General features: G+C 50.5%; 148 protein-coding genes and 6 tRNA genes (1 of these 154 running past the window's edge). 38 read left to right on the forward strand and 116 right to left on the reverse strand.

The annotated features are described in order from the left end of the window. On the forward strand, positions 1-1,030 hold the 3' portion of the coding sequence (gene argH, locus DWZ56_RS13555; RefSeq protein WP_118557175.1) for an argininosuccinate lyase. It extends 347 nt beyond the left edge of the window; only the last 1,030 of its 1,377 coding nucleotides appear in the window; the start codon falls outside the window, past its left edge; its stop codon occupies positions 1,028-1,030. A gap of 137 nt (positions 1,031-1,167) precedes the next feature. On the opposite strand, the gene DWZ56_RS13560 is transcribed toward argH, so the two are convergent. The 4 genes from DWZ56_RS13560 to DWZ56_RS13575 form a co-directional block, all read right to left on the reverse strand. After that, positions 1,168-1,629 carry a YhcH/YjgK/YiaL family protein gene (locus tag DWZ56_RS13560; protein WP_118557176.1) on the reverse strand — a complete coding sequence of 154 codons (462 nt, stop codon included), beginning with the start codon at positions 1,627-1,629 and terminating at the stop codon, positions 1,168-1,170. 41 nt (positions 1,630-1,670) lie between these two features. Further along, positions 1,671-2,183: an HD domain-containing protein gene (locus tag DWZ56_RS13565; RefSeq protein ID WP_118557177.1), complete on the reverse strand. Its 513-nt coding sequence runs from the start codon at positions 2,181-2,183 to the stop codon at positions 1,671-1,673. 130 nt (positions 2,184-2,313) lie between these two features. Next, the gene (gene typA, locus DWZ56_RS13570) at positions 2,314-4,146 is read right to left on the reverse strand and encodes a translational GTPase TypA (protein WP_118557178.1); all 1,833 of its coding nucleotides are present in this window, start codon (positions 4,144-4,146) and stop codon (positions 2,314-2,316) included. A 113-nt stretch (positions 4,147-4,259) separates the two neighbouring features. Then, positions 4,260-4,862, reverse strand: a complete 603-nt coding sequence (locus tag DWZ56_RS13575; RefSeq protein WP_118557179.1) for a prepilin-type N-terminal cleavage/methylation domain-containing protein — start codon at positions 4,860-4,862, stop codon at positions 4,260-4,262. A 440-nt stretch (positions 4,863-5,302) separates the two neighbouring features. Between DWZ56_RS13575 and DWZ56_RS13580 the strand changes: the two genes are divergently transcribed. The 5 genes from DWZ56_RS13580 to DWZ56_RS13600 are packed head-to-tail and all read left to right on the forward strand — an operon-like array spanning position 5,303 to position 10,933. Then, positions 5,303-6,805 (forward strand): amino acid adenylation domain-containing protein, encoded by a 1,503-nt coding sequence (locus tag DWZ56_RS13580; protein WP_243095264.1) that lies wholly within the window; start codon positions 5,303-5,305, stop codon positions 6,803-6,805. Beyond that, positions 6,802-8,016: a diaminopimelate decarboxylase family protein gene (locus tag DWZ56_RS13585; RefSeq protein WP_118557181.1), complete on the forward strand. Its 1,215-nt coding sequence runs from the start codon at positions 6,802-6,804 to the stop codon at positions 8,014-8,016. The genes DWZ56_RS13580 and DWZ56_RS13585 overlap by 4 nt, the downstream gene beginning before the upstream one ends. 45 nt (positions 8,017-8,061) lie before the next feature. Continuing rightward, complete coding sequence (locus tag DWZ56_RS13590; RefSeq protein ID WP_118557182.1) at positions 8,062-8,289, forward strand: acyl carrier protein; 228 nt, start codon at positions 8,062-8,064, stop codon at positions 8,287-8,289. A gap of 12 nt (positions 8,290-8,301) precedes the next feature. Next, the gene (locus DWZ56_RS13595) at positions 8,302-9,879 is read left to right on the forward strand and encodes an MBOAT family O-acyltransferase (protein WP_118557183.1); all 1,578 of its coding nucleotides are present in this window, start codon (positions 8,302-8,304) and stop codon (positions 9,877-9,879) included. Then, on the forward strand, positions 9,866-10,933 hold the full coding sequence (locus DWZ56_RS13600) for a hypothetical protein (protein ID WP_118557184.1): 1,068 nt from the start codon (positions 9,866-9,868) through the stop codon (positions 10,931-10,933). Before DWZ56_RS13595 ends, DWZ56_RS13600 begins: the two co-directional genes overlap by 14 nt. Here the strand turns inward: DWZ56_RS13600 and DWZ56_RS13605 are convergent. The 10 genes from DWZ56_RS13605 to DWZ56_RS13655 all read right to left on the reverse strand — a co-directional run bounded on the left by DWZ56_RS13605 (position 10,897) and on the right by DWZ56_RS13655 (position 27,996). Continuing rightward, entirely contained in the window at positions 10,897-13,077 is a 2,181-nt protein-coding gene (locus tag DWZ56_RS13605; RefSeq protein WP_118557185.1) for a glycoside hydrolase family 95 protein, read from the reverse strand. The genes DWZ56_RS13600 and DWZ56_RS13605 overlap by 37 nt on opposite strands. After that, entirely contained in the window at positions 13,074-15,344 is a 2,271-nt protein-coding gene (locus DWZ56_RS13610; protein ID WP_158584583.1) for a helix-turn-helix transcriptional regulator, read from the reverse strand. Before DWZ56_RS13610 ends, DWZ56_RS13605 begins: the two co-directional genes overlap by 4 nt. A gap of 72 nt (positions 15,345-15,416) precedes the next feature. Beyond that, on the reverse strand, positions 15,417-17,054 hold the full coding sequence (locus DWZ56_RS13615) for an extracellular solute-binding protein (RefSeq protein WP_158584584.1): 1,638 nt from the start codon (positions 17,052-17,054) through the stop codon (positions 15,417-15,419). Positions 17,055-17,111: 57 nt separating this feature from the next. Next, the gene (locus DWZ56_RS13620) at positions 17,112-18,011 is read right to left on the reverse strand and encodes a carbohydrate ABC transporter permease (protein WP_118557188.1); all 900 of its coding nucleotides are present in this window, start codon (positions 18,009-18,011) and stop codon (positions 17,112-17,114) included. 19 nt (positions 18,012-18,030) lie between these two features. Then, entirely contained in the window at positions 18,031-18,972 is a 942-nt protein-coding gene (locus tag DWZ56_RS13625) for an ABC transporter permease (RefSeq protein ID WP_118557189.1), read from the reverse strand. A 326-nt stretch (positions 18,973-19,298) separates the two neighbouring features. Further along, positions 19,299-20,204, reverse strand: coding sequence for a mechanosensitive ion channel family protein (locus DWZ56_RS13635; RefSeq protein ID WP_118557191.1), 906 nt, complete (start codon positions 20,202-20,204; stop codon positions 19,299-19,301). A gap of 70 nt (positions 20,205-20,274) precedes the next feature. Then, positions 20,275-22,611, reverse strand: coding sequence for a 1,4-alpha-glucan branching protein GlgB (gene glgB, locus DWZ56_RS13640; protein WP_118557192.1), 2,337 nt, complete (start codon positions 22,609-22,611; stop codon positions 20,275-20,277). Between the two features lie 131 nt (positions 22,612-22,742). Further along, positions 22,743-23,135 (reverse strand): hypothetical protein, encoded by a 393-nt coding sequence (locus tag DWZ56_RS13645; RefSeq protein WP_118557193.1) that lies wholly within the window; start codon positions 23,133-23,135, stop codon positions 22,743-22,745. Positions 23,136-23,292: 157 nt separating this feature from the next. Further along, positions 23,293-24,381 carry a DUF3810 domain-containing protein gene (locus DWZ56_RS13650; protein WP_118557194.1) on the reverse strand — a complete coding sequence of 363 codons (1,089 nt, stop codon included), beginning with the start codon at positions 24,379-24,381 and terminating at the stop codon, positions 23,293-23,295. A gap of 18 nt (positions 24,382-24,399) precedes the next feature. Beyond that, positions 24,400-27,996 carry an ATP-binding protein gene (locus DWZ56_RS13655; protein WP_118557195.1) on the reverse strand — a complete coding sequence of 1,199 codons (3,597 nt, stop codon included), beginning with the start codon at positions 27,994-27,996 and terminating at the stop codon, positions 24,400-24,402. Between the two features lie 246 nt (positions 27,997-28,242). Here DWZ56_RS13655 and DWZ56_RS13660 point away from each other — a divergent pair, with 246 nt between their 5' ends. Beyond that, entirely contained in the window at positions 28,243-29,115 is an 873-nt protein-coding gene (locus tag DWZ56_RS13660) for a polysaccharide deacetylase family protein (protein ID WP_118557196.1), read from the forward strand. 28 nt (positions 29,116-29,143) lie between these two features. Here the strand turns inward: DWZ56_RS13660 and DWZ56_RS13665 are convergent, their stop codons facing one another. From DWZ56_RS13665 to DWZ56_RS13720, 12 genes are all read right to left on the reverse strand, one after another. Continuing rightward, positions 29,144-30,268 carry a Gfo/Idh/MocA family protein gene (locus DWZ56_RS13665; RefSeq protein WP_118557313.1) on the reverse strand — a complete coding sequence of 375 codons (1,125 nt, stop codon included), beginning with the start codon at positions 30,266-30,268 and terminating at the stop codon, positions 29,144-29,146. 26 nt (positions 30,269-30,294) lie between these two features. Further along, positions 30,295-31,140, reverse strand: a complete 846-nt coding sequence (locus DWZ56_RS13670; RefSeq protein ID WP_118557197.1) for a sugar phosphate isomerase/epimerase family protein — start codon at positions 31,138-31,140, stop codon at positions 30,295-30,297. 6 nt (positions 31,141-31,146) lie between these two features. Then, complete coding sequence (locus DWZ56_RS13675) at positions 31,147-32,034, reverse strand: carbohydrate ABC transporter permease (protein WP_118557198.1); 888 nt, start codon at positions 32,032-32,034, stop codon at positions 31,147-31,149. A 17-nt stretch (positions 32,035-32,051) separates the two neighbouring features. Beyond that, positions 32,052-32,981: an ABC transporter permease gene (locus tag DWZ56_RS13680; protein ID WP_199679605.1), complete on the reverse strand. Its 930-nt coding sequence runs from the start codon at positions 32,979-32,981 to the stop codon at positions 32,052-32,054. A gap of 56 nt (positions 32,982-33,037) precedes the next feature. Further along, positions 33,038-34,471 (reverse strand): aldehyde dehydrogenase family protein, encoded by a 1,434-nt coding sequence (locus DWZ56_RS13685; protein WP_118557199.1) that lies wholly within the window; start codon positions 34,469-34,471, stop codon positions 33,038-33,040. Beyond that, positions 34,449-35,711 carry an AGE family epimerase/isomerase gene (locus DWZ56_RS13690; protein WP_158584585.1) on the reverse strand — a complete coding sequence of 421 codons (1,263 nt, stop codon included), beginning with the start codon at positions 35,709-35,711 and terminating at the stop codon, positions 34,449-34,451. Before DWZ56_RS13690 ends, DWZ56_RS13685 begins: the two co-directional genes overlap by 23 nt. A 34-nt stretch (positions 35,712-35,745) precedes the next feature. After that, the gene (locus tag DWZ56_RS13695) at positions 35,746-36,909 is read right to left on the reverse strand and encodes an alpha/beta hydrolase-fold protein (RefSeq protein WP_118557201.1); all 1,164 of its coding nucleotides are present in this window, start codon (positions 36,907-36,909) and stop codon (positions 35,746-35,748) included. Positions 36,910-36,962: 53 nt separating this feature from the next. Beyond that, a complete protein-coding gene (locus tag DWZ56_RS13700; RefSeq protein ID WP_118557202.1) occupies positions 36,963-38,108 on the reverse strand; it encodes a Gfo/Idh/MocA family protein in 1,146 nt (381 codons plus the stop codon). A gap of 53 nt (positions 38,109-38,161) precedes the next feature. Then, positions 38,162-39,004: a sugar phosphate isomerase/epimerase family protein gene (locus tag DWZ56_RS13705; RefSeq protein WP_118557203.1), complete on the reverse strand. Its 843-nt coding sequence runs from the start codon at positions 39,002-39,004 to the stop codon at positions 38,162-38,164. A 63-nt stretch (positions 39,005-39,067) separates the two neighbouring features. After that, positions 39,068-40,324, reverse strand: a complete 1,257-nt coding sequence (locus DWZ56_RS13710) for a serine hydrolase domain-containing protein (RefSeq protein WP_118557315.1) — start codon at positions 40,322-40,324, stop codon at positions 39,068-39,070. An 82-nt stretch (positions 40,325-40,406) separates the two neighbouring features. Continuing rightward, positions 40,407-41,948, reverse strand: a complete 1,542-nt coding sequence (locus tag DWZ56_RS13715; RefSeq protein ID WP_118557204.1) for an ABC transporter substrate-binding protein — start codon at positions 41,946-41,948, stop codon at positions 40,407-40,409. 202 nt (positions 41,949-42,150) lie between these two features. Next, positions 42,151-43,332: an MFS transporter gene (locus DWZ56_RS13720; RefSeq protein WP_118557205.1), complete on the reverse strand. Its 1,182-nt coding sequence runs from the start codon at positions 43,330-43,332 to the stop codon at positions 42,151-42,153. A 237-nt stretch (positions 43,333-43,569) separates the two neighbouring features. Here DWZ56_RS13720 and DWZ56_RS13725 point away from each other — a divergent pair, with 237 nt between their 5' ends. Both DWZ56_RS13725 and DWZ56_RS13730 read left to right on the forward strand, forming a co-directional pair. Beyond that, positions 43,570-45,294, forward strand: a complete 1,725-nt coding sequence (locus DWZ56_RS13725; protein ID WP_118557206.1) for a sensor histidine kinase — start codon at positions 43,570-43,572, stop codon at positions 45,292-45,294. Continuing rightward, the gene (locus DWZ56_RS13730; RefSeq protein WP_118557207.1) at positions 45,295-46,908 is read left to right on the forward strand and encodes a response regulator transcription factor; all 1,614 of its coding nucleotides are present in this window, start codon (positions 45,295-45,297) and stop codon (positions 46,906-46,908) included. Between the two features lie 10 nt (positions 46,909-46,918). Here DWZ56_RS13730 and DWZ56_RS13735 read toward each other — a convergent pair whose 3' ends face one another. Next, positions 46,919-47,797 (reverse strand): LysR substrate-binding domain-containing protein, encoded by an 879-nt coding sequence (locus DWZ56_RS13735; RefSeq protein ID WP_118557208.1) that lies wholly within the window; start codon positions 47,795-47,797, stop codon positions 46,919-46,921. A 156-nt stretch (positions 47,798-47,953) separates the two neighbouring features. On the opposite strand from DWZ56_RS13735, the gene DWZ56_RS13740 reads away from it, so the two are divergent. The 9 genes from DWZ56_RS13740 to DWZ56_RS13780 all read left to right on the forward strand — a co-directional run bounded on the left by DWZ56_RS13740 (position 47,954) and on the right by DWZ56_RS13780 (position 54,570). Next, complete coding sequence (locus tag DWZ56_RS13740) at positions 47,954-48,508, forward strand: chromate transporter (protein WP_118557209.1); 555 nt, start codon at positions 47,954-47,956, stop codon at positions 48,506-48,508. 16 nt (positions 48,509-48,524) lie between these two features. Further along, positions 48,525-49,073, forward strand: a complete 549-nt coding sequence (locus tag DWZ56_RS13745; protein ID WP_118557210.1) for a chromate transporter — start codon at positions 48,525-48,527, stop codon at positions 49,071-49,073. 342 nt (positions 49,074-49,415) lie between these two features. Beyond that, positions 49,416-50,441, forward strand: coding sequence for a transglutaminase-like domain-containing protein (locus DWZ56_RS13750; protein ID WP_118557211.1), 1,026 nt, complete (start codon positions 49,416-49,418; stop codon positions 50,439-50,441). 14 nt (positions 50,442-50,455) lie between these two features. After that, positions 50,456-51,490, forward strand: a complete 1,035-nt coding sequence (locus DWZ56_RS13755; protein ID WP_118557212.1) for a type II secretion system F family protein — start codon at positions 50,456-50,458, stop codon at positions 51,488-51,490. A gap of 41 nt (positions 51,491-51,531) precedes the next feature. Next, positions 51,532-51,861: a hypothetical protein gene (locus DWZ56_RS13760; RefSeq protein WP_118557316.1), complete on the forward strand. Its 330-nt coding sequence runs from the start codon at positions 51,532-51,534 to the stop codon at positions 51,859-51,861. Positions 51,862-51,906: 45 nt separating this feature from the next. Next, positions 51,907-52,410 carry a DUF4860 domain-containing protein gene (locus DWZ56_RS13765; protein ID WP_118557213.1) on the forward strand — a complete coding sequence of 168 codons (504 nt, stop codon included), beginning with the start codon at positions 51,907-51,909 and terminating at the stop codon, positions 52,408-52,410. Next, positions 52,397-52,930: a hypothetical protein gene (locus tag DWZ56_RS13770; protein ID WP_118557214.1), complete on the forward strand. Its 534-nt coding sequence runs from the start codon at positions 52,397-52,399 to the stop codon at positions 52,928-52,930. The genes DWZ56_RS13765 and DWZ56_RS13770 overlap by 14 nt, the downstream gene beginning before the upstream one ends. Beyond that, on the forward strand, positions 52,927-53,448 hold the full coding sequence (locus DWZ56_RS13775; RefSeq protein WP_118557215.1) for a hypothetical protein: 522 nt from the start codon (positions 52,927-52,929) through the stop codon (positions 53,446-53,448). The genes DWZ56_RS13770 and DWZ56_RS13775 overlap by 4 nt, the downstream gene beginning before the upstream one ends. A gap of 57 nt (positions 53,449-53,505) precedes the next feature. Continuing rightward, entirely contained in the window at positions 53,506-54,570 is a 1,065-nt protein-coding gene (locus DWZ56_RS13780; protein ID WP_118557216.1) for a type IV pilus twitching motility protein PilT, read from the forward strand. A gap of 12 nt (positions 54,571-54,582) precedes the next feature. Here the strand turns inward: DWZ56_RS13780 and spoVAE are convergent, their stop codons facing one another. From spoVAE to DWZ56_RS13795, 3 genes are read right to left on the reverse strand one after another with little or no spacing between them, the layout of a single operon-like run. Further along, entirely contained in the window at positions 54,583-54,939 is a 357-nt protein-coding gene (gene spoVAE / locus DWZ56_RS13785; RefSeq protein WP_118557217.1) for a stage V sporulation protein AE, read from the reverse strand. Position 54,940: 1 nt separating this feature from the next. Beyond that, complete coding sequence (gene spoVAD / locus DWZ56_RS13790) at positions 54,941-55,948, reverse strand: stage V sporulation protein AD (protein WP_118557218.1); 1,008 nt, start codon at positions 55,946-55,948, stop codon at positions 54,941-54,943. Continuing rightward, a complete protein-coding gene (locus DWZ56_RS13795) occupies positions 55,945-56,148 on the reverse strand; it encodes a hypothetical protein (RefSeq protein WP_118557219.1) in 204 nt (67 codons plus the stop codon). Before DWZ56_RS13795 ends, spoVAD begins: the two co-directional genes overlap by 4 nt. Before the next feature lie 407 nt (positions 56,149-56,555). Between DWZ56_RS13795 and DWZ56_RS13800 the strand changes: the two genes are divergently transcribed. Next, positions 56,556-57,686, forward strand: coding sequence for a glycoside hydrolase family 27 protein (locus DWZ56_RS13800; RefSeq protein WP_118557220.1), 1,131 nt, complete (start codon positions 56,556-56,558; stop codon positions 57,684-57,686). Positions 57,687-57,694: 8 nt separating this feature from the next. Further along, on the forward strand, positions 57,695-57,874 hold the full coding sequence (locus DWZ56_RS13805) for a hypothetical protein (protein WP_118557221.1): 180 nt from the start codon (positions 57,695-57,697) through the stop codon (positions 57,872-57,874). A gap of 60 nt (positions 57,875-57,934) precedes the next feature. Here DWZ56_RS13805 and DWZ56_RS13810 read toward each other — a convergent pair whose 3' ends face one another. Then, positions 57,935-59,788 carry a six-hairpin glycosidase gene (locus DWZ56_RS13810; protein ID WP_147369426.1) on the reverse strand — a complete coding sequence of 618 codons (1,854 nt, stop codon included), beginning with the start codon at positions 59,786-59,788 and terminating at the stop codon, positions 57,935-57,937. A 482-nt stretch (positions 59,789-60,270) separates the two neighbouring features. Here DWZ56_RS13810 and DWZ56_RS13815 point away from each other — a divergent pair, with 482 nt between their 5' ends. From DWZ56_RS13815 to DWZ56_RS13825, 3 genes are read left to right on the forward strand one after another with little or no spacing between them, the layout of a single operon-like run. After that, positions 60,271-60,870 carry a hypothetical protein gene (locus tag DWZ56_RS13815; protein ID WP_118557223.1) on the forward strand — a complete coding sequence of 200 codons (600 nt, stop codon included), beginning with the start codon at positions 60,271-60,273 and terminating at the stop codon, positions 60,868-60,870. A 1-nt stretch (position 60,871) separates the two neighbouring features. Further along, positions 60,872-61,285, forward strand: coding sequence for a hypothetical protein (locus DWZ56_RS13820; RefSeq protein WP_118557224.1), 414 nt, complete (start codon positions 60,872-60,874; stop codon positions 61,283-61,285). Between the two features lie 40 nt (positions 61,286-61,325). Further along, positions 61,326-62,057 (forward strand): hypothetical protein, encoded by a 732-nt coding sequence (locus DWZ56_RS13825; RefSeq protein ID WP_118557225.1) that lies wholly within the window; start codon positions 61,326-61,328, stop codon positions 62,055-62,057. Between the two features lie 42 nt (positions 62,058-62,099). Here DWZ56_RS13825 and DWZ56_RS13830 read toward each other — a convergent pair whose 3' ends face one another. From DWZ56_RS13830 to DWZ56_RS13875, 12 genes are all read right to left on the reverse strand, one after another. Next, on the reverse strand, positions 62,100-62,552 hold the full coding sequence (locus DWZ56_RS13830) for a SpoVA/SpoVAEb family sporulation membrane protein (RefSeq protein ID WP_118557226.1): 453 nt from the start codon (positions 62,550-62,552) through the stop codon (positions 62,100-62,102). Between the two features lie 83 nt (positions 62,553-62,635). Further along, positions 62,636-63,061: a stage V sporulation protein AB gene (locus tag DWZ56_RS13835; RefSeq protein WP_243095265.1), complete on the reverse strand. Its 426-nt coding sequence runs from the start codon at positions 63,059-63,061 to the stop codon at positions 62,636-62,638. Next, positions 63,048-63,677: a stage V sporulation protein AA gene (locus DWZ56_RS13840; RefSeq protein WP_118557228.1), complete on the reverse strand. Its 630-nt coding sequence runs from the start codon at positions 63,675-63,677 to the stop codon at positions 63,048-63,050. Before DWZ56_RS13840 ends, DWZ56_RS13835 begins: the two co-directional genes overlap by 14 nt. Beyond that, entirely contained in the window at positions 63,674-63,826 is a 153-nt protein-coding gene (locus DWZ56_RS22765) for a hypothetical protein (RefSeq protein ID WP_158584586.1), read from the reverse strand. The genes DWZ56_RS13840 and DWZ56_RS22765 overlap by 4 nt, the downstream gene beginning before the upstream one ends. A gap of 197 nt (positions 63,827-64,023) precedes the next feature. After that, positions 64,024-64,737: an RNA polymerase sporulation sigma factor SigF gene (gene sigF / locus DWZ56_RS13845; RefSeq protein WP_118557317.1), complete on the reverse strand. Its 714-nt coding sequence runs from the start codon at positions 64,735-64,737 to the stop codon at positions 64,024-64,026. A 35-nt stretch (positions 64,738-64,772) separates the two neighbouring features. Further along, entirely contained in the window at positions 64,773-65,216 is a 444-nt protein-coding gene (gene spoIIAB / locus DWZ56_RS13850) for an anti-sigma F factor (RefSeq protein ID WP_118557318.1), read from the reverse strand. A gap of 76 nt (positions 65,217-65,292) precedes the next feature. After that, positions 65,293-65,628, reverse strand: coding sequence for an STAS domain-containing protein (locus DWZ56_RS13855; RefSeq protein ID WP_158584587.1), 336 nt, complete (start codon positions 65,626-65,628; stop codon positions 65,293-65,295). A gap of 178 nt (positions 65,629-65,806) precedes the next feature. Continuing rightward, positions 65,807-67,180, reverse strand: coding sequence for a tetratricopeptide repeat protein (locus tag DWZ56_RS13860; protein WP_158584588.1), 1,374 nt, complete (start codon positions 67,178-67,180; stop codon positions 65,807-65,809). 42 nt (positions 67,181-67,222) lie between these two features. Next, the gene (locus DWZ56_RS22940; RefSeq protein WP_199679606.1) at positions 67,223-67,366 is read right to left on the reverse strand and encodes a hypothetical protein; all 144 of its coding nucleotides are present in this window, start codon (positions 67,364-67,366) and stop codon (positions 67,223-67,225) included. 224 nt (positions 67,367-67,590) lie between these two features. Then, complete coding sequence (locus DWZ56_RS13865; protein WP_118557231.1) at positions 67,591-68,892, reverse strand: bifunctional folylpolyglutamate synthase/dihydrofolate synthase; 1,302 nt, start codon at positions 68,890-68,892, stop codon at positions 67,591-67,593. Between the two features lie 78 nt (positions 68,893-68,970). After that, positions 68,971-69,627 carry a YigZ family protein gene (locus DWZ56_RS13870; protein WP_118557232.1) on the reverse strand — a complete coding sequence of 219 codons (657 nt, stop codon included), beginning with the start codon at positions 69,625-69,627 and terminating at the stop codon, positions 68,971-68,973. An 18-nt stretch (positions 69,628-69,645) separates the two neighbouring features. Continuing rightward, on the reverse strand, positions 69,646-69,924 hold the full coding sequence (locus tag DWZ56_RS13875) for a DUF6514 family protein (RefSeq protein ID WP_147369427.1): 279 nt from the start codon (positions 69,922-69,924) through the stop codon (positions 69,646-69,648). A 331-nt stretch (positions 69,925-70,255) separates the two neighbouring features. Here DWZ56_RS13875 and DWZ56_RS13880 point away from each other — a divergent pair, with 331 nt between their 5' ends. Next, positions 70,256-72,895: a transglycosylase domain-containing protein gene (locus DWZ56_RS13880; protein WP_118557234.1), complete on the forward strand. Its 2,640-nt coding sequence runs from the start codon at positions 70,256-70,258 to the stop codon at positions 72,893-72,895. Positions 72,896-72,962: 67 nt separating this feature from the next. Here DWZ56_RS13880 and DWZ56_RS13885 read toward each other — a convergent pair whose 3' ends face one another. The 6 genes from DWZ56_RS13885 to DWZ56_RS13910 form a co-directional block, all read right to left on the reverse strand. Then, positions 72,963-74,567 carry a DUF5597 domain-containing protein gene (locus tag DWZ56_RS13885; protein WP_118557235.1) on the reverse strand — a complete coding sequence of 535 codons (1,605 nt, stop codon included), beginning with the start codon at positions 74,565-74,567 and terminating at the stop codon, positions 72,963-72,965. A gap of 11 nt (positions 74,568-74,578) precedes the next feature. Next, entirely contained in the window at positions 74,579-75,682 is a 1,104-nt protein-coding gene (gene aroC, locus DWZ56_RS13890) for a chorismate synthase (RefSeq protein ID WP_118557236.1), read from the reverse strand. A gap of 20 nt (positions 75,683-75,702) precedes the next feature. Beyond that, entirely contained in the window at positions 75,703-76,755 is a 1,053-nt protein-coding gene (locus DWZ56_RS13895; protein WP_118557237.1) for a lactonase family protein, read from the reverse strand. A 154-nt stretch (positions 76,756-76,909) separates the two neighbouring features. Further along, positions 76,910-77,365 (reverse strand): GNAT family N-acetyltransferase, encoded by a 456-nt coding sequence (locus DWZ56_RS13900; protein ID WP_118557238.1) that lies wholly within the window; start codon positions 77,363-77,365, stop codon positions 76,910-76,912. Positions 77,366-77,417: 52 nt separating this feature from the next. Further along, a complete protein-coding gene (locus DWZ56_RS13905) occupies positions 77,418-78,305 on the reverse strand; it encodes a fumarylacetoacetate hydrolase family protein (RefSeq protein WP_118557239.1) in 888 nt (295 codons plus the stop codon). A gap of 423 nt (positions 78,306-78,728) precedes the next feature. Next, complete coding sequence (locus DWZ56_RS13910; protein WP_158584589.1) at positions 78,729-79,775, reverse strand: DUF4397 domain-containing protein; 1,047 nt, start codon at positions 79,773-79,775, stop codon at positions 78,729-78,731. Between the two features lie 177 nt (positions 79,776-79,952). Here DWZ56_RS13910 and DWZ56_RS13915 point away from each other — a divergent pair, with 177 nt between their 5' ends. After that, positions 79,953-80,813, forward strand: a complete 861-nt coding sequence (locus tag DWZ56_RS13915; protein WP_118557241.1) for a class I SAM-dependent methyltransferase — start codon at positions 79,953-79,955, stop codon at positions 80,811-80,813. Positions 80,814-80,880: 67 nt separating this feature from the next. Here the strand turns inward: DWZ56_RS13915 and DWZ56_RS13920 are convergent, their stop codons facing one another. Together DWZ56_RS13920 and DWZ56_RS13925 are read right to left on the reverse strand one after the other, a co-directional pair. After that, on the reverse strand, positions 80,881-82,308 hold the full coding sequence (locus tag DWZ56_RS13920; protein ID WP_118557242.1) for a serpin family protein: 1,428 nt from the start codon (positions 82,306-82,308) through the stop codon (positions 80,881-80,883). After that, positions 82,301-82,864, reverse strand: a complete 564-nt coding sequence (locus DWZ56_RS13925) for an RNA polymerase sigma factor (protein WP_118557243.1) — start codon at positions 82,862-82,864, stop codon at positions 82,301-82,303. The genes DWZ56_RS13920 and DWZ56_RS13925 overlap by 8 nt, the downstream gene beginning before the upstream one ends. Positions 82,865-83,170: 306 nt before the next feature. Between DWZ56_RS13925 and DWZ56_RS13930 the strand changes: the two genes are divergently transcribed. Together DWZ56_RS13930 and DWZ56_RS13935 are read left to right on the forward strand one after the other, a co-directional pair. Beyond that, positions 83,171-84,247 (forward strand): glycosyltransferase family 4 protein, encoded by a 1,077-nt coding sequence (locus tag DWZ56_RS13930; RefSeq protein WP_118557244.1) that lies wholly within the window; start codon positions 83,171-83,173, stop codon positions 84,245-84,247. Then, positions 84,238-84,834, forward strand: a complete 597-nt coding sequence (locus tag DWZ56_RS13935) for a TVP38/TMEM64 family protein (protein ID WP_118557245.1) — start codon at positions 84,238-84,240, stop codon at positions 84,832-84,834. The genes DWZ56_RS13930 and DWZ56_RS13935 overlap by 10 nt, the downstream gene beginning before the upstream one ends. 61 nt (positions 84,835-84,895) lie before the next feature. Here DWZ56_RS13935 and DWZ56_RS13940 read toward each other — a convergent pair whose 3' ends face one another. Together DWZ56_RS13940 and thrS are read right to left on the reverse strand one after the other, a co-directional pair. Then, positions 84,896-85,702: an aminoglycoside 6-adenylyltransferase gene (locus tag DWZ56_RS13940; protein ID WP_118557246.1), complete on the reverse strand. Its 807-nt coding sequence runs from the start codon at positions 85,700-85,702 to the stop codon at positions 84,896-84,898. Positions 85,703-85,745: 43 nt separating this feature from the next. Then, a complete protein-coding gene (thrS, locus tag DWZ56_RS13945; protein WP_118557247.1) occupies positions 85,746-87,647 on the reverse strand; it encodes a threonine--tRNA ligase in 1,902 nt (633 codons plus the stop codon). Between the two features lie 747 nt (positions 87,648-88,394). Here thrS and DWZ56_RS13950 point away from each other — a divergent pair. Further along, entirely contained in the window at positions 88,395-89,393 is a 999-nt protein-coding gene (locus DWZ56_RS13950; RefSeq protein WP_118557248.1) for an Rpn family recombination-promoting nuclease/putative transposase, read from the forward strand. Between the two features lie 94 nt (positions 89,394-89,487). Here DWZ56_RS13950 and DWZ56_RS13955 read toward each other — a convergent pair whose 3' ends face one another. From DWZ56_RS13955 to DWZ56_RS14020, 14 genes are all read right to left on the reverse strand, one after another. Next, entirely contained in the window at positions 89,488-92,199 is a 2,712-nt protein-coding gene (locus DWZ56_RS13955; protein ID WP_118557249.1) for a glycosyl hydrolase, read from the reverse strand. A 17-nt stretch (positions 92,200-92,216) separates the two neighbouring features. Beyond that, on the reverse strand, positions 92,217-93,443 hold the full coding sequence (locus DWZ56_RS13960) for a hypothetical protein (RefSeq protein WP_118557250.1): 1,227 nt from the start codon (positions 93,441-93,443) through the stop codon (positions 92,217-92,219). Between the two features lie 179 nt (positions 93,444-93,622). Further along, the gene (locus tag DWZ56_RS13965) at positions 93,623-94,285 is read right to left on the reverse strand and encodes an RraA family protein (protein ID WP_118557251.1); all 663 of its coding nucleotides are present in this window, start codon (positions 94,283-94,285) and stop codon (positions 93,623-93,625) included. A 25-nt stretch (positions 94,286-94,310) separates the two neighbouring features. Next, entirely contained in the window at positions 94,311-94,964 is a 654-nt protein-coding gene (locus DWZ56_RS13970) for a carbohydrate-binding family 9-like protein (protein WP_158584590.1), read from the reverse strand. A gap of 56 nt (positions 94,965-95,020) precedes the next feature. Further along, the gene (locus tag DWZ56_RS13975) at positions 95,021-95,770 is read right to left on the reverse strand and encodes an amidohydrolase family protein (protein WP_243095271.1); all 750 of its coding nucleotides are present in this window, start codon (positions 95,768-95,770) and stop codon (positions 95,021-95,023) included. Between the two features lie 84 nt (positions 95,771-95,854). Next, positions 95,855-96,598 carry an amidohydrolase family protein gene (locus DWZ56_RS13980; RefSeq protein WP_118557254.1) on the reverse strand — a complete coding sequence of 248 codons (744 nt, stop codon included), beginning with the start codon at positions 96,596-96,598 and terminating at the stop codon, positions 95,855-95,857. After that, positions 96,585-97,619, reverse strand: a complete 1,035-nt coding sequence (locus DWZ56_RS13985; protein WP_118557255.1) for a Gfo/Idh/MocA family protein — start codon at positions 97,617-97,619, stop codon at positions 96,585-96,587. Before DWZ56_RS13985 ends, DWZ56_RS13980 begins: the two co-directional genes overlap by 14 nt. Further along, positions 97,612-98,034, reverse strand: a complete 423-nt coding sequence (locus tag DWZ56_RS13990; protein WP_158584592.1) for a RidA family protein — start codon at positions 98,032-98,034, stop codon at positions 97,612-97,614. The genes DWZ56_RS13985 and DWZ56_RS13990 overlap by 8 nt, the downstream gene beginning before the upstream one ends. 7 nt (positions 98,035-98,041) lie before the next feature. Continuing rightward, positions 98,042-98,842, reverse strand: a complete 801-nt coding sequence (locus DWZ56_RS13995; RefSeq protein WP_118557257.1) for a creatininase family protein — start codon at positions 98,840-98,842, stop codon at positions 98,042-98,044. An 18-nt stretch (positions 98,843-98,860) separates the two neighbouring features. Continuing rightward, positions 98,861-99,970 (reverse strand): mandelate racemase/muconate lactonizing enzyme family protein, encoded by a 1,110-nt coding sequence (locus DWZ56_RS14000; protein ID WP_158584593.1) that lies wholly within the window; start codon positions 99,968-99,970, stop codon positions 98,861-98,863. 88 nt (positions 99,971-100,058) lie between these two features. Next, positions 100,059-100,898, reverse strand: a complete 840-nt coding sequence (locus tag DWZ56_RS14005; protein WP_118557259.1) for an amidohydrolase family protein — start codon at positions 100,896-100,898, stop codon at positions 100,059-100,061. Between the two features lie 114 nt (positions 100,899-101,012). Further along, entirely contained in the window at positions 101,013-102,599 is a 1,587-nt protein-coding gene (locus DWZ56_RS14010; protein WP_158584594.1) for an extracellular solute-binding protein, read from the reverse strand. Between the two features lie 113 nt (positions 102,600-102,712). Further along, positions 102,713-103,618 (reverse strand): carbohydrate ABC transporter permease, encoded by a 906-nt coding sequence (locus tag DWZ56_RS14015; RefSeq protein WP_118557261.1) that lies wholly within the window; start codon positions 103,616-103,618, stop codon positions 102,713-102,715. Between the two features lie 23 nt (positions 103,619-103,641). Then, positions 103,642-104,595: an ABC transporter permease gene (locus DWZ56_RS14020; protein WP_243095266.1), complete on the reverse strand. Its 954-nt coding sequence runs from the start codon at positions 104,593-104,595 to the stop codon at positions 103,642-103,644. A 215-nt stretch (positions 104,596-104,810) separates the two neighbouring features. Between DWZ56_RS14020 and DWZ56_RS14025 the strand changes: the two genes are divergently transcribed. From DWZ56_RS14025 to DWZ56_RS14035, 3 genes are all read left to right on the forward strand, one after another. Then, on the forward strand, positions 104,811-106,613 hold the full coding sequence (locus DWZ56_RS14025) for a sensor histidine kinase (RefSeq protein WP_118557262.1): 1,803 nt from the start codon (positions 104,811-104,813) through the stop codon (positions 106,611-106,613). A gap of 10 nt (positions 106,614-106,623) precedes the next feature. Next, entirely contained in the window at positions 106,624-108,048 is a 1,425-nt protein-coding gene (locus tag DWZ56_RS14030; protein ID WP_158584595.1) for a response regulator transcription factor, read from the forward strand. Positions 108,049-108,353: 305 nt separating this feature from the next. Continuing rightward, positions 108,354-108,806: a signal peptidase II gene (locus DWZ56_RS14035; protein WP_158584596.1), complete on the forward strand. Its 453-nt coding sequence runs from the start codon at positions 108,354-108,356 to the stop codon at positions 108,804-108,806. Positions 108,807-108,847: 41 nt separating this feature from the next. Here DWZ56_RS14035 and DWZ56_RS14040 read toward each other — a convergent pair whose 3' ends face one another. From DWZ56_RS14040 to DWZ56_RS14125, 18 genes are all read right to left on the reverse strand, one after another. Then, a complete protein-coding gene (locus DWZ56_RS14040; protein ID WP_118557265.1) occupies positions 108,848-110,566 on the reverse strand; it encodes a putative ABC transporter permease subunit in 1,719 nt (572 codons plus the stop codon). Beyond that, a complete protein-coding gene (locus tag DWZ56_RS14045) occupies positions 110,559-111,284 on the reverse strand; it encodes an ABC transporter ATP-binding protein (protein ID WP_118557266.1) in 726 nt (241 codons plus the stop codon). The genes DWZ56_RS14040 and DWZ56_RS14045 overlap by 8 nt, the downstream gene beginning before the upstream one ends. A gap of 82 nt (positions 111,285-111,366) precedes the next feature. Next, on the reverse strand, positions 111,367-113,067 hold the full coding sequence (locus DWZ56_RS14050) for a S8 family peptidase (protein WP_158584597.1): 1,701 nt from the start codon (positions 113,065-113,067) through the stop codon (positions 111,367-111,369). 70 nt (positions 113,068-113,137) lie between these two features. After that, positions 113,138-114,646 (reverse strand): ATP-dependent Clp protease ATP-binding subunit ClpX, encoded by a 1,509-nt coding sequence (clpX, locus tag DWZ56_RS14055; protein ID WP_118557268.1) that lies wholly within the window; start codon positions 114,644-114,646, stop codon positions 113,138-113,140. A 418-nt stretch (positions 114,647-115,064) separates the two neighbouring features. Then, a complete protein-coding gene (locus tag DWZ56_RS14060) occupies positions 115,065-116,528 on the reverse strand; it encodes a S1C family serine protease (RefSeq protein WP_118557269.1) in 1,464 nt (487 codons plus the stop codon). A 267-nt stretch (positions 116,529-116,795) separates the two neighbouring features. After that, on the reverse strand, positions 116,796-118,238 hold the full coding sequence (locus DWZ56_RS14065) for a S1C family serine protease (RefSeq protein ID WP_118557270.1): 1,443 nt from the start codon (positions 118,236-118,238) through the stop codon (positions 116,796-116,798). A gap of 282 nt (positions 118,239-118,520) precedes the next feature. Continuing rightward, positions 118,521-119,630: an LCP family protein gene (locus tag DWZ56_RS14070; RefSeq protein ID WP_118557271.1), complete on the reverse strand. Its 1,110-nt coding sequence runs from the start codon at positions 119,628-119,630 to the stop codon at positions 118,521-118,523. A 16-nt stretch (positions 119,631-119,646) separates the two neighbouring features. Continuing rightward, a complete protein-coding gene (locus DWZ56_RS14075) occupies positions 119,647-121,053 on the reverse strand; it encodes an undecaprenyl-phosphate glucose phosphotransferase (RefSeq protein ID WP_118557272.1) in 1,407 nt (468 codons plus the stop codon). Positions 121,054-121,159: 106 nt separating this feature from the next. After that, positions 121,160-122,167 carry a glycosyltransferase family 2 protein gene (locus DWZ56_RS14080; RefSeq protein ID WP_118557273.1) on the reverse strand — a complete coding sequence of 336 codons (1,008 nt, stop codon included), beginning with the start codon at positions 122,165-122,167 and terminating at the stop codon, positions 121,160-121,162. 106 nt (positions 122,168-122,273) lie between these two features. Further along, positions 122,274-124,103 carry a glycosyltransferase family 2 protein gene (locus DWZ56_RS14085; protein ID WP_118557274.1) on the reverse strand — a complete coding sequence of 610 codons (1,830 nt, stop codon included), beginning with the start codon at positions 124,101-124,103 and terminating at the stop codon, positions 122,274-122,276. 79 nt (positions 124,104-124,182) lie between these two features. Continuing rightward, positions 124,183-126,297 carry a glycosyltransferase family 2 protein gene (locus DWZ56_RS14090; protein WP_118557275.1) on the reverse strand — a complete coding sequence of 705 codons (2,115 nt, stop codon included), beginning with the start codon at positions 126,295-126,297 and terminating at the stop codon, positions 124,183-124,185. 40 nt (positions 126,298-126,337) lie between these two features. Then, a complete protein-coding gene (locus tag DWZ56_RS14095; RefSeq protein WP_118557276.1) occupies positions 126,338-127,963 on the reverse strand; it encodes a glycosyltransferase family 2 protein in 1,626 nt (541 codons plus the stop codon). A 360-nt stretch (positions 127,964-128,323) separates the two neighbouring features. Next, positions 128,324-128,539 carry a hypothetical protein gene (locus DWZ56_RS14100; protein WP_118557277.1) on the reverse strand — a complete coding sequence of 72 codons (216 nt, stop codon included), beginning with the start codon at positions 128,537-128,539 and terminating at the stop codon, positions 128,324-128,326. A 168-nt stretch (positions 128,540-128,707) separates the two neighbouring features. Then, positions 128,708-130,435 (reverse strand): phospho-sugar mutase, encoded by a 1,728-nt coding sequence (locus DWZ56_RS14105; RefSeq protein WP_118557278.1) that lies wholly within the window; start codon positions 130,433-130,435, stop codon positions 128,708-128,710. Between the two features lie 64 nt (positions 130,436-130,499). Further along, entirely contained in the window at positions 130,500-131,399 is a 900-nt protein-coding gene (locus DWZ56_RS14110; protein ID WP_118557279.1) for a nucleotidyltransferase family protein, read from the reverse strand. Positions 131,400-131,589: 190 nt separating this feature from the next. Then, entirely contained in the window at positions 131,590-132,705 is a 1,116-nt protein-coding gene (gene mutY, locus DWZ56_RS14115) for an A/G-specific adenine glycosylase (protein WP_118557280.1), read from the reverse strand. Then, positions 132,705-134,495: an aminopeptidase P family protein gene (locus tag DWZ56_RS14120; RefSeq protein WP_118557281.1), complete on the reverse strand. Its 1,791-nt coding sequence runs from the start codon at positions 134,493-134,495 to the stop codon at positions 132,705-132,707. The genes mutY and DWZ56_RS14120 overlap by 1 nt, the downstream gene beginning before the upstream one ends. A 42-nt stretch (positions 134,496-134,537) precedes the next feature. Beyond that, positions 134,538-135,521: a D-isomer specific 2-hydroxyacid dehydrogenase family protein gene (locus DWZ56_RS14125; RefSeq protein ID WP_118557282.1), complete on the reverse strand. Its 984-nt coding sequence runs from the start codon at positions 135,519-135,521 to the stop codon at positions 134,538-134,540. Between the two features lie 163 nt (positions 135,522-135,684). On the opposite strand from DWZ56_RS14125, the gene DWZ56_RS14130 reads away from it, so the two are divergent. From DWZ56_RS14130 to DWZ56_RS14140, 3 genes are read left to right on the forward strand one after another with little or no spacing between them, the layout of a single operon-like run. Continuing rightward, complete coding sequence (locus tag DWZ56_RS14130) at positions 135,685-135,987, forward strand: spore coat associated protein CotJA (RefSeq protein WP_243095267.1); 303 nt, start codon at positions 135,685-135,687, stop codon at positions 135,985-135,987. Continuing rightward, a complete protein-coding gene (locus DWZ56_RS14135; protein WP_118557283.1) occupies positions 135,984-136,277 on the forward strand; it encodes a spore coat protein CotJB in 294 nt (97 codons plus the stop codon). Before DWZ56_RS14130 ends, DWZ56_RS14135 begins: the two co-directional genes overlap by 4 nt. After that, positions 136,277-136,900: a manganese catalase family protein gene (locus tag DWZ56_RS14140; RefSeq protein ID WP_118557284.1), complete on the forward strand. Its 624-nt coding sequence runs from the start codon at positions 136,277-136,279 to the stop codon at positions 136,898-136,900. Before DWZ56_RS14135 ends, DWZ56_RS14140 begins: the two co-directional genes overlap by 1 nt. Positions 136,901-136,955: 55 nt before the next feature. Here DWZ56_RS14140 and DWZ56_RS14145 read toward each other — a convergent pair whose 3' ends face one another. Next, entirely contained in the window at positions 136,956-138,659 is a 1,704-nt protein-coding gene (locus DWZ56_RS14145) for a glucosyltransferase domain-containing protein (RefSeq protein WP_118557285.1), read from the reverse strand. 299 nt (positions 138,660-138,958) lie between these two features. Here DWZ56_RS14145 and DWZ56_RS14150 point away from each other — a divergent pair, with 299 nt between their 5' ends. The 3 genes from DWZ56_RS14150 to DWZ56_RS14160 are packed head-to-tail and all read left to right on the forward strand — an operon-like array spanning position 138,959 to position 140,005. Then, positions 138,959-139,141: a spore coat associated protein CotJA gene (locus DWZ56_RS14150; RefSeq protein ID WP_118557286.1), complete on the forward strand. Its 183-nt coding sequence runs from the start codon at positions 138,959-138,961 to the stop codon at positions 139,139-139,141. Beyond that, positions 139,131-139,430, forward strand: coding sequence for a spore coat protein CotJB (locus DWZ56_RS14155; RefSeq protein ID WP_118557287.1), 300 nt, complete (start codon positions 139,131-139,133; stop codon positions 139,428-139,430). The genes DWZ56_RS14150 and DWZ56_RS14155 overlap by 11 nt, the downstream gene beginning before the upstream one ends. Next, positions 139,394-140,005 carry a manganese catalase family protein gene (locus DWZ56_RS14160; protein ID WP_118557288.1) on the forward strand — a complete coding sequence of 204 codons (612 nt, stop codon included), beginning with the start codon at positions 139,394-139,396 and terminating at the stop codon, positions 140,003-140,005. The genes DWZ56_RS14155 and DWZ56_RS14160 overlap by 37 nt, the downstream gene beginning before the upstream one ends. A 70-nt stretch (positions 140,006-140,075) precedes the next feature. Here DWZ56_RS14160 and DWZ56_RS14165 read toward each other — a convergent pair whose 3' ends face one another. The 9 genes from DWZ56_RS14165 to DWZ56_RS14205 all read right to left on the reverse strand — a co-directional run bounded on the left by DWZ56_RS14165 (position 140,076) and on the right by DWZ56_RS14205 (position 153,303). Beyond that, positions 140,076-141,242, reverse strand: coding sequence for a glycosyltransferase family 4 protein (locus DWZ56_RS14165; RefSeq protein ID WP_118557289.1), 1,167 nt, complete (start codon positions 141,240-141,242; stop codon positions 140,076-140,078). Positions 141,243-141,502: 260 nt separating this feature from the next. Then, positions 141,503-141,718: a small, acid-soluble spore protein, alpha/beta type gene (locus tag DWZ56_RS14170; RefSeq protein WP_118557290.1), complete on the reverse strand. Its 216-nt coding sequence runs from the start codon at positions 141,716-141,718 to the stop codon at positions 141,503-141,505. A gap of 81 nt (positions 141,719-141,799) precedes the next feature. Then, positions 141,800-141,997, reverse strand: a complete 198-nt coding sequence (locus tag DWZ56_RS14175) for a PspC domain-containing protein (protein ID WP_118557291.1) — start codon at positions 141,995-141,997, stop codon at positions 141,800-141,802. Positions 141,998-142,036: 39 nt separating this feature from the next. Continuing rightward, positions 142,037-142,891 (reverse strand): DUF4097 family beta strand repeat-containing protein, encoded by an 855-nt coding sequence (locus DWZ56_RS14180; RefSeq protein WP_118557292.1) that lies wholly within the window; start codon positions 142,889-142,891, stop codon positions 142,037-142,039. Continuing rightward, positions 142,888-143,625 carry a DUF1700 domain-containing protein gene (locus tag DWZ56_RS14185; RefSeq protein ID WP_118557293.1) on the reverse strand — a complete coding sequence of 246 codons (738 nt, stop codon included), beginning with the start codon at positions 143,623-143,625 and terminating at the stop codon, positions 142,888-142,890. Before DWZ56_RS14185 ends, DWZ56_RS14180 begins: the two co-directional genes overlap by 4 nt. Continuing rightward, entirely contained in the window at positions 143,600-143,941 is a 342-nt protein-coding gene (locus DWZ56_RS14190) for a PadR family transcriptional regulator (RefSeq protein WP_118557294.1), read from the reverse strand. Before DWZ56_RS14190 ends, DWZ56_RS14185 begins: the two co-directional genes overlap by 26 nt. Before the next feature lie 285 nt (positions 143,942-144,226). Then, entirely contained in the window at positions 144,227-146,089 is a 1,863-nt protein-coding gene (locus DWZ56_RS14195; RefSeq protein ID WP_118557295.1) for an AAA family ATPase, read from the reverse strand. A 138-nt stretch (positions 146,090-146,227) separates the two neighbouring features. After that, positions 146,228-149,923 (reverse strand): helicase-exonuclease AddAB subunit AddA, encoded by a 3,696-nt coding sequence (gene addA, locus DWZ56_RS14200; RefSeq protein WP_118557296.1) that lies wholly within the window; start codon positions 149,921-149,923, stop codon positions 146,228-146,230. Continuing rightward, positions 149,923-153,303, reverse strand: coding sequence for a PD-(D/E)XK nuclease family protein (locus DWZ56_RS14205; protein ID WP_118557297.1), 3,381 nt, complete (start codon positions 153,301-153,303; stop codon positions 149,923-149,925). Before DWZ56_RS14205 ends, addA begins: the two co-directional genes overlap by 1 nt. Before the next feature lie 83 nt (positions 153,304-153,386). Here DWZ56_RS14205 and DWZ56_RS14210 point away from each other — a divergent pair, with 83 nt between their 5' ends. Next, complete coding sequence (locus tag DWZ56_RS14210; protein WP_118557298.1) at positions 153,387-153,821, forward strand: hypothetical protein; 435 nt, start codon at positions 153,387-153,389, stop codon at positions 153,819-153,821. 133 nt (positions 153,822-153,954) lie between these two features. On the opposite strand, the gene DWZ56_RS14215 is transcribed toward DWZ56_RS14210, so the two are convergent. The 21 genes from DWZ56_RS14215 to DWZ56_RS14315 form a co-directional block, all read right to left on the reverse strand. Next, complete coding sequence (locus tag DWZ56_RS14215) at positions 153,955-155,880, reverse strand: NAD(+) synthase (RefSeq protein WP_118557299.1); 1,926 nt, start codon at positions 155,878-155,880, stop codon at positions 153,955-153,957. Positions 155,881-155,936: 56 nt separating this feature from the next. Then, a complete protein-coding gene (locus DWZ56_RS14220; protein ID WP_118557300.1) occupies positions 155,937-156,740 on the reverse strand; it encodes a Cof-type HAD-IIB family hydrolase in 804 nt (267 codons plus the stop codon). A 212-nt stretch (positions 156,741-156,952) separates the two neighbouring features. Next, positions 156,953-157,879 (reverse strand): SH3 domain-containing protein, encoded by a 927-nt coding sequence (locus DWZ56_RS14225; RefSeq protein WP_118557301.1) that lies wholly within the window; start codon positions 157,877-157,879, stop codon positions 156,953-156,955. Positions 157,880-158,035: 156 nt separating this feature from the next. Then, on the reverse strand, positions 158,036-160,570 hold the full coding sequence (locus DWZ56_RS14230; RefSeq protein ID WP_158584598.1) for an extracellular solute-binding protein: 2,535 nt from the start codon (positions 160,568-160,570) through the stop codon (positions 158,036-158,038). A 22-nt stretch (positions 160,571-160,592) separates the two neighbouring features. Continuing rightward, positions 160,593-161,702, reverse strand: coding sequence for an ABC transporter permease (locus DWZ56_RS14235; protein WP_118557303.1), 1,110 nt, complete (start codon positions 161,700-161,702; stop codon positions 160,593-160,595). A 12-nt stretch (positions 161,703-161,714) separates the two neighbouring features. Then, positions 161,715-163,553, reverse strand: a complete 1,839-nt coding sequence (locus DWZ56_RS14240; protein ID WP_118557304.1) for an HlyD family efflux transporter periplasmic adaptor subunit — start codon at positions 163,551-163,553, stop codon at positions 161,715-161,717. Between the two features lie 26 nt (positions 163,554-163,579). After that, entirely contained in the window at positions 163,580-164,524 is a 945-nt protein-coding gene (locus DWZ56_RS14245) for a carbohydrate ABC transporter permease (protein ID WP_330424886.1), read from the reverse strand. Continuing rightward, positions 164,521-165,429 (reverse strand): carbohydrate ABC transporter permease, encoded by a 909-nt coding sequence (locus DWZ56_RS14250; RefSeq protein WP_118557305.1) that lies wholly within the window; start codon positions 165,427-165,429, stop codon positions 164,521-164,523. Before DWZ56_RS14250 ends, DWZ56_RS14245 begins: the two co-directional genes overlap by 4 nt. A gap of 11 nt (positions 165,430-165,440) precedes the next feature. After that, on the reverse strand, positions 165,441-167,687 hold the full coding sequence (locus tag DWZ56_RS14255; RefSeq protein WP_118557306.1) for an extracellular solute-binding protein: 2,247 nt from the start codon (positions 167,685-167,687) through the stop codon (positions 165,441-165,443). 258 nt (positions 167,688-167,945) lie between these two features. Further along, a tRNA-Lys gene (locus DWZ56_RS14260) sits at positions 167,946-168,018 on the reverse strand. A 38-nt stretch (positions 168,019-168,056) separates the two neighbouring features. Further along, positions 168,057-168,128: transfer RNA gene (locus tag DWZ56_RS14265), tRNA-Gln, on the reverse strand. An 11-nt stretch (positions 168,129-168,139) separates the two neighbouring features. Further along, positions 168,140-168,213 (reverse strand) — tRNA-His (locus DWZ56_RS14270). A gap of 5 nt (positions 168,214-168,218) precedes the next feature. Beyond that, a tRNA-Arg gene (locus DWZ56_RS14275) sits at positions 168,219-168,292 on the reverse strand. Positions 168,293-168,403: 111 nt separating this feature from the next. Continuing rightward, a tRNA-Gly gene (locus tag DWZ56_RS14280) sits at positions 168,404-168,474 on the reverse strand. Positions 168,475-168,496: 22 nt separating this feature from the next. Continuing rightward, positions 168,497-168,571 (reverse strand) — tRNA-Pro (locus tag DWZ56_RS14285). Positions 168,572-168,659: 88 nt separating this feature from the next. Further along, positions 168,660-169,151, reverse strand: coding sequence for a metallophosphoesterase family protein (locus tag DWZ56_RS14290; RefSeq protein ID WP_118557307.1), 492 nt, complete (start codon positions 169,149-169,151; stop codon positions 168,660-168,662). A 9-nt stretch (positions 169,152-169,160) separates the two neighbouring features. Continuing rightward, the gene (locus DWZ56_RS14295; protein ID WP_118557308.1) at positions 169,161-169,760 is read right to left on the reverse strand and encodes an XTP/dITP diphosphatase; all 600 of its coding nucleotides are present in this window, start codon (positions 169,758-169,760) and stop codon (positions 169,161-169,163) included. Positions 169,761-169,815: 55 nt separating this feature from the next. Further along, positions 169,816-171,522: a lectin like domain-containing protein gene (locus tag DWZ56_RS14300; protein WP_243095268.1), complete on the reverse strand. Its 1,707-nt coding sequence runs from the start codon at positions 171,520-171,522 to the stop codon at positions 169,816-169,818. 15 nt (positions 171,523-171,537) lie between these two features. Then, a complete protein-coding gene (locus DWZ56_RS14305; RefSeq protein WP_118557322.1) occupies positions 171,538-172,683 on the reverse strand; it encodes a THUMP domain-containing class I SAM-dependent RNA methyltransferase in 1,146 nt (381 codons plus the stop codon). A gap of 177 nt (positions 172,684-172,860) precedes the next feature. Then, positions 172,861-173,064, reverse strand: coding sequence for a hypothetical protein (locus tag DWZ56_RS14310; RefSeq protein WP_118557310.1), 204 nt, complete (start codon positions 173,062-173,064; stop codon positions 172,861-172,863). Positions 173,065-173,533: 469 nt separating this feature from the next. Beyond that, positions 173,534-173,986, reverse strand: coding sequence for a DUF1700 domain-containing protein (locus tag DWZ56_RS14315; RefSeq protein ID WP_158584599.1), 453 nt, complete (start codon positions 173,984-173,986; stop codon positions 173,534-173,536). Positions 173,987-174,088 lie beyond the last annotated feature (102 nt).

Here is a 174,088-nt window from a genome sequence, read left to right on the forward strand (position 1 = left end):
GAAGCTCTATATAAGAGACGAGATTCTGGAACTCAAAGAGCTGGTAAACAGCCTGCTTAAGGAACTGCTCACCTTGATGGAACAGCATACGCAGACCTATATGCCGGGTTTCACCCACCTGCAGAAGGCGCAGCCCATCACTCTCGCCCATCATCTGGGAGCCTATTTTGAGATGTTCTACCGTGACCGCACCCGCCTGGAGGATATCTTCCGGCGGATGAATACCTGTCCGCTTGGCTCCGGTGCCCTGGCCGGCACCACCTATCCCCTGGACCGCGCCTATACCGCGAAGCTTCTGGACTTTGATCAGGCGACGCGAAACAGCATGGATTCTGTCGCGGACAGAGATTACCTGATTGAGCTTCTTGGCGCTATGTCCACGATTATGATGCATTTAAGCCGTTTTTCGGAAGAGATCATTCTCTGGAACTCCAACGAGTATCAGTTCGTGGAACTGGACGATGCCTACAGCACCGGCAGCAGCATCATGCCGCAGAAGAAGAATCCCGATATCGCGGAACTTGTGCGCGGAAAGACCGGCCGTGTCTACGGCGCGCTGATGTCGCTGCTCACCACAATGAAGGGACTTCCTCTTGCTTATAACAAAGACATGCAGGAGGATAAGGAGCTCACATTTGACGCCATAGACACCACCAAAGGCTGTCTGGCGCTGTTTACGGGCATGATCTCCACCATGCGCATAAACCGTCCCCGGATGGAAAAAAGCGCCATGGGAGGCTTCACAAACGCAACCGACGCTGCGGATTATCTGGTTAACCGCGGCGTGCCATTCCGCGATGCACACGGTATCATCGGACAGCTGGTGCTTCGCTGTATCGAAAAGGGACTCTCTCTTGAGGAACTGCCCCTTGAAGACTATAAGGATATCTCTCCTGTGTTCGAACAGGACATCTATGAGGCTATCAGCCTGAAAACCTGCGTGGAAAAGCGCGTCACCCTGGGCGCTCCAGGCAGCCGGGCCATGGAAACCGTCATTGAAGAATGCAGGAAACGGCTCTTGGAGCATTAAAAAGAATCAGGCGCTGCCAGGCGCACCCATGAGAAAGGGGCTGCCACACCTATGATTTTTCAATCACCGGTGTGACAGCCCCTTTCACGGATGACGCTTTTTCTAAACAGCCCACGTCACGTGCCTTTAGCCTATGCTCAAATAAGTTCTGTACTGATCTTAACCACTACCTTACGGACAGTCATGGATTCATTGGCCTGCACGCCGGGACGGTGGATATCGCTGGGAAAGAACACACAGAAATCTCCGGGTACCATGTTTACGAAGGTCTCCCCGCTCACATCCTGGAAATAGATCATATCCTTTCCTTCCACCTTATTTTTGGGGAATTTACCGGTATCAGGCACACAGCCGATGACCTCTTCTCCCGCTACCAGATACTGCACATCGATATAGTCCAGATGTCCTTCCGGCTTTCTCTTCTCCACCGGCTCCGTAGTGAGGTTCTGCACCAGAGCGTACATTTTGTCTCCGTCTATATCGTAACGGCCCGGCTCCATGTTCTTGAAATCATTGGCTTTCAGATATTCCAGAGCCTTCACAACCGCCGCCGGATATTCTCCCTTTAACGGACTCGCATAAACAGATGAATAAATCATACCTTTTCCTCCTTGTAAATGCCGCTAATCGTTTTTGTATCTTAACCCCGGGCGGACTGCGCTTTCACAGCCAGCCTGCGGTACCGATCCTGCATCTTCGCACGCATCACGGAAAATACCTCCGCAGCACAGCAGCGCTCATCCGCATAATTAATAACAAGGCCCTCCGCATATCTGGGCGGTATCAATGTCAGCGGAAACATATGGCGCAGAATGATATTGCGCTCTTTTTCATTCAGCTCAAAATACTTTTCCGCATTTTCCAGCGCCGCCTTAGGATGGTCGAAGCCGTGATAAAGGCCGCCGAACCGGCGGTATACATCCTTCCAGTCATACAGGAACAGATCGTGCAGCAGACCTGCCCTGGCGGCGGAAACATAATCCAGCCCTCTTTTTTTGCAGATCGTATAGGCCAGGTAGGATACCTGGATACAATGGTCTCTGCGGCTGCTGCCCGCGTGCTGCGTGAACTCATCCAGCCTGTTAAACACCGGATGCTCCAGTATATCTGATACACATTCCATATATTCTCTGTCGAATCTGTAATCTTTCATTCTGACGGTCTACCCCTTTTATGGTTATATGTCTAAATCACATCAACTCTCATGATAGCACAGCCGCACACCGGGCACAAGCGCCAGAATTATGAAATTATCTTACAAAATTATGAATCTGTATCGTACCTTATGATTTCGCGTTATGGGCCGCACGTTTTCTCATCACAGGGTCCAGAATCTTTTTGCGGATACGGAGGTTTTTGGGGGTCACCTCCAAAAGCTCATCGGTCTCGATAAACTCCAGGCTCTGCTCCAGGCTTAAATCTTTCCTGGGAACCAGTTTGAGCGCGTCATCCGATCCGGAAGCACGGGTATTGGTCAGCTGCTTTTTCTTGCAGACGTTTACCTCAATGTCATCCCCCTTGGGATTCTGGCCGATTACCATGCCGGCATATACCTTTTCGCCGGGGCCTACAAACAGATCCCCTCTTTCCTGGGCATTAAACAGGCCGTAGGTGATGGTTTCTCCCGATTCATACGCGATCAGGGAACCCTGCTTGCGGTAGGATATATCCCCCTTATAAGGGCCGAACCCTTCAAAGGACTGGTTTAAGATACCGTTGCCCTTGGTATCCGTCATGAATTCCCCGCGGTAGCCGATCAGGCCGCGGCTGGGGATGGAAAACTCCAGCCTTGTATAGCCGCCGTTTCCCGGCGCCATGCCCTGCAGCTCGCCCTTGCGGAGGCTTAACTTCTGGATCACATTGCCGGAAAATTCATCCGGCACATCGATGTATACTAACTCCATGGGCTCAAGAAGAGCCCCTCTTTCATCCTTTTTATATAAAACCTCCGCCTTGCTGACAGCAAATTCATAGCCTTCACGGCGCATATTCTCAATCAGTACGGACAGATGCAGCTCTCCGCGTCCGGATACCTTAAAGCAGTCAGGCGTGACCTCCTCCACCCGCAGGCTGACATCCGTATTTAATTCACGGAACAGACGGTCGCGCAGATGCCTGGAGGTGACGAATTTCCCCTCCTGCCCCGCTAACGGGCTGTCGTTAACCAGGAAATTCATGGCAATGGTGGGCTCGGATATCTTCTGGAACAGAATCGGCATCGGATTTTCCGGTGAGCAGAGCGTATCCCCGATATGGATATCGGAAATACCCGATACAGCCACGATGGATCCTACGGTGGCGCTCTCCACCTCCACCTTGTTCAGCCCGTCAAACTCATACAGGCGGCTGACCTTTACGCGCCGCTGCTTGCCCAGGTCATGGGCATTGACGATCACAACCTCCTGATTGACTTTCAGGCAGCCGTTATCGATCTTTCCTACGCCGATGCGGCCTACATATTCATTATAATCAATGGTGCTGATCAGCATCTGGGTATCCGCATCGGGATCTCCCTCGGGCGCCGGTATATGTGAGACGATCGTCTCAAACAGCGGGGACATGTCCACGTGGGGATCGTCCAGGCTGCGCACCGCATAGCCGTCTCTGGCTGAGGCGAACAAAAACGGGCAGTCCAGCTGCTCATCAGACGCTTCCAGATCCATTAACAGTTCCAGAATCTCATCGATAACCTCAGAGGGCCTCGCTTCCGGACGGTCGATCTTGTTGATACATACGATCACCGAAAGGTCTAACTCCAGGGCCTTTTTCAAAACGAATTTCGTCTGAGGCATGGAACCTTCAAAGGCATCCACCACAAGAATCACGCCGTTGACCATCTTAAGCACGCGCTCCACCTCCCCGCCGAAATCCGCATGGCCGGGGGTGTCCACAATGTTGATCTTGGTTCCCTTATACTGCACCGCAGTGTTTTTAGACAAAATCGTGATGCCGCGCTCTCTCTCGATATCGTTGGAGTCCATAACGCGTTCCGCGACCTCCTGGTTCTCTCGAAAAACACCGCTCTGCTTCAGCAATACATCCACCAGAGTCGTTTTGCCATGATCAACATGCGCAATTATCGCTACATTTCTTACATCTTCGCGTTTCATTTTCATAAAAACCGTTCTCTCTCTTTCCTTTGTGAAAGCCTCTTATTTTATATTCCATGCCCGATGGGCACAAAAAACCAGTATCATTATAGTATTATGAGGAAGATCTGTCAATCATTTTAGTCTCCCTCCGGATATCTTGAAAAGACTCCGTTCTTTGTTACGGTTATCGTGCCGTCGCTGTCCATGTGGACCAGCATGCCGTCACTGCCGAACTCCACGAATACCACTCTGCCCCAAGCGTCGTAACAGATGATGATGCCCGGCTGTTTGTATTGCTTCTCATAGGCGCTGACTTCTATACCAAGCGGGTTGTGGGAGTTGTTCATCTTATAGGTGGCTGTCTTTTTATCCGCGCTGTCCAGATATTTTAAAACCTGCTCCGCTATGGCTATATGGACGGCGTTATTGTCCGCTTTCTTGCTGTTCTGTACCATATAAAGCATATAGTTGGTGACACGCCCGTATTTTTCCTTGCCCGCTCCCGACTGTATCAGGGAACTCTTAAAATCGGCATTGACCGCATACTGTTCCGATATCGTGGCCTGGGCGGCTACGAACAGGCCTCTCGCCTCGGAGATCAGTTTCTTTTCCCTGGCTTTTTCAATATATCCGGTCAGTGTGGGGATCAGTATGGCGGCCAAAATGGCCAGGATCACCAGCACCACAATCAGCTCCACCAATGTAAAACCCTTTTTATTATCGGACTTGTTCAGCTTCATTCGGACTCTACCCCGTATTATATGTATTTTAATGTCATTCATTCTACTATCATAATCCAAAATATCCTTCATATCAACGTCTTTTAAATATTTATTTGCTTTATTTGCTGAACACTCATATGTTACTGTTCACGGCTGCCGATCAAGCAGCGCATGGCGGGGCAGAGTATAGTCCTCATAGGGATCCCTTGAAGCCCGCCGGTTCTTTCGCTGCGTAGTTTGCAGCGTTAGAACCGCTGCGCGCTTCACGGAGCGAGAGCGCGTCCCTATGAGGACTATACTCTGCCCCGCCATGCGCGGGACGTTAACAAATCCGTGAACAGCAACACTCATATTCTTAACAATTGCTTACATTTTGCTGTCCTGGGGCCGGCCGCCTTGAACCTGGCTGCAATCTGTGTTAGACTCTAAAAATGACAATAAACCGAATGAGGAATACCATGAACAACATACTGGACTATCTGGAAAATTCCGCAGCAAAATATCCGGACAAGACAGCCTTTGCCGATGAACACGGAAGCTGTACCTATCGCGAGCTTCTAAATAAGGCCAAAAGAAGCGGCTCCGCACTGGCGCAGCGCTTCTTAAGACGCTCTCCGGTGGCCGTGCTGGCCGATAAGAGCACGGATGTGATCATAGCTTTTATGGGCATTGTTTACGCGGGCTGTTTCTATGTCATGCTGGACCCCTCACAGCCGGATGCCAGGCTCAATCAAATACTGGACACGCTGCGCCCGGAAGCGCTGCTTATCGGCGGCGGCTGTGAAAAGAAGGCAGAGAACCTGGACTATGAAGGTCCTTTGCTGCCGCTGCAGCTGTGGGAGCAGGCCGTGAAAGATGAGGCGGCACTTGAGGAAATACGCAGGCAGGCGCTGGATACGGACCCTCTGTACGGGATCTTCACCTCCGGTTCCACCGGACGGCCCAAGGGCGTGGTGGTCAGCCACAGAAGCGTCATCGATTTTATGGAGTATTTCACGGAGCTCTTCTCCATCACCGCGCAGGATGTCATAGGAAATCAGGCGCCCTTTGATTTTGACGTGTCCGTTAAGGATATCTACGCCACCTTAAAGGCCGGGGCCACGATGGAGATCCTGCCGAAACAGCTGTTTTCCTTTCCGGCAAAGCTGCTGGATTATCTCTGTGAACGCCGGGTCACCACGGCCATCTGGGCCGTATCGGCCCTGTGCATCATCAGCACATTAAACGGCTTTTCCTACCGTGTGCCCACCCATCTGAACAAGATTCTGTTCAGCGGGGAAGTGATGCCCGTATCCCATCTGAATATATGGAGGGAACATCTGCCGGACGCCCTCTTTGTCAATCTGTACGGGCCGACGGAGATCACATGCAACTGTACCTATTATATTGTGGACAAAACGTTTGCGCCCGGTGAAACGCTTCCGATCGGAATCCCGTTTCCCAACGAGTCCGTATTTCTGCTGGACACAGAGGACCGCCCGGTCACAAAACCCGGCGTGAGCGGAGAACTCTGTGTCACGGGCACCGCCCTTTCGCTGGGTTACTACAGAGATCCGGAAAAAACCGCTGCGGCATTTGTACAGAATCCTCTGAATGACCGCTATCCGGAAACGGTCTATCGGACCGGTGACCTGGCCCATTACGGCGAAGACGGCCTCCTGTACTTTGAAAGCCGCAGGGATTTTCAGATCAAGCACATGGGGCACCGCATAGAGCTGGGCGAGATCGAAGCCGCGCTGGATGCCTGCGACGGAGTGACGCGGGCCTGCTGCATTTATCTGGAGGAAAAGAACAAAATTGCCGCCTTCTATGAGGGCAGCGCTGATAAGAAGGAAATCGCCGTCCAGTTAGGCAGGCGGATTCCCCGCTACATGTTCCCGAATCTTTACCGCAATATGCCAGCCCTGCCGATTACTAAAAACGGAAAAATTGACAGGCAGCTTTTAAGGAGGTCGCTATGAATGACGAACTGCTGATGCGGGCAGCGAGAGAATACGGCACGCCTTCCTATGTATTTGATCTGGACGCGTTTAAAGAGCGCATCGAAACCGTCTCGGGATACTTCCGGGGACGGGCCGAAATCTGCTATGCCATGAAGGCCAATCCTTTCCTGACAGGGGCCGTTTGCGGACTGTCCGCAGGTTATGAGGTATGTTCTCCCGGAGAATATGCGATCTGCAAACGGGCAGGCATTCCAGCGGACAGCATCGTCTTATCCGGAGTGAATAAAGAAGCGCAGGAGATCTGCCATGTCATGGACACGGGGGGCGCCGCAGTCTATACGGCCGAATCCGAACGGCAGCTTTCTTTGCTGGAAAGCTGTGCCGCCGCCCGAAGCATACAGATACCGGTGCTCATGAGGCTCACCAGCGGCAATCAGTTCGGCATGGATGAGGAAACCATCTTAAAGCATGCGACGCGCCCGCTTCATTACCCGCATCTGGATATCCGCGGCATCCAGTATTATTCCGGCACCCAAAAGAAGAAAACAGAACCGATCCTTAAGGAGCTTGCACGGCTGGATGAGTTCTGCTGCCGCATCGAATCGGAAACAGGCCTTACGCTTCATACACTGGAGTTTGGCCCCGGCCTGTATACCCCCTATTTTCAGGGGGAAGCCGCTTATCCGGAAGAAAATGTCCTGGCGGAGCTGTCCCGGGCCATCGAAAACCTGCGTTTTAAAGGGAACGTCGTCCTGGAGATGGGCCGCTTTCTCGCGGCGGGCTGCGGCTATTATCTGACCCGCATCGCCGACTGCAAAACAAACAGCGGCCAGAACTACTGCATCGTGGACGGGGGCATACACCAGCTCAACTATTACGGTCAGACCATGGCCATGAAGCTCCCTTTTATCCGCCATCTGCCGCAAAGCCCGGCGGGAGACGGTAAAGGGCCTTCTTCCTGCACAGTCTGCGGTTCGCTGTGCACAACAGCCGATGTGATCGTAAAGCAGCTGCCCCTGATACATCCCCAGCCGGGCGATCTGCTTGTATTTGAAAAGACAGGGGCATACTCAGTTACGGAGGGGATCTCCCTGTTCCTTAGCAGGAGCCTTCCCCCGGTGCTGCTCTATTCCAGGCAGCACGGGATGTTTCAGGCGCGGGAAGCTTATCCCACCGATCTTTTGAACGCGCCGCGGCAGACGGCGGCACAGGCGGCGCCGTTTCGCTGAATATAACCCGGACGGCACACAAACTTATTATAGGAGAGAATGAAAATGGATGAATTAATGAATATTTTGGAAGAGCTCAAGCCCGATGTGGATTTTGAGACATGCACTGCGCTGATCGACGACGGATATCTGGATTCCTTTGATATCCTGTCCATCGTAAGCGAATTGAATGAAGCTTTTGATATTGAGATCACACCCCGGGATATCGTGCCAGAGAATTTCAATTCCGCCAAGGCGCTTATGGATATGGTCAACCGCCTGCAGGAAGAATAACCGGAGGTACCCATGTCATTTATATCCATGGAGTTTCTGCTGTTTCTGGCGGCGGCCATACTTGGCTATTATCTGATTCCCAAACAATTTCAGTGGGTGTGGCTGCTCCTGTTCAGCTGTGTGTTTTACCTCTGCGCAGGGCTGCAGGCGGTATGCTTTCTGCTCACCACCGCAATGACCACATTTGCGGCGGGCCTTTGGATCAAACAGCGGGAGGATGCCGTTAAAAAGCGCCTGGCTCTGCTGCCCGCAGGAGCCCCAAAAGAAGACAAAAAGGCCCTGAAGGAGCGCTGCCGCCGTCAAAAACGCCTGATTCTTGCAGGCACGCTGCTGGTCAATTTCGGCATCCTGGGCGCGCTGAAATATATGAATTTCGCCATTGATAACCTCAACGCCTTATTGGGGCTGGATCTTTCCCGGGTTTCTTTGCTGCTGCCGCTCGGAATCTCCTTTTACACCTTCCAGTCCATGGGCTATCTGATCGATGTTTACCGCGGCAAATACGCGCCGGAGCGAAATCTTTTCCGCTTCACCCTGTTCGTGTCCTTCTTCCCGCAGCTGCTGCAGGGTCCCATCGGACGCTTTGACCGGTTATCCCCCCAGCTTTATGAAGAACACCGCTTCGACCTGACTTCCCTGCAGCGCGGTCTTCTGCTGATGGTTTGGGGATATTTTAAAAAAATCGTCATCGCCGACCGGGCCGCCGTGCTGGTGAATCAGGTGTTCGGCAACTACGAAGCCTACACGGGATTTGCCGTGATCGCGGCGGTGCTGGGTTATTCCATACAGCTCTACTGTGATTTCTCCGGAGGTATGGACGTGGTCATGGGCGCTTCCGAGTGCTTCGGCATACATCTGGATCAGAATTTCAAACGCCCGTATTTCGCCAGATCCATCTCCGATTTCTGGCACCGCTGGCACATCACTCTGGGCACCTGGATGAAGGATTACTTGTTTTATCCGCTCTCGCTGTCCAAGGGTATGAACCGCTTCGGCAAATTTACGAAAAAGCATTTCGGCCGCCATGTGGGCAGAGTGCTGCCGGTTTGCATTTCGAACCTGGTGATCTTTTTTGTGGTGGGCGTGTGGCACGGCGCCGCCTGGAAATTTATCGTATACGGCCTCTACAACGGCATAATCATCGCCCTTAGCAACCTTCTGGCGCCGCTTTATACAAAGCTCCTTCAGGCCCTTCACATACCGGTTAAATCCAGAGCCTGGACTGTTTTTCAGATACTGCGGACTTTTCTGCTGGTCAACATCAGCTGGTATTTTGATATGGGTTCCAGCCTGTCGGCAGCGTTTACCATGATGCGAAATACTTTCCGGGGTCTGTCGCCTGCAGCGCTCACGGACGGAAGCCTCTTGTCTCTGGGGCTGGGCAAGGCTGACTATCTCGTGCTGGGCGCGGGATGCGCCGTTCTCTTTACCGTGAGCCTGCTTCAGGAACGCAATGTGAAGATCCGGGAATCCCTGGCCAAAAAGCCGCTGATCGTGCGTCTGTCCCTGTATCTTCTGCTGCTGTTTTCCATCCCCCTGCTGGGACAGATCACAATTACCGGAGGAGGATTCATCTATGCACAGTTCTGATAGAAATGACGGGGGTAAAAAGCAATCCTTGAAGAGATGGTGGATTGCGGCGCTTTTTCTCGCCGTCTGCATTCTGGCCAACGCATTTTTAAACTATGCGCTGATCCCTCCAAACGCGGTGCGGATCAACCTTCATAACCTGCGAAACGGTCTGCAGTACGATACGGTTTTTCTGGGCACCTCCCACGGTCAGTACGGTATTGATCCGGCTTCGGTGGACGCCGAAGGGGGCCGCAGCAGCGTAAGCCTCTGCATGGCCGACGCCTATCCGGACGATATGTATTATCTGCTGAAGCTGACCCTCGAAACGCAGAAGCCGTCCCTAGTTGTCTATGAGCTGGATCCTTCCTACTGGATGAACGAACAGCGCAGGGGCTCCACCCAGATCTTTTTTTACAAGGAATTCCCTTTCTCCGCGGCAAAGCTGGAATATTTCGCGCATAAGATCATGAAGCTGGACTTCCGCTCCACTCTTACGCCCTGGTGCTATTACCGCAATCTCTACGGGCAGATGGCGGACAATCTCCGCTTAAAGGGAAGCGAAGCCTACCGGCAGTTCGATCCTTCCGTCCTGGATATCTCCGTCGGGCATTACGGCGGCAGAGGGTTTATCTACCGCGACCGCGTAGAGGGAGAAAATAAGGGCGGCTTTAACAATATCCCCTGGGACGAATCCGCCGTAAAGCCTCTGGCCCTGAACTATTTTGATAAGCTTGTAAAGCTGTGCCGGGAAAATTCCATAGAGCTGATCGCGATCACAACGCCCGTGCCCCAGGAGACGGCGGACAGCTTCCGGGATTCCTATCAGGCGGCGGATGGGTATTTTTCTTCGCTGATGGAAGCATATGAGGTTCCATACCTGAACTTCAACCGGCTGCTCCCCGGGTTTTTAGACCGCAGCATGACCGGCTATTGGGATTATGACGGCCATATGGACGGAGTTCTGGCCGGAGAGTTCAGCGGGCTTTTGGGAAGGATACTGCGGGAAATGGAGGAAGGGACCTTTGATCCTTCCGGTTACTTTGAATCTAAGTCCGGCTCATCCGCATCATGAAACTCCACGGAAACGGCGCTGCCGTCTTCCCACCGGATATCCACTGTTTTGTTGCCTTTAAGGCAGAGCCCCCTGACATAACCGCTGGCAAACTGCCTGGGCAGCGCCGGCAGAATGTCCACATGGCCGCCTCTGTCCGTCGCCAGCATATTGGCAATACCGGTGGTCCCTCCAAAATTGCCGTCGATCTGAAACGGTTCATGGGCGTCCCACAGATTTGGATAGGTGGAACGCGTGAGCAGAATGTACAAATATTTCCACGCGTTTTCCCCATCCTTCAGCGCCGCGAACATATTGATGATCCAGGCACAGCTCCAGCCGGTATATCCCCCTCCGTTTTCCAGCCGATCGTTCAGGGATATGCGGCACGCTTCCGTCATTTTCTGATCGCCTTCCCACAGCTCAGCGGGAAACATCCCGTACAGATGGGACAGATGGCGGTGTCCCGGCTCCACTTCCGGATATTCCTCAAGCCATTCCAGGATTTGACCGCGGCTCCCGATTCTTACCGGCCAAAGCCGTGCAAGGCGTTCCTGCACTGTATCTGTCAGATCATCATTCACACCCAATTTGGCGCAAACCGAGAGGTAATGTTCGAAGACCTCTTTCGTAAGCTCCATATCCATAGCGCTGGCCGCCGTAATACTGCATCTGTTTTTGTCCTTATCATAGTATTTGTTCTCCGGTGAGGTGGACGGGCAGGTCACATAATATCCTTCGTACTCCACCAGCCAGTCTACCAGAAACAAAGCCGTATCGCGCAGCAGAGGGTATGCCCTGTTTTCCAGAAACTTCCGATCTTTAGTGTACTCATAATAACGGTAAAATTCCTGTGACAGCCAGGCCATGCCCATGGGCCACATGGCATAAGCTGCGCAGCCTTCTTTTCCGTCCTCCGCGCCAAAGGGTATGCCCACCGGATTGGTGGAATACCAGCCGTCGGCGTTATGGTGATGGGCCGTCCCTCTGCAGTGATAATTGACAGCCGCCGTCTGTCTGCCTCTCTTAGCCAGCTCTTCCACAAATGAGAAGTAAGGCTCCATGCATTCTTTAAGTCCACAGGAGAGAGCGGGCCAGTAGTTCATCTCCAAATTGATATTGGTGGTCCAGTTGCAGCTCCATGGTGCCTGGAATTTCCAGCTCCAGATTCCCTGCAGATTCGCCGGCAGGCTGCCTTTTCTGGATGAGGCGGCCATCAGGTACCGGCCATATTGGAAATACAGCGCGAACAGTCCGTTATCCTCCTCCCCCTCCTTGAGCTGCTCAAGGCGCCTGTCTGTGGGCAGATCCTTCTGCTCTCCCAGATACAGTTCAACCGTATCAAAGATCCTTCCATAATCCAGCACGTGTTCCTCTTTTATACGGTCGTAACTGCCTTCGATACTGGAAGGGCGCACAGCTTCCAAACACAGAACCAGCTCTGAGGCACCGGCCACGCGAAGCGTGCCTTCCTGACACAGAACAGTGCCATCACACGACAGCACACGGATGCCTCCGCTAAATCTCCTGCCCCGATATCCCCAGATCACTGCCTCCTCACCCTTTCTCACATAAGAGGGATCCACATGCTCCGGACATCTGCCGCTAAATATAAGAGCGTCCTCCATTTCCCGAATGCAGCATTTTAGCTGCGACTCCAGAAAAATCTCAAGTTCCATCAAAGGGCGATCTGATTCCAGACAGATTATTACCGCCTGTCCAGGATAAGTGGCAAATATCTCCCTGCGGTAGCCCACCCCGTCCGCTTCAAAGGACACAGCCGCCATAGCTTTCTCTATATCCAGACTCCGCCTGTATCGGCCGACCTGATCCGACTCCTTCAGATTGCGGTAGGCAATATGAAGATTTCCCAATGGCATGTAAGATTCGTTAAACTCTCCCAGCATCGTATCCTGGATCAGTTTTTCAGCCTCCGCACAGCGGCCGGCAAACACCAGCTCACGTACTGCATTAAGGCTGTGGCTGGCGCCCGGATTATTTTTATCTCTTTCATATCCGCTCCACAAGCTTTCCTCATTGAGACCAAGCAGTTCCTCCCGCACGCCTCCCCAGATCATGGCGCCCAGGCTGCCATTGCCGACTGGCAGGGTTTCCTCCCATCTTAATGCAGGTTTGTCGTAATATAATTCCAATTTTCGATTCATTTTTGCGGTTCTCCTTCTGTTTCCCGGATTTTTCCGTGCAAAGTCCGGTATTTACCCGGTGTGGTTTTCTCCATCTTGCTGAAAAATCGAATAAAGTTCTGCGGGCTGTTATAGTGCAGCCTGGCCGCAATATCCGCCACCGACATATCCGTTTCTTCTAACAGCTTTTTGGCCAGATCCAGCTTGTAGGAAAGCAGATAATCCGCGAATGTCATATCCGCCCGGCTCTTCATCACTCTCCAGATATATCCGGGATGGTAGCCCAGAATATCCGCGCACTCCGCCAGAGTAATATCACCTTCGTTTTCCTGTATCAGGGCCACAATCCTGTTCCACACCTGATCCGCTGCGCCGCTGCGTGTATTGTTCAGCGCATGGATGACAGGTTTTATTACTTCACCGATGAAATATTCCCGGATTTCTTCCGGGTGATACAGCTTATAGAGACCCTGGTAAACGTTATGGCGGGCATCCTGAAATACTTCATTGACGGATATGCCGGCGTTATTAGCCGCGGTCAGTATGGTAGTCAGCATCCTGTATAGGATCATGGACTGCTCATAAAGACGCGCATTGCTCTTCATAAGCCACTCCATAAATTCTTCAAACAGACTGCAGCTTTTATCCAGATCACCGCTTCCTATCGCCTCTGCCAGCTGTTTTTCCAAATTAATGTTATAAATGACGCGAATTTCCTTCCTGTCTGCCACATCCGCATAATAGACTGCTTCACATTTCCGGGCCTCCAGACACTCATAATACGCGTGATTGGTGCGTGTCAGATGATAATAAACATTGCTCACGGCCGCACGGACAGAGTAACCGGTTCGCATCACTATATATTCCTCCAGCTTTACCAGAAATTCCTCCACCCCAGAAGAAATCTCGTTCTCTTTGTCCGCCCCTGCCAGAAACAGGATTTCGGTTCCGTTCCAATAAGGAGGCATCAGCATCATCTGCAATATTTCTCCAGGTATGCTGCCGGCGATCAGCAGCAGCATAGATTCCATATTGCTGCGCTCTCCGCCTTTCAGCGTGACAGATATCATGGCATAACAGTTTCGGGATCGGATTCCCAGCTGCTTTTGCTGGTTCAGGATCTCCGCCTCTCCGATCTCACCGCCCAGGAGCCTGCGCATCAGAAGTTCGGTCAGCTGCCCTATGTGGCTTTCCAGACGCTGCTCCATCTCGCTGTTATCCTGGTAAAGCCGTGACAGGTTTTGCTGCAGATATAAAAACTCATCTGTAATTTCAGTATTTTCACTGTTCAGCCGCTGTGTCTGGCTTATGAGCTGCGAAACAGGCCGGTAAATCCTCTCATATGCCCTGCGCACAAACAGTGCCAGAATCATGGCGGCCAGCATCAGCAGTCCGAAAATCACGGCAAATCCCGCCATGAGGCTGCCAAAATCCGCCGGCCGGCAGGCTGCCAGATAAAAACAGCCTGTGGAAGGAGAAACCATGCCATAGAATTTCATGCCGGATTTGCGAAAGTCCTGGCCGGCAGACGGGGTGATATCTTCCAAAAGCTCCCCGGCTGATGCTGTCAGATCCGGAGCTGTTGTATACACCGCATCGCCATTGGCGTCATATATGAGGAGCTCATAGCCGCTCTCCGGCCTGTAGATACTCCGAAACATTGTATCCGTATTCATGTTTACTACCAGCGCTCCCTGTATCGGGCTGCTGATTAAAGGCTCCAGAATGATGTAGGACAGACCCGCCAGAGGAACATGACACCTGCTTTTGTCCTGTTCCATATCCGTACCGTTCAGCCAGAATTTTCTCTTCCAGTTCTGCAAGATCAGCTCATCATCCAACATCCGGTCAATTTCTTCCTGATTGTTCAGCTCAGAAAAAGTATACATTCCCCGATTTGAAAGGACCCATTCATGCTCCAGATTCAGATAGGAAAAACCGCTGATATAGTTCTTCAGATAATCCGGCCCTCCCAGGCGGCCTATCACATCCCTGATATAGGAATAACTGCTCATTCCCGGCAGTTTTCCGCAGAGGATTCTGCGAATATCCTCTTCTTTAAGCAGTTCTCCATAGACCTGGGCGGTCTGCTCCAATATCTCATCGCACCGCTGCTTAAGCTGGAGCGCCGTGATTTCCAGAGAGCGGCTGATCTGTCTGTTGATCTCCCTCACATACAGCAGGCCGGACACTATACCGAAGATAAGCAGCAGACATACCGGCATTATTGTCAAGCTGATCTGTATCGTGCGCCTGTGTGTTCGTTTTTTTATTTTCTCCGACTTCATAACTCCCCCCGCTGTTTTTTTACGCAGGAAAACAGGCATGGCTCTGCCTGCTTTCCCTTTGAGTTTTCCGTATTATTTGTTCGCCTGATACTGGGCGTTTACTTCTTCGATAACCTCTTTTCCTCCGGATTTGTACCACAGATCCCATGCATCCTCAAGGCCCTGCTTATCGATCTGGCCCACGATATACTGTGTCCTGGCATCTTCCAGTATCATATCCAGGTTTCCGCCGTTGGTAGTGTAAGTCGGAGAACCGCAGGTATAGGAAAGGGCCGGGTTAAATACGGCGATCTTCTCAGCATCGTCATATGCCTTGTTCTGAACCACCACACGGTCATCCCATGCGAATTCATAACATTCTGCATAGCCCCCGTTCACATTTGGCAGCATCTGATTCAGGCCGCTGGTGCCCTTGTGAAGAGCCTTATCATCAGGGTCGATCTTCACCACCTGCCCATTCTCGTCCAGCTTCCAGTGTATATCCTGCAGGCCGTAACCGCAGAGCATCTTCATCTCATCGGAATTCATCTTGTCCAGAAAATCCAGGCAGGCCAGAACCTCCGCCTCTGTTTTCGCAGCCTTTGTAACCGCAAAGAAAGTGGTCTGCTCGGCTGCCTGTGTTCCAGGCTTTGCGGACCCATCCGGAGCGATCCCCGGCACCATGGTCATGGAAGCGAATTCCCCGCTGCCGGTGACGCTGGGGATCTCATTCGTCACATAATAATCCCATATGCGGCGGGAATTGTCCAGCGTATCCACAAACATGCCGGCCAGGCCGTTACAGTTGTCATCCTTCCAGCTGCCAGTATCCCTGATGGCCCAGTCATTGGCGATCAGACCTTCATCCTGAAGCTTCTTAAACCAATCCAGCGCTTGCATATATTCCTCTGTCATATGAACCGGCACCAGTGTGCCATCATCCGCTTCTGTCCAGCCGGATCCGCATCCAAACCATGTCTGCATGATGTTAAGAGGGCCGGTATAGCTGCAGAGATTCAATCCGTAGGTATCATCCTTTCCGTTGCCATCGGGATCATTGTATGTAAATGCGTAAAGCATGTCATAGACATCCTGCACCGTTTTCGGTGTATCAAGTCCCAGCGCTTCGGCCCAATCCGTCCGATATCCCATGCCGTTGCGGCCTATGGTTCCCTTGCTGCAAATGCCGTACAAATGCCCGTTCACAGTAAAGGTTCTGGCCAGCTCCGGCTTCATCTGGCTGATCCAAGTAAAGCGGTCCTTATCATATACATAGTCCTCAATAGGCTGAAACGCGCCGTTCTGTGCTGCGCCAACCACTACAGCATCCGTGGCGGTCACCTTAAGGATCATCGGCATGCTATCCACGCCGCTTGCCAGCACAGTGGACAGTTTGTCCTTAAAATTATCGCTGGTCACCCACCATATATCAAGTTTATATCCCGTAAATTCCTCGATCATGCTTTTGATCTGCGGGCCATATTCACCGCTGTTGGGGCTGCCTTCGTAATCGCTTAACATAATCGATACCGCAAAATCCTCCGGCAGCTGCGAACGGAAGTCCCCGGCGGTTGTCTCCGTCCCGGCGGCGCCGGTGCTCCCGGCCACGGCGGCCGTGGTTTTTTCAGCCGTGCTCTCAGACACATTCTGTCCGTTTCCCGCGCAGGCTGTCAGGCTTCCTGCCGCCATGATCAGCGCCAGCATGAGCCCTGTTAGTTTCTTTCCCTTCATTTTCATTTCCTCCTTGATTTATTATAGCATTATATGATGCGTGAACATAGTGCGGAGTCAGCCTTTTACCGCTCCCACCATAACACCCTTGGTAAAATGTTTCTGGACAAACGGATATACCAGCAAAATCGGCACCACCGTCACCATCGTAGATGCCAGCTTCACCGCCTGTTCCGGCGGATTCCCGTTGGCTCCGAAGTCCAGTCTGTTGCCGCTAAGGTCAAAGCCCTGAGCCAGCAGAACGATGGAACGTAAGATCAGCTGGGCCGTCTGCTTTGCTTCGGTATTGATGTAGAGCATGCAGCCGAAATAATCATTCCACAGGCCTACCGCATAAAACAGGCCAATGGAGGCCAGTGCCGGTTTGGACAAAGGAAGGACAATTTTTCGGAACACCCCAACGTCTGAACATCCGTCCATCACGGCAGCCTCTTCCAACTCCGGCGGGATTCCCTCAAAGAAGTTTTTCATAATCACCATATTAAAGGCGCTAAGCGCCCCAGGGATGGTCAGCGCGGCATAGGAATCCAGCATTCCCAGCGCTTTAATCAGCAGGAAAGAGGGGATCATTCCACCGGAAAACACCATTGTTACAATTACCAGGTTCAGCACCAGAGACCTCCCCTGGAACTCCCGTTTTGACAGCGGATAGGCAAATGTGGTAGTAAAAAACATAGCCAGAACCGTTCCAATTACGGTTACAATTACGGAATTTTTCATGCCGTTTAAAATACGCCCGTCTTCTATGATAAATTTATATGCATTGGTTGAAAAAACAGTGGGGATGATTAAAAAGGGCTTTTCCGTCAGTTCCCTCTCCGTTGCAAAGGAACCTCCCACAATATATAAAAACGGCAGAACAGCCACAACAGCCACCGCTGCGGCCCCTATATAAATAAGTACCTGTGTGACGCGGTCTCCCGGCGATCTTTTGATGCGATTTTTTTTACTCTTCATGTTCCGTTATCCTCCCGTTTTAATAGATACCGCTTTCTCCGCATCTCTTGGCGATCCAATTGGTACCCATCACCATAATGCATCCTACAATGCCTTTAAACAGTCCAACCGCAGTGGAAAAGGAATACTGTCCGTTTCCTACACCTACTCTGTAAACATAGGTATCAAACACATCGGACACGCTCCTGTTTAATGAGTTGGACATCAGATAAATCTGATCATACCCTGTATTGAGAATAGAACCTACTCTTAAGATCAGCATGACGATGATCGTCCCCTTGATAGCCGGCAGCGTGATATGCCACATCTGCTTCCATCTGCCCGCGCCATCCACTTTGGCTGCGTCATACAGCTCCACATCCACACCGGACAGTGCAGCCAGGAATACAATCATGCCCCAGCCGGTCTCCTTCCATATCGACTGTATCAGGATAATCGGCCGAAAATACTGCGGACCCGACAGAAACGGCAGCGTCTTTCCGGTTAATTCCTCTACTATCAGGTTAACGATTCCTGTTTTTTCATTCAAAAGCGTATAAGTAATACTGGCAACAATTACCATGGAAACAAAATGCGGTATGTACACCATTGTCTGCACGGCATTCTTAAAATGTATGTGGCGGATTTCATTTAATATCAGTGCCAGAAATATAGGAACCGGAAAATAAAATACAAGGTTCATAAAGGATATTGCCAGCGTATTTTTTAGTAAATTCATGAAATCATGTCCACCGAAGAAATTACGGAAATGCTTCAGGCCCACAAAAGGACTGCCGAAATATCCGGCAAACGGATTATAATCCTGAAACGCAATAAATAATGTGGATATCGGTACATATTTGAATACGATAAAATGCAGCGCGCCCGGCAGCAGCATCAAGTACAGCCACCAATGCCTTCTAAAATACACTCCAAACGGCACCTTTGCCGCGGCCGCCGGCAGTTTGTGTTTACGGCTCATGCCTCTCCCTCCGATTCGGTTAAATTTATCTGGACTATAGCATTTAGCACAGATGAATTCAATGTTCACCTTCTAACCATTCGTCATTTACGATATTTTTATTGTTATATTCCCATTTTTATTGTATATATCAGATGATGATACTCCGTGTAATTGCTTTATCCCCCGCCCTTCTATGAACCGCATATCCTTTAATTCCCCTAGATATTCATACAGCATTATAGTCATATGTACAAGACATTTCATAACAGCATATATTTCTATATTAAAGGGGCTGCCGCACCAGTGATTGAAAAAATCATAGGTGGGGCAGCCCCTCTGCATTTTCAATTTTCTTTAAGATGTACATCCAGCTGATTAAAAGGGATCTCCACTCCGGCCTCATCAAAGGCCAGCTTTATTTCCTCCGTTACGCGCCACTTCACCGGCCAGTACCGGTCGGTGGGCACCCAGGCCCGGCATCCCAGCACTACGCTGCTGTCGGCCAGCTCCGATACATAGGCGGTGATCTCCTCGTCCTTCATCGTCTCCTCCTGGGCATTGAGTATGTCCAGCATGATCTGTTTGGCTTTCTTAATATCCGCGCTGTACGAGATTCCTACGGTCAGATCCAGCCGCCGCTTTCCCTGAGCCGTCACATTGGTCAGGCTGCTGTTGGAGAGCGTGCCGTTAGGGATCACGATGATCTTATTGTCAATTGTGGTCAGTTCCGTATAGACCAGGCCGATGCTGCGCACCGTCCCTTCGTTTTTATGATTGTCCTCCACGATGTAGTCGCCTACCCTAAACGGTTTTAGGAACAGGATCAGCACGCCTCCCGCAAAATTGGACAGGGTACCCTGCAGCGCGAGGCCCAGGGCGATACCGGCGGAACTGATCAGCGTCATCAAAGAAGCCACGTTAAACGCATCGCGCCCGAATGCCATTCCGGCAGTCATCAGCACCAGAACCACATAACCGGCCGCATTGCCCAGATACTTTAAGAACTTGATCACCGTGATCTCTGTTCCCATCCTGGTCAGCGATTTATCCATCACTTTCAGAAGAAACTTAAGAAGTCTCTTGCCCACAAACCAGATGATCACCGCCAGCACGAGGCGGATCACTATATCGATGGCATCCGTCTTCAGCGTGTTCAGCCAGTTTGCAAACCATGTTGTTGTCTTCTCCAGATCCGCAGCCACGGATTCCAGATCGGGCGTCACCGTCGTATATCTGATAATATCACTCATTTCTCTATCCTTTTCCAAAATATATGCCGGTCCGTTTCATCTTATAACCGCGCCGGCTGCGGCCCGCGGCTTATTCCAGCCCCTCTTCCATCACCGCTTTTTTGATCTCCTCAACGCGTTTTCCGGTCTTTGTTTTAGACACTTCCTTTTTCACGTTTTTCCTGCTCTTTGCGGTCTTATTATCCACCGGTTTTTCCTGAACCGGCGTATACTGGAAGATCTGTACGGAAAGCGGAGCCAGTTTAAAGGTGATGGAGTGCTCTCTCTCATCGTATTCCTCTTCCTTGGCCACCTTGAGCCTGGGATTGACCATGCCGCTGCCTCCGAAGGCCGCGCTGTCGCTGTTAAATATCTCTTTATATTTGCCGGGATAGGGCACGCCCACCGTAAATTTCTCATAGGGCACCGTATCGAAATTGCACACCACAAGCAGCGTTTCTTCGGGTTTTTCCGTTTTTCTTAAGAATGCGCAGATGCTCTGCTCCCATCTGGTGCAGTTGATCCATTCGAAACCGTCCGCATCGTGGTCCAAACGGTAGAGCGCAGGATAGCTTCTGTATACCTGATTCAAAGCCTTCACATAGTCCTTCAGCTGTCTGTGTATATCGTATCCCAGCAGATGCCACTGAATCTGGCTTCCCTCATTCCATTCATCCATCTGGCCGAAATCCTGTCCCATAAACAAAAGCTTCTTGCCCGGATGGGTCATCATAAAGCCGTAGGCCGCCCTTAAATTGGTGAACTTATCTTCAATGGTTTCACCGGGCATCTTGCCCACCATGGAGCCCTTGCCGTGCACTACCTCGTCATGGGAAAATACCAGTATGAATTTCTCACTGTAGGCGTAGAGCAGGCTGAAGGTCAGCTCGCCGTAATGATGCTTTCTGAAATAGGGGTCGCACTGCATATAGCCCAGAAAATCATTCATCCAGCCCATATTCCACTTATAGTCAAATCCCAGCGCATCGTCCTCCACCTCACCGGTCACCTTAGGCCATGCCGTGGACTCTTCCGCGATCAGCACCGCGCCGTTCTGTTTTTTCTTAAAGATGGAATTTAAGTGCTTTAAAAATTCCACCGCTTCCAGATTCTCATTGCCGCCGTAGATATTGGGGATCCATTCCCCGTCATTTTTGCCGTAATCCAGATACAGCATGCTGGCCACAGCGTCCATACGGATGCCGTCTGCGTGATACTTCTCCACCCAGAAAAGTGCATTGGCAATCAGGAAATTGGTGACCTGAGGGCGTCCGTAATTGTAGATCAGCGTCCCCCAGTGAGGATGCGCGCCCTTTCTGGGGTCCTTATGTTCATACAGGCAGGTGCCGTCAAAATCCGCCAGCCCGAACCGGTCTCTGGGAAAATGCGCGGGCACCCAGTCCAAAATCACACCGATTCCGTTCTGGTGCATCACATCCATGAAATACATGAAATCTTCCGGCGTGCCGTAACGGCTGGTAGGCGCGTAATAGCCGGTCACCTGATACCCCCAGGACTCATCCAGCGGATGCTCCATGATCGGCATGAGTTCAATATGAGTATACCCCATTTCCTTTACATAATCAGCCAACATCGGCGCCAGCTCCCGATAATTGTAAAATTCCCGGTCTTCTTCCTCCGGGCGCCTCCAGGAGCCCAGATGCACCTCATAGATGAACATGGGCCTGTCCGTTGTATCCGCTTTCTTCCGGCTCTCAAGCCACGCGGCGTCCTGCCACTGATATCTGCCGATGTCGCAGATCACAGAAGCGTTGGCCGGCCTTAGCTCGCAGCAATTGCCGTAGGGATCGGATTTAAGCGAGGGATCTCCTCCCACAAATTTGATCTCATATTTGTAGATCTCCCCAGTCTTTAGTCCCGGGATAAAGATCTCAAAGATTCCCGAATCCTGACACCGGCTCATCTGATGCGCCCTACCGTCCCAGAGATTAAAATCCCCGACCACGCTGACGCGCCACGCATTGGGAGCCCAAACCGCGAAATATACGCCGGGCACTCCGTCCACGGTCATCGGATGGGCGCCCAGCTTCTCATATACCTCATAATGGATGCCGGCGGCAAAACGCTTTCTATCCGATTCCGTCAGCTGTGAGCCGAACCGGTACGGATCTTCCAGCACCGCCTGCGTATCGTTATCGTAAGTGATCTCCAGCGTATATGCTGTCATGGTTTTGCGCGGCAGAAGGGCTGCAAAGAAGCCGGCCTCATCCGCCAGTTCCATCTTATACGCCTTTTGGGACGTGCCCGTTCTCACTTTTATTTCTTTTGCATGGGGGTTGAACGTCTGAATCAGCAATCCGTCCTCCGTAAGATGCGGTCCCAGAATATCATGGGGATGGTCGCACTCCGAGTAGACAATGCTCTCTATCTCCGGCCAGTTCATTAAACGATACAGTTTTTCCTCCATATTATGCCCTCCAAGCCACTCGCGGCCATTCCTGCCCGCTCGATTGATTTGACTTTATTTTATCATTTTGACCGGTATAAAACAAGACCGCTCTTGCAATGTTTCATTGCAGAGCGGTGTGAGTGCCTGAATCAGGTCTTTTTCACAAATTTAGTTTTGCATTTGGGGCAGGTGATTTCGATCTTACCTTTGCCTCTGGGGACGCGGACAGTCTGTTTGCAGTTCGGACATGTGTAGTAATTGTGGTCTTTGTCTTTGACTTTGGTCTTAAATCCTGTCAGACTGCGGCGGATGCCACCGGTCAGATTCATGTATTTGGTGTTCTCTGCGGCCCGCTTATAGATCTGCCGTGAAAACATGCGGAAATACATCAGGATCAGCAGAGCAAAAACCAAAATGTTCATCAGCGGAAAACGCACGAAGATGCTGATGACCAGCAGTACCAGACATACCCCCATCAAAAATTTATTCAGTTGATCCATGCCGTAGCGCCCGTACATGAAGCGCTGTATTTTTTCTTTCATTGACTGTGTCGCCCCTTCTCACTCTGTTTATATTTATTGGAAACAGCCCGGCAGGGGCCGTTTCTGGGTGGTTCGTATTCTTTATTATCCTATAATCTCAAACGGTGAAAGTCAATGAATTTCAGATAAAGGATTGTTAAAATTACATAAATTGCTGTTACTGTCTGGCCGAGGGATTGCTCCGGTAATCCGCGAGAAGCAAATCCACCATGCGGCCGTAACTTTTTATGCCTTCTTCCTGATCATTGATCTTTAAATAGGAATCGTTGACCTGGTTGGAAATCTCCGCGATCTTACCTTTATAGCGGTCCCAGTATTCGTTGTTATAGGCATAATCGGCCCTGGCCGTAGCGTCCAGCCTGTCCCAGAGCATTCTATATTCCGCCTCTCCCTTGCTGTTATACAGCGCGTTGCTGCTGTGTATGTAGGCCAGCATATAGCCGCTGTAGCGAAACTGCGGGTCCAAAGAATCCCTGCAGGCGAGATAGGCGATGAAGTTGGCCTCATCTTCCCGCATAAAGCCCCGCAGATGGGACAGCTCATGGCAGATCGTCACAGGAATATTATAGGCCGGAACATCGCTGTTGTAATTGGCTTCTATCGTAAAGGGGGAGTATATCCCCTGTATCTCCTGGCAGGACAGGAAATCAGAAAAAAGAACGGCTTTGGGCCTGGCATAATAGCCGTCTAAGGACGGATATCTCTCCCCAAGCTTCTGCATCTCCTTAACAGCCTCCCTGCGCACGGCGGCCTCGTCTATCGTTGAGCGGCCATAGGCATCCTTGTCTATAAGCGCCGCATTTTCGTTGATCTTATCCAGCAGATAACCGCAGAGCTCATAGAGTTCTTCTTTGGAGGATTCCCGGGTGGCAATTCCCGCTTCCACAGAAAACGGCAGGCGGTAATAGTTAATGCCGCAGTTCGCTGTATAAAGAAACAAAAGCAATGAGGCAGTAAAAAACACGGTCACTGACAGGTTTAAAACTGTGCGCACCCCCTTTTTCCTCTTCACTGCCAGCCAGATCATGCTAAACAGGATCCAGAGAACAACGCCGGCAGCAGCCGCATATAGGAGCAGCTCCGCCGCGGAAAAAGGAAATAGGGAGAAAAATCTTCCGACCGTGCCTACCAGTTTGGGGTAAACCCTAACAGAGTACCATTCCGCAAACCATTCCGTTTTTCTGGCCAGAAACTGCAGTATCACACTGGCCAGTATGAGTATCGCCGTTGCCGTTGCTCTTTTCATAATTTCCCCCCTGTCACCCTATTTTCCGGCGGTCTGCAGCCACCTTGCCAAAATTTCTTTGAGTTTATCTATTACCACCGGCTTGCCCAGGTGATCGTTCATGCCGCCGCTAAGGGCCGCGGCCACATCCTCTGCAAACACGTTTGCCGTCATCGCCACAATGGGAACCTGCCGTGCATCGTTCCGGTCCAGCGCGCGGATGGCCTTTGCCGCCTCATATCCGTTCATGACCGGCATCTGTATATCCATGAAAATCAGGTCATACCAGCCGTCCGGCACTTTCCGGAACCGTTCTAAAGCCTGCTGCCCGTCCGCTGCTTCTTCCACTTCCAGGGAAAAGCTGCCCAGAATTTCCCGGGCAATCTCCCGGTTCAAATCGTTGTCCTCCACTAACAGCACCCGCTTTCCGTCATACATTTCAGAAGCAGTCTCTGTCGTTTTCTCTTCCGATCGCTCTGCCGGCGCTGTTTTCCGGATGTCCTTCTTTAACTGCAGCAGGACGGTGAACACCGTGCCCTTTCCCTTAACGCTGTCCACTGTAATGTCGCCCTGCATCATACCGGCCGCCATTCTGGTGATACACAGCCCAAGGCCCGTGCCTGCTTCCTTTCCGGTCATGCTGTTATCTTCCCTGCTAAAAGGCTCAAACAAATGCTTCTGAAATTCCTCGCTCATGCCGATGCCGTTGTCTCTGACCTGAAACTGGTAAAATCCATATCCGGCCATTTTTTCAGGCTGCTCCTGCATAACCACCTGAATACGGCCGCCCTCCGGCGTGTATTTAACCGCATTGGACACCAGATTCACAAAAATCTGCTGCAGCCGCATCCGGTCCGCCAGGACATGGGGGCTGCTCACACTCTCAAAGGAAAGTGTAAGCGACTGCCCTTTCTTCTCCGCGTTGGGCCTTAAGACTTCCACAAAGGACCTGAGAGCTTCCGCCAGATTAAGGGGTTCCTCGGTCAGATCCATATGCCCGCTCTCCAGCCTGGACATATCCAGCACTTCATTGATGAGTCCCAGAAGATACCCGGAGGAGGATTCTATTTTATCCAGGCAATCCTTCAGACGTTCTCTGTCCTCCAGATGCATCCGCGCGATCTGTGTCATGCCGATGATGGCGTTCATGGGCGTGCGGATATCATGGGACATGCTGGATAAAAAGATACTCTTCGCCTCGTTGGCTTTTCTGGCGCTCTGATACGCATCCTCCAGCGCCTGCTTCAGCTTTTCGCTGCGCATCCGGCTCTCATGTATATCCTGGATTGCCACCGTCACCAGTTCCGGTACCGCGCCCCGCTCCTGCGCCTGAATGAACTGCAGCCGCACCCATCTGCCGCCGTCCGCCTCCTCAAGCAGGCACTCCCGCTCATAAAAACCTCCGTTTTGCGTCAGCAGGCCGGCCATTCCGTCAAGCTTTCCCGCCAGACGGAAATTGGCCCACTCCCCGGATTCCATGCGGCTTTTTAAAAAGGAATAGGTAAATTCCTGATATCTGCCGTCCTTCACCTCCGTAAACAGCGGCGCTGCCGACGGATTTCTATAAACCACACGGCAGCTTCCCCGGCGCAGGTCCACCTGCAGGATCACTGCCGAAGCGCGCTCCAAAGAATGCAGTACGCTCTGATGCTCCTGGCTTGTCTCCTGCAGCACATTCAGAAGTGACAGGCTGTCCGTCTCATCCGTTCCCTCTGTCTCATCCGGTCTTTCCGCCGCATCCTCCGTCTCCGGACGGTTTCCACCGTCTTCCTTTAAGTACTCCTGATACAGCTCATATAAGGTGCGCTGCCGGCCGGTTTCCAGCAGATATTCCAGGTCATCTCTCAAGCCTTTATCCTTTACAATCATCTCCACCAGATCCGGGTTGTAGGAACTGCCGCTGCCTTCCTCCAGTTCCGTCAGGATCTCCTGAAATGATTTCGCCACCCGATAATTCCTGTCCAGCCGGTCTGTGGCCGCCTCCATCACATCTCCCAGGCGGATCAGATCGATAAAAAAGCGGACCGGAGAAACGGTATTGTCAAACTCGGCGGGATAACCGAATTTTCCGTCATAAGACTTATGATGTCCCAGGATCACATCTCCATACTTTTTCATCCAGGGCGCATTTTTTACAATTTCATATCCAGCCCCGGGATGGCTGCGGATAATCTCCCATTCCCGCAGTGTCAGCCTGCGCGTCTGCTTGCCGATAACATCATCGATATGGAGCTTGCCGATATCAAAAATCATCGCAGCATCGCCGGCGAAGCTTTCCATTTCCCCCCGCCGTCTAAGCACCTCCACAGCGGAAGCTGTGCCAAATACCCCCGTCAAAAGTCCGGGCTTTTGGTCCAGCACCGTCTCCAGAATGCGCAGCACAATCTGCCGCACCAGCATGCCGTGTAAAAGCGCAGTCGGATTTCTGGCCACCGTCACTTCAATCACATACTGAAAATCCTGTGCATCCTCCGGCAGATAAGGCATCAGCTCCTGCAGATTGTCCTTGATCGTACCGTCCACATAAGACAGATTACGGGTGCGCGGCAGCGAGCGGATAAAGGACAGAAACCTTTCAGAACAGCTTTCCCACAGGGCCTCTCTGTCCGGAAGCTTCAGATTCCGGTCTGCCAAAAGCATTACCAGACCTGATACATGATACAATCCAACCTGAAACAGACGGCTGTCATAAAACGCGCCGTCCCTGTCCATTTCATCATGCGCAAACACATAGTCACAGTACGCTTTATATTCCAGGATATACCGTTCTTTTTCAAGCTCTCCGGACAGATATCTGCACCTTAAAACATTGCAGAAAATCTCATCCTTCATTTCATAAGGATTGGGATTTTGGGCAAGGCTCTCTTCATACAGCCGGTTTAGCACCTCTCCGGCTCTGGTGAGGAAAGCAGGATCTGCCGTTTCTTTTTCCATGCTGCAGACTCGGTTCCCCAGCACATCATGGCAGAGCTCCTCCACCAGCTCATCCAGATCACACCGCTCTCCGTCCAGACTGCGCACCGTCTCATCCCGGTAAAATGCGAGCGCCTCATCCAGCGCCATGAGCAGCACACTGTCTTCGACTCTGCGCCAGTTTCCCAGAACGGCCGCATAGTTATAATAAGAATACAGAATTCTGCTTCTCGTCTCCCAGTCCTCAAATTCCGTGTAACGGGGCCCGAACGTCCGTATCTGTTTAAAATAATCCGCGCTCTTTTTCCCTGCCTCCCAGGATTCCAGCCGGTTATAAAATGCGCCCAGAAGGTTTAATGCCTGAATCAGAGAAGCATCATCGCCATTTTTACGAAAATGGCGTTCCAGCAAATGCGTCACTTCCACACAGGCCAGATCATCCTGATAACCGCCCTTTTCACAGATCCTGATTTCATCCAGAAAAGCTGCTGCAAGCGCGTCGCTGCAGCGGCTTTCTTCGCTTAAAAACGGCCGGACATACATATTCAGAAGCGCCTCGTTTTCAATATAAAGGCGGCGCATCTTTCCTGCCCGCTTCCGGAACTGATCCACCAGATCTTCCTGATCTTTGGCATGAAAAAGCGCTTCCCGCACCCGCTGTTCGATATCCAGATTTTTTCTGTACTTCGCATAAAATTCCCTGATATTGGCTTCTGCAATCATGGTTTCCTCTGTTTTCTTTCGTGATCCGGTTCGCTCCCGTGAGGAATTCACGTTTTCATTGTACTTTCCATTATAAGTTTTAACTGCGGCAGTGTCAAACTTTCTTCGTATTTTATTGCAATGTTAGTGTCAGTTTTTTGACTTTGTATATTGAATTTTCGACCTTTCACGGTTTATGTTTGACAATTGCGTTTTTATTTTACTACAATGAACTTAAACCAATAACAACGGAGGGGAACTACTGCTATGAGTTTACAGATGTATGACCGGCTGCTGTGGCCAAACGGAAGAAGGAAGGCATTTACGCTCAGTTATGATGACGGGGTTACACAGGATATCCGTCTGATCGAGATGATGAATCAATTTGGTATAAAGGGGACTTTCAATCTCAATTCCGGTCTCCTGGGACAAAACGGCACGGTTCGCGCAGGCAGAGAGGAAGTTTCTCACAATAAGTTAAAGCCGTCAGAAATTGGAACTGTGTACAGAGGGCACGAAATTGCCTCACACGGTCTATATCATTCCTCAATCTGTCAAACGGATGCAGCACGCTGCAATTACGAGATATTGACCTGCCGAAAGGACCTGGAAAGCCTGCTTTCCCATCCCGTCACAGGATATGCTTATGCCTTCGGCGCTTACGATGACACTGTCCTTCAATCGCTTCATAATTGCGGCATCACTTATGCCCGCACCATTCAGGCGACACACTCCTTCGAAGTCCCCGGGAACTTTTTGATCTGGAATCCCACCTGTCATCATGACGATGAACTGCTCTTTGTACTGACGGATCAGTTTCTCGGCGATTCACGGTCCTTCCCTCTTATAAAACTGTTTTATGTCTGGGGACACAGCTATGAATTTGACCAAAACCATAATTGGGAACATATGAGAGAGTTTCTTGACAAGATATCCGGCCACGATAACATCTGGTATGCCACAAATATAGAAATCCGGAATTATGTGGCCGCATACCGTCAGCTCTTATTTTCCGTGGACAGCAGCACAGTCTTTAATCCCACCTGCACTGCTGTATGGCTTGGCGCAATCGCATCGGATCAGTCTGTGGAAGTAAAACCGGGACGCACCACAAAGCTACCCGCGCCCATCCCGCTGTAATATGGACAAAAGCTGCTTTCGACTCAAGCTATTCAAACTCTATCACTCTGCCTTCCCGTGCCGACCGAAAACATGTCTCCATGATCCTAAGAACGCGCAGGGCGTGATCCGCGGTTACGGTCTGCTGCGCAGTACCCAGGCATGTCTCCACAAAATTCCTGTACAGGGCATTGCGGTCAAAGTCAAATCTCGGCAGGGGAAGCTCCTTTAATGTCTCTCTGCCTCTGGGAGCCATTGTTTTGCTCAAGCCGGAACCTGCCATCACAGGCACCGTATCTTTATCTTCCCAGCTTGACAGGCGCACCATCCTGCCGTCACAGTTCCAGCTGTCAATCTCCGCTGTCCCGTGATCCGCATACAGGTTCCAGAGAGGGAGGCGGATAAAATGACAGGTATCCACCTCCAGCCTGACGGTCAGGCCGCTCTCAAAAGTGAAATGGATAAATACATTGTCGTCGCATTCCCGGTTTGTTATATACTTTAAATCACAGTATATGCGCCGCAGCCGTTCCGGGATCATTTTCACGGTCCGGTCGATCACATGCACTCCCCAATCGTACATCATCCCCCCTCCGCATTCCCTCCTGCTGCGCCAGTCGCCCGGTATTCCCCGGGCTCCCATAATCCTGCACCTTATTTCAAACGTCCTTCCCAGGAGGTTTTCCTGGTAGATTTTGCGGATGATTAAATAATCCTCATCCCACTCTCTGTTCTGGCGAGGGTAAAAAACTCTGCCCGCCGCCTCTGCCTCTTTCATCACTTCGGCAAGATCGGCACTGCACATCATCACGGGCTTTTCACATAGTATGTGTTTTCCTGCCCTTAAGGCTTCCATGGCCATGGATTTATGCAGATGGTTGGGAGTCGCGATCAGAACCGCATCCACACTCTCATCCGAGAGCATCGCCGCATAATCCTCATAGACAAAAATCCCTTGTTCCCTTGCCCAATCCCGGCGTGACTGGTCGATATCCGTAACACCGGAAAGCTCCATCATGTCACCGATCCTCGTTGTCATCGCGCTGTCCGGCATTTTTGCATCTGCAACGTTCCCGTTATATACGGTATCCCCGGTTCCGCTTTTGAGCGCTATAGCATGGCCGCTTCCCATTCCTCCGCAGCCCGCGATACCGATTCTGAATTTGTTCTCCATATTTACATCCGCCCTTTCGCTTTGCTTTACCACCCCAGAATCTTCAGATATTCCCGGCTTCTCCTCGCACACTCAAGGCTGTCCGTTTCATAGTGTTCATCCTGTTCTACGACCGCCCATTGGGCGCCCGCTTTACATGCGGCTTCAAGAACCGGCTCCCAGATCATCTGTCCGAATCCAACGGCCCTGAATCCAAAATAACCGGTCCCGCCCTCTTCTGCTTCTTCCGTCTTAAGCCCGATCAGTTTGTACATATTTCTGACTTCGCCTTTTTTAATATAATCCTTTAAGTGCACCACAGGAATACGGCGGTCATACTTTCCTATGTACTCTACAGTCCTTCCTGTGGCCACATCGCACCAGCAGGTATCAAGCTCCGCCATCAGATATTCATGGGGAATCATCTCAAACATTCTGTCATAACCGTATTCTCCATCCAGCAGCCTCACAAATTCAAAGTCATGGTTATGATAGAGCAGCGTCATCCCTGCCCGGTGTACTGTCTCGCCGATCCTGCCTAAAGTTTTCATAAAGCTGTAAAAACCGTCAGGGTTGGCGGGCCGGTATTCCTCTGCCATATATGGCATTACGAGGTATTTTACCCCTATCTCCCTATAATCGCTGATCACCTCTAAAAGGCGGCCGCACATCTCTGCAAACGGGACATGGGCGCCTAAAGGCACCAGGCCCACACGATCAAGAACTTCCCTTATAAACCTTGGTTCCAGTCCGTAGAGCCCGGCAAGCTCCACCCCGTCATAGCCCATCGCTTTGATTTTCTCCATCACCGGCTCAAACTCTCCCGGAAAGTCCTCCAGTCTGTCCCGTATGCCATACAGCTGTAATCCGACCGGTAATCTGTTTTCTCCCATCCTCACTCATCCTTTCACAGACCCAATAGTAATTCCTTTTACAAACGACTTCTGAAAAAACGGATAGACGAGGATGACCGGCAAAACGCCGACCACAGCAAGCGCCATCCGAATCCCCATTGACGGCAGATCGGTAACATCCACCCCTACCCCATTGGCGATCTGATTCTGCAGTGCGCTCACGCTGTCGAGCACATTTTTCATATAATTCTGAATCCCGTACAGATCAGTCCTCTTCTGAATATAATAAACGCCGTTCGTCCAGTTATTCCAGTATCCGATAAATGACATCAGCGCCAATGTCCCGATAATCGGTTTGCTAAGCGGAATTACCACATGGATCAGAGACTTAAACTCCCCCGCCCCGTCAATCAGCGCGGCCTCAATCACCTCGTTGGCCACGTTTGAAGTGATATAGGTCCGCATCATGATCACATTAAACGGATTCATCAAAAGCCCCGGAATAATCATTGCAAACAGCGAATCCTTAAGATGAAACAGTCTCGTGTAAATCATATAGGTCGGAACAAGCCCCCCATTAAACAGCATCGTAAAGAAAAGGAAAAACGAGATGATCTGCTTCCCCGGAAGATATTGCCTGGAGAGCGGATATGCAAACAGGACCGTCAGCGTTATGCTCGTGAGCACACCGGTTCCGGCTATGATGATGCTCATCATGTACGCCCTCAATACGCCTTTGCTCGCCGCCATTAAATATCTGTACGCATCCAGATTTGCCTCCCGTGGAAAAAGCGAGTAGCCGTGCTCGATCAGTTCCCTTTCCGTCGTAAATGAGCTGGCGATCAGAAGCCAGAACGGCACAATGCATGCGATAATTAAACATATCAAAAACACATACTGCAGCGCAATAAACAATCTGCTTTTTGTAATCATGTATGATCCCCCCTTCCCTAAAACAGAGAGCTCTCTTTATCAACTTTTCTAACGACAGCGTTTGTGGTAACAACGAGAATAAATCCCAGCACGGACTGAAACAGTCCGGCTGCCGACGACCTGCCGATACTGTTTTGTTCCAGCAGAGCCCTGTATACAAATGTGTCGATGGTCTGCGTAGTCTTATAGAGCAGTCCGCTGTGCATAGGCACCTGATAAAACAGGCCGAAATCAGAATAGCAGATTCTGCCCACCGCCAGAATGAGAAGAATGATGATTGTTTTTTTCATGCAGGGCAGCGTGATCCTGGCGATCTGCTGCCACAAAGATGCACCGTCCACCACGGCAGCCTCATAAAATGTCTTGTCGATCCCGATCAGGGTGGAATAGTACAGGATCGACGTGTAACCGATGGACATCCATAAATATACGACGGTCAGTATCACCGGCCAGGGCGCGGGGACATTGTACCAGCTGACCGGATCCATATGTAATATTGGCAGAACAGTATTGTTCATAAATCCGTTCTGTTCATTCAGAAACGCATATACAATATAGGAGATGATAATCGTAGAAAGCAAATACGGAATCAAAATGATTACCTGGGCTGCATTTCTGAAAAACCTCTTCCGAACAGTCTCCAACGCAATCGCCACAATCAATCCGAACAGATTTCCCAGAAGGATAAACGCGGCATTGTAAAGGATTGTATTTCTGAACATGATATACGCGTCTTTCGACGCAAACAAATAGGTGAAATTCGAAAATCCCGCCCAGGGACTCTTTAAAATCCCCACTGAGTAGTCTACTTTTTTAAAGGCTATCAGGACTCCAAACATGGGCAGATAATTGTTGATTATCAAATACACAATCCCCGGAACCAGCATTAAATAGAGCGGCCAGCATTTTCGAATACGGCGAATCAACTTCTTTTTATCGCTCCTCATTCTTCCTCTCCTCTAATCATGGCCTGCTTTTGTGCAAAAAAGAGGCCTGTGCTTCATCAATTCAGGATCCCTTTAAAGGAAATCGTCTTTTGTCTTGTCATCTCTTCCAGAGTAATCACCGCTCCCTCTCTGCCTATGCCTGAATATTTATATCCACCGAAGGGCTGATGTGCGAGACGGTAATTGCCGCTTCCTCCGATGATACACGCCCCCGCCTCCACGCGGTTTGCCACCTTCATCGCCACCTCCATGCTGGATGTGATCACACCCGATGAGAGGCCGAACACCGTGTTATTGGCAATCTCTATGGCTTCCTCCATGGTATCAAACGGGATAAGCGGCCATACCGGCCCGAAGCATTCCATATCCTTCGCAATATCCGCGTCTTTCGGAACCGCCATAACCGTAGGTTCCACAAATGCACCTTCTCTCCTGCCGCCGAGGAGCAGCCTGCCGCCCTGGGCGACGGTCTGCCTAATCTGCCGCTCAACTTCGGCCGCATCCGCCTCGCGGACGCAGGGCCCCATTTCCACCTCAGGGTCCCTGGGATCCCCCATCTTTATCTTTGACAGCCGCTTCACAAGATCGCTTGAGAAGCGGTCAAAAATACCCCTCTGCACCAGGAAGCGTTTGCTTGCGCAGCAGGTCTGCCCGGCGTTCCCGATCCTTCCTGAAACCGTCTCATCAAGCGCCTTTTCATAATCGGCGTCATCAAAGATGATGAGCGGATCATTGCCGCCCAGTTCAAGGGACACCGGACGCAATGCTTTGGCGCAGCATTCGGCCAATAAGATGCCCACCTGCGTGCTGCCCGTAAAGCTTACCGCTGCCACTCGCGGATCCGCAGCCGCAGCCGCGCCGATAACGCTTCCCTTTCCCGTGATACAGCAGACCGCATTTTCAGGCACGCCGGCTTTATACAGCAAATCCACGATCCTGATGGCGCTTCTCGGCGTCTTGGACGAGGGCAGCAGCACAACCGCATTTCCCGTCACCAGCATTGGCGCAAGCTTATGCGCCGCCAGCTCACAGGGATAATTAAAGGGTACAATATTGGCAAATACCCCAAGCGGTTCATGGACCGTCATCACCACATCCCCCTGGGACCTCGCCTCCCCGTTGTACGGAAGGGTTTTTCCATAAAACGTATATGCCGCGGCGCAGTATATTCTGAAAATAGCCGCATTGGCAAACACTTCCGTTCTGCACTGGCCGATGGGTTTTCCCCCCTCTTCACACATCACTCCGGCGATCTGATCAGCCTCTTCTTCTATGAGGCAGGCATATTTTTCTAAAATCCTGATTTTCTCATGAAGAGGGACCTCCTTCCATTCCTTCTGCCCTTCCACCGCCAGGGCAATCCCTCTGTCAAGGTCCTCAAGCGTCGCGGCCGGAACCGCATCCACCGTTTTCCCGGTAGCAGGATTCACCACTGCCATCGTCGCTCCATCCGATGCGTCCACATATTTACCGCCAATCAACATCTGCATAAAGCCACACCTCCCCTTTTTTCCGTAACATACTTTCCACTCTGCGCATTGTCTCAAGACACATCTGGCCGTTATGAAAAGGGCACTTTCCGAGATTTAACTTATCAAAACCGTGCTGGCCGTCAGAGACATGGCCTCCCGTCCCATCGGATAAAATATTGTTATACCAATCGCCGGTTTCCCTGTTCACAAACCATTTGTCTATAAATGCGATCTGCCTCTCACAGGCGGTCAGATACTTCTCCTCTCCCGTGAGATCATAGCCGCACAGCATGGCGGAAACCGCTTCCGCCGCAGCCCACCACACATGTACCGGGCTCGTCTGCCCTGTCACAAGATCAATGCCGTTGTACATGCATCCGTTAGGATCAAACGCTTTATCCACGATATCCCCCAGCACCTCTTTCACAACCTCATATGCTTTGCCTCTAAGCGCTTCATCCTCCAGCTCATCCGCGGCGTTAATCACAAGATAGCTTAGTTCACAGTCATGTCCGTAGCTCTGCGAATGGCCGAACCGTTTCCCGTCTTTTGTCACTAACGTCATGAAGCTGTGATTTTGTTCGTCATACAGCTTATACAGCAGAAACTCTATCAGGTCTTTCAGGGAATCCGCCGTCCTCCTGTCATGGGTCGCCTGGTAGAGGCGCAGATACGCCTGGCAGAGGTGGTGGGCATACATGACGGCGTCATCGGGCAGTTTGACGGATACATTTCTTCCGTTATCGAAACCGGGTTTAGGCGTCCAGTCCCTGCATAAAGTGGCATAATATATGCCGGGGGCCATCTTTCCTTTCGTCTCCATCAGCTCAAAGGCCTCCATGCACATTTCAAGCGCTTCTTTCTCTCCTGTCGCATGATAGTACTCCGCCAGTCCCATGATAAAAAAGGCTTCGCAGTAATTCGGCTTTATATCCGAAAGAACCGTCCCGTCCGCAGCCACTGTGGTATAGGCCCCGCCATACTCACTGTCATAAAAGTGAGTTTTCAGTTCATCATAGGCATATTTTGCGCGGTCTAAATAGAGCTGTCCTCTGCATTTTCTGTATGCGGCCGAGAAGACATACAGCATCCTCCCCAGAAGCGTCAGGCCTTTGGGTTCTGCGGGCCTGCGCTCCCCCTCAAGCGTAACAACGCCATAATATCCGCCGTTTTCCCGATCCATTATGTATTCGCTGCACCACCACGGCAGTATGCAGCCCACCAGGTTCAAATGCGCCCAGGTGCTGATCCTTTGCAATCGCATCTCCTCCATATAATCTTAGCACCTTTCATCAGTCTATAAACAGACGCTGTACAAAAGCGTGGGCGCTCTTGCGCCATGTCTGCCATTCATGGACACCGTCGCACAGGAAATATTCGGCTTCTATCCCGTTATCTTTAAGCTCCTGTATCTCGCCGGGCAGCTTCTCTCCGCCCTCAAGCATCCCTTTGCTGTAGAATAAAAGCTTATGCTGGCTGTTAAACTTCTCTGCGTTTTCAGCCGCCGTAAATTTTGCGGTACTCACCTCCGGAAAAGCGTTTCCGACTGTACCGCTGAAAATTCCAATATAATCAAACCACTCCGGATTTTGAAACGCTGTCCACTGGGTCTGATAGGATCCCATCGACAGGCCTGCGATGGCTCTTCCGGCTTTGTCAGACACGGTCCGGAAGCGCCTGTCAATAAACGGTATGCAGTCATCCAGCAGCAGTCTCTCTATATGTCCCGGCAAAACGCCCTCCTGCCTGCTGTCCGGCGCATAGGCATGGCCGAAATTGGCGACCGCAATCATCTCCTTACATTTGCCTTCCGCTATCAGGTTATCCAGAATCAGATTGATCTTGCCCTGCCAGAACCATCCGGTCTCATTTTCTCCGCCGCCATGTAAAAGATACAGCACCGGATAGTGTTTCTCCGTATCTGCATCATAGCAGGGCGGCGTATATACCCAGCAGCTGCGGAGTGTACCGGTAAAGGAGGAGCGGTAATATTCGCACCGGACCGCGCCGTGGGGCACATCCTTAAAATCGTAGAAATCAAATTCCGGGTCGGGCACATCGACAAAATTACATAACCGGTTGTGCGCATAACAGATCGGCGCATGCTCATACAGATGTTCCCTGCCGTCGAAGAAGTAATAGAGGAACTGTACGCCTGCAGGGATTCCCGGAATCAGTGCCTGCCACCAGCCGTCCTTTGTCTTATGGAGAGCATGCTTTTCCTGCCCCCATCTGGTGTTGCGCGTTCCGCTCACTTCCACGCTCTGCGCATCCGGCGCGTAAACATTAAACTCCACGCCCCCATCCCTGAATTCGATCGCCCTTAGCTGGCGCACATACGCCATCCGTCTGGGTAATTTGCCGTCCGGCGAGGCCGGAATGATTCCCATCCACATTTCTGTCTCCGCAAAATTAAGGGGACTTGCATTCAGTGTGTCATACTTATTCTTTTCCATGGCATTCTCTCCCAATGATCCGCTGCCCGCTAAGGGGGCCGCACAGTATAAAGTTACTCAAAGTCAACTACCGCGTTGATCTCCCCGCTGTGAAGAGCCGCTTCCATAATCTTAAGAACCCTTAGCGCTTCTTCTCCTGTCACGAGCTGTTCTGCCTTCCCTTCTATGCAGTCCACAAGATTGCGGTACAGCGCATTGCGGTCATAAATCGGCCGTTCCAGCTCCACAATCTCATTGTCCATCGGGGGCGCTGCAAACCAGCTCGGGCCTTCCCCACGCTTAACAGCCGGTTTCCTGACCGGGAGGGAATTAAAATCCCTGACAAAACCGGGGTCCCGCGGCTTAGCCTTGATGACTTTTGCGCCTTCACCGGTGAATGTTATAACCTCGCCGATTCCTTTCGTCCCATTCAGCCGCCAGCCCGGAACGGGAGAATCAAAATGTCCGGCCCCGCTCTCGATATACGCGATAAATCCGTCTTCAAATATAAGCGTCAGATTGAATCCTTCATCGACATCGCTGCCCGTCAGGTTGATGATCTGGCAAAAAATCTGCTTGATCTTTGATTTGTTCATCTGAACAATCCGGTCAATCAGGTGCACACCCCAGTCCAGCATCATGCCGCCGCCATAGCGCTTTTCGCTTCTCCAGCCAAATGGGCCGTCCGCTCCGCCGCCGCCGATTCTGTTTTCCAGACTTAAGGGCCTGCCCGCCAGCTGCTCATCATACATCCTTTTCACCACCAGATAATCCGGATCCCATCTGCGGTTCTGCCGGGGATAAAATACCTTTCCCGTCTCTTTCGACACCTTTAGTACTTCCTCCAGCTCCGATGAGACAGGCGTTACCGGTTTCTCGCAGAGCACATGCTTGCCTGCCCGCATCGCTCTGACCGCCACTTCTGCATGCAGATGATTTGGCAGCGCGATCAGCACAATGTCAACTTCAGGGTCCTCTAAGACTTCCTCCAGGGACTGATAAACATAAAACCCTTCCTTCCTGGCCCACTCCTGTCTCTTCACATCGATGTCATAGATTCCTGAAAGATGAAGGATTTTAGAGATATCCGTAGTAACCGCTTCGATTTCATCGTCGATCATCTGTGGCAGCTGCCAATCCGTGTAGCCGGTCCCGTAACCGATTGCCAAGGCATGGCCTCCTCCCATGTTTCCACATCCAATAATCGCAATATTCTTCATAACAATCCCCTTTCTGATTCTCAAGTTACGTAACAGTCTGAACTGCTACAAATTTATAATGCGCGCAGGTAACCTGCATCTGCCGCCAGTGTCGTAAATATATCCCCCGTCCATGCATAATCGCGCTCTACGATATAGATGGGTTTGCAGGGCTGCGCATCTGCCGCCGCCTGCACCGCCTTCATATCTACGATGCCTTTTCCGAGTTCACAGTTGATAGAAAGCATTTCATCAAGCTTTTTAGCCATTTCAGGACTCATCCTGGGCCACCCGGAGATATCCTTCTCTGCTTTTGTATCTTTTTTCGGCGGTTTCATAAATGTGAGCTTCTGTGGAAAATCAAGGGTTTCCTTAACATGGACGAGCTCAAATCTTCCCGAATGTTTCCTTATGTACCGGGCCGCATCCACATCGGCGCGGTATGCCCACGCAATATCGATTTCAAAGGTGACCAGATCCGGATCCGTATTTTCAATCAGGATATCATTGACCATCTTGCCCCCCACCTCGAGAAAATCGTTAGAATGATTGTGATAACCGTACTTCATCCCCACGCTCTTCGCCTTCTTCCCAAGCTCATTGAGCATGCCGGCCGCCTCATAGGCTTCTTCTTCGGTTGTGATCGCCAGGCCGGGGTTGACGATATATTTACACCCTGTCCCGGGAAGATAATTCAGGTTTTCGTCTGTATCCTCCAGTTCAACATGGGAGCTGATCACCTCCATGTTGATCGAACGCAGAAACTCTTTTAATCCTTCCGGGCTGTATCCGCCGTGCAGTCCATAAAAGATTTCGATTCCGCTGTACCCCAGCTTTGCCACACGGGTCATAACGCCCTCATAATCATGAACCAGCTGGCGCGAGAATCCGTCCAACTGCACATAAAATTTGTCCATAAGTCCTCCTTTTTCTGTCACCCTTCAAAGGCTGATGACCTGTAATATCAGATCTTTATGCTATTATTTTACGGTACCGTTTCTCCTCACACCACTCCAAAACTGACCTGGATTATCACTATTTTGATCTGCCAGAGCTAAACCGGATTCGTCAAATATGCATTCATAAACCAGATCTCTGATTCTGGGGTGCACTTCGGAATATACTCCCGCCATTCCCAGTATCTCCTGCGCATAAAACACGCTGATATTGTTCTTAGGATCGATCAGCGCGTAGGCTCCGGCGGCGCCGTCCCAGCCAAATTCTCCCACCGGACTTTTAGACTTAGTCCCGTCTGCAAGAACACGGACCCCTAGGCCGTAGCTGTACCCCGGCCGGAACATCCCCTTCACGGTAAAGTCATCCAGCTGCACAGGACTAAGCAGAGGGGTTCCAATTTTCCTGATGCTTTTTTCCTGGAGAATTCTCCTGCCATTTGCGCCCATACCTTTGCAGGCCAGCGCATCAAGCAGCGCCGAAAAGCCGTTAACAGTCGCAATCAGGCCCGCACCGCCGCTGTCATACTCCTTAGTCAGACAGAAAGAATTATCCGATTTTGGCGACTTTTTTCCGGTTGCAAAATCAATGCTGTACTGGGCGGCAAGCCGCTTTTTTTCTTTGGGGCCCGGATGAAAATAAATATCCGTCACGCCAAGAGGTTCAAATATATGGGTCATGACATAATTACTGAATTTTTCACCCGAAACCTTTTCTATCACAGCCGCTATTACATCATGGCCCAGGCTGTATGCGTATCTCTCCCCCGGCTCATAGAGCAGGGGCATTCTGGCAATTGCGGGCATCATTTCTACCGTACCCGCCATATTGCCGCTCTTCTCCCTAAGTTTTGCAATCGGCTCCGATGCCGTGTTGTACGACAGTCCCGCAGTCATAGACAATAAATTCTCAATGAGTATAGGACGCTCCGCCCTGTGGGAGGGAGCGTTCAGGTCCGGAATGTTCCGAAAATCCCCCAGCTCATAATCGTCGGCAACCCTGACGGACGCAAATTCAGGCAAATATTCGGACAGAAGATCCTGTAAGCCGATCCGGCCTTGTTCAACCAGCTGCATACACGCTGTCACGGTCACGATCTTCGTACAGGAATACAAGTAATATAAATCGTCTTCCGAAACAGGGCGGCTGCATGAGTAGTCGTTGTATCCCTGCATATGGCGGTAGAGAGTACCGTGATTCTTCCTGACGATCAGATCCAGCCCCTTTACATCATGGCTGTCTTTGAGAGATTCCAGATATTCCGTCAGCTTATCAAAATTCATTTTTTCCCTTCCTCTCGTATAAAGGCGCACATTGTTTAAAGGAAAAGCGGAGACCGTTAACGGCCTCCGCAGTGACATCTCTTTATTTTCCTGCCAGCCACCTGTCAAGCTGAGCTTGTTTCTCTGCAACAATATCCTCTATCCCGGCATCACGCAGCGCCTTCTGAAATTCGGGGAGCGTTTCATCGATATCCACTACCCCATTGATAATCGGCAGATAGTACTGAGCGATCACATTGGCGCACGCCGCATACTGATCCGCAACTGGCGATATATCGCAGGTAAATCCCAGGGCCTTAGAGGGAACTCCGTTGGCATTATCCTGCTTCATCAGCTCGTAGGCATCCTGCCGCTGCTTAGACCAGGTAGGGCACAAAAAGCCGTTGGGATGAGAGTAATTATATCCGGCAAACCAGCCTGCTTCCTGATGGTTGTGAATCCCTTCCGGCCAGTCCAGCTGCCCGTTTTCGTCAACCACATATGTGACGCCTTCCACGCCGTTCATAAAAATATTTGCCGCTTCCGGATCTGTATACAGCACGTCAAGCACGCGCATGGCCGCTTCCGGTTCATCGCAGAACGAAGTGATGTGCCATAAATATGTGGTGACATTGCTGGTGGTCAAAAGCCTTGCCCCGATTTCCGTACCCACGATGGGGCCGTCATACGTGTTTTCCTTATTGGCCTCATAGATCGTATTCGTCAGATTGTAATCATAGCCGGTTATGCCGTATGTAATCTTATTCGTCAAGTTGCCCAGCGTCACCTGTGTGTTGCTCATCGGATCCGGGCAGATAAGATCATTTTCCTTCCACTTTTTCACATTTTCACAAAAATTCATGAAATAGTCCGATTCATAGAAATTCTCGATTTTGGTGCTGTTTTCCGGGTCGATAATGACTCCGCAGTAATTCGTATCTCCCAGATAGTCGATCGACTTTGGAATCCAGTAGGGAGACGTGGAGCCGGCAATAAAGTATTTGTCCGGATTCGCCTCTTTTAACTTGAGAAGGATATCCGTCAGCTCATCGACAGTATCGATCCTTTCAGGGAATTCCACATTCGCTGCTTTTGCAGTATCTTCCATGCATAAATACATGTTGCCGCATGTCCATGCCGTGTAGGAAGGAATTCCATAAAGCTTTCCGTCGACACGGGCGCAGTCGAGAATCTCAGGATAGGGCTCGTAGAGTTTCTGTATGCCGGGCCCGCTGGATTCCAGTACGTCGTCGATGGCCATGACCTGTCCGTTGGATACCAGTTCACCGATCGAGGTATACCAGAAGGAGGTCAGGATATCCAGTGCGTCATCTCCTCCTGTCAGCAGCAGGTTCAATTGTGTCTGCAGATCCGAGGCCTGAATATAAACCACCTCAACCTCGGCATGGGCCTTCTCCCGAAGAATCTTGTTCAGAGCTTCTTCCACAATCTCGTGATTATCCGGCGGGCCGCCGTAAAATGCCGTCTGATTGATTCGAAGCACCGGATAGTCTTCAGAATCCCCCGCATTTGTCTGCTCATTTACAGGCTCCTTGGTATCTCCTTCGACATCCCCCTTCTTACCGCACGCTGCAAGAGACATTGCCAGCACGCCCGCCAGCAATATGGCCAATAATCGTTTCATAATGCTATCCTCCTTTTTCTTCTGTCACCAACCGAAGGTTGATGACCTACGCACGCTTCAGCGTGCTTCCTTTTTTCTTCTGTCACCAACCGAAGGTTGATGACCTGCGCACGCATCAGCGTGCTTCCTTTTTTCTTGTCGTTACTGTCATTTTAGTCTTCCCGCCCCGGTATAACCACCACATTTCTGATTAAGAATATTGCTATTCTGACACGCTTTTTCCGTTTTTCCGATTCCTATTCATCTGTATCAGCACCAGACTTATGCCCGCGGCGGCGGCAGCGAGCCCAAATCCACAGAAGGCCGCGCCATAACCGAAGGGCTTTATAAAGAAAGATCCAATAACCGGCGCGATTGCATTCCCGACATTTTGTCCGATCATGACGGTGCTTGTGGCGACACCTGCCATCTCTTTACTCACCGACTTCACGCAGTGCGCCTGGATAGAGGGCAGACCCGATCCCTGCCCCAAAGCTCCGAAAAAGCTTGCGATCGTGATAAAAAGAAGCGTTTCGCTGATCCCTATAAAAAACATACACATCCCTGTACAGAGGAACGCGGGAATAAGGATATGGAAAATTCCCCTGTTATCCAAAATGCGCCCCGTAAACGGGCGGAATGCCACCGCAAAAACCGAATACAGGGTAAAGAAAACCGTTATGCCCGCTATCTTTCTGATATCCGCAATGATCGCAAGATATGTGCTTATCAATCCTCCCGCAGAGCTTAACAGCACCGCCATGAGCATAAATACCGTAAACTGAACCGCATACAGATCTTTCAGACACGTTTTTTTGCGTTTCACTTCCGAAACGGTGCTGCTTTGATACGGCATTAAGATGACGGATATCATACATACCACAGCAAAGCATCCCGCAACCGCAAAGGTCAGGCCAAAGCCCCCCTTTTCCTGAAGTTCCAATCCCAGAGAAGGGCCCAGCGCCTGAGCCACAATTGTCGTGAGTCCCACATACCCAAGGCCCTCTCCCATCCTTTGGTTAGGTATATAAGAAGAAGAGTATGCCACATTCGCCACAGTGCAGACCGAAAAGAAAACCCCTGTAATCAGCCGTATGAGAACGAGTGCCGGAAGTACCGTGCATACGCTGTGAAGCGCCAGGGAACATCCATATCCGAAATTCGCGAAAATCAGTATCCGTTTTCTGCTGCACCTGTCGCATAACGCCCCTGCAAACGGGCAGATGATCAGTGCCACCAGCGACATTAATCCTGCAACGGCGGATGCCACAGTCAAATCCGCACCTGTCTGTATCGCATATTTTGCCACAAGAGGGACTGTCATCATTCCTGCCATTCCGTTACAAAGCATACTAAATAAAACCATGATATATTCCGCACTCCAAAGCCTTCCTTTATCCGCCATGCCATCACTCCTCTTTTTTATGTCTAACGGCCTGTGAAATTCCGATTTTCTTCATCCTCTGCCGTTTTCAAAAAGTATATCATTATCCCCGTCCCTTCTTCTGTAGCATTTCCGATATAAAATATTATAAATCTGACCTAAACATCCGTTATTCTTGCGCCGGTATTTTATTGGTGTTAAACTGATATTGAATAATTATTAATCATTCTGCCGTGTACCTTCAGAGGAATAAAAACTATGGGCAAATTGTATTCGATCAAATATATACTGAAAAGATTCTTTATAATCATTACATTACTGCTGTTATTTATTTCACTGTTTTATACCGCCAATTTAATCGGTTCCTCCATTCGGTCCAAGATCACGGAAGACGTCCATTCACTGGAAAAATATGCACAGTCCCTCGCTCTGGATTTTTCCGCTCAGGCCAATTTTAACCGGACTATTATTTCTTCCGATCCTAATTTATCGCTGCTGTCTATATCCGATTACCCCGATTCCAAAAGATTGGTCTCTCTCTATCACCTAAGACAGATTATTAACTATCACGACCTACCCTACTGTATTACCATGCTCTATGATTCAGACACGGACGAAGCATACTATTCTTCCGGTATATTTTGGCCAGGCAGCCAGAAACCGCAGCAATTTTATTCATTTATGCACCAGCTGGGAATAAAGGTTTCTCAATTTTCCGATTATGAGTGCAATCATTGGTTTTACGATCATTTTTCCGATAATAATTATCTTATAATACAAAACAGAAAAAACCGTGCAAATCTATGCACGCTCTTCTGTATTGAAAACTATATAAAACAATACCCTGTACCCTCTGTATGCCCGGAAGCCGCCTTAGCCGTTTTTACCGATGACAGCATAGTGACCAGGCAGGATTACCTTCTGTCGCAGCAGATATCCTTAGCGGATTTAAAAGGCAGTGTGGGGAACATGCATGGGACTTATAAAAGCGGCCATTTCCTCTGCTCATCCTATCTTGAGGACTATGGGATCGGAATCAGCGTAATCATACCGTTCTCCACTTTTATGCCCCTTATATTGGAACAGTCTATACCTAATTTGATCATCCTTATAATCCTTACAGCGATATTTATCATACTCTATAAACTGGCATCCCGCTTTCTCCTGATACCTGTCACAGAGATTTCCAATATATCAAAGCTGATTGAAAAATCTCGCGGTATTTCCATTACAGAACCTAGCAGGATCATTGAAATCAGCGAGATACAGCAAGCCTTAACGGCGCTGATTAAAAATATTTCCGAGCTGGAAAACGACAGGCAGTCGGAAAAAGAAGAGAAACTGCACGCCCTGCTCCAGTACTATCAGCTGCAGACAAAATCTCACTTTTTCATCAACTGTTTAAAGAGCCTGTACGGGATGCTGGAAAACGGTCAGACAGATAAAATGAAACGCATGATCATCGCCTTTTCAAATCACCTGCGGTATGTGTTCCACGATAATCTCTCCCTGGTTCCCCTGGAGCTGGAGCTGCAGGAAGTAGAGGATTATTATCAAATCCTGTCCCTGGATTCTCATAAGATTTTTATCCTGAATTCAGACGTTGACAACAGCTTAAAGCGCTTCCTCGTGCCACCTTTAATTATTCAAAGTTTCCTTGAAAATTCATATAAGTACAGCGAGGGCAGAAATGGGGTCCTTCTCTTTAATATAAGGATCATAAAGATCATCGATGAAGAGACTGCGTATCTTCAGATTCATCTTTCAGATAACGGGACAGGATATCCTGAAGATATATTAGACGCCATTAACCAGCCGGTAAACGGCATCTTCGATCAGAGCAATGTGGGCATCAATAACCTAAAGAGGCGCATGTCCATTCTGTATGAGAATAACAGCTATATGATATTCTTTAATCTGCCTGTCGGAGGCGCCTGTTCCATCATTTCTGTTCCGCTGATTCCGGATAGGGGGAACGATTAAATGAATTTATTGTTAGTAGATGATCAGATAAGCGTATTAGATGGTCTGCTGCATGGAATCGATTATGATTCCCTAGGTTATTCCCACGTGTTTTCGGCCACAAATGCCTGTGACGCCATCGCTATATGTGAGAAAGAAGATATTCATGTCCTGGTTACCGATATCGAGATGCCCGGCAAATCGGGGCTGGAGCTAAACTCGTTCATACAGGAACATTTTCCGCATATCATTCGCATTGTCCTAACATCCCACGCCGTATTTTCGTATGCCCAGGAAAGCATTAAGCTGGGTTGTTTTGATTTCCTGGTACAGCCTGCTCCGTATGAGACAATCGCCCAGGCGCTGAAGCGCGCGTCAGATACCTGGCATTATAATTTCGATAACAGGCGGATCAAAGAATATGGCCACCTGTTCAAATCTCACGAGAATGAATTTCTGGCGATGGCCATTGAAAATCTCTACGTCGGGTCGCCGCAGGAGATTGAGAACAGTATTGACCTCTTAAACAAAGCGGGATATCCTTTTACAATGGACAGCCTGATTGAGCTTTTCTGGGTGGACGTGCTCCCCTATAGCAGGCAGTCAGCCGGTTATCCCTCACAACAGTTTATCCTTAAAACTTTAAGCGGGATTATGGCCTCCTGCCCTGTGTTTGACGATCTCATATACTTTACTGTCATGAGCCCGTTCCGCATGTTTTCTGTGTTTATTATAGCGGACAGCGAAGAACTGCTGCCCATCGATGAGAGTGTCTTAGATGGTTTATTATCTTCCCTGCAAAAACAGCTGGGGACGGACGATATCACCTTTTATTATTCCATCCCGGTGAAATACCGCAATATACTTACACAGATAGATTCTGCGAACAAATGCATCGGTAATAATATATCCGGCAGAACAGGCCTCATCAAAACTAATGGAACACATGAGGCCGCTGTAGTTTCGGCCAATCCTTCCGCCAATATTGATCACTGGAATGCCCTGCTTAGCGCCGGCCAGTTCTCCATGTTAAAAAAGGAGATAGACTTTTATCTTAGCAGATATGTCTTAAGCAGGCCGAACAGTTTTGAGATATTATGCAAGGTTCATCAGCAGCTTCTGCATCTTTTTTTCATGTATTTTTATGAGAAAAATATTGATATAAACTCTATTTTCACTCCGGAATTTACTTATCGGAATTGTATGGACAGCTTTTCTACCATTGACGATGTCAAAAAGACCGTTGATTTTTTCATTCACGCACTGAACAGCAATCACAAAATGCGTGAAAATGCGGAGGATTATGTGACGCTTGCCAAAAATTACATCATCGAGCGGTACAATACGGATCTGTCCGTGAAAGATGTAGCAGAATTTGTCCACTTAAATCCCGAGTATTTTACCCGGCTGTTCAAAAAAGAGACCGGCAAGAATATCAAAGATTTTATTACCGACTGCCGTATCTCGATGGCAAAAGACCTTCTGGCGAATTCCTCCCTGCCCATCAGTATGATTGCCTCGGAAGTGGGATATAACAATTTTTCATATTTTGCTTATCTCTTTAGAAAAATAGAAAATATGACTCCCGGCAAATACAGGCAGAAAAACGGGAAGCAGATCCCCGCAGAGCATTAGGCGCATCACATTACAGCAGAGGCGCTTCCTGCAGCGCCAACACTTCCAGAAGCCCCCGCAGGCTTTCTCTGTGAAGCTTCTCCCTGTAATAAACCGCATAGCTTTCATTGGACAGCTGAAACCCTTCTAGGCGTATTTCCTTAAGGCGGCCGAGGGCCAGATCTTCCTGAATCAGTATTCTGGGAATCACCGCGATGCCGATGCCGGCCCTGGCGGCCTGCACCAGGGCCTGGGAATTCACGCTCTCCCATACGGGATCGGCCGCCAGGCCGCTAAGCAGCAGGGCGCTGTCAAATACATCCCGCACGGCGCTGCCCTTTTCCCGTAAAAGCAGCCGGCTGTGAATCAGCTCCTCAAGCGATTCCGGCTGGTTCTCCAGCTCTGGCAGGCAGGCCAGGCAGATCGGATAGGAGGCAAGCAGCTGCTTTTCCAGCTGTTCGTTTTTGACCGCCCCCTCTATCAGCCCGATATCCACCCTGTTTTCAAGCAGCATGGTTTCGACACCCCGGGCATTGTCCACCGCAACGGTCAGGGGCGTCTTCGGATACCGCCTGGCAAAGGCGGCACACGCACCGGGCAGCATATAGTTTGCAACCGTTATGCTGGAGCCTACGCGCACCGGCGCGGTCTCCTCAAGGAGCGCCGCTCCCTGTTCCAAATCCTCATAGAGTTCCATCAGCTGTTTTGTTTTTTCTAAAAACAGCCGGCCGGTCTCATTCAGATACAGTTTTCTCGCTATTCTGTCAAACAGCCGGACTCCCAGCTGCTCTTCCAGCTCCTTTATAGCGACCGTCACGGCAGGCTGTGTCATAAACAGGCGCTTTGCCGTTCTGGTCAGATTCTCATCCTCACAAACCGCTAAAAATATCTTCAGATGCCTGATTGTCATCTCCAACCTCTTCTATCTGCCGGCCGCGGATGCGGTTTCGGCTTCTTTATATCATAACTAAATAGTTATTAATATAATAATATTATATAATTTTATTTATCTTCTGTCCACCTGTATAATGTACTGGTAGTCCGTAAAAAATCAGGAGGTATTTATATGAACCGGCTTCTCTCCCTTTTTCAGATCAATTTTTCCATCAGCGCCTTCACCTTCGGCGGAGGTTATGTGGTCATACCGATGATGGAGAAACAGTACGTGGAAAAACATAAATGGATCACCCATGAGGAACTGCTTGATATGGCGGCCGTCGCCCAGTCCTCTCCCGGTGCCATCGCGGTCAATCTGGCGGTGCTGGCCGGTTATCGGATCGCAGGCGCCCCAGGAGCTGCCGTCAGCTGTATCGCTTCCCTGCTGCCGCCGCTCATACTGCTCTCCGTGATCTCCCTGTGCTACCGGCAGTTTCAGGAAAACAGGGTCATACTGGCGCTGCTTAAGGGGATGGAAGCCGGCGTGGCTGCCATGATCGCCGACCTGCTGCTTGACATGGCGGCCAGCGTCCGAAAAGAAAAGAATGCGCTCCTGACCCTCATGATGCCCGGAGCCTTTCTGGCCTGCTTCCTGTTTCAAATCGACGCGGTGCTGGTCATACTGGCCTGCGCCGGGATCTGTCTGGCATACGGTTTTCTGACGCCCCATCTTAAGAAAGCGTAATAAGCGGAGGATAAACATGTTTACAGATATACTTTCTCTTTTAATGAGCTTCTTACAGGTGGGGCTGTTCAGTATCGGCGGCGGATATGCCACACTTCCGTTTATCCAAAAACAGGTGGTGGATCTCAAAGGCTGGCTCACGACGGGCGAGCTCACCGACATGATCACCATATCCCAGATGACGCCGGGGCCTCTGGCCGTCAATATATCCACCTTTGTGGGCGTGCGCATCGCCGGGATCGGCGGCGCCGTAGCCGCCACCGCAGGATGTACAATCAGCGGCATCGCGATCTCTCTGGGACTCTACCGGTTCTTTTTGAAAAAAGATCATCTGGACTGGACAGCATTTCTGCTGAAGGGCCTGAAATCGGCTTCCGTGGGGCTGATCGCCTTTTCAGCCGTCTCCATCTTTCAAAATGCGTTCGGCGCATATGGGAATCTGCCGTTAAACCTGCCCGCGCTGCTGGTGTTCGGCGCCTCCTTTTTTCTGCTCCGAAAATATAAGATGAACCCGATTACGCTGCTCGTCCTCACCGGCGTTGTCGGACTCTTTGTCTATTATTAAGCAGTCACTGTTCATGGCTGCCGATAAAGCAGCACATGTCTGGACAGAGTATGGTCCCCATTGGGATCCCTTGAAGCCCGCCGGTTCTTTCGCTGCGTAGTTTGCAGCGTTAGAACCGCTGCGCGCTTCACGGAGCGAGAGCGCGTCCCAATGAGGACCATACTCTGCCCAGACATGTGCGGGAAGGTTACGGCAACTGTGAATAGTAACAGAGCAGCCCATATTGTGAATTGAATAACTTCCGCCGATAGTGTATAATAAAGCAATATTACACTAACTTTAAGCCTGCCGTACCTGACATGGCAGGCACACTCAGGCTTCTGGCGGAAAGGAGGATGTCATATGAACCGGCTGCGCAATCTGCTGTCTTTCTGTTTGCTTATTTTCGGCATCTGGGCGCTTTCTGCCTGCCAGAACTCTCCCTCTTCACCGCCGGATCCTCCGGCGCCAACCGCACAGATACCGTCTCTGCCCTCCGCGGCTGAAGCTTCCATCGGAAGGTCTCCTTCCCATGAAAGCACATCCGCATCTTCCTCTGCCGGAAGCCGGCCCAATACGCCAAAGGTCTTAAAACCCGCGGCGGACGGAACAGTCACCTATGGGAACGATGCGGTATCCATAGATGCTTCCCATCTCTCGGAAGGTTATGTGATGGTAAACTATACCGGCAGCAATCCCAAGGTAAAAATGCTGATTACGGATCCCTCCGATGTGGTCTACAACTACTGCCTTAAGACAGGCGGCAGCGGATATGAAGTGTTCCCCTTTACCGGCGGCAACGGGCGCTACAGCCTGGGAATCTACGAAAATATCCAAGATACAAGATATTCCACGGCCTTTACCTGTCAGCTGGATGTCACGCTGGATGATGAATTCACCCCCTTTCTTTATCCCAACCAGTACGTAGATTTTACAGAGGACAGCAAGACGGTCGAAAAGGCTGAGGAGCTGGCCGAAACAGCCGATGATGATCTAGATGTCGTGACCGATGTCTATCACTTTGTGACGGATACGATTTCATACGATGAGAAAAAGGCGGGCAGCACTTCCTCCGAATATCTTCCGGTGGTGGATGAGACCCTGGAAAGTAAAAAGGGGATCTGTTTTGACTACGCGGCGCTCATGACCGCCATGCTGCGCTCTCAGGGGATTCCGACCAAGCTGGAGATCGGCTACGCCGGCAAGGTTTATCACGCCTGGATCAGCACCTACATAAGCGAAGTCGGCTGGGTCGACAACATCATACAGTTCGACGGCAGATCTTGGTCCATGATGGACCCCACCTTCGCGGCGAACAGCAAGGGAAATAAAAAGATTCTGGAGTATATCGGGGACGGAAGCAATTACACCGTCAAATTTTCTTATTGAAATGAGGGATCAGAATGGAACTTACAAACAATGAAATCACTTATTTCTGCGGTCAGATGGCCATGATACTGAAAGCCGGCATTTCTTCCATGGAAGGTGTTTCCATGCTGGCGGAGGATGCCGATTCGGAAGAAGGGCGCGCCATCCTAAAGGGCATATGCTCAGTTCTGGAGGAGGGCGGCAGCCTGCATCTGGCATTGGAGCGGGCGCAGGTCTTTCCCAAATATCTACTGGACATGACCGAAATCGGTGAACAGTCCGGGCGCTTAGATGAGGTCATGGAAGCGCTGGCCGCCTACTATGAGCGGGAAGAGGCAATTTCCAAAAGCATCAAAAATGCCATAACCTATCCGCTGATCATGATCGGCATGATGGTGGCGGTCATTCTGGTTCTGATCATCAAGGTTATGCCGATCTTTGAACAGGTATACATACAGTTAGGCAGCAAGATGAGCGGATTCGGCGGGAGCATGCTGGCTCTGGGCGGCGTCTTAAGCCGTTATTCCATCGCGTTTCTTCTGCTGCTGGCCCTCCTTACAGGCTGCACGCTCTATTTTACCAAAAGCAAAAAAGGTCGGGCCAGCCTGAAAGCTTTCGCATCCCGCTTTGTCCTCACCAGGTCACTCTATGACAAAATCGCCGCATCCCGCTTCGCAGGCGGCATGGCCCTGTGTTTGAGCAGCGGCCTGGATATGGATGAGAGCCTGGATATGGTCTCCCGGCTGGTGGACAATGACAGGCTCCATGCAAAGATCACCGGCTGTCAGGAAAAAATCGCCTCCGGCATGGGATTTTCGGAAGCCATGGGACAGTCCGGGCTCTTCACCGGGGTCTATGCCGGTATGGTCTCTGTCGGCGTCAAAACCGGCGCCACCGATGAAGTGATGAAGAAGATCGCGCTGCAATATGAAGAGGCCGCAGATCAATCCATACAGAAATCTCTGTCCGTCATTGAGCCCACGCTGGTGGCCGTCCTATCCGTCATTGTAGGGCTGATCCTGCTGTCCGTCATGCTCCCCCTCATGGGAATTATGTCCGCCATAGGATAATATGGCACAACGCGTATTAACCGAGAAAGGCCTTGGTGATCATGAACCGATTTCATAAAGAAAGAAAAAAACATTCTCTGGCCGGCAGACTCTTCGTGCCGCTCCTGTCCTTCGCGGCGGTGATGCTTTTTCTGTGGGTCGGGATCAGGGACGCATCGGATGCCGCATCCGCAGAGCAGGAAAAGAGCTTAAAAAACGCGATACAGAGAAGCGTCGTACACTGTTACGCTGTAGAGGGCAGTTACCCGCCCAGCCTGGAATATCTGAAGGACCATTACGGGCTAACCTATGACGGCGACAGATATCTGGTGGATTACCGGATCTTCGGCTCCAACATGATGCCGGACATCACCGTGATCCCTTTACAGTAACAAACATCAGGCGGCGCGGCTGTCTGAAGGCGAGGAGGCACTGTTATGAAATTTCAAAAGCAGGGCAGGCATGTGGTGGATTTTCTCTTCACCCTGTCCCTATTCGGCGTATTTACTATCTGTGCGCTGATTGTCGCGGCTATCGGCGTGCAGGTCTATCAGAACACAGTGTCAAATATGGAAAATAATTATACGGTCCGCACGTCTCTGACCTATGTGGCGGAAAAAATACGGCAGCATGACGAGGCCGGCGGCGTGCGGATCGGGCAGATCGGCGGCGCAGAAGCGCTTCTGTTAAATGAGGAATATGACGGCGTCGCCTATACCACCTATATCTATGCGTGGGAGCAGGAACTGCATGAGCTGTTCATCCGGGAGGACCGGGAGGCGAAGCCGGAAGACGGCCAGAGCGTGATGCCGGTGACGGATTTTTCCGTAACCGAACCGGTTTCCGGGACCTTTCTGCTGTCTTGTAAAGGCCAGTCCGGAGAACGGATGCAGATGTATGTATCACTGCACAGCGAGGAACCCGATCATGGAAAAAAATAAATCCAATCTGTTTTTAATGGAACTTATGATTTGCATTCTGTTTTTTGCACTGGCTTCAGCAGTCTGTATACAGATGTTCGCCAAAGCCGGCCGGTTAAGCCAGTCTTCCGTGGATGAAAGCCATGCGGTGGGCTGCGCCCAGAGCGCGGCGTCCGCATTTTTCTCCGGAATGGGGGAGTCGGAAGCCATAGCCGGCTTCTATCCGTATGCGGATATATCCGCTGACGGCCTCACCCAGTATTATGGAGCAGACTGGCAGGAATGCAGCGTGAAAGAATACGAAGCCGGAAACGCGGCTTATCGGCTGGAGCTTACCGTCAGCAGGGAAGATTCCATGGTATACGGCCGTATCCGGATCGGAAGCTGCGGCTCCGACAGCGCGCCGATCTACGAGCTGACAGTCCGGGTTCACAGCCCTAACCGCCTTGAAACATCGGCTCCGGTGAGCATCCGCTCACGCGGCGCTAAGACCGGAAAGCTGATTTCCCGTATCATTCCGGAAGGGAGGGCCGTCCTTTGAAAACAAGAAACCGCCCCGCCCTGAATGTGGGGATTTCCTCTATCATTGTTATTTTTGCAATCCTATGCCTGGTTATCTTTGCCGCGCTTTCTTTAACCAGTGCCAGCGCGGATTACCGGCTGACAGAAAAGCTCAAAGAGCATACGGATGAGTACTACAGCGCCTGCAGCGCGGCGGAGGATCTGCTGGATGAGATCGACCGCCGTCTGGCTGATGCCCATGCAAAAACCGCCGACGGCGGCGAAGATGTGCAAACCGCTTACTTCGGGCGGGTTATCTCCTCGCTGTCCGAACTGTCCGGTTTATCCGGGCTGGAAATAACGGAAGCTTATGATACAGTTACCGTTCATTTCAGCACGCCTATCTCTGCAGAGCAAAGCCTTGAGGTCGCCCTGACCGTCCTTTGCCCGCAGGAACCCGGTGACAGATTTTACCGCGTGGATTCCTGGAAGGCGGCGGCCACCGGTGAATGGCAGCCGGATGACACCCTGAATCTGTTTGACGGAAACTTTCAGTGAGCACTGATGTGTGCGCAGGTCATCAACCTCCGGTTGGTGACAGAAGGAGAAGTATTTATGGATATTGTAGCATTGCTTACTGATGCAGCCGCCCACGGCGCATCGGATGTTTTTATCATCGCCGGCCGGCCGCTTTCCTATAAGCAGGACGGCAAGCTCCTCATGGAAAACGGAGACAGGCTCATGACCGATGATACGGAGCTTTTGATCCGCGGCATATATAAGATGGCCGGACGGGATATTACACATTTTCTTTCCACAGGCGATGATGACTTTTCTTTCGCCGTCAAGGGTCTGTCCCGATTCCGCGTCAGCACCTACAGGCAGCGCGGTTCCATGGCCGCCGTCGTCCGCGTCATTACATTCAGCCTGCCGGACCCCGTTGACCTGGGCATTCCGGAGAACATCATCCACCTGGCAGATCATACGAAGGGCCTGGTGCTCGTTACCGGGCCGGCGGGCAGCGGTAAATCCACGACTTTAGCCTGCATGATCGATTACATCAATACAAATATGGAAAAGCATATCATCACGCTGGAGGATCCTCTGGAATACCTGCATTCCCATAAGAAAAGCATCGTGAGCCAGCGTGAAATCTCCACGGATACGGAGAGCTATGTAAATGCGCTGCGGGCCTCCCTGCGCCAGACGCCGGATGTCATCCTGCTTGGTGAGATGCGCGATTATGAAACCATGAGCATCGCCATGACCGCCGCAGAAACCGGCCATCTGGTGATCTCCACGCTGCACACCCTGGGCGCCGCCAACACCATCGACCGCATCATAGACGTTTTCCCGTCCAATCAGCAGAGGCAGGTGGCGGTACAGCTCTCCATGGTGCTGCAGGCCGTGGTGTCACAGCAGCTGCTGCCGGGAACAGGCGGAAAACAGCTGCCGGCCTTTGAGGTCATGACCGTAACTCCCGCAATCCGCAACATGATCCGCGAAAACAAGATCCATCAGATCGACGGTGTGATCTACTCCTCGTCCAACGCCAACATGAAATCCATGGACAGCAGTCTGCTGGAGCTGTATAATGCCGGGCAGATCACGGGGCGGACAGCGCTTACCTATGCCACCAACCCCGATCTGCTGGAAAAGAAAATCGGAGCACAGAGGTAATAGCATAAACTGTCATGCTTTCATCTTGGGGTTAAATATCAGTGACCCGATATATCCAAAGATAAGCGCCGCGGCGATGCCGGCCGATGTAGCGGTCAGTCCTCCTGTGAAGATGCCGAGAAATCCTTTCTCCGCGATGGCTTCCTTTACACCCTTAAACAGAGAATTGCCAAATCCCAGCAGGGGGACGCTGGCACCGGCACCGGCCCATTCGATAAACGGCTCGTAGATGCCCAGCGCTCCCAGTATCGCGCCGGATACCACGAGACCTACCATAATGCGTCCCGGCATCAGTTTTGTCTTATCCATAAAGATCTGGACCACCGCGCAGATCGCGCCTCCGATCAGAAATGCCTTCAGATAATCCATGTCAGTTCACCCCCTCTATCATTACGGCATGGGCTATGCCCGGTATGCTCTGCCCTTCGTTAAAGCTGACGCTGGAGAGCAGCGCGCCGGTGGGCATAAAAAGCACGCGTTTCCATTCTCCGGAAGCGATCTTGGGCAGTATATATGCGCACAGTGTCACCGCCGAGCAGCCGCACCCGCTGCCGCCCGCATGTGTATCCTGCTTTTCCTTGTCAAAAATCTCAATGCCGCAGTCCATATGCTGCTCCGATATATTGATATCTTTGCTGCGCAGCAGATCGATCAGAGCGGTCTGTCCCACATATCCCAGGTCACCGGTTATGATCCGGTCATAGTGTCCCGGCGCGATGCCGAAATCTTTCAGATTCTGTTCGATGGTATCCGCTGCCGCCGGCGCCATGGCAGCTCCCATATTCATGGAATCCTTCACACCCATATCCACCATACGGCCGGTGGTCACACCGGTAATCTGTATATTGCTTCCCTTCTTCCCCAAGATCACGGCTCCGGAACCGGTCACCGTCCAGGTTGCGGAAAACGGCCTCTGATTGCCGTATTCCAAAGGAAAACGGAACTGTTTCTCTGCGCTGGCAAAATGGCTGGAGGTCAGGGCCATAACATAGTCCGCATTGTCTGCGTCCAGCATGACCGATCCCAGCATCAGCGCCTCTCCCATGGTGGAGCAGGCTCCGTAGAGGCCGAACATGGGCAGGTCCAGATCCACTGTCCCGAAGCTGGTGGCGATCAGCTGCCCAAGCAGATCTCCCGCAAACAGGTAACGGATCTGCGTGCGCACAAGGCCGGCATGCTCTATCGCCAGGTCCGCCGCTTTTTTCTGCATGGCGCTCTCCGCCTGTTCCCAGTTATCCTTTCCCATCATGGGATCCTTCTCCACTATATCAAAAAGCTGGCCTAAAGGGCCGTCGCCTTCCTTCTCTCCCACCACGGATGCCGTGCCCACGATTCTGGGTGGATTCTCAAATTTTATACTCGCTTTTCCTGCTTTCATCTCGCTGTCATCCCTTTATCTGCATCTTTTCCAATACCTGCTACCAGCTGTTCCATCTCCGCTTTCGACTGAACGGATCTCGCCTGGCCGATCACCCGGTTTTTCTCTGCCTCGCTCATCGCTGCAAAGCGGTCCATGGCTTTTTCATCCATTGCCAGGCTGAAGCTGAATCCAAGAGGCATTTCTTCCTTGTTATCCATAGCGTCTCCTTTCATTGTGCTGTAACAATTGCTAGTACATCGTATACCAAATAACTATACTTTTTACTGAGCATATTTTTTCGAGAGTGCGGATCAAAAAACGCAGGCGTAGCGGGCTACGTTGAGGCTTTTTGATCCGTGCTATCGGAAAAATAGGCCAGTAATAAAGTGTAGTTATTTGGTATACGAGGTACTAGAGATAGTGTGTGTCAAAACTTTGAAAACATGCAGGGAAAGGATTATGCATTTAAAAAAGTTTTATGACCGTTGAAAACTTAAAGCAGGAAAAAATGGGCATCCGGCCCGATTTTGCAACAAAAATACATATATATGCACTATTATATATAGAAAAGCGAGTTTTATATATATTATACTGTTATATACTACATAACTGAAGGAGGTTCTCTATGTTAAAGACAACACCGCCCATGGGGTGGAATTCCTGGAATACTTTCGGACCGGATATACATGAACAGCTGATCTTTGAAACGGCAGACGCCATGACGGCAAACGGTCTTCCGGAAATGGGATACGAATATCTGGTCATTGACGACTGCTGGTCCCTCAAGGAACGGGACAAACAGGGGCGCCTGGTCCCCGACCCCGAGAAATTTCCGCACGGCATGAAGGCCACAGCGGATTATGTGCATTCGAAAGGTCTTAAATTCGGCATGTATTCCTGTGCCGGCAACCTAACCTGTGCGGGATATCCGGGCAGTTTTGAACACGAATTTACGGACGCTGAGACCTTTGCCGGGTGGGGAGTGGACTTTCTGAAGTATGATTACTGCTATCACAGCCCCATTATCCCAGGAAAGTACCTCTACCGCCGGATGGGTCTGGCTCTGGAAAACTGCGGCAGGGATATCCTTTTCTCCGCCTGTTCCTGGGGTGCGGACGAAACCCACGAATGGATCAAGGAAACATCTGCATCCATGTGGAGGTCTACCGGAGATATCTTCGATACCTGGGAGTCCGTAAAAAAGCTGATTCATCAGCAGGAGAAGCTGCATCCCTATAACGGTGCCGGCTGCTTCAATGATATGGATATGCTGATTGTAGGTATGTACGGAAAAGGGAATGTGGGATTAACAGGATGCAATGATACCCAGTATAAAACGCATTTTTCTTTTTGGGCTCTGATGGGTTCCCCTCTGATGATCGGCTGCGACGTCCGCAGTATGAACGATCGGACCCGGGAAATTCTCTGCAACCGGGAGCTGATCCGGATCAACCAGGACCCAGGATGCAGGCAGCCGGTAAAGATAATCGGGAACTCACGCGGTGAGGATATAGTCATCTACTCACGCCAGCTTGCCGGCGGCGATCTGGCCATCGGGCTGTTCAACTTAAGTGACAGCAAAGCTGCCGCCCGGTTTAATCTGGATGAATTAGGGCTGCCCTACAGCACCGGCAGAACGCTTGAACTTAAAGAGGTGTGGACCGGCGAAACCAGCCGGGCGGTCAACTCCACGGTCATTGCAGAACTGGAGCCCTACTCTTGCGCGGTATACCGTGCGAAAGTAGTTGCGTCGTGAGCACCTGTATGAACTGCGGCAGAGAACTGTCCTACAACGATATAGGGGCACACAAAAAATTTATAAACCGCGCCAGCAAAGAGTTTCTCTGCCGCAGCTGTCTGGCCAGGGAACTGGACGTTCCACCAAAACTCATTGACGCGAAAATCGAACAGTTTAAACAGCAGGGATGCACGCTTTTCATATGAACGTTAAAGGCAGCCGGAGAAAGATGCACAGAATCTTCTCCGGCTGCCTATTATCTTCTTTCAGAACTGGCTATCTTCAAACCGGTACCCCAGCTCCGCCTCAAGTCTTAACAGGAAATACAGGCCCCAATCCTGGTCATTGGCATACGGATCGTAGAAATCAGCCCGGATGCCGTTGACAGAATGAGGAAACAGGCAGGCGCAGGATGCGCTGCCGTCCGGAAACAGCAGCGGAAGCACTCCCTTAACGGAATCCATTGCTTTCTTTTTGTATTCTCCGCTTCCGGTAATCATGGAGTAGAGAGCATATACATTGCCGGTCAGACCGCTCCAGTAATGCGGGAAAGTATCCCCATAGAGCTTGCGTTTGCCGAACCAGTAGCCGTCCCAGTGACGGATAGCGGTTTCGTACAGGTGAAAATCTGGCGCGAGCCCGTTGAACAGCTCCAGCACTTTTAACTGACTTTCTCCGGCCTTCCGATAAACCTCATCTCCGGTCAGGATATGTACCTGCAGCAGGATATTGGCCGCAGGGGCCACGATACTCTGCTCATAATTGACCTCTGAGGGGGGATAGGCGGTGCCGATCTCCGTTATATAATCCGCGTGTTTTTTAAACATTTCGGTCAGCTTAAGAAGCTCTTCCTCCATTCCGGCAGCTCTAAGCGCTCTGCTGACCGCAAGCACCGGAAGTTCGATTGCATAGAAGGTATGTCCGCCCTTGCTGTAATATTTCATAAGAATCCTGTATGCATAAAGCAGGTGCTCACGCTTTCCGTCCAGCTGATACAACTCTGTAAACAGGGTCGCATACCAGGGCATATTGTAAAGCCGTTCATAGCTTCCGTCCCGGCCGACATCGTTATACACTTCTCCGCTCCCGGCATCCACCAGTTCCCGCAGTACAAACTCCGTATAGAAGTCCAGACTGGCGCGCAGCTGTGCATCCTCATGCCTCTGCAGATAACGGGCCATCAGCAGTCCCATTCCCACGCGCTCTCTGCCGCCGTTATAATCATTGGTATCGCTGTAGTAAACATGTTTTTCTTCATTGTCATAGGCCAGAAAGGAACCTCTTAGCATAGGGCTGTCCCCGTTATACTGCTGCTTTCCGGCTATGAAACGGCAGCGTTTCCCGGCCAGTTTTTGTAGATTCTCCTGCACCAGCAGGCGGCAGTATGTCTTCACCTGATCCGCCTCTATATTCAATATCTGCTCTCCACAGGCATCCGCATGATAATCATAAATAAATCCGGCCTCTGTTTTGGCCGCAGGCATCCCGTTTACCAGGACAGCGGACGTATCGAAGGAAGGCCTGACCGTGATCCGGACTGTTTCTTCGGGAAAGCACACGTATCTGTCGGCAGATACCAGCACCATCCCTGGAAACGCCGCAAGCTTCCGGTAAAAATCCTCTTTCCCTTCATGGGGAAAAATTGTCCACGCAAGCTTCATGCTCTCACCCGGCTGAAGCTCTGCCGGCGACGGATGCAGGATAAACAGGCCCCGGTCATTGCTCATCTTCGCAAAGTCCCGCTTTATGCTGTAACCGCCCAGACTGCCTTCCGTCAGCACCATGCCCAGATGGGGCGCCTCCCCTCCCATCCTAAGCGCCATGATATAGCTTATATCTCCACCGCAGAAGATATGGGTATGGCACCGTTCTTTTATACAAATTTCGCTTCCTTCATAACGATCATTCAATGGCATATAAATCCCTATACTGTCCAGGGATGTAAAAACCGGACGGCATCCTGTATTTGTAAATATGACCGATGTCTTCAGAATATCGCCGTCCCTTTGGCTGTGCACCTCACAGGCCAGCTCTTTCGGGCACTCTGTCTTCGCATACTCACAGTCCTCCCGCAGCCAGTTCATATCATACTTATCCTTCGTAAAAATAATACGCTCCATGTTTTCCACCTCTTTCATAAATGATAGCTCTCATTTATTATAGCAGACAAACCGGATTTACCCTATTGTTTATTTTTAATATTCTTATGTTTTTTACTGTTTTAGTGTTACTGTTTACAGTTACCGAAAAATTCCCGCGTATGAGAGGGCAGGGTATGGTCCTCATTGGGACACGCTCTCGCTCCGTGAAGCGCGCAGCGGTACTAATGCTGTAAAATACACAGCAATAAGTACCGGCGGGCTTCAAGGGATCCCTATGAGGACCATACCCTGCCCTCTCATACGCTGCTTTATCGGCAGCGTGTGAAAAGTAGCCGGGACGTTCCCGGCCATCATAAAGAGTAACATTTTAATTTGCCAGAACACAGCATAAATGATACAATGATAAAAGTCCAAACCATAACGGCAAATGAAAAGAAGAAGCACACTGATGTGTGCGCAGGTCATCAACCTTCAGTTGGTGACAGGGAAAGGAGACAAAAATGGACAGCAGTGAAACACAAAGTTTTAAACGGGTGGGATTATCCTTTATCCTGATGATACTGGGCGCCGCCATCGCGCTGCCGCTGGTGCTCGGTTTTATCTGTGCGGCAGCCATGGGACAGCTGACCGGACCGATGATTCTGGGAGCTGCGCTCATGTTTGGAATCATCATCTGGATTATCATGCTGATGATGGTCGCATGGGGCAGTTTTACAAGTATGTTTATCAGGAGGACTGCCAAAAAGCTCGATCAGCTCCCCTATCAGTTCAGAAGCTCTTTTACAAGCCGGGGCGGTATCCTGTACATAGACACCGAAAACGGCATGATCGCATTTATATCAGCCTATAATCCGTTTGTCATACAGGTGTTTGACGCGTCGCGCCTCGACCGTATAGAAACTATCGCTTCTTCCATGACGGGAATCCGTTTCCGCTTTTATGTGGACGGCAAGAAGATCAGCATGCCCACCCTGCTCACAAACCGCGTGGTGAGCACAAAAACAGGCATCGGGGCGGAAGCCGTTTCCAAGGCCGACGCCTATGTGGAGCGGCTGAAAGCGGCGAAAACGAGAGCGGAGGAGCGGAAAAGAGGGAATTAAAATGGCATTCATCAATTATCTTCCGGAAATCATTTTTCTAATCTGCGCCGCTGCAGCCGTAATCGCGGTCGTACGCGCTCTGCCTTCGATTTTTGGAATCCTTAAGGGCAAGGAACAGTGCCCAAAATGCAGGGCGGCAACTGTCAGGGAGGATGTGCCTGCCCGCCTGTTCCTCCTCCCTGTCTCTTTTGGCGATACCTACGAGAACGCCGAAGACTATCTTCTCTCCCACATGGTTCCCATCCAGTCTAAAGAAGCGATCCCTACCGGGCGGCGGGCATGCAGGATGGAATTGTACCGCTGTCCGAAATGCGATGCCCGATGGGTGAAAATCACTGATTTTCTTCAGGTAAGGGATACCGAGGATATCAAAGGTTTTTACACATTTCCTTATGAACACTTCAGCGGATTATAATAAATATCGAAAGGGAAAGTATGAACAGCGGGGATAAAACATGAAAAGCAAAATAAAAATCCACGAGGTAATTCTGGTTATTGCGGCACTGGCAATTGCCATATATGTTGGAAAAAATATAGGAATAGAGTATGTTCTGCGCGGTAATGAAGAACCGGTGAGCATTGCCGATGCGAAAGAGGATCACCTGGGAGAGTACCTGGGCATGCCTGCAGGAGAGGATATCCCGCGCATTAACACCCTAAGCGAATGGGAGGATATCCGGACCTCCACTGAGTACATAACAATTGAGCCTGCAGAAGCGATCCCCACCGGCATTGGAAGCCGCAGCGCCTGGGTGCCCGCCTATAAACGCGCCACCAGAAGCAGCCGGGGAGGCCAGCGCAGCGAAATCATGAAAAAGGTCTGGGATATCTTCGGCGAATATACGGAGTATTACATCCTTCAGCTGTCGGACGGGCAGCACATACTGGCGCAGATCCCCATGGAGGAAGCGAGACGCATACAGTCCGGCCAGGATGTAACTCTGCCGCTCGGAAATAAGACCAGTATAAACAGCAGTGCCCTCCCTTATCTGAAAGAGATCTGCGAAAAATATGACGTATCCCTGGACGGTCAGTTTTACTGCATCAACAATAAATGGAATGAGTCCCATACCCTGACAGTGCTGATTCTGCGTTTCGCGGCGGGCGGCCTGGTTCTGATTGTTTCAGGGGCGCTCTTCTTAACCGCGGCGGATAAACTGCTGGGTACCAAAAAGAAGGTTAAATAACAGGAGCATGAATGTAAGCAGAATCATAAAATGCTCTGCATATTATCCGATCACTCCCAGCATCTGCAACAACCAGTACCCCAGCCCTAATACCCACGATGCTAATACCCCGTACAGAATGACTGGTCCGGCGATTGTAAATATTTTACATCCAATTCCGAATACCTGTCCCTCTTTTTTATATTCAATGGCCGGCGCCACTACGGAGTTAGCAAAACCGGTGATCGGCACCAGCGCTCCCGCCCCTCCAAATTTCACGATGCGGGGGAATATATTCAAACCGGTCAGGAGGATGGATAGGCCGATCAGAACAATCAGAGTCCACGCAGAGGCCTCCGTCTTTTCCATATTCATACCGCTTGAAAACCACTGATTTAACGCCTGCCCAATGGTGCAGATAATGCCACCGGTCAGAAAAGCTTTGAGCACGTTAAGAAACGTGTTATGGGTGGGCGTTATCTGTTTTATATACTCGTTATACTGTTTTTCATCCATTTGTTTTCCTCATCTCTTTCTTGCATTTCATTCTTGTCACCGGTCAGAATCCGGTATTCCAATTTGCTGTTTGCAGCGGTCTGTCAGCCGGCCATCCCGTACCAGAAATATAAAAGCGAACCGACACATTTTCCAAGTCCGATGCTCAAAATAATATACTGCAGCCCCACAGCCAGCTTAATGCGCCGGCTGATCGTCGGTACAGTATCCAGCGTTTCCGCCAGAGACATGATCAGGCATCCCACAAAAATACCGGAAAACAGGCCGAATACCACTCCCATTACGGCTCCGCCGAAGATTGGAAAATGGTAGAAAAAGGTCAGATTGCCCGCGGTAGCGCCCAGCACAATGATATCCTCATACAGCCTGACATGTTTGGCTGTTTTGGTTCTGGCTGCCAGCCTCGGCACCAGACCGATGATGGTGATGAAGGCAAACACACCGGCCGATATGATGCCTCCTGCTGCCAGCCCCACCGCGGCTAAAATCAGCTGCTTAATGAACATCAATTCCGGACTCCTTTCTTCCCGCGTCCTTGATCAGGGCTTTATCCACCTCTTCCTCATAAATGCGCATCTGCACTTCCATCGGAGTCGGATCGGTGGAAAATGCTTTTTTGGAGAAATGGTTGAAGAACAGGATGATTCCCAGAGGCAGACCTATGGAATAGGCGGCCTCGATGACCGTAAAGCCGTCGGATTCCACGCCCATAATCAACATATAAAACTCCGTAAAGAGCTTGGATACATCACCGTCATTGTTAAAAGTCATAATCGCGAAGGCAGAACCGATAAAGGTGATCAGACACACAAATACGGTCTTGCTCCAGTCAATGGCCTTGGAATGCTTCTTCGGTTTCTGATAGTCCACAATAAAATCCGTTTCTCCCATGTTGGTGACTGTGATCTTCGGATCGAGTCCCTGAATAACCTTCACCACGTCCATGATGGAAAATACATAACGGTTAAATTTCTCCGCATGAACGGTCATAAGCTTTAAGGATTTCACCTGGTTTTCCACCGCCTTGTCATCCGACCGGATTTCTCCCAGCTGTCCCAGGGTGACATCCCGTTCATGAACCTCAATATTCTGTTCCATTTTAATATATACCGTCGCGCTGCTCATAGGTCTCTGATATCCTCCATCAGGCGCACCAGAGTGCCTCTCGTTCCGATATCGCCCTTATCCAGATAGGTAAAATAGAACCACACACTGAAGAGAATGGCGGCAATCAACACAAAAATCAGTACCCAGCGTATTTTAGTACGGCTCATTTTATCACTTCCTTTTCTTCGCAAGATTTCTTTTGCCATTATTATTTCATCATTTACGAAGATTTATCCGCCTTTTTTTCTTTCATAAAAAGCTTGCGGGATTCTCTGTCTGCAGCGGGCCGCTTTAGCAATACAGACTAAGCGGGCCGGGACGGCTGCATATTCCGTCCCGGCCCACGGCCGCATTTCTTAGTTATTTAAAAGCTGTCCCTCATGGATTTCAGTATTTTTTTCTCCAGCCGTGAAACCTGCACCTGGGATATGCCCAGCTCTTTGGCGATTTCGGTCTGTGTCTTATCCAAAAAGTACCGCATCGTGATGATCCGCTTTTCCTGCGGCTCCAGAGCGCTGATCAGTTCCTGAAGCACGAGGCGGTTTAAGAGCTTTTCGTTGTCGTTTTCCGTTTCCTCAATCTTATCAATCAGGCTGATTGTGTTCCCATCGCCGTGATAGATTGTCTTATAGATGGATTCCACCTCAGCGCCGGACTCCAGCGCTACGGCCAGTTCTTCCACACAGATGCCCAGCTCTTCCGCCAGCTCATCTATGGTGGGCTCGCGGCCCAGCCTGTTATTCATCATTTCCTTAGCGGTCTTCGCTTTATATGCGATTTCCTTCAGCGACCGGCTGACCTTGATCATGCCGTCGTCACGCAGAAACCGTTTTATCTCACCTGTAATCATCGGTACCGCGTAAGTGGAAAACTTCACATCGTAAGAAAGGTCAAATTTATCTATGGCCTTTAACAAACCGATGCTCCCTATCTGGAACAGGTCTTCCATCTCATGGCCTCTGCCGGCAAACCTTCGGACGATGCTCCAGATCAGTCCCATATTGTCCGCCACCAGCTTGTCCCGCGCCGCTTTATCCCCATCGTGTGCTGCCTGGATTAACTTTGCTACTGCATCCATACACATCCGATTCCTCCTCTACAGGGATAAACTGCTCATCTGCCGATCTTCTTTTTCATCGTCACAGTTGTGCCTTTCCCGGGCTCCGATTCCACTGTCACACTGTCCATAAACGCTTCCATAAATGAAAATCCCATGCCGGAGCGTTCATTGGAAGGCTTGGAGGTATACAGCGGCTCCATCGCCTTATGTATGTCCGCAATGCCCACGCCATTATCGCGGATACAGATGGTTACCGCAGAATCCTCCAGCGTAGCCTCCAATATGATTTTCCCCTCTCCTCCCTCATATCCGTGTATGACGGCATTTGTCACGGCTTCGGATACCGCTGTCTTTACATCCTCCATCTCCTCCAGCGTGGGGTCCAGGCGGGATAGGAATACGGCTGTCACCACTCTGGCAAACTGCTCATTATGTGAGTAGCTTTCCATTTCCAGCCGCATCGTCTCCGGTTTTTGTACCTGATTATTGTTCTCCATCTCTTCCTCCATTTCTGCGCCGGTCAAAGCGCATTTACTGCCTTTTTTCTTTATCTGCTTCCTGTCAGACTGCTCTTCACTGATATTTAAGCTCCATCTGCGGTATGATCTGATAGATTCCGGACATCTTCAGTATGCGGTTGATTCTCTCATTTACGCCGCAGACCACCACATCCCCTCCGGCCTGCTTCATGCGCTTATATCTGCCCAGGAGTATTCCGATCCCGGAGCTGTCCATAAAATCCGTATCGGAAAAGTCAAAAACAATCCTCTGTATGTCAAACGTATCCAAAAACTGTTCCGACTGCTCCCTTAGATTCTTGCTGGTGTGGTGATCCACCTCTGACGGAAGATGGACGGTCAGTGTCCGCACTTCCGACTGATAACTCATTTCTGTATGATCTACTTTCATAGGTGCTCCTATCTGCGCATTTCCTGCGCGTGATTTTCTGTGATACATAACTTTGCAGAAAAAAAGAATACACTACGGGCGCTGTTTGCTCTTTCGTAGTGTACTCTCTTTCGTCTATGGATGCCGATCATCCTGTGCACCCCGGTGTGCCGACACACCGGTATGCGTTTCTTACGTCTTAATATCCCCTGTGAGTCCTGGAAAATTCCGCAAAAGGGGAATCCGGATAGTTATCAATGATATCCGTATAATATTCAAAGGCTGTTTCCTTGTCTCCCAGATTGTGGTAGGAAAGCCCCAGCCAGTATTTGCTCTCCACATCGTCAGGATTTAACTCCAGGCACATCAGGAAATTATCCCGGGCTGTTTCATAATCCCGGCTGTCATAGGCCGCTTTAGCCGTATTAAACAGCGTCGTAAATCCGTTGGTTTCAATCTCCTCTTTTAGGCCGGCATAAACCTGCTGGAATACCTGTGAGGTCACCTTGGACGCGTCTACGCTGCCATAGGCGTTGATCGCCGCAATGAAGTCCTGTTTTACATATGCGTTTAACACCTCCAAAAGCGCATCGTAGGTGCTTAGGATACCGCCCGGGTCCGTATATCCGTTCAACTGGTTCTGCAGCTGCTCTTTCTCATTCTCCAGCTTCTCCACCTGCTGCGTAAGGCCGGATACCTCCGCCTGGTTAGAGGACATTTTATCCCCGTATCCCATCAGGGTTTCATCAAATTTACGGTTCATGTCATGCTTCACGGAAGGAATGATGACAAACCAGGCGATAGCGAGGCCGAGGGCCAGCCCGCCCAGCACATACAGCACTGCGGAGAGAATGCCGGTGCCCGGCTTATAGCTGGGCACGATGGATTCGTCCGTGGTGTTGATCATTACGGTACTTTCCCGCCGCTTTTCCTGCTTTTTCTGCTCCGACTTCTCCCTTTTGCCGTTTTGCTTAATCTCCTGCATATAGCGCAGGGACGTGTCGTTTGTCTTGTCTATCTCCAGCGCCTTCCGGATCGTGGTGTGCGCTTTTTTATACTCGCCGCGATGGATATAGAGAAGGGACAGCAGCTGGTACGCCTTTACAAACCGTGCATTCAGATTGATCACTTTTAAGAGCTGCAGCACGGCGAGATCATCGCTCCCTGTGCGCGCAAGCTCCAGCGCCTGATTGAACTTACGGTTGGTGGTGTCTATGCTTTTAAGCCGGGCCTGATTCTGCTGCAGGAGCTTCAGATACCGGTCCGCTTCATTGCCTTCGGGCTGAAAATTTTTGCTGATCACCCATTCGGTCATGGCATCCACGGTTTCACCGGTCTCATAGTAAATGAGGCCCAGCAGGTTTCTGGCGTCGGTATGCCGTTTGTTTAACTCCAGGCACTGCGTGAGCACCGCCGCGGCACCGCTTAGATCCCTGACCTTAGCCTTTGCCAGCCCTGCATTGTACAGGCTGTTGGCCGTGTGCATGATTCTTTTATATACGCTCACTGCGGCGCCGCATTTCAGACAGATCTGGCCAGCGCCCAGTTTGCTTCCGCAATTATAACAATCCATTGAACTCCTCATTTCTGCAGGGTATCGTGCCTACCGTATATCTCACTGGTTTTCCCTGACTTCCTTGAGCAGCTGCCGCATGATATCGGTCATATCGGTTATGTTGCGTTTTCTTATGGTTTCTTCTGTATCGTCTACTTCTTTGCTTGGCTGGAATTTTTTTAATTCTTCTTCAAAATCGATCATTGGTTTTACCTTTCGAGAACTTCTACTTTGCTGTGTGAGGGGCGGGCGAGGGGGGGGGAGGTAGCTGCGGGGGATAAGTCCGCGGCATGGGGCGGGTCCGCAGTGCAGCTCGATTCCGCTGCGCTTCATCTCGCTCACGGGCTTCGCCCTATGGGAGGATGCGGCCTCATGCGGCCTTATGTGCGAGCACAACGGCCGCATGAGGCCGCATCCTCCCGCACTGCTCATTGCCTTCGTGGACATTGTACCACATATTCCATTAATCTGCCAACCAAATATAGGGAGCCGGCGCAGAAGAGACGGTCATGCGCTGCCTTTCTTCCAAGGGCATAGCGGAATGCTTCCCTGTTATCCTCTATCGTTTTACACGTTTTTCCGCAGGCATCAAAGATCTCTTCCAGCTCTTTTACGGAGGCGGCCCGGGGATTGTCTATGTGAGTCAGGACGATTTCATCAAAAAGCCCCGGCTCGCAGAGCATTTGCGCCATTACACGGATCGCCTTATCCTTAACGGCGGAAAACAGCAAAATCTTTTTTCCCTCACAGGGGATCCGGGATGCCGTTTCCGCAAGGCGCATTATTGCATCGGGATTGTGGGCTCCGTCAAAATAGACTCCGGGCAGCACTTCGTCCATGCGGCCTGCCCATCTGGTTTTCTCTATTCCCGCAAGCGCCGTGTCAAGCGCTCCCTCCCTGCCCTTCATCAGCTCCATGTAAGCGGTCAGCGCCAGTACCCCGTTATCCGCCTGATAAGCGGCAGCCATCGGTATCCTAAGCCCGGTGCCGGCCAGCGGTCCGCTCTTGATGAGGACGGTCATGCCTGAGCCTGTCCGCTCTGCTGTCTCATAGCATTCCCTGCTCACCATGCGGTACGGGGAATTCTTTTCTTCGGCAGCTTTTCGTATCACTGCCGATGCATCCGCGTCATTTCCGTCAAATACCACCGGTATGCCGCTCTTTATGATACCCGCCTTTTCCCGGGCAATCTTCTCCACTGTATCACCCAGGATCTGTGTATGATCCAGGCTTATGGACGTGATCACGCTGATAGCCGGATGAGAGACCGCATTGGTGGCATCCAGCCGGCCGCCCATTCCCACCTCTATCACCGCATATTCTACTTTTTGTTCCTGAAAGATCACCATGGCCATCAAAAACAGAAACTCAAAAAAAGATGGATGTTCCATCCCTTCCGCTGCCGTTTTCACCTTGACAAAGGCTTTTGTAAAGATCCCGTCACCGATGGACATGCCGTCTATGCTGATCCTCTCGTTGATCCTCATCAGATGCGGAGAGGTGAATGTGCCTGTATGAAAACCGGACTCCATGAGCATGGAAGTGAAAAAAGCGCATACACTTCCTTTGCCGTTGGTTCCGGCCACGTGAACGATCTTCATCGTATCCTGCGGATTGCCCAGCCTCATAAGCAGTTCCTGCGTATGGCCGATTGCAGGCTTTTTCGCAAATTTGGGGATTTCTAATATATAAGACACCGCTTCTTCATAAGTAACTGTATTCTCATCCATGCTCTCTTTACTCCTGCTTGCGCGGACCCGTATCCGCTGCTTTATCCTCTGCGTGATCCATCCTGTATCCTCACTGTATCAGCGGTCGAACAGCAGAATATCCTGGCCGTCCATGCCGTAATAGATCTGCCGGCCTTCCGTAATCGCTGTTCTGGCGCCGGTCTGATCCGTCACCAGCTCTTCAAATCCGGCACATTCATCAAATGGGACAAGCACCTCCAGCTCCACCGCCTCCGTATATCTGCTCTCCAGGATCTTATAGTCCGCCCTGGCGATCAGATACTGCAGTTTCCCCAGAGTGTTATAGTCACAGCCCAGGCAGATCTGCCTGGCCAGCTTTTTTTCAACGATCCGGCTGGCACGCAGTCCCGCAGCCGCCGCTCCCGAATAGGCCCGCACCAGACCGCCGGTTCCAAGCAGCGTACCCCCAAAATATCTCGTTACCACAATACATACATCCCTAAGCTTCTCACCCTGCAGCACATCCAGCATAGGGTGCCCGGCAGTCTGTCCCGGTTCCCCGTCGTCACTGCAGCGCATGAGCTCAGCATTTTTTCCTATTATATACGCAGAGCAATGATGGCTGGCATCCCAATATTTCTTTCTTATTCCCTGGATGAAGGCAGCAGCCTCCTCCTCTGTCTCCACATGTTCTGCGGCGGCAATAAAACGGGACTTCTTTTCCACAATCTCGGCCTCGCCGCCCCGCAGAACTGTTTTATAGCTCTTTATCATATGTATATTCTTACCTCGTTATCCTATCAGATCGTCCACTACCTCATAAAGCGTTATGGGGGTTACCGTATTTACCATCAGCTTATAGATCATCTGCTCCACAAAATCCCTGGATGCAGACAGCGCAGGAGTGGTTTCCGTCTCCACCTGCCGTGCATCCACCGTTTTTCTAATGCGGATGCCGTATAAAGATCTCGTTCTTTCCCTGTCCTCACTGATCAGAAAATACTCAAGTTTCATCTTATGTGCGTTGTCATAAGTAAGCTCTTTTGTACCGATAAGATGATTTTTATTCATTTTTCTTCCCCATCCGCGCCTCTTTCCGGCGCATTTCATTTATAAAACGTCATTTCATATCGCCGCCCCGCGGTCCGCGCAGCTCATAAAAGTGCGCATTTTATCGGAAGTATTAAATAGTTACGTTTTATTATACAAAATCAGGGCAAAAATGAAAAGGGGTATTGATCGCAAAGCTTGACATATTTTCGTCATAATATGGCATTTAAGGTAACAGTTCAGGGCAGGTTTGGGGCATGTAATCATTTTGTAACTTTATTTATCGGGGATTGTCTGTTATAATGGCACTTAATGGTGACATTGTATTAATGAAAAGGAGGCCAGACTTTATATGAATTACGGAAAAAGAGGAACCCGTAAACAGATAAAGGCCGTAAATTCTACAGCTAAAAAACTGAAAACTAAAGCTCTTATCAACATATTGAAGGCAGTGCTGGTCATTGTGCTGCTGATCAGCGTAACAGGCGTATGTCTGGGACTCGGCATGGTGAAGGGGATTCTGGACAATTCGCCGGAGATCACCCCTGTGGATGTGGAGCCCAGCGGATATCTGACAATCGTATACGATTCGGCCGGCGAACAGATCCAGACGCTCGTAAAGGCATCTTCCAACCGAAAACCGGTAACCTACGACCAGCTGCCCCAGGATCTGATCGACGCGTTTGTCGCCATTGAGGATTCGCGTTTCTGGACCCACAACGGCATTGACTTAAAAGGCATCTTAAGAGCCGGTGTCATCGGTCTGACCAACGGATTTAAATTCACCGAAGGCGCCAGCACCATCACGCAGCAGCTGCTGAAAAATACGATTTTTGAAGGCGGAGCCGAAAAGGGATTCGGCGCCAAGCTGGAACGGAAGATTCAGGAGCAGTATCTGGCCCTGGAACTTGAGAAAGAGATGGACAAGAAGGATATCCTTGTCCAGTATCTGACCACGATCAATCTGGGCAACAATACGCTGGGCGTGCAGTCCGCATCCAACCGCTATTTTAATAAGGATGTGTCCCAGCTGACGCTTTCCGAATGCGCCACCATCGCGGCGATCACCCAGAATCCGTCCAAATACAACCCGATCACCCATCCGGAAAAAAATAACGAACGGCGCACAAAGGTCTTAAACGATATGTGCGAACAGGGCCTGATCTCCGAACAGGAACGTGATATCGCTCTGAATGACGATGTCTACACCCGCATTCAGGAGGCAAATGCGGAGATCACCTCCACTACCAATTACATCTACAGCTACTTTGTGGACGAACTGATCGAACAGGTTATGGACGATCTGCAGACTTACAAGGGCTATACAGAGACTCAGGCCCACAACATGCTCTACAGCGGGGGCTTAAGGATTTACACCACCCAGGATTCCCGAATCCAGAACATCATGGATGATGAAATCAACAATCCGGATAATTATCCGAAGTCCTGTACCAAATATTCTTTTTCAGGCAAGATCACCATCACCCATGCGGACGGCAGCACGGACAGCTACAACGAACAGGATGTCAAGAGATTCCGTAAAGAAACGTCCGGCAAGAGCGATCTGATCTTTATTGAGGAAGCGGATCTGGATCAGTGCATCGAAGACTTCAAGGCTTCCGTCATGCAGGAAGGCGACACGGCCAAAGTGGATATCATCAAAACACTTCAGCCCCAGCTCTCCTTTGTAGTCATTGAAAACGACACGGGATATGTCCGCGCCGTCACCGGAGGCCGCGGCGAAAAGCAGGCCAGCCTTTCCTTAAACCGCGCCACCAATACCACCAGGCAGCCCGGTTCCATCTTTAAGGTTTTAGCAGCCTTTGCCCCTGCCATCGATATCCAGGGCGATACGCTGGCTTCCGTATATTATGACGCGCCTTTCAGCGTCGGCAATAAAACCTTCAGCAACTATTGGGGCAACAGCTATATGGGGTATTCCAATATCCGCCAGGGTATCGTATATTCCATGAATATCGTCGCCACCCGCTGTCTGGTGGAAACGGTCACGCCGGAGCTCGGCTACCAGTATCTGCTTAACTTCGGCTTCACCACTCTGGTGGAGAGCCGTGTGCAGAAGGATAACACCGTAAAGACGGATATCGGCGCCGCTCTGGCGCTGGGCGGTCTTACAGACGGCGTTACAAATCTTGAGACTACAGCCGCTTATGCAGCCATAGCAAACGGCGGCGTGTATACCAAGCCTGTGTTCTATACCAAGATACTGGATCACGACGGCAACATTATATTGGAAAATAAACCGATTACGAAAACCGTAATCAAACCGTCCACCGCATTCCTGCTGACTGATGCGATGAACGAGACCATGGATCCCCATCCGTATCCGAAAACAAATCCGGGCAGCCCCTCCGCGACCGGTACCAATGCGGACGTGTCCGGCATGTCCATCGCCGGCAAGACCGGTACGACTACGGCCGACAATGATAAGTGGTTCCTGGGTTTCTCCCCCTATTATACGGCGGGCGTATGGACCGGATATGACGAGAACTCGGAAATCATCGGCAGCCAGAACTATCATCAGAAAATCTGGTCCAAGATCATGACCAGAATCCATGAAGGCATGCCGGATATCGGTTTTACGGATCCTGCCACGCTGGATATGGAGGCGGTGCAGATCTGCCGTAAATCCGGCAAGCTGGCCATCGGGGGCGTATGCGATGCGGATCCCCGCGGCAGTATGGTATATACGGAATATTTCGCCAGAGGCACAGCCCCTACCGAAGTATGCGATAAGCATGTGGAGGTTACAATCTGTACGGAATCCGGAGAACTGGCAGGACCGTTCTGCCCGGATGAAAACAAGCAGAAGAGCGTCTATATGATCCTTCCCCCGGATGCGGCGGGCGACACCGATGATTCACTGTATGCAATGCCGGCCGATGCCAGCACGGCAACCTGCCATGTGCATACCGGAGTGCCGGAATACAGTCTGCCGGATTTGAGCAGCTGGTTTGGCAATGGGGATCAGTAGGAGATTCTCTTAAACTAAATGCAAGCCCGCAATGAAGAACTCGCGCTCAGCGCTCAAAAACACATGATCAATCTCCCAGGACTATCTTTATAACGCCGCTGTCGGGTGTGGCGAAGATAGCGTTATCGGTTTCATCGCCGCTGCGGATGCGGCGGCGGGTGAAAGTGCAGTCGTAAGACAGTGTGCCTTCCCATACCAGATCGTAGTTTACATGGCGCTCTTCCACTATGGGACTGTAAGGAACGCCTTCGTCATGGAAACGGCGCAGGGACAGACGGATTCCGGCGCCGGCCAGGTATAGGGTGCCGTCTTCACATTCGATCAGTATGCCGCGGCCCCGGGAGGCTTTGCCCTCCCACTTTTTGTTGAACCATCCCACCCGCCGGCTGCGGATTCTGCCAAGATCTGCGGCCGGATTGCTGTCAAAAGATACAACCGCCTCATAATTTCTAAGTTTGAGCTGCATCTCCAGCGCGAACTCCTCCTGGTAGAGGGCGTGTATGCGGCCCGTGCCGCGGTATTTTATGAGCAGCGGCGCTATGGCGCCTAGGAACTGATAATTCTGTCTGCCGGGCTCGGCGCCTTCTTCCAGCTCCCCCTGCAGGTTCAGATAGCTTTCCGCTCCGAAATAACAGATCCCTTGGAGCCCATGCTCTGCAAAGCCCTTCACCATATTGAGCGCATTGCTGACCGCCGGGCTGGATTCCGGTATGTACAGGGGATTGTCCGGACGGGCATAAGCGCTGTATATTTCCTTCACCTGGCTCATAGGCTGCAGATAGACATCAGGGGCGATAAAGTCCAGGTGCGGCGTGCAGCTCTTCCACAGCACAAGGTTGCGGGTGACCGGAGCGCCGGCCGGATAGCCGAGCCCCGGTTGATCCCAGAGCTGATGATCCAGCCATACATTCACGTACATGGGAAGTTCATATTCCGCTTTTCCGCAGGCAGCCACATAGTCTATATAGGAAGCCACCGCATGCGCGGTCATCAGATCGTATCCGCGGCTGCCAAATACCTCCTGCCATGTGCCGCCGGCTCGGCCTCCGGCTGCCTTCCAGGCGCCAAATTCACTGCCAGCCCCCTCGCTTATGATAAAATCCAGCACCTCTCCGGGAACTCTGCCTGCGGCAGCTTCACGGCCATCCGGCCCGTAATCGCAGACGGTCCGCGCGGCATATCCCGGCTCATTCTCCACCTGTACGGCGAGCACGGTCTGATGCTCCGAGTCCGCTTTCCCAATATATTTCATCAATTCGCGGAAAGCTTTTGCATCGGCATTCCGATTGCCGGCGCAGTGCGGGGACAGGAGTGGCAGGGCTATGCCGTCCTGATTAATCACCCTGTGAAACCGTTCCTGATCGTGCTTGACCCAGAGAGGGCAGTATTTCATGGAACCGTTCTTCCAGGTGGCAAACCAGAGAAAAATCAGGTATTTGCCGCGCGCACGGGCCTGGTCCAGCAAATCATCCACAATAGAAAAATCGAACCGGCCCTCCTCCGGTTCGATTTTATCCCAATAGACCGGCACTTCCATCGTATTGCCGTTCATCTGCTCCAGCACCTGCCAGGCAGTTTCCATCTCCGCAGCATCATAAGCGCTGGAATTATGGCACTGTACCCCCAGCACAAGCACCTGTTTCCCCTTAGACTGAAATAACCATTCTCCCATAAGTTTCCCCCTTATCTTTTCCACACTGCCTGAAAATCCTCCAGACGGCTGCCCATGCCTTCAAGCATCAGATCGGCAATCGTCAGGGCGGTCATCGCTTCCACCACCACCACCGCTCTGGGTACAATGATCGGATCGTGTCTGCCTCTGATTTCCACCGTTATCTCCCTGCCGTCCTTGCTGACAGTGGGCTGGGGTCTTGCTATGCTGGGCGTGGGCTTAAAAGCCGCCCTCAGGATAAGATCCGAACCGTCGCTGATTCCTCCTAATATCCCTCCCGCATGATTCGTTCTTTTTATCACGCTGCCATCCGCTCGGGCGGCAAACGCATCGTTGTTGAATGAGCCCATGGCTTTCGCGGCCTCAAACCCGTCCCCGATCTCAAAACCCTTCACTGCGCCTATGGAAAAGACCGCATGGGCCAGGCAGGCATCCAGCTTATCAAACACCGGATTACCCACCCCCGCCGGAAGGTTCTTCACTATACATTCCACTATGCCGCCTGCCGAATCCTTTTCTGCCATCACTTCCTTCAGATAGTCCGACGTCTGGCGCGCGCATTCTGCATCCGGCATACAGAACGGATTGTTTCGGATCTCTTCCCGTGAAAACCGCTGCGGGTCCGCCGCTCGCCCGCCGATGGCCGCGGTATACGCAAAAATATCCACTCCCAGCGTATGAAGCAGCTTTATGGCAACAGCTCCGGCCGCTACCCTGGCAATCGTCTCCCGGCCAGAGGAACGCCCTCCTCCCCGGTAATCCCGAAAGCCATATTTGGCATCAAACGTATAATCCGCATGGCCCGGCCGGTAGTATCCGGCAATCTCCGAATAATCCGCCGATCTGTGGCTCTCGTTCATCACCGTCATGGCGATCGGCGTGCCTGTAGTCTTTCCTTCAAATATACCGGAAAGGATCTGCACGCGGTCGCTCTCCTGCCGTTTTGTGGTATATGCGCTCTGTCCCGGCTTCCTGCGGTCCAGATAAACCTGTATATCCTCCTCACAGAGGGGAAGGCCGGCCGGACAGCCGTCCACCACTACCCCCAGTGCGGTTCCATGGGACTCTCCCCACGTGGATATCTGAAAATGATTTCCAAAAATAGATCCTGCCATATGATCTCCTGTATTACTCCTTAAGCTAATTCCACGATCAGACCGCAGTTGGGCTCGTCCACCTTCACCGGCCTCTGATTCATGCTGATCAGCCCTTTTTCATAGTTTACATTAAAGAATGTAAGCGTATCGCTGTCATGGTTGACAGAAAATATATGCCTCCCGTCCGGGAAAAATCCGAAATCTTTAGGATACTCACCGCTGATCGGCAGTACGCACCGCTGGGTCAGCAGCCCGGTTTCCTCATTGCGCTCAAACAGCCCCACACTGTTATCACCGGCATTGCTGCACATGATATACTTTTCGTCAGGCGTAAATTTGATCGCACAGGCCGCGCTCACAGAGCTGCATTTTGCTCCTACCGTCGATATCTTCTGCTGCAGTTCGAATTTCGGCACTTTTCCTGATCCGTCATAAGTATAAACAGAAATATAATTTTTCAGCTCTGAAATCAGATACATAAATCTGCCGTCCGAACTGAACATGAGATGGCGCGGAGCCGAATCCAGCTCACAGCGCAGCACATCCTTCAGAGAGATCTTTCCTGTTCTCTTATCAAATGCGAAGATCTTGATCTGATCGATACCCAGATCCGCCACGCAGAGATATTTCTCATCCGGCGTCAGTCTGGTGCAGCTGATATGTGGTTTATGGCTGCGCTCAGCCACGCTGCCCAGCCCCTTGTCAAACATGCCGTCCGCAATAGCGCCCACCGTACGGTCCTGGTTCATATGCAGCACCGTCGCCTTGCCGTCATGGTATCCTGCCACAAAAATGTATTCATTTGCCGCATCCAGTGACAGAAAGCAGCCTCTCATACCGCGGATTCCCGCAATCCCGATCTTTTCCAGACAGCCGTCCGGAAGGATCTTAAAGGTTACAATCCCCTCATCCGCAATGGAATAGAGATATTTCCTGTCATTCGACAGAGCCATGTACGAAGCGTTATTGACTTCCACCTCGTCCTTTTTCGCAAATTTGCCGTTCTCCACATCCACATCATATATGGTGATTCCTCTGCTGTCGCCAAGATAGGTGTATGAACCTACATATGCTACATATCTTCCTGCCATCGCTTGTCCTCCTTTTTCATGTCACCAACCGAAGGTTGATGACCTGCGCACACTTCAGTGTGCTTCCGCTTTTCATGTCACCAACCGCAGGTTGATGACCTGCGCACACCTCAGTGTGCTTCCGCTTTTCATGTCACCAACCGCAGGTTGATGATTAATTATCTGGCTTTGCCCTGCGCTTATCTATATAACGGATCATTCCCGGCCCCAGCTCCTGTGTGGGACGCGCCAGGAATCCATGGCGCTCATAAAAGGTTTCACGCCCTTTCGCGCACATCAGATCCAGCATCATCTCCGTCCCGTCCGTCGTCATCTCCGTCACATATTCGATCAGCCCTTTCATCAGTAAATCTCCCACACCAAGCCCCTGGGCATTGGGATGGATGATCAGATCCTGTATATAGCAGATCACCGCGCCGTCGCCCACAAGCCTGCCCATGCCGATGGGTTGTCCCGCCAGCGTCACGCACATCGTGCACAGGCTGTTGTCCAGCGCTTTCTGTGCCTGTTTACGGGTAAGTTCCTTCCATCCCACAGACTTGCGCAGCTTCAGATACATATCCACAGTAATTATATTTTTCTGAAGTATCAATAGCTCATCGTTTTCCATCTTATGTACTGCCGCGTTCCGGGCGCGCTCCTTCTGTTCATTATCAAACGTTTTATCCGACCGTGTTCGTCAGCCGCCCGATCGATTCTATTTCACACTCCACCACATCGCCCGGCTTTAAAAACTTCGGCGGATCAAATCCCATGCCCGCTCCCGCCGGCGTGCCCGTTGCCACAATGGTTCCGGCCTTCAGTGTCATGCCCCTGGTGAGTTCCTGCATGATGTGCGGAATGCCGAAAATCAGCTGTTTTGTATTGCCGTCCTGCCTAAGCTCTCCGTTCACACGGGATCTCACGGCAAGCCTCGGCGGAAAGCTGATCTCATCCGCAGTCACAATCCACGGTCCCATCGGCGTAAACCTGTCCAGACTTTTTCCAAAATACCACTGTTTATGCCTGGTCTGCACCTCCCGCGCACTGACATCATTTATAATCGTATATCCGAAAATATATTCCTCCACATCCTCTTCGGCCACATCCTTCGCATCCTTGCCAACGATAAAAGCCAGCTCCGCCTCATAGTCCAGGCTGTCCGTGAGATCACTGTGGCTTTCTATCACGCCTTTATCCGGCACCGCTTCGTTGATACGTTTGGAAAAATAAACGGCATAGGGGCGCTCGCCTCCAAAAGCCTCTTTCTTATACCTGGCCGATTCAGCGGCATGTTCCATATAATTGATTCCAAGACAGATCATATCCTGCTTAGGCACGGGTATCGGCGCCAGTATCTCCAGCTCTGTCACTCTGTATTCCGGCCGAACCCCTCCATCGGACATTCTGTTTTCGATCCGTTCTTTTTTCTCCAATGTCCAGTTGTCAATCAGCTCATTCATGCTCTGATCGGTGATTCCAAATGCTGTAAGCGGATAAACGTATTTTCCGTTTTCCGATAACGCGCCTATACTCTCCGCTCCGTCTTTTCGGAAGGTCAACAGTTTCATTTTCTCTCCACCCGTGCGCTGCGGCGCACATATAACACATATCAAAACAGGCTGAATACGCATTTTTATCCAGCCGCAAATGCTTCGGCAGAATCGCCCAAACGCTGCCTATAGCATAGCACAGCCGCTGAAATTAGGCAAGATTTTTGAGTTGACCGAAGATCAATTTCCATCCGCAGGATTACTATTCACAGTTGCCGTAAACCTACCGCGCATGTCGGGACAGTATATGGTCCTCATTGGGACACGCTCTCGCTCCGTGAAGCGCTCAGCGGTTCTAACGCTGCAAACTACGCAGCGAAAGAACCGGCGGGCTCCAAGGGATCCCAATGAGGACCATACACTGTCCCGACATGTGCTGCTTTATCGGCAACCGTAAATAGTAACTCCGCAGGGCTGCTGTTAACTTACTGTCTTTTCAAATTAATCCATGACGGTAACCACTCTTAAGTTAGCGGATGACCAGGAATTCCCTATGATATAGCAGGTGTATCTGCCGCCTTCTTCTATGTCAACACCAAAGGAAAGCAGAGGCTCACTGGCCATATTGCCCGGGCGGAAGTTTCCTATGACAATGATAGGAATCTCCCGTATGACACCGATCCGGGCGGCGTTGGTGATATAGAAATCGTACTCACCGGGGCGGGCCTGCTTCATGGGCGTGACTTCCTTGAACCGCACATCGCGGAATACCGTTTCTCCGCCGTAGAGCAGGACATCGAAAGCGGAATTTTCATAGGACATATTGGCAACACGCAGACATCCCAGCTCGCGTGACATGTTCCGACAGGACTGATCCGGTACGGATACAAGATCCAGGCCGTTTACGGTGTCCACGATCACATAGGTGGTCCTGGAACCCGCGATAAAGGGTATGGTCCTGTTATAAAAGATCATTCTCGGACCGCTGGCGCTGGTGATCACTACTGTGCGGAAACCGTCTCCAACCCTGCTGTAGGAGGATACTTCACCGAACTGCAGCCCGCCTACTACCTGGCGGTTGTCGATTGAAACATTCATCGGCAGATTGTTGGTGGCCGCATTTAGAAAGCGTACGGTTGCAAACTGGTTTACAGGGCGGTTCGGGCGCACCGGGCCGGGTCCTAAGGGCGGAAACGGTATGGACGGGCTGGGCGGGACAGGGCGGCCTCCCTCCGGCGCGATCGGCGGCACCGGGTAATCCTCTCCCGGATATACCGGCCGCTCATCCTCTCCGGCGATCGGCGGCACCGGGTAATCCTCTCCCGGATATACCGGCCGCTCATCCTCTCCGGCAATCGGCGGCACCGGGGTATTTCCTCCCGGAAATACCGGTCTTCCTCCCTCTGGCGCAATCGGCGGCACCGGGGTATTTCCTCCCGGGAACACCGGTCTTCCCCCTTCCGGCGCTACCGGCGGCACCGGGATATCTCTCTGGTTCCCGCTTCTGTTCTCCATCATCCCAAATTCATAGCTATCCTTATCCAGCATATAATCCATAGTCCTTTTTTCAAAATACTTACTTTATACTATGCGCAAGCCGGGAAAAGGAAATATAGATTCATCAACTTTGTTGACGAATCTTTCAGTTTCAGTCTATAATAGCTGATAGTACGTTACTGTTCACGGCTGCTGTGAACGTCCCACGCAGAATGGAGGATATCAACTATGTGGATTGCCGATCAATGGAAGGATTATGAAGTAATAGATACATCGGACGGAGAAAAGCTGGAACGCTGGGGTTCCTACCTGCTCATCCGGCCCGATCCCCAGGTCATCTGGAATACGCCCAAAAAACATCCGGGATGGAAAAGGAGAAACGGCCACTATCACCGCAGCTCAAAGGGCGGCGGTGAATGGGAGTTCTTCGATCTGCCCCAGCAGTGGAGCATACAGTATAAAAGCCTTACATTCAATCTGAAGCCTTTCAGTTTTAAACATACCGGGCTCTTTCCTGAGCAGGCGGCCAATTGGGACTGGTTCTCAAAGCTGATCCGTACAGCGGGCAGGCCTGTTAAGGTGCTGAATCTGTTCGCCTATACGGGAGGGGCCACCCTGGCCGCAGCCGCAGCCGGCGCATCCGTCACCCATGTGGACGCCTCCAAAGGCATGGTCACCTGGGCAAAGGAAAACGCAAAATCCAGCGGGCTTGAGGCAGCTCCCATACGCTGGATCGTAGATGACTGCATGAAATTTGTCGAAAGGGAGCTGCGCCGCGGCAACACCTATGATGCAGTCATCATGGACCCGCCCTCCTATGGCAGAGGGCCAAAGGGGGAGATCTGGAAGATTGAGGACGCCATACACCCTCTTGTTCAGAACTGCGCGCAGCTATTATCCCGTGACCCGCTGTTTTTCCTGATCAATTCCTATACTACCGGACTCGCCCCGTCTGTGCTGTCCTATTTGATCGGAACCGAAGTGATCCCTAAGTTTGCCGGCAAGATCTCCGCCGATGAGGTGGGGCTGCCTGTCACCTCCAGCGGCCTGGTGCTGCCGTGCGGGGCCTCGGGAAGATGGGAGAAATAGATAGGACGAAAAAAGGGGCTGTCGCACCGGCGTTAAAAAAATAGGTGTGGCAGCCCCTTCGCAGAGGTTATGGCTGGTTTACAATGCCGGCAAACAGTGGCAGACCGTCATAGCTGTCAAGAACAAAGAGGAAGGGGCGGTCCAGCACGAAATCCATCTCTTCGGAGGGCGGCATTCCGGCGCCGGCTTCTGTCATAAGGGTATAGGCGGAGGCAGTTACGCCTTCCTCATCAATCACGACCCTCACATCGTGCTGCGTTTTCGATACAAAGATTCCGTCCGTGTCTGTAGTCATGGGCGTAAAATCAGACATTCCGCTGTCAAATACATCGGTGATCCCCAACGCCTTAAGACCCTCATTCAAATCCATCTGTGACGTGATGTCAAACTTAGGCAGCGCTAAATTGATGATGAGGTGCTTTGTGTTCTCCCACTCATCTCTGGAAAGGATGAAATTCATGGCTTCATCATCCGACAGCAGGTCCTCTGCAGTGATTCCTTCATCCGGAAGGATAAAGAGTACCGTGCCGCCGCCGTTGGAAAGATTTTTTGTGACAGCGCCGAACCGCTCACCCCAGTAGTATGTGCCGCTGCCGCTGCTATGCATGAAATCACAGGTTTCATCCCCGGCCGCGCTGTAAAAAGTGCCGGCCTCTGTCCTGTTTTTATTAAATTCATCCTGCCATCTCGCCTGAAAATATAGGGTGGAAGCGAGCGCTAAGACGGTTCTGCTGTCCAGTGAGATCCCCTCTGTCTGCTCCTTTAGCGTCCCGCCGGTCTGCTCATTCAGCCAGGCTCGCAGCGCATCATTGAAACCTTCCGATCCCATCTCGCCCTGAAAAGAGGATGCATAATAGGTGTCAGAGAGGGTGTCCAGCGTGGACTGCACAAAGGATATGTTCTGATTGAGCCACAGGGAACTGGCCAGGATGCTCGTGGTTGCCCCGTCATCCCTGTAATGGGCATTCCATACATCGCCTGCCTGCGACCGCAGCGCTTCTATGCTGTCTGCCCCCAGCAGATCAAGAATCTGCTGTCTGCTGCCGCCGCCGGTTAATTCCGCAAGCATCCCCAGCGCCATATATATATTCAGCGGGGAGCAGGCGCGGTTTTCTGTATCAGATCCGGAAAGAAACTGCCGGATGCCTGAGGCGAAAAAAGGTTCCAACCCATCGGCATATCCCTGCTCACGGCGCTGTGCCTGTACGGATTCCCACCATGCATCATAGTCCCGATCAAAAGAAGGAGCGTCTTCGCTTGGATAGGGAGCCATCTTTGGATACGCGGCTTCACTGACCGCATAGGCGGTTGTCACCAGGGGCGCATTGTGCGGATTCAGGGCAATGGCGCTGATCACAGCAATTACCAGAACCGCGGCCACAGCTGCGGCCCACCGCGTCCTGCGGGATTTCTCTTTCTTTTTATCTTTTTCGCTTCGCTCCAGCATGTCGCTGTCAGCCTGGCCGATCGCCTCATATAGATCTTTTCTATTCATCCAGATATCCCTCCTTAATCAGATGGTCTTTTAATCTGCTTCGTGTCCTGCTTAGAATCACTGCTGTATTGTTGGATGTAAGTCCGTACCTGCTGACAATTCTTTCAATGGGTTCTGTAAAGAAATAGCGTCTAAGGAATATATCGCTCTCCCGCGCCGGAAGTGATCTGACAAACAGCCGGATACTCTCTCCGAGCTCTTTGGCGATCAATTCATTTTCGATATCCGTTTCAGCCGCAATGCATTCCGCCAGCTCGTCCAGGACAGCCGCTATTTCCCCGCCGCCGCGTTTCTTTGCGGACAGAAGCTTAAATCTGTCAAAGGAGACCCTGCGGGTGATCTTTGCAAAAAACATCCGGAGCGAGTCCGGACGGTGGGGAGGCATGGCGTTCCACGCATGAAACCAGGTATCATTGACACACTCTTCCGAATCTTCGGTATTTCCCAATATATTATTGGCCACGGCAAAGCAGTATGAACCGTATTTCTCTTTCGACTGCGTAATCGCATCCGAGCTTCTCTTCCAATATAATTCTATAATCCGGCTGTCCTCCAAAACGCAACCCCCTTCCCCTGTTTAAAGGCCTTCACCTTATAAGTCGACAAACGCGGCAAAACCTTACATTTTTTTTTGAAATAATATCAGTTCAGACGGGCATTTTCCCGCCATCTGAACTGTTAAAATATTTTATCAAAGAGCCGTTGATTTCAGCATATCATAAATTTTCATTTTTTCCCCGAAAACCTGTTAATGTTTTGAAAGTTTTTTGAAAGATTCCTCTGTTATAGTCTCTTTAGAACAGTAAATCAAGCGGCTGCAGCAGGCAGCTGCCGATGCAGAAGAATATTTGGAGGGTCACGTATGTATACGATTAATATGTTATCTAAGGCGGATATGGTTAAGGGCCAGGGCGTGGCGTCGGCCCATGATGAACAGGTAAAGCTGGCAAAAGAAGTCCTGCAGGGACGGTTTGAAATATTGGAGAATTCACACAAAGGCTGTGATATCACACATATTCATACCATTAATCCTGAATTTTTCATAAGGCTTCCTTTTATTAAACACAGGGGAATGGCTGTGGGATATGTACATTTTCTGCCGGAAACGCTGGAAAACAGCATTCATCTTCCGAAAGCCGCCAAAAAGATCTTTTATAAATATGTTCTCACTTTTTATAAGCAGATGGATCACCTGGTCACTGTGAACCCCTATTTCATCGATGTGCTGGAAAAGTACGGGATCCCCAGGGAAAAGGTGAGTTATATCCCCAATTTTGTCTCCGAAGAACAGTTTTATCCACTGTCCGCGGATGAAAAATCCACATTGAGGGAAAAATATCATCTGCCGAAGGACCGCTTCACAGTGCTCTGTGCCGGACAGCTGCAGCTTAGGAAGGGAATTATGGACTTCTTTGCGCTGGCTAAGCGGATGCCCGATGTGGAATTTATATGGGCGGGAGGATTCTCCTTTGGCAAGATTTCCGACGGATATGAGGAGATCAAAAAAGAAATGGAGCACCTTCCGGAAAATGTCCGGATGCTGGGGCTGCTGGACCGCGAGGTTATGAATGAAGTCTATAATATGGCGGATGTGATGTTCCTTCCCTCCTATGAAGAGCTGTTTCCCATGACCATACTGGAAGCCATGAACTGCCGCATTCCCATACTGGTAAGAGATCTGGACATTTATGATAATATTTTGTTCGATTATGTGCAGAGGGGGCAGGATATCAATGAATTTCAAAGCCTTCTGCAGCTGCTGAATCAGGATAAGTCTTTCTATGAATATGCGGCCTCCTGCGCTTTTGAAGGTCATGAATTTTACAGCAGAGCACATGTGGGACAAATGTGGTTAAATTTCTATGAGGATACCGTACAGGCTGAAACAGAAAGGGCCTGGGGCTTTGATAAGAGAAAAGAGGCATATCAATGGAAGTAAAAAGTGTGAACTGGCTTAATAAACTGATCAACTATTCTACCTTTATCGGCATCGGGCTGACGGTGATACTGCTGATCTTCGGATATCAGCAGGGAATTTTCAGATCGCCGGAATCACTGGACGCTTTTATCCGCAGCTGCGGTCTGTGGGGGCCTGTGCTTTTTATGGCTTTTCAGGCGGTTCAGGTGGTCTTTCCGATCCTGCCCGGCTCCTTGGGATGTGTGGCGGGCGTCATCGCTTTCGGACCCATATACGGATTTATCTATAACTACGTGGGGATCTGCCTGGGTTCCATCGGTGCGTTTCTGATCTCAAAACACTATGGAAGTCCCATGGTAAAAAGGCTGTTCAGCGAAAAAACCTACAATAAATATATCGGATGGCTGGACAAGGGTAAAAAGTTTGATGTGTTTTTCGCGCTGGCCATCTTCTTCCCGGTAGCGCCCGACGATTTTCTGTGCTATCTGGCCGGGCTCACCAAGATGAAACTCGGCAAATTTACCGCCATCATCCTGCTCGGCAAACCCGCATCCACCTTTTTGTACAGCATCGGCGTCACCAGTCTGCTGCAGCTGCTGATTCATTAACAACAATTAAGGCACTGCCCTACGCGGGGAGTGCCTTACATTTTCAGCCTTCGCAGTCTGCTTATAGATCACGGCATGCGTTTATATATTCATTTAACTGCTGGCGGTTTACTGTGATACACGCCTGCTCGCTGAAACGCTCAAGTTCTGTATAAACCGCGTCCGTAAGCGCGGTAAGGCTGCGCCAAAACGCGTCTTGTGTAAAATCAGGAATAAGCGTCTTTTTAAGGACGGACAACTCGGCTTCGGGCAGCTTATCCACATCCCTGTTTCGGCCGGTGTCAAGCGAATACCGGCATCCCAGCAGCCCAATTAGCAGGTTGCGTGCAAGCTCAAGTTCGGCGGCAGCTCTCCAATACTGCCTGCGTTTTATTGCCACAGCAGCGTGCATTAGATTATGCCAGACGGTATCTGAGCATTCAACAAGCTTTTTGTTATATCTGTCTGTTTTGGTTTCACTCTCACGTTTTTCCCAGGATTTCTTCATCATCTCATCCACTGTTGCTGACTTATCAAAGAGCACTTTCCAATCTTTTCGAATGGCGGCAGCACTGGTATAAGCACCGTATCCAATATCAATTTCAAGATAGTTATCGCATAAATATACTTGAAGCCGTCTCTGCAGTGCCTGTTTAAAATATATGAAGTTCAGTTTTTTGTTGAGCTGTGAATTGACAAATTTCATTACAGCTTCCATATTTTCATCGCTGTCTACCGCCACAACCATATCTAAATCAGATAATCCGTCAATATAACCGAATGCGCCTGAACCTACCGCGACAAGAGCGATTATATGCTCGTTCGGTTTGGTTACTGATAGGATATAATCCATAATATTTTTTCGGTCTGTCGTATTAAATACAGCCATACCCTTTACCCTCCCATCATATAAATAACTCCTGTACGCCTCTTTATTTTCTGTTTTCTATCTCATCTTTCAGCATGTCCGTAAATTCCTGCAGGCTCATTGTCACATTATCGCCAGAGTCGCGGTAACGAACGGAAATCGTGCCTTCCGCCTCCTCTTTAGCTCCCGTGATCACCATATACGGAACCTTCTCCAGCTGAGCCTCGCGGATCTTGTAGCCAATCTTCTCCGGGCGGCTGTCCAGCTCACAGCGGATGCCGTTCTTCTTCAGCTCCTGGTATACCCTTCCCGCATATTCGCTGTTCTTATCTGAGATCGGCAGCACTTTTACCTGCACCGGCGCCAGCCATGCAGGGAATTTACCCGCATAATGCTCGATCAGTATGCCGATAAAGCGCTCTATGGAACCGAACACCACACGGTGGATCATGATCGGCCTGTGTTTTTCGCCATCCGTGCCGGTATACTCCGCCTCGAAACGCTGCGGCAGCTGGAAATCCAGCTGGATCGTACCGCACTGCCAGGTTCTGCCGATAGAATCCTCCAGATGGAAGTCGATCTTGGGCCCGTAAAACGCACCGTCCCCTTCATTCACAATATAAGCCAGATTCATTTCATCCAGCGCTTTTCTTAAGCTGTCCGTAGCCATCTCCCAGTCTTCATCGCTGCCAATACTGTTTTCCGGGCGGGTGGAAAGCTCCACATGGTATTTGAAACCGAACAGGCTGTATACCTCATCGATCAGCCTGACAACGCCTTTGATCTCATCCGTCACCTGTTCCTTGGTCATAAAGATATGGGCATCGTCCTGGGTGAAGCAGCGCACTCTCATCAGGCCGTGCAGCGTGCCGGATTTTTCATGCCGGTGCACCAGTCCCAGCTCACCCATGCGGATCGGCAGATCCCGGTAGGAATGGGGCGCGGATTTATACACCAGCATGCCGCCGGGACAGTTCATGGGTTTGATGGCAAAATCCGTATCATCGATCACCGTGGTATACATATTTTCCTTATAGTGATCCCAATGGCCGGATGTCTCCCACAGAGATCTGGTCAGCATCATAGGGGTGGAAATCTCCACATAGCCTTCCCTGGTATGAATCTGACGCCAATAATCAATCAGCGTATTTTTCAGCACCATTCCCTTGGGCAGGAAAAACGGGAAGCCCGGCCCCTCTTCCATGAGTGCGAACAGCCCCAGCTCCTTGCCCAGCTTGCGGTGATCCCTCTTTTTGGCCTCCTCCAGCCTGGTCAGATACTCTTCCAGATCTGCGGCCTTAGTAAAGGCGGTGCCGTAGATTCTGGTCAGCATTTTATTTTTCTCATCCCCACGCCAGTAGGCTCCGGCAACCGATGTGAGTTTAAATGCCTTTACCGCGCCGGTGCTCACCAGATGAGGACCTGCGCAGAGATCCACGTATTCGCCCTGGCGGTAAAAGCTGATCACAGCGCTTTCCTCCAGATCGCGGATCAGTTCAACCTTATACGGCTCCCCCTTCTCCTCCATCAATGCGATGGCCTCTTTTCTGGGCAGCGTGAAGCGTTCCAAAGAAAGGTTCTCCTTCACAATCTTCTTCATTTCTTTTTCAATGCTGTCCAGTTCCTCCGGGGTAAAGGGCTGATCCCGGTCAAAATCATAATAGAATCCATCCGCTATAGACGGGCCGATGGCCAGCTTAACCTCCGGATACAGGCGCTTCACGGCCTGAGCCATGATATGGGAAGCCGTATGGCGGAATGCGCCTCTGCCGTCCTCATCCTCAAAAGTCAGAAATGTCACCGTACAGTCGCTGTTTAACTCCGTCCTCAAATCCACCACCCGGCCGTCCACTTCCGCCGCACACAGCCGTCTTGCCAGGCCTTCGCTTATGGCCTTTGCTGCATCCAATACCGTAACCGGCCCTTCGAATTCTCTTACAGCTCCATCTTTTAATGTAATTTTCATTTTTCTGCTCCTTCCTCATTATGGGTAGAATTCTCTCACAGGATTCTCCACCTGCTGCGGATCGCTTAAGCGACATAAGCCACTCCGCTAAAGGCTCCTGCAAAGTATTTTTTAGTCAACAGGGCAAATATTCTGCAAAAAAAGTACCCCTGGACGGACTGATATCCATCCAAGGGTGCATCATACAACACACGGTTCCACCTTGATTTTCACTTCGGTTCTGTCAAACCTTGGCCCTTAACGCAGGCAGACGGCGGCATTCCTCATGCGCAGCTCCAGAGGGGTCTTCACCGGTTCCATCCGCGTAAGGAAGCTTGCAGCTTATACTCCCTCTCTCTGTACGCCTCATAGACGGCTACTGTTTCTATCACAGCTTTTCTTGATTTTCATCATACTCCCGGCAGGCTGTTTTGTCAATTAACAATTTTTATGATTGATTATTATTCATGTTTATGGTAGAGTGATAAACACGCAACAAATCTATGCATTCTTTTTTTCAGGAGAATTCTCCTGATCCGTGCGGCAGTTCCGCCGCCAGATTCCCATTTTGTATGCAAAATAACGGGAAACTCTCTGCCATTAGGTGTTCCCCGCTTTTTGCTCCCTGAAATAAGACTGAACTAGGAAGCACACTGATGTGTGCGCAGGTCATCAGCCTTCGGCTGGTGACAGGAAACGAGGAAGCACACTGATGTGTACGCAGGTCATCAGCCTTCGGCTGGTGACCGTCAAGGAGGAGTATGCCATATGAGACATAACAAACAAAAGAACCATGACAGTAAGGAGGAACCTAAAACATCTGTTACAAATGAATGGGGCGATCCACTTACCAATGAAAAAGAGCAGTTGATCCGGGAACTGGCGGACAGTGACACTGCCCTCAACATCTGCCTGACCAACGATTTTGCCTTTAAAAAGGCTGTCCGCAACAAAAAGGCTTTGACAGGTCTCTTAAGCGCTCTGCTCTGCTTACGGCCGGAACAGATCATTGATCTGGAATTCCCCGATACCTTTTTACACGGCGACTATCTGGAAGATCGGGAGGGCATCCTGGATATAAGAGTACATCTGAACAATCAAAGAAAAATCAATCTGGAAATGCAGCTTTTACCCTATCCGTACTGGCAAGAGCGCTCCCTTTTTTACTTATGTAAGATGTTTGCAGATGGCTTTGTAAAAGGAGATACTTACAGTTTATTAAAAGAATGTATCCATATCAGCATATTGGGCTTCCAGCTCAAACAGGCAGATAGTTTCTATGAAAAAGTACGGCTGATAAAGGACAACGGAAAGGTATATAGTGACAAGCTGGGGCTGCGCATGTTATACTTAAACCAATTGGAACATGTGCCGGAAAATGAAAAGCAAACCGACATATACCATTGGGCAAAGCTGATATCAGCGAAAGATTGGGAGGTCCTGACCAATATGGCAAAAACGAACGAATACATGGAGGCAGCAGTTGATGAACTGGATCAAATAAACCGTGATAAGACCCTGCGTTACGAATACTTACGTCGTGAAATGCGGGACTCGGATGAAGCTACTATCAGAGAATATTATACGGAACTCGGTGAGAAAAGAGGGATGAAAAAAGGCAAAGATCTGTTTTCCGATTTTCTCCAATTAACAACCCATCTGCTTCAGGATTCCCGTACAGATGATTTGCTGCGCGCAACAAATGATGAAGCCTTTCGAAACAGTTTATACACTGAATACGGAATAAAAACAGAGGGCGATATCTGAACTTCGCCCTCCCTATAAAACTCATTTTTTCAGTTAAACACTCCCAGCCACACAAGTTCTCCGTATACATCCCCTTCTATAAATCCGGGCAGTCCTAAGTAAAGGATTTCACTGTTTTTATTTCCACTCGCCCCCACATTCCGGATTTTAGCGGTTCGGATATCATTTCCCGTTCCTTAAAGCAGTGCAGGCGTTCCCTGCGGGTCTGATTAAGGGCTGCGGTCGTATAGGGCCAACGGTCGATCAGAGGTTCCGGATACTCAGTCTCCTCACGCTGTGGATCAAGCGCCGCATTAATCAGCAGATTCTGCACACGAATCTCCAGCCTGTTTAATCCTTTTTGCAGATAAGAGGAAATATCCAGCCTGTAAGGACGCATGAAAATTTCCCCTGCCGGTTTCCCATTCAGGATAATATCTGCAGTTTCTCCCAGGTTCTCCAGACACAGATATGCCTTTTCATTTCTCTGCATCATGCTTTCCGGTTCCTGCTCCCAGACAAACTCTTTTTGATAAATCCCTTCACCGGAAAAATATTTCAGCTCGTTTTCCTTTTCCCAGCTCTCCAATTTTTCATAAATCTTATTGAAGCTGCCGTTTTGCGCAGTAAACGCCCACCCTTCCAACAGGTCGAGAACCGCGCACTCTTCCTCTCTCATTTCCAACGGCGCTTCTTCACTGATATTATCATTAAATATGATGAAAAGAGACTGAAACGGTTCAAAGCGAAGTTCCAGCCGTGTCCCATGAGCGGATTTACCGATGCCGAGTATCCCCTTTTCCTCTCCGGTCATTGGGTCATACACACAGACTCCGCGGGTCTCGTTTGAAAAAGTAATCTTCTCCCTAGCCTCTTCACTGCTGATATTCGAGAAAAAGTAAATATCCTGCTCCTCTTCCCGCTGGTGGACATAACCTACCGTATCCGGATGATTGAGGATCAGTACCTCCGGCTCTCTGACGGATTTCAAGAGGGCCGTAAGCCCCTTTAAACGGTCGGGGGCGAGAAGCATTTTCCCGCTTTTAAGCATCTGTTCCATCATCGCTTTCACTTCCCGGTCCCGTTCCTCATGATCCGGCAGTCCGCAGGAACGTATCGGATAATCCTCCGCACAGATCACCAGCCCGCCCCGATCGGCAAACGCCCGGATATGTTTCGCAGTTTCTACCGGCAGACGGCTGCAGGCAATGAGTATCAGCGTATTATAGGAATAGTTTTCCAGCCTTGACACCGCATCGTCATTGACATAATCAAACCAGTATCCGCTTTTGTGCAGATGATCCATCGCCTCCGTGGTCAGCCGTTCCTCCAGTTTCATACACATATGCAGGTCTGAAATCGGATTTTCTGCCCAGATATCGGACTGCGGCAGATAGACCGCCGTATGAACCACTGTTTTCCCCCTGCGCAGAAAATCGCAAACCCGGTTGATGTACAGACCAAGCCTGGGATAATGCTTCCACCAGGTATTGTTATGATTAATTGCGGTTGAAGCATAGAAATTCCTGCCGAGCACTCCGCTGTCCTTTGGGCTGTAGGAATAGCCGTGATTCACGATCTGATTCATTCCATCCAGAAATATGCCGTCCACCGCGGCCTTCATATTCTCCAGCGTCACGGTAAAGCGGGGAAAGCGCAGCCAGGTAAAGGATTCGTTCGATATAATCCTTTTGCCGTAGATATGCCCGGCGGAAGACGCCAGCTTTCTGTGCACCGTATTGACCTCATAACGGTCAAATGCGGAAAATGTCTCCCCCTCCGGAATATCCGCGGCGCCGTACGCCATCAGCACATCCCCCCAGGTGCCATGTGCCTGTATCCTTGAGGTGCTGCCTTTCTCATGGCACCATTTTGTCATTTCTGTGAAGAAATTTTCAACCGTCAGTTCCGCCATCGTCTTCTGGAAATCATAGCGCACCAGATCCGTCATCCCCCGCAGTTCACCCCACAGAGCAAAAACATATGGCCGCAGCTCATACCCCCTTCTTTTTCGGAATTCATTATATATGATATCTGTCCAGTTGTGCCCCGGCGTCTCAATCGAATCGCAGAAGAATGACTGGATATGCCCTTTTTTCACCGCGGCAGCAATCGGATCACCGGCGCAGGAAAAGAAGCAGCGTGCCGCATCCCTGCGGTTATGATCTATGATATAGCCTTCTGCGCCCGGAAGCGGTTTTAGTACCTGCTGCCGCTTTTCACTGGATACAAATACCACTATTTTATAATCTCCCTCCGGGATCTCAATTCCGGCCAGTTCTTTCCCCCAGGGCCAGTTAAACAGATATTTATCGGTTACCTGATCGGTGATATCCTGAATACTCTCCGGAATCATTTCGCAGTGTTCCATCCGCCCCATCACGCAGGAAACGATCTCCCCGTAGGTCCGTGTGGTAAAGTCGTAAGAAAATCTGCAGGGACCTTTGACATCAATGGTATAGGGAAGCACTGTAGGAGCGCTGTATTCGACCGGCACAAAGGGGCCGCCGTAAGGCCAGGAAGAGCCGAGCGTCATATCAAACTTCATGCCCCTCTTATCCGCTTCTTCCGCCGCAAATGCAACCAGCTCCAGGTATCCGGGAGACAGATAAAAATGATTCTTTCTGTCCTCCCCGTCCGCATCCAGCGCGTACAATATCTGCAGCTCCACGCCGCCGATGCCGGCCTTCACCATTTCATCCAGCTCTCTTTGAATCTCCTCCCGCTCTGCGTCACAGCCGTACCACCACCATCTGGTGTATCCTCTGGCCTCCTTAGAAGGTGCCTCCAAACTCTTTTTTATTTTTTCTTTTACTGACTGGCCCATATGCACTCCGATTCTCCCTATATATTTTCCACCGGGATCTCCCGCAGAAGCTCCAGCTGTCCGGCAGCCATCCACATGCGCACAGAGCTTCCGTCATCTCCCAGTATGCCGATAATATCGGTATTTCCTGAACTTCCCTCCCATGAGTCATAGAAGGTGCGGCGTTCCACCGCCACGCTGGGCGCAAAATGCAGCCTCGCCTCAACGTTACGGGTTCTGTCCAGATTTACGACAGCCCGGTATCGGATACCATCCTCATCAACAAAGGTGGAAATAAGCATATTGATGTCCTTGGCATTGGAAGCGGATAACAATGTGTCGTCCGGTTTAAATATCTCAAATCCGCCGTAGGCATAGGTTGTAAACCCGGCCTTATAAAACTCCAGATCCGGCATGACATCTCCCATACGCTTCTGCAGCAGCCGCGTCTCGCAGGCCAGCCATTCGTATTCCACGGTCCGCTCATTAAAGGCGTTGATGGGGAAATTGCGGTAATTCTCGCGCTCCCATCCGGCCACCTGGAAATAGGAGATCATCTTCGCCCCCAGCGCCGCAGAAGTCGAAAGCTGCCAGCGCATATCTTCTCTGGTGGGGCATGCATAATCATAATGCCCGGTGGTAAGCACGATGTTGCAGAATGGCAGGCTGTGCCTTCTGGCAGCCAGCCCCAGCTCCCTCAAATTATTAAAATACACATCCCAGCCGGAGTCCCCTTCCCACATCTGCGAATAGCAGTCATAGCTTAAAATTGCCAGATTTCCCTCTCTGACCGCACGGTCCAGATAAGATCTGTAATCGGGAGAGCCGATGCGCTCACCGATCCAGTCAAACCAGGGAAGCAGATTCAGATAGGGCATAAGGTGGGGCGCCATCTCCCTCTGGATGCGCGCCACGGCAAAAAATGTGGAAGCCTCTGGCGCATCCGGCTCATCGCCCACATCAAATCCTGCCACCGCCGGATGATTTCCAAATTCCTCAAGGCTTCGCGCAAAACGCGCCCGATAATCCTCCTCATCCAGGACGGGCTCCCGGCGTGCGGTTACCCGATCGTCACACATAATCACTTTCATGCCGAGGGCTGCAAAGTCATCCAGCAGTTTTATCATTTTTGCGTAGTCAGAGCCTTCTTTAAAAATTGGCGTAAAGGGAAGCGTCAGGCCCAAATCATAAAAATCCTGTGCCAGAGTATCCCATGTCCGATCCATCTCAATACCGCGCCATGCGCTGAAAATAAACTTACCCATAATCTCTTCTCCTCTTATCAATGCTGTCACCAACCGAAGGTTGATGACCTGCGCACACTTCAGTGTGCTTCCTTGACTGCTGTCACCAACCGAAGGTTGATGACCTACGCACACTTCAGTGTGCTTCCTTGACTGCTGTCACCAACCGAAGGTTGATGACCTACGCGCACTTCAGTGCGCTACAGCGCTCCGTATTTATGATAGACTTCCTGAAGAGACCGCCCTTCCAGCAGCTCTCTTCTGGTGCTGTTCTCAGCGCCGGCCTTTTCATGTGCAAGGCGCAGGACCTCTTCCTCCACATCCCCAGGCACCACCACCACACCGTCGAAATCTGCAAATACCAGTTCACCGGGATGAACCAGCACCTCCCCGCAGTGTACGGGCACGTCATAGTCCACCACCAGGCCGCGTCCGCTGCTGTCCAGAGGACGGATGCCTGTATAAAACACCGGGAATCCTATTTTTTTAATCCGTACACAGTCCCTGATCTGGCTGTCACACACGCAGCCGGCCGCCTTATGCACGGTGGCGGCGGTGGACATCAGCTCTCCCCAGGGAGCATTAGTGCCGGAATGATCGGTGGAATGAATGATCACATCGTCCTCACCCAGAGAATCCATGAACTCTATTTCCCTGCCATAAGGATTTTCCGGATCAAAGTAATCCACTTCCATCCATCGGACCGTACGCGCACGGCCTGCAAATACACAGTTCGCTTCATCCAACGGGCGCAGGCGCTGATGCATTGCCTGATTGCGGTATCCCAATGTATCCAATATATCACAAACCACCGCCGTATATAAGTTTTGTTTCATCCATTCATATAATTCTTTGTTATCCATCTTTACACTACCTTTCTCATAGCTGCTATTCACAGCTGCCGATAAATTCACGTATGACAGGACTCACCGTCAATTCGCCGAAGCACTCCGGACAGTGAAAATCAATGGGACGCCTGGCAACCGGATTCCAGCTTCCGTAATGAGGCACCTTAGCGGAATCGCCGCATTTATAGAAATTTCCTCTCATCTGCAGAGTTTGATCCGGATCAAACTCCGGAAAAAATCTGTGCAGAAGCGAATCGGGAATGCAGAAACGCACCTCCCATATTCCCTGTTTTTCATCCACAGATGCTGCCGGAAAACATCCCGCCTGCAGTGCCGGATCCAGACAGTGAAAATCGCCGTTTTCATTCAGCCCCATCAGCATGGTCCCCCTGGAATTCAGCTCGAAATTAATGAATGTATTGTTCCGGGGAACCGGATTCAGAAAGAATTCCATACAGCTGTCGGTACATACCGGGCTGTTAGGCAGCCGCTGCCGGGCCAGAGGTGACTGTTCCTCACATACAAGGCGTACATAAAGTGCCAGCGGAGTCCGCAGCAGCTGCCCGTAAGTTGCGGGGCAGTATTCCCCCTCCGGCACCGGATACCAATTCTTAAGCCACGCCTTGGGCGCCGCACACAGACGGTTTGCCTCCGGCTGTTTAGCGAAGGGTATCCTATAAACCTTCCGCATCATATCCCCTCCATTATTAGACTGACACATTTATTTTTAGTCTGACCGTGCTATATGTATTAGCTCTGCGAAATCAGCTCCCGTGGATTCTCACACAGTATCTGCCTGCGCAGCTTTTCGTCAGGGCAGGCCATTTCAAGCACCTTCAGCCGTTCATCCATCAGATTTGCGGTTTCACTGGTAGCAAAATCGCTGCCGAATAAAAGCCTGTCCTTTCTGGCCTGACGGATGATCTCGGCGGCATCTCCCACACAGGGACCGCAGATCTGCAGCCATATGTTATCGTGGGTATTGCAGGCCCTGATCGCTGAGCGGTAGGCATCAAACAGCCCTGAGTGTCCGATGATGATCTTTGCCTCCGGATAGTAGTCCGCCATGGCCGCCACCTGCAGGGTTTCCGACCAGGGCGGGGTGCCGTCGTGATACAGGACAGGCACATCATACTCAACAGCCAGCTCCACGATCCGGCGGCTGGCCGGCACATCGATGGGGAAACCCGTTTCCCACGGATGCATCTTGATTCCCTTAAAGCCGCGGTCTTCAATGCTGCGCCTGATATCATTCTCCACGAGCTCCGGATAATTGGGGTTGGCTGTATAAAAGTTTATAAAGCGTCCAGGATAGGCCCTGATATCTTCGTACTGTCTCCGGTTGGACTCTATAAAATCACGCTGCATAGCAGTGGCGGGGCTGACCCAAGCCTCTTTCACCCCATATTCATCCATAATCTCCACCATGCGCCCTACCGGTACATAATTTGAAAGCATCCCAATGCCGTCCTGCGTATGGGCGTGGGTATCTATAATCATACCATTCACCTGGCCTCCTCCTTTCATGTCACCAGCCGAAGGCTGATGACCTACGCACACTTCAGTGTGCCTCCTTATTCCATGTCACCAGCCGGAGGCTGATGACCTTTCCATAAGCTGCAGGATATTACCGCCAAGCACTCCCTCCATCACGTCCGGCCCGGCATCGGCTTTTTGTACCTTGCCAAGCTCAAACTTTTGAGGGCTGCGGGGAGCATCGCTGCCAAAAATAACACGGTCCGGATAATCCCTGATTACCCTGTAGATGGTTTCACAGTAATTCAGACTGGTTTCAAGATACAGATTAGGGGTTTTATACATGGAGGCATCGATATCGTACACAAAATCATTCGCCCCACAGTGGCCCATGATAAAGTTTACATCGGGAAAACGTCTTGCCAGATATGCCAGCTGTAGCGGCAGCGCAAAGGCCGGCGTGGCTGTATGGAAATAGGCAGGCCTGCTGTATCTGCGGCAGACCTCTATGAGCGGATCCACAATATGGTCGTCAATGGAAAAGCCCTGCAGTGAAGATACAAAAAAAGCGCCGTGAAGCCCTGCTTCGAAGGCATCTGTGAGAAGCTTAACCGCCCGTTCACCGTACCAGGGATTTGCTGCGGCAAAGCCGTAAAATTTATCCGGATACTCGCAGCACGCTTTAACAAGCATCTCATTGCCTTCCCTGTTGTATACAGTAACATATTCTTCCACAGGGCACAGCACACACCGGTCGACACCGTTTTCCTCCATCCCGCTTAATATGGCAGCTATATCCTGCTTTTTATATCTGCCAATTCCCAGATTCACATGAGCATCAATCACCTGCATCTCCGATTTCCTCCCTTCGGCACTCCAGGTTCACCGTTACACCCCGGCGCATGGATTCACGCACCGCATCCGTGGCACGCATAGTGTAAATGGCATCTGCTATTCCGGGCTCACAGGGACCGCCCTTCTCTATCAGGTCAATAAAACGGCTTGTCTGCAGATCAAAGCAATGCTCCCACCAGCCTTTGGGGTCATTGTATTCTTCCGTCTCTTCCCTGGTCCTAAGCCTTGCATACCGCCTGTGGCTGTTCATGGAGGCAATGCCCAAAGGTCCCACCGCCTCAAAGTCAAATTCCGGAAACTGCGTTAAAAACCAGGCGATCTCTATCTTGGCGCGGTCGTTGTTCGTGTAGTCCAGGATGATAATATCATAGTTTGAATCCGGAAATTCCGGCCGGCTTTTAAATCCGAAACCCGTCAGGCTCCTGATCTCTGCCTGGTTCACCACATGGAGCCAGTCAAACACATGGGCGCCTTCATGTACGGAAGGGGAACCGTGCTGCAGTGTTTTCATAATACGGTTATAGTGTTCCGGATTCTCCTCGGGGTCCCAGGTTTCATCATAGACCGCCGCCCGGTACATCACCGGCGAACCGATCCTTCCGCTTTGAACCCACTCACGCATCTTATGCAGGACAGGATCGTGATGATAGGTCATGCCAGCCATCAGTCTGCGTCCGGTGCGATCCGCCGTCTCCTGCATGCGTTCGGCCTCTTCAATGGTCATTGCAACAGGTTTTTCGCACAATACATCTTTTCCGCTCTCCAGAGCTTCGATCACAATCTGCGGAGTCGCCCAGGGCGGGGTGGCAACAATCACCGCGTCCACCTCCTTCGACGCCAGCAGCTCATGATAATCTGTGGTGGCAAATGGAACCCGATACCGATCCTTAAGCTCCAGCAAACGGTCCTGACTGCGGGTGGATATGGCCGCAATCTGCACCCGGCCGCAGCGGGCCAAGGCCGGAAAATGAGCGGTAACGGCGATATCTCCGCAGCCTATCACGCCTATTCTAATCATTCCTTTTCTCCCTTCCTGTTAATGAGTCTAATCCTGCCGCTCTCCCGCGGACCGCAGTGCATTCCAGTTCCACAAGAAACCCATTCAGCTGGCATCCAACGCATGTACGCGCCGGATATGGTTCTTTGAAGAAAGGCGCATACGCTTCATTAAAATCATTCCACAAAGCGATGTCACTTAGATATACGGTGGTACGCACTATATCATCCAGACATGCGCCATTGTCTTCCAGCAGCATTTTTATATTTTCCAGAGCCTGACGGGTCTCTTCTTTTACATCTCCTCCGCCCACCAGTCTCTGATTTTTGTCAAATCCCGCGTTTCCGGAAATAAAGATCATATCTCCCACCGCAACCGCAGAACAGTAGGGTCCGAATACCGGTGGGATCCTGTCTGAAGTAAGTCCCTGTTTCATACTGATTTCACTCCTTTTCTGCCTGATGTCCATCCATAGTTTTTATCATGGTATCTCTTTTGCTGAAGTATAGTATAAATTTTTCCAGCTGTTCTGAAATCGCCTCAAACATCCGCTTCCCCTTTTCAGCGGAAGCCCGGGTGGGACATCCAAAGGCTCCGGTATCGGTAATTTCTGAAAAGTTGGTCAGATAGGATACCGGTCCGCCGTTAAACATTCCGAAGCCAAAATAACCGGACTCATCCGGGCAGCCTGCGTCCCTGATTTTATCTTTTCGCACCGCCCCTTCCTCCAGATAGAGATACAGGGAAGTCTCCAGCTCACAGGCATGGCCCATGGCATACGTCCCACCTTCCCGCAGCGAAAGCAGCTCCTCCCTTGCCAGTTCCCAGTAATTGCAGCCGCAAAGCATAAGATTCGGTCTATGCAGCTTCACCTCCTGCTGTGTGATAGCCATAGGCATGCCGTTGCCTCCATGGCCATTCACCATCAGTATACGGTGAAATCCCATCTGGGCGAAGCATTCGATCACTTCGGTCAGCATCCGGCTGTACAGGTCATAATTGATGCTTAAAGTCCCGCCGAAATCCAGATGGTGGGGGGAATGGCCCAGCCACATGGCAGGCGCAAGCAATACGCGCTCCGGCTGGCGCCTTTCCAGCTCCCGGCACAGCGCATCCGCCAACCGGGTATCCGTATCCACCGGAAGATGCAGCCCATGCTGCTCCGTGGAACCTAAAGGGATTACCGCCACAGCCTCTCTGTCGGCATTCATAAGCTCAGGTCTCGTCATTTTATGAAAAATCATACTGTGTGCTCCCTCTCTTTAACGGTCCGCGCGCAGGGCTTCCAGCTTTTCCTCATCCATCTCAAAGCCGAGTCCGGGGCCCTTGGGCAGTTCCAGATATCCGTTTTGAATTCTCATAGAAGTCTTCGCCACATCATCCCCGAACACGGCAAATCCCCTGATATCGGAAGGATAAGCCGACAGGTTTGGCATGGCCGCCGCAATATGGGCGGCTGCACAGGCCCCTACAATGCCCTCCGGCATGGAACCGATCGTACAGTCCATTGAAAACGCCCCGGCAGTGTTAAATACCCGCCTGGCTCCCTCTATGCCGCCGGCCTCACATATGTATACATGGAGCAGATCCGCCGCCCCTGCCGCAATGTAACCGGCTGCATCACGCCAGTCCCAGATCCCCTCATCAATCAGGATGCGGCAGTGAGTATTGTCCCGCAGCCAGGCAAGCCCCTTAAGATCGTGATAATCAAGTGGCTGCTCCGCGATCTCAACGCCGTATGCATACATGGCATCCAGCATGCGCCTGGCTGTTTTGCGGTCCTTCCATGCCATATTGGCATCCACACGGAGACGGATATGATCGGGGATACAGTTTCTTATCATGGATACGGTATCAAGATCTTTCTTTTCATCCAGCCCTACTTTAATTTTCAGTTCCTCATATCCTTCTTTTACAGCCTGCACAGCCTGTGCGGCCATCTCTTCCGGCGCCAGCATGCCCACGCCTCCAGTAATGGGGACACGGTCCCTAAGCTTGCCGCCCAGCAGATCATATACAGGCAGTCCCAGCTCCTTGCCGCGCAGGTCCCATACTGCCATTTCAATTCCCGCTTTCACCAGCAGGCTGCGGCGGGAAAAGGTACAACATTGATCCAGCACGGCATTCATGCGGGTGATTTCCCGGGTATCCATGCCGATGAGCCGGGGCACCCATTCCGCCTGCGCATCCCTGCACATGTTATGTACTCCGCCGAACCAGGCCAGGGAAATCTCACCGTATCCCTTTAGTCCGCTCTCGCCTGTGACGCATACAATGCCGCAGTGCACCTCTCGGTAAACACCCCATGCATCGCTGACCGGTTTTAAGTAGGGCAATGTCACAGGAATTAATTCAACGCTACGGATCTTCATGACATGTCTCCCATCCATTCTTCATATTTACCGCCACCAATTTCAGGTTGATGACTTATGCGCACTTCTGTGCGCTTCCCCTTTTCAATTAATCCAGCCCGAGAATTCCCAGTGTATTGCGGTGGATAATGTCCTCTATCACTTGTTCGGGCACTCTAGGCAGGTTGGTTCCCTCTACGATATTATTGATATTGCGGAATGCCTCCATGGTGCGCTCTGCTGTAAAGAAAGGAAAATCCGTACCGAAGAAAATCTTTTTTTCGATTCCATATTCCAGCGCGGTGATCATGGCATTGTACATCTGCCAGGGGCGTGTGGAAAGAGCCGACATATCCGTATAGACATTGGGATGCTTGCGCACCAGGCAGGCCGTCTCGGCAAACCACGGATGGCCCAGATGGGCCACAATCATCTTCAGGTCCGGAAAGCTGCGGGCCACAGGATCAAGCAGCACCGCATTGCTGTATTCCAGGGGCCCATTTTCCACATAGGAGGTGCCCTGGTGCCACATAATGGGAATACCCAGCTGGTTGGCCATAGCATACAGGGGATACGCCATCGAGGCCGCGGGATTAAATTTCTGATAAATCGGCCCCAGCTTCAGTCCCTTAAGACCCAGGCCCAGAACCGCTTCCCGCAGTATCTTATCGGCTCCTGTTCTGTTAGGATTCACGCTGGCAAAGCCAATGCGGCGGGAAGGTTCCTGGTTTACATAGTCAGCGATGAATTCATTAGGTGTGAAGTAGCCGATCTCCTCCGCATCGATAGGCAGGACGATGACTGCGTCGCATGCCCTGCTGGCGGCTTCATGCACTTTGGGTGCAGCGCTTAGATCACAGTCAGACCCCCAGGCCCTCTGTGCTCCTTCCAGAAATTCGCCCCCTATATGTTCCGGATTGGCCAGATGGGTGTGACAATCAATAATCATAGTTTTTCTCCTTTTTAGCAAGCCGGCTTAACCTTAACCGAGCGGGAGGTGTGGCATAACCACACCTCCTCTCCCATACAGCGTAACAGTTCAGACGGCTTGTAAAATATTCAATTATTTCAGCGCGTCATTCACCTTCTGAATCGTATCCTCAAGGCCATCCTGCTTATACTCTTCCAGGATTTCCTTCCACATCTCTTCTACAGGCTTCGTACCTGTCATAATGCGCAGTCCGTCATCGCTGGGACTGATCACAAGGGTTGAGCCTGACTGAACAAATGCCGACTTACACCTCGGCTCATACTCGGGCATTTTACAAGCCTTTGCCTGTTCAATGTAGCTGGGTACCCACTCATCATACCAATCGTCATACCCCGCATCATTCTCATACCCGTTGGGAAGCGGAAGAACCCAGGAGACAACATTTGCCAACGCAAGGGTGCTTGGATACTTTTCATTGCGGGCATCTATGTCCGCTACCAGTTTTCCGTCCACGATTTCATAGCTCTCGCCTTCCACACCGAATTTTGACAGCATAATACCTTCATCAGAGAGCAGATAATCATAAATCATCAGGATCCTCTCCATCTTCTTATCATCCACATGGGAAGAGAAGATTGACTCTGCGGCAGAATACGACGTTGACCAGTAATAGGTTTCGCCGTTTGCGCCGGGCATAAGATTCAGTATCTTGCAGTCATCCATCATCGGATTGCCATACAGCTCCTTCCAGCTTGAATCCATACCAAAACTTGGAGTGGCGGCAATAGAGCTGGTCACGCATAAAGCTGCAGCCTGGCCATTTAAAAATTTATTTTGTGCCAATTCAAGAGTAGAGATGGGCAGATCCGGATCAATGGTACCCTCTGTATACATGTCGCGCATTAGATTCCAGGTGGCGAGCACATTATCTCCCAGATTCTCACCTCCAAAATAGGCGGGAACATAGGTATCGTTCCACTTCTCCCATCTGTCATCACATGCGTTCGGTACGCTGTAGCACAGCATGGGATAACCCAAATATCCCATAGACGGAGCTGTCATTCCACCGATGTTCTTGCCTTCCGGATCGGCCTTCATGATTGCCAGCAGCATCTCGCGGAACTCGTCCCAGTTTGCTGGTTCTTTTGTGATACCGGCCTGCTGCGCCAGATCCCAGCGGTAAAGGATCACTCTCTCCATAACCGTCTCTTCCTGAGACAGATAGACATTTTTCGGAATCACATAGCATTCGCCATCCACCATGCAGTTTTCTTTCGTGTTTTCTTCCATATACTTCTGCAGGTTGGGATAGGCGGACAGATCACTGGGAAGGGAACGGATCACACCGTCTCTCGCCCAGGAGTACATCTGTGTCGTATCGCGGATATATGCGGCGGAGATATCAGCCAGTGAATCGGTGGAAGCCCAAAGCTGCAATTTCTGGGTGTGGTCATCCCATGTAATATTCTGGGAGACAAAGTCGACATTGAACTTTTCTTTAATGGTTTTCAGCACCTCATCATCGCTGCTGAAAGCGGAATCTCCATTCCAATGGGATATGCTGATTTCCATAAATTCCAGATCATCTTTCCCGCTTACGGATGGGGTAACCTTATTTCCGTCATCCGGATCAGCAGTCTTGCTGCCGCAGCCCGATAACAGTCCCACCAAAATGAGCGCCATACACAATAGCATTGACAGGTAACGTTTCTTGTTCATAAACCTCTCCTCCTCTAAAATAATATAGTTGATGTGTGCACCTAAAAATCCGTGCATTAATATATAATAAACTCTCCCGCTGTTTAGAGAATCTATTTACTTATTCTTTGTTACTATTCTTTAATTCCCCCCACCATAATCCCCTTGACAAAATGCTTCTGGACAAACGGATACACGCATAATATGGGAGCCGTGGTAACTACGATAGCCGCCATCTGCACAGCCGTGCTGTTCACCTGCTGATCCTTCTGCAAAAGCTGTTTTGCTATATCATTGAGCGTATTGCTCATGCTGATCAGCACATTCCTAAGATAGATCTGCAGCGGATACAGCGATGCCTTGCTGACATACAGGTTGGCCAGATACCATTCATTCCACCTTTCCACCGCATAAAACAGAAAAAATGTCGCCATAAATGGCAGGGATATAGGCAGGATGATCCTGACCAGAATCACTGCCTCGTTGGCGCCGTCCAGCCGCGCAGCCTCCATCAGGCTGTCAGGCAGGGAAGAAAAATAGTTCTTCATGATGATCAGGTAATAAGTGCTGATTGCGCTGGGAAGTATCATCGCCCAGACGGTATTCACCAGACCCAGACCTTTAACGACAAGATAGGTGGGGATCATTCCGCCGCTGAAGAACATCGTAAATACAATCATTCCCAGAAAGATCCTTCTTCCAACCAGCTGCTTTCTGGACAGAACATACGCACCGGTTACTGACAGAAACATATTGATAAAAGTGCCCACGACAGTGATAAACAGGCTGACGCCCACGGAGCTGAAAAAGCCCTTGTCATGAAAAATTGTCTTATACCCCGTCAGATCAAACACATATGGCAGCAGATATAAAGGATGAGACGCATAGGATACCGTGTCCGCAAAGGACAGCAGGATTACCTGATAAAATGGGAAGATGGCCACCGCCGCCAGAATTACCAGTATAATGAGCAGAAAAACATCTCCCACGGTAATCCTATTCACACTGTATTTTCTGATCTTTTTGTTTTTATTATCCATTCGCGCATCTCCTGTCTCATACTTTAAAGCAGACCTTCCTCGCCTGTTTTCGTAACAATTTTATTCGTAATCAGAATCATGATCAGGCCAAAAACAGACTTAAATACACCGATTGCAGTGGAATAACCGAAATTCATGGTGCCGCTTAGCAGCGATTCCCGGAATATGTAGGTGTCCAAAGTATCCGCAACGCTGTAGACCGGAGATGAATAGGTGTTAAAGATCTGATCAAACCGGCCGTTGGTGAGCAGCTGCCCCACTGCTAGAATCAGCATGATGCAGATGGTGCTGCGTATGCCGGGCAAAGTCACATGCCACACCCGCTGCAGACGGCTCGCCCCATCCACGCTGGCCGCCTCGTAAAGGCCCTGGTCCACGGATGTTATGGCCGCCAGATAGATGATGGAGCCCCATCCGGTTTCCTTCCAGATGTTGCTAAGCCAGATAAACCAGCGGTAAGCCCCCGCGTCTGTCAGCGGGGAGATTGTATCAAGGCCAAACGCCATCAGCAGCTGGTTTACCACACCCACAGAAGAAAACAGGTTTACCAGAATACCGGACAGCACCACCCAGGAAATAAAATGCGGAAAAGTGACCGCCGTTTGAATAAATTTTTTCGACCGGCGGAAACGAACCTCATTGAGTATCAGCGCGAGGCCGATTTCACACGGCATAGTCAGCAGAATGCCGCCGATGCCAAAGATCACCGTATTTTTTATAGCCCGCAGAAACTCCCTGTCACTGAACATATTCCTGAAATGGTCCAATCCGACCCAGTCGCTTCCCCAGATTCCCCCCCTGATGCTGTAATTCTTGAAAGCCAGCACCAGACCGCCCATGGGTGCATAGCAGAAAACCAGATACCATAAAAGCACCGGAAGCAGCAGAACATACAACAGCCAGTTATTTCTAAAATAGACCCTTATTCTGTGCCACTTGTTATCTTTCCTATGTATTACACTTTTCTCTCTGTACAATGCCGCCCCTCCACCTTTTACTCTTTGCCGCCTTTCTCAAAAACCAATTTAATCATAATAAAACCCAGACTAAAAGGAAATGTAAGATTCTTTCTTTTTATATCGACAAATATGGAAAATTCGTTGTTCAAAAGTATTTTTTTCCATACATTTAGGAGTTAAATTTCTGTATAATAGATTTATTAAAGGATCAATCACGAAAATGGAGAAAACAAATGAAATGCATACCGAATAAATTCAATAAATTGGCAATTACCAGACAGTATTTTCTGCTTTTGCTTTGCTCTCTTTTTATCCTGCTGTGCCTGTCCGTCATGCTTCTTTTCCAGGCCAGGAAGATGGTATTACAGACCAGCAATGAATATGCCGCCATGTTTTCCGGCACGCTTTCCTCACAGATCACCCTGATCTCCAATCAGGCGGAATCCATCTGCGAGCAGCTTCTGTACGACATCAACACCACAACACTGCTGGAGGCAGGCAACTGGCATGAGGTTACGGTGGAAATTATCCGAGCGCTGAAGGATCAGAAAATACATATACAGGAGGCAAATACATCCATAGCCGATATTGCCTATGTCAATAGCCTGATTAACTGGTCCGCCCTCTTCACACGGGAAACACTGGCAGAGATGACTCTGAAAATGGAGACGGCGAACATCTGCGTCAGCCTTGGAATCCGGTATGGGGATTTTCTCTCCAATAAGCATACTCCCTACCTGGTTTTTGGAGCGCCTGCTTATTCCAACTATCAGCGTATAGGTTACATTTTCATATCCATCCGCCTGCCCCAGCTGTCTCTGCCTGTATTTCAGCAGAACCAGGCCAGCTCCTGCTTCCTTATGATGGACAGACAATTTCATACCTATGCTTTTAACTGTGAACAGGACCTGGTCGATGAAATCATCGGAGGGATCGGACTCCTGCAGACGCTTTTTACTCCGGACACCATGGATACCCAGAGCACTGATATGATATTAAAGGACTATGCGGTCAGCTATCAGTATGTGGATGCCGCTGACTGTTATATGATAAGCGCAGTCAACACAAACAGCATTACCAGCCAGCTGGGCGGCATTAATCTTCTGTGTGCAACAATGATTGCCGTTACGGTCCTGTTTTTAATTCTGGTCTACATGATCCTTTACCGGAACTATATCGTTCCGATCAGAACCTTTAATTCTATCATAAAGGAAATAGAGGCAAGCCATCAGCGAGTCATAAAGAAACCGCTGAACCTGCAGGGATGTAAAGAAATCCATGAAATCGGTAAGAGCTTCACCTCCCTTTTGACTTCCATCAACGAACTGAACTTTCAGATTGTGCGCAACGCCAACGACCTTTATGAAATGGAACTTCAGCAGAAAATAGCGGAACTGGACAATCTTCGCAACCAAATAAATCCTCATTTTATCTATAACACCCTGGAATTGATCCGTGGGATCGCCACAGATTATTCCGTCCCTCTGATTGATCAGATCTCCGTCTCCATGGGGAAAATCCTGCGCTACAGCATTAAGGGGGACCAGATTGTCTCCCTGCAGCAGGAGATTGACATCACCCTTGCCTATCTGAATATCCAGCAGGCGAGGTTTCCCAACCGGATCATGATTTTAAAAAACTTTCAGCCGGACACCCTGCAGATTCCCGTGATCAAAATGCTCCTGCAGCCCCTGGTGGAAAATGCCATATTTCACGGATTGGAGCACAAGGAGGGGAACGGTGTTCTTGTTTTAAACAGCACTTTAGAAGGGGACATTTTAAAGATCACCATCCGGGATAACGGTGTGGGCATATCCGGGGAAAAGCTTTCCGAAATACATCGCATGCTCGCCTCCCCGGTATATGACACCAGCAAAAATATAGGGCTCATAAACACCAATGCCCGTCTGCATCTTCAGTACGGTCCGCAATACGGGATTTCCCTGGAAAGCCATGAGGGGGACGGAACCTGTGTAACTCTTATTCTGCCGTCAGGCATGCAAATGACAAAACCTTTGGTTGGTGATAATAAATAGGAGGATGATTATGTATCAAGTATTGTTAGTGGATGATGAACCTGCCATTACCGCCAGTATGTGTAAGGCTATAGGCTGGGCAGCGCACCAGTGCGAGGTCGCAGTTGTAGCAGGAAGCGGCAAAGAAGCTCTGGACATTATAAAAGGACGGCAAATTGATATTGTTATCACAGATATCCGCATGCAGCAGATGGGCGGGCTGGAATTATGTCAGATTCTTTTCGCCCGGTATCCGAATATTCAAACCATTGTCATCAGCGGATATGCAGAATTTTCTTATGCGCAGAAGGCCATCAAATACGGAATTCTGGGATACTGTCTAAAACCCCTGGAATACGAAGAAATCGACATATATCTGAACCGGGCAGTGTCCAGACTCCAGAGCAAGGAGCAAACCTATAACCAGGATGTTTTGCTGGGCGCCCTTTTGGACGAAGATATCCCTCTGCTCTCCGATTATCTGACAGCCTCCGGCAATTATCACAGCACCTGCTGCTGCGCCGTATTTACTGGCTCTTTTCCCCCTGATACAAAGGGGAACTCTTCCACCCTGTTCAGAATGGGGCAGCATCAATACGGATGGTTTTCCAGCTTCCCTCTGGACCAGGCCACAATCAGCAGTTTTCTGTCCCTGCCGGAAAACAAGTGTATCGGCCTGGCAAACACAGCATTTCCTATAGAGGAGCTTCCCCGACGGATCAAAGAATGCCAGATCCGGGCTCTGCAATATTTCATACAGCCGGATTGTACCGTAAGTACACTTATTTCGGAGGATAAAAGCCAGGATTTTTTAGATCAGGTCTCCTCATTACTATCCATCGGTAACAGCGGCCAGCTTCTGCTTGCCCTGGAAACATTAAAAAACAGTCCGCAGCGGAAATCATTTTCCGTGCAGACTGCCATGTGCCTGAACAATATGATCTGTTCTTCCAACCGGTATAATTCCCAGCGGGACGACTACTATATTTACAGTGTCCATCAGCTGCCTGAACGCTACCGGGACTTTTCCGAAATGCTGACCCTGCTCTGTCAGCTGGCAATGGAGCCAAATCCTACTTACAACGAGCAGCTTTATATGACCAACACCAATTTCATCCAGATGATGGAATACTTAAACCAAAATTATACCCGTAATATCTCCACAAATGACCTTGCCCAATACATGCATATGAATCCCAGCTACCTTTCCAAAATCTTCAAGCAGGAAGCCGGCACCACAGTGATCAAGTATCTCACAAGCCTGCGCATCCACAAATCCTGTCAGATGCTTAATTCCGGCAATTACAGCATCAGCGAAATTGCCTCCGCCACAGGCTTTAATGATTACTTTTATTTTCTTAAGACCTTCAAAAAAATCACCGGAGTCACCCCCAGGCAATACCAGCTTGGCGAAGGAACCGACCTAAACCTCTTCTCAGGCAGCATCCCAGTATAGTCATTCCTTCACCTGCGCTGTTACTGTTCAGGGGTTGCCGCTAAAGCAGCGCAAGACAGGGCCGGGTATATTCCTCATAGGGATCCCTTGAAGCCCGCCGGTACTTATGCTGTGTATTTTACAGCATTAGTACCGCTGCGCGCTTCACGGAGCGAGAGCGTGTCCCAATGAGGAATATACCCGGCCCTGTCTTGCGCGGGAAGTTTACGACAACCGTGGACAGTAACTGCGACTCCCCATTGCGGCTTTTCCCCGCAGCAGCTATAATACTAATATGCGCAGACCGCGCAGGAACGGAGGGCCTTATGATATTCCTGATTCTGACACTTTTCGTATTTTCAATGGACCTGTATTTAAAAAACCAGATTGAGCAGGCGGATCAGAGTGATTTTCCCAAAACCTTATCGGAGAACCGGCTGATACTTACCAGGATGCACAATAAGGGCATGTTTATGAATCTTTTGGATAAGCACCCGCTTCTTACCAAGATACTGCCGGGCGGTGCATGCCTCCTGGTTCTGTGCTTTTATATCCCTCTTTTATTTGAAAAAGGCCGCCTGCTGCTAAAGCTCGGCCTGTCACTGCTGGCGGGCGGAGCTTTAAGCAACCTGTCGGACCATTTGATCAGGGGCTATGTGGTGGATTATATCTATATCCCCTGGAAATTCCTAAAAAAAATCGTCTTCAACCTGGCAGATGCTGCGGTTTTTCTCGGAGTATTGCTCTGCACTCTGTCCGAGCTTCTTAGAAAGCAGTAGCAGTTCAGACGGCGTATTTTCCCGCCGTCTGAACTGCTACCCTATTCCAGTTCCTGCATTCTCTTATCCGCATATACGGCGAGCAGATGATATGCGCCCACATTGAGCGCAGCAAGCACCATACAGCATATGACGCACAGCACATAGAGGTTTATGGGCAGCAGCGCATAGAGCATGGCCGCAGCTCCGCCTAACACAGCCCCCAGCACAACGGTGATCAGTGCCTCCAAAAGCGTGTTCATATTCTGCTTTACGGCCATCTGCTCGCTCTCCCATTCAAGTTTAGGTGATACCAGATCCACCCATATCTGTATCATGTTAATCAGCAGGTTAATGCCAAAGGTGATCAGTATCATAAATACAAGTGAAAGAGGCGGCAATCCAAACAGAAGTATGAATACAACAAACAGAATTGCGGCATAAAATGTCGTTCCGATCAAGCTTAAGATGAGACCGCAGATGACCTTTGCCTGAATCTGTGTCCGGTATGGCACCGGGATCAGCTTCATGAAAAAGAAACTTCTGCCCTCCCTTGAGATTGCCGTTCCGGATGTAAAATTCATGCTCGTTATAAACACAGTGATGCCATAAGTAACGATCAGAGCCAGAGCTGCCGCGGAAACTGTATTCATCGCAGCTGTCATACCTGACAGGCTGGTCATTACCTGTTCACCGCTCACCTGGTCCTTACCGCTTCCGATCAGGCTGAAAACAACAGGCAGCACCATAAAGACAGGCCAGCTAAAGGTGATCAGGCAGCAGTTCAAGAAATAGGTAGGGGTACGGAATAAAACCCGCCATTCCCTCTGCACGCAGCTTTTTAAGACGCCGTTGCTGCGCGTCAGTTTTTCCCTCATCGTGACGCTTATCTTCCTGCGTTTGGAGGAAGTTTCGCTGATGCTCAACACACCTGCGAAATACAGTTTCTGCGCCAGAAACAAAAATACTGCCGCGACTGCCAAAAGGCAGAGCAGATATAAAAGCATCTGTAAAATGTCAGCGTTCACTATCGCCTTCTCCAAAAAAATAAATAAGGGGAAGAAACCGCTCATGACGCCCAGGAGTGAATTATCGCTGGCTGTCAGCATTTCCATGACGGATTCCTGTGTATATCCGGACATGCTCCCGCTGAAGGTGCTGAAGGAGATCACGAATACCAGCATCAGAACGGTGATCACGACATTGATGAAATCCCTGTTCGCCACTCTTCGGAAAATACGCATAAACAGCATGGACAGCACCGATGCATAGATCAGGGGCAGCACAGGAATCGTTAACAGCGCCGCAACCGCAAACAGCCAATACAGGATACCCGCGCCGCTGGCCACCCCATATCCCAGAAAAGCGGGGCCTAACAGTACCGCCTCGGTCAGATACTCATATGCCAGGGTCACCGTAAATTTAGCGCCCACAATCTGCCATGGGGAAAGAGGCAGAGGCAGCAGATTATAGATATCGCGGCTCATATAAAACACCGACATGACAAGCGCCAGGCCAAAGACCAGCGTGGCGAGCGCTCCGGCATAGCAGATCAGCTCGATGATCATACCTTCCTGCCCGATGGCCGCCATCATACGGTAACCGCCGGCAGCCAGGGAAAAGATCATACCCATGGCCGGCATCATACAAACCGTCAGCAGGGCATACAGCGCGATCCTTCCGCCTCTGCCGGCTGTTTTCTTTTTATTTTCACTCTTCTGAAGGATGTCTCCCAGGCCGGACTTCAGAAGTACTTTTGTGAGAACCAGAAATTCACGCATGTTCGGTCAGCTCCAGGAAGATATCTTCCAGCGTATCCTTGGAATTGTATTTTTCTCTCAGCTCATCCAGGGTGCCCAGGAATACGATTTTCCCCTTATTGATGACCGATACCTTATCGCATAGTTTCTCCGCCACTTCCAATACATGGGTGGAAAACAATACGGACTTTCCTCCCTTGGCATGTTCTCTCATCATCTCTTTCAGCTCATAGGCGGACTTGGGGTCCAGGCCCGTCAGCGGCTCATCCAGTATCCAGACCGCCGGCTCATGGATCAGGGCTCCCATCACCATGATCTTCTGTCTCATGCCGTGAGAATAGCTTAAAATCCGGTCATCCAGAGCGGATTCCATGCCAAACCTGCCGGAAAAGCTGTCGATCCTTCTGCGCCTGTCTTCCGTGGATACCTGATAAATGTCCGCCATGAAATTCAGGTACTCGATGCCCTTTAAACGAAGAAAATTGTCAGGGCTGTCGGAAACAAAGCCAAACTGGCGCTTGGCATTCACGCCGTCCTCCTTCATGCTGATTCCGTTGATTGTGATCTCACCCTGATCAGGGCTTAGGATACCGGTGATCATCTTCAGAGTCGTCGTCTTGCCGGCCCCGTTCGGCCCTATAAATCCTACGATCTGACCGTCTTCAATATCCCAAGTCAGATCATCCACCGCCTTTACGGACCTCCCATAGGTCTTGGAAACATGCTTAAGACTTATCATTTAGTTCTCCTTTTAATGCCACCAACCGCAGGTTGATGAACTGCGCACACTTAAGTGTGCTTCCTCTTTTTTAGTATAGATTTCATGAAAATATATTTTGGAACGTATTGTATAGATCCAGCTTGCCATATCCCCATTCCCGGTTTGGATAGGGCATATTCGGGTCACGCTTGGCGCCCAGCACCATATAGGACTTCACTGTATTGGAATTCATATCGTCATCGTTTCCGTACACAACCCCCCAGGTCAGCAGCAAAGCGGCTGCGCCGGCCACCTGAGCGGCCGCCACACTGGTACCGGTTCTCTCCCCATAACGGCCCATCATGCCAGGACCGTATACGGATACTCCGGGCGCCACAATATCCGGCTTAACAATGTTGCTCCTGGTATAGCCCCTGCCTGAATTCAGATACAGGCTCTGGTTCCTGTGATTATAGGCTCCCACCGTGATTGCATTGGCCGCACCTCCCGGCGTTGTTACGGTTATATTTGGATCAGGACGCAGAAATACAGTCTCTCCAGTAAGAAATTCCGTAACCGGCAGCCACATGTCAAACTGCCCTGTAAAATACTGTGTGTTATATACCTGCACCGTCCAAACTCCCGCCGTAGGCCGTTCAAACCGCATGAATATCAGCTGGGAGCCGGCTATGTCCATGCTGCTGTAATCCACGGTGACCACTGTCGCTTCCAGGGCAAAGCGTATCACCTGTGTTCCCAGTATCCTGGCTGGTATCATGGGAACACGCTCTCCAGAGGGCGAGATCAGACCGACAGCATAGGTTTCGGGCACATTGGCCCACAGCTCCGTCACGAATCCTCTTTCATTTTCGCCCACGCGGATTTCCACGTTTTCCACTCCGCCCTGCTGTGTGACGAGTCCGCGGAAATGGTGTCCGCGGTTTGCCTCATTTCCGGCCGCGATGACCACGGCGTTGCCGCGCATGCTGGCTGTGGAATTGATCACATCGCCCAGCACCTTCACTCCGGTATGGCTGCCCGAATTGGTGCCAACACCTAAAAGGATCACCATGGGCATATCCAGCTCAAACCGTTTCTGTATCAGGTAACGTATGCCCAAAGCGATATCATTTTCCTGGAAAGCTGTCGCGTTCTCACTGATCATATAGAAATCCCGCAGATTTCTCTTGGCGGGCTTCAATTTCACTGCGACAATGGTGCTTTCCGGCGCGGCGCCTATAAAATTATTGTCAGGATCTTCTCCGCCGGCGGCAATGCCCGCCATAAAAGTGCCGTGTCCGTTTTCATCCCTGCTGGGCACTACAGAAAATGGGTCCTGGCTTTGGAGCGCTCTGTCTATCTCATCGCGCCCATATTCTGTCCCATATACAATTCCGGCAGGTGGTTCCCCGGTCTGTATAGTCTGATCCCAGATCGATGCGATTCTCGTGCGCCCTCCCACCTGAAAAACAGGATTGGTATAATCGATGCCCGTATCAATGATGCCGACGAGCACTCCCTGTCCCTTTAAATTAAGCGCAGGCTGGTTCTGCACCCGCAGGATTCCCGATGCTTCCAGGCTGGTGGTATCCTGCAGCGCAAACAGCTTCGGTATGCGCGAGTATCCGTATTCTCCCACTGAGTATGGCGGCATATCCTCGCTCTTTACGTAAAATACACCATACCTATACCCGATTGCCTGCCAGCAGAAATCCTCCGGAATGTTAGACTGCCTATAGAATAAATCCACAAACTCCTCAATTACATCCAGATAATCCTCTGAAACCGCCGCGATGCGGCATTCATCATAATCTAAGGCCATTGGCTGCATCCTTTTGCCCTATCTTCCAGATATTATATGCGGCTTGGAGGAATCCAATGACGCGTACAGCTTATTCGGCAGCTGCCGCCGCCCCTTCCTGCTCCAGCAGAAGATAACCGCGCATATCGATGATCGGACCGCCGGTCTTGTCTATATATGCCTTGGTGATGGTTACGCGTCCAATATTGTCGTCCTTGGGGATCTCATACATGATATCCAGCATCAGATCCTCCAGAATCGCTCTTAACGCTCTGGCGCCCGTCTTTTTCTCCATGGCCTTTTCGGCGATGGCGGTGAGCGCATCCGGCTCAAACCTCAAATCCACCTCATCCATGGACAAAAGCTTCTTATACTGCTTTACAATCGCATTCTTGGGCTCAGTCAGTATTTTAACCAAAAACTCCCTGGTTAATGCCTCCAGCGTTACAATGACCGGCAGTCTGCCCAAAAACTCCGGGATCATTCCAAATGCCCGCAGGTCATCGATCGTCACCTGTGACAGAATATTGGGATCGCTGTCATACTTATCCTTTAAATCCGCCCTAAAGCCGATGGAGGACTGCTGGTTCAGCCTTCCCTTAATGATATCCTCCAGATCGGGAAACGCGCCGCCGCAGATAAACAGGATATTGTTCGTATCCACTGTAGTCATGGGCACCATCATATTCTTGCTGCTGCCGCCCACCGGCACCTCCACCACGCTGCCTTCCAAAAGCTTTAAAAGCTCCTGCTGCACGGATTCTCCGCTGACATCCCTGGTATTGGTGTTTTTCTTCTTTGCGATCTTGTCGATCTCATCGATGAAGATGATTCCGTGTTCCGCACGCTCCACATCGTTGTCCGCAGCCGCCAGAAGCTTCGATACCACGCTCTCTATATCGTCGCCGATATAACCGGCCTCTGTCAGCGAAGTGGCATCCGCTATGGCTAACGGCACATCCAAAAGCCTCGCAAGCGTCTTCACCAGATAAGTCTTGCCGCTTCCCGTAGGACCGATCATGAGCAGGTTGGATTTCTCTATCTGTACACCATCCTCGGCATTAGATGCAACCCTCTTATAATGGTTATATACAGCCACGGCAATCGCCTTCTTTGCCGCCTCCTGCCCCACCACATATTCATCCAGCTGTGCCTTGATCTTATGCGGTGCCGGGATGCTCTTAAGGTCGAACTTCTTCCCCGGCTCCTCACCTTCAGCCTTTTTCTTCTTTATACGCTGCTTCTTAGGGATCTCCATATGGGGCCCAAGTTCAAAAAACGGTATGCCCGCAAAAACCGGCGGCTGCTTATCCTTGTCCTTATCCCCGTCCCCGTTTTCCTTAGAATCCGGCGGCTGTACCATATTGCCCATGCGCATCAGATCCGTATAGGACAGCCCGCTCTGCTGAAACGTATCAAAGGCCTTCTGCATACAGTCGGCGCAGATATCCAGACCGCCCGGCATGGAAATCAGCTTGCCGACCTTGCTCTCAGGCCTGCGGCAGACATAGCAGACCTTTTCGTATTCCTCATCCTTTTTATTAGGCTCATCCGTGCTGCCGGATACCGCCTGTACGGATTTATCTTCTCTATCTTCCATCTTATTTCTCCTGTATCCATTAATATTTCCATGCAGGACGCATGGCCCGGGAACAGCGTTTTTAAGCCGCAAAATCCCGCAGTTCCAATGGTTTCATTATATATCAGTTGAATCTATTCAACAAGTAAAGTTTTTCTTAAGTAAAAATAGTAAAGTGAGTCACTATTCACAGTTGCCGTAAACTTCCCGCGTATGACAGACCGGAGTATAGTCCTCATAGGGACACGCTCTCGCTCCGTGAAGCGCGCAGCGGTTCTAATGCTGCAAACTACGCAGCAAAAGAACCGGCGGGCTTCAAGGGATCCCAATGAGGACTATACTCCGGTCTGTCATACGTTGCTTTATCAGCAGCCGTAAATAGTAACAATAATGGAAAAGAGAACCGGTGTTGCTGGCACCGGTTCTCGCTGATTCACTTTTATCTGTTGCTGTTGTCCGCGGGAGCACTGCTTGCATATCCTAAGGTTACGGTCACCGTATGCTCCACATAATCGCCGTTCTCCAGCCTCTCCAGGGTGAGCTCCACCTGGCTGCCGCCCTCGTAATACTGAAGCAGCTCTTTAATATCATCCGTGCTTCTGACCTTCTGCCCGTCAAATTTAGTGATCACATCCCTGGGCAGCACATCGGCATCATTGATCGGAGCGCCCTCCACCAGATTGTTGATCACAACGCCCTCCGGCATATTCATCACCGATGCTGTACTGCTGTCAATGCCCACCCCAACGATGCCCAGATACGCCTTTTTGCTGCTGTCTGTAACCACCTCTCTGGTCTGTCTGTTCATCAGATCGGTGATGATCCCCTCCGCCGCGGATATCGGGATGGCATATCCGATGCCCTCCACCTTGGTATCGGAGAGCTTGGCGGAATTGATACCGATCACTTCACCCTTCATGTTCACCAGCGCGCCGCCGCTGTTACCAGGATTAATCGCCGCATCCGTCTGAAGGAGAGTGCGGGTGATGCCGTCGCTGGTGACCACTTCTCTGTTCAACGCGCTGATAAAGCCGCCGGTCACCGCCTGGCCGTATCCCATGGCATTGCCGATGGCGATCACGCCCTGGCCCACCTTTACTTCATCAGAGCTGCCCAGGGTCGCGATCTTGATGGCGGCCCTGGTCTCTGCGGACAGGTCGGTGAATTTCACCGCTACCACGGCCAGATCGGCTTCCTCGTCAGTTCCTTTTACATACGCAGGTGCAGTGGAATCATCTTCGAAGGTGATGGTCAGGGAAGACGCCCCCTCAATCACATGATTGTTCGTAGCGATCAGCAGTTCCGCATCGTTCTGGCTCACAATTATTCCAGATCCGCTGCCGGCCGTATACTCCTGCGGCTCCTGGTTCTGCTGTCCCTGTTGTCCCTGCTGACCAAAAAAGTAATTAAAGAAATCATAATAATTGTAATTGCCACTGTTGTAATTTTCATAAATCTGCGTATTGGTGATGGCTACAATCGAAGGCATTACCTCCGATACTATGCCGGACGCATCCATGATGTTCACACCGGCACCCGCACTGTTTCCGCCTTCATTTTCCGTCTTGGTCACAGTTGCAGGAATCTTTGGCACATCCTGCTGCGGTGCGGTAAAAAGCCCGCTCTGTCTGGCTGCATATGCGCTTCCGATAAATACGCCGGCTGCTATACCGCCCACTACAATGCCGGACAGCACCAGCGCGGCGGCGCGCTTAAAGAAACCGCCTTTTTTCTTTTTCCCGGGTACCGGTTCCGGAGGTATAGCGTCATTATCCGCATGCCGATATCCTGTGCTCTCATATCTATCGTTATTCACTACCCGGTTTTCCACATACCTACTGTCTGATACATCGCCGGAAGAATTGTTTTCCGGATTCAGAAAATCAAAGTATTGATCCGTCATCTCAAAGTCCCCTTTCTCATGTCACCAGCCGAAGGCTGATGACCTACGCACACTTCAGTGTGCCTCCTCTTTCTCATGTCACCAGCCGGAGGCTGATGACCTATGCACAATTCAGTGTGCCTCATCATACACATGATTCTGCTGTCTGTCAGCTTCTATCTCTTATATGTTTCTAAGTTTATCAGGTAATTGTGATCAAACTGTGTTGAATCTTTGAAAAAAGAGTTAACTTAAGCGGCCGCGTTGCGGCCGCTTAATAATTATTAGTTAATTATGGTAGCTCACCTGCTGATTCTGATTGGCATAGCCGAGAGTTACCGTCACCGTATGCTCCGCATACTCTCCGTTTTCTATCCTTTCAACGGTCAGCTCGACCTGGGTGCCGGCTTCGTAGTATTTAAGCAACTCTTTGATATCGTCCGCGGTTGAAACCTTTTGGCCGTCAAATTTTGTGATCACATCTCTTTCATTCAGCGCGGAGATTTCTGCGGAAGAACCTTCATATTTACCGCTGATCAGTACACCGGCCGGCATGTTCATTGCCCGGGCTGTGCTGCTGTCTATGGTTATGCCCTGGATTCCCAGCGAAGACTGCTTTTGCGCATCCTTAACGATCTCTCTGGTCTGTCTGTTCATTAGATCCGTGATGATGCTCTCCGTAGCGGTCACAGGTATCGCGTATCCCATACCTTCCACATCTGTATCGGACAGCTTGGCGGAATTGATTCCGATCACTTCCCCGTTCATATTTACCAGAGCGCCGCCGCTGTTGCCGGGATTGATCGCCGCATCAGTCTGAATCAGAGTGCGGGTGATGCCTTCGCTGGTGGTCACATCCCTGTTGAGCGCGCTTACGATTCCTCTTGTCACGGACTGGCCGTATCCCATGGCATTGCCGATGGCGATTACGCTGTCACCCACTTCCATATCATCGGAATTTCCAAGCGTAGCCACCTTTATAGCCGCCCTGGTCTCTTCCGACAGATCGGAGAGCTTCACGGCTACAACCGCCAGATCCGCTTCTTCATCGGTTCCCTTAACGCTGGCCAGAGCTGTGGATCCGTCCGCAAAGGTTATGGTCAGCGAAGACGCGCCTTCAATTACATGGTTATTGGTGACGATCAAAAGCTCTTCGTCGGTCTGGCTGACGATAATTCCGGACCCCGCGCCCGCTATATATTCCTGGGGTTCCCCGCTCTGCTGGTTCTGCTGGCCAAAGTAATACTGGAAGAAATCGTAGTAGCTTCCGTTTCTGTAGTTTTCATAAACCTGAGAATTTGTGATTGCGACGATGGAAGGCATGACTGATTTCACAATGCCGGAAGCGCTCTGCTCGCTGCTGTTCGTGGAGCCGGTCAGCTCACTGTCTGTCCGTCCACCCTGTGTGGTCAATGTAGCCGGTATACGGTTCGTCTGCGTTTGTGTTCCCGACAACGGCCTGTTTGCATCGGCCGTATAGACAACGCCTAAAAATACCCCCGCTGAAATGCCGCCCACCAGTATTCCTGTCAAGGCGATGGAGCAGGCCTTCCTCCAAAATCCGCCTTTTCTCTCTGTCCTCCTTGCTCTCTTCGTCTTGAAAGATCTCGATGCGGTTTCTTCCGATGCCCTTTCTTCTGCTTCTATCACATTTACCGTCCTGTTTTCTTCTGATACTGCGCTGATATTTTCATTGTCATTATTCTGGAAATCAAAGTATTTATCACTCATAATAATTCTCCTTTCACACTGTTTCCTATGTTATGACTTTTCGTCTGTTTCTTTTTCTTTATGCCTATAGTCTAACAGGGATCTGTGTTCGATCTGTGATCATTTTTTTAAAAAACTGTGGAAAATTATTGATGAGTATGTGACTCAGGGTATACTGTAAACTTCCCGAAGTCAATATGCGTCAGACTGGTGCTTACAGACAACGGCCGCAGGACTCACCGGATTATTGAAGGTAAGCCCTGCGGCCGCCAGACAGCGAACGTTATTATAAATAGTAAACGATTAATGCACTCCCGAATCGGATTCAATGACCTTGCTGATCGCCTTCACAGTGGAAGACGGTTCATAATCCGCATTGTCATATAAGAACATATGCAGTTCTTTCGCGGTTTCCTCCAGAGTGGCCGGAACAACCATGGCTCCCTTGTTGATCGTTGCATTGCCGCGGTTCTCGTCCGTGGGAAAACCGGCTGTGGCTCCCATGGAAAACTTGCCTGCATCCGCAGCCAGGCTGATGATGGTCGGCAGTTCCAGATTAGTGGCAATCTGAGGGAAAACATGATTCACTATACTGTTTAATGTTCCCACGTCCGCGGATTTCGCCTTCTGAAGCATCTTCTCCACCACTTCGCGCTGACGCTCCGTCCTTCCGTAGTCATTGCCGGATATATAACGGATACGGCAGTAGGATACCGCCTGTATGCCGTCCAGCAACTGCTCTCCCGGCCCCTTGAGATGATGGGATCCGATGCCGGTGGCATCAACCGTAAAGGTTATGTAGCCGTTAATCATGTTGTCTTTGAACATGGATTCGGGCACATCCACCGTAACACCTCCAAGATCATTGATAGCTGTAGCCACAGCTGCCCAGTTAAAGGTCACATAATCCGTAATCTGAAGGTCAAAATTTTTATTAAGCGTTTCAATGGCATTCTGGGCACCGCCGTTATAGTAAGAGGTGGTCATCTTGCCATACTTCTTTCCGTCTTTGCTGATACAGAGGTAGGTATCCCGGTATATTGAAGCCAGCCGCACTTCTTTCGTTGCGTTATTGATGCTGGCAATCATCACGACATCTCCGTGAGTCCCTTTATCCAGTGTTTTGTTATCGCGGGCATCCACGCCGAACAGCGCATAGGTGGTATAGCCTTCCAGCTTCTCCTCCACCTCCGCGGCCAGTGAGTTTGTTTCGATGTCTTCTTTCTTAAAATCCGGCTTCTGGATCTGATCAAACTTGCCCAGCACAAACACACACAACAGCACCACCATTAACAATATGGCCTCTACACTGAACATCAGAATGAATTTTTTTCTTCTGCGTTTTGCAGCCTTTTTTGCACGGCTCTTTTTGCGGGCCCTCGCTCTTAGCTCTTCTTCTCTTTCTCTGCTCATAGCGCTTCCTTTCGTGTTAATACGCGTTCTTGTTTATAAATCCTTTGAATACGGTTAAAAACAGGATTTTAAAGTCAAACCCGATAGACCAGTTCTCAATGTAATACAGATCATGCTCAATCCGTTTCTTGATGGAGGTATCGCCCCGGTAACCGTTTACCTGAGCCCAGCCGGTCATGCCCGGCCTCACCTGATGCTTGATCATATAACGGGGAATGTCTTCTTTGAAGCGCTCAACAAAAAACGGGCGCTCCGGCCTGGGACCGACCAGGCTCATATCTCCTTTCAGCACGTTCCACAGCTGCGGCAGCTCATCTATGCTGGTTTTGCGTATGAACTTTCCGACCGGTGTCACGCGGGGATCTCCCGGAGTTGTCCATTTCTTTTGTTCTGCGGAAGGCTGCTGCACTTCCATAGAACGGAATTTGTACATATTAAAAGTCTTATTGTGCCGCCCCACCCTCTCCTGGCTGTAGATGACAGGTCCGGGAGATGTCAGCTTAATCAGCAAAGCTACAAGCAGCATCAGCGGTGAAAATAGTATGGTGGCTATGAAGCCGACAACAATATCCATGGCCCGTTTCAAAAACGCATTAAAGGAATCTGTAAGCGGAACATACCGGATATGGATCACCGGCAGTCCGAGCAGATCTTCCGTGTACGGTTTGGTAGGGATGATGTTGTTGTAGTCAGGAATGAATTTGGTATGCACACCGGACTTTTCACAAAGCGCGACGATTCTTTCCAGTTTGTCGTATTCATTTATGCTAAGGGTAATCGCGATCTCATCCAGCCGGTTAAGCTGCAATATATAATCCAGGTTGTCAATGTTGCCGATTACCTTGATCCCTCTGTATTCGGTGCCCCTCTCCGCATGGTTGTCCAGTATGCCGCGGATGTTATAACCCCATTCGGGATTGGACTTTACTCTGTCTATATACCCCTGGGCAGCCCGGCTGTAGCCCACCAGAAGTATATGCTTCTGATTGTATCCCTTCATGCGGAAGGAACGCAGGACAATCCTTAAAACATTGCGGTATGCCACTTCAAAGATATAGCTGAAAATCGAAAAGTACAGCACCAGAGGTCTCGAGAAATCCAGTCCGGCATCCTTACCCAGATACAGGGCAGTAGAAAAGAGCAGGGCACCAACCAGAATGGCCTTCAGCAGATTCGCTGCTTCCAGGCGCCTGCCCTGCACTCGCTTAGGCGTATATAAATGAAAGATCCAGAATATGATAAGATAAGCCGGAACCAATGCCAGAAGCACCGAAAAATACTGCCCCCTGCTGAAAGCCGGCTCTCCATGGGGTATCGGGCTGGAAAACACAAAATAATACGCAAGCAAATATGCCACAATTAAAACGATGGCATCAATAACCACATGAAGCTGATTCAGACGTCTCTGATTATCTTTTATCACTCTTCTTCACCTACTGTAATCTGTGCCGCTCTTCCAACACCGCTTCTTGGCACTTCTGTTTTATAATACAGCATGAAGGTGTAAAGGGCAACATCAAAATATGGGTCTATTTTCTTAAATCTTTCTTAACTGGCGACGCCTTATAACGCCTGCGGGAAGCGTACTCCGCCGCATAAATAAACATGTTGGCGATCAGCTCACCCTCAATCCGGATGTAATTCCATATATTTTTAAAACAAAACGGCACCTTGCGGCAGCTGGAAACTGTCTTAAAACCTTCGGCCAGCCCCTCTCTATATTCTTTGCCGAAACCGATTTTTTTAAAAAAACTGCACTTAATCAAATATCCCGCAAGAAGGAACGGGGAATTAACGATGAGCTGCAGAAGCGGCATATTTTTATAATTCAGATAGATGCTGTTGCGTGCAGCCAGTTTTACTTTAAATGCATTATATCTGGAACCGCTGGTTCCGCTCCCCACATGGTAAACATAAGCGTCCGGGCAGTAAACATTGCGATAGCCGAAGATCCTGGCCCGGTATCCTATATCGGTATCCTCCAGGTAAGCGAAATGCTTCTCATCAAAATCCCCGATCACCCGAAATACCTCCCTGCGGTAAATGGACGCGCCGCCGCAGGCCGCGAATATATTTTTCTGCTTTGTATAGCCGGAGGAAGGCTGACCAACACCGCGCTGTGACGCCCATCCGATAATATTATACAAATCCCCCGCATCATCAATGAGCTCCGGATGATACATCTGAATCATCTTGCTGCTCACTGAAAAAATCCTGTCCGAGCTCTCAATCGTCTTAAGCAGCGCTTCCACATAATGCTCGTCCACACGGGTATCATTATTGAGCAAAATCACATACGGCGTATCTGCCGCCTGTATTCCAACGTTCACGGCCTTGCTGAACCCATAGTTCTTATTCAGGTAGATCGCCCTGATTTCGGGATATTTCTCATCAAGCAGCTCCCTGCTGCCGTCCGTAGATGCGTTATCCACCACCAGTATCTCAAAATCCCGGCAGCTCTGCCCCTTCAGTGACTCAAGGCAGGGTTCCATAAAGTGGGCGCCGTTATAGTTGGCAATTATAACCGTTACTTTCATTTTAGTTCAACCTTCCGCTCCTGCAGCCATAACCTCTGCGTGAGCTGTTACTCTATTATAATCATTTTTCCCTATTTCTGCAAGTTTAACTGCTTTCTGCCTGCCGTCAGAACTCCACAGGCATCCAGTAAGGATTGCGGAACGTAAAATCATTGCGGTCCAGAGTCAGGTTCACATTGTAGTAGGGATCGCCCTTCTCGAGGATTTCACCCCAGCGGTCCCGGAAAAACCGCATTTCTCTATGAAAGCGCTCCAGCTTCTCCGGCGTATTCTCTAATCCCCGGGACTTGGACTCGTAGTGATATGCCTGGGCATTGGCATCGTATATGACAAGATAGCCCAGCGCCCTGACCTTCAGACAGAAATCCACATCGTTAAACGCTACCGCAAGCTCCGTAGTCATGCCGCCGGCCTCTTCATAGACCGATTTTTTAACCAGCAGGCAGGCGGCCGTGACGGCGCTCATCTCCTGAGTGCACATGGCCTTGGCCATATAGCCGTATTCCTCTCTGGGCAGCCCCACAAATGCATGGCCCGCGACGCCTCCGAGACCGACCACCACTCCGGCGTGCTGCACGGTGTCATCGCCGTAGAAAAGTTTAGCGCCCACGATGCCCACGCCTTCCTGCATGCAAAATCCCAGCATATCTTCCAGACAGCCGCCGCTTAGCATCTCGATATCATTGTTTAATAACAGAAGATATTCGCCCTTTGCAAAACCTGCGCCAAAATTATTGATAGCGGAATAATTAAAACCTTCCTTCCAGGTCACCACCCGGAAATTGTCCATACGGGACTCCTGCTCTTTATAATAGGCAAAGGTCTCTTTCTTTGTGCTGTTGTTTTCCACCACGATGATTTCATAATTGCTGTAAGCATTTTGGGCGGTCAGCGTGCGGATGCACAGGTCCAGATCCTGTACGTGATCCTTGTTGGGTATGATGACTGATATGAGCGGATCATAGGGACGCTGAAAGACAGTGCGGTACATTCCGTACTTAATCCCGTGCTCCACCTTCGCATGCACTCCCATGCGGCGGTAATGAGCTTCCACCGCTCTTAAGCCGGCTTCAAAGGCGTATTTCTTGCTCTCCGGATTTTCGGAAGTTGAATTCCTGTGAGCGCGCCAGTGGTACAGGATCTTTGGAATATGCCGTATCTTTCGGGCCTGCTCCACGCATCGGAATATAAAATCATAGTCCTGGGCTCCGTCGTATTCCGTACGAAAGCCGCCTGCCGCATCCAATACGCGCCGGCTCACCACAAAAAGGTGGCAGATATAATTCATGGTCCTAAGCAGATACAGGTTGAAATCCGGCTTAAAATGCGGATCAAACTGCTTTTTGCCTTTCATATCCACCTTATCTTCATCGCTGTAGAGCACATCCGTGTCGCGGTCTGCGTTGATGGCCTTCACACACTCATACAGAGCATCGGGGGAGATCAGGTCGTCGTGGTCCAGCAGCGCGATATAACTGCCCTCTGCCATGGCAAGAGCTTCGTTTGTGTTGCCGGCGATTCCCTGATTTTCCTCCAGCCTAAGGTAGCGGATTCTGGAATCTGCCGCTGCCATCTGCTGCACAATCTCTGCTGTTTCACCCGCTGTAGGGCTGCCGTCCGCCAGGCATAATTCAAAATGGCCGTAGGTCTGTTTCTGTACGGATTCTATCATCTCGCGGGCGAACTGTACGGGTGTCTCATACATCGGAACCACAACACTGATAAGCGGCTCATAATCAAACTTATGGCCGCGCTGCTTTTCCAGATCCTTCGCAGTGGGCAGAGCCCCCTTCTGCCATTGGCGGTAGCTGACCTCCTCCAGGCGAAAGAACTTGAGATATATTTTTTTCACACATTTATTCAAGCCGTTCTTTCTGCAGTAAGCGATGGTCTTCGCTATCAGATTTTTCGGCTTGCGCTCTTCCTGTATTTCCATAATTCCCTCATACCGCCGCCGGGCACGTACAAATATGAAGTGCCAGCCAGCAGCAGTCTGTGTCTATAGTCGCCAAATGTCAAACATCCTCCATATTAATCGAGAAATCCGGCGCTGTCAATGTTAAATTGGGATTGTAGCAGGGATCGCCCTTCTCAAGGTACTCTTGATAACGGCCCAGGAGTCTTTTTTTCTCCTCGGTAAACCGCTTCTGTTTCTCCGGATTATCCTCATATCCCCTGGTTTTGGACTCGTCATGATAAAGCTCTGCAAAGGGGGTAAATACCACCAGCAGGCCCATCCCGCGCACCCGCAGGCAGAAATCCACGTCATTATAGGCTACCGCAAAGGCCTCATCCATCCCTCCCGCGCTTTCATAGACACTTTTCTTCACCATCATGCAGGCGGCTGTGACCGCGCTATAATCCTGCTGTACCACCGCTCTGGCGAAACGCCCCGGCTCGGATCTGTCCATCCCGCAGAATACATGTCCGCATACGCCGGCCAGCTTCATCACAACGCCGGCGTGCTGAATGGTATCATCCGGATAATAGAGTTTGGCTCCCACAATGCCTACATCCGGCCTCTGACAGGTTCCGAGCAGTTCCTCCATCCAGTCAGGCGTAATCACTCTGGTATCGTTGTTTAACAGAAGCAGAAATTCTCCCTGCGCCAGGGAAGCTCCGAAATTGTTTATGGCGGGATAGTTAAAATCACGCTCCCACACGGCAACCCTGATCCGCGGATCCAGCTTAAGCTCCTCATACAGACTGAAAATTTCCGTTCCCGTGCTGTTGTTTTCAATGATTATGATTTCATAATTCCCATATGTGGACTTCTCTCTGATGGAATCCACACAGGCTTTCAGCGTATCCGGCTGGTCTTTGTTGGGTATCAGAATGGAGATTTTAGGTTTTCCGGTTACCCGGTACTTCACGCGGTAATAGCCGAGATGGTCCCCGATCAGGGATACATCTGCGTTAAGCCCCATCCTCTTTAGATGCGCCTCCAGCGCAAGCTTTCCGGAGGTGTAACAGTACATCTTGCTCTCCGGATTTTCTGAGGTGGAAAACTGATGGGTCCTCCAGTGATACAGGATCCGGGGAATGTGGCATATCTTACGCGCCCGTTCCGAACAGCGCAGTATCAGGTCATAATCCTGAGCGCCGTCATAATCCGGCAGAAAGCCTCCCAATTCATCCAGCAGTTCTTTTCTGGCAACAAAAAAATGACAGATATAATTATTGGAACGAAGCAGGTCCAGGTTAAAATCGGGCTTTAAATGGGCGTCAAAATACACGCGCAGATCCATGGATACCTTATCCTCATCGCTGTAGAGCATGTCGGTGTCGGGATCCTCGTTCAGAGCTTTCACCACTTCATAAAGCGCGTGTTTTTCCAGTATATCGTCATGATCCAAAAGCCCCACATATTCTCCTGTGGCCAGCTCCAAAGCGGCATTGCTGTTGCCCGCGATCCCCAGATTCTCATCCAAAATCTGATACCGGATTCTGGAATCCTCATCCGCCGCCTGGCGCAGCACGGGCTCCATGCTGCCCTCGCCGTCCGCCAGACAAAGCTGCCAGTTCTGATAGGACTGCTGCCGCACGGATGCAATCATCTGTTTGAGAAATTCTCTGGGAGGCTTATATACCGGCACCACAATGCTGATCAGCGGCTGCCAGGAAAGGGCGGCCGGCTCACACTCCCCGTGCTTTTCCAGCCATCTGGCATACCGGTTTTCTTCTGTCTCATAGCGGTTTCTCCACTGTTTTTTCAGTTCGACCGGCCCTCTTTTAAGAAGCGTCCGAATATCGTCGGCCGCCATGGCAGGGGTTGTGAGACGGATCATCTTTTTAAAATTCACATAACGCCGGCTCTGTTCTCTGATCAGCTCTTTAGGTAAGATGGAAAGCCTTTTCTCTTTTTGCCCGTCGCTGATATGAAGGCAGTATCTCTCTTCCAAATTGCAGTCAAATTTCACATCAAATCCGCAGTCTCTCTGCCTCTCGTCTCCCAGCGCGCTTCTGCTGGCATCCGGCCGGTCAAGCCTGCGAAAGCTGAACTTCATCTCCTCACCATGGCGTTCAGTCACCCGGTATTCCGGCAGTGTCCCCGTATCCGATACAGCCCAGCCGGTTAAATGAACCGTACAGCCAAATATTTCTGATTTATCTATATAGTATGAAAGCATATTATTTTCCTCTGTTTTCCGGTCCGGCCGGGGCCTGTCCTTATTTTACGAAGCCCGCGGCGAGCTCCTTATGTCCGTCCTGCAGGTATACGCGGGCAAAGGGCGTGGTTACGATCCAGAGGCCGGCAGCCCTCACCTTTCTGCAGTACTCTTCCAGATCATCCCCGGGTTCTCCGACCCGCTTTATTGCAGCACCGGATACGGCATAACAGACAGGCGATACCTGATCCACATCCCGGTACCAGTCGGTATTGCCCCATTCATCCGCAGTATGCACGAAAACGCCCCGATACAGCGTTTTTATCTCTCCCTCCGTCCATATATCTCCCATAGACACAATGCTGTCGGAAGCATCCAGTACCGCCGGCATCACCATGCCCACATCCGGCTGGGATGTCCAGGAGAGTAGCTCGTTTTTGGATTCGCTGTCCAGATTGATACCTGGCTGCACATATACGGTTCCGTCGGCCTTTGCGCTGTCCCATTTAATGCGTATGAGGTAGCTTACCCGGTCTTCGAAATACGCCCGTCCATTTCTGCCGGTCCTGTCCAGGTGAGATTGTATCGCCCGGATCTGAGCATCCAGCGCATAGGGTTTTGTCCCTATATCCCTGGCCGTGGAACTCTCCGCCACTCTCCAATGATATAGTATTTGGGGAATATGGTATATTTTATCCGTTATCTCAGATACCCGCAGAAATAAGTCCCAATCCTGAGCACCGTCCATGGCCGGGTTCCATCCGCCTGCCTTTTTTATGATGCTGGTCCGTATGACGGAAAAATGGGTGATGTAATTGGCTGAATACATGGTATGAAGCGACCAGTCAGGCTTATACAGCGGATTGTAAAACCGCATGGTATCGGAGTCAGTCAGATCGCTGTCACTGTATATGAAATCCAGGCTCTTATCGTTATTTAACGCCCTGACCGTTTCATAAAGGGCATCAGGATCCAGCAGATCGTCATGATCCAGCATGGCGATGAACTCTCCTTTGGCCATCTGGAAGGCCTCGTTGGTGTTGCCGGATATTCCTTTGTTTTCTTCCAGAACTTTTATGCGGATGCGCGGATCAGGATAATAGAGCCGGATGATGCGCGCCGCCTCGGATTCCTCACCAGACGCGCTGCCGTCGGCTATACACAGTTCGAATCGGCGATAGGTCTGCTCCAAAACGGATTCAATCATCTCTCTTAGATGGATTTTATCAGTCCTGTAGGCGGGCACTATAACGCTGATCAGAGGCTGATACATGAATATCGGCCTCACCGGAGCGGAGGGAGGAACAGGAATCGCGGCATCTTTGTGCAGGAAACGCCTGATGGTCTCTTTCATGCCTTTCGGCAGTATGGTTCCGGTATCCTGGATTTCTGTCAGATTGATTTTGATGATTTTTCGTGAAAGGCCCGACCGGATGCGCAGATCATAGGAGCGGAAGGTGTTCGCGGAAAACGTGATGCGGAAACCGTAGAGGTCTGCGGATGTGCCGGGAAAAAAGGCTGTAACGATGTCGGGACGGGGAATTCGGACAATCTGCGCTTCTGTAAGCGGGGTTTTTCCCACGTAAACTTGGAGATGAACTTTGGATTCGGCATTAGCGCCGATAGCCCATCCCTTGATTATAACTCTGCCATATTTATATCTGGCTCCTTCGATGTGATATCGCATAATCGGAATCTTCCTGTGTCGGGTTTTTTGTACGGGCCTTACCTTATGGAAATGTGAAAGGTCAAAGGCCTGACATTGTCTGCTTCACAGACGGAAATCAGCTCTGGTATAATGTCTGTCGACATTATGCTTTGTCAGCACACTGACATGCCCCTCCGGGGGATGCACATGATTTCCTGGGGAAATTGTCTGCTTCGCAGACGGAAATCAGCGCTGGTATAATGTCTGTCGACATTATACCACATCCCCCCAGAGATTCCTATATTTATTTTTTATGGGAGCTGCCTCAAGATTTATTTGGTTACTGATCACGGCTGCCTATAACGCAGCACATGTCTGGGCAGTAACTTTATTTGGAGTTTATGTGTTTTTTACATATACGTTTATTTCCTGGCCGCCTTGGAAACACAACCACCATTTGCTGTACATTTCCGAAGGGGTTCCCTTTTCTATGTCGGTTCCGCTTACCGTGTCTCTAAGGGCGATCTTTACTATCGGCGATCGTTCCACTAACTCATGTAACAGCGTGCTGCTGATCAGCTGTCCGTTAAACCTAATACAGTCGCATACTTCCACTGCCTGCTCCCTCCTTCTATAATAATAGAAACGCAAAAAGTCCTTAATTATTACATATAATTAAGAACTTTTTTCTTTCGTACGCACATTTTTTTATCTGTTCAGCCAGGTTCAGCCAAAATTTCTGTATTCTTCAGAACGGTTCCGGCATACGCTTTACAGCTTTTTTTACTTCAGACGGTCATGAATTGAACCGGTCAGCTGCTCGAGCCTCCGTTTCGCATCTTCCAGGCCGGATCCGCGTACCCCCATGTAAAATTTTATCTTGGGCTCAGTACCCGATGGCCTCGCACAGCACCATTCGTCATTTTCTAATTCATAGTAAATTACATTGGATTTCGGCAGCGTCAGTTTCTCTACACAGCCTGTCTCTGCATCTGTCCGGGTTCCCTCCCGGTAATCGCGGATCGCTTTCACCGTAAAATTTCCGATCCTTTCCGGCGGATTTCTCCGGAGATCCTCCATGATTTCCCCTATCTTTTCAGCGCCATCGGCTCCTTTGTATGTCAGCGTGGACAGGCCTTCGCGGTAATACCCGTATCTGTCATACAGATTTACCATCGCATCCCACAGAGTCATATCATGTTTCTTGTACCATGCAGCAGCTTCACATAACGCCATAACAGCCGATACCGCATCCTTGTCACGGGCATGGGTGCCTACCAGACAGCCATAGCTTTCCTCCAGACCGAACACGTAGTGGCGGTTTCCACACTCTTCAAAGAATTTAATCTGCTCTCCGATATACTTAAAGCCGGTAAGAACCTCGATAAGCTCCACGCCGTATTCCCCCGCCAGCCGGTCGGCCATGTTGGTTGTAACAATCGTCTTGATCAGCGCGCCGTCCCCAGGCAGCGTATGATTTGCGCGCCTTTCCCGCAGAATGTATTCCGCGATCAGCATGCCCGACATATTGCCGGTAAAGCTCACATACTGTCCGTCCGCTTTATTTTTGGCGTAAACGCCCAGGCGGTCAGCATCCGGGTCCGTTGCCAGCACAATATCCGCATCTACCTGTCCGGCCAGTTCGAGCGCCAGCGCGAACGCCTTTGGATCCTCTGGATTCGGATAGGATACTGTAGGGAAATCCCCATCGGGTAACTCCTGTTCCGGCACCACATACACATGGCGAAAGCCCAGTTCTTTCAGTATACGGCGCACAGGGATGTTTCCCGTTCCGTGCAGCGGTGTATAGACTATGCGGATATCATCCGCCATTTCCCGGATCGCCTCTGGATGAATGATCTGTTTCTTGAGTTCCTCCATATACCGGTCATCCATCGCTTCACCGATCACATGATACAGTCCCTGATCCACCGCAGCCTTTTTGTCCATAGTCTTTACTTCCCGAAAGTCTGTGATGCGGTTCACCTCGGATATGATCTCAAGGTCCTTTGGCGCTGTAATCTGAGCGCCGTCTTCCCAGTATACCTTATAGCCGTTATATTCCGGCGGGTTGTGGCTGGCCGTTACCACGATGCCGGCAATACATTTCAGCTCTCTTAAGGCAAAGGACAGCTCCGGCGTAGGTCGCAGAGTTTCAAACCTGTATGTCTGTATGCCATTGGCGTTAAGACACAGGGCAGCCGCTTCTGAAAATTCCGGGGACATATGTCTTGAATCAAAGGCGATTGCCACGCCCTTTTCCCGTCCGCCGTTTCGGATAATATAGTTTGCCAGCCCCTGTGTGGCCTTTCCCACAGTATACAGGTTCATCCGATTGGTTCCCGCACCGATCACGCCTCTTAATCCGCCGGTTCCAAATTCCAAATCCCTGTAGAACCTGTCCTCTATCTCTTTTTCGTCGCCTTCAATTGATTTTAGTTCTTCTCTTGTCGCCTCATCAAACCATGGAGCGCTGCGCCATATGCGGTATGTTTCTCTGTAATCTGTCATATGCAAACCTCTTCACAAGTTTTAACCGGCAAAGCGGCCGTATTTACTACAGCCGCTTCACAATTCAGATATAAAGCTTTTCGGGATACTTTCCCTCCCTGATCAGCTTTTTAAAGGACTCACGCACAAATGGAGCGTCTTCTTTATAAGTGACACCAAACCATTTATCGGAGGATTTCAGCACGGATACCTCCATCTTTCCCTCCGCAACCAGATCGCCCACGATGGTGGGAAGCAGGAATTCCGCCTTTAGCGGATTGCCGCCCAGATCGCTTAAAAACTCAGGGAATCTTTTTTCGAGCTGTGCAAAGATCTCAGGGGTAAAGCCCCACATGTTCATGGACGCGATGCTGTCCGCGGGGATTTTTACGCCGTCTGCCGCCACATCCTCGCCGTCCCATCCGATATTGGATGTCTCCACGATTCCCGTCAGCTTGCCGTTTTCAGCCTGGCAGAGTCCCCTGGTCACGGTGCCGTTTTCGCTTAAGGTATTGCCCAGAACAAAACCGACCATGCAGGCCTGCATCATATCGGGGGTGGATTTCATGGTATTGAGGAACTCATTGATCTTAATAAATCCCTCCTGTCCGTAATAGTCATCTGCGTTGATGACCGCAAAAGGCGTGTCCACCACATCCTTGCAGGCAAGTATCGCCTGTCCAGTGCCCCAGGGCTTACTGCGGCCCTCAGGCACAGAAAATCCCTCCGGCAGATCATGCATGTCCTGGAATACATACTCGGTTTTCACCAATTTGGAAATGCGGTTGCCAATCACTTCCATAAAATCTTTTTCAATATCCTTACGGATGATGAATACCACTTTTTCAAACCCGGCTCTCACCGCGTCATAGATGGAATAATCCATAATGATTTCGCCGTTGGGCCCCATCGCCTCCAGCTGTTTGATCCCGCCGAACCGGCTGCCCATACCCGCCGCCATAATTAACAATGTGTTTTTGCTCATTTTTATCTAACCTCCGTATTCCGCGCACCTTCTCTAAAGACACGCCCTTACACTGATTTTCAATGGAAACCTGTCTGCTCTGCAGACGAAAATCAGCACGATATAATGTCTGCCGACATTATATCATACTGCCCTGCAATTGTAAATTGATGAATGCCGCGGTTCTTACAGGCCGGTTCTTACAGGGAACTTATCGGCAGATGCCGGGCACCAGCCTTGTATATGCTGCAAAAGCGGCCGGCACCGCATACTCATTCTGCAGCGCTTCTGCGTCTGCATACTGAAAGGAATCGCCGCGCTTTCCCAACAGGCGCACGCAATAGCCCTGCATATGCCATTCCACATGGGAAAATATATGTTTCGCCGGTGGCAGCGGTTCTATTGTGAAATCCGTCTCTCCCTGTGAGAGCAGATATTCCCTCGCCTCATCCTGTTTTAGCGCACCGTCTGTGTTGGGGTATTCATACAGGCCGGCCAGCAGCCCTGTATCCGGACGCTTGCGTATGGCAATACCGCCGTTAGATTCTATCAGAAACACTGTCTTTTCCTCAATCCGCCGGCCTTTCTTTGCGGCCTTAACGGGTATCTCCTCCGTCAGCCCCTCCCTGCTGGCAAGGCACAGAGTATTTAAAGGGCATGCCTGGCATTTGGGCGCGCCGCCCGGCACGCAGATCAGGGCGCCGATCTCCATAAGGGCCTGATTAAAATCACCCGCACCGTCCTGCGGCATAGCGGACTTTAAATCTTTTTCCATCTGCGCTTTCACAGTCTGCCGGCTGATATCTTCCCGTGAAGCCGTCAGTCTGGATATAACGCGCAGCACATTGCCGTCGACGGCGGGAACCGGAATTCCAAAGGCGATGGAAGAGATTGCACCCGCCGTATATGAACCGATCCCTTTCAGCTTCAGGAGCTCCTCATAGGAGGCCGGCATCTTGCCGCCGTATTCCTCCATCACCGTGACGGCCGCCTTCTGCATGTTGCGCACCCGGTTATAATAACCCAGCCCTTCCCACAGCTTCAGCAGCTTTTCCTCGGGAGCGGCCGCCAGAGCTGCCACATCCGGCAGCGCCCTCATGAACCGCTCAAAATAAGGCTTGACCGCCTCCACCCTGGTCTGCTGCAGCATGATTTCCGACACCCATACCCTATAGGGAGTGGGCTCCTGTCTCCAGGGCAGCACTCTTGCGTTGTTCTCAAACCAGCCAAGCATCGGTGAAACCATGGCCTTCAGGCGTTCTTCCTTTGTAAACGGCCGTTCTCTCGGCTCCAGCACTTTCAGGGAACCAAACAAATCCTGCTGCATCACAGTTTTTCGGTGGCTTCTTTCAGCCAAGCGGCTTCCGCGGCATCCAGGCAGGGAGAAAGCTCCTCATATACTCTGCGGTGATAATCATTGAGCCACTCCAGCTCTTCCTCATCCAGCAGCGATACATCTATGGCATCACGGTCTATGGGCGCAAGGGTCAGCGTTTCAAATTCCATGAACTGGCCGTATTCATTCTTTTCCGCTTTCTTGCAGACAATCAGGTTCTCCGTGCGGATGCCGTACTGCCCAGCCTCATAATAACCTGGCTCATTAGATGTGATCATTCCTTCTTCCAGTATGCAGCTGTCGTCTCTTTCCGGCACGACCTTCCAGCGAAACCCGTTGGGCGCTTCGTGTACGTTCAGCATATATCCCACGCCGTGGCCGGTGCCGTGGTTATAATCCATCCCGTGCTCCCACAGCGGTCCCCTGGCCAGATAGTCGAGATTGAGCCCGCGGCAGCCATACAAAAACTTCGCTTTTGCCAGACGGATCATTCCCTTAAGAACCAGCGTAAAGCTGCGGATCTCCTCCTTTGTCAGCGCTCCCAAGGCGATGGTCCTCGTAATATCCGTTGTGCCTTCCAGATACTGGCCGCCGGAATCCACCAAAAGAAAGCCTTCCGGTTTCAGCGTGCGGCTGCTCTCCGGCGTGGCGCTGTAGTGGCACATGGCCGCATTGTCCTTATAGGCGGCAATTGTATCGAAACTTAGCTCCACAAAGTTCTCCTGCTGCCTGCGAAGCTCTTCCAGGTAATCCGATGCGCTGATTTCGGTTATCTCTGTCTTTCCGATATTCTGTTTCAGCCAGTATATAAATTTCGTGACGGCCACGCCGTCTTTTTTATGCGCATTTCTCTCATTATCCACTTCAACCGGATTTTTAACGGCTTTGGCGAGCATCACGGGGCTTTTCTCATCCAGTATCTTAACCGCAGAAGAGATACCGCTGCAGATCGCGTAATTGGTTCTGGACTTATCCAAAAGCACCCTGCAAGTCTCCGGAATCTGCTTCACATAGTCATATACGGCCTCATACGGGCGGACGGTCACGCAGTTTTTCTCCAGTTCACGGGCGATATCCTCTCCCAGCACTCCGTCCTGCACAAACAGCACGGCTTCCGTCATAGTAACCGCGGCATAGGAAAGCACCACCGGATTATACGGTATATCGTTGCCGCGCATATTAAACAGCCAGGCGATATCATCCAGACAGGTATTCAGATGGATATCCGCGCCCTTTTCCTTCATGGCCATGCGCAGTCCCGCCAGCTTGTCGGCCATGCTGCATCCCGTGTATTCTTCCTTCAGCAGATATGCTTTTTCCGCCGAAAGAGCGGGGCGGTCCGTCCAGATCTGTCCGCACAGGTCCTCTTCCCATGCGATACGGGCGCCTTTCTTCTTCATCGCGTCCTCCAGACCCTTGCCCAGAGCGGCATTGACCACACGGCCGTCAAATCCGAGGCAGCCTCCTTCCGGCACCGTGTTTTCCAGGAATTCAAATACCGTAGGCACACCTTCATTCCCCATGCGGTACAGCGTGATGCCGCTGCCTTTTAGCTGGGTCTCCGCCTGTATGAAATATCTTCCGTCGGTCCAAAGGCCCGCCTCCTGCTGTGATACGATTAGTGTGCCTGCAGAGCCTGTGAATCCGGTCATCCACGCCCGTGTCTTAAAATATCCGCCTACATATTCTGACTCGTGATAATCCGAGGTGGGCACCATATAGGCATCCACTTGTTTCTCACTCATCAGGGCTCTAAGCCTGTTTAAATTTTCCTGCACCATTGTAATCTCCTCCTTAATAATCTTTTTTATCTGACGCAGCCCCTATTTCTTTATCTCCCAGGGATTTTCTCTTCCTTCCACCGTATTCAGGCAGCTTACTATCGAATATTCCACCATATCGCTGACCGCCTGGTCCGTAAAAAACGCTGTATGAGGAAGCAGAAGCACGTTCGGCATCTCATTTAATACCGCTCTCTGCCTGTTATGAATCACCTTATATCTGTGGTCACCGTAATAGATTCCCATCTCATTTTCTATCACATCCAGACCGGCAGCCCCGATCTTGCCGCTCTCCAGTGCATCGATCAGATCGTCCGTATCGATCAGAGACCCCCTCGCCGTATTGATGATCACCGCGCCGTCCTTCATCTTTTCAATGCTCTCCCGGCAGATCATATGCTGCGATTCCGGCGTTGCAGGCGTATGCAGCGTGATCACATCGCTCTCCCCAAGCAGCGTATTAAAGTCCACATATTCCGCCATCCTTCCGACGCTTTCCTTCGGATACAGGTCATAAGCCAGCACGCGGCAGCCGAAACCGCTTAAGTTTTTGATCACATGCTCACCGATCCTGCCGGTGCCGATCACTCCCACGGTCATATTGGCCAGTTCCCGCCCGCGCTTCATAAACAGCGAGCAGTCCTGGGCCTCAAAACGTTTCATGATATACTTGATCCGCCGGATCACCATCAGAATCATCATCACGGTATAATCCGCCACGCTGCCGCTGGAATAGCTGACATTGCTCACTGTCATCCCAAGCTCCCAGGCCTTCTCACAGTCAATGTGCTCATAACCTATGGTCCTGGTGGAGATACAGCGCACCCCCGCCTCATGCCACTTCTCTATAATCTCCGCCGTAATCGCAGTGGTGATGACGCTCACGCTCTCACATCCTGCGGCCAGCGCCGCATTCTCCGGCGAAGGAGCTTCCTTTATCAGCCGCACCTTAACGCCGTACTGCTTTCCAAATTTTTCAAAATATTCGCGTTCGTCCTCCCTGTAACTGTACGCCGCTAATTCCATAATCAACCTCATTTCTGCGCTCTCATTACACGCCGCTAACAGTATATCACTTCTTTAAACTAATTTCTACCACGACGTTATCCGCATCTGTCACCCTCAGCTCCCGCGCGGCATAAACTATTATTGAATCTGAAATCTATGAACATTGAAAGGAGATTCAACGTTGGAATATTGTAATAACAGACGGCCCGATCCCCGCAGGCCGATGTATGCCTATAACAATCCTTCGATGATGAGAAACAATATGCAGGACTGCGGCTGCAATACGGCCGGCCGCACAAACGACCGGATGGATGCCAGAATGGATGCCCGCATGGATACCCCTGATACGTTCCCCGTTGCTATGGCGTATGTTCCCTGGCAGCGCTGGAAAGAGCCTTATGATCTGGAATGCGGATTAAACAAGGGCACCATCTTCCCTGAACTGGATAAACCTTTTATGATAGGGAGGTGCGCAGGCAGATGAATGCAGAACATGCGAAATTAATGAATCAGATCTATCAGACAGGGTTCGCCCTGGATGAAGCCATCCTCTTTCTGGATACACATCCCTGCGATCAGGAAGCTCTGCAGTACTATGAAACTATGCAGGAATGTTACTGGAAACTGGTAAAAGAACACGAACTGCGCTTCGGGCCGCTGACAGCCAAAAGTGTGGTTTTATCGGACGGCGCTCCCGGTTCCTGCGACCAATGCCGCCGCAATGCCTGGAGCTGGGTAAATGACCCGTGGCCCTGGGAAGGAGGTATGTGCTAATGTGGACTTATGACAAACGCTTACAATACCCGGTAAAAATCAGCCAGCCAAATCCCCAGATGGCTCAGGTGATCATCACACAGTTCGGCGGGCCTGACGGCGAACTGGCCGCATCCATGAGATACCTGTCTCAAAGATATTCGATGCCATATAAGGAAACCTCCGCTTTGCTTACGGATATAGGTACCGAAGAGCTGGCACATATGGAAATGATCTGTGCGATCGTGCACCAGCTGACCAGAAATCTGACTCCGGAAGAGATCGTGGCCTCCGGTTTTGATAAGTATTATGTGGACCATACCACCGGATTATGGCCGCAGGCAGCGGGCGGTTTCCCTTTTAACGCCTGTGTATTCCAGTCCAAAGGCGATCCGATCACCGATCTGACAGAGGACATGGCGGCGGAACAGAAGGCGCGCACCACCTATGACAATATCTTAAGACTGATCAAGGATCCCGAAATCTGCGATCCGATCCGTTTCCTGCGTCAAAGAGAAGTCGTGCATTTCCAGAGATTCGGCGAAGGCTTGAGAATCGTGCAGGATCACCTGGATTCCAAAAACTTCTATGCGTTTAACCCGGCATTCGATAAGGTTAATGTACAGAAAAACTGCAGTAAATAATACGTTAAAATCCGGCCCCGCAGAATCTGATACATCCTGCGGGACCTTTTTCTCCTTAATCGCTTAGCTTAACAACGACCGTGTCCTCCAGCCAGGCAATGCTGCCCTCCTTGGGATAGCAGCTCATATCCGAAGCGGCCTCTGCCGCCTTCACAGCCTGATCTGCGGTAAGCCTGTCATAGCGCATGCCCATGCAGTGCATAAATCCTAATATTCTTAAACTGCTGTAATAATAAGCGGGTTCCACATCTGTGTCCCAGGCAAAAATGGAATGCCCGATCACATCTCCCTCAACCGTGCTGTTATTGCCTGCCGCTTCTCTTTTCCCCACAAATATCACTGTTCCCGAAAAATCATACTCTCCGGTAAACTCTGCGATATCTCTGCTGATAGTATCTGCCAGCCGCAGATCCTCCTCATAGCGCTCGCTGTCCGTATAATACAGACGGCTCGTAATCTCTGCCTCTTTCCATACGGACAGGGCACAAACCGATATCAGGACCGCTGTTATGGCCAGCCCGGCAGTCCTCCGTTTTATCCTACCGCCGGCAAAAGCTTTGGATCCATCCAAAAGCGCTCCGCTCATATATGCCATAAATCCCATACAGAAGGGCAGCACCAGCTGTGCCCTGGCCACCGGTACCTTTCCCATTACCGCCGTCAGATAAAACGGCCCCGCGCACACGGCGGCTGATAAGAAAAGCAGCCATATTTTCTGCAGCTTTTCTTTGCGTCCTCTAAATACGATCAACAGAGCAAAAAGAAGGCAGAGCGCAATCCAGGCGAACGTACCGATATAAAAGATACCGTCTCCGGTCAACACGTCTTTTATATGCATCAGGATCTGCATGAACCCGTATTTAAAATTGCCGTTTCCCCACTGCACCTGGTCCGAAACATATCCGGTTTTGCTGAAAAACAGCGCTGTAATGACCTGATTGACGGCAAAGCCGGTTAAAAAAACCACCGCAAGACGGAAAACGTAAATAACATCACCGTTTGTGCTTCTTCCATTTTTTCCCGTTATCTTTTCCTTTTCCGGCGTTTCCTTCTTATCCTTCACCCCTTTGTTTTCCGGCATTTCTTCCCTGTCCGCTTTCTCCGCCCATTTACCGGCCGACCGCAGAAACGAGAGCGCAGCTCCCGTAAAGATGTACAGAGGCATCATTGCCTGATACGTGCCAAAAACCAGGGTTGCAGGCAGTACCGCCGCCGCAAACCAAAGGAAACCTCCCCGCTGCCCCCACCTGTGCGCGGCAAGCAGGCTGACTGCCAATAAGGTGACGGAAAGCATGATTTCCGCCGCCTGCAGTGTAAAATAAAACTGCTCCGCCCAAACAGGATGGGACACAACAATCATGCCAAATACAAGAGCCAGCCCCCGAAACCTTCCTTTATGTATCGGAAATCCGCATTCTCCGCCGGCATATTCCAGCAAAAATGTATAAGCGATAAACGCCGTTACAGAGAATATCATCAAAAGCACCGGGGCAAAAAACGGATTATAAACTTCAAGCCCCAGAAGCCACTTAAGGAATATAAGTCCCTGCCTTCCTATCCCCAGCCAGCTTTCATAAAACTCATTGCCCAGAAAAATAATCTGCTCCGTATCTATGCCATTATTTAAGCTGAACAGTTTGCTCCCATGCACCAGAAATACAAAAATACCCATAATCAGTATCACATATCTGTTCCTGAATAAATAGGCCTTAAAGCAGACTGCCATATCCTTCGCATCTTTCCACTCATTTTTTAACATATTTTAGTCCCCGCTTTCCAAATGGGAAATCCCTGATCACACAGATACCAGTTTACGCCCCATTTTACGGTTATGTCAATCATTCACCGACCATTTATTCCATTCATTGCCCTGCCGTATTTTTTAATAACTACACATACTATTATTGTTCCGATTCACCCGGAAACTATACCGAAAGAGTGACACACTGAAGTGTGCGTAGGTCATCAGCCTGCGGCTGGTGACATGAAATAGGAAGCACACTGAAGTGTGCGTAGGTCATCAGCCTGCGGCTGGTGACATGAGAAAGGAGATTTGTAATGGAACAGACAAGTTTAAGCAATCATCCAACGGCCGCGCCACTATCACTGGCGATTGCCTATATTGTTCCGCAGCCTGAGAAGAACGAAATTTATCCGCATGATCAGGCTCTTAAGCGGGGAACAATCTTTCCCTGCCTTGACATGCCTTTCACAGGAGGTGCGGATATCCATGAACGATAACAGACAGGATCAGCTTATGAAACAGATAAACGAAGCCAATTTCTCGGTAAACGACCTGACGCTGTATCTGGATACCCACCCGGAGGATCAGGACGCATTGAAGCTTTTTCATCAAACTCTGAAACAGAAAAAAGAAGCGGCACAGGAATATGAAAAACTGTACGGCCCGCTGGAAGTCTGCATGACATCCGAAGGGACCGGCAAATGGACATGGGGCTCAATGCCCGCTCCATGGGAAGGAGGGACCTGCCAATGTGGAACTATGAAAAGCGGCTCCAATACCCTGTAAAAATCAGCAAGCCCAACCCCAGGATGGCCCAGGTTATCATCAGTCAGTTCGGCGGGCCTGACGGTGAGTTGGCTGCATCCATGCGGTATCTGTCACAGAGATACTCCATGCCTTACCGGGAAGTATCGGGGCTGCTCACCGATATCGGCACTGAAGAGCTGGCCCATCTGGAAATCGTTGGCGCAATCATCTGCCAGCTGACTAAGAACCTTACCCCGGAGGAAATCACGGCTTCCGGATTTGACAAGTACTATGTGGATCACACCACAGCGCTCTGGCCGCAGGCCGCGGGAGGAATTCCTTTTAACGCATGTGAATTTCAATCCAAGGGAGACGCGATCACCGATCTGACTGAGGATCTGGCGGCGGAGCAGAAGGCGCGCACCACCTACGACAATATTCTAAGGCTGGTGAAAGATCCCGAGATCAGCGATCCCATCCGCTTTCTGCGCGCCAGAGAAGTAGTACACTTTCAGCGTTTCGGAGAAGGTTTAAGGATGGTTCAGGAACAACTGGATTCACGCAACTTTTACGCGTTTAACCCAGAATTTGATAAAGTCAAACAGCTGCAGTAACAAAGAAGCCCCGCATTCGATTCCGAACGCGGGGCGTTTTTATTTGAGACAGCACTGCGGATGCCATGGCCTATTTCTCAGCCGTACTTTTTTTCATTAAAACAAACTGATAGAGCTTTTCCATTCTTCTGCCGAACTCTTCTTTTGAAAAACGCAGCACACTCTTCTGGGCATTCTCTGAAAGCCGGTCATAGGCCGCACGATCCGCAAAGATCCGCTTCACACATTCAGCCAGCTCCTGCCCATCCTCAAAAAGATATCCGTTATATCCGTCCTCAATCACGCCCTTGAGGCACTCATCCATCTTACAAACCGCCGGAATACCCGAGGCCAGCGCTTCAATATAGGTCAGGCCCTGTGTTTCACTTTCCGAAGCATTGACAAATACGTCGGCGGCTTTATAATATCTGTGCACCTGCTCCGGCTTTACCGCACCGGTGAATACCACCTGTCCGGCAAGTCCAAGATTTTTCACCAGCTCTTCCAGCTCTTTCTTATGAGGGCCATCCCCGACCACTGCCATCCTTAAGGTGCGGTCGCGCTCCATCAGGCCCTTTAACTGGCTCACCACAAAGTCAATATTCTTTTCTTTTCCAACCCTGCCTACAAATACCAGCACTTTATCTTCTTTTCCAAAACCCAGTCCGGCCCTCAGCCCGTCTCTCTCGGCGCTTTCCATGGAACCGGTAAATCTGCTTAAATCGATTCCTGTAGGTATGGAAACCATGGGTCTGTTCAGGCCGTACCCTTTCAGAGCATCGGAAACCTTTCTGGTAGGCGTGACGATCACATCTACTTTTCCCAGCAGAATCCGGGCGAGCCAGGAGACCATTTTCTTTCCCACCCGCTTGCTCTTGACAAAATAGTGTGTGTAATCCTCATACATCGTATGATACGTGTGGATTACCGGAATATTCAAATTTTTCGCGATTCTTTTCGCGGCGCAAAGGGACGTGAATTCACTCTGTGAATGAACCAGATTCGGTTTCCAGTCAATCAGCTCCTTCACATACTCTCCGTAAAATGAAAAAGTTACCCTGGCATCAGGATAGATCGGAAAAGGGATGGATGGCAGGTAATAGACATCTCCTTCTTTTCTCGCCCTGCCGGTGTCCGAAAGGGCTAGAATCTTCACCTCGTGTCCCCTCTTGACCAGCTGTTCCTTAAGGTTCATCACAGAAATTACCACGCCGTTGATCATCGGGACGTATGCATCAGTAGTGATCAGTATTTTCATAACTCTCTCCTCGATTTAAGGCAGACAAAGGGACTTGCCTGCCGTATGCCGACGCCTTTCATGCACCGGGCAGTTATCATTTTACTACAGAAAACAGATTATTTGCACTACAATTTTCTTACAATTGACATTCTTTTTTGCTGTGGTATTGATGGCGCATTTATTGTATGAGCCATCCGTATGTACGGCAAAACCTTTTTAATGAATAATCCAACCGGCCGGGCTGTCTCTCTCCCGCGACGGTTGGATTATAATTCGTTTTACATTGAAAGGCTTTTCATGCTTTCTTCTTTCAGCTGCTTCTTTTTCTTTGTGATCAGACCGCCGATTCTGCCGCTTTCCTTAGCGGACAGGCATCTCCAACCGCCCTCCATGACTTTATCAAATACCCCTATCTCTTCCGCAATTTCCAGTTTCAGCTGTTCTTCCGGAGTAAGGTTGTTTAAGTCGATCTTTTTTTCTTTTTTCTTAGCCATTTATTTGCCCCTTTCGCGTACTTGTTCGAGTCTCTGTTTCATTGCCGACACTAAAAGTATCACCGCTTTAGGGCTGTTTATTCAATAGATATCTTCAGGGGCTTCCGGCATTACGACCGCCGCCACAAGATAAATGATAATACCCACACCGACACAACCCCATACCGCCCAGATCAGGCGAAACAGTGTCGGGTCAAGATGAAAGAACTCTCCCAGTCCTCCGCAGACACCGCAGATCATTCTGTTGTTCTTCGATTTATATAATTTCTTTTCTTCCATAATCCAATGCTCCCTTCCGCTCCGTCATCGGAGCAAATGTTAATTCCGCTCAAATAAAACTTCTACGTTTCCCACGCCGCATTCAATCGATATGGTCTTGCCGGCGCCGTTGTCGATGTTTTTATTTTTACCCAGTCCGCTGTAGTCCGATTCACCGATGGTAACACCGCCCACTCCGCTGTCAAACTTATAGTTATAGCTGTCCTCACTGTCCTGAAGCGTCAACGTTATGCCGCCCACTCCGCAGTCTATGCTGATGTCACCGTCAGTCTGCGCCCCCGCTTCGATGCTGCCCACGCCGGTCTCTAAGTACAGCTTTTCTGCTGTAATCTCCGTCACCGCGATGGATCCGGTTCCGGCTGAAAGCCGGCATTTGCCGGTCACGGTGAGTTCATCCGCTTCCATACTCCCTGCTCCTATATCGATATCGGCCTTATCCGCGGTCATGCCGGCAAATTCCACATAGCCGGCGCCCACATCGATATCCAGTTCCTTAAGTTTCGTTCCCTTTGGTAGCGTTATCGTTATGACGCGTTTTTCATTTAATTTATCGCCGATGTATTTGCCGAACAGATAAAACCCGGAATTGAAACTGCCCTTTTCTTTCACTGTCAGAGTACCGTTCTCCAGCTTCCAGCTAAACCTGTCGGACACGCCTTCCGCCTCTACTTTTAGTTCAGGGCCCTCCACAATATGGACTTCACCGTAGTTGATATCTAGTTTAAAGCTGTCCAGCCTGCCCGATAAGATTTCACTCACTTTTGCAGTATTATCCGCATCGGCTGCATCGCGCCATCCTCTGGCTCCCATCAGGAAACTGACAGAGGCCACAATGCCGCCTGCCACTATCATGGGGATCGCAATCCATAAGCAGATCTTCATTATCCGGTTCATACACAGGACCTCCTTCTCCGGAACAATCCGATGCTCCAGTTAAACATGCTGCCCAGCCCGCGCATACATGCCGGCAGCACCTTCCCGTAATATAATATGCAAAGCACCAATGACAGCAAACCTAATCCAATCAGCACGCTGCCGGTCCCGCAGAACAGCGCTCCGGTCAGAGGCAGCGTAAACAGTTTCGCCAGCCCTGCCGCTATACAGAAAAAGCCTGTGCAGAGGAACACGATCAGAAGGACTGCCAGCACGACCCCAACCGCAAACATCACGGAGGCCACGCCGACCATCACTGCGAATACGGCACTTAGCATCGCGATAATCACCGGAAAACCGATTATGAAGAGCACCACCAGCAGTCCTCCCATGCCGCGGCCAGAGCTGCCGCTTTTCTGCCCGCCGTCAAAACCGCCTTCTTCACTGTACGGATGACTCTGATCTTCCTTATCACGCCGCTGTTTTTCCTTTTCCACCATCTCATAGGACGGTCCCCGGTAATGGGGATTGCTATATCCGCGCTCGGTGAATTCGCCGTCCTCTTCGCTGACGCCGCCTTTCACCATAGCGGCCACTTTCGCCGGGCTCTCAAGCTCTTTTATAATATCCTGTTCGGCTTCCGGCCCGGCATCATCAAAATAGTCGTTATAATACTGCAGCGCTTCCAGCTGTTCTACCAATGGAATGTCCTGCAGCAGAAACGCAAGCTCATCCAAAAACTCTTTCCTGCTCATACTTTACCTCCGACAAAATCTTAGATATCTTTGTAGAATAAGTCCCCCACTCTTCCCGATATAGGCGAAGCTGTGCGCTGCCCTTCTCCGTAATCTTATAATATCTGCGGTTTCTTCCCTGATATTCCATATCATAAGCTTCCAGGCATTCGTCCTTCTGCAGACGGCGCAGCACCGGATAGAGCGTGGATTCCGACACATCAATCGCCTGCCGCACATCCTGGGTGATTTTATAGCCATATGTTCCGCCCGGCTCCGTCGATACCACTGCCAGCACGATCGCATCCAGCAATGCCGCACCCGTGTTAAAAACCATTTTATCAACTCCTCTGCCTTACATAATATTATTTTACTTTCAATATTATTTTATATTTAATACTATATTCCATATAATATTATTTGTCAACTATATTAACTGAATAATTTTCTTTCAAAAGAAAAGCAGCAGTGCCAACAACCCTTATCAACAATAACGATGTTGACAAGAGTGGATGACTCTGCTGCATCCCGCCAAAGTTACATTTTTCTTGCTTTGAAGCATACGGAAACCGGAAGCATCAGTTGTCCAATTAAGATTCGAGTCTCCCATAGGGTTCCTGCGTTATCCAACTGTAACTACAACCTGTTTTCCGCTGAAAGCGACCCCATACTTGAAGATTGTTTTAATCCCCTTACTAATCATCTCTATATCATATTTACAATTCTCCATCTGCGCCAAAGCCGTCTCTGAAAGTTGTTTCAATTTCTCTTTAGAAAAATTCTTAGCTGCCTTCAGTTCAATCAAAATACCCGGCATATTCTCGAATTTGGGCAGCAATTGTATATCATATCGGCCCTCACCGGATTCTCTATTCGAACTGATATGGTAGCGATTGTCCATCATAGCGCAAAGCCCCAGGACAAAACCATGATAAAAGTTTTCCCCGACCGTATCGTAGCAGCTCGCCGATTGAAGAAGAAGCCTGTGAATTTCTTTTTGCAGTCTCTGCGCGTCATTGGAATATAATGCTTCCTGAATTGAGATCGCGGTAGCCTGGGGAATGATATTGGTTAATTTTTGGAGGATCTCTTTGTTATAGACAAATGCGATCTCCTGGTTAGGCAGCGCCACTTCACACATGTAATCACCGCTGAAAGCAGGTTCTACCTTTACTGCTTTCAAATAGCCGGCAACCAGGAGAAAGCTGTACACAGAGGAAGGGTTGTTTCGAATCTGAGGATAAATAACTCCGGTATCAATATACGTCAGGAAAGACTCACCCTGCAATAAAACATTAAGGCGTTCATAGATATCATCTCCTGCATTCGCCAGAAGCTCGCCGATTATCTCATTGCTGCCGGTTGACTGCCAAAAGGCTTTAGGCTGGCAATAACTTCTAAAATAATTAATGACAGACCACGGGTTGAATATTTCTGAATCTCCAAAACGGTATCCGTCGTACCAAGCGCAAATTTCCTCGTACTTCTCTTCCGCATGATAATAGCGGGCAATCTCTTTTACCTCTTCCGGTGTAAAACCAAAATATTCGCTATATCGATTATCCATAATGGAATTGACCGCAAGATTGTTCAAACCACTGAAAATACTTTCTTTTGCAACACGAAGGATACCCGTTAAAAAGCCATAGGAAAGATGACGGTTATCCTTCAAACCACCAGAAAACAAGTTGCGCATAAAGAGAATCACGTCATCATAAAAGCCCCTCATATGTCCCTGCTGAATCGGCGTGTCATACTCATCAATAATAATAATGGGCGGGATGCCATAGTGTTCATCCAACATTTGAGAGAGTCTTTGCAGAGACATCATCATGTCAGTACTGTCCGCTTTCTCTTCCAAGATAGTCTTCATATATGATTTCTCATATTGACTGCACTGCTCGCTTTCTAAGAGCTCGCTATGGCGTTCAAATTCCTGTCTCAGAATCTTTGATATCTGATCATAAGTTTCCTCCCAGGTATCCCGTTTTACATCCTTAAAGGTAATAAAGATCACCGGATATTTTCCCTGATAGTCTCGATATTTTTTGCCGCAGGCCCAAATTCTTTTATCCCTAAAATAATTGGAAGTATCTTCGTCTGTCTTTTCAAAAAAGGTGCGGATCATATCCATATTCAGGGTTTTTCCAAAACGGCGCGGACGGGTAAAGAGCGACACCATAGGGCGGTCGTCCAAAAATTCTTTAATCATCATAGTCTTATCCACATAATAATATTGGGACGAGGCTAGACGGTAGTCTGAAATCCCAACCGGCAGCGGTAAGTCAGGCAGCATTTTTGTTTTTCTATATGCACCGGTTTTGATCCGGCTGTCAATAGGTTTTTCGGCATCTGCAGGAATCACCCACCTGCGGCCTTTCTTACATGCTCCTTCTATCCGCCCCTCTTTGCACAAGACCGTTACTCGGCGTTCTGTGATCCCCCACAGTATTGCCGATTCCTTTACAGTCATTGTATCGCCCATTCAGACACCTCCAGTCCTTTTAAGTATATTATAGTCAATTTCAGAATAAAATCAATATCGTTCGGAACAAAGCAAAAACCTTTGTTATGGGATATGCAGTATAAAGGACGGTATAAAACATGAGTGAAGAAATAATTCTTACAGCCCGCTGTCCTCAATCCATTTCCCGAGCGCAAAGGAATAAATCCCGCCTTCTTTCACTCTTTTTCCGGCAATCTGTTCCAGCGCCTTTTTATAAAGCACAAGCTGTACATGATAGCGGTTCAGCAGGATCTCTTCCTGGCCTTTTGTGATGCTGTCGGTCTTATAGTCCACCAGCACCAGCCCGTCCTCCTCTTCAAAATAGCAGTCGATGATACCCTGTACCAGCACCGGTTCATCGCTGTCCTGATCCGGCAGGAGTTCTCTGGCCGGTATGCCCATCACAAACTGTTTTTCTTTATACAATGCATTCTTTGCAGCAGCTTCGCACATCCTCTTTCCGATCCCGGTCCGAAACAGCCATTCAAAATGCTTCGGCCGGATGCAGTCATGCATCTCTTTGGTAATCCTGCCCGACGCATACATGGAATCGACGGCGGACTGCGGGTTCCCCGTGCACTCCGGCGCTTTAAAATCCATGAGCTCCAGCACCCGGTGATAGGCCACGCCGCGCAGCGCTCCTACCAGAGGCTTTTCTTCCTTCATGAATTTAGGAAGAGCCGGCTCTTCTGCTTCCGGGAGGTCAGGCAAAGAGGCGCCGGCGCCTTCTTCCGGATACTGCTCATAAAGCCGGACCTCCCCCTCCTCATCCGTCCCCGGCATCTGCATGCTTTTCTTCATTTCAGACACGGATATCTTGGCATGGAGCGCCGCTTCCCCAAGAAACGGATAGATAAATTTCAGCCGCTTATCCAGCTCCTCCCGGATCTCTCCGGCATAGATCCGGCACGGATCCCAGTCTGTAAGATCCTCTTTGGCCACGTCCTTCGCCACCCTTTTTACGGTTTCCATAGAAAGGATATCCTCCAGATCTATGATCTTAAGGCGTATCTCCGGTTTTTTCTCTCTGGCCAGAGCCATCAAAATCCAATCCAGATAGGAACCCGCCTGGGACAGCAGTGTAAACGGAAGTTCTCTGCCCCCGGCATAAAAGCTGTCTTCCCATTTAGTGAGTTTATTGTCCAGGTAACGGTCGGTGCCGGTCAGAATCAGTTTTTCCTTGGCCCTGGTCAGGGCCACATACAGCACGCGCAGCTCTTCACCGATATTTTCCAAGGCGATCCGTCGCTGGAAGGCTTTGCGCATCAGAGTGGCATATTTTACGCGCTGCTCGATATCAATATAGTCGGCGGCCATGCCCAAGTCCGGATGCAGCAGGATCCTGGCCGTGCTGTCTGTCAGATTAAAACGCTTTCCGATGCCGCAGACAAAGACAATCGGAAATTCCAGCCCTTTGCTCTTATGGATGGTCGTAATTCTCACGGTATCTTCATTTTCACCCAAAGCCGCGGCTTCACCGTAATCGATCTCATATTTCTGAAGGCTGTCTATATACCGGATGAACTGAAACAGTCCGTGATAGCTGGTATTTTCAAAATCCAGCGCTTTCTGCAGCAGCATATCCAGATTCGCCTGCCTGGCAGAGCCGGCCGGCATGGCGGATACATAGTCATAATATCCGGTTTCCTCCATCACGCGGCGCACCAGCTCATGCAGCGGGATGCAGGGCAGGATCTGCCGGTATCCCTCCAGCATAATAAGAAATCTGTTCAGTTTATTCCTGACTGCCTCCCTGGAACCTTCTTTGGCATACCAGAGCACGGCACGGTACATCCCTCTGACCGAACGCTTAAATTTCCTGCGGAATTCTCCCATGATCACAGCCAGGTCCTCGCTGTTAAGGCCGCCGACAGGAGACTTTAACACCGCGGCCATAGGGATATCCTGCATGGGATTGTCGATGACCCGCAGCAGTTCCAGCACCACCTGTACTTCCAGCGCGCTGAAATAGCCGGATGCGGACTGGGCAAAGGCCGGTATACCGTCATTTAACAGGATGTTTAAAAATGTCTCCGCCCATCCTTTAAAAGAACGGAGTATGATCACAATGTCCCCGTAGCGCGCCCTGCGGTAGCAGCCTTTATTCCTGTCATATACCATAAAACCGCTCTGTGGGTCTATCAGTTCCCTGATGCGGGCCGCCGCCGCCTTGGCCTCCAGCTCCCGGATATGATAATCCGCGTCCTGCTGTGCGGCCAGCACCTCTTTGTCCGGCTGGATCAGAAGAATCTCGGTGGAGGTGTCGTTTGCCTCCCCGCATTCCGGATAATCCGCGCCCGGATACAGAGCCGCCGTCTCATCGTAGGCGATATTGCCCAGCGGTCTGGTCATGATCTGGTAAAAGAAGAAATTGATATCCGAAAGCACACTGCTGCGACTGCGGAAATTTCTGTGCAGGTCTATGCGCTGGTACAATCCGTCCTCAGTCCCATACTTTTCATACTTTTCCATAAACAGTTCCGGCCTGGCCAGCCGGAATTTGTAGATGCTCTGTTTCACATCCCCAACCATAAAGATATTGGGCTGTCCCAGCCGCTCCCTGGATATGCTGTTTAAGATGGTCTCCTGCAGCAGGTTGCTGTCCTGATACTCATCGATCATAATCTCATCGTAGGTCTGGCTCTGTTCTTTTGCCGCGTCCGTGATCTCAAGCTCTCCCTCCTCCGTCCGCCGTACCAGGATATTCAGGGCAAGATGCTCCAGATCGTTGAAATCCAGGGTGTTTTTCTCCTTCTTCCTCTCCTGGAAACGTCTGGTGAATTCCGCGGTGAGACCGATTAGAACATTCAGCGGCTCCCGCATGCCGCGGATGCCTGCGAGCATCTCCTCCATGTCCTGGACGCAGAGCCGCTTCTTCATATCCTGCAGCGCTTTTTTTACCTGATTCCGTATATTGGATACCAGCGCTTTTTTATCGGCATTGACTGCAGCGTCCTTTTTAGATGACATGCGCATGAATTTCTGGCCCGACAGAAGGCCGCCGGCCTCATGGAATCCCTTGGCACCGATCAGCTCCTGCACCATCCTAAGGTCATCCCTTATCATATCCTCATACATATAGGGGCCGTTTTCCGACCGGCATTGCAAAAGCGCATACAAAAGCTGCTCTTTCAGCTCTGCGCACTCTATTGCCAGATCCTCCATCAGGAAACGCATCCAGCCGCTCTTTTCAATATCCTCCTCACTGTCCGCTTCCAGATTTTCCCGGCAGCGTTCCAGCCAGAGTTCCGGCCAGGGATATCCGCTGGAAAACTGATACAGCTGTTCGATGTAATCTTCCAGGCCGCCATCGGCATTTCCCACGGCATAACACTCGACAAACCGCAGGAACTCCTCCTTGCCTTCCGCATAGCAGTCTTCCAGAAGCTGGCGGATCACATCCGCACGCATCAGCTTCATCTCTCCCTCTTCGCCCACCCGAAACTCCGGATCCATATCCAGCTCGTTGGCGTAATTGCGGATCAGATGGAGGCAGTAGCTGTCAATCGTGGTGATATCCGCATGGTGCAGGAGCGTCAGCTGCCGCTGGAGATGGGCGCTTCCCGGATGCTCCTCCACCTTCTTTTCTATGGCCTTGCTGATCCTCTCCCGCATCTCCGAGGCGGCGGCCTTTGTGAAGGTCACCACCAGAAGCCGGTCGATGTCCACAGGATTTTCCTCATCGGATATCATGGTGATGATACGTTCCACCAGCACCGCGGTTTTGCCGCTTCCGGCGGCGGCGGCCACCAGAAGGTTGCGGTTTCTAAGCCGGATGACCTGCTGTTGTTCTTCCGTCCATTCCACGCCCATCACCGCACCTCCTCTCTGCCGTTCTTATGCTTGTCTTCATTCTGCTCATAGAATTCCTGCCAGATCTCCTCCTGCGACTTTTCCTTCAGCCTCCGGTAACGGTATCCCGGAGTCTTAAGGTCAAAGCCGCAGACTGCCTTAAACCTGCAGTAATCACAGGCTGTGCGGTTATCCCTTTTATAGGGATTGACCGGTATGCTTCCATCCATGATCTCCCGGCCCAGCAGGCGAATCTTACGGCTCACGTAGTCGCGCAGATTTTCAAACTGCTGCTCCGATACCTGTTTGGTCTTTTTCTGCTCCGGCGCCCCCAGATCCTGATTCAGAAGACCGTTCATCTGCAGCTGTTCCAGAATCTTCTGGCGGATGTTCTCCTCATCGGCACCCTCCTCATAATCCACCAGCGGATCTTTGATATTATAATAGAGCACCCCGCCGGGCACGATTTTCTTATCCGGGTAGCGTTTCTTTGCCAGGCCTGCCACGGCGTCCAGATACAGCACCAGCTGCAGCTGCAGCCCATAATAGACCGATATAAGGTCAAAGGAGGTGTTCCCGGTCTTGTAGTCCACAATCCGTATGTAGACCCGGTCCTCGCCCTCGCACACATCCACACGGTCCACCCGTCCGCTTAACCGCATGATCTCTTCCTCTGTAAGAGCGATCTTAAGCGCTCCCGAATCGTCGGCAGAAAAGGACACCTCAAAACCGGCCGGCCTGAAATTATCCCGCTTCAGCTGTTCGGACAGCGCCCAGACCGTGCGCTCCGTAATCCGCTCAATGCGCCCTGCGAGATATGCATTTCTGGCGCTGCTCTTTAAAACAGTGTTTCCGTACTCATCCGTCACCTGTCCCACACAGCTGCTCACAAGATCCCTGCGGCCTGCATCTTCCATCCCGTTCCAATCCAGCCCGGCCTCTTCCATTTTCCGAAATACCAGCTCAATGGAATTATGGAAGATCGTACCCATATCCGCTGTGGCAAATTCAAATTCCCGGCGCTCGGTGAGCTCCAGCCCATAGGACAGGAACTGTGCATAGGCACAGGCAGCCTGTTTTTCCAGCCTGGTGACGCTTCCGGACAGTTCTGTGCCATACAGCGCTCTTGCCACCGCCTGCCCGATCCCCTTCTCTTCATAGCTGTAAAAGGCGGCATCCACCAGCTTAAGCAGCAGCTTTTGTTTCTCGTCCTGCCCGTAATACCAGCTGTAGAGCTCCTTCCAGGCCGGACTGCTTTGGCCGTCTCTGTACTCCCTAAGCCCACGGATCAAGAAGGAAACCGCGGTTTCCTCCGTGGCGATCCCATACAGAGGGTCTTCAGAGCCGTCCGCCGCCTGTACGGACATATCCGGAAACAGCTTCAAGATCTCGCCGATCATGTAGGAGGGGCGCAGCGCTTTTCCGTCGGAGCCCGTGGCCGAATAGGATATAAAGAGCTTTTCAGAAGGTTTTGTCAGCGCAAGATACAGATAAAAACGCTCGATGAAGCCCCTCTTTTTCGCGGTGGGCGCCAGCTCTATCTGAAGCGAATCCAGCATATCCCGGTCATAGACGGAAAAGATGCCGCCCCGTTCCCCGGTCTTGGGCACGTTTCCGTCATTGACGCCGATGAAAAACAGCGCCCGGATATCGCCCAGCCTGGTCCTCTCCATATCGCCCACCACCAGCCGGTCCACGCAGGAAGGGATCAGTCCCACTTTGATCTCATTGAAACCGCTGTCTAAAATATCATTGAATTCTTTCAGGGAAATGTATTGTTCGCCCAAAAGCTTCACAATCTCATCCAGAAGTTCCAGCACTTTGCCGTAGGCCTGCTCATACTCCTTTTCCAGCACGCTGTCCCCCTGTTTTGCAAATTCAGCCGCATACTCCGCAATCTGTGCTTCCGCCCTGCTTTCTATCAGAAAAAGCACAAGGCCTTCTGCAAAATCCCTGACGGTATTTTCCTTATTTTTCAGCACTTCTCTTAAACGCAGTATCGGTTCAAACACCTTCTGTCTGGCGCTGTTTAACCGCTCAAAGTCGATAAATCCGCTGTTTTTATACTCCTTATACCACTCCTGCTGCCAGCGCTTATTCCCCCGGATGCCCATGGCCAGCACATAGTTCTCAAGCTCGTCCGTTTCCTCCCTGTCTATGAGCCTGATGCCGCTCTTGAGGCATCGGAACACGCTCTCATAGGTAAAGTCCTTCTCAATCACTTCCAGCGCGGAGCGTATGTATTCTACCAGCGGATTGGACATCAGGCTCTTTTTGCGGTCCATGAAATAGGGAATCCCGTATTTGGGGAAATATTGCTCCACCAGCGGGCCGTAACCGGCCAGATCCCCGGTCACCACGGCGATATCGCGGTACCTGTATCCACAGTCCCGCACCAGACGGCATATGGACGAACCCAGGGCCTGCACCTCCTCCGAAGGATTGGCGGCCACGGAAACCGCAATGGAGGCTTCTTCCCCTTCACGGCTCTTATAAACTGTCCTGTGATAGCGCAGCACCTCTCTCTCCAGAAATGCCAGCTGCCCTGCCTTTCTAAAACGGTAAGGCGGCTGCTGCCGGATCACCTCATCCTCATCCCTTGATATGCCGGCCTCCGCCGCCAGCTCGGCAAGCCTAGCCACCGTCCTGCGGCTTAAATGAAACAACTCATGAGGGCTGCCCTCTTTATATGGATTCACGGACGGGTCCACGGTCAGCGTCACCACCACTTTTCTTGCATGAATCATTAACAGCTGCAGAAGCTTATACTGCACCGGCGTGAAGCCGGTGAATCCGTCCAGTGTGATTACGCTGTTTCGGATGATTTCCGACCGGGGGATCAGGCTGCACAGCTTTTCCAACACCTCCTCCGAAGTGATGGTATCCTCACCCAGCTCCTTTGAGAACGCTTCATAGACCACCGCCAGGTCTTTGAGCTTCCGGTTCAGCCCTCTGGTCTTCTCCGTCTTTTTAGCCAGCGCCTCCAGATCCTCCAGGCCGACGCCGTACTGATAGAGCTCGGACAGCATGGATTTGAGCTGGCCGATAAACCCAGGTTTGTTCAGATTTCTTCCGAAAGGCCCCAGTTCCTTTTTAATGCTCCCGGCCACCTTGCGCAGCACCATCGTCTTGCCGATATCGTCCAGCACCACCAGGTCCGTGCAGCCCAGCTCCTCGAAGATCCGGTACGCCAGGCGCTGGAAGCTGACGATGTCGATGTTCATGACACCATGACGGGGATGCAGCATTACGATGTCCTTCTGAGTCTGCAGCGTAAACTGTTCGGGCACAATGGCTATGTAATTGACTTCCGGCTCCTTTATGGAAAGCGAGATCAGCATCTGATACAGCCGGTAGGACTTGCCGCTTCCGCTGCTTCCAAAAATAAACTGCAATGACATGGATGTTCTGCTCCTTCTTTAAGTGTAATAAAACCCGTGAATTGATAATAAAATATACAAAAACCATTTGTCGGAGGACTTCTATGAGTTCCAAAACGAAAATTGTAGTACTGCGTATGAAAGAGCTGATCTATACCGCCATATTCGTAGGCCTGGGCATCCTGCTGATCATCCTTCTGGTGTATATGTTTTCCAGCAAGGGGGGCAAACAGAAAGACAGCGCAGCTCCCACCTCTTACATACCAGGAGTCTACTCCGCATCCCTGGTGCTGAACGGTCAGAATATCGACGTGTCCGTAACGGTAGACAGCGACCGCATCAACTCCATCAATTTCGTACAGCTGGACGAAGCTGTGACCACCATGTACCCGCTGATGGAGCCGGCATTAAATGAGCTCACAGAGCAGATCATCGATTCGCAGAGCACCGCCAATATCCAACTGGACGAAGGCATGAAATACACCCAGTCCGCCCTGGTCTCCACCATCGAGGAAGCGCTTTCCAAAGCAGCTCCGTGAGTCTTACGCATATGAAAGGTTACTGTTCACAGCTGCCGATAAAGCAGCGTATGGAGGGACAGAGTATACGGTAACTGTGAATGGCAACAGCGGACAGGAAGAGCAGGCTGACATGCCTGCTCTTTTATAGCATTTACAGCTGCTCAAGTTCCTCCACCCAGACCCGCATGCAGGCATCGCTGGGCATCCTAAGGTCGCCGCGGGGAGAGACTGCAACGGTTCCTACCTTAGGGCCGTCCGGCAGGCAGGAGCGCTTGAACTGCTGGGTGAAGAATCTGCGGTAAAAAGTCTTCAGCCATTTTAATACCGTTTCTTTATCATACTGCCCCGCAAAAGCCAGACAGGCCATGCGGTAGATCTTGGCAGGCCTATAGCCGAAGCGCAGCATATGATAAAGATAGAAATCGTGAAGCTCGTAAGGACCTACAATGTCCTCCGTCTTCTGAGCAATTTTCCCCTCGCTGGGGGGAAGCAGCTCCGGACTCACAGGCGTATCTAGCACATCACAGAGCACTTCCGAAAGCCTGCTGTCCTGACAGGTATCCGCGAAATATCTGACCAGATGCCGCACCAGCGTTTTGGGCACAGAGGCATTGACGCCATACATGGACATGTGGTCGCCGTTATAGGTGGCCCAGCCCAAAGCCAACTCTGACATATCACCGGTGCCTACCACCAGGCCGTTGATCTGATTGGCCAGATCCATCAGAACCTGGGTGCGTTCCCTGGCCTGACTGTTCTCATAGGTGACATCCCTGTTCTCTTCCGGCTGTCCGATATCACGAAAATGCACGCGTACCGCCTCTCGGATGGGAACTTCACGCAATGTGGTTCCCAGCGTTCCGGCAAGCAGGCACGCGTTCTGATAGGTGCGGTCGGTGGTGCCGAAGCAGGGCATGGTGACGGACCATATGCGCTCACGCGGAATATTCAGCAGATCAAAAGCACGCACGGCCACCAGCAGCGCCAGCGTGGAGTCCAGGCCGCCGGAAATGCCGATGACTGCATTGCGGCAGCCGGTATGCTCCAGACGTTTTTTCAGGCCCATGGACTGAATGGCCAGGATTTCCTCGCAGCGCTTATCCCTGTCCTGCTTTCCTTTTGGCACAAAGGGCAATGGCTCAAAACTGCGGATCAGATCAAGCTGTTCCAACTCAATATCAAATGAGATCTTACGATAATCCTTATCCGATACGGGCCCGAAGGTCGTCATGCGGCGCCGCTCGCTGTGCAGCTTTTCCAGATCTACATCCGCATATGTGATTTCGTTGCAAAAGCGCTGTGACTGCACAAGCAGCGTACCGTTCTCAGCAATCAAGTTATGCCCTGAAAATACCAGGTCGGTGCTGGATTCCCCTTCTCCCGCACTTGCATACAGATAAGCGCAGACCAGCTTGGCGGACTGGCCGGTCACAAGGCTGGTGCGGTATACATCCTTCCCAGTATTTTCATTGCTGGCGGATGGATTGACGATAACAGTGGCTCCGGCCAGCGCATGACGTATGCTGGGCGGAGCAGGCACCCACAGATCCTCACAGATTTCCGCAGCTACGGTCAGATCCGGTATGGAGGCGCACTGAAACAGCATATCCGTGCCCATAGGCACCTCGTATGGCGCTTTTCCTGCGGGTGAAAACTTTATCATTACCGGCTGCTGCATGCCCGGGACAAAATGTCTGGCCTCATAGAACTCGGAATAATTAGGGATACATGTCTTGGGCACAAGGCCCAGCAGCCTGCCTCGGCTCACGGCAGCGGCCACATTATAGAGCTTTCCCAGATGTTCCCAGGGCAGACCTATAAAGGCAATCAGGTCCAGATTATCTGTAAATGCAATGATCTGTTCCAATGAAGCCCTCGCTTCCTCAAGCAGCGAATTCTGCAGAAACAGGTCGCCGCAGGTATACGCTGTAAGACAAAGCTCTGGAAATACCACAACCTTGGCTTTCTTCTCTGCCGCCAGGCTCAAATTTTCACATATCCTCTCCCGGTTATATACCGGATCGGCCACTTTCACTTTCGGCGTGGCCGCCGCCATTCTGATAAAGCCATTCTTCATAATGTCTCCAATCCTGCGCCTATATTCGCATATTTATTTGATGCGCCATCATTTGATTATAAAAACTTTTCAATCACATGCGCGATGCCGTCATCATCGTTACCGGCAGTGATATAATCCGCCTCCTGCTTCACGGCCTCGTTGGCATTGGCCATCGCTACGCCCAGACCAGCATAACGTATCATGGACACATCGTTGTAGCCGTCGCCGCAGCAGATCATCTGCTCCCTGGTCATACCCAGATGCTTCAAAAGCTTTCCAAGTGAATAGGCCTTGTCGATATTCTCAGGCATGATCTCCAGGAAATACGGTTCGGAACGATATACATTAAACTGATCTCCCAGCGATTCCTTCACCATCGGTTCAACTTCAGCCAGCCGGTCCCCGTCTGCCAGCATCAGAAACTTGACCGGAGGAAAGTAGATATATTCCAGCAGATGGACCACATATTTAACGGACATCTTATTGATTGCCGCCTCCTTCTGCACATAGATATCGCCGGGTGTTTCCGTTATAATGGACTCATTCTCATAAGTCAGCAGATTTACCTTATACTCCCTTGCCAGATCGACAACCTCGTGGATTCTTGATTCCGGAAGCGACTTTTCGAAAATCACCTCCTGATGCCTGAAGTCGATGACCTTTGCGCCGTTAAAGGACAGGATGTAACCGCCGTACCGGTCCAGCTTCAGCTCCTTCGCCAGAGGCACAATTCCCTGTGTCGGTCTGCCCGATGCCAGCACCACGCGGATCCCCCTTTCCTGGGCCGCCATCAGCGCCTCATATGTTTTTGGTGATATCACTTTCTGTGAAGTTGTCAGAGTGCCGTCCAGATCCAGCACGATCATTCTGTACGCCATATTCTTCCCCCATATGCCACCTGCCATGCAGATTTATTACTTAACATATTAATTATCCGTCTTTCATACACATAAGGGACAGACCCTGTTCCGTCAGGAACAAGGGGCCTGTCCCTCATTATCCGGGAATTTACTCCTCCACGAGCTGCCAAACGCTCTCATTTCACAGGAAATTCAGCCAATGAAATAAAAAGCTATTCGCAAAACTCTCCTTATCCCGTATAGAACGCCATCTTATAAAAAACGGGATAAGTCTCAAAAAACTGCTTTAGATTCGTACGGTTGTCCGGCAGCGGATCGTTGATTAAAAAATCCGAGGGATAAAAATTCTCCCCGTCTCCGCAGTAGCCCACAACCAGCACCCAGTGAGGGCGGCCGTTTTTCTTTTCCGATCCGACCAGCACCGGTATTCCCTCATGAAGCTTTTCAAATATCGTTTCAAGGTAATAGGTGCTGTCCGTCGTCCAGGTATATGTCTTGGGCCAGCCCAGGTTCCCCTTTTTGTCGTACCAAAGCAGCTCTTCCATATCATCCGGATAGACCATGGTCTTTGTCAGAAAAGACTTTGACATAGCCAGACAGGTGGTCGCGCATCCGATATCCTTCATCTTGCGCTTGCTGGAGCCTAAAGTCACATCACCCCAGCGGCCGTCAGTCTGCTTGTAGGCCGGCACGTCCAGATACACATAGGGCTCCTCCGGTTCCGCTTCCGAGAGATAATCGCCATGGCAGTAACCGTTTAAGACCTCACCGGTCCTGGAATCCTCTCCCGCCACTGCGTAAAAGCCATCCACATCAGTTCCTGTGATCGTAACCTCCTGGCGGTAAACAAAATGCCCGATCACACTCGATTCCGTATTGGCCTGCTCTCTGACATTGAGCTTGCCGAATGTAGTCACCCATGCCGGGCGGTCTCCGGTATACGTTTCAGCCTCCGGCTGTGGCTCTGCCGCCTGTACCTTCAGCGGCTCTGCAGGGGCGATGCCCACCGTCTCATCCACAACATTTACTCTGGCAGGCTGAGCGGACTCCGCTTCCGCCCTGGCTCTGACCGGCGGCTTGACAAACGCCACACAGCACATCATCACAGCCAGTACGCCGATTATGATTCCCGAAATGTGTTTCTCTTCAAATTTCATCCTTGGCCTCTTTACTCCCCGGGCAGCCCGGGTTTCTTTATGGTGCGCCGTTTAACGGAAACGCTCCCAAATAATTATCACATAAAGAAGCCCGGAATGCAAGGGGATAAGAGGAAAAATATTAAGTAATTGTTACAGATGTATGACAGTATTTAACTATCTGTTTTCATTGATATAGATCTGTACGCGGCTCTGGATGATATCCGCCACCTCATTGACGGATTTCTGGCCTTCAAAGTATGCGGCACTCTCCTCATTGATGATGTTTAACAGTTGCTGGTCATAGTTCATTACCTGATCCAGCGACTTGATGAAGTTAATCACCACATCCACCTCTTCCCTGGTCATAGGGTCAATGATGATTTCCACGCCGTTAATATAGGCCGTATTGTCATATTCGATCTTATTGCCGTTTTCATCCTCATAATACGGCTTCTGCATCGCCTCTTCCCCCATGGCTTCCAGACGCTTCAGGCTGATAGGCCAGTTATATGAAATGCTGTCCTGATATTCGTCCGTCAGATAATAGCGCAGGAACTCCCATGCTCCATCCTTATTCTTGGATTTGGAAGAGATAGCGAAGCTTAAATCAGCAGAAATAGCCGAACCCTGTTTGTTATCCGAAGGGAAACCGATCAGGGTGATATCCTCACCGAAAGTGGCTTTTTTCAGGCTGTTATAGGTATTGAAATCATACAGCCCTGTGATCTGCGCCACCGCCCGGCCGTCACGGAACATAGTATCATAGCCCTGCCAGTAATCGTCACCGTACATATCTTCGGTGTATTCCTTCGGGAACTCATTGGCAAATTCCAGCAGCTGTTTGAAACTGTCGGAATTGAATGTGCATTTTCCTGTGGACCAGTCTATGAACTGATCGCCAGCCATGCCCACCGCATAATACAGGATCGTCTCCCGCAATGTGCTGGGGAACGCTTCCGTCCCTTCCGGCTTAGTGGCCATCAGTGCCTTCAGATCCTGCAGCGTCCAGCCGGGCTCCGGCCCTACATCCGATGTCTTGGCCACCGCGGTCTGTATGCCGAAGCTAGGCACCAGCTGATAGAGCTTGCCGTCAACAGAGAAGGCCTCCAATATATTGGGAAGGTAGTCTGCGCGTTCTAAATCCGGGTCTTTATCAATAAATGGATAGAGATCTTCAAATAATCCTTTGGCAACATAACTGTTCACCGGCAGTTGGCTGTTAAGCACTAGAATATCCGGCACGTTGCCCGACACAATGTCTGTATTCAGCTTGTTCACGCCAGCCTGCCAATCCTCTTCTGTATTATAGGAGGAATAATCCGTCAGGCGCACGCGGTATAGATCGCTCGCCTTGTTGAACGACACAATTCTTCTCTTGACATTGTAGTCCACATAAGTGCAGCCCAGCGTGATGATTGTTTTATCCTTAATTTCGCTGGGATCCACCTTCGTATATTTTACGAGAACAGTTTTCATGCTCTCTTCATCGTATCTGGTGCCAATCATCTCGGTTTCGCTGATGCCGATCAGATTGTTCAGATTGTCTCCGGTCAGATCGGAATCCACATAGTTAAAAATCTCGTTAATATTTTCTTCGCCGAAATTATACCCGTAGACCGCCTGGCTGTCCCTTAAAAACACATCGTAGCCGTATCCGGGGGATATATTGTAGTTAAAGGAAGAACCCGGCAGCGTATAGCTATCCGTCAGTGACTTTGTATTCAGATCCAATTTCTGAATGAACTGGCTTTCTCCCCAGCCGCTCACCAATATGGTTCCATCCTGCTTGGTAAATATCTGGTTGATATATTTGCCCTCGCCCAGATCCACGGAGGTGTTTGGAGTCCCATCCGTATTATATACAAGAATTTTCTGGTCAGCGGTGATTAACAGGCGGTTCTGGCTGTCACAGAACATGCCTCCGACATACTCCATTCCCTCTTCCGCCAGATCCTTGCTCCAGCCCTCATTGCCATCCATATCCCACTGCTTAAGCATGAGTTCATTTTTGTACTCTATATTTTCCGGATCGCTGTTATCCTCAATATATCTGGACAATACGCCGTATACATTGCCCTCGCTGTCACCCGTCAGATTATAGAATGAGCTGCTGCCGTCCATATTAAAGCTGAAAGACTTGATGTCGGATCCGTCCGGTTTAAAAGAACACATCACAAACTCTACCTGGTAGGAATCGTCGCCTCCCGGCAGTGCGGGCATGGTGGTATCCGCAGGTGCATCCGCAGGCACATCCGTATCCGCCTGGGACGCTTCGTCACCAGCTGCGGTCTCATCCGCCGCAGGGCTCTCCTCACCTGCTGCAGTCTCATTTGCCGCAGAGCTCTCCTCACCGGCAGACTCTGTCGTTTCCGTCGTTTCCCCGGAACTGCCTTCGTCAGTATCCGGCGCAGCTGTCTCCGGCACCGCTATATCGCCGGAAGCTGCCCCCAGGTCATAAACTGCTCTGGGCATGATGCCTCCGCCGCTGTTCGGATACACATATCCGTATACAAAAATCCGTCCCCCGGCCTGAAACATACTGTTTATGTCCTGAAGCGGAAGATCCAGCTCCAGCACCGTCTCGCGGAACACATGCTGCTTCGCCGCTTCGGAATCCTGGCTGCCCGTCTTTTTACCGCATCCGGTACCGGAAATCACCAAGGCGAAACACAGCGCCAGGCAAAGCATCCCCTTTGTCCATCTCTTCATTTTCATAGTCTCCCTCATTTCTCTACTGCGCATTCGCATGCTTTTTCTTTTTTTCCTTTTTAGGCGTTTGCGCGCGTTTTAACCTGCGCCGTTCCATCCAATCCTCGAACCGGTCACGCAGATCGGCGAAGCGCCACCTGCGGTGCCTCCACATGCTTACCAGCAGTATCACCAGCAGGACTGCCGGTATCAGCAGGAACAATATCCTAAGCACCAGCACCATGGCCAGGATGTCCTCCCAGCCTCTGGCAATATTCTCCCAATACGGGTAAACAATCGCCTTCTCATTCATGGAGCGGTAGCTGAAGTCCTTCAGCACGGTGAGCAGGGAGAGCAGAGTAAATCTCTTTGAATTTTCCACAGCTTCCAGTTCCGCCTCGTCCACTCCTATGTTTTTGCGCACCGCGGACAGGGCAAACGCGGATATCGGGTTGGGCATCACGACTTCATATGCGCTTATATTCTGGCTGTTTCCATATCTGGTCAGGGAATCATAGGACAGATATACCGTGCTCTCCCCATTCCCGGCCATTTTATTCATTTTGCTTTCTTCACGCCGGATCACGCCGGATACAATATGGGGCACATTTCCGATCATCACCTGCATGCCTTCCACATCATAGGAACCGAACAGCTGCCATGCGCTGTCCTGGTCCAGGATGATATGATCCTGCATCAGGTCGCTGCCGGAGAAATAGGAGCCCGACAGCAGTTCCAGGGGATGGAACAAGAAGAAGTCTCCTCCCACCCCAATTGCATTCACTTCCACCTTGGACTGCTGTCCCTGTACTGTGACCTTGCCTCTGGCGCTGTATGAGTCCACCCACAGCCTGGCCTTTTCATTGGGCGGCGTGACGGACACCTCTGTCAGCGCCGCATCCAATGAATGCTCCAGGGCGGCGATGCCTTCCGGAGTCAGGCCGGCATCCGCCGATAAGAAGCAGCTGACCTGCGCCACACCGCCCTCATCGGACCATCTTCCGGCCATCTGCTGGTCGGTCAGCGATCGCACCACATGGCCGGACCAGACAGTAAGCCCTGTAAACAGGAGAAAGGATATCAGCCCCAAAAGGCCAAGCCATGCCTGCTTTCTGGTAATCCGCGACGTGAGGTTATTTAAAAACCTTCTCATCCATATCCTCCCTTAATCTGCCAGTCTGACTTGCTTGCCCGCCTCAACAGGCTTCGTAGAGGTTGTAATTACATATTCATAGCCATACAGCGCTGCGCTGATCGCGGACTGTGTGTCATCCTGCGCCAGCACCTCCACGTCCACTCTGGTCGCGATATAGCGGTTGCCCAGAGGGCTGCTCTTGGATTCCACCGTCAGTATGAATTTTCCGTTGTTGTCCTCTCTGATGGCGCTGGTGGGCACGATCAGATCGTAATTCTGGCTCTTCTGTCCTACGGAAAGGCTTAAGGACTGTCCTGCCTGCACGTCTCCGCTCACATCGAACACCAGCAGCTTATTTTTGCCGGGATTTTCAGGATCCGGTTTAATGGCGGACAGGGTTGCCTTCACGTCGTTGTAATACCAGGAATTCTGCAGATCGGCTGGATCCCCCACCTTAAGGTTTTTGGCCTGTGCCTCGGTCACGCTGAAGCTGACGGTAAAGCCCTTGTCTGCCACCTGGATCACAGCCATGGCCTGCTCAGGCGTTGTGGTCTCACCGGCTACCAGATTGACCGCGGTGATGGTTCCTGCCACGGGGGCTTTGATTACGGTGTCGGTGACCTTGCCCTTCAGTTCCTCAATCAGTTCTTTCTGTTTCTTGATCTGTTCATTCTGTGTCTCCAGCTCCAGCGTGCTGGATATCTCGGTGAGAAGCTCCGTACGGTCTTCCGTCGCATAAGTCTGTTCGTTTGTAGCGGTCTGCAGCTTTGTGTTCAGCTCCGCTTTTGTCTTATTCAGCGCGTTGATCTGGTTGGTGATATCACTGCCCTTGTTATTTAATGCCGCTGTCGCGTTATCCAGAGTTGTCTGGCAGGAATCCACATTGCTCTTGGCATTGTTATATTCATTCTGAGCATTGCCGAGTTCGGATTTCGCATTGTTTAATTCAGAATTCTTGCTGTTTTTCTCTAAATTTTTCTTGCTGATATCGTCATCTATTTTCGCAAGCGCCGCTTTGGCTGCCTTAAGGGCTTCCTCCAGCTGCTGAATATCATTTCCGGATACAGAATCCGTAGCTGCGCTGTTAAAAGCTTCTTCTGCTTTTTTAACTTCCTCTTCCGCACGTTTTTTATCTATACCCAGGGAAGAGAGTTCCAGATCAAGTGCGGATATCGCCGAATTCGCGCTGTCCACTTTACCCTGTGCGCTGCTCACTCTCGCAGAGGCATCGCTAAGCCTGGTCTGGGCATCGGCCAGCGCTTTTTCCGCATCTGCCTTAGCCTTCTCTTCCGCCGCCGTATTCTGTGCGGCCTTATCAGCCTCCAGAAGTGCGATCTGCCTGTCAATCGATGCTATCTGATCCGTATAGCTCCTCACAGCATTCTGCGCATTTTCCAGACGCTTGTTGGCTTTCTCAATCCTCGCCTGGTTTGCGGACAGGGAATCGCTCCCGCCGCTCTCCACTTTATCAATGGCGCTGCTGGGCACATCTCCACTTAGGATCTTCTGCTCAAATGCAAGCAGCAGATCATCCAGCGCCTTCTCCGCTTCTTTTAACTCCGTGCTCTCACTGTCCTCCAACACAAACAGCGGATCGTCTTTCTGCACCTCATCGCCCTTCTTGACAGCCACGCTGGAAACGGTGCGGGTTTCTTTTATGGACACGTTATACGGCTCTCCGGCCTCCACATTTCCTGTGCCGCGGATCTTCGCCGTGATGGAACCGGATGTTACGGTCTGTGTGGCTACCTCCGGCAGCGAATAATTCATAATCGTATTGGAGAAAAAGGTGAGGATCAGCATAATTACCAGAAACACAATCGCTGCATTTTTGATCCACTCTCTCCGCTTTTTCGTATTCTCGTTCATTTTCTACGGTCTTCCTTTCCTTTTTCTTATCCCTTGATTCCGCCCTGATAGGTGATGCCCTCCACCAGATAATCCTCGCCATACAGGAATATCAGCAGACAGGGTATCATATATATGGTAGCTACTGCAAACGCCAGCCCGATCTCTCCGCTGTTGATCTTGGACAGGAAGATGGACAGTGGATGCATATCCGCATTGGATAACAGGATGAGAGGCTGCTCAACCATGTTCCAGTAATCAATAAATACCAGGATTGCCACGGAAGCCAGCGCTCCCTTACACAGAGGCATGCATACGCGTCTGAATATCTGCCATTCACCCGCACCGTCAATCTTGGCCGCTTCGATCAGAGAAGTTGGAATTCTTCTCATAAATTTCGTGAGCAGAAACACTGCAAAGGGTGAAAAGATACCCGGCAGCCATATCGCCCACCTGGTGTCCAGGATATGCAGCCATTCGGAAACCAGGTAATTTGGCACCAGCGTAACCTGGTAAGGCATCAGCATCAGAATTATGTACAGAAAAAATATAATCTCTTTAATCCTGCCCCGAAACCGGGTGAATCCATAGGCCGCCAGACAGGCAACCGCCAGCTGGAATACCAGGATCGGCACCACCAGTATGACTGAGTTCCAGAACTTCAGCAGATACTCCGGGCTCTTTAACAGAACGGTTATATACTGGTTAAACGATACCATATCCGGTATAAATTTCAGGTTCACCTTATTGGATATAAAAACCTTGCCCCCGCTGTCCGTCGTAGCGAACACTGCCCCGTAATTGGCCGATATCTCCGACGCGGTCATAAAGGAGTTGGTGATTGTCAGCACTATGGGCAAAAGAAACAGTACTGCGAAAAACAGCGCAGCCAGAGTGGCCAGGCCCAGCATGAATTTCTTTTTGAAACGGCGCCGCTTTGCTGCTTTAACCACCTGGGCGAGTTCGTCCTTTTCTTTTTTCTCTCTGCTCATCCCTCCACATCCTTTCCGAAATGATTTTCCACCAGAAACAGAATGCCGATGATGATCACCATAACGATTGACATCAGAATCGCCGCAGCCGACAGCTTCTGATAATCCAGCGAGCGGAACGTATTGTTCATGAAATGCTGCAGCATATAGAGCGTCTCGTACGGATAATCGCTGGTCAGCAGGTAGATCTCACGAAACACCTTAAAGGAGTTGATCAGCGACATGATGGTAACAAAAAGGATCGTGGAGGAGAGATACCGCAGCTTCACATGGATGAAGGTCTGCCAGGAGGAACTGCTGTCCAGGCGGACCACCTCGATGATATCCTTCGGAATGCTGCCAAGCGCCGCCATGAACAAAATCATGTTGTATCCCAGGTTCTTCCACAGAAAGAGCAGAACGATTACAATTTGGGCGTAGCTGGATTTCATCCAGTCGATTTTTCCGATCCCGAATATCGCAAGTATATCGTTGACGCCGCCGTTATAGTGGAACATCACCTGATAAATCAGCACTACAGAGGCAACCGGCACCATCATTGGCGTCAGGAAAAAGGTTCTGAACTGGCTGCGAAACGGTATCTTGCGGTCCAGCAACGCTGCCAGGCCCAAAGATAGAAGCACTGCCAAGGGCACCGCGATGGCCGAAAACTGCAGCGTATTGGCAGCGGCCTGCCGGAAAGCAGAATTGCCCAGCACATTCTTAAAGTTATCTATGAAGACAAAATTGTGGCTGATCGGATTGTCGACTAGCGAGTAAAAAATAACCACAAGAAAAGGAATAACAAAAAACACGGCGACTCCGATCATGCTCGGCGCCAGATATGGCGCCGAACTGATGAGTTCCCTGATTTTCTTCTTTTTCTGCGGTTCTGTCATCTTTTTCTTCTGACCGGATTTTTTCATTTTCTGATTTCCTATCTGTTTTCATTCACATAGATCTGAATCCTGCTCTGGATGATATCCGCCACTTCCTGTGCGGTCTTCTGTCCCTGGAAATAGCCTCCGGCTTCCTCGGTGATGATATTCTGGATATTCTGGTCCAGCTGCAGCGCATTGTCCGTAGCGTTGATCAGCTCTTTGATCGCATCCACGTCTTCCTGAGTCGCCGCGTAGATATCCATGCTGAAATCGTCATACGTCCAGGAGGTTTTCTGCTGTTCTACCTGATTGCCGTTTTCATCGGTGTAGTATTCCTTTGTCATGGCATCTTCAAACTTCTTATCCAGTTCTGTCTTAAGGACCGGGAAACTCCAGCGTCTGGCGTTATCGGAACTCTGGTAATCATCCGTCAGGAAAGTGCGCAGGAACTGCCATACGGCGTCCTTATTCTTGCTCTTGGAATTTATTCCCAGGCTCACGCCACCACTTGTGAAGAAGGAGCCATTGCCATCTGCACCGGGATAGCCTATAAAGGTGGTTGGCTCACCGAACATGCCTGCATACATCTGATAATCCGTAACTTCGTTGATGCCAGTGTCCATCAGAAGCAGCTTGCCGCTCTGGATTTTGCTGGGCACGCTGGGCGCCGTCTCGTCATAGTTATACTCGCTGCTGAATTTGTTGGCAAATTCCAGCACCTCGATAAAATCAGGGGTGTTAAAGCTGCACTGTCCTGTGCTCCAGTCCACGTATTTATCCAGACCGTACATACAGGAATACATCAGTATAGAGTCCTTGGTAGCATAGGAGAAGATTTCCGTGCCTTCCGGCTTTTCATCCATCAGCTTCATCAGGTCATCCAGCGTCCAGCCCATCCTGTCGCCTACATCAGATACCTTGCCCATAACCGTGTTAATGCTGAAATATGGGACGACCGCTATCAGCTTACCTCCGATTTCATAAGCTTTAAATACGTTTTCCACAAAATCTTCCCGTTTTAACTCCTCATCACCGTCAATAAAGGGATACAAATCCTCCAGAATGCCCTTCGCAGCATACTGCTTCATATTGCCGCCGGAAATATCGATGATATCAGGGCCGTTTCCGGAAACGATATCAGCATTCATCTGCGCCACAATTTCATCATATTTTTCATAGTCAGCATTATCGCCCAGATACTCCTTTACCGTAATGCGGTATTTATCATTTGTCTTATTAAACTTGATGATTTCGGTCTTCACATCCTGGTTTAAGTACATGGTACCCAGGGTGAGTTCGGTCTTCTCCGCCACCTCGGATTTCTGCTTCTTGGTCAGGTAAATCAGTTCTGTGCGGGAATTATCCTGGGAGTAGTCCGTATTGACCACCAGGATCCTGCCATCATCAAGCGCTGCAGCCAGCTGGATATTATCGCCGTTTAAATCGCTGTCAATCCAGTTTAGCAGTTCCTTGCTTTCCTTCGTCTGGGTGCTGTATTCATATAACGTGTTTCCGGTGGATATCAAAAGTCCCGAATCAACGCCGGCAGAGTAACCTCCGTTGCCGTTGCCGCTGGGCACATTTTCATAAGTGGTACCGAATCCTTTGGCAGCCACATCGATTTCCTTGAATACCATGGACTGAGCATAGGTTGCGACCAGCACCTTGCCCTCCTTGGAGCATCCCATTCCGTTAATCCACTCATCGCATTTCACATTAAACAGCGTGCTGCCGCTTTTACCGTCCAGCACATAGATGTTCGTATCTCCCGCTGACAGATAGATGTTTCCCTCACCGTCCGCACAAAGATACTGGATGTAGGGATTATCCGGGTCCATAAGAGGGGACAGATCCTGTCTTAGTGTTTCATTTCCCACGCTGTCCGTCTTCATAATTTCATATTTCTGAACCGGATTCTCAGCTTCGGGATCATAGGATGAAATCACGAAATAAAGATTTCCGCTGTTATCCGCGTACATCCGGTTTACATAGTTGTTTTCCGGAAGCGTTATAGGAAGCTCCTGCGGAGCATCCTGGCCGATCTCCAGGCAGTAAAATTTGTCCGTGGAAACCTGCGTCTGTTCGTCATAGCTGTTTTGCTGATAGTATAACTTATTATTGGCATACACCAGATTGCTCACCCAGTTACTGCCCGCTCCCTCTTTTGTGAGGTCCTGATATTCGGCCACATATACATATTCCGGTCCGGAATTACCGCCGGCCTTATTGCTGCAGGCCGAAAGCTGCATACACATCATTACGGCCAGCCCGATTGCGGTCAGCCTTTTCATCCATTTCTTCATACCTTGGTTCTCCTTTTATCCGTATCAGTCTGTCAGATTAGTTTTGCATGATACTATCACAAATTATATTATTTATTGAATATAAATACTATAGAAAATTTCTTAACTTTTAATGACGATATTGTTTTTCTCTGTAAATTCCATGCGCACTTCTGTCTTTTTCTCCGGATTTTAAGCCAGCTGGCCGGACGGCGCTTTGATGAGCGAAGGCGCAAAAAAGGCCGCAACCCTTTTAATATAGGTTTCGGCCTTCATTCATGAGACACCGGGGACTCGAACCCCGGACAACTTGATTAAAAGTCAAGTGCTCTACCACCTGAGCTAGTATCCCATATTTAATTACTGTGCCTCTTTACCGAGGGCACAAGACTGGGCTAGCTGGATTCGAACCAGCGCATCCAGGAGTCAAAGTCCTGTGCCTTACCGCTTGGCGATAGCCCATTGAATCTTAGGGTGGGTAGTGGGACTCGAACCCACGACCTCCAGAGCCACAATCTGGCGCGCTAACCAACTGTGCCATACCCACCATAACGTGCCTGCGGGGATTCGAACCCTGGACACATGGCTTAGAAGGCCATTGCTCTATCCAACTGAGCTACAAGCACAAACGGTAATTATAAAGAGACACTATGCTCAACGCCGCGCATAAGACGCGCTCATTTCGCAAGTGTGCTTATCTTCTAAGCTCGAAAAACTCTCGCTAAGAAAATAATGCGAGCGGGTGATGGGAATCGAACCCACGTATCTAGCTTGGAAGGCTAGTGTTCTACCATTGAACTACACCCGCATCTGTCAATAAGCAGACACGATCGGGGTGACAGGATTCGAACCTGCGGCCTCCTGGTCCCAAACCAGGCGCTCTAGCCAAACTGAGCTACACCCCGCGCTTATTGTCAAATTAACGGTCATTCGTGACGCAAAAAGTATTATATAATAGGAAAATCATAATGTCAACAAGAATTTTCCAAAATACTAATTTTTTCTTCCTATGTAATTGACCGTAAAATGAACGGTTCCTTCTCGGTCAATTTCCATCACGATATAGGAAGGCTGTCTGCCGTCCTGCCTTGGGTAAGACAGGCTTCCGGGGTTCACCACTATCACTTCATCCATATAATCCACGCTGGGGCGGTGGGTATGGCCGTACATCACGATGTCCGCGCCCCTGGCTCTGGCCTCGGCCGCCAGCTGCTCCGGCCCTAAGGATACATAATAGTAATGCCCATGTGTCAGAAAAATATGATACTTTCCGATGTTAAATTCCAATTCTTTTTCCAGACTGGAAAAGAAATCGTTGTTGCCGGCCACCATTTTCACCGGACAGCCTGCAATCTCCCTGATGTAATCTTCGCTTCCCTCCACATCACCGCAATGAATCAGCATATCAATCTCGCCTGCGGAGCTGATCACCTTGCTCAAATTTCCATTCTGGCGATGGGTGTCGCTGACAATGAGTATTTTCATAGCTGCCTCCTATGATAACTTTATTCTGATTACTTCTTTCATCTCTTTCAGGGCTTTAGCTCTGTGGCTCACCTGGTTCTTCTGCTTCGGTGTAAGCTGTGCGGTCGTTGCGCCAAACTCTGGCACAAAAAATATAGGATCATAGCCGAATCCTCCGTCCCCTTTAGGTTCTCTGGCAATCTCCCCCTCGATCGTCCCTAGGGTTACGGCCTCCTCCCCATCCGGAAATACTGCTGCGATCGCACAGACGAATCTGGCACTGCGCTGCGTGCCCACCGCCTGATCAAGCCTGTCTATGATGGAGCGGTTTTTGATATCGTAGGAAGTATCCTCACCCATATATCTGGCGGAATAGACGCCGGGTTCTCCGCCCAGATAGTCCACTTCCAGACCTGAATCATCGGCCAGAACAAGGGCCCCTGTAAGCTTATGGACGATCCTGGCCTTGATCAGAGCGTTTTCTTCAAAGGTTTTCCCATCCTCCACGATATCAGCCTGTATTCCCGCTTCCTTTAAGGACAGCACTCCTCTGTTCAGATCCGCGAGGATCATCCTAATTTCCTTCATCTTGCCCTCGTTGGAGGTGGCAAAAATTATCTTATCTTTCATTGCTTCTTTCTCCCTCTTCCTTCATGTCCGCCGGTTGGACCGGCAACGGCCGCGGTCAGTCGCTTACGTCATCCGTAAATGCTTTCAGGCAGATGTTGCTCTGCTGAGTCGATTCGGCGCTGGTCCACTGGCTTCCGTTGGCGCTGATATATCCTTCGCCGTCCGATAAATCTACGGTTTCGGTGCTTTCATCCACCATATACTCTATGGCGATGGGATGGACCGACCCGGGCGTGGTGATATAAACAATGACTGCAAAACGCTCTCCCGCATCCAGCGGGATGCTTTCCTCCAACTCAACTGTATAATAACCGGCCAGCTTTAAATTGCCCGAGGCAACCAGCTGCCTCTTGTAAAAGCTGTATTTATCCGCCGCATCCCTCACCACATACACCTCATATTCCGTGTCCGGACCGGTGGCGTAGAAAGCTACGGATCTAAGCAGTTCCTCACCCTTTGTCTGGTAGACATTGGCAAAATATGCGCTGTCATTGCCGTACCCCATCTGCCCCACCCAGCCGCAGAGGTCGGACTGGTAGATATTGGAGTAGTTATCGGTTTCCTCTACCCGCGTATAAACCAGATTATGGATGCCGATATTGGTGTCATAATAGGATATATAGAAGATGCCGTTATCTCCGAATTCCTCACCCCAGCTGTTCAGGCAGATAAATGCTCCGTCCCCCTCCAGTTCCATGTTGAAATTCTCCTTGGGGTAGGAGTCATCCCATCCAATGATCACGATATCGTGATTTGCCTTCTGTTCCCCTATGTAGCAGTAGGCATTTGTATCGTTGTTGTAGTATTTGGAACGGCTTTTATAATTCTTTAAAGGGGTATAAATCGAAGTCTGAACCCCGCCGTGCAGATATACGGCCCTCTTGATCCCCTGATAATCTTTATTGCCGATCATCTGGATCTCCTGCACATGTTTCACCGCCGAAAGCCCCGCGGGCGATTCCCCGTCGCCATACGGGTCATCCTCTTCCAGCACAGGCCCTCTCCATGCCGCCAGATAGGCGATGGACATCGTGTAATCGCCGCCCTTGTGCTGATCCACATTGAAGTCGCTGTTTAATGACATGTGGTCTTCGGACAGATCCAGATTATATTCCGGCAGAAGTGACGTTTCCAGCGCGTTCAGGGAGGCAAAGGCCCAGCAGGTGCCCAGTGCACCCTGATTCTTGACCTTCGGCACTTTTCCGATCTCCCGGTAGTCATAGCGGTATGGCAGCACTTCCTTCTCATCGTTTTCATTGGCCATGACAGCCGTATTTTCTGCCATGGACCAGGTGTAGGAATATCCAAGCCCCTTGGAAACCGCTTCCACCGGTATGAACAGCTCCTCACCTATGAGCACCGGCGCTGCCGCAAGGTGCACTTCCTTTTCATCCCTTTTCATGACGTGGTCTCCCACCGTCAGTTCGATCCGACGCGCATTTTTCTCCAATACGAGCATTTCGCGGTCATAGAAATTGGCAGCGCAGTAAAAGGCATCTGTCAGTACTGAAGAGGATATCATCAGATTCATATTATCATCCATGTAGGCGTTGTGCCCCGAAGCAACCTCTTTGCCTCCCACCTGCAAGTGGATTTCCCTGGAATTTACATCCGCTACGATCGCCGATGTCCATCCTTCCGATTTCACGCACTCTTTGCTGCCCTGTCTGACGCTCTGCGGTTCCAGAGTATTATGGAAATACAACACGGCTGTCACAGCAATCATTACAACCAGTAAACAATACAGTCCTCTACGTTTCAATTGTTGTCCTCAAATTCATCTTTTAGCCGGCGGTTTCGGTCCCAAAAACTGATAAAAATATGTTTTAATCATCCCATTGTAAATCTTGCGGTTTTTATCCGCCTTTCTGCCCATATATTTCTCCGCATCTTCATAGGAAGTGATCAGAAATGCCGACCAGGAATCCAGCGCAGCGAAGCGCTCCCCTATCTGCCGGTAAAGATCCGGAAGGTTCTTTTTATCCTCGATGCGCTCCCCATAGGGAGGATTGGTGATCAGAAAACCGTATTTCTTCGGATGGCTTAACTCGCTGACCGGACGCCTCTGCAGGTGGATCATATGGTCCACGCCGGCCGCCGCCGCGTTGTCCCTCGCCGCTGTGATCACATCCCCGTCTATGTCATAGCCCTGGATGTCCACGGAAACATCCGGGTCCGCCATATCCTTAGCCTCTTCGAATATGTCATTCCACAGCTTGGATCCTGACAGGTTATTCCAGCTTTCAGCCAGAAAATGCCTTCCTGCGCCAGGAGCCATATTAGCTGCGATCATAGCAGCTTCTATCGGGAATGTCCCGCTGCCGCAAAAAGGATCCACCAAAATGCGGTCAGTCTTCCACGGTGTCAGCATGATCAGAGCGGCCGCCAGCGTCTCCGATATGGGCGCCTTGCTCACCAATTTTCGGTATCCTCTCTTATGCAGCGACTCCCCAGTGGTATCCAGGGCCACCGTCACCTCATCCTTCATCAGGAACACACGCAGCGGATACTGCGGCCCGTCTTCCGGAAACCATTCCAGATGATAGCTGGATTTCATCCTTTCTACCACGGCTTTTTTTACCAGTGACTGTATGTCCGAGGGGCTGAACAGTTTGCTCTTTACCGATGAAGCCTTGGTAACCCAGAATTTCGCGTCCTTCGGCAGGAATTCTTCCCAGGCCAGCGCCTTAGTGCCTTCAAACAGCTCATCAAATGTTTCCGCGTGAAAGCTTCCCACCTTCAGCAGCACCCGTTCGGCCGTGCGCAGGAAGATATTGGCGCGGCAGACAGCCTCCTCATCTCCCAGGAAGGTCACACGCCCATCTTCCACACTGCTTATCTCATAACCCAAATCATATATCTCTCTTTTCAGCACCGCTTCCAGCCCAAAGTGGCATGGCGCGATCAATTCGTATAATTTCATGCGGCTGCTCCCATCTTTCATCGGATATCCGTATCCTATACCTATATTAAAGCCTGATCTTCTCTCTGTCAAGAAAAGGAATTCGGTTGGCAGCCATGTTTTACACAGTCTATGTAGCGAATGCCGGCAGGGCAGTTACTGCCCCATCGGCATTCCGATTACCGGATACAGCGCCGATTAATAATCTCTGCTGCAGTCACGGCTGGAATTCTGGCTGTTGTTCTGGCTGGAATTCTGGCTGTTGTTTCTGGAGCTGTTCTTGGAACTGTTCTGAGAATTATTCTGAGAATTGTTCTGAGAACGGTTCTGATTGTTGTTCTGGCTGTTGTTCTGGTTATTGTTCTGGCTGTTATTTCTGCAGTTTTCGTTATTGTTTGCCATAATAAATGACCTCCTGAAAAAATGTTTTATTAGTGCTGTCCGGTATGTTTTTATCCGGATTATTTAAACCGGATTTGCCTGACAGCAGGGTTTATTGGTTACAAAACTATTATGTCAGTTTTCGTTTTTATTATTCCGTTAATATTTTATTTATCCTTGCATTTTATGTCGAATTATAATATAATCTCAATTGCAAAAGATTTTGAAATCTCAGATTTTTAAATCTTTTCGTTATTACCCCTTATTAATTATTTATACTCCCCTCATCGAAACGCCGCTGGCTCCCCCAGCGGCGTTTCTCTTGTCCTTCAATTAGGAAACTATTAAATAAAAGCGCTCAGCTTAGGATCGCACTGCGGCGGGCACCGCGGGGTACACTAACAAACCGGCTGATTCCGCCACAGCACGGAATCAGCCGGTTTGTCCGACTCAGTTTAGTTTCAGAACGTACTTTCCTAGAAATACGAAATCACGCCCGGCGGCGAAACCACCGGTAAACCATCCAGGCCAGCAGAAGCCACCAGAAAATGCCCGGCAGGAAGAAAATGATGTTGAGTATCAGCAGTATGAACAGCACCACCACTGCCAGAACAATCCAGCCCGAAAAGCGCAGAAGCTTCGGCGGTTTCCCGTAAGGCTGTTCTGTCTCATCACGGTACACGCCTCCATCCTCGCCGTAGGTATAGCCGCCGAACCCGTCTCCGCCCGCCGTCTGCTGCTCGATCTGGCAGGTATCTATGATGGTTTTGGCAATCAGGCGCGGGTTGCCAAGGGAATCCAGCACATCGTATTCCGATTTCCCGCTGTTTATTTCTCCGTCTATATAATTCCGGTAGTAGTTCACATTTTCGAAAACTACGGAAGAAGGTACCTCCCCGGAAAGCTGATCATTTAAATTATCCAGAAACTCCTGCTTTGTCATCTCTGACCTCCACTTGCCGATTTACGGTTATATCACAATGCCTAACGTCATTGTAGCATACCGAGTGTTTGCGGTAAAGGCGCGCGGAGATGAAATCTTTCT

This window comes from Lachnotalea sp. AF33-28 (assembly GCF_003477885.1).
Taxonomy (GTDB): domain Bacteria; phylum Bacillota; class Clostridia; order Lachnospirales; family Lachnospiraceae; genus AF33-28.

Excerpts from the sequence above, each read along its gene's own strand:
- DWZ56_RS13560 (WP_118557176.1), bottom strand. The coding sequence starts at position 1,629 with ATGATTTATTCATCTGTTTATGCGAGTCCGTTAAAGGGAGAATATCCG.
- DWZ56_RS13565 (WP_118557177.1), bottom strand. The coding sequence starts at position 2,183 with ATGAAAGATTACAGATTCGACAGAGAATATATGGAATGTGTATCAGAT.
- typA (WP_118557178.1), bottom strand. The coding sequence starts at position 4,146 with ATGAAAATGAAACGCGAAGATGTAAGAAATGTAGCGATAATTGCGCAT.
- DWZ56_RS13575 (WP_118557179.1), bottom strand. The coding sequence starts at position 4,862 with ATGAAGCTGAACAAGTCCGATAATAAAAAGGGTTTTACATTGGTGGAG.
- DWZ56_RS13580 (WP_243095264.1), top strand. The coding sequence starts at position 5,303 with ATGAACAACATACTGGACTATCTGGAAAATTCCGCAGCAAAATATCCG.
- DWZ56_RS13585 (WP_118557181.1), top strand. The coding sequence starts at position 6,802 with ATGAATGACGAACTGCTGATGCGGGCAGCGAGAGAATACGGCACGCCT.
- DWZ56_RS13590 (WP_118557182.1), top strand. The coding sequence starts at position 8,062 with ATGGATGAATTAATGAATATTTTGGAAGAGCTCAAGCCCGATGTGGAT.
- DWZ56_RS13595 (WP_118557183.1), top strand. The coding sequence starts at position 8,302 with ATGTCATTTATATCCATGGAGTTTCTGCTGTTTCTGGCGGCGGCCATA.
- DWZ56_RS13600 (WP_118557184.1), top strand. The coding sequence starts at position 9,866 with ATGCACAGTTCTGATAGAAATGACGGGGGTAAAAAGCAATCCTTGAAG.
- DWZ56_RS13605 (WP_118557185.1), bottom strand. The coding sequence starts at position 13,077 with ATGAATCGAAAATTGGAATTATATTACGACAAACCTGCATTAAGATGG.
- DWZ56_RS13610 (WP_158584583.1), bottom strand. The coding sequence starts at position 15,344 with ATGAAGTCGGAGAAAATAAAAAAACGAACACACAGGCGCACGATACAG.
- DWZ56_RS13615 (WP_158584584.1), bottom strand. The coding sequence starts at position 17,054 with ATGAAGGGAAAGAAACTAACAGGGCTCATGCTGGCGCTGATCATGGCG.
- DWZ56_RS13620 (WP_118557188.1), bottom strand. The coding sequence starts at position 18,011 with ATGAAGAGTAAAAAAAATCGCATCAAAAGATCGCCGGGAGACCGCGTC.
- DWZ56_RS13625 (WP_118557189.1), bottom strand. The coding sequence starts at position 18,972 with ATGAGCCGTAAACACAAACTGCCGGCGGCCGCGGCAAAGGTGCCGTTT.
- DWZ56_RS13635 (WP_118557191.1), bottom strand. The coding sequence starts at position 20,204 with ATGAGTGATATTATCAGATATACGACGGTGACGCCCGATCTGGAATCC.
- glgB (WP_118557192.1), bottom strand. The coding sequence starts at position 22,611 with ATGGAGGAAAAACTGTATCGTTTAATGAACTGGCCGGAGATAGAGAGC.
- DWZ56_RS13645 (WP_118557193.1), bottom strand. The coding sequence starts at position 23,135 with ATGAAAGAAAAAATACAGCGCTTCATGTACGGGCGCTACGGCATGGAT.
- DWZ56_RS13650 (WP_118557194.1), bottom strand. The coding sequence starts at position 24,381 with ATGAAAAGAGCAACGGCAACGGCGATACTCATACTGGCCAGTGTGATA.
- DWZ56_RS13655 (WP_118557195.1), bottom strand. The coding sequence starts at position 27,996 with ATGATTGCAGAAGCCAATATCAGGGAATTTTATGCGAAGTACAGAAAA.
- DWZ56_RS13660 (WP_118557196.1), top strand. The coding sequence starts at position 28,243 with ATGAGTTTACAGATGTATGACCGGCTGCTGTGGCCAAACGGAAGAAGG.
- DWZ56_RS13665 (WP_118557313.1), bottom strand. The coding sequence starts at position 30,268 with ATGGAGAACAAATTCAGAATCGGTATCGCGGGCTGCGGAGGAATGGGA.
- DWZ56_RS13670 (WP_118557197.1), bottom strand. The coding sequence starts at position 31,140 with ATGGGAGAAAACAGATTACCGGTCGGATTACAGCTGTATGGCATACGG.
- DWZ56_RS13675 (WP_118557198.1), bottom strand. The coding sequence starts at position 32,034 with ATGATTACAAAAAGCAGATTGTTTATTGCGCTGCAGTATGTGTTTTTG.
- DWZ56_RS13680 (WP_199679605.1), bottom strand. The coding sequence starts at position 32,981 with ATGAGGAGCGATAAAAAGAAGTTGATTCGCCGTATTCGAAAATGCTGG.
- DWZ56_RS13685 (WP_118557199.1), bottom strand. The coding sequence starts at position 34,471 with ATGCAGATGTTGATTGGCGGTAAATATGTGGACGCATCGGATGGAGCG.
- DWZ56_RS13695 (WP_118557201.1), bottom strand. The coding sequence starts at position 36,909 with ATGGAAAAGAATAAGTATGACACACTGAATGCAAGTCCCCTTAATTTT.
- DWZ56_RS13700 (WP_118557202.1), bottom strand. The coding sequence starts at position 38,108 with ATGAAGAATATTGCGATTATTGGATGTGGAAACATGGGAGGAGGCCAT.
- DWZ56_RS13705 (WP_118557203.1), bottom strand. The coding sequence starts at position 39,004 with ATGGACAAATTTTATGTGCAGTTGGACGGATTCTCGCGCCAGCTGGTT.
- DWZ56_RS13710 (WP_118557315.1), bottom strand. The coding sequence starts at position 40,324 with ATGAATTTTGATAAGCTGACGGAATATCTGGAATCTCTCAAAGACAGC.
- DWZ56_RS13715 (WP_118557204.1), bottom strand. The coding sequence starts at position 41,948 with ATGAAACGATTATTGGCCATATTGCTGGCGGGCGTGCTGGCAATGTCT.
- DWZ56_RS13720 (WP_118557205.1), bottom strand. The coding sequence starts at position 43,332 with ATGGCGGATAAAGGAAGGCTTTGGAGTGCGGAATATATCATGGTTTTA.
- DWZ56_RS13725 (WP_118557206.1), top strand. The coding sequence starts at position 43,570 with ATGGGCAAATTGTATTCGATCAAATATATACTGAAAAGATTCTTTATA.
- DWZ56_RS13730 (WP_118557207.1), top strand. The coding sequence starts at position 45,295 with ATGAATTTATTGTTAGTAGATGATCAGATAAGCGTATTAGATGGTCTG.
- DWZ56_RS13735 (WP_118557208.1), bottom strand. The coding sequence starts at position 47,797 with ATGACAATCAGGCATCTGAAGATATTTTTAGCGGTTTGTGAGGATGAG.
- DWZ56_RS13740 (WP_118557209.1), top strand. The coding sequence starts at position 47,954 with ATGAACCGGCTTCTCTCCCTTTTTCAGATCAATTTTTCCATCAGCGCC.
- DWZ56_RS13745 (WP_118557210.1), top strand. The coding sequence starts at position 48,525 with ATGTTTACAGATATACTTTCTCTTTTAATGAGCTTCTTACAGGTGGGG.
- DWZ56_RS13750 (WP_118557211.1), top strand. The coding sequence starts at position 49,416 with ATGAACCGGCTGCGCAATCTGCTGTCTTTCTGTTTGCTTATTTTCGGC.
- DWZ56_RS13755 (WP_118557212.1), top strand. The coding sequence starts at position 50,456 with ATGGAACTTACAAACAATGAAATCACTTATTTCTGCGGTCAGATGGCC.
- DWZ56_RS13760 (WP_118557316.1), top strand. The coding sequence starts at position 51,532 with ATGAACCGATTTCATAAAGAAAGAAAAAAACATTCTCTGGCCGGCAGA.
- DWZ56_RS13765 (WP_118557213.1), top strand. The coding sequence starts at position 51,907 with ATGAAATTTCAAAAGCAGGGCAGGCATGTGGTGGATTTTCTCTTCACC.
- DWZ56_RS13770 (WP_118557214.1), top strand. The coding sequence starts at position 52,397 with ATGGAAAAAAATAAATCCAATCTGTTTTTAATGGAACTTATGATTTGC.
- DWZ56_RS13780 (WP_118557216.1), top strand. The coding sequence starts at position 53,506 with ATGGATATTGTAGCATTGCTTACTGATGCAGCCGCCCACGGCGCATCG.
- spoVAE (WP_118557217.1), bottom strand. The coding sequence starts at position 54,939 with ATGGATTATCTGAAGGCATTTCTGATCGGAGGCGCGATCTGCGCGGTG.
- spoVAD (WP_118557218.1), bottom strand. The coding sequence starts at position 55,948 with ATGAAAGCAGGAAAAGCGAGTATAAAATTTGAGAATCCACCCAGAATC.
- DWZ56_RS13795 (WP_118557219.1), bottom strand. The coding sequence starts at position 56,148 with ATGGATAACAAGGAAGAAATGCCTCTTGGATTCAGCTTCAGCCTGGCA.
- DWZ56_RS13800 (WP_118557220.1), top strand. The coding sequence starts at position 56,556 with ATGTTAAAGACAACACCGCCCATGGGGTGGAATTCCTGGAATACTTTC.
- DWZ56_RS13805 (WP_118557221.1), top strand. The coding sequence starts at position 57,695 with ATGAACTGCGGCAGAGAACTGTCCTACAACGATATAGGGGCACACAAA.
- DWZ56_RS13810 (WP_147369426.1), bottom strand. The coding sequence starts at position 59,788 with ATGGAGCGTATTATTTTTACGAAGGATAAGTATGATATGAACTGGCTG.
- DWZ56_RS13815 (WP_118557223.1), top strand. The coding sequence starts at position 60,271 with ATGGACAGCAGTGAAACACAAAGTTTTAAACGGGTGGGATTATCCTTT.
- DWZ56_RS13820 (WP_118557224.1), top strand. The coding sequence starts at position 60,872 with ATGGCATTCATCAATTATCTTCCGGAAATCATTTTTCTAATCTGCGCC.
- DWZ56_RS13825 (WP_118557225.1), top strand. The coding sequence starts at position 61,326 with ATGAAAAGCAAAATAAAAATCCACGAGGTAATTCTGGTTATTGCGGCA.
- DWZ56_RS13830 (WP_118557226.1), bottom strand. The coding sequence starts at position 62,552 with ATGGATGAAAAACAGTATAACGAGTATATAAAACAGATAACGCCCACC.
- DWZ56_RS13840 (WP_118557228.1), bottom strand. The coding sequence starts at position 63,677 with ATGAGCAGCGCGACGGTATATATTAAAATGGAACAGAATATTGAGGTT.
- DWZ56_RS22765 (WP_158584586.1), bottom strand. The coding sequence starts at position 63,826 with ATGAGCCGTACTAAAATACGCTGGGTACTGATTTTTGTGTTGATTGCC.
- sigF (WP_118557317.1), bottom strand. The coding sequence starts at position 64,737 with ATGGATGCAGTAGCAAAGTTAATCCAGGCAGCACACGATGGGGATAAA.
- spoIIAB (WP_118557318.1), bottom strand. The coding sequence starts at position 65,216 with ATGGAGAACAATAATCAGGTACAAAAACCGGAGACGATGCGGCTGGAA.
- DWZ56_RS13855 (WP_158584587.1), bottom strand. The coding sequence starts at position 65,628 with ATGAAAGTAGATCATACAGAAATGAGTTATCAGTCGGAAGTGCGGACA.
- DWZ56_RS13860 (WP_158584588.1), bottom strand. The coding sequence starts at position 67,180 with ATGGATTGTTATAATTGCGGAAGCAAACTGGGCGCTGGCCAGATCTGT.
- DWZ56_RS22940 (WP_199679606.1), bottom strand. The coding sequence starts at position 67,366 with ATGATCGATTTTGAAGAAGAATTAAAAAAATTCCAGCCAAGCAAAGAA.
- DWZ56_RS13865 (WP_118557231.1), bottom strand. The coding sequence starts at position 68,892 with ATGGATGAGAATACAGTTACTTATGAAGAAGCGGTGTCTTATATATTA.
- DWZ56_RS13870 (WP_118557232.1), bottom strand. The coding sequence starts at position 69,627 with ATGATAAAGAGCTATAAAACAGTTCTGCGGGGCGGCGAGGCCGAGATT.
- DWZ56_RS13875 (WP_147369427.1), bottom strand. The coding sequence starts at position 69,924 with ATGAATAAAAATCATCTTATCGGTACAAAAGAGCTTACTTATGACAAC.
- DWZ56_RS13880 (WP_118557234.1), top strand. The coding sequence starts at position 70,256 with ATGAATTACGGAAAAAGAGGAACCCGTAAACAGATAAAGGCCGTAAAT.
- DWZ56_RS13885 (WP_118557235.1), bottom strand. The coding sequence starts at position 74,567 with ATGGGAGAATGGTTATTTCAGTCTAAGGGGAAACAGGTGCTTGTGCTG.
- aroC (WP_118557236.1), bottom strand. The coding sequence starts at position 75,682 with ATGGCAGGATCTATTTTTGGAAATCATTTTCAGATATCCACGTGGGGA.
- DWZ56_RS13895 (WP_118557237.1), bottom strand. The coding sequence starts at position 76,755 with ATGGCAGGAAGATATGTAGCATATGTAGGTTCATACACCTATCTTGGC.
- DWZ56_RS13900 (WP_118557238.1), bottom strand. The coding sequence starts at position 77,365 with ATGGAAAACGATGAGCTATTGATACTTCAGAAAAATATAATTACTGTG.
- DWZ56_RS13905 (WP_118557239.1), bottom strand. The coding sequence starts at position 78,305 with ATGAAACTGTTGACCTTCCGAAAAGACGGAGCGGAGAGTATAGGCGCG.
- DWZ56_RS13910 (WP_158584589.1), bottom strand. The coding sequence starts at position 79,775 with ATGCTGGATAAGGATAGCTATGAATTTGGGATGATGGAGAACAGAAGC.
- DWZ56_RS13915 (WP_118557241.1), top strand. The coding sequence starts at position 79,953 with ATGTGGATTGCCGATCAATGGAAGGATTATGAAGTAATAGATACATCG.
- DWZ56_RS13920 (WP_118557242.1), bottom strand. The coding sequence starts at position 82,308 with ATGAATAGAAAAGATCTATATGAGGCGATCGGCCAGGCTGACAGCGAC.
- DWZ56_RS13930 (WP_118557244.1), top strand. The coding sequence starts at position 83,171 with ATGTATACGATTAATATGTTATCTAAGGCGGATATGGTTAAGGGCCAG.
- DWZ56_RS13935 (WP_118557245.1), top strand. The coding sequence starts at position 84,238 with ATGGAAGTAAAAAGTGTGAACTGGCTTAATAAACTGATCAACTATTCT.
- DWZ56_RS13940 (WP_118557246.1), bottom strand. The coding sequence starts at position 85,702 with ATGGCTGTATTTAATACGACAGACCGAAAAAATATTATGGATTATATC.
- thrS (WP_118557247.1), bottom strand. The coding sequence starts at position 87,647 with ATGAAAATTACATTAAAAGATGGAGCTGTAAGAGAATTCGAAGGGCCG.
- DWZ56_RS13950 (WP_118557248.1), top strand. The coding sequence starts at position 88,395 with ATGAGACATAACAAACAAAAGAACCATGACAGTAAGGAGGAACCTAAA.
- DWZ56_RS13955 (WP_118557249.1), bottom strand. The coding sequence starts at position 92,199 with ATGGGCCAGTCAGTAAAAGAAAAAATAAAAAAGAGTTTGGAGGCACCT.
- DWZ56_RS13960 (WP_118557250.1), bottom strand. The coding sequence starts at position 93,443 with ATGGGTAAGTTTATTTTCAGCGCATGGCGCGGTATTGAGATGGATCGG.
- DWZ56_RS13965 (WP_118557251.1), bottom strand. The coding sequence starts at position 94,285 with ATGGATAACAAAGAATTATATGAATGGATGAAACAAAACTTATATACG.
- DWZ56_RS13970 (WP_158584590.1), bottom strand. The coding sequence starts at position 94,964 with ATGATGCGGAAGGTTTATAGGATACCCTTCGCTAAACAGCCGGAGGCA.
- DWZ56_RS13975 (WP_243095271.1), bottom strand. The coding sequence starts at position 95,770 with ATGATTATAGATACCCACGCCCATACGCAGGACGGCATTGGGATGCTT.
- DWZ56_RS13980 (WP_118557254.1), bottom strand. The coding sequence starts at position 96,598 with ATGCAGGTGATTGATGCTCATGTGAATCTGGGAATTGGCAGATATAAA.
- DWZ56_RS13985 (WP_118557255.1), bottom strand. The coding sequence starts at position 97,619 with ATGATTAGAATAGGCGTGATAGGCTGCGGAGATATCGCCGTTACCGCT.
- DWZ56_RS13990 (WP_158584592.1), bottom strand. The coding sequence starts at position 98,034 with ATGAAACAGGGACTTACTTCAGACAGGATCCCACCGGTATTCGGACCC.
- DWZ56_RS13995 (WP_118557257.1), bottom strand. The coding sequence starts at position 98,842 with ATGATTTTTCATAAAATGACGAGACCTGAGCTTATGAATGCCGACAGA.
- DWZ56_RS14000 (WP_158584593.1), bottom strand. The coding sequence starts at position 99,970 with ATGAAGATCCGTAGCGTTGAATTAATTCCTGTGACATTGCCCTACTTA.
- DWZ56_RS14005 (WP_118557259.1), bottom strand. The coding sequence starts at position 100,898 with ATGATTATTGATTGTCACACCCATCTGGCCAATCCGGAACATATAGGG.
- DWZ56_RS14010 (WP_158584594.1), bottom strand. The coding sequence starts at position 102,599 with ATGAACAAGAAACGTTACCTGTCAATGCTATTGTGTATGGCGCTCATT.
- DWZ56_RS14015 (WP_118557261.1), bottom strand. The coding sequence starts at position 103,618 with ATGGATAATAAAAACAAAAAGATCAGAAAATACAGTGTGAATAGGATT.
- DWZ56_RS14025 (WP_118557262.1), top strand. The coding sequence starts at position 104,811 with ATGAAATGCATACCGAATAAATTCAATAAATTGGCAATTACCAGACAG.
- DWZ56_RS14030 (WP_158584595.1), top strand. The coding sequence starts at position 106,624 with ATGTATCAAGTATTGTTAGTGGATGATGAACCTGCCATTACCGCCAGT.
- DWZ56_RS14035 (WP_158584596.1), top strand. The coding sequence starts at position 108,354 with ATGATATTCCTGATTCTGACACTTTTCGTATTTTCAATGGACCTGTAT.
- DWZ56_RS14040 (WP_118557265.1), bottom strand. The coding sequence starts at position 110,566 with ATGCGTGAATTTCTGGTTCTCACAAAAGTACTTCTGAAGTCCGGCCTG.
- DWZ56_RS14045 (WP_118557266.1), bottom strand. The coding sequence starts at position 111,284 with ATGATAAGTCTTAAGCATGTTTCCAAGACCTATGGGAGGTCCGTAAAG.
- DWZ56_RS14050 (WP_158584597.1), bottom strand. The coding sequence starts at position 113,067 with ATGGCCTTAGATTATGATGAATGCCGCATCGCGGCGGTTTCAGAGGAT.
- clpX (WP_118557268.1), bottom strand. The coding sequence starts at position 114,646 with ATGGAAGATAGAGAAGATAAATCCGTACAGGCGGTATCCGGCAGCACG.
- DWZ56_RS14060 (WP_118557269.1), bottom strand. The coding sequence starts at position 116,528 with ATGACGGATCAATACTTTGATTTTCTGAATCCGGAAAACAATTCTTCC.
- DWZ56_RS14065 (WP_118557270.1), bottom strand. The coding sequence starts at position 118,238 with ATGAGTGATAAATACTTTGATTTCCAGAATAATGACAATGAAAATATC.
- DWZ56_RS14070 (WP_118557271.1), bottom strand. The coding sequence starts at position 119,630 with ATGAGCAGAGAAAGAGAAGAAGAGCTAAGAGCGAGGGCCCGCAAAAAG.
- DWZ56_RS14080 (WP_118557273.1), bottom strand. The coding sequence starts at position 122,167 with ATGAAAGTAACGGTTATAATTGCCAACTATAACGGCGCCCACTTTATG.
- DWZ56_RS14085 (WP_118557274.1), bottom strand. The coding sequence starts at position 124,103 with ATGGAAATACAGGAAGAGCGCAAGCCGAAAAATCTGATAGCGAAGACC.
- DWZ56_RS14090 (WP_118557275.1), bottom strand. The coding sequence starts at position 126,297 with ATGCTTTCATACTATATAGATAAATCAGAAATATTTGGCTGTACGGTT.
- DWZ56_RS14095 (WP_118557276.1), bottom strand. The coding sequence starts at position 127,963 with ATGCGATATCACATCGAAGGAGCCAGATATAAATATGGCAGAGTTATA.
- DWZ56_RS14105 (WP_118557278.1), bottom strand. The coding sequence starts at position 130,435 with ATGACAGATTACAGAGAAACATACCGCATATGGCGCAGCGCTCCATGG.
- DWZ56_RS14110 (WP_118557279.1), bottom strand. The coding sequence starts at position 131,399 with ATGAGCAAAAACACATTGTTAATTATGGCGGCGGGTATGGGCAGCCGG.
- mutY (WP_118557280.1), bottom strand. The coding sequence starts at position 132,705 with ATGCAGCAGGATTTGTTTGGTTCCCTGAAAGTGCTGGAGCCGAGAGAA.
- DWZ56_RS14120 (WP_118557281.1), bottom strand. The coding sequence starts at position 134,495 with ATGGTGCAGGAAAATTTAAACAGGCTTAGAGCCCTGATGAGTGAGAAA.
- DWZ56_RS14125 (WP_118557282.1), bottom strand. The coding sequence starts at position 135,521 with ATGGAATTAGCGGCGTACAGTTACAGGGAGGACGAACGCGAATATTTT.
- DWZ56_RS14135 (WP_118557283.1), top strand. The coding sequence starts at position 135,984 with ATGAATGCAGAACATGCGAAATTAATGAATCAGATCTATCAGACAGGG.
- DWZ56_RS14140 (WP_118557284.1), top strand. The coding sequence starts at position 136,277 with ATGTGGACTTATGACAAACGCTTACAATACCCGGTAAAAATCAGCCAG.
- DWZ56_RS14145 (WP_118557285.1), bottom strand. The coding sequence starts at position 138,659 with ATGTTAAAAAATGAGTGGAAAGATGCGAAGGATATGGCAGTCTGCTTT.
- DWZ56_RS14150 (WP_118557286.1), top strand. The coding sequence starts at position 138,959 with ATGGAACAGACAAGTTTAAGCAATCATCCAACGGCCGCGCCACTATCA.
- DWZ56_RS14155 (WP_118557287.1), top strand. The coding sequence starts at position 139,131 with ATGAACGATAACAGACAGGATCAGCTTATGAAACAGATAAACGAAGCC.
- DWZ56_RS14160 (WP_118557288.1), top strand. The coding sequence starts at position 139,394 with ATGTGGAACTATGAAAAGCGGCTCCAATACCCTGTAAAAATCAGCAAG.
- DWZ56_RS14165 (WP_118557289.1), bottom strand. The coding sequence starts at position 141,242 with ATGAAAATACTGATCACTACTGATGCATACGTCCCGATGATCAACGGC.
- DWZ56_RS14170 (WP_118557290.1), bottom strand. The coding sequence starts at position 141,718 with ATGGCTAAGAAAAAAGAAAAAAAGATCGACTTAAACAACCTTACTCCG.
- DWZ56_RS14175 (WP_118557291.1), bottom strand. The coding sequence starts at position 141,997 with ATGGAAGAAAAGAAATTATATAAATCGAAGAACAACAGAATGATCTGC.
- DWZ56_RS14180 (WP_118557292.1), bottom strand. The coding sequence starts at position 142,891 with ATGAACCGGATAATGAAGATCTGCTTATGGATTGCGATCCCCATGATA.
- DWZ56_RS14185 (WP_118557293.1), bottom strand. The coding sequence starts at position 143,625 with ATGAGCAGGAAAGAGTTTTTGGATGAGCTTGCGTTTCTGCTGCAGGAC.
- DWZ56_RS14190 (WP_118557294.1), bottom strand. The coding sequence starts at position 143,941 with ATGGTTTTTAACACGGGTGCGGCATTGCTGGATGCGATCGTGCTGGCA.
- DWZ56_RS14195 (WP_118557295.1), bottom strand. The coding sequence starts at position 146,089 with ATGGGCGATACAATGACTGTAAAGGAATCGGCAATACTGTGGGGGATC.
- addA (WP_118557296.1), bottom strand. The coding sequence starts at position 149,923 with ATGGGCGTGGAATGGACGGAAGAACAACAGCAGGTCATCCGGCTTAGA.
- DWZ56_RS14205 (WP_118557297.1), bottom strand. The coding sequence starts at position 153,303 with ATGTCATTGCAGTTTATTTTTGGAAGCAGCGGAAGCGGCAAGTCCTAC.
- DWZ56_RS14210 (WP_118557298.1), top strand. The coding sequence starts at position 153,387 with ATGAGTTCCAAAACGAAAATTGTAGTACTGCGTATGAAAGAGCTGATC.
- DWZ56_RS14215 (WP_118557299.1), bottom strand. The coding sequence starts at position 155,880 with ATGAAGAATGGCTTTATCAGAATGGCGGCGGCCACGCCGAAAGTGAAA.
- DWZ56_RS14220 (WP_118557300.1), bottom strand. The coding sequence starts at position 156,740 with ATGGCGTACAGAATGATCGTGCTGGATCTGGACGGCACTCTGACAACT.
- DWZ56_RS14225 (WP_118557301.1), bottom strand. The coding sequence starts at position 157,879 with ATGAAATTTGAAGAGAAACACATTTCGGGAATCATAATCGGCGTACTG.
- DWZ56_RS14230 (WP_158584598.1), bottom strand. The coding sequence starts at position 160,570 with ATGAAGAGATGGACAAAGGGGATGCTTTGCCTGGCGCTGTGTTTCGCC.
- DWZ56_RS14235 (WP_118557303.1), bottom strand. The coding sequence starts at position 161,702 with ATGAGAAGGTTTTTAAATAACCTCACGTCGCGGATTACCAGAAAGCAG.
- DWZ56_RS14240 (WP_118557304.1), bottom strand. The coding sequence starts at position 163,553 with ATGAACGAGAATACGAAAAAGCGGAGAGAGTGGATCAAAAATGCAGCG.
- DWZ56_RS14245 (WP_330424886.1), bottom strand. The coding sequence starts at position 164,524 with ATGAGCAGAGAGAAAAAAGAAAAGGACGAACTCGCCCAGGTGGTTAAA.
- DWZ56_RS14250 (WP_118557305.1), bottom strand. The coding sequence starts at position 165,429 with ATGAAAAAATCCGGTCAGAAGAAAAAGATGACAGAACCGCAGAAAAAG.
- DWZ56_RS14255 (WP_118557306.1), bottom strand. The coding sequence starts at position 167,687 with ATGAAGAAATGGATGAAAAGGCTGACCGCAATCGGGCTGGCCGTAATG.
- DWZ56_RS14290 (WP_118557307.1), bottom strand. The coding sequence starts at position 169,151 with ATGAAAATACTCATTGTCAGCGACACCCATCGCCAGAATGGAAATTTG.
- DWZ56_RS14295 (WP_118557308.1), bottom strand. The coding sequence starts at position 169,760 with ATGAAAGATAAGATAATTTTTGCCACCTCCAACGAGGGCAAGATGAAG.
- DWZ56_RS14305 (WP_118557322.1), bottom strand. The coding sequence starts at position 172,683 with ATGAAATTATACGAATTGATCGCGCCATGCCACTTTGGGCTGGAAGCG.
- DWZ56_RS14310 (WP_118557310.1), bottom strand. The coding sequence starts at position 173,064 with ATGGCAAACAATAACGAAAACTGCAGAAATAACAGCCAGAACAATAAC.
- DWZ56_RS14315 (WP_158584599.1), bottom strand. The coding sequence starts at position 173,986 with ATGACAAAGCAGGAGTTTCTGGATAATTTAAATGATCAGCTTTCCGGG.